Origin of the sequence: Pseudomonas sp. NY15435, from assembly GCF_048068295.1 — a bacterium.
Classification (GTDB): Bacteria; Pseudomonadota; Gammaproteobacteria; order Pseudomonadales; family Pseudomonadaceae; genus Pseudomonas.
This window is the reverse complement of the sequence record NZ_JBLUQA010000001.1, coordinates 54,882-278,033: the sequence shown is the minus strand read 5'-3', so window position 1 is coordinate 278,033 and position 223,152 is coordinate 54,882. Positions and strand designations below refer to the sequence as shown.

The window sequence follows — 223,152 nt, the reverse complement described above, 5'->3', positions numbered from 1 at the left end:
CGCCCTTCGAGCCGCGCGTCAGTGCACTGTCCGAGGCCAGCCGGCGCATCCTCCAGCGCCTGCACGCCTGGGACGGCATCGCTGCCCGCCGCGCCGAGCCCTACCGTGAAATGCAGGTGTGGGACGGCTCCGGCACCGGGCAGATCCACTTCAGCGCTGCCAGTGTGCATGCCGAGATGCTCGGCCACATCGTCGAGAACCGCGTGGTGCAGGATGCCCTGCTGGAGCGCCTGCACGACTCTGCCCTTGGCCTGCTGCCTAATGCGCGGCTGGAGCAGCTGCGCCACTCTGGCGATGACTGGCTGCTGACGCTCTCCGACGGCCGCGAAATCCGCACGCCGCTGGTGGTCGCCGCCGATGGCGCCAACTCCGCCGTGCGCCGTCTGGCCGGCTGCGCCACCCGCGAGTGGGATTACCTGCATCACGCCATCGTCACCAGCGTGCGTTGCGAGAAACCGCACCAGGCCACCGCCTGGCAGCGCTTCACTGACGACGGCCCGCTGGCCTTCCTGCCGCTGGCGAAGGAGGGCGACGCGCACTGGTGCTCGATCGTCTGGTCGACCACCCCGGAGCAGGCGGAAAAGCTCATGGCGCTGGATGACGAGGGCTTCTGCAAGGCCCTGGGCCTCGCCTTCGAGCATCGTCTGGGCACCATCGAACATGCCGACCGCCGCCTCTGCATCCCGCTGCGCCAGCGCCACGCCAAGCGCTATGTGGAGCCGGGCCTGGTGCTGATCGGTGATGCCGCGCACACCATCCACCCATTGGCCGGACAGGGTGTGAACCTGGGCTTCCTGGATGCCGCGGTGCTCGCCGAGGTGATCGAGCATGCCCACGCCCGTGGCGAGAACATCGCCGAGGAACGTGTGCTGAGCCGCTTCGAACGTCGGCGTATGCCGCACAACCTGGCGATGATGGCGGCGATGGAAGGCTTCCAGCGTCTGTTCCAGGCCGACCCGCTGGCGGTGCGCTGGCTGCGTAATGCCGGGCTGCGGCTGGTGGATAAGCATCACGAAGCGAAGGGCGTGTTCGTGCGCCAGGCGTTGGGGCTGTCGGGCGACCTGCCGAACCTGGCGCGGGTTTGACGGATAGTCCAAGCGGCGCCTGCCCTCTCCCTAACCCTCTCCCTGAAGGGAGAGGGGACTGATCGGAGTTGGTCAATACGAAGGTGCTCACCGGCTGACTTTTTGATCTCATCTCACTCCGAACGGCTCCCTCTCCCTTCAGGGAGAGGGAGGGGGAGAGGGGCTCTTGCTCCGCACCCACGCCCCCGCGCCCCCAAACCACACCCTTCCGAAACACCCCGACACAAACGCACGGCTCGTTAGTAAATGAGGTTCCTTATCATTTGCGGGATATTTTCCCTGCAAAGGACACGCTCATGCTCGTGCGCAAAGGTCTTCTCGCCACCCTCCTGCTGGCCGCCGTCGCTGGTACCGCCCAGGCCGCCGACGAGGTGGTGGTCTACTCCTCGCGCATCGACGAGCTGATCAAGCCGGTGTTCGACGCCTACACCGAGAAAACCGGGGTGAAGATCAAGTTCATCACCGACAAGGAAGCGCCGCTGATGGCGCGGATCAAGGCCGAAGGCGCCAATACCCCGGCCGACCTGCTGCTCACCGTAGACGCCGGCAACCTCTGGCAGGCCGAGAAGATGGGCATCCTGCAGCCCTTCGACTCGCCGACCCTGGATGCCAACATCCCGCCGCAATACCGCTCCGGTACCGACAGCTGGACCGGCCTGTCGCTGCGCGCGCGGACCATCGCCTATTCCACCCAGCGGGTGAAGCCCGAGGAACTGTCGACCTACGAGGAGTTGGCCGATGCGAAGTGGGAAGGCCGCCTGTGCCTGCGCACCGCGAAAAAGGTCTACAACCAGTCGCTGACCGCGACCCTGATCGAGACCCATGGCGCCGAGAAGACCGAGGAAATCCTCAAGGGCTGGGTGAACAACCTGGCCACCGACGTATTCTCCGATGACAACGCGCTGCTGCAGGCCATCGCCGCTGGCCAGTGCGACGTCGGCATCGTCAACACCTACTACTACGGCCGCATGCACAAGGACAATCCGCAGTTGCCGGTGAAGCTGTTCTGGCCGAACCAGGGCGACCGTGGTGTGCACGTCAACCTGTCGGGTATCGGCCTGACCAAGTACGCACCCCACCCGGAAGCGGCGAAGAAGCTGGTGGAGTGGATGACCGGTGCCGACGCTCAGGCGCTGTTCGCCGGCATCAACCAGGAATTCCCGGCTAACCCGAAGGTGGCGCCGTCGCAGGAGGTCGCGGCCTGGGGTGAATTCAAGGCCGATAGCATCCCGGTGGAAATCGCCGGTAAGCGCCAGGCCGAAGCGATCAAGCTGATGGACCGCGCCGGCTGGAATTGATGAACGTGCCGCCGCCTCACTGGGTGGCGGCGTCATCCTTGTGGTCGACGGAGAGCGCCTTGCCGTTCTCCGCCAGCAGGCAGATGAACTGGCCGTCGGACTGATCGCCGCGGCGCAGTTGGGCGGTTACCCGTTTGCTGGCGTGCTGCCCGTCCACTTCGCCGTCGTAGGTTTCCTCACGGATGGACGTTGGCTCCACCCAGGTCTGCTGCCAGCGCTCCTGCAGTTGCGGGTTCTCGGCCAGCATATGCATGGCGAGGTCCAGGCAGGACTCCATGGGTGTCTGGTCGTCGGCCAGTGCGAAACCGCTGAGCGGCAGTAGCAGCAGCCCGCAGAGCGCGCGAGGGGAGTACATGGGCTTTTTCCTTGGCAGGGATGAATGGCAGAGTGGCCGATTCGACCGCTGTACCTTGCGCTTTATCCCTATCGCGTGAGGATCGGGCGAATTTGATTTCAACAAGGGAAAATTCCGTCAGCTTTGCGGCGACATTTCCCACGGACATCCGCTGATTTTCTGGAAACACGCCCCCCATGCGCCCCAACCGCTGGTATCCCATCACATTCGCCGTGGCTGCCCTCGTCCTGCTGCCCATCAGCGTCCTGCTGCTGAGCTGGGCAGAGATCGATCGCGAAATCTGGTCGCACCTGTGGGAAACCCAGATGATGCGCCTGCTGGGTAACACCCTGGTGCTGGTGGCGGGCGTGGGCATCGGCGTTACCGTGCTGGGCGTCAGCCTCGCCTGGCTCACCAGCCTCTGCGAGTTCCCCGGCCGACGCTGGCTGGACTGGGCGCTGATGCTGCCTTTCGCGGTGCCGGCCTATGTGCTGGCATTCGTCTTCGTCGGCCTGCTGGATTTCTCCGGCCCCGTGCAGACATTGCTGCGCGAGTGGTTCGGCAGCGGCCTGCGGTTGCCCCGCGTACGTTCCACCGGCGGCGTGATCACGGTGCTGGTGCTGGTCTTCTATCCCTACGTTTACCTGCTCGCGCGCACCGCTTTCCTCGCCCAGGGGCGCGGTCTGATGGAAGCGGCGCGGGTGCTGGGTCTCTCGCCCCTGGCCGCCTTCTGGCGCGTCGCCTTGCCCATGGCGCGGCCGGCCATCGGCGCCGGGCTGGCGCTGGCGATCATGGAAACCCTGGCGGATTTCGGCACCGTCTCGGTGTTCAACTTCGACACCTTCACCACCGCCGTCTACAAGACCTGGTACGGCTTCTACAGCCTTTCCAGCGCCACCCAGCTGGCCAGCCTGCTGCTGCTGTTCGTCATGCTGGTGCTGCTCGGCGAGCGCTACAGCCGTGGCCGCAGCGGCGCGCCCAACGAGCGCCCGCGCGGCGCGGCGCTGTACCGGCTGCATGGCTGGAAGGCTTTCGCTGCCAGCGCGTGGTGCCTGCTGGTGTTCGCCTGCGCCTTCGTCATCCCGGTGCTGCAGCTGGTGGTCTGGGTCTGGCAGAAGGGCCGTTTCGACCTCGACGAGCGCTACTGGGGCCTGATCCTGCACAGCCTTTACCTCGGCGGCCTGGCGGCGCTGATTACGGTCGCCGTGGCGCTGCTGCTGGCCTTCGCCCGGCGCCTGTCGCCGACCCCGGCGGTGCGCTCGGCGGTCGGTATTGCCAATCTCGGCTATGCACTACCCGGCTCGGTGCTGGCGGTGGCGATCATGCTGGCTTTCAGTTGGCTGGATAACCACGCGGTGATTCCGCTCTCCAGCGCCCTGGGCGGCACCGGTAAACCGTTACTGCTGGGCAGCCTCGGCGCGCTGCTGGTCGCTTATCTGATCCGTTTCATGGCGGTGGCCTACAACCCGCTGGAGGGCGCGTTGGCGCGGATCCGTCCTTCGCTACCGGAAGCTTCCCGCAGCCTGGGCGTCGGCGGAGCCGGGTTGTTCTTCCGCGTCTACCTGCCGCTACTGGTGCCGGGAGCCTTGAGCGCCGCGCTGCTGGTGTTCGTCGACGTGCTCAAGGAAATGCCCGCGACCCTGCTGATGCGTCCGTTCGGCTGGGACACCCTGGCCGTGCGCGTTTTCGAGATGACCAGCGAAGGCGAGTGGGCGCGCGCCGCGCTACCGGCGCTGACGCTGGTACTGGTGGGACTATTCCCGGTGATCGGGCTGATCCGTCGCTCGGCGCGACCGACCGGTTCTGTGCGGCCCTGAGAATCGGCCGTCGGACAAGCTGTCCAGAGTCCGGTCATGCGACTACAATGCGCGCGTTTCGTGCGGGCCGTACTCGCGCTCCGCACCCGCCTCGCCCGGAAGGAGAACACCCATGGGACAGCGCACGCCGCTCTATGATTTGCACGTTGCCCTCGGCGCCAAGATCGTCGATTTCGGCGGTTGGGACATGCCGTTGCACTACGGCTCGCAAGTCGAAGAGCACCACCAGGTACGTCGCGATTGCGGCGTGTTCGACGTTTCCCACATGACCGTGGTCGACGTCACCGGTCCGCAGGCCAAGGAATACCTGCAGCGACTCCTGGCCAATGATGTCGAACGTTTGCAGGTTCCGGGCAAGGCGCTGTACAGCGGCATGCTCAACGAACGCGGCGGGGTGGTCGACGACCTGATCGTCTACCTCGGCGTGTATGGCTACCGCGTGGTGGTCAACGCTTCCACCCGCGACAAGGACATGGCCTGGATGCAGGCGCATACCGAAGGCTTCGACGTCACCCTGACCGAACGCCCCGACCTCGCGATGCTCGCCGTGCAAGGCCCCAACGCCCGCGAGAAGACCGCCGAACTGGTCACTCCCTCGCGCGCCGCGCTGATCCGTGAACTCAAGCCCTTCCAGGGCAAGGCCGACGGTGACTGGTTCATCGCCCGCACCGGCTACACCGGTGAGGACGGCCTGGAAATCATGCTGCCGGCCGTCGAGGCGCAAGGTTTCCTCAACGACCTGGTCGGCGCCGGCATCGCCCCGGCGGGCCTGGGCGCGCGCGATACCCTGCGCCTGGAAGCCGGGATGAACCTCTACGGCCAGGACATGGACGAGGATGTCACCCCGCTGGCCGCCAACATGGGCTGGACCATCGCCTGGGAACCCGAAGGCCGCGACTTCATTGGCCGCAAGGCACTGGAAGCACAGAAGGCCGCCGGTGATGCGCCCAAGCTGGTCGGTCTGGTGCTGGAGGAGCGCGGCGTACTGCGCGCCCACCAGGTGGTTCGCGTTGCTGGCGTCGGCGAAGGCGAGATCACCAGCGGCAGCTTCTCCCCCACGCTCGGCAAATCCATCGCCCTGGCCCGCGTGCCGGCGGCCACCGGTGACCGTGCCGAAGTGGAAATCCGTGGCAAGTGGTACCCGGTTCGCGTCGTTCAGCCGAATTTCGTGCGTCATGGCAAAGCCCTGATCTAAATTGCATGATCTAACTTAGAAGAGGGCGGTACCGCCGCCCGTCGCCCAGTCCCCGAGGAACAACAAGATGAGCAATATCCCCGCCGACCTGCGTTACGCCGCCAGCCACGAGTGGGCGCGCCTGGAAGCCGACGGTAGCGTGACCGTGGGCATCTCCGACCATGCCCAGGAAGCCCTGGGCGACGTGGTCTTCGTCGAGCTGCCGGAAGTGGGCAAGACCCTCGCCGCCGGTCAGGAAGCCGGTGTCGTCGAGTCGGTGAAGGCCGCCTCGGACATCTACGCCCCGGTAAGCGGCGAAGTCATCGCCGTCAACGACGTGCTGGCCGACACCCCCGAAGAAGTGAACAACGACCCGTACGGTTCCTGGTTCTTCAAGCTCAAGCCGAGCAACCCGGCCGAGCTGGACAAGCTGCTCGACGCTGCCGGCTACCGCGCTGCCAGCGACGCCGACGCGTAAGACACTGCTGTACACACAGGCCTCGACTCGTCGGGGCCTGTTCTTTTTTACGGACCGATTACGGACCGACTTTTCGAGACCGTGGCCATGTCGAACACCCCTTCGCTTTCCCAGCTGCACCAGCCTGATGCCTTCCTCGCCCGCCACCTGGGCCCCGACGCCGCCGAGCAGCAAGCCATGCTCGACACCCTCGGGCTCGGCAACCGCGACGACCTGATCGTACAGACGGTGCCCCCGGCGATCCGCCTGAACCGGCCGCTGGACCTGCCGACCGCCCTCGACGAACAGGGCGCTCTGGCCAAGCTGAGGGGCTACGCGCAGAAGAACGAGCTGTGGACCAGCCTGATCGGCACCGGCTACTACGGCACCCTGACCCCGACCGTGATCCTGCGCAACGTGCTGGAGAACCCCGGCTGGTACACCGCCTACACCCCGTACCAGCCGGAGATCGCCCAGGGTCGTCTCGAATCCCTGCTGAACTTCCAGCAGATGACCATCGACCTAACCGGCCTCGACCTCGCCAGCGCCTCGCTGCTGGATGAAGCCACCGCCGCCGCCGAGGCCATGGCCCTGGCCAAGCGCGTGGCCAAGGCCAAGAGCAACCTGTTCTTCGTCGACGTCAATTGCCACCCGCAGACCATCTCCGTGGTGCAGACCCGCGCTGAAGCCTTCGGCTTCGACGTGGTGGTGGATGAGCTGGACAACCTCGGCCAGCACGCCGTGTTCGGCGCGCTGCTGCAGTATCCGGACACCCGTGGCGAAATCCGTGACCTGCGCGCGGTGATCGACGCCCTGCACGCGCAGCAGGCCATCGCCTGCGTCGCCAGCGACCTGCTCGCGCTGCTGCTGCTCACCCCGCCGGGCGAGCTGGGCGCCGACGTGGTCCTGGGCAGCGCCCAGCGCTTCGGCGTGCCCATGGGCTACGGCGGTCCGCACGCGGCCTTCTTTGCCTGCCGCGACGAGTACAAGCGCGCCATGCCGGGCCGGATCATCGGCGTGTCCAAGGACGCCCGTGGCAATACCGCACTGCGCATGGCGCTGCAGACTCGCGAGCAGCACATCCGCCGCGAGAAGGCCAACTCCAACGTTTGTACCTCCCAGGTGCTGCTGGCCAACATCGCCAGCCTGTACGCCGTGTACCACGGTCCGCAGGGCCTCAAGCGCATTGCCCAGCGCGTGCACCGCCTGACTTCCGTCCTGGCCGCCGGCCTTGCCGCCAAGGGCGTGAAGCTGGTCAACCAGCACTTCTTCGACACCCTGACCCTGGACGTGGGCGCCCAGCAGCTGGCCATCGTCGAACGCGCCCGCGCCGCCCGCGTGAACCTGCGCATCGTCGGTGAAGACCGCCTGGGCGTGAGCCTGGACGAAACCACCAGCGCCGACACCCTCGCGAGCCTGTTCGACATCCTGCTGGGTGCCGGCCACGGCCTGGATGTTGCCCAGCTCGATGCCGGCAAGGTCGCCGACGGCATCCCCGCTGCCCTGCAACGCAGCAGCGGCTACCTGAGCCACCCGGTGTTCAATCGCCACCACAGCGAAACCGAGATGCTGCGCTACCTGCGCCAGCTCGAAGGCAAGGACCTGGCGTTGAACCAGGCGATGATCCCGCTGGGCTCCTGCACCATGAAGCTCAACGCCACCAGTGAGATGATCCCCATCACCTGGCCGGAATTCGCCACGCTGCACCCCTTCGTGCCGCGCGAGCAGGCCGAGGGCTACCGCCTGATGATCGAGGAGCTGGAAAGCTGGCTCTGCGCAATCACCGGCTTCGACGCCATCTGCATGCAGCCCAACTCCGGTGCCCAGGGCGAGTACGCCGGCCTGCTGGCGATCCGCAAGTATCACGAAAGCCGTGGCGATGCGCACCGCAATATCTGCCTGATCCCGTCCTCGGCCCACGGCACCAACCCGGCCTCGGCGATCATGGCGAGCATGCGCGTGGTCATCGTCGAGTGCGACAAGGGCGGCAACGTCGACATGGAGGACCTCAAGCGCAAGGCGGCCGAAGCCGGCGAGCAGTTGTCCTGCCTGATGATCACCTACCCGTCGACCCACGGCGTGTACGAGGAAGGTATCCGCGAGATCTGCGAGGTCATCCACAGCCACGGCGGCCAGGTCTACATGGACGGCGCCAACCTCAACGCCCAGGTCGGCCTCGCACGTCCGGCGGACATCGGCGCCGACGTGTCGCACATGAACCTGCACAAGACCTTCTGTATTCCCCACGGCGGTGGCGGCCCGGGCATGGGCCCGATCGGCGTGAAGAAGCACCTGGCGCCCTTCGTCGCCAACCACCCGGTGATCCGCATCGAAGGCCCGAACCCGCTGAACGGTGCGGTGAGCGCCGCGCCCTGGGGCAGCGCCAGCATCCTGCCGATCAGCTGGATGTACATCGCCATGATGGGCCCGCAACTGGCCGACGCCACGGAAGTCGCGATCCTCAACGCCAACTACCTGGCCCAGCAGCTCGATGGAGCCTTCCCGGTGCTCTACCGTGGCCGCAACGAGCGCGTTGCCCACGAGTGCATCCTCGACCTGCGCCCGCTCAAGGCGCAGACCGGGATCAGCGAGGAAGACGTGGCCAAGCGCCTGATGGACTACGGCTTCCACGCGCCGACCATGTCCTTCCCGGTGCCGGGCACGCTGATGGTGGAGCCTACCGAGAGCGAGTCCAAACACGAGCTGGACCGCTTCATCGAGGCGATGCTGTCGATCCGCGCGGAGATCGCCAAGGTCGAGACCGGCGAGTGGCCGGCCGAAGACAACCCGCTCAAGCGCGCGCCGCACACCCTGGCGGACGTCACCGGGCTGTGGGATCGCCCGTACCAGATCGCCGAAGCGGTGACTCCGACCGAACACACCCGCGCCTTCAAGTACTGGCCGGCGGTGAACCGCGTGGACAACGTCTACGGCGACCGCAACCTGTTCTGCGCCTGCGTGCCGGTGGACGATTACCGCGAGTGAGTTGTGCGCTGAAGTGAATGCGCTGAACTGAAAAAGCCGCCCTCGGGCGGCTTTTTTATTTTTCGTAGGAGCGAGTTCATGGGCTTTTCGTAGGAGCGAGCTTGCTCGCGAACGGATTTCCTGGCGGCGCCGGAGCTGGGAGGGTTCGCGAGCAAGCTCGCTCCTACAGGTCCGTTCCGGCGTGGGAGCGAACTGGCCCGGCAGAGCACTTCAGGGCTTGAGCTGCAAGCGGCCGATCAGGCGGATCAACAACGCGAACAGCACGATCATCAGCACGTTGCTGAGCATGCCGATCAGGTTGTAGACGGCGGACGGCAGCAGCGAATAGATCTCCAGGCCGACCACGCTGAGCAGGCGGCTGAGCAGCCAGAAGCCTTCACTGACGATCAGCAGGATCAGGGTGATCTTCAGCGGCTGAATGGGATCGTTCATGGGACACTCCGTGTCGGAATTGGAGTGTCAGTAGAACACAGCCGCGACCCGCCGGCTTGGCCCGCGGCGAGCGCCACGGGCCGCGTCGGTGGGTGTCACTGGGCGGATGCGTCATCGCGACGAACGAGAATGGCGTTGGCCAGTTCCATGTCGCTACGGTCCTGCAGGGCGGCGTCGTCGCTGCGCAGGCGGGTGAGGGCGGCTTCCAGGTAGGGGCCGCGGATCGCGCCGTCACTGGCGACGAAGGCGCTCGCATCGTCCTGGGCGGCGACGATCAGCTTGTCGTGCTTGAAGGTCAGGTAGGTCGACGCGGTGGTGGCGCCGGAGGAAATGACGTCGCGCCAGAAGTCACCGTCGGCCATGGCCGAGGCAAAGGGCAGGGCGATCAGGGCAAAGGCTGTGGCCAGTTTCGCGGTACGCATCGGGTACACCTCCGCAAGGTCCGTGTACAGGTGAGAGACGCTTCGTCTGGCTTGAGTTCCAACTTTCCTGCAGCGGTGTGCGCGAGCGGTCGCTGCGCACACCGCGTTCGATCAGCGCTGGGCGGCGAGGATCGCCGAAGCCAGCTCGGCGTCACTGGCCTGCGCCAGGGCCGGGTCGGCGCTGCGCATCTGCTGCAGCGTGGCTTCCAGGTACGGACCACGGATGGCGCCGTCGGTGGCGATGAAGCTGGCTGCGTCGTCCTGGGCCGGGCCGATCAGCTTGTGGTCGTCACGGCTGGTCAGGTAGCTCGAGGCGGTGGTGGCGCCGGAGGTCAGGACCGAGCGCCAGAAGTCGCGATCTTCGGCCATGGCGCTGGTGAGGGGGAGCAGGGTGAGGGCTACGACAACAGGGGAAAAACGGACACGCATGATGGTTCCTTGAGTAATTGCGCGCCTCTCAGAGCATCGGAAAATTCCGCGGTTCCATCCTGTCGTCGGAAATGTCACTCACGTTTGAGTGATGGATCATCCGGATTCTGCTGCTCCAGCTCCGCGGTGAACTGCTGAACCTTCTGGAACTGCCCGGACTCGCGCAGGTAGTCGATCAGCGTCAGGCGCGCCGCGCGGTTGGCCGGGTGCTTCTGCAGCAGGGCTTCCAGCTCGTGGCAAGCGCCATCGACATCGCCGCCGTCGTGCAGGGCAATGGCCAGTACATAGCGGAACTGGTCGTCGTCCGGGGCCAGTCGCACGGCTTCGCGCAGCTCCTTGAGGGCCTGTGCGTGTTGGCCCTGGCGTACCAGGGCGAGGCCGTTGACATGGTGCAGCAGGCCCGAGGCGGGCTGCCGGCGCAGGCTGTCGCCGAGCAGTTGACGAGCCTCGGCGTCACGGCCGGAGGCTTCCAGCCACTGGAACAGCGTGATGCGGGCTGGCAGAAAGTCTTCATCGCGCGCCAGTGCGGCGCGCAGGGCGGGCTCCACCAGCTCCGTGCGTCCGCTGCGCTCGTAGAGCATGGCGAGGTTGAATTGGGCTTCGGCACGCTCGGCAAGTTCGTTCTGGATGGCTTCGTATTCCGCCAGCCCCTTGCTCAGCTCCGGCTGGATGCCAGCCAGCAGTGCCGGCGGCAATTGCGCCAGTTGCCAGGCGGCGGCGCTGCGCACCGCGCGGATCGGATCGGCCAGCAGCGGCGCGAGCAACAGCAGTTGCTGCTGGGGCGCGGCGAGCAAGGGCAGGGCCTGGATGGCGCTGTGGCGCACCAGGGGATCGGTGTCCTTCAGGCCCAGGGCGACCAGCTCCAGCGAGCGCGGGCTGGGGTAGCTGGGCAATTCGCTGAGCAGGGTGGCCCGGCGGATCGCCGGCAGGTCCGTGGTCGCCAGCAGCAGGTGCAGCGCGCGGGAGGCGCCGGGCTTGCCGTTGCGTGCCTTCCACAGGGTGTCGTCATAGCGTGGCGCGGGGTTGCTGGAGGCATTGGGCTTGGCCGGCAGTTCGCTATCGAACCACTCGCGGAACGTCGAGCCGAGCTGCTTGCCCGGCATCTCGCGGTGGCAGGCCTGGCAGGCATCCGGCGCGCCGATGTGGCGGGCGTGTTGCGGATCGGGCAGGGTGAAACCGTGGTCGTGGCGGTAGTCGTTGACCATGTAGTAACGCCCCGGCATGTGGCAGGCGGTGCACTGCGCGCCGGCGCTGCCGGGCTTGTGGTGATGGTGCTCGGGGGAGTCGTAGTTCTTCGCCTGCAGCCCCTTGCCGTCGATCTGCGGGCGCACGGGTTTGGCGGCGGTGTTGTGGCATTGCAGGCAAACGCTGTTGCCGGGCGCCTTCAGCTCGCCGCTGTGGGGGTTGTGGCAGTCGGTGCACTGCACGCCCTTGGCGAACATCTTGCTCTGGGTGAAGGAGCCCCACTCGAAGACCTCGTCCTTGATCTTGCCGTCGATCTCATAGAGCTCGCGGGTCAGGGGGCTGGGCAGGTAGTCGTCCATGAAGCGGTGCTGGTTCTGGTAGCCATCGCCCAGTGGTGCGCGGCGTGCGTGGCAGCGCGCGCAGGTTTCGACGATGGTTGTCTGGCTGGCATTCTGCAGCGGCACGTCGAAACCTTTGCCGCTGCTGCGGTCGGGTTCCCGTGCCCATTGCAGATGTTTGGACGCCGGGCCGTGGCAGGCCTGGCAGCCGACGCCAAGGCTGTTCCAGTGGCTGGCGAAGCTGTCGGTCTTCGCGTCGTAGTTACGCTTGAAACCGGTGGTGTGGCACTCGACGCACATGAAGTTGGCGTTCTGCGCCGGGCGGGTCCAGTGCAGCTCATCCTTGAAGTCGATGCGTTGGCCAGGCATCAGCTGGAACCACTGGTGTTTGCGGCTATCCCAGGCGACGCCGAGGGCCTGCAGGCGGCCGCCGGGATAGTCGATCAAATACTGTTGCAGCGGCTCGAAGCCGAAGGTGTAGGCCACCTTGAAATCGGCCGGCTTGCCATCGGCGCCGGGCGTGTTGACCCAGTACTCGCCGTCCTTGCGGAAGAAGCGGGTGGTCTGGGGCTCGCCCTTGAAGGTGACGTTGTCGAAGTCGCCGAGCACATTGCCTTCGCTTGCCGGCTTCATCGCCTGCTGGTGATGGGAGCGTTGCCAGTCACCGAATTGCGCCTGGTGGCAGCCCTGGCACTGCTGTTCGTCGACCAGCGCGGGAGTGGCCGGCGGCGTAGCGGCCGCCGTTGCCGTGGGCTGGCTGGAGGGCAGGACAGGGAGGTTGGCGCCGTCGTGCTCGAGCCACCACCAGAGGCCGATCACCAGCGCCAGCACAACCCCGGCAATAGCCGCTATCCAGCCGCGACGGGGGCGGGGTGACGGGCGGGGAACGGGCTTCTTCGGCTGGGACATGCGACTTCCGTTGTTCTTGTGGCGGCTCCAGGAACCGCCGCAGCTTCGGCGAGGGGCGCCGGGCTGTCAACGAGAAGCCGTGCGCAGGCGAGAGCACCCGCACCCCACCGGGCAAAAGGTGGGGCGCGGCGCTTCAGGGCTGGCGAATCTCGGCGACCCGCGCGCTGTCCACCTTCACCTCGGGGTTGCCGAACTGCGCGGTGAGGTAGTTCACCAGGGTGGCGATCTGCTCGTCGTTCAGCGTGCCGGCAAAGCCGGGCATGAACACGTCTTCGTTGCCCACCCTGCGCTGCACGCCGCCGAGCACCACCTGCACCAGGTTGTCGGGTTGCAGGGCGCCCACTGCGCTGTTTTTCAGCAGCATGGGGTAGTAGCCGTCCTTCACGCCTTCGCCGCTCCACGAATGGCAGCTGGCGCAGTTGCCCAGGTACAGACGCGCCCCGTCGTCGTGCTTCTGCGCAGCGAAGTCTTCTCCGCGCAGGGTGACTACGTCGTCCGCCGGCTTACCCCAGGCAAAGCGTGCCTTGCGCTCGCCGTCGCTGACCTCCGGCACGCTGCGCAGGTAGCTGGCGATGGCCTGCAGGTCGGCGTCGGTCATGTACTGGAAGCTGTGCACCACCGCCTCCGCCATGGGCCCGGCGGCCTGGGCCTTGCCGGGCACGCGGCCGGTCTTGAGGTACTGGACGATCTCCGCGTCGCTCCAGCCGCCGATGCCGCTGTGGGTGTCGGGCGTGATGTTGAAGGCGTACCAGCCGCCCAGGGCGGCGCCGGAGAGGAATCCCGTGCTGCGCTCGTCCATGGCCTTCTCCTGGAACGCCATGCCGCGCGGGGTGTGGCAGGTACCGCAGTGGGCCAGACCCTGGACCAGGTAGGCGCCACGGTTCCAGGCGGGGCTCTGCTTCGGGTTGGGCTGGTAGACCGAATCGTCGTGGAACAGCAGGTTCCAGATCGCCAGCGGCCAGCGCATGTCCAGCGGCCAGGCGATGTCGGAGTCCTGGTTTGGCTGGGCCACGGCCTGCACGCCGCCGTTGAGGAACCAGGCATAGAGCGCCTTCATGTCCTCGTCGGTGACCTTCGCATAGGCGGTGTAGGGCATCGCCGGGTAGAGCCGGGTGCCGCCCTTGGCCACGCCCTCGCGCACGGCGCGGGCGAAGTCGTCATAGCTGTAGCTGCCGATGCCGGTCTTCGGATCGGGCGTGATGTTGGTCGAGTACACCGCGCCCAGTGGCGTGGCCAGTGGCAGCCCGCCGGCGAAGGGTTTGCCGCCCGGCGCGGTGTGGCAGGCGGCGCAGTCACCGGCGCGGGCCAGGTATTCGCCGCGTTGCAGCAGTTCCGCCGGCGCTGGGTCGAGGGCCTTGGCGGCATGCGCCAGCAGCGGTGTGGCAAGCAGGGCCAGCAGCAGGAGTGGTTTCATGACTTGGCCTCCTGCTTCAGGTGCTCGGCCAGGCGCAGGGCCAGGGCGGCGATGGTCAGGGTGCAGTTCACCGAGCCGACGGTGGGCATCACACCGCTGCTGGCGATGAACAGGTTAGGGTGGTCGTGGGTCCGGCACTGGGTGTCCACCACTGAGTCCTTAGGGTCTGCGCCCATCAGAACGGTGCCGGTGATGTGGTTGTTGTTGGCGAAGCTGTCGTCGAACGTCACGTCCTCGCCGCCCAGCAGCTTGGCGGCGTGGGCGTAAACCTCGCGGGTGTGCACCGCGCTCTTGCGCACGTAGTCGTCCATTGCATAGGTGAACTCGGGCTTGGGAATGCCCGCCGCGTCGCGCTCGGTGGTGCTGGGCACGATGCGGTTCTGCGGGTGCGGGAGAATTTCGTGGAAGCTGTCGAAGCGTACGAAACGCGCGGCGCGGTCGCGGATCTTCGCCTCCAGGTCGTGGCCCAGCAGCAACGGCCCGTGGCGGATCAGCTCGGTGGCCACCTGGTCGGTGCGCGAGAGGTTGGACAGGTGGATCTTCTTCGACGCGTACTCGCTGCGGAAGGCGCCGTCGCGGAAACCCACCATGGAGGTCATCTCCTGTGGGCCGCGGCCCGGCCAGAGCTTCTCATCGGCATAGAACTGCACGGCGGTGCCGGGGTGGTCCATGAGGTTGCGGCCGACCATGTCCGAGCTGTTGCCGACCTCGGACATCAGCATCAGCTTGGGCGTCTCGATGCCATTGGCGGCGAGGATGAAGGTGTCGCCCTCGACGCGCACCTCGTTGCCCTGCGGGTCCTTGTACAGCGCCGCGACTATCTTGCCGGCCTCGCCTTTCTCGAGCTTGAACACCACGGCGTTTTCGATCAGCCGGGCGCCGGCGGCCTCGGCTTTCTCGACATGGACGATGCCGTTGTACATCGCGCCGATGGGGCAGATGGGCATGCAGTTGTTGTTGCCGCAGCAGGTCGGCCGGCCATCGTAGGGGCGACTGTTGCGCGCGACCGGTTCGGTGACCACGCGGTAGCCATTGGCGTTGAGCAGGGTCTTGATGCGCTGTTCGTTCCACGACAGCGGTAGCGGCGGCATCGGGTAGGGTTGGCTGCGCGGCGAATCGAGCTCCTCGTCGCCGGGCCCCCAGACGCCCAGTTCTTCCTCGGCGCGCTGGTACCAGGGCTCCAGCTCGCCGTACTCAATAGGCCAGTCGCGGCCTACGCCATAGAGGCTGAGCAGCTTGAAGTCGTTGGGCAGGAAGCGCCAGGCGGACGCCGCCCAGTGCCAGGTGGTGCCGCCCACGGCGCGGATGTACTGCACGTCGTAGGGGTGTTCGCCCTTCTGGATCAGGTAATTGTTGTCCGGCTTGAACTGCGGGTGCGGCGCGTATGGGGTGGACGGGTAAGGCGCCTGGTTGTCGGATTTGTCCGCCTGGTTGCGGAAGCGCTCGACGATCTCCCAGCGGCCCATGCGCGGGCCCGCTTCGAGGATCAGTACGTCCTTGCCGGCCAGGGCCAGTTGATGGGCGACCAGCGCGCCGGCCACGCCAGAACCGACCACCACGAAATCCGCACGTTGCGTATCGGCCATGCTCACGCCCCCCGCTCGGTGGGCTGGGCAGCCCAGAAGCCGGGCTTGTTCGGGCAATAGCTGCGGATGACCAGCACATCGTCCACTGCGCGGAACATCAGCGCCTGTTCATAGGTGACCACGGTGGCCCCGGTGTCATCGCCGATCTGCCCCAGGTACCAGCCGCCGAGAATCTGTCGGGCCAGCCACTGTTGACGTTCGTTCCAGCTGTCCGGGGCGTCACCCAGGCGATCGAGCAACTCGACCAGGCTCTGCTTGAGCGCGCTGTCGCGCTGTACCAGGGCCTGGAACAGACGCTGGCCGATGCGAGGGTCGAGGTTGCTGCGCCCGGTGAGGCGCTGCGACAGGGTCATGAAGCCTTCGAGCTCCGCCTCGGCCTGCGGCGTCAGCGCGGCCCAGGTGCGGGCGGCGGGGCTGAGCAGCACGCCACCGAGCGCGGCGCTGGCACAGGCCACCGCCAGCAGGCGGCGGCGTGACAGGGGGAAGGTGGGCAGTTGTGCCTCGGACATGAAGACCTCTCTTGCAACAGGCGAACGGTTGAGGAGCGCGGTCTGTCGCCGCTTGAATCGGGTGTTGGTCGGCCAGGGTGGCGATAGCGCGCCCAGGCCCTTAGTATTGCCGCTTGTTCAGATTCTGCCGGGCGATTGGTTCTGCCGGCGGCCCACCCTGGAGCCGCGCCGCAGAGCCTCACCGACCGGCCTTTGGGTGAAACCGCAGCGATGAAACAGTACCTCGACCTCATGCGCCACGTGCGCGAACACGGCACCTTCAAGAGCGATCGCACCGGCACCGGCACCTACAGCGTGTTCGGTCACCAGATGCGCTTCGACCTCGCCGAAGGCTTCCCGCTGGTGACCACCAAGAAGTGCCACCTCAAATCGATCGTTCATGAGCTGCTGTGGTTCCTCAAAGGTTCGACCAACATCGCCTACCTGAAGGAAAACGGCGTCTCGATCTGGGACGAATGGGCCGACGAGAACGGCGACCTGGGCCCGGTCTACGGTTACCAGTGGCGCTCCTGGCCGGCGCCGGACGGCCGCCACATCGACCAGATCGCCAACCTGATGGACATGCTGAAGAAGAACCCGGACTCGCGCCGCCTGATCGTCTCCGCGTGGAACCCCGCGCTGATCGACGAAATGGCCCTGCCGCCTTGCCACGCGCTGTTCCAGTTCTATGTCGCCGACGGCAAGCTCAGCTGCCAGCTGTACCAGCGCTCGGCCGACATCTTCCTCGGCGTGCCCTTCAACATCGCCAGCTACGCGCTGCTGACCCTGATGGTCGCGCAGGTCGCCGGGCTGCAGCCCGGCGAGTTCATCTGGACTGGCGGTGACTGCCACCTGTACGCCAACCACCTGGAGCAGACGGACCTGCAGCTGACCCGCCAGCCGCTGCCGTTGCCGACCATGAAGATCAACCCCGAGGTGAAGGACCTGTTCGACTTCCGCTTCGAGGACTTCGAACTGGTCGGCTATGAAGCTCACCCGCACATCAAGGCGCCGGTCGCTGTCTGATCTGTCCTCGATGAAAAAAAGGCCGGCGCAATGCCGGCCTTTTTCATTTCTGCACGATTCCTTTTGTAGGAGCGAGCTTGCTCGCGAACCGCCCAGCGCCCGAGCGACCGGGGATTCTGTTCGCGAGCCAGCTCGCTCCTACGAAGAGCCAACAAGCACGCGCGTGCCATTCATATGGTGAATAACCGTTTCGCCTGGCGGTACGAGGTTTCATGATCCTGCATCGCATTGCTATGCTCCCCCGGCTGGCCGCCGATCCGTGGCCAACGGATTTTCCGCACTACAACGACAAGACCGGGGACCGTCATGCAGCCTTTCAGCTTCGCCACCACCGCGCAGATTCTCTGCGAAAGTGGTTCCGCCGCCCGTCTGGGCGAGCTCTGCCGCGAGCGCGGCGCCCAGCGCGTGCTCATCGTCACCGACCCCGGCATCACCCGCCTGAACATGCTCGACGGCGTGCTGCCGGGCTTCGCTGCGGCCGGCGTGGCGGTTGAGGTCTTCGACCAGGTTGTGGCCGACCCGCCGGAAAGCGTTGTGCTGGACGCCGCCGATCAGTCGCGCCGGATGGCCGCGCAACTGGTGATCGGCTATGGCGGGGGCAGCTCGATGGACGTCGCCAAGCTGGTGGCGCTGCTCGCGCATCCACTGGCCTCCCAGGGGCTGAAGGACATCTTCGGCGTCGGCAACGCCCGCGGCCCGCGCCTGCCGTTGATCCAGGTGCCGACGACCGCCGGCACCGGCTCGGAGGTCACGCCCATCGCTATCGTCACCACCGGCGAGACCACCAAGATGGGTGTGGTCAGCCCGCACCTGTTGCCGGACCTGGCGGTGCTCGACGCCGACCTCACCCTCGGCCTGCCGCCAGCGGTCACCGCCGCCACCGGCATCGATGCCATGGTTCACGCCATCGAGGCGTATACCAGCAAACTGAAGAAGAACCCGCTGTCCGACCTGCTGGCCCGCGAAGCCCTGCGCCTGCTGGCGTTGAACCTCGACGAAGCCGTGCACAACGGCCGCAACCGCGAGGCGCGCCAGGCCATGCTGCTGGGCGCCTGCCTGGCCGGGCAGGCCTTCGCCAATGCTCCGGTGGCCGCCGTGCATGCGCTGGCCTATCCGTTGGGCGGGCATTTCCACATTCCCCACGGCCTGAGCAATGCGCTGGTGCTGCCGGAAGTGATCCGCTTCAATGCGCCCGATGCCGGCCCGCTCTACGCCGAACTGGCGCCGTTGCTGCTGGGCAAGCGCCTGCGCAACGATGCCGACCCTACCGAGCAATTCATCATCGAACTGGCCGACCTCAGTCCGCGCAGCGGCTTGCCGTCGCGCCTGCGCGATGCCGGCGTGCCGGAAGACAGCCTGCCGCGCCTGGCCGCCGATGCGATGTTGCAGCAGCGCCTGCTGGTGAATAATCCCCGTGAAGTCAGCGAGAGCGACGCGCTGGCCATCTACCGAGCTGCCTTCTGAGAACCCGATGAGCGAACAGCACCCCAGCCGCGCCGACTACGCGCATTTCCAGCCGATCACCACCCGCTGGCACGACAACGACATCTACGGTCACGTGAACAACGTGACCTACTACGGCTTCTTCGACACCGCCGTGAACACCTACCTGATTGAGCGCGGTGGCCTGGATATCCACGACGGCGACGTCGTGGGCTTCGTGGTCAGTTCCAGCTGCGACTACTTCGCGCCGGTGGCCTTCCCCGAGCGCATCGAGGTCGGCCTGCGGGTCGGCAAGCTGGGCAACAGTTCGGTGCAATACGAGCTGGCGGTCTTCCGCGAGGGTGAGGAACTGGCCTGTGCGGCGGGCAAATTCGTGCACGTATTCGTCGATCGTGCGAGCAACCGACCGGTGTCGATCCCAGCGCCGCTGCGCGAGGCGATGGAGATGCTGGTGCGCTTATGACGGGCTCTTTGTAGGAGCGAGCTTGCTCGCGAACCGCTCCGCTCCGAAGCTCCCGGCAGAATGGTTCGCGAGCAAGCTCGCTCCTACAGTGGTTGTCTCACCAGCCCATGGGATAGTGCTCGATCCGGCACGGCCGACTGTTGCCGTCGCCCTTGCAGATGCCGTCGAGGTATTGATAGCGCATCCACACCCGCTGGCCCGGCGCCGGCCAGTGCTTGCGTGGGATGCGACTCTGCCAGTCGGCGCTTTCCGGTTCGAAGGCAATCAGCTCGCCCTTTTTCGGGCATTGCGTGCCAGCCGGGCTGGCCTTGACCGATTCCACTCGGCCCTCGAGCCCTCTAACGGGCAGCTTCAATGCTTTGGTGATCTGTACTTCCAGCCGGCAAACCTGCCAGGTGTCGGCGTAAACAGCGGGCGTCACGCAGAGGGCCAGCAGTGTCCCGGCGATAAAAGCAACTTTCACGGTGAGCTCCTTGCAACCATGGATTCCTGCCCGGCAAGCCTATACAGCTTCACCGGGCCGCGCGTTCTTGAGGGTTGCCCCAGGGGATTACCGGGCTTATTCTGGGCCCCGGTCGGCAGTTCACCCAGGCGTCGCCGCCTCCGTATGGAGAGCGCTAAACCTGCCGCGCGGTTCCCCGCACCTTTGACGATCCGACACACTTTCTTCAGTGCCGCATCGGAATACGGCGACCCCCGATAACCTCCTGCGCGAGGTCTAGGCACGCAACGAGGATTGCACTGTGTCCAGGCAACGCTTGCCCTATCACGCCCCTGACATCTCCGCCCTGGCGAAATCGCTGGTGCGCCAGCTCGACGACTCGTCTGAGCGCCCCGGCCATGTCGAGATGCTCAACCTGCTCGCCCGTGCGGTGGGCTTCCGCAACTATCAGGCGCTGCGCGCCAGCCATGAAGCAGAGTCGCGACTCGCACGGGGAGCCGAGCCCGAGGTAGTGGTGGACTTTCGCCGCGTCGAGCAATGGCGGCGCTATTTCGACGAGGCCGGCTGCCTGCAGCGCTGGCCGAAGAAGCACAGCCATCGCGAGGCCTGTCTCTGGGTGTTGTGGTCCCGGCTACCGGCGCGGCTGCGCTGGAGCGAGCGGGCACTCAACGACCGGCTGCGAGCCCAGGAGAGCCTGGGTGATCACCTGTTGCTGCGCCGCGCGCTGGTGGATGGCGGCTGGCTGGGGCGCACCGAGGATGGTGGCGAGTACTGGCGTATCGAGCAGCGACCGCCCGCTGAGCTGGGCGCGCTACTGTCCTGCCTGCCCAGTGGGGCATGAAGGCGACGTCCTGAACGAAAAAGCCCGCCAATAGGCGGGCTTTTTCACACCGGCATCGGTCAATCGTCGTGATGCTTGTGTTTGTGCTTGTAGTGGCCTTTGCCCTTGTGATGACTGTTGTTGCTGCTGTGGTGGTCATCATCATTGTCATCGGCCAGGTGGTTGCCCAGCGCGCCGCCGGCAGCACCGCCCAGGCCTGCGCCAATGGCGCCACCGGTGGAACCACCGACCTTGTTACCGATGACCGAACCGCCGGCTGCACCCAGGCCGCCGCCGATGGCTGCCTCGGTCTTGTTGCCGTTCTTCGCGCCCATCGCGCCACCCGCGGCACCGCCTACGCCGGCACCGATGGCCGCGCCGGTGGAACCGCCCAGGGCGCCGCCGACCACGTTGCCCAGCGCGCCACCGACACCGCCGCCGATCGCGGACTTGGTGTCGTCGGCCACGGCGTGGCTGGCCAGCAGGGCCAGTGCCAGAACAGAAAGAGTCTTACGCATGTTGCGAACCTGAAGGTTGGAAGTATCGGAAGAATTGTCCCGCACACAAAACAGCCGGGCAACCAGGCCCGGCTGTCAGCCGTCGCTTACGTGGACTGATCGAGGTTTGCTATGTCCCGGATCAATCCCAGTCGCGATGGTGCTTGTGTTTGTGCTTGTACCAACCGCGATGGCGGCCGTTATCGTGCCAGTGGCGATCGTAGCGGCGATCGTCATAGCGCGCATGGCGGTAGCCGCGGCGGCCGTCGTAGTCGTCATCATCGTCACGGTTGCTGTCGGCGTAGTGGTTGCCCAGTGCGCCGCCCGCGCCGCCGCCCAGGGCCGCGCCAATCAGGCCGCCCGTGGTGCCACCCATCTTGTTGCCCAGGACCTGGCCGCCGGCAGCGCCCAGGCCACCGCCAATGGCGGCTTCTGTCTTGTTGCCGTGGCGTGCGCCCATGGCGCCGCCTGCTGCACCGCCAAGGCCACCACCAATGGCGGCGCCGGTGCTGCCGCCGACCGCCTGGCCGACCGCAGTGCCCAATACCCCGCCCAGGGCGCCACCGACGCCGGCACGGGTGTCGCCGTCCGCGAAGGCGGTGCCACCAACCAGCGCAAGAGACAACAGGAGCATCGAGGAGTACTTCATAGAGAGGATCTCTCTGTGGGGATGTTGGAAGCGATCCTCGGTTCGTGCGAAGGCTCTGACAAGGGGGTTCCGACGAGTAACACGACTTTCATCAAATATTGCAAGTATTTGATTTGTGGTCAGAACTTTTTCGATTTCGGGCGGTCTGAGTGTTATTCCAGGGTTCCGCTTTTGACGTGTTTTTCTCACAAAATGCCATTGAAATGATGGCTTTTCACGAAAAGTGACCTGGCCCTTCCGTGTTTACCCTTCATCCCTCTCCGATGTTGTGCAGATCCCGCAGACTTTTCGCAGGGCAGGGTCATGTGGCGTGCGCAAAAAAAGCTTCGCGAGCAAGCTCGCTCCTACAAAGGCACGAGGCTTTTCTGTAGGAGCGAGCTTGCTCGCGAATGCGCTTGAATGGCGTTCCGACCAGAGCGCCATGCAGCTTCAGGCGATGCGTTGACTGGGCTGCGCCTTCTCGAAACGGATGGCGACGAACTTGGACGTCGGCGTGTGGCTGCCTACACCGTGGCTGTCCAGCGGCACCAGTGGGTTGGTCTCGGGGTAGTAGGCCGCAGCCTGGCCGGCCGGAATGTCGTAGGCCAGCAGGGTGAAGCCGCTGACGCGGCGGTCCACGCCATCGGACCAGAGCGACACCATGTCCACCTTCTCGCCGGGCTCGAAGCCCAGACGGCGGATGTCGGCTTCATCGGCGAACACCACCTCGCGGTGGCCGCGCACGCCGCGGTAGCGGTCGTCCAGGCCATAGATGGTGGTGTTGTACTGGTCGTGGGAGCGCAGCGTCTGCAAGATCAGGTGCGGCTCCTGGCCGGTCTCGCGGATCTTCGCGTGGACCAGGTCCGCCGGCAGCGGGTGGCCGTGGAAGTTGGCCTTGCCGCTGGCGGTGTTCCAGCGCCGTGAGCCGGCCGAGTTGCCCAGGTGGAAGCCGCCCGGATTGGCCACGCGCCGGTTGAAGTCGGTGAAGCCGGGAATGGTGTCGGCAATCAGGTCGCGAATGCGGTCGTAGTTGGCGATCATCGCGTCCCAGTCCACCGGGTGGTTGCCCAGGGTGGCCTTGGCAATGCCGGCGATGATGGCGGGCTCGGAACGCATCTGCTTCGACGACGGTTCCAACTGGCCGAAGGACGCGTGGATCATGCTGAACGAGTCTTCCACCGTCACTGCCTGCGGGCCCTCGGCCTGGCGGTCGATGTCGGTGCGGCCCAGGCACGGCAGGATCAGCGCGTCGCTGCCCACGGTGAGGTGGCTGCGGTTGAGCTTGGTGCTGATCTGCACGGTCAGCGCGCAGCTCTGCAGGGCGCTGTGGGTTCTCGGGCTGTCCGGGGTTGCCTGGGCGAAGTTGCCGCCCAGGCCGATGAACACCTTGGCTTGGCCATCGAGCATGGCGTTGATCGCCTCGACGGTGTTGTGGCCGTTCTCGCGCGGCACCTTGAACTGGAAGCGCCGCTCGATGGCATCCAGCAATGCAACCGGCGGACGGTCGTTGATGCCCATGGTGCGGTCGCCCTGCACGTTGCTGTGGCCGCGCACCGGGCACAGGCCGGCGCCGGGGCGGCCGACGTTGCCGCGCAGCAGTTGCAGGCTGACCAGTTCCTGGATGGTCGGCACCGAGTGATGGTGCTGGGTGATGCCCATGGCCCAGCAGACGATCACCCGTTCGGCGCGGCGGTACATGATTGCAGCCTGCTCGATCTCCTCGAGGCTCAGGCCCGACTGCTGGACGATGTGATCCCAGCTGGTGTCGTCCACGGCGGCGAGGTAGGCGTCGACGCCCTGGGTGTGCTCGGCGATGAACTCATGGTCGAACACCGCCGGCTCGCCCTTGGCCTGGGCTTCGCGTTCCCATTGCAGGAGGAACTTGGCCATGCCGCGCACGGCCGCCATGTCGCCGCCCAGCGCCGGGCGGAAGAACGCGGTGTTGAGCGGCTCGGAACCGTTGGTAAGCATTTCCAGCGCGTGCTGCGGGTGCTGGAAACGCTCCAGGCCGCGCTCCTTCAGTGGGTTGAAGGCGACGACCTGGGCGCCGCGCTTCACCGCCTCGCGCAGCGGTTCGAGCATGCGCGGGTGGTTGGTTCCGGGGTTCTGGCCAAAGACGAAGATCGCATCCGCGTGCTCGAAGTCATCGAAGGTGACCGTGCCCTTGCCGATGCCGACACTTTGACCCAGCGCCACGCCGCTGGCCTCGTGGCACATGTTCGAGCAATCGGGGAAGTTGTTGGTGCCAAAGGCACGAACGAACAGTTGGTACAGGAAGGCGGCTTCGTTGCTGGCCCGGCCGGAGGTGTAGAACTCTGCCTGGTGCGGGCTTTCCAGTGCATTCAGGTGCCGGGCGATCAGCGCGAAAGCGTCGTCCCAATCGATCGGCTGGTAGCGGTCGGTGGCCGGGTCGTAGCGCATCGGCTCGGTCAGGCGGCCCTGGTATTCGAGCCAGTAGTCGCTCTGCTCGCGTAGCGAACTGACGCTGTGGCGGGCGAAGAACGCCGGGTCCACGCGACGCTTGGTGGCTTCCCAGTTGACCGCCTTGGCGCCGTTCTCGCAGAACTTCACGCGGCCATCTTCCGGGGAGTCGCCCCAGGCGCAACCGGGGCAGTCAAAACCACCGTTCTGGTTGGTCTTGAGCAGGGCGCGCAGGTTCTTGAACGGCTGCTTGCTGTCGAGCCAGAAGCGCGTGACGCTGATCAGCGCGCCCCAGCCGGCGGCGGCGCCCTTGTAGGGTTGGTAGCGGGGATTTTCTTGCTGCAGGCTCATGGAGTCTCTTTCTTCGAAGATGCGGGCGTTCAGGCGGCTGGTGGGGCGGGGCTGTATACCCGGGGCGCGCTGCGGTGGGGCAGGTGGATCAGGTTCAGGTTGTGCTCGCGCGCCCATTGCACGGTGAGCGCGGTGGGCGCGGACAGGCTGACCAGGGTCGACAGCCCGGCGCGCACGGCCTTGTGGATCAGTTCCAGGCTGCAGCGGCTGGTGACCACGGCGAAGCCGCCGGCCAGGTCCAGGCGCTGGCGCTTGAGTGCGCCGACCAGTTTGTCGAGGGCGTTGTGGCGGCCGATGTCCTCGCGGCACAGGCGAATCTCGCCGGCGGCATCGACGAACAGCGCAGCGTGCAGGGCGCCGCTGCGGCGACCAATCTCCTGGACGGCATTGACCCGTTCACGCAGATGCTCGAGGTGCGCGGCGGGCGGCAGCGGAGCCGCCGGCAGGAGCGGCAGGTCGGGTAGCGCCTGGTCCAGCGCCTCGACGCCGCACAGGCCGCAGCCGGTGTTGCCGGCCAATTGCCGGCGCTGGTCCTTGAGAGCCCAGAAGGCGCGATTGCTGACCTGCACCTCGGCAGCGATGGCATCGCCATGGGGTGTCAGGCGTACGTCATAGATGTCGTCGATGGACTCGATGAGGCCGGCGCCGAGGCTGAACCCGTGGACGAAGTCTTCTAGGTCATTCGGCGAGACCATCATGACCGCCTGGCTCAGCCCGTTGTAGGCAATGGCCAGGGCCGTTTCTCCGGCCAGGGCGGCGCGACCGGTGGCGCTCTCCGGGGTGAGTTCGGTGTAGCTGTAGCCGTCGGCAGGCACGACGGCGTCCCGGACCGCGGCGCTGGCCGGGCGGGTGATCAGGCAAGGCATGGGCAGAGCCCTGTGGTTCTAGTAATACATCCAGCCTATGCCCATGCCGCGGCAGCGTCTAATGGCTGCTGTCGATGTTGTGATCGACGCGCTCTATCGGTCGCTCTCGGCGTTCCCCAGCAGAGCGGCTGCTTCGCGGAAGCAGGCTTCGGCCAGTGCTGAACGCGGCTCGCTGCGGCGCAGGATCAGGCCCAGTGACGACAGGGTGCGCGCGTCCTCGATCGGCGTAAGAGCAAAGTGTTCGCCCTGGGCGTCCAGCCCGCTGCCCAATGGCATGATCGCGCAGCACAGGCCGCGCTCCACCGCCTGCACCAGTTGGTGCACGGCGTCGGTCTCCAGGCGCGCCTGGGGCGTCAGGCCACGGCTGCGGAAACCGTGGTCGATGGATTGGCGGAAGTGCATCCCGGCCGAGAGAAGGCCCAGCGGTAGCTCCGCCAGTGCATCCCAGCTCAGGCTTGGGCTGTCGAACTGGAAGTGACGGCGATCGTGCAGCAGGCCCATGCGCGTGGCAGCCAGTTCGAGACTGTCGAAATGTTCGCGGTCGAGGCGGTCCAGGTACGACAGACCGAGGTCCAACTGGTTGCGGCCGAGACCTTCGAGGATGTGCTCTGAGCTCAGGGCGAACAGCTGGAAGCGCAGCTCCGGGTGGCGCTGGGCGAACAGCTCGATCAACTGCATGGGATCGAAGCCCGCCAGCGGCACCAGGCCCAGGCGCAAGGTGCCGACCAGTTGGCCTCGGCACGCGGCCGCTTCGGCGTAGAGCCCATCGTGGGCCGCCAGCAGGCTGCGGGCCCAGGCCAGCACACGTTCGCCGGCTTCGGTGAAACCCTCGAAGCGCTGACCCCGGCGCACCAGTTCCAGGCCCAGCTCTTCTTCCAGACTGCGCAGGCGCATGGACAGCGTCGGCTGGGTGACATGGCAGCGCACCGCCGCCTGGCCGAAGTGCCGCGTCTCGTCCAGGGCGCAAAGGAATTTCAGCTGCTTGATGTCCATCGGCGGGAAAACTCCGGGGGCGTTCTGTCGGGTCGGGGCGGGAATAGGGCTTTTCCGTCAGGCGCTGCGGAAGTCGCCGTCTAGACTCCAGGGGCGCGCGGTCTGCCCAATGCCGGCCGCCTGTCACTGTAACCGTAGGGAGGTTGGAAATGGGCATTTTTGCGTTCGTGAAGGAAGCCGGCGAGAAACTGTGGGAAAGCATTGTCGGTCAGGAGGCGCAGGCCGCCGAATCGCTCAAGGACCACATCGCCAAGGTGGGCCTTGGCAACCCGAACATCCAGGTCAGCGTCGAGGGCGACAAGGTGATCGCCACCGGTGAGGTGGCCAGCCAGGAAGAGAAGGAGAAGATTCTGCTGGCGCTAGGCAACGTCGCGGGTGTGTCGGGTGTGGAAGACCACATCACCGTCGCCACGCCAGCTGCGGAGGCGCGTTTCGTCACCGTGAAGAAGGGCGATACGCTCAGCGCCATCGCCAAGGCGGAGTACGGCAACGCCAACCTCTACAACAAGATCTTTGAGGCGAACAAGCCGATGCTCAGCCATCCGGACAAGATCTATCCCGGCCAGGTGCTGCGGATTCCGGAATAACCTCAACGAGCCCGGCCCAGCGCCGGGCTCGCTGTTTCTACTCGCTTCACAACCCTTCGAGCAGCGCCCGGTAGTCTTCCTGGGCGGCGAACTCTTCTGTGTCCTTCGGACCCTGGCGGCTGTCCGGCTGGCGCACCGCGAGCAGGTGGGCGACGCCAAAGGTCCGCGCGGCGCGCAGGATCGGCAGGCTGTCGTCGATGAACAGACTATGCGCCGGATCGAATCCGACGTCGGCACGCAGAGCCTGCCAGAACTGCTGGTCTTCCTTCGGGAAGCCGTAATCGTGGGAGCTGATCAGCCGGTCGAACCAGGGCGACAGCTCCACCCGCTGCATCTTCAGTGACAGGGAATCGCGGTGTGCGTTGGTAATCAGCACCGCGCGCTTGCCGTGCTCACGCAGTTTCGCCAGGAACAGATCGGCGTCCGGGCGCAGGGCGATGAGGTCGGCGACTTCGTGCTTGAGGTCGAGGATCGACAGCTTGAGCTCGCGGCTCCAGAAGTCCAGGCAGTACCAGTTGAGCAGCCCGGCGTTGTCGCGGAACAGCGGTAGCAGCTCGGCGTCTGCTTCTGCACGGCTGATGCCATGTCGCTCGGCGTAGCGCTGCGGCAGGTGTTCGAGCCAGAAATGGTTGTCGAAATGCAGATCGAGCAGGGTGCCGTCCATGTCGAGCAGGACGGTGTCGATCTGGTTCCAGGGCAGGCGTGGCATGCTGGGCTTTCGCAAAAGGGTGTCGCAATTGCGCCGGCGGTGAGCGGAATCGGCGCGATATCTGACACGGAGAATCGGAAAAGGCGGGTTATCATAGCCGACCCGGCCACCCCCAGGAGTCGCCCCATGCGTCAGAAACCCACGGTCCTCGCCCGAGAGATCGTTGCCAGAAGCCGGCTCTTCGCCGTCGAGGAGCTGCAGCTGCGCTTCTCCAATGGTGTCGAGCGTACCTACGAGCGCCTGGTGGGCAAGGGGCAGGGCTACGGCGCGGTGATGGTGATCGCCATGCTCGACGCCGAACACGCCGTGCTGGTCGAGGAATACTGCGCCGGGGTCGACGAGTACCAGCTGTCGCTACCCAAGGGCCTGGTGGAGCCGGGCGAGGACATCCTCGACGCGGCCAACCGCGAGCTGAAGGAAGAGGCCGGCTACGGCGCCCGTCAGCTTGAGTACATCACCGAATTGTCGCTGTCGCCCGGCTACATGAGCCAGCGCATCCAGGTGGTGCTCGCCCGCGATCTTTACGAAGAGTCGCTGCCCGGCGACGAGCCGGAGCCGATGGGCGTCGACAAGATCAATCTGCGCGAGCTTTCCAGCCTCGCGCAGAATGCCCAGTTCAGTGAAGGACGGGCCCTGGCCGCGCTCTATCTGGTGCGCGACCTGTTGACTCAACGAGGGGAATTCCAGCCGTGATGAATGCGTTTCTGCCTGCCGTGATCGACCTGGTACACAAGGCAGGCGATGTGATCCTGCCGTTCTGGCGTGGCGAGCTGGAGGTCCAGAGCAAGTCTGATGAATCACCGGTGACCGCTGCCGACCTGGCCGCCCACCGCCTGCTGGCCGACGGCCTGCGCGCGCTGGCGCCGGACGTGCCGGTGCTGTCCGAGGAAGATTGCAACATCCCGCTGGAGACGCGAACCCAGTGGAGTCGCTGGTGGCTGGTTGACCCGCTGGACGGCACCAAGGAATTCATTTCCGGCAGTGACGAGTTCACTGTCAACGTCGCGCTTATCGAGCACGGCCGCGTGGTCTTTGGTGTGGTCGGCATCCCCGCCAGTGGCCGCTGTTACTACGGCGGCACCGGCCTGGGCGCCTGGCGCGAAGAGCGCGGCGGCGAGCCGGAGGCCATCGAGGTGCGCACCGAGCCGGACGACGTCTTCACCGTGGTGGCCAGCAAGCGCCACTCCAGCCCGCAGCAGGAAAGCCTGCTGGCTGGCCTGGCAAAGCGCTTTGGTGACCTGAACCTGGCCAATATCGGCAGCTCGCTGAAGTTCTGCCTGCTGGCCGAAGGCTCGGCGGACTGCTACCCGCGACTGGCGCCCACCAGCCAGTGGGATACAGCGGCCGCCCAGGGCGTGCTGGAAGGCGCCGGCGGCGTAGTGCTCGACGTACGCGGCGAGCCCTTCACCTATGAAGCGAGGGAAACGCTCCTCAACACCTCCTTCCTGGCGCTGCCCAAGGCCGCGCCCTGGCGTGAAGACCTGATCCAGCTGGCCCGCGCGCTGGACTAACCCCATACCCTTGTAGGAGCGAGCGTGCTCGCGAACCAGTCTGACGCCGGCGTTGCCGGTTGATCAGTTCGCGAGCAAGCTCGCTCCTACAGATAGCTCCTCAGACATTCTGACCCATGCCCGAATTACCTGAAGTCGAAACCACCCGCCGGGGCATAGCGCCCCATCTCGAAGGCCAGCGCGTCAGCCGCGTGATCGTCCGCGAGCGCCGCTTGCGCTGGCCGATTCCCGAGGACCTGGACGTTCGCTTGTCCGGGCAGCGGATCGTGCAGGTGGAGCGGCGTGCCAAGTACCTGTTGCTCAATGCCGAGGTGGGGACGCTGATCAGCCACCTGGGCATGTCCGGCAGCTTGCGCCTGGTGGAATGCGGCACACCGGCGGCGCGCCACGAGCATGTGGATATCGAGCTGGAGTCGGGCATGGCGCTGCGCTACACCGACCCGCGGCGCTTCGGCGCGCTGCTCTGGAGCCTGACGCCGCTGGAGCACGAACTGTTGCGCCACCTCGGCCCGGAGCCGCTGACCGATGCCTTCGAAGGGGAGCGCCTGTTCCAGTTGTCACGCAACCGCAGCATGGCGGTGAAACCCTTCATCATGGACAACGCGGTGGTAGTCGGCGTGGGCAACATCTACGCCACCGAGGCGCTGTTCGCCGCAGGCATCGACCCGCGCCGCGAGGCCGGGACCATCTCGCGGGCGCGCTACGTGAAGCTTGCCCAGGAGATCAAACGTATCCTCGCCATTGCCATCGAGCGCGGCGGCACCACGCTGCGCGACTTTGTCGGTGGCGACGGCCAGCCCGGCTATTTCCAGCAGGAACTCTTCGTCTACGGGCGCGGCGGCGAACCGTGCAAGATCTGCGGCTCGACCCTGCGTGAAGTCCGCCTCGGCCAGCGCGCCAGCGTCTACTGTTCGCGCTGCCAACGCTGAAGGCGGGTGGCGGCCGTTAAGCTGCCGACCGCTCCGCCTCCCACACCTTTTGCCATAACAACAATGGCCCCCGAAGAGGGGCTTCCAGGTGATTCATGTCCGGCAACTATCTGCCCCGCAATCCGTTCGCCGAGGCGCTCGGCCACAGCATGCTGCGCCTGGCCGGCTGGCGCATAGAGGGCGCGCTGCCGCCGCTCGACAAGTTCGTGGTGATCGGCGCGCACCATACGTCCAACTGGGATTTCGTCCTGTTCCTCGCGGCCAAGTTCGTGCTGCGCCTGAACGCCCGCTGGTTCGGCAAGCACACCATCTTCCGCGCGCCCTTCGGCGGCCTGATGCGCCGCTGGGGGGGCATCCCGATCCAGCGCCACCTCAAGCTGAACACCGTGGACCAGGCAATCCAGGCATTCCGCGATAATCGCGAGATGATGCTGATCCTCTCGCCCGAGGGCACGCGCAAGAAGGTCGAACGCTGGAAAATGGGCTTCTACCACATCGCCCGGGGCGCGGGCGTGCCTATCGTGCTGGCGGCACTGGACTACCCCGGTCGGCGCATCGTCATCGGCGAGCCGTTCTGGCCCACCGGCGACGAGTCGGCCGACCTGCGCCGGATGCTGGCTTTCTATCGACCTTTCGTGCCGAAAAAGCCCGAATACGCATTCTTCGGCGATTGAAGGCTGTCACGCGACAAGTCATGGAGCGCTGTTATAGTTATGGCAGTCTGCCTGCCCAACTACACAAAAAAGGACTTCCCTCCATGAACGTGTTCCGCACCGCCGCCACTGCAATGGCCCTGGTCTGTGCATTCTCGGTGTTGCCGGCCGTTGCTCAGGAAGAAGTGAGCAACGTCAGCGGCGATCCGACCTACGTCGTCTCGGCTCCGCCGTTCTACTCCATGATGGGCGACCTGCTGATCGCGCGTCCGCTGCTGATCGCCGCCACCGTGGTGGGGACCGCGGCCTTCGTGGTGACCCTGCCGTTCAGCGCGGCCGGCGGCAATATCAAGGAAGCTGGCCAGGCGCTGGTCGTCGATCCGGGCAAGGCCGCCTTCGTACGCTGCCTGGGCTGCACCACCAGCGGCTACAAGAAGGACTGACTGCTCGTCCTTTTCCGGGGCGGCGTGGCCGCCTCGCAAGCCCGGCTTGCCGGGTGAATCCCGTGGGTAGCCCATGAAACTGAGCGGCCTGAAGAAGCACCTGCGTCCGCTGCTTCTGCTGCTGGTCGCCGTCATCCTGGGCTACACCTTCTGGTCCAGCGCCGGTCTGCTGCAGTTGGGAGCGGGCCTGGCGTTGTTCCTGTTCGGCATGCAGTGCCTGGAAGAAGGGCTGCGCGATCTTGCCGGCAGCCAGCTCGAACGCTGGTTGGAAAAGAGCACTGCGACCCGCGGCAAGAGCCTGCTGTTCGGTCTCTTCGGCACCTTCCTGCTGCAATCCTCCACCCTGGTTTCCCTGCTCACCATCGCCTTCATCAGCACCGGGTTGATCCAGCTGGCGGGCGGCATCGCCATCCTGTTCGGCGCCAACCTGGGCGCCACCAGTGGCATCTGGCTGCTGGCGCTGGCCGGGCAGAATCTCAGCCTGAGCCCCCTGGCGCTGCCGTTACTGGTGTTCGGCATCCTGCTGGGTTTCAACGGCGCCAAGAGCAAGGCTGCCGGGCGCATCCTGCTGGGGATCGCCTTCATTTTCCTGGGCATCGACCAGATCAAGGAGGGTTTCGGCAGCTTCGGCGATGCCATGGACATGAGCGAATTGCGCTCGGAAGGCATGCTCGGCGCATTGTTGTTCGTGACCTTCGGCCTGCTCATCACCGTGGTCCTGCAATCCAGCCATGCCACGCTGATGCTGACTCTGGCGGCCCTCGCCGGTGGGCAGCTGGAACTGGGGCAGAGCCTGGCGATTGCCATCGGCTCCAACGTCGGCAGCAGCGTCACCACGGCTTTCGTCGGCTCCCTGGGCGGCAATCGCAGCGGGCAGCGGTTGGCGCTGGCGCACGTGCTGTTCAACGTGGTGACCGGTGTGCTGGCCTTCCTGTTGCTCTCGCCGTTGACCTGGCTGGTGCACTGGTTGGTGACGCCGCTGGGGCTGGCGGACAACCCGATGATCCAGCTGGCGCTGTTCCACACCCTGTTCAACGGCATGGGCGTGGCGTTGTTCTGGCCGTTGCAGGGCGCGCTGGCCAATGCCCTGGTGCGCTGGCTGCCGGAGGTGGAAGAGCCCGCGGTATTGATTACCGACATGGCCCCCGCCATGCCCACCATTGAGCGTACCCATGCGCGCTATCTCAACGAGCGCGCACTGGACTCCGCAGACGCCGCCGCCAGCGCGGTGCTACAGGAATTGCGGCATCTGGGGCGCCTGAGCATCGAAGTGATCTGCCACGCGCTGTACCTGCCGGTGGACATGCTCACCCAGCCGCGGGTCGACGAGAATGAGCTGCGCGCCACGCCGGATCGCCACGCGCTCGCAGCGGAAGTGCTTTACCAGCGCCACATCAAGGGCGTGTATGGCGACCTGCTGAGCTTCATGAGCCGCCTGGAGGTGCCGCTGGACGAGGAACACCAGCGCTTCTGGCTGTCCTGCCAGGTGGTGGCGCTGCAACTGGTGGATGCGGTGAAGGACGCCAAGCATTTGCAGAAGAACCTCGGCCAAGCGCTGCACGGCGAGCCTTCGACGCTACGCGACACCTACGTCGAGTTGCGCCGGCACCTGATCGCCATGCTGCGCGAAGTGCGCGCGCTGGGCTCGCTGCTCGGTGGTGAACTGCCGGAGGAGGCCTTGCAGGCACGTCTGCAATTGCTCGATGAAAGCGCCGCCGAGTTCGACGGCGCCTTCCGTCAGCGGCTGTTCGCCGCCGTGCGCCGGCACGAGCTGGACGGCCTGCAGATGAGTTCGCTGATGAACGACCTGGGCTATGTCAGCCGCATCATCCAGAGCCTGCGCAACGTGCTGCAACTGGGCACCGAGCACGGCCTGTTCGAGCCGGGCGAGGACGAGACGCCGGGTCTCATTCTGCCCTGAAAGCCCGTTCCGATCAGCGCAGTGGTGCTGCCAGCTCGGTCGCCAGGCCGATGCCGCGCGGATCGCTGGCCGACTGCACCTCGCCGGACTTCTTGTTCCACAGCAGCACCTGCTGGTTGCCGTAGGCACGACCGACATCCTTGAGCGTGTAGCCACGGCGCTGCAGGTCGGCTGCCTCGGCGGCGCTGAAGGCGCGCGGTTCGTGCTCGATCACGTCGGGCAGGAACTGGTGGTGGTAACGCGGCGAGGACACCCAGCGCTGCACCGGCTTGCCGTCCAGGTAATCCAGCATTGCCAGCAGCACCATGCTCGGAATCCGGCTGCCGCCGGGCGTGCCGAAGGCGGCCAGCTCCGTGGGGCTTTCGATGAAGCTGGGGCTCATGCTCGATAGCGGGCGCTTGCCGGCGGCCACTGCATTGGCCTGGCTGCCCGCTAGCTGATAGGCGTTGGCGCCGCTGACGTCGGTGGCGAAGTCGTCCATCTCGTCATTGAGCAGCACGCCGGTGCCGGGCACGGTGAAGGCGGCGCCAAAGGGCAGGTTGACCGATAGGGTGGCCGCAACCGCGTTGCCGTCGGCGTCCATGACCACGAAGTGGGTGGTGTGGTCACCTTCGCGCCAGGCTGGTGCCGGCGGCAGGGAAGAGCTGGGTGTGGCGCGTTGCGGGTCGATACCGGCGGCAAGGCGCTTGAGATAGTCCGGCGCAAGCAGCTGGTTGACCGGGTTGGCGACGCGGTCCGGGTCGCCCAGCAGGCCACGGTCGCGATAGGCGCGGCGCAAGGCTTCGACAACGTAGTGGACGCGCTGCACCGGCTCGGCCTTCTGCCAGGGCAACTGCTGCAGCATGCCCAGGCTTTGCGCGAGGGCGACGCCGCCAGCGGAGGGCGGCGGAGCGCTGATCAGTTCCTTTCCATCGGCCAGCGGGTAGCGCAACGCCTGGCGTTCCACGGTGCGGTAGCTGGCGAGGTCTTCCAGGCTCCAGACGCCGCCGGCGGCGCGGACGCCCTCCACCAGCTTCTGCGCGGTTTCGCCTTCATAGAAGCCGATGCGTCCGTAGCGCGCCAGTTTCTCCAGGGTGTTGGCCAACTGCGGCTGGCGCATCAGGCTGTATTCCTCGGGCAGGTTGCCCTGGTCGAGGAAGATGCGCGCAGTCTCGCTGTCCTTGCGCATCGCGTCGAGGCGCCAGGAGGCGCGGTCGATGTAGACGCGGTCGATGGATACGCCATCGGTGGCCAGGCGGATGGCCGGCACGAGGTTGTTCGCCAGCGTCTTGCGGCCGTAGCGGCTGGTGATATCTGCCAGGGCGGCTGGCAGGCCGGGGATGCCGGCGGCCAGCGGCCCATTGAGCGACAGCTGCGGGTCGACCTTGCCGTTGCGCTCGTACATCCGCGCGTGGGCGGCCAGCGGGGCGCGCTCGCGGGCGTCGATGAAATGGTAGGTCGGAGGGCTGCCGGCCTTGCGCAGCAGGAAGAAACCGCCGCCGCCCAGACCCGAGCCATAGGGCTCGGCCACCGCCAGCGCGGCGGCGATGGCTACGGCGGCGTCGAAGGCATTACCGCCGTCGGCGAGGGTTTCCAGGCCCGCCACCGTGGCGGCGGGATGCGCCGTGGCGACGCTGGCCTGGGCCGGATGTTCCGCGGCGTGCAGGGCGAAACTCAGCAGCAGGAGGCTGCAGAAGCCGAGCAGGGAGGCGCGGGTGCGGGAATTCAACAGGGACATGGCATCTCACGAACCGCCGGCAGCGCCGGCTGGAAAACCAAACAGGGCGAAGGTGGAGGATAGACAATCCACAGCGCCGCAGGTTTGTGAGAACTCAATGAAAAAGTGTCGAAACGCGCGAAATCAAGCCTTGCCGGTGAGCTTCTTGTACTTCTCCATCAGCTCATCCTTGCTTTCGACGTGAGCCTCGTCGAGGGGAATGCAATCGACCGGGCAGACCTGCTGGCACTGCGGTTCGTCGTAGTGACCGACGCACTCGGTGCACAGGTTCGGGTCGATGACATAGATCTCCTCGCCCTGGGAGATCGCGGCATTGGGGCACTCGGGTTCGCAGACGTCGCAGTTGATGCAATCGTCAGTGATTTTCAGGGACATCGAACAACTCCAACCATGACGGCAGCCATGGCGATCGGTAGCAACAATGGTGAAATTGTGCCGTATCGGCGCGCGTAGTGCACGCAATCAGGGAGTCAGCTGACGGAAACCGCCATCCTTGGCGGCATGCGGCTCAGCGCTTGAAGCGCTCGGCCAGGGCGCTGGCCACCGCGGGATGGACGAATTTGGTGATGTCGCCGCCCAGCGCCGCGATCTCGCGCACCAGGGTGGAGGAGATGAAGGAGTACTTCTCCGACGGCGTGAGGAACATGCTTTCCAGGTCGGGTGCGAGCTGGCGGTTCATGTTGGCCAGCTGGAACTCGTACTCGAAATCCGACACCGCGCGCAGGCCGCGCAGCAGGATGTTGGCGTTCTGCTCCTTGGCAAAATGGGCGAGCAGCGTGGAGAAGCCGACGACTTCTACATTGGGCAGGTGCGAGGTGACCTGGCGGGCCAGCTCGACGCGCTGTTCCAGCGGGAACAGGGGATTCTTCTTGGGGCTGGCGGCGACGGCAATGATCACCTGGTCGAACAGTCGCGAGGCGCGTTCGACCAGATCGGCATGGCCTTTGGTGATGGGGTCGAAGGTACCCGGGTACAACACTCGATTCATCGCGGCGTCCTGGTCGGCTCTTGTTGGCAGGCTGGTGCAATAGCGGGCGGATGGTAACGCAGCATGTCCGTGGGGCCAAGCGACCTTGGTAGTGCTTCTGTGAACGGACTACCTGAGATAACCGGCGAGAGACCGATGAGTCACGCTCAGGCCGCGTTCCAGAGCCTGCGCGCGGATTTCATGGTGGAAAACCCTTGTAGGAGCGAGCTTGCTCGCGAACAGCGTCTCCCAGATGCTCCGGAGTTGGGCGGTTCGCGAGGCCGAATCCATTCCCTACGGATAACGGCATTCCCCACATCCCTGTGGGTCACAAGCTCGCTCCTACGTAGAGCCGTCGGGTGTGGGCGGTCGGAATCCTGTCAGGCCTTGCCCAGGTGCCTGGCCAGGGCGTCGGCCAGTTGTGCGGTGAGGCCGTAGACCGAGAGCTGCGGGTTGGCGCCGATGCTGGTGGGGAACAGCGAGCCGTCGTGGATCGACAGGTTCTCCAGCTGGTGGTGGCGGCCGAGGCTGTCGCACACCGACTGCTTGGCGTCCTCGCCCATGGCGCAGCCGCCCATCACGTGGGCGCTGCCCAGGCGGGTGCGGTAGAGCTCCAGGCTCAGGCCGTCGATCAGTTCGTGTGCCTCCTTGGCGCTTTTCACGTAGCCAGCGTCGGCGTGCAGCGGCAGCACGGCCTTGGCGCCGGCCGCGAACTGGATGTCGGCCATGGTGTGGAAGGCGCGGCGGATGCCGTCCCAGGTGTAGTCGGTCATCTGGTAGTCGAGCACCGGGGTGTCGTCGCCGCGCAGGCTGACCGAGCCCACTGCGCTGTCCGGATGGAAGCCGTCGCGCATCAGCGCCAGGATCACGTTGGTGTGCGGCAGCTGCTCCATGCGCAGGGCGTTGTCCTCGCCGAAGCGGCCGAGCAGGGTGGCGCTGAGCGCCGGCTGCAGCGGCGGTACTTCAAGCTTGTAGGACATGCGCCCGGTGGCGCCGTCGTCCCACTGGAAGTGGTCGGAATAGATCGACTGCGGCGCACCGTAGAAGGGGTTGATCACCTCGTCGAACAGCGCGGCGCTGAAGTTCACCGTGTGCAGGAAGGTGCGCTGGCCGACGCGGCCGTTCGGGTCCGGCGCCTTGGAGCGCAGGAGGATCGCCGGGGTGTTGATGCCGCCGCCGGAAAGCACGTAGTGGCGCGCCTTGATGGTGATCTTGCGGCCGGTGGGGGCGACGCAGCGCTCGTCCATGGCCGAGCATTCCAGGCCGCTGACCTTGTTGCCGTCGTGCAGCAGGCGGTCGGCGCGGGCGAGGAACAGCAGCTCGCCGCCCTTTTCCAGGGTCGCCGGAATGGTGGTCACCAGCATCGATTGCTTGGCGTTTGTCGGGCAGCCCATGCCGCAGTAGCCGATGTTCCAGCAGCCACGGACGTTGCGCGGGATCACCTTCCAGTGCAGGCCGAGCTTCTCACAGCCGTTGCGGATCACATCGTTGTTGGCATTGGGCGGCATGATCCAGGGTGCCACGCCCAGGCGTTCTTCCATCTTGGCGAACCACGGCGCCATCTCGGCGACGCTGTGACCCTTCACTCCATGTTCCTTGGCCCAGTGTTCCAGGGTCGGCTCGGGGGTACGGAAGCTGGAGGTCCAGTTGACCAGGGTGGTGCCGCCCACGGCGCGGCCCTGGAGGATGGTGATGGCGCCGTCCTTGCTCATCCGGCCGATGCCTTCCTGGTACAGGCTGGGGTAGGCGTCGGCTTCCTGCATCTTGAAGTCGGTGCTGGTCTTGAGCGGGCCTTCCTCCACCAGCAACACCTTGTAGCCGGCGGCGCTGAGGGCTTCGGCAGTGGTGCCGCCGCCGGCGCCGGTACCGACGATCACGACGTCGGCTTCCAGGGTCAGGTCCTTGTCCAGGCGCGAGCCATTGTGGACTTTCCAGCCGCGGGCCAGGCCCTCGGCGAACAGATCGGGTACAGGCATCGGGAATCTCTCAGGCGAATTCTTGTTGTTCTGGCGGCATCAGATTTTCGGCGGGCCGGGGTAGCCGCAATGGCCCCAGGATTCCGGGCGGCTGTACCAGGCCATCATCACCAGTTGCAGCAGCGAGCTGTGGCCCATCTTGAGCAGGGAGATGAGGCTGTTCTGCCAGCGGTTCAGGAAGTTCTGCACGTCCTGCGCGCTGGCGTTGTCCCAGCTGCCCCAGATGCCAGTGAGCGGCCCGCGGGTGATCGGCAGGGCGAGCACGTCGAACAGCTGCACGGTGAGCTTGAGCATTTCCGGGCTGAGGTGGTTGAGGCTGTTGTCCAGGCTCTGGATGGTGCCTTTGACGGCTTCGGCCATGCGCTCGGCGGGTACGGCTCCGGCCAGCATCACTGGGATCAGCGCGCGCAGGAAGGGCAGGTCGGAATCGCGCAGCACGGCAAAGCCATTGGCCGGGGTGCTGGCGGAGCAGCCGCTGAGGCTGGCAGTGACGCCCGCCGTGGCGAGGAAGGCGCCGCCCAGCAGGCCGATCTTGAGCACGCCGCGCCGGGAGAGGCCCGGCGCGGTGAGGGAGGTGTCTGTCATTCTTATTCTTTCACCTGGTTGAAGGGCACCTGGGGCTGATAGATCGCCGGTCAGCGGATGAACAGCTTGTAGACCAGCTTCTGCAGCGATTTACCGTAGGGCGGATAGATCACCCGCGCCGCATTGAAGCGCGGCTTGCTGAACACGCCCTTGGCCTTGGAGAAGGTCAGGAAGCCTTCGTGGCCGTGGTAGTGACCCATGCCGGACGGGCCGACGCCGCCGAAAGGCATGTCGTCCTGGGCCACGTGCAGCAGGGTGTCGTTCAGGCATACGCCGCCGGAGTGGGTCTGGGCCAGTACGTGGTCCTGCTCGCGCTTGTCGTAACCGAAGTAGTACAGCGCCAGCGGACGGTCGCGCTCGTTGATGTAGCTGAGCGCCTGGTCGAGGTTCTGGTAGGGGATCACCGGCAGCAGGGGGCCGAAGATCTCTTCCTGCATGATCTTCATCTCGTCGGTTGCGTTCAGTACCAGTGCCTGCGGCAGGCGCCGGCCCTGCGCCTGCGGGAACAGCGGCACGACGGTGGCGCCGCGGGCCTGGGCATCGACGAGGTAGCCGTTCAGGCGCGCCAACTGGCGCTCGTTGATGATCGCGGTGTAGTCCGGGTTGTTCTCCAGTTTCGGGAAGAAGCCCTGGACCACCTGGCGGTAGCTCTCGACGAACTCGTCGACGCGGTTCTGCGGCACCAGCACATAGTCCGGCGCCACGCAGGTCTGGCCGGCGTTGAGCGACTTGCCGAAGGCGATGCGCTCGGCGGCGTCCTTCATCGGCACGCTGGCAGACACGATGGCCGGTGACTTGCCGCCCAGTTCCAGGGTGACCGGGGTGAGGTTCTCGGCAGCGGCGCGCATCACGTGCTTGCCGACGCTGGTGGCGCCGGTGAACAGCAGATGGTCGAAGGGCAGCTTGGAGAAGGCCACGCCAACGTCGACTTCACCCTGCACCACGGCGACCAGGTCTTCGGGGAAGACCTTGCCCAGCAGCTCCTTGAGCACGCGGGCGGATTCCGGGGTGGATTCGCTCATCTTGATCATCACCCGGTTGCCGGCGGCGAGCGCCCCGGTCAGCGGGCCGATGGCGAGGAACAGCGGGTAGTTCCACGGCACGATCACGCCGACCACGCCCAGCGGCTGGTAGATGACCTTGGCCGAGGCCGGCATGAACTGCATGCCGACGCTGCGCCGGGACGGCTTCATCCACTTCTTCACGCGCTTGGCCGCGTAGTGCACGCCGTGCAGGCTGGGCATCACTTCGGCGAGCAGTGTCTCGTCGGCGGAGCGATTGCTGAAGTCGCTGTTGATCGCATCGATGATTGCCTTCTGCTCGGTCACCAGCAGATTGGCGAGGCTTTTCAGCCACTGGATGCGCTGGCCGGCATCGGGCAACGGGTTGGCGCGGTACGCCTGACGCTGGCGTTCGAGAAGGGTTTCCAGCTGGCTGATCTGCTGCTGGGTCTGCTGCAGGTAGGCGATATCGGCAACCATGACGGGCTCCTGACGGAAGCGGGTGGGGAAGCTCTCCGGAAATTCACGCAAGGAACTCGGATGCTTCGCGTTTTTATGCTGTCGCTGGTTTTTTAGAGCAATTGCTCTAGAGTGTCAATCAGCATGCCGTGTCCGCGCCGCCAGGCCCAGCCAACGAAAAGTTGGGCGCGCCCCAGGGTTGTGTCAGGTGGTAGCAATCGGTGTACCTTTGCGTCCGCGCAATTCGCTTCGATGAGTTTTGGCAATGGCACCACGCATCAACACCCGTGACCGTATCGCCCAGGCCAGCCTTGAGCTGTTCAATGCCCAGGGCGAGCGCAGCGTCACCACCAACCACATCGCCGCGCACCTGGGCATCTCGCCGGGCAACCTGTACTACCACTACCGCAACAAGCAGGTGATCATCGCCCAGCTGTTTGCCGAGTACGAAAGCCACGTCGACCAGTTCCTGCACCTGCCCGAGGGCCGCGCGCTGACGGTGGAGGACAAGACTTTCTACCTCGAAGCGCTGCTCGCCGCGATGTGGCACTACCGCTTCCTGCACCGCGATCTGGAGCACCTGCTGGACTCCGATCCGGAACTGGCCGCGGCCTACCGCGCCTTCGCCCGCCGGGCCATGGACAACGCCAAGGCCATCTATCGGGGCTTCGTAGACGCGGGCATCCTGCAGATGGACGAACCCCAGCTGGAGGCCCTGACCCTCAACGCCTGGATCATTCTCACCTCCTGGGTGCGCTACCTCTGCACCACGCGCGAGGTGGCCAGCGACCTCAGCGAAGCGTTGATGCGGCGCGGCATCTACCAGGTGCTGGCACTGGAAAGCGGGCACATCGCACCCCCCTTCCGCGAGGCGGTGGCGGCGGTGTTCGATCGGTTGTATGTGCCGCTGGAAGATTGATTCTTACAGCCAGGACGTCTCCGAGCGATTGCCTTTCCCTCACCCCAACCCTCTCCCGGAGGGTGAGGGGGGCAGATCCTGCCGGCTGATAGATTGGCTTCCCGTTGCGCCGAACGGTTCCCTCTCCCTCTGGGAGAGGGCTAGGGTGAGGGCCCTTGGCAAGGCGCTCCCGTTACGTAGGGCGGATAACGCGCCAGCGTTATCCGCCGATGTTCGGGCTGGAGGGTTACGCATCCACCTTGCGCGGCCCCGGTACCCGAGGTCGGCGCAGGGCGATGCCATGGCGCAGGAAGAACTCCTCCACACCCTCGGTGGCATCGGTGTAAAGCGTGCGGTCAGGGTGATCGGCAAGGAAACGCGCCATCAGTGCCAGGCCCGTCCCGCGCAATTGAAGCCTCGGCAGCACGGCGATCTCCGCCAGCCAGGTGGTCTGCGCCGTCTCGCTTTCCGCGCGCAATAGGCCGACTACCTGTTCACCGTCCAGGGCCAGCAGGAAGTAGCTGGAGTACTCGTAGAGATCGCGCAGCTCCGCGGTAGTGCCAGGAGAGCCCCAGCCCACGGCGCGGTAGAGCGCGGCGATAGAGGCGCACTGAGCGTTGCTCAGCGGCGGGTTCTGCAGGATCGTCAGCGGCGTGTCGTGCATGGCGGCGCTCCTTTCTGGCGTTTCCTTCCTGGTGCAGTTCCAGTCTGCCTCATTCCCGTTCTGCTGGGCTGATCCAGCGCAGTCAGGCTTCTCGTCGTTCGCGCAGCCACTGCGGGATGCGGCGCTCCAGATAATAGTCCGGACGTCCAGGTGATCCGCCGATGAAGCCGACATGGCCGCCATGGGGCAGCAGCTCCAGCTGCGTCGAAGCGGAGAGCTCGTCCAGTTGCGGCACGCTGTGGGCGTGGATGAACGGATCATCGCTGGACTGGATGATCAGCGTCGGCACGCGGATACCGCCCAGGTAATAGCGGCTGGAGGCGCGGCGGTAGTAGTCGTGCACATCGGCGAAACCGTGCAGCGGCGCGGTCACCCGGTCATCGAAGTCCCAGAAGGTGCGCATGCCATCCAGCGGCCCGAGGCGCTCCAGCGCGGCGAGGTTTTCCGCGTGCCCGCCGGCGGCGAACGCCTGGCGCTTGGTCTGCACATAGGCCACCAGCTCGCGCATGAAGTGCGCCTGGTAGACCCTGGAAAAACCGATGCCGATACGGTCGGCGCACTGGTCCAGGCGGAAAGGCACCGACACCGCCACCGCGCCCTTCAGCGGGCAGCTGTCCGAGGCTTCGCCCAGGTACTTGAGCAGCACGTTGCCGCCCAGCGAATAACCCACCGCGTAAAGCGGCGCCATCGGCCGCTTGGCGCGGACGTGGGCGACCACCGAGGCGAGGTCTTCGCTGACGCCTGAGTGATAGCCGCGCGGCAGCAGGTTCGACTCGCCCGAGCAGCCGCGCCAGTTCAGCGCGACACTGGCCCAACCCTGCGCGGCGAGTTGCTGCTGCACGCCGAGGATGTAATGCGACGACGACGAGCCGGTGAGCCCATGCAGCGCCAGCACCAGCGGAGCTTCCGCCTCGTGCGGGCCGTGCCAGTCGAGGTCGATGAAATCACCATCGTCCAGCCACAGGCGCTCGCGGGTGCGCGCAAGACTGGGCAACTGGCGTGCGAGCGAGCCATACAGGGTTTGCAGGTGCGGGCCGGGTAGCCACCAGGCGGGTTTGAACGGGGAGGGTATAGTCATCACGGATCGAATGGGGTCGACGAGCTGTGATAGTAACGCCAAGTCGGTCATGTAATGGATGCCTTGTGCATCCGTTGCCAAGGAAACCACGCAAAGGAGGGGATGGTATGTGGAAGAGTGTCGCGGCGCTGAGCCTGGTGCTTTGGCTGGCCGCGTGCGGCGAGCCGGTGCCGCAGGAGCATCGCTCATACGTTGGCTTGTGGACTTCGCCGGAGATGAGCCTGCTGGTCACGGCCGACGGCCGCGTTGCCTACAAGCGAGTGTCCGGCAGCACCTCGAAATCCATCGAGGCGCCGATCAAGCGCTACGAAGCCGACGGTTTCACCGTTGGGTTCGGCCCGTTCGACACGCACTTCAAGGTCTCCAAGCCGCCCTACCAGGACGGCAACCAATGGAAGATGGTGGTCGACGGCGTTGAGCTGGTGCGCAGCGGCACCGTCGATGTGGGCAAGTCGATCTGAGGGCGATGCCCGCAACAACCGCCACGCGGTCGAGCCGGGAAGGCCGACCGATTCAACCGACATGAGGATAGTCACGTATGTTCAGCCGATGGGTGTTCCTGTCCGCTCTTGCGCTTGCCGTACCGTCATTTGCCTGGGCCGAGGGCGCATCGTCCGACTTCAGCGATGAGCCGCCCAAGGCCGAGCAGGGCGACGAGCGCGGCGAGGAGTTGTTTGCCGAGTTCACCCGGCTTCACCAGGCCGCCGAGACCGGCGAGCCGCAGGCGCTGTTCGAGTTCGGCGCCTACTTCTACCAGCAGCAGAACTACGCTGGTGCGCGCAAATGGTGGGGCAAGGCTGCCGAAGCGGGCTTGGCCCGTGCGCAGATCCAACTGGCCATGCTCTATCGCGAAGGCGACGGCGGCCCCAAGGACAAGGCCGAAGCAGCGCGCTGGTTCCGCAAGGCCGCGGAGCAGGGCGACGCCGGTGCCCAGAACGAGATGGGTGTCCTCTACTGGAGCGGCGAAGGCGTCGACAAGGACCGAGTCAAGGCCGGCACCTGGTTCGAGCGCGCGGCCGAGGCCGGTAGCGAAGACGCAGAGATGAACCTTGGGGCGTTCTACCTTGATGACCCCCAGGTAGCATTCGACGCCGCTTCCGAGGAAGAGGCCGCGCTGCAGGATCGTTATGCGGCCAGCCGCGAAAAGGCCTTCCAGTGGTTCTGCAAGGCCGCGACCCGAGGCGATGCCAGTGCCCAGTTCAAGGTGGGTGAGGCCTACTGGAATGGCTCCGGTGCAGGCATGAACAAGCTGCAGGCGGGGCTCTGGCTGGAAAAGGCCGCACAGCAGCAGGATGCGGACGCAATCGCCTGGCTGAAGACCGAGGAGGAAACGGCCTGGTATACGCGTCTGGAAAACTGGACGTATGCGGCGCTGAATGGAGAGCTTTCCGGGGTGGCGGACTGTTCCGGCGCTGCTGATCGCCGGCACGCCCACCGAGGTGTTGAAGAGGTGTCACCGGAGCCGGAGGCGGTAGAGGCCAGCGCCGTGGATGCAGCGCAGGCGGCGGAACCGGTGAGCCAATAAGGCTCGCTACCAGCCGAACTCGTCGGCCAGGTCCTCTGCGCGGTGGGCGTCGTCCAGCAGCTTTGCCAGCTCGTCGATCAGTTTGCGGCGGTAGATCGGGTTGACGCTGTAATCCTCCGCGAAGATGTCCTCGCCCGCGCTGCGCCAGACGCGGGCGAAGGTGGTGAGGCAGGCGGTCATCTGCCACAGATCATCGAACACCGGCGCGGGGTCCCAGGGGCCCCCATGCTGGTCGAAGAGGATTCGCCCGGTGGAGCACTCCAGGATGAAGGGATCGGCGCCCTGGTCCGCCACCACGATCCAGTCATCGCTCCAACCCGCCAGCCGCTCGCCGGTCTGGCCGTGCCAGCGATAGCCGGCCTGCTGTTTCCAGACTCGCGCGAGTGAGGGGATGAAGAACGGGTTACCGGCCGTCTCCAGTGTGCAGTCGCACGGGCCGATTTCGCGATAGAAGCGCGCCAGCTCGGCCGGCAGGGCAATGTCGCCGGCCCAATCGCTGGCGGGCTGTTCGAAACAGCGTTCGTCCAGCGCCAGCAGTTGTTCGCGGAGGGCGTCCGGCATTCGTCAGCCTTCCCGTTGCCACAGCGCGTAATGCACCGTGCCCGCCTTCTTCTCCCGGTGCAGTCGCCAGTTGCCCGGCAGGCCGAGGCTGGAGGGCACCGCTTCGCTTTCGGTGTAGACCCAGGCGTCCTGGGTCAGCCAGCCGCGCTCTTCCAGCAGGCGGCAGGTGTTCTGCAGCAGGTCCTGGTGGAACGGCGGGTCGAGGAAGACCAGGTCGAAGGCCTGGGAGGCCGGGGCATCGAGGTAGCGCAGCGAGTCGGTCATCAACAGCTGGCCGTTGCCGCACTTGAGCGTATCGAGAGTGGCGCGCAGGGCGGCCACGGCTTCGCCGTTGGTGTCCAGCGCGAGCGCCGAACTGGCGCCGCGGGACAGGGCTTCGAGGAACAGCGCGCCGCTGCCGGCGAACGGGTCGAGTACGCGGGCGCCGGGGACGTAAGCCGCCAGCCAGTTGAACAGGGTCTCGCGCACCCGGTCAGGTGTCGGGCGCAGGCCCGGGCCGTCGGGGAAGGCGAAGCGCCGGCTGCGCCACTCGCCGCCGATGATGCGCAGCTGGCCCTGGCCGCCGTGGGGCTTGGATGCGGCGCGCGGGGCGCCGCCGGGTCGTTTGCTCATCAGTGCTCCGGTACGCCGGCAGGTTGCGCGGCGGGCTTGTCGGTGGGCGGCGGCAGCGGTTGCTGCGGCACGGTGGGGCCGGCGGTGACGATGACGAAGGCGTCCGGGTCGAGGTGACGGCGCATGGCCTCCTTCACCTGTTCCACGCTCAGGCCCTGGACCTGGCTGAGGAAGGTCTCCAGGTAATCCAGTGGCAGGTTGTAGAAGCCGATGGCGCCCAACTGGCCAACAATATCGGCGTTGCTCGCGGTGGACAGCGGGAAGCTGCCGGCCAGCTCGCGCTTGGCGTCATCCAGTTCCTTCTGCGTCGGACCCTTGTCGAGGTAGTCACGAACAATGTCCTGCACCAGCTTGAGGGTGCCTTCGCTCATCTCGGCGCGGGTCTGCAGGCCGATGGTGAAGGGCCCGCGCGACTGCATGCCGGTGAAGCCGGAGTAGACGCCGTAGGTCAGGCCGCGCTTCTCGCGCACCTGGTCCATCAGGCGGGTGCCGAAGCCGCCGCCGCCGAGGATCTGGTTGCCCAGGTAGAGCGCGGCGTAGTCCGGGTCGCTACGGGTGATGCCCAGTTGCGCCAGCATCAGTTGGGTCTGCTTGGACGGGAACTCGATATGGGTGACGCCAGCCTTGGGCATCTGCGGCTCGCTCGGCGCCGGCAGGGCGGGGCCCTTGGGCAGCGACTTGGATACGCTGCCGGCGATGGCTTCGGCCTGCTCGCGGGTCAGGTCGCCGACCAGCGCGATGACCACGTTACCGGCGGCGTAGGCCTTCTGGTGGAAGGCGCGCAGCTGGGCGACGCTGATCTTCGGTACCGACTTTTCGTTGCCGTCGCTGGAGTGGGCGTAAGGGTGGTCGCCATAGAGCCGCTTGAACAGTTCCAGGCCCGCCAGCTTGCCGGGGTTCTGCTTCTGGTACTCGAAGCCGGCCATGACCTGGTTCTTGATGCGCGCCAGGGCGTCCTCGGGGAAGGTCGGCTGGCCGATTACCTGGTCGAACAGCGCCAGCGCCGCGTCGCGCTTGGTCGGCTCGCTCAGGCTGCGCAGGCCGGCTACGGCCATGTCGCGGTAGGAACCGTTGCTGAAGTTGGCGCCCAGATCGTCGAAGCCGGCGGCGATGGCGCTGGTGTCCTTGCCGGGCACGCCTTCGTTGAGCATGGCGTTGGTCAGCATGGCCAGGCCGTAGCTGTCGCCGTCCTGGCTGCTGCCGGCGGCGAAGGTCAGGCGCAGGTCGAACATCGGCAGCTCATGGGCTTCGACGAAGAGCACGCGGGCGCCTTCGGCGGTCTGCCATTGCTGGATGTTCAGCTTGCGGTGGCTGGGCGCCTTGCCGGCAGCTTCGGCCAGCGATTGCAGGCCGGTGGGCGCGGCATTCTCGGCGGCTGCCGGCTGAGCGGGTGTGGGCGCCGAAGCGGCCGCTTCGGGCGCGGCGACGGGGCGGGAAACGAACAGCACCAGTCCGGCGATCAGCGCGATGACGATCAGCCCGACCAGGCCGTAGCGCAGGCCATTGCGTTCACTCATGGCGCGGCTCCTTGTCGGTGGCGACTTCCGGCAGGACCTGGGCAAGGGTCAGGCGGGAGCGGGTGAAGTAGGTGCGGGCGGCTTTCTGGATGTCGTCGGCGGTGACGGCCTGGATGGCTTCCAGGTCCTTGTCCGCCAGGCGCCAGCCGAGGCCGACGCTTTCCAGCTCGCCGATGGTGCTGGCCTGCCCGGCAATGGAGTCGCGCTCGTAGACCAGTCCGGCGATAACCTGGGCGCGCACGCGCTCCAGCTCTTCCTTGCTCGGCGGATTCTGCTTGAGGTCTTCCAGCTGCTTCCACAGGGCGGCCTCGACCTGGTCCAGGGTCTTGCCGGTCTGCACGTTGGGCGTGGCCGAGAGGAAGAACAGGCCGTCGCCGCGGGAGAAGGCGTCGTAGGAGGCCGAGGCGCCGGCGACGATTTCCTCGCCGCGCTCCAGGCGGGCGGCCAGGCGCGCGCTGTAGCCGCCGTCGAGGATCGCCGAGATCAGGCGCAGGGCGTTGATCTGTTTCGAGTCGTCGCTGCTGCCCAGGGTTGGCACGTTGAAGCCCATGATCAGGCTGGGCAGCTGAGTGCGCACGTGCAGTTTGAGCCGACGTTCGCCCGGCTCGGCCAGCTCCAGCGGCTTGCGCGCGGCAGGCAGGTCACGCTTGGGGATCTCGCCGAAATACTTCTCGGCCAGTGCCTTCACCTCGTCGCCTGTAACGTCGCCGACCACCACCAGGGTGGCGTTGTTCGGCGCGTACCAGGCCTGGTACCAGTGGCGCAGGTCGTCGATGGTCATGCGCTGCAGGTCGGCCATCCAGCCGATGGTCGGCGTGCGGTAGCCGCTGGCGGGGTAAGCGGCAGCCTTGAAGCGCTCGAAGGCCAGCGCGCTGGGCTTGTCCTCGGTGCGCAGGCGGCGTTCTTCCTTGATTACCTCGATCTCGCTCTTGAACTGATCGGCCGGCAGGGCGAGGTGCGCCATGCGGTCGGCTTCCAGCTCCAGCGCTACCGGCAGGCGATCGCGGGCCAGCACCTGGTAATAGGCGGTGTAGTCGTCGGTGGTGAAGGCGTTCTCTTCGGCGCCCAGGTCGCGCAGCACCAGCGACGCCTGGCCGGGGCCGAGCTTGCGGCTGCCCTTGAACATCATGTGCTCCAGGGCGTGGGACAGGCCGGTGAGGCCGGGCGTCTCGTAGCTGGAGCCGACCTTGTACCAGAGCTGGGAGACCACCACGGGGGCGCGGTGGTCCTCGCGGACGACGACTTTCAGGCCGTTGCCCAGGGTGTATTCGTGGGTGGGCTGTGGTTCCGCGGCGCTCGCCATCAGCGGCAGCAACAGGGAACCGAGCAGCAGGCCGGCGTGGCGGCGTGCAAGGGTTTTCATCGTGGACTGAACCTTTCGGGCTGTCCGCGGGGTCTATGCAGGCTGGCGGCCAGCCTCTTAACCCCGGCGGGCGAGGAGATGCTAGGATACCCATCCGTTTTCCGGGCGGCCACGTTCAGGGCTTCTCAAAGCTGTATCGAGGCTTTTTGCTGCCTCTATTTCGTGGCGTCCCTTAGAGATTCGATCCCTACATGTTTGGTTCCAACGACGACAAGAAGGCCCCGCCAGCCGGGGAGAAGAAGGGTCTGTTCGGCTGGTGGCGCAAGAAGCCCCAGGCCGAGGAACAACCCGCCGCCGAAGCCGAGCAGCCGGTAGAACAACCGGTCGCCGAGCAGCCCGTTGCCGCCCCCGAACAGGCTCCCGCCGCCCAGGCCGAGCCGGTCGCCCCGCGCGCCGAGCTGGCACCGGAGCCGACGCCCGAACCGACGCCCGAGCCGATAGTCGACGTAGTACCGGCCAGCGTGCCGGTCGAGCCGCTGGCGCAACCTGAGCCGCAGCCCACTGCCCAGCCAGTTGTCCCCGTCGAGCAGGTGCCTGTCGCCGCGCCTGCTCAGCCCGAAGCCGTTGCCGAAGCGCCCGTCGTAGTCGCCCAGCCGGAACCCGAGCCCGCCCCGCAACCTGAACCCGAACTGCAGGCCAAGCCTGCCGCCGCCGAGCCCTCCAAACTGGGCTTCTTCGCCCGCCTCAAGCAGGGGCTGTCGAAGACCAGCGCCAGCCTCGGCGAAGGCATGGCCAGTCTGTTCCTGGGCAAGAAGGCCATCGACGACGACCTGCTCGACGAGATCGAGACCCGCCTGCTGACCGCCGACGTCGGCGTCGAGGCCACCACCACCATCGTGCAGAACCTGACCAAACGCGTGGCGCGCAAGGAACTGGCCGACAGCGAAGCGCTGTACAAGGCTCTGCAGGAAGAGCTGGCCAGCCTGCTGCGCCCCGTCGAGCAGCCGCTGACCATTACCGGCGAAAAGCAGCCCTACGTGATCCTCGTGGTCGGCGTGAACGGCGTCGGCAAGACCACCACCATCGGCAAGCTGGCGAAGAAGCTGCAGCTGGATGGCAAGAAAGTCATGCTGGCCGCCGGCGACACCTTCCGCGCCGCCGCCGTCGAACAGCTGCAGGTATGGGGCGAGCGTAACAACATTGCCGTGATCGCCCAGCACACCGGCGCGGACTCCGCCTCGGTGATCTTCGACGCCGTGCAGGCCGCCAAGGCCCGTGGCGTGGATGTGCTGATCGCCGATACCGCCGGTCGCCTGCACACCAAGGACAACCTGATGGAAGAGCTGAAGAAGGTGCGCCGCGTGATCGGCAAGCTGGACGAGACGGCTCCCCACGAAGTCCTGCTGGTGCTCGATGCCGGCACCGGGCAGAACGCCATCAACCAGGCCAAGCAGTTCAACAACGCCGTGGAACTCACCGGCCTGGCCCTGACCAAACTGGACGGCACCGCCAAGGGCGGGGTGATCTTCGCCCTGGCCAAGCAGTTCGGCCTGCCGATCCGCTACATCGGTGTCGGCGAAGGAATCGACGATCTTCGAACCTTCGAGGCCGACGCTTTCGTCCGTGCACTCTTCGAGACCCGGGAAATCGCATGATCCGTTTCGAGCAGGTTGGCAAACGCTATCCCAACGGCCATGTCGGCCTGCACGAGATTTCGTTCCGCGTGCCGCGCGGCGAGATCATGTTCGTCACCGGCCACTCCGGCGCGGGCAAGAGCACCCTGCTGCGCCTGATCCTGGCGATGGAGCGGCCCACTTCCGGCAAGCTGCTGCTGGGCGGGCAGGATGTCTCGCGCATCTCCACCGCGCAGATTCCCTTCCTCCGTCGGCAGATCGGCGTGGTGTTCCAGAACCACCAGTTGCTCGACGATCGCAGCGTGTTCGAGAACGTTGCCCTGCCGATGCAGATCCTCGGCCTGCCCAAGGCGGACATCGCCTACCGCGTCGAAGCGGCGCTGGACCGGGTGAACCTGAAGGAGAAGGCCGAGGACCGTCCGTCCGACCTCTCCACCGGCCAGCAACAGCGTGTCGGCATCGCCCGCGCGGTGGTGCACCGTCCGGCCCTGCTGCTCGCCGACGAACCCACCGGTAACCTCGACCCGCGCCTCGCCTCGGAAATCATGTCCGTGTTCGAAGACATCAACCGCCTGGGCACCACCGTGCTGATTGCCAGCCACGACCTGGCGCTGATCGCGCGCATGCGCCACCGGATGATCACCCTGCAGCGCGGCCGCATCATCGCCGACCGTGAGGAGAACGCCTGATGAGCGCCAATGACCTGCCCCGCGGCGACGAAGAAGGCACCCCGACGCGCAACACGCGTGAGCGCCCGGACGACAACGAACACCAGGATCACAGCGCCTCCCTCTCGGCCTACGCGGAAAACCACCGCGCCAGCCTGATGGACAGCCTGCATCGCCTGGTCAGCCACCCCTTCGGCAGCTTCTTCACCTGCCTGGTGATGGGTATCACCCTGAGCCTGCCCATGGGCCTGTCGCTGCTGCTGAACAATGTCGAGCGCCTCGGTGGCTCCTGGCAGCGCGCCGCGCAGATCTCCCTGTTCCTCGACCTCAAGGCCAGCGAGGCTCAGGGCCAGGACCTGCGCGAGCAGATCGAGAAAATGCCCGATGTGATCGAGGCGCAGCTGATCAGCCGCGACGATGCGCTGAAGGAGTTGCAGGAGCAGTCCGGCCTCGGCGAGGCGTTGAAGGAGCTGCCTGACAACCCGCTGCCGGCGGTGATCTCGGTGACGCCCAAGCAGATCGACAAGGCCCAGCTGGATGCCTTGCGTCAAAGGTTGTCGGAGCTGCCCGGTGTACAACAGGCGCAGCTGGATCTGGTCTGGGTCGAGCGGCTGTCGGCGATCCTCAAGCTGGGCGACCGCTTCGTCTTCGGCCTGACCATCCTGCTGGTGCTGACGCTCTTGCTGGTGATCGGCAACACCATCCGCCTGCACATCGAAAACCGCCGTAACGAAATCGAAGTCATCAAGCTGGTCGGCGGGACGGACGGCTATGTGCGCCGCCCCTTCCTCTATATGGGCGCGCTCTACGGCCTGGGCGCGGGCATCCTGTCCTGGGCCCTGCTGGCCTTCGGCCTGGACTGGCTGAACAGCTCCGTGGTCAACCTGGCCGGGCTGTACGGCAGTGATTTCGGCCTGGCGGGCGTACCGGTCGACGACGGCCTGTCGCTTACCGTGGGCGCTGTGCTGCTGGGCTGGATCGGCGCCTGGCTGGCCGTGGCGCGCCACCTGCGTGAGTTGGCGCCGCGCTGAAACCCCCTGATTTTGCTGGGGTTAAGTGGGTGTAAAGGAACTTTTACACCCGCTTGCAGTCAGATTTCGCAGTGCTACACTGCGCGAGTTTCGTGAATCGGAGGATTCGCATGACCACTTCTCTGCAACCTGTTTATGCCCTGGCTCCCGGTGCGAACCTGGAAGCCTATGTGCACTCGGTGAACAGCATTCCGCTGCTGACGCCGGAGCAGGAGCGCGAACTGGCCGAACGCCTCTTCTACCAGCAAGATCTGGAAGCGGCACGGCAAATGGTTCTGGCGCACCTGCGCTTTGTTGTGCACATCGCCCGGAGTTATTCCGGGTACGGCCTGGCCCAGGCCGATCTGATCCAGGAAGGCAACGTCGGCCTGATGAAGGCTGTGAAGCGCTTCAACCCGGAAATGGGTGTGCGCCTGGTGTCGTTCGCCGTGCACTGGATCAAGGCGGAAATCCACGAGTTCATCCTGCGCAACTGGCGGATCGTGAAAGTCGCGACCACCAAGGCGCAGCGCAAGCTGTTCTTCAATCTGCGCAGCCAGAAGAAGAAACTGGCCTGGTTGAGCAACGACGAAGTGCACCGCGTTGCGGAAACCCTCGGTGTCGAGGCCCGCGAAGTCCGCGAGATGGAAAGCCGTCTTACCGGACAGGACATGGCCTTCGACCCGGCGGCGGATGCCGACGATGAGAGCGCCTACCAGTCCCCGGCGCATTATCTGGAAGACCATCGCTACGACCCGGCGCGCCAGCTGGAGGAAGCGGACTGGAGCGACAGCTCCACCGCCAGCCTGCACGAGGCGCTGGAAGGCCTGGACGAGCGCAGCCGCGACATCCTCTACCAGCGTTGGCTGGCCGAGGAGAAGGCGACGCTGCACGACCTGGCGGCCAAGTACAACGTGTCCGCCGAGCGGATTCGTCAGCTGGAAAAGAACGCGATGAACAAGCTCAAGGGTCGCATCGAAGCCTGATCGGCTTCGACGCGCCCTGCGAGTCGCGAACCGCACCCTGGTGCGGTTTTTTTCTGTCCGTTTGTCTGTGTCTGGAGAGCCCCATGCCGCGCCTGCGTCCCGTCCACGGGATGTTCTTCCTGGTCATCGCCCTGTTGGCTTTCGGCCTGGGTACCTGGGTTGCCCGTACTTCGGCGCCGCCCAAACCGCCGCAGTGGTTCAACGACTGGAAGGAAAAGGTCTTCGAGCCGCTGGCCGACGACAAGCTGACTCTGAATGATCTGCAGGGCCAGCAGGCGGGCGAGCTCTGGCTGACTGCCAGCCAGGATGGTCCGCAGTTGCATTATCGCGGCAGGCTGGTGACGGACGAGGGGCCATGGCACGTCGAGGCTGAGCTGGCGCTGAGTGACGCCGAGCATGCCAGCCTGGCCAAGGCCACCGGCATGCAGCCGACCAGCAAGGACCAGCCGCTGAGCGCCGAGCTGATGGGCCAGTTGGGCAACAAGCCGGTTTCCGAGTTGGCGCTGGCGCCGCAGGAAGACCTGGCGGTCGGGCCCCTGGCGGTGAGCCTGGGCGACCCGCGCCTGCGTCTGCAGGTGGATGGCGGCGAGGCCTGGGTCTATCCGGAGAAGGGCATGACCCTGCTGCACCGCGACGGCACCCTGCAGTGGGTGCGCGTGGTGCCGCGCAATACGTTCAAGGCTGGCGAGGCGCCCTAGCGCTTGTTCGTATTCTATTGGTCAGGGGCGGAGCAAAACTCCCCTCTCCCTGAAGGGAGAGGGGACTGCCCGGCACCAGCTCCAGGTCCTGAGCACTCCTGAAGCAACAGGGGTGAACGAAAAGAAGGCACCGCGCAGAGCTGCTCCCTCTCCCTTGAGGGAGAGGGCTGGGGAGAGGGAACGCCCAGCGCCGATGTTTCCACGCCAAAGTCCTTACAGCCGCTGCAGGTACTCGCTACCCAACTGCCACATCTGCTGGCGAATCCACGAGGCGCGCTGGCGCACGTAGGGGCCGGGTTTGCCGGCGCTCCACTTGCGCGGGTTGGGCAGCACGGCGGCCAGCAGGCTGGCCTGTTGCTGCGACAGGCGCTTGGCGTCGACGCCGAAGTGATGCTGCGCAGCGGCCTGGGCGCCAAATACGCCGGCATCCCATTCGACGCTGTTGAGGTAAACCTCAAGAATCCGCTGCTTGGACCAGAAGGTCTCGATCAGTAGGGTGAACCAGGCCTCGAAGCCTTTGCGTACCCAACTGCGGCCGGTCCAGAGGAAAACGTTCTTCGCCACTTGCTGGCTGATCGTGCTGCCGCCGCGCACCTTGCCGCCCTGTTCGTTGTGCGCCAGGGCCTTCTGGATGGCGGGAAGATCGAAGCCGTGGTGTTCGGCGAACTTCTGGTCCTCGCCGGCGATCACCGCGAGCTTGAGGCTGTCCGGCAGTTCGTCCCAGGAGCGCCAGCTGCGCTGCAGGTCGATGGGTTTGCCGTTGAACCAGGATTCGACCTTGCGCTCGACCATCACCATGGTTCCGGGCGGCGGCACCCAGCGCAGGAGGATGACCAGCGCCACGCTGACGGCGACGAACCAGAGCGCAATCTTGAGCAGGCGGCGGAGCAGCTTGGGCATTCGAGGCTTTGCCTGGGCGGATGAGCGGGCCATTATAGCGGCACTCACCTGCCTGGAGCTGTCCCATGCTGCGTACTTTCCTGATGCTCGCCGCGTTCTTCGGTTTCACCGGGGTCGCCCTGGGCGCCTTCGCCGCCCACGGCCTGAAGAGCAAGCTCACGCCCGAGTACCTGGCGGTGTTCCAGACCGGCGTGCACTACCAGATGCTGCACGCGCTGGCGCTGTTCGGCGTGGCGCTGCTTACCGCGCACATCGGCGGCACCCTCATCAGCCTCGCCGGCTGGGCTTTCACCGTCGGCATTCTGCTGTTCTCCGGGAGCCTTTACCTGTTGACCCTGGCGGGCTTGAGCGTGGGCATCATCACACCGATCGGCGGCCTGTTCTTCCTCATCGGCTGGGCGCTGCTGCTGGTCGCGGCCTTCCAGCTGGGTTGACCCGAGCGTCAGAAAAGCCCGAGTGCGACGCCCGGATACCTTGGTCATCCGCCGTGATCGGGCTAGAATGCCGACCCCTCCAGCAACGACCGTCCCGCCCATGCGTATTCAGTTGAATGGCGAACCTTTCGAGCTGCCCGACGGCCACAGCGTCGCCAACCTGCTCGAGCGTCTCGACCTCACCGGCAAGCGTGTCGCGGTCGAGCTCAACCAGGACATCGTGCCGCGCAGCCAGCACGCCGCCACCGCCCTGAGCGAAGGCGACCAGGTAGAAGTGGTGCATGCCATCGGTGGCGGCTAGTCCCCGCTACCCCAGACTTTCAGGCCCCGCCCGCCTTCCTTTTCGTCAGGAGTGATCCGATGAGCCAAGCATCTTCCAACCTGCCGGTCGACAAGCCCTTTACCCTGGCTGGTCGTACCTACAATTCGCGCCTGCTGGTCGGCACCGGCAAGTACAAGGATCTCGAAGAGACCCGCGTCGCCATCGAGGCCTCGGGCGCCGAGATCGTCACTGTCGCCGTGCGCCGTACCAACATCGGCCAGAACCCGGGCGAGCCCAACCTGCTGGACGTGATTCCGCCGGATCGCTACACCATCCTGCCGAACACCGCCGGCTGCTACGACGCCGTCGAAGCCGTGCGCACCTGCCGCCTGGCCCGTGAGCTGCTGGATGGCCACAACCTGGTCAAGCTGGAAGTCCTGGCTGACCAGAAGACCCTCTTCCCCAACGTCGTGGAAACCCTCAAGGCCGCCGAAGTGCTGGTCAAGGACGGCTTCGACGTCATGGTGTACACCAGCGACGACCCGATCATCGCGCGCCAGCTGGCCGAGATCGGCTGCATCGCTGTGATGCCGCTGGCCGGCCTGATCGGTTCGGGCCTGGGCATCTGCAACCCGTACAACCTGCGCATCATCCTCGAAGAAGCGACCGTTCCGGTGCTGGTGGATGCCGGCGTGGGCACTGCCTCCGACGCCACCATCGCCATGGAGCTGGGCTGTGAGGCCGTGTTGATGAACACTGCCATCGCTCACGCGCAGAACCCGGTGATGATGGCCGAAGCCATGAAGCACGCCATCGTCGCTGGCCGCCTGGCCTACCTGGCTGGCCGCATGCCGCGCAAGCTGTATGCGAGCGCGTCGTCGCCGATGACGGGTCTGATCAACTAACGACCTGCTGCGCGTCGGCGGAACGTCGTTGAAAAGTGGTTCGGGATGCTCATTTACTGCGTGTAAACTCCGCTCCCGCCCCACTTTTCGCCTAGTTCCGCTCTAGCTCGCGAGATCGTTGGCAGGCATTTAATAGACACCGACACGCGGGCCGGTTTGCCATGGACAGTCGCAGCCGGCCCGCGTGTGCATTTACCCGCAAGGTCCGAGTCATGAGTGACATTCCCGAGAATCAGCCCGAGAACCAGCCCGACGCCGAAAACCGGCCGATGCGCGCCATCAAGAGCTTCGTGATGCGTGCCGGTCGTATGACTGAAGGCCAGCAGCGCGGCCTTGATCAGGGCTGGCCGAAGTTCGGCCTGGAACTGGCCGACGGCGCGCGGGACTTCGACCAGGTATTCGGGCGCCAGGCGCCGCGCACCTTCGAGATCGGCTTTGGCATGGGGCACGCGACCCTGGAGATGGCCGCGGCCGCGCCGGAGCAGGACTTCATTGGTGTGGAAGTGCACCGTCCGGGTGTTGGCGCACTGCTCAACGGCATGCTGACCCAGGACCTGACCAATATCCGCGTTTACAGCTGCGATGCCATCGAGGTACTGCGCGACTGCGTGGCCGATGCCAGCCTCGACCGCCTGCTGCTGTTCTTCCCGGACCCGTGGCACAAGTCGCGCCACCACAAGCGTCGCATCGTACAGCCAGCCTGGGCCGAGCTGGTGCGGCAGAAGCTGAAGGTCGGTGGCGTGCTGCACATGGCCACCGACTGGGAGCAATACGCCGAGCACATGCTGGAAGTGATGAATGCCGCACCCGGCTACCGCAACCTTTCGGCCGATAATACCTACGTGCCGCGCCCGGACGAGCGCCCGGTCACCAAGTTCGAACGTCGCGGGGAGCGACTCGGCCATGGTGTCTGGGACCTGAAGTTCGAGCGGGTCGACTGAAGGTACGGAAAAGGCCTGCACAGCAGGCCTTTTTCACGCACGAACACCCTACAGACCGGGACCACCCGGCAGGCCCCAGGGCCACCCCTCACCTCCTGAATAAAAAGCGGCATCCGCCGCGGACGAAAATAAGAGTGATGGACAGGAGTCCGTCGCAAAGGAGTCTGCTGTGTTGAAGAAACTTGCTGTACTGCTGATGGCGGGGGCGTGGGCCCTGCCGGCGCAGGCGAAGGTCGATGCCGCCGAGGCCGCTCGACTGGGCCGCGACCTGACGCCGATGGGGGCGGAAATGGCTGGCAACGCCAGTGGCACCATCCCTGCGTGGACGGGCGGTATCACCGTCGCCCCGGCGGGCTACCAGCCTGGCATGCACCATCCCGATCCGTACGCCGCCGATGCCGTGCAGTACAAGATCGACAGCAAGAACCTGGCGCAGTACCAGGCGCTGCTCACGCCCGGCACCCAGGCATTGTTGCAGGAAAACCCGGACTACTACCTGCGCGTCTTCCCCAGCCGCCGCAGCGCCTCGCTGCCGCAGCGCATTTATGACGCTACTCGCTTCAACGCCGAGAACGCCGAGCTGATCGCTGATGGTAACGGCGTCCAGGGTGCCGCCGCCGGCGTGCCGTTCCCGATGCCCAAGACCGGTCTGGAAGCCATCTGGAACCACATCATGCGTTACCGTGGCGAGCAGATTCACATGGTGACCAACCAGGCCGCCGTGCTCGCCAGCGGCAGCTACAACCTGCTCAAGCTCGACCGCTACGTGTACTTCAACTACGGCCGCGAGGGCATGACCCCGCAGGACCTGAACAACACGCTGTTCTACTACAAGTACAACATCGTCGCCCCGGCCAAGCTCGCCGGCTCCGCGCTGGTGGTGCAGGAGACCATCGACCAGGTGCTGTCGATCCGCAAGGCCTGGCGCTTCAACAGCGGCGAGCGCCGCGTGCGCCGCCTGCCGAGCCTGGCCTACGACACCCTGCAGCCGGACACCAACGGCCTGGCCACCGCCGATACCGTGGACGTCTACAACGGCGCGCCGGACCACTACGAGTGGCAACTGCTGGGCAAGCGCGAAATGCTCGTGCCGTACAACAGCTACGCGGTGCACCAGAAGGGCATTCCCTACGCCGACATCCTGCGCACCAAGACCCTCAACCCCGAACTGCTGCGCTACGAGCCGCACCGCGTCTGGGTGGTCGAGGCGACACTGCGCAAGGGCATGGGACATCCGTTCGCCAAGCGCCGTTTCTACCTGGATGAAGACAGCTGGCAAATCCTCGCCTCGGACATCTACAACACCGACGGCAAGCTGATCCGCGCTCAGGAAGTACATCCGATCAACTATTACGACGTACCCATGGTGCTCAGCACCCTGGAAGCGCTGTACGACTTCGAGGGCAAGCGCTACTTCGTCGACGGCCTGGACAACAACGAGCCGATGTACGACTTCAAGGTCCCGCTGGGGCCGCGCGACTTCACCCCGCAGGCGTTGCGCCGCGAGGGCAATTGAGTCCAGCAGAGGCCGCCGCGAGGCGGCCTTTGTCTATCTGCGCAAATCGACCTGTAGGAGCGAGCTTGCTCGCGAACCCGCACAGTGCTGGAGCTGCCGGCAAATCCGTTCGCGAGCAAGTTCGCTCCTACACAAAGCCTCCTTCCCGGGGTTGACCCGGTCCAGGCGCGCGTTACTCGATCAACTCGGCGCCCAGCACAGTGGTCTCCGGCATGCGCATCGGCGCCGGGCTGAGCTGCAGGTACTTGATGCTGGTGCGTGGGATGATCAGCAGGTCGCCGTCCACCTCGATGCTGATCACCGGTGATTCCATCTGCTTGCGGATGCCGCGGGCCACTTCGGCGGGGTCGTCGCTCTGTTGCGGAAAGCGCAGCGCCAGGCGCTGGCCATCGGAGAAGTGCAGGTAAAGATGCTTGATCGGCTTCATGTGTCCTCCGGCGGTGGTGGCCAACCGCCGGAGGTCCGCAGGTCAGCTGCGGTCGGCGATCATGCCAATCACGAAGAACACTAGCAGCAGCACGGGCGCCAGGGTGTAGTTGTTGAAGTAGCCCAGGCCCTTGGCCAGCCACGGCGTCACGAAGACCATCGCCAGGCCGTAGCCCACGGCGCAGATCAGCACGAACAGCAAGGTGCGGAAGACGAAGTTCAGGCTGCCGATGCGCTGCTGCACCCAGGCGTTGATCGCCGGGCCGAACAGCACCAGCACGGTAGCCATGATCGCCAGGGCGATGTCGGACAAGTGGCCGCGGCACCAGCGGGAGACGTTGGCAATCAGGTCGAGCGCGAAGTCCATTGGGGCTCCTTGGGATTCAGAGTCGCCGGGGAGTGTACACGGCGAGCGACGCTGGCGTCGCTCGGGCGGTTCTCAGGGCAGGAAGCGCTGCAGCAGGTCGTTGAGGAACAACTGGCCGCGTTCGGTGGGGGCAAGCCGTTGCGGATCGTCCAGCAGCAGGCCGTCCTTGCGCGCCTGTCGGCAGGCTTCCTCGATGGCGGTCAGCGGCAGGCCGGTGCGCTCGGCGAAGGTGGTCGCGGGCACACCCTCGGTCAGGCGCAGAGCGTTCATCATGAACTCGAAGGGCAGGTCGCCGGGCTCCAGGTCGCGCTCGCCGGCCTGGAAGGGCTTCTCCGGATTCAGGTAGTCCTTTGGCAGGCGGGTCTTCCAGGTGCGCAGGATGCGCCCTTCCGGGGTGCTCAGCTTGGCGTGGGCGCCGGCGCCGATACCGAGGAAATCGCCGAAGGTCCAGTAGTTCAGGTTGTGCCGCGCGCGCTTGCCGTTCCGGGCATAGGCCGAGGTTTCATACTGGACGTAGTCCGCCTGGGCGAGCAGCGCCTGTCCGGCCTCCTGGATTTCCCACAGCTGGTCGTCCTCGGGCAGTTCCGGCGGCTGGCTCCAGAACACCGTGTTCGGTTCCATGGTCAGCTGGTACCAGGACAGGTGCGTCGGCGCCAGGTCGATGGCCTGCTGCAGGTCGCTCAGTGCGTCGGCGACGCTCTGTTCCGGCAGGCCGTGCATCAGGTCCAGGTTGAAGTTGTCGAAGCCGGCGCGGCGGGCCATCTCGGCCGCACGCACAGCTTCGTCGCCATCGTGGATGCGGCCCAGCGCCTTGAGCTTCTCGGCCTGGAAACTCTGGATGCCGATGGACAGCCGGTTGATCCCCAGCTTGCGGTAGTCGGCGAACTTGGCCTGCTCGAAGGTGCCGGGGTTGGCTTCCAGGGTGATCTCGATATCGCTTTCGAAACCGACCTGCCTTTCCAGCCCTTCGAGGATGCGGCCCAGCGCCTTGGCGGAGAACAGGCTGGGCGTGCCGCCGCCGAAGAAGATCGAGGTCAGCTTGCGGCCATGGACGTAGCCGCGATCAGCCGTGAGGTCCGCCAGCAGCGCCTCGACGTAGGCATCCTCGGGCAGTTCCGGGCCGGCGGCGTGGGAGTTGAAGTCGCAATAGGGGCATTTGCGTACGCACCAGGGGATGTGCACATACGCGGACAGCGGTGGCAGGCGAAAGCCGGAAACCACCGGCCCGGCGTCGAGCCCGTGGCTTCCTGCCTGGCTCATAGACCCAGCCGCTGCTTCAGCAGGGCCATCGCGCGGGCGCGGTGGCTGATCTGGTTCTTGCGTTCGGGCGGCAGTTCGGCGCTGGAGCACTCGGCTTCCGGCACCCAGAACAGGGGGTCGTAACCAAAGCCGTGTTCGCCGCGGGCTTCGCGCAGGATGCTGCCGTGCCAGAGGCCTTCGCAGAGAATCGGTAGCGGGTCATCGGCATGGCGGACGAGTGCCAGCACGCTGACGAACTGGGCGCCGCGCTGCTCGTCCTGCACGTCTTTCAGGGCGTCCAGCAGCTTGGCGTTGTTCGCCGCGTCACCCTTGCCGTCGGCGTAGCGCGCGGAATAGATGCCCGGTGCGCCGCCGAGGAAGTCCACTGCCAGGCCGGAGTCGTCGGCCAGTGCCGGCAGGCCGGAGATGCGCGCGGCGTTGCGGGCCTTGAGGATGGCGTTCTCGACGAAGGACAGGCCGGTCTCTTCCGGCTCCACGTCACTGAACTCGCCGATGGAGCGCACCTTCACGTGGGCTCCGAGCATGGCCTGGAGTTCCTTGAGCTTGCCGGCGTTGTGACTGGCCAGCACCAGTTGTTCGAGCTTGATCATTCGTCTGGGAAGATTTCCTGCATGAAGTCGAAGCTTTGCGGGGCTTCGCTTCCGGACTGAACCTGGATGGAGAAGGTCAGGGTTTCGCGGCCTTCGATGGGGAACTGCGCCAGGTTGTAGACGGCGCCTTCCTCGACCACGCGCTTGAAGGTCAGGGGAATGGTCTGGCCCATCAGGTTCTTGGCGGAGCCGGCGACGGTGGCGTTGGCCGGTTTGCCGCTGGCATCCAGCGGCACGATGTTGACCACGCCCTGGGCCTTGCTCCGCACCACGCCTACCGCTTGCGCGACATTGGGCTGGAGGAAGCTGGAGTTGAACACGCTGTAGTGCACCTGCAGGTCACCCAGGCGCTTCACCTGTTCGGCGAAGGCGGGGACGGCGAGGACCAGGCAGGCGAAGAAGGTAAGCAGGCGGCGCATGATGTTTCTCCCGGGCTCTATCGGATAGCCGCGATCAGACGGCGATGCGGTGGTCTTGCACGCCAGCGCCGCTGATTCGGTAGATGCCGATCTCACCCAACAGATTAGGCCAGATTCGCGAGGCCCAGCCATGCTGGTGCTCGTGGTCCACCGCCAGGCGGTCCAGCACCTTCGCGTGCTGCTCGTGGCAGAGCGCCTCGAAGTCGCGGAAGGTGCAGAAGTGGATGTTCGGCGTGTTGTACCAAGTGTACGGAAGGAAGTCCGACACCGGCATGCGGCCATTGCGCGCGAGGTACCAGCGGCAGCGCCAGTGACCGAAGTTGGGGAAGGTGATGATGCAGGTCCTGCCCACGCGGAGCATTTCCGCCAGCACCTTGTCCGGGTAGCGCAGGGCCTGCAGCGACTGGGTCATCACCACCACGTCGAAGCTGTTGCTGGCAAAGTTGCCCAGCCCCTTGTCGAGGTCCTGTTCGATAACGTTGACGCCACGTTCGATGCACTTGGCGATCTTTTCGGGGTCGATCTCCAGGCCGTAGCCGCCCACCTGCTTGTGGTCGCGCAGCCAGGCGAGCAGCTCGCCGTCGCCGCAGCCCAGGTCGAGCACGCGGCTGCCGGCGGGGATCCAGTCTTGGATGATTTCCAGGTCGGCGCGCATGGGTGTCCTTTTATACGCTGATGCGGTGCATGTAACCGCTGAAGGCTTGCAGGTAGCGCGGAATCGGCATCAGGAAGGCGTCGTGGCCTTGCGGGGCGTCGATTTCCAGGTAGCTGACGTTCTTCTTTGCCGCCAGCAGCGCGTCGACGATCTCCCGCGAACGCGCCGGGGAGAAGCGCCAGTCGGTGGTGAAGGACATCAGGCAGAAGTCCGCTTTCACCCCGGCGAGGGTACGCGCCAGGTCGTCACCGTGGGCGGCGGCCGGGTCGAAGTAGTCCAGCGCCTTGGTCATCAGCAGGTAGGTGTTGGCGTCGAAGCGAGTGGAGAACTCCTCGCCCTGGTAGCGCAGGTAGCTTTCCACCTGGAACTCGACGCTGTGCAGGTCGTAGTTGAGCTTCTCCGACTTCATGTCGCGGCCGAACTTGGCGCCCATGGCGTCATCGGAGAGATAGGTGATGTGCCCGACCATCCGCGCCAGGCGCAGGCCGCGCTTGGGAATCACGTCGTGTTCCTGGAAGTGGCCGCCGAAGAACTCCGGGTCGGAGAGGATCGCCTGGCGCGCGACTTCGTTGAAGGCGATGTTCTGCGCCGACAGCTTGGGGGCGCTGGCGATGCACAGGCAATGGCGCACGCGCTCGGGATAGCTGATGGTCCATTGCAGCGCCTGCATGCCGCCCAGGCTGCCACCGACGATGGCCGCCCAGCTCTGGATGCCGAGGCGATCGGCCAGGCGTGCCTGGCTGTTGACCCAGTCATCCACGGTGACGACCGGGAAATCCGCGCCGTAGGTCTTGCCGGTGGCGGGGTTGAGGCTGGTCGGCCCGGTGGAGCCGTTGCAGCCACCCAGGTTGTTCAGCGCGACGACGAAGAACTTGCGGGTGTCGATGGGCTTGCCCGGACCGATGCAGCTGTCCCACCAGCCCGGCTTGCGCTCATCGACGCTGTGGTAGCCGGCGGCGTGGTGGTGGCCGGAGAGGGCGTGGCAGATCAGCACGGCATTGCTCGCCGTGGCGTTCAGTTCGCCGTAGGTCTCGATCACCAGCTGGTATTCGGGCAGGGTCTTGCCGCAGGCCAGGGGCAGCGGTTCGTTGAACTGCAGCGTCTGGGGGGTGACCAGACCGACGGAATCTTCGGGGAAGACTGTTGGCATCGACCCAGCTCATGAATAAAAAAGGACGGCCAGTCTAAAGAGCGCCGCCCCCTGCGGCAAGCGCGCTCGGAAGGGGCGGGGCGGGCGTGGCGCGGGTTTCAGGCGCGCTGGGAGGTGGGCAGGGTGACGACCTTGGCCTGGCGCTGCAGCGGTGCCGGGCGGCGCAGCTGGCGGAGGATGTCGGTGGCTTCGGCGAGCTGCTGTTCCAGTTCCTCTGTATAGCGTCCCAGCAGCAGCGAGCGCTGGCGCGCCTGCTGGGTTTCCTGGGCCAGGGCCTTGAGGCGCAGCATGTGGGTTTCCAGCATCTGCTTGTGTTCCAGGCTGTACTGCATCAGCGGCATCAGGGCGTCGGCGGCCCACTGTTCGGCCTCTTCGCGCAGGCGCTGGTGCAGGCCGATGACTTCCTGGGCGACGGTGGCGAAGAAGCGCCGGGTCAGCAGGCGCTGCTCGGTGAGCAGGGTCTTGAGGTGCAGGCGGAAGCGGTCGGCCTTTTCCTGCAGCTTGGCGAGGTCGCGCAGGTAGCGCTGGACGCGGAACTGCGGGGCGTCCAGGGCGTTGAGCGGGTTTTCCTCGTTATGCCGCAGGTAGATGGCTGCCACCATGCGGTTGGCGGTCTCCGCTTCGTGGCCGAGGGCAACCAGGTCGCCCTCTACGGTGCGGAAGAACTGCAGGATGGCCTGGTGAATGCCGACGGTGGTCCAACTGCCGCGCAGTTTGTCGTGGACCTTCTTCAGGTGCTGTTCCAGACGTTCGGCGCGCACCGCCTCGCGCAGCTGCTCGCCCTGGTGGCGCAGCAGGCGCTGGTTGGTCTTCAGGCTGAGCAAGCGCTTGTGGTGCAGGTTGTGGTCGTCCTTGGTTCGCGCGGTCAGTTCGAACAGCAGTTGGCCGCTGTCCTGCTGTTGATCGTTGAGCAGCGCCTGCTGCTCCTTCACCTTGTCCAGGCGCACGCGCAGACTATGCTGGCTGTTATTCACCAGCGCCAGCACCTGGCCGACCACGGCCGTCTCCAGCAGGCGCTCCTTCTGCGCGACGATGCGCTCGCAGAGCAGCTCTTCGAGGGATTCCATCTGGCTGCGCGCAAGCAATTCGCGGTCGCCGCGAACCTTGGCCAGCAACGCTTGCTTGGCCGACAGCGGCAGCACGTCCTCGCGGGCAATGCCCAGCTGGCGCGCGGTGGTGTCCTGGATATGGCGGATGGCGTTCTGCACGAAGGCTTCACCGGCCAGGTCGTCCCAGAGCACGTCGATCTTGTTCAGCACCGCATAAAGGGAGGTGTGGCCGTCTTCGCCGAGCTGGCGCACGTGATCCTGCCAGATCGCCATGTCGGAGGCGGTGACTCCGGTATCGGCAGCCAGCAGGAAGAGGATCGACTGCGCACTGGGCAGCATCGACAGAGTCAGTTCCGGCTCGCTGCCCAGGGCGTTCAGGCCGGGCGTGTCGAGGATGCGCAGGCCCTGGCGCAGCAGCGGGTGGTCGAAGTTGACCAGCGCGTGGCGCCAGGCAGGCACCAGCACGATGCCGGGCTTGTCGGTGGCTTCGAGCATGTCCGGGTGGAAGCCCAGCTGGATCGCCTGTTCCACCGGTAGTGGCTTGGTCTTGGCAACCTGGGCGAAGGCTTCGGCCATGTTTGCCGGGTCGGAGGTGTCCAGCGGGATGTTTACCCAGTGCCGCGGGATGCGCTTGAACTGCGCAACGCTGGCGTCGGCGGCGCGGGTCTCGATGGGCAGCAGGCGGATGTACGGCCGCTCCGAACGCGGGTCGAAGAACAGCTCGGTGGGGCACATGGTGGTGCGCCCGGCCTGGGACGGCAGCATGCGGCGGCCGTAGCCGGAGAAGAACAGGCTGTTGATCAGCTCGGTCTTGCCGCGCGAATACTCGCCAACGAAGGCCAGGGTGATGTGGTCGACGCGCAGCAGGCGCAGGGTGCGTTCGAGGCGTTGCTCGATTTCCGGAGTGTTCAGCCGGGCGCGTTCCAGCCAGCTGCGATAGCGGGTGATCTCACGGACCAACTCGCGCTTCCAGGTGACGTACGCATCGATCTGCTGACTGAGACGTTCCATGCTCATCCGGGCGTTCCTTGGGCTGGCGCGTCCTGCGCGGGGAATGGATGGCGTGGATTATGCGACGGAGTGTAGGAATAGCAATTGGCCTACAGCACATTCCTACACGTAAGGTCGGCCAAGGTTACCGAGCGGCTATCCCGAGCTCTGCCGGAATTTTCGTCGGACGGGGAATGCGCACGCGCTTCTGGCGATTGAGTTCGCCGCTTTCCAGCTTCACCGCGCTTTTCGGTACGCCGAAGGCCTTGCCGAGGAAGGCCAGCAGGTGGGCGTTGGCCTTGCCTTCGACCGGTGGCGCGGTGAGGCGGATTTTCAGGCGCTCACCGTGCAGCCCGGCGAACTCGTCGCGGCTCGCCTTGGGCTGCAGGTGGCAGTCGAGGATCAGATCCTCGCCGTCCCAGTGGTAGAACGGCATGACTGCTTACATGAAGGGCGAAAGGATTTGTGGCATCCCGGTCATGGCTGCCAGGTTGCCGATCACCAGCATGTCGATCAGCTTCAGCGCGATGAAGGCGAAGATCGGCGAGATATCCAGCCCGCCCAGGTTCGGCAGCAGCTTGCGGAAGGGCGCCAGGAACGGCTCGCAGATCTGGTTCACCAGCTGGGCGCCGGGGTTGTAGCTGCCCGGGGCGACCCAGGAGAGGATCACGCTGATGATCAGGGCGAAGAAGAAGATCTTCAGGAACAGCGAGGTCACCGCGATGATCGACCACACCAGCAGTTGCAGAATGTAGCCGCCGACGCCGTAGCCCATCAGGGTCAAGGTGATGACCATCAGCAGCAGCTGGACCAGGATGGCCAGTACCAGCGAGGCGAAGTCGATGCCGCCGAAGCCGGGGATGACACGGCGCAGCGGGTTCAGCAGCGGCTTGGTGGCACGCACGATGAACTGGCTGAGCGGGTTGTAGAAGTCGGCGCGGACCAGTTGCAGGATGAAGCGCAGCAGCACGATCAGCAGGTACAGGCTGCCAAGTGTCTGGATCACATAGATGGCGGCTGTGGAAAGTCCGGTCATTGGGCGGTCCTTGGTAAGCGTTGGGCGCCGGCGCACAGGGCCGGGCGAATCGGGCGGTCGGTCAACGACGGCGCTGTAACGCCATACTGTAGGGAATTCATCGTCGCCGGTCGCGTGTAAGTGTGTTTCGTCACGTGCAAATTCAACCCCGGCAGGCCGTCAGCGTGGGGCCGGTGTGCCGGGGCCGCGACCAGGTTGCGCGGCAGGGCGAAGGCGAGGGGCAGTGCGACCTTCCCTGGTCGCCGGGCGGTGTGCGTCATCGCAATCAGCGGCCCAGTTGTTCGGCCAGCTCGGCGGAGCGGTGGTCGGCGGCGCCTACTGCTTTCTCCACAAGTGCCTCGAAGCCGTTGGCCTGGAAGGTGGTGATGGCCGCTTCGGTGGTGCCCTTGGGCGAGGTCACGCGGCGGCGCAGTTCGGCCGGGTCGACATCGCTGGTGGTGGCCATCTGCGCGGCGCCCAGGGCGGTCTGGCGGGCCAGTTGGCCGGCGACTTCGCGGGACAGGCCGAGCTTCTCGCCAGCGGCGGTCATGGCTTCCATCAGCAGGAAGAAGTAGGCCGGGCCGCTGCCGGAGACAGCGGTGACCGCGTCGATCTGGCGCTCCTCGTCCAGCCACAGGGCAATGCCCACGGCGCTCAGCAGTTGCTGCGCCTGTTCGCGCTGGGCGGCGCTGACGCTGGCATTGGGGAAAAGGCCGCTGGCGCCCAGGCCGACCAGTGCCGGGGTATTGGGCATGCAGCGGACGATGGCGCGCGGCTGGCCGTTCACCGCGCCGAGCCAGCGCTCCAGGCTGGCGCAGGGGATGCCGGCGGCGATGGAGACGATCAGCGCGTTTTCGCTCAGCGCCGGCGCCAGCGCCAGGCAGACGTCCTTCATGACCTGCGGCTTGACCGCCAGGACCACCACGTCGGCGCCGGCCACGGCGCTGGCGTTGTCGCCGACCACTTCGATGCCGTGCTCGGCGGCGATCTTCGCGCGCTGCTCGGCGCCCGGGTCGCTGGCGCGGATGTTGCCGGCCTGCACGCCCTTGGCGCGCAGGCCGCCGATGAGACTGGCGGCCATGTTGCCGGCGCCGATGAAGGCAATGCGGGTGCTGCTCATGGAGTCTCTTCCTTTATTCATTCAGTGCGTCAGTGCGAGGCGCCGTAGTTGCGGGCGCCGAACAGGGCGGTACCGATCCGCACCCAGGTGGCGCCTTCGCCGATGGCGGCTTCGAGGTCGTGGCTCATGCCCATGGACAGGGTGTCCAGGCCGAGGTTCAGGGCTTGCATCAGCTCGCGCAGGCGGGCGAACGCGGCGTGCTGCGCGGCAACGTCCTCGGTGGGTTCGGGGATTGCCATCAGGCCACGCAGTTTCAGGTGGGGCAGTTGCGCAACGGCCTGGGCGAGGGCGGGCAGTTCGGCAGGGGAGCAGCCGGACTTGCTGTCCTCGCCGCTGACGTTCACCTGCAGCAGCACGTTCAGCGGCGGCAGGTGCGCCGGGCGCTGCTCGGAGAGGCGCTGGGCGACCTTCAGGCGGTCCACCGAGTGCACCCAGTCGAAGTGCTCGGCGATGGGCCGGGTCTTGTTCGACTGGATGGGGCCGATGAAATGCCAGGTCAGTGGCAGGTCGGCCAGCTCGGCCTGCTTGAGCAGCGCTTCCTGCAGGTAGTTCTCGCCAAAATCGGCCAGGCCGCAGGCGAACGCCTCGCGGATATCGGCGGCGGGTTTGGTCTTGCTCACGGCAAGCAACTGCACCGAGTCAGGCGTGCGATTTTTCGCTTGTTCCGCCTCACGGATTCGTACGCGAACCTTTGCAATATTCTCTGCTATCGTGGACATTACCGTCGCTTTTCCGCCCGGCTGCTGCGTGTTCTGCGGCATTCTACCTGCTTGCTCTTGATTGGGGAGTCCCATGGATATTACCGAGCTGCTCGCCTTCAGCGCCAAGCAGGGCGCTTCGGACCTGCACCTCTCGGCCGGCCTGCCGCCGATGATCCGCGTCGACGGCGATGTTCGCCGCATCAACCTGCCGCCGCTCGAGCACAAGCAGGTTCACGCGCTGATCTACGACATCATGAACGACAAGCAGCGCAAGGATTACGAAGAGTTCCTGGAGACCGACTTCTCCTTCGAAGTGCCGGGCGTAGCCCGCTTCCGGGTCAACGCCTTTAACCAGAACCGTGGCGCCGGCGCCGTGTTCCGGACCATTCCCTCCAAGGTCCTGACCATGGAAGACCTGGGGATGGGCGAGGTATTCAAGCGCGTCTCCGACGTGCCGCGCGGCCTGGTGCTGGTCACCGGGCCGACCGGTTCGGGCAAGTCCACCTCGCTGGCAGCGATGCTCGACTACCTGAACAACACCAAGTACAGCCACATCCTCACCGTCGAAGACCCGATCGAATTCGTTCACGAATCGAAGAAGTGCCTGGTCAACCAGCGCGAGGTGCACCGCGATACCCTCGGCTTCAACGAGGCCCTGCGCTCGGCCCTGCGTGAAGACCCGGACATCATCCTGGTGGGTGAGATGCGTGACCTGGAGACTATCCGCCTGGCCCTGACCGCTGCGGAAACCGGCCACCTGGTATTCGGCACCCTGCACACCACCTCCGCGGCCAAGACCATCGACCGTATCGTCGACGTGTTCCCCGCCGAGGAAAAATCCATGGTCCGCTCCATGCTCTCCGAATCCCTGCAGGCAGTGATATCCCAGACCCTGCTGAAGAAGATCGGCGGCGGTCGGGTCGCGGCCCACGAGATCATGATCGGCACCCCGGCGATCCGTAACCTGATCCGCGAGGACAAGGTCGCGCAGATGTACTCCGCGATCCAGACTGGCGGCGCGATCGGCATGCAGACCCTCGACATGTGCCTCAAGGGCCTGGTCGCCAAGGGCCTGGTCACCCGCGACGCGGCGAAAGAAAAAGCCAAGATCCCGGAAAACTTCTAACCCCACCGGGCCCTTGCGGCCCGGCGCACGGAGCGCGCCACACGCACCCGCTTCGTGATCCGACAGCCCTGTCGTAGTCAGCGTGAACTCGGCGAGAAAGATCATGGAATTCGAGAAGCTGTTGCGCCTGATGGTGGAAAAGGGAGCCTCCGACCTGTTCATCACGGCGGGCGTGCCGCCTTCGATGAAGGTCAACGGCAAGGTGCTGCCGGTCACCAAGACCGCGCTGTCGCCGGAGCAGACCCGCGAAACCGTGCTCTCGGTGATGAACGAGCAGCAGCGCCGCGACTTTGCCGAGAACCACGAGTGCAACTTCGCCATCAGCGCCCGTGGCGTCGGTCGTTTCCGTGTCAGTGCCTTCTACCAGCGCAACCTGGTGGGCATGGTGCTGCGCCGCATCGAGACCAACATCCCGACCATCGATGACCTGAAGCTGCCGGAAATCCTCAAGAAGCTGGCGATGACCAAGCGCGGCCTGGTGATCTTCGTCGGCGCCACCGGTACCGGTAAGTCCACCTCGCTGGCGGCGATGATCGGCTACCGCAACAAGAACTCCACCGGCCACATCATCTCCATCGAAGACCCCATCGAGTACATCCACCAGCACCAGGGCTGCATCGTCACCCAGCGCGAGGTGGGCCTGGATACCGATACCTTCGAAGTCGCGCTGAAGAACACCCTGCGCCAGGCGCCGGACGTGATCATGATCGGCGAGGTGCGTTCGCGCGAGACCATGGACCACGCCGTGGCGTTCGCCGAAACCGGCCACCTGTGCCTGGCGACCCTGCACGCCAACAACGCCAACCAGGCGCTGGAGCGGATCATCCACTTCTTCCCGGCCGACCGTCATGGTCAGGTGTGGATGGATCTCTCGCTGAACCTCAAGGCCATCGTCGCCCAGCAACTGGTACCGACCCCGGACGGCAAGGGCCGCCGTGCGGTGATCGAAGTGCTGCTGAACACCCCGCTGGCCGCCGACCTGATCCGCAAGGGCGAGGTCCACGAGCTCAAGCCGCTGATGAAGCGCTCCACCGAGCAGGGCATGCAGACCTTCGACCAGGCGCTGTACCAGCTCTACACCCAGGGCGAGATCACCTACGAAGACGCGCTGGCCTACGCCGACTCGGCGAACGACCTGCGCCTGATGATCAAGCTCGGCTCGGAAACCGATGCCGACCACCTGACCACCATGACCCAGGGGCTGACCCTGGAAATGAGCGAAGACGATCCCAATCGCCGCTTCCGCTGACCTGAAGAGCCCGCCTAGTGCGGGCTTTTCGTTTATTCTGGCTGCCACGCAACGCAACGGGAGAAAGGCATGTCCGCCAACCCTGACACCCACAGCAAAGTCATCGGCTACCTGCTGTGGATCTTCGGCTTCACCGGCTCGCACCGTTTCTACTACGGCCGGCCGATCACCGGCACCATCTGGTTCTTCACCCTCGGCCTGTTCTTCATCGGCTGGATCATCGACCTGTTCCTCATCCCCTCCATGGATGATGCGGCGGACCAGCGCTACCGTGCTGGCGGTATCGACTACAACGTCGCCTGGATCCTGCTGACCTTCCTCGGCGTGTTCGGCGTGCATCGCATGTACATGGGCAAGTGGATCACCGGGATCATCTACCTGTTCACCGGCGGGCTGTTCCTGGTCGGCGTGCTGTATGACTTCTGGACGCTGAACAGTCAGATTTCCGAGCGCAACGGGCCGCAGCGGATCTGATCCTTCTTTTGTAGGAGCGAGCTTGCTCGCGAACCGCTTCAGGATCAGCGCTGCCGGGCAGCACGTTCGCGAGCAAGCTCGCTCCTACGAAAAACAACTCCGCCGTCTTTCGTCGCGCCGCCTGGCGCTAGCTGTGCCTCCCGCCTAAGGTCAGGAGGACAGTAGCAGGCGCCGCCGGGCGATCCCCGTGGCGCCCAGAAGGAGTGGCTGCCATGAGCAACGAATCCCGCCCCGCCGTACTCGACCTGATCGGCAATACCCCCATGGTCCGCGTCACACGCTTTGATACCGGACCTTGCACCCTGTTCCTCAAGCTCGAATCACAGAACCCCGGCGGCTCCATCAAGGACCGCATCGGCGTCGCCATGATCGAGGCTGCCGAGCGCGACGACCGGCTCAAGCCCGGCGGCGTCATCGTCGAAGCCACTGCCGGCAACACCGGTCTCGGCCTGGCGCTGGTGGGCCGCGCCAAGGGCTACCGGGTGGTGCTGGTGGTGCCGGACAAGATGTCCACCGAGAAGGTCCTGCACCTGCGCGCCATGGGCGCCGAAGTGCATATCACCCGCTCCGATGTCGGCAAGGGGCACCCCGAGTACTATCAGGACGTCGCCGCGCGGCTGGCAAAAGACCTGCCGAACGCCTTCTTCGCCGACCAGTTCAACAACCCCGCCAACCCGCTGGCCCACGAGACCGGCACCGGTCCGGAAATCTGGGCGCAGACCGGCCATGACCTCGATGCCGTGGTGGTCGGCGTCGGCTCCGCCGGCACCCTGACCGGCCTGACCCGGTTTTTCCAGAAGGTCCAGCCGGACCTCGAAATGGTCCTGGCCGACCCGGTGGGCTCGATCATGGCCGAGTACTCGCGCTCCGGCGCTATCGGCACGCCCGGTTCCTGGGCGGTGGAAGGCATAGGCGAAGACTTCGTGCCGTCGATCGCCGACCTCTCCAGCGTGCGCCACGCCTATTCCATCAGCGACGAGGAAAGCTTCAGCACTGCCCGCGAACTGCTGCGCAATGAAGGCATTGCCGCCGGTTCGTCCACCGGCACGCTGCTGGCCGCTGCGCTGCGTTTCTGCCATGAGCAGACCGAGCCCAAGCGTGTGGTCAGCCTGGTCTGCGACACCGGCACGCGCTATCTGTCGAAGATCTACAACGATCAGTGGATGACCGACCAGGGTCTGCTGCAGCGCAAGCGCTACGGCGACCTGCGCGACATCATCGCGCGGCGTTTCGAGGAAGGCCGCGTGGTCAGCGTCGGTCCCGGCGATACGCTGCTTACGGCCTTCCAGCGCATGCGTCTGGCGGACATCTCCCAGCTCCCCGTGCTCGACGGTCAGCGACTGGTCGGCGTCATCGACGAGTCCGACATCCTGCTGGGCGTACATGACGACCCGACGCATTTCCGCAGCGACGTCGCCGGCGCCATGAGCACTGCCCCGGAAACCCTGGCGCCCGGCGCCGGCCTCAAGGAACTCGAAGCCGTGCTCGCGCGCGGGCTGGTGGCGATCATCGCCGACACCTCGGGCTTCCACGGCCTGATCACACGATTCGACCTGCTCAACCATCTACGGAGGACCCTCGCATGAGCCAGCACGACGACCGCCTCGGTTTCGCCACCCGCGTGATCCACGCCGGGCAGGAGCCGGACCCGTCCACCGGGGCGATCATGCCGCCGATCTACGCCAACTCCACCTACCGCCAGGAAAGCCCCGGCGTGCACAAGGGCCTGGACTACGGACGCTCGCACAACCCCACGCGCTGGGCGCTGGAGCGCTGCGTCGCGGACCTGGAAGGCGGTAGCAAGGCGTTCGCCTTTGCCTCCGGGCTGGCGGCCATTTCGGCGGTGCTGGAGCTGCTCGACGCCGGCTCGCACATCGTCTCCGGCAACGACCTCTACGGCGGCACCTTCCGCCTGTTCGAACGGGTGCGTCGGCGCAGCGCCGGGCATGATTTCCACTTCGCCGACCTGGCCCAGCCCGGCGCCCTGGAAGCGGCGCTGACCGACAAGACGCGCATGGTCTGGGTGGAAACCCCGAGCAATCCGCTGCTGCGCCTGACCGACCTGGGCGCCATCGCCCGCACCTGCCGCGAGCGCGGCATCCTCTGCGTGGCCGACAACACCTTCGCCAGCCCCTACGTGCAGCGTCCGCTGGACCTGGGCTTCGACATCGTCGTGCACTCCACCACCAAGTACCTCAATGGCCACTCCGACGTGATCGGCGGCATTGCCATTGTCGGCGACAACCCCGACCTCGCCGAGCGCCTGGGCTTCCTGCAGAACTCGGTGGGCGCCATCGCCGGGCCGTTCGACGCTTTTCTCACCCTGCGCGGCGTGAAGACCCTGGCCCTGCGCATGGAGCGACACTGCGCCAATGCCCTCGACTTGGCGAAATGGCTGGAACAGCAGCCGCAGGTAAAACGCGTCTATTACCCTGGCTTGCCATCGCACCCGCAGCACGAACTGGCGCGCCGGCAGATGAAGGGCTTCGGCGGGATGATCTCGCTGGACCTGGACACCGATCTCGCCGGGTCGCGGCGCTTCCTGGAGAACGTCCAGCTGTTCGCCCTGGCGGAGAGCCTGGGCGGCGTGGAAAGCCTGATCGAGCACCCGGCGATCATGACCCACGCCAGCATCCCGCCGGAGAACCGCGCGGCGCTGGGGATCGGTGATTCGCTGATCCGGCTGTCGGTCGGTGTCGAAGACGTGGAAGACCTGCGCGCCGATCTGGCGAAGGCCTTGGCGATGATCTGACGCCCTGCGCCGAACCGCTTTTGGTAGGAGCGAGCTTGCTCGCGAACCGCCCAGCCTCAGTGCCCGGAATGTTCGCGAGCAAGCTCGCTCCTACAAGGGGCGAAACCGCGCACGCCTGCGCGAGCGCTCACGAAAAAGCCCGCCAATCGGCGGGCTTTTTCATGGAGCGATGAGGCGTTACACCGCGTGGACGATATGCCCGTCCACCAGGGTGCAGCGCACCACGCCCGGCAGGCAGTGGCCGAGGAACGGGCAGTTCTGCCCGCGGGAGTGCCAGGTTTCGCCCGCCAGGGTCTGGCCGTCGGCTTCGAACAGCACCACGTCGGCTGCCGCACCGATTGCCAGCTTGCCGGCCGGCAGGCGCAGGGCGGCGGCGGGGCCGCTGGAGAGGCGCGCGAGCAGGGTGGGCAGGTCGAGCAGGCCGTCCTGCACCAGGGTCATGGCCAGTGGCAGCAGCAATTCGACGCTGCTGATGCCCGGATCGGTGGCGGCGAACGGCGCGTTCTTCGCGTCCTGCTCATGGGGCTGGTGATGGCTGGCGATGGCCTGGATCACGCCGCTCTTCACCGCTTCGCGCAGGGCGTCGCGGTCCTTGCGCGAGCGCAGCGGCGGTTGCACGTGGTACAGGCTGGAGAAGTCCGCCAGCGCCTCGTCGGTGAGGATCAGCTGGTACAGCGCCACGTCGGCGGTGACCGGCAGGCCACGCGCCTGGGCCTGGGCGATCATCTCGACGCCGCGGGCGCTGGTCAGCTGGCTGAAGTGCGCACGCACGCCGGACTGTTCCACCAGCAGCAGGTTGCGCGCCAGGGCTACGGTCTCTGCGGTCTCCGGGATGCCGGCCAGACCGCGGAAGCTGGCGGTCGGGCCTTCGTGTGCGATGCCGCCTTCGGCCAGGTCGTTGTCCTGAGAGGTGAAGATCACGGTCAGGTCGAAGGTCGCCGCGTATTCCAGCGAGCGCAGCAGCACGCGGTTGCTCGCCATCGGCGCCAGGCCATTGGTGAAGGCCACGCAGCCGGCGTCGCGCAGGGCGACCAGCTCGGACAGCTGCTCCCCGGCCAGACCCCTGGTCAGCGCGCCGATGGGGAAGACCTTGGCGTTGCCGGCCTCGCGGGCGCGGTCGAGGATCAGCTCGGCGACCGCCGAGGTGTCCAGCACCGGCTTGGTCTGCGGCGGGAAGCACAGGCTGGTGACGCCGCCGGCAGCGGCGGCGCGGGTTTCGCTTTCGATATTGCCCTTGCGGCTGTAACCCGGCTCGCGCAGGGCAACGCTCAGGTCGACCAGGCCGGGCGCGGCGATCAGGCCGGCGGCATCGATTTCCTGGGCGGCGTGGAAGCCTTCGGGAGCGTCGCCGATGGCGACGATGCGGCCGGCTTCGATATGCAGGTCGCAAACCTTGTCCAGGCCGCTGGCCGGGTCGATCAGGTGGGCGCCACGAATACTGACGGTCATTGCGCGTCCTCCTGTTCCAGCTGGCGTTGGGCGTTCTGGCCGCTCATGGCCATGGACAGCACGGCCATGCGGATGGCGATGCCGTAGGTGACCTGGTTGAGGATCACCGACTGTTCACCGTCGGCCACGGCGGAGTCGATTTCCACGCCGCGGTTGATCGGGCCGGGGTGCATGACGATGGCATCGGGCTTGGCCAGCTGCAGGCGTTTCTGGGTCAGGCCGTAGAGCTTGAAGAACTCGCCCTCGCTGGGCAGCAGGCCGCCGGCCATGCGCTCGCGCTGCAGGCGCAACATGATCACCACGTCGACGTCCTTCAGGCCTTCGTCGGCGTTGGTGAAGACCTTCACCCCGTACTGCTCTTCCAGGCCCACCGGCAGCAGGGTGCGCGGGGCGATGACGCGGATGTCCGGGCAGCCCAGGGTTTTCAGCGCCAGCATGTCGGAGCGCGCCACCCGCGAGTGCAGGATGTCGCCGACGATGGCCACCGAGAGGTTCTCGAAGTTGCCCTTGTGACGGCGGATGGTGAGCATGTCGAGCATGCCCTGGGTCGGGTGGCCGTGGCGGCCGTCGCCGCCGTTGATCACGGCGACGTTGGGGCTGACGTGCTCGGCGATGAAGTGCGCGGCGCCCGAGTCGCTGTGGCGCACGACGAACATGTCGGCGGCCATGGCTTCGAGGTTGCGCAGGGTGTCGGTGAGCGTCTCGCCCTTGCTGGTCGAGGAGGTCGACACGTTCAGCGAGATGACGTCAGCGGACAGTCGCTGGGCGGCCAGTTCGAAGGTGGTGCGGGTGCGCGTGGAGTTCTCGAAGAACACGTTGCACACGGTTTTGCCGCGCAGCAGCGGGACTTTCTTCACCGCACGGGCGCCGACTTCGAGGAAGGAGTCGGCGGTATCGAGGATTTCAGTCAGCAGTTCGCGGGACAACCCGTCGAGCGAGAGGAAGTGGCGCAGCTGGCCCAGATCGTTGAGCTGCAGCGGGCGCTTGGCGTCGGTCGGCATGTGGCAGGCCCTGAATGTAGGTGGTGGATGTCCGGGCGCGCGGGGTTACAGCGCGGGGCTGAGAAGCGTGCGCTCGAGGACAAGTGGTGCGGGACCGCGCAATTTTACCCGCTCGTTGGGTGCCAATGACAGCGTTTCGCCGACGACATCCGGACGAATCGGCAGTTCGCGCTTGTTCAGGTCCACCAGGCTGACCAGGGTCACGCTGGCCGGGCGGCCGTAGTCGAACAGCTCGTTGAGCGCGGCGCGTATGGTGCGTCCGCTCATCAGCACGTCGTCCACCAGGACCAGGTGCTGGCCGTCGATCTCGAAGGGCAGTTCCGACGGACGGACCTGCGGGTGCAGGCCGCTACGGGTGAAGTCGTCGCGGTAGAAGGAGACGTCGAGGATGCCGAGAATCTCGTCGCTGCCCAGTTGCTTGAGCAATTCCTGGGCGACCCAGATGCCGCCGGTGTGGATGCCGACGAAGCGCGGCGAGTCGATCCCGCGCTGCGCCAGGTAGTTGCGCAGGTCGGTGGCCATGCGGGGGATGAGTTCGGCGGGGCTGGGCAGGGTCATGACATCTCCGGTTCGGTTGGCGAGGCCACCCGGCGCGGGCGGCCATCGGGGCGGACCGTTCCGGGAGGAGTGGTCCGGCAAGCTTAGCGGCTTTGGCTCCCCTGGCGCTGTCACAGGTCAAGGGGGCATTTTTTCAGATCAGACTGCAGGTCAGGTAGGGGCGTTCTCGGCCAGCCAGCCCTCCAGCAGCAGGGCGGCGGCCAGGGCGTCCACCGGGCGTTCGCGGTAGCCGCCCGTCTGGCCCTGGGCCAGGCGCTCGCCCTTGGCGGCGTAGGTGGTCAGGCGTTCGTCGTGAGTGTGCACCGGCAGGTTGTAGCGGCCGTGCAGGCGGCGGGCGAACTTCTCGGCGCGCTCGCTCATGTCGCTGGGGGTGCCGTCCATGTTCAGCGGCAGGCCGACGACGATGGCGTCGGGCTGCCATTCCTTGATCAGCGCTTCCACACGGTTCCAGTCCGGCACGCCGTTCTGTGCCTTGAGCACGCAGAGTTCGCGGGCCTGGCCGGTGATGGCCTGGCCGACGGCGACGCCGATCTGCTTGGTACCGTAGTCGAAGCCCAGGAGCAGGCGCAGGGGTTTGCTGTTGCTCATTCAGGCGTGCCCGGCCTGGGCGGTGAGCAGGCTGAGGTTGACCCCCAGGCGCTCGGCGGCTGCCGAGAGGCGCTGCTCGGCCGGCACCTCGAAGAGCACCGCCGGGTCTGCCGGGCAGGTCAGCCAGGCGTTGTCGGCCAGTTCGGCTTCCAGTTGACCGGCTTCCCAGCCTGCGTAGCCGAGGGTGATCAGGTGTTGCGCCGGACCGCTGCCGTCGGAGATGGCGAACAGCACGTCCTGGGAGGTGGACAGCGACAGCTCGCCCAATTCCAGGGTGGCCTGGTAGCTACGGCCGGCGGGGTGCAGAACGAAGCCGCGATCGGTCTGTACCGGCCCGCCGGTATAGATGGTCACGCCCTGGCAGCGCACCGGCGGCAGTTCGTCCGGACGCAGCTGCTCGAGCACGTCGGCGAGGCTCAGGCCGCTGGGGCGGTTGATGATGAGGCCCATGGCGCCCTGCTCGTTGTGTTCCACGAGGTAGGTGACAGTCTGGGCAAAGTTGGAGTCCGCCATGTGCGGCATGGCGATCAGGAAGTGGTGCTTGAGGTAGCTGGCGGCTGTGCTTTTCATGCCGGCTAGTTTCAGGCCTGGGGGCCAAAGGGACAAGACTTGAAAGCGCCAGCAGACATTACCGGCGCCCAGGCTCAGTTGCTGGACAGGCGGTCGCCGCGCTCGAAGCGCCAGGTGCGGATGATTTCCAGGCGGTCGATGTCGTTCAGGTCACCGGAGAAGGGCGCGAAGGGCGCGGCCAGGCGCACGATACGCTGGGCGGCCTGGTCCAGCGTGGGCTGGCCGGAGGATTCAAGCACCTGCACTTCATACAGGGAGCCGTCGCGGTTGATCGACACCAGCAGGCGCAGGCTGCCGTAGATGCGCTGGCGGCGGGCTTCGTCCGGGTAGTTGAGGTTGCCGATGCGCTCGATCTTCTTGCGCCATTCCTCTTTGTACCAGGCGCCCTTGTCACGCATGGTCGAGGCGGCGCTCAGGCGATGGATGCGCGGGCGCTTGGCGTAGGCCTGCTGTTCGCGGGCGAGGTCGGCTTCGAGGCTGGAGATTTCCGCCGAGAGCTGGCTGGAGTCGAACTGCGGCGCGGGCTTGGCAACGGTCTCGGCCTTGGGCGTCTGCTGCTTGGTCTGCACCTTGTCCGGGCGCGGGGTGCGGGTGGCGACGGCGGCCTTGGGCGCTTCCGGGCTCTTGGCCTGGCGCGGGGTGGCCGGCGGGGCGACTTTCTTGACTTCGGTGTCCTGGAAGGGCGCCTGCTCGGTGGTCTTGGGGATTGCCTTGTGTTCCAGGGTGCCGCTGCCCTGCTGGTTCATCTGGGCAAGGTAGTCGGCTTTCTCCGGCGCCTTGTCGCTCTTGAAGCTGGCCAGGGTGATTTCCAGCGTCTTGCTCAACTGGCTGGGGCTGGGCATGGTGAAGCCCACCCCCAGCAGCACGGCCACGTGCAGGATGGCCGCAACGAACAGGGTGAAACCCAGACGGTCCGCCGGACGTACGCCGGAGGACACGGGGAAGTCTTGGTGGGTTGCAGCGTTCATTGCGGGTCGCATGGGCCAGGGTGGGGCGGAAGTCTGCCGACGAGGCTTATAAAAGTCTATGACGCACTGCGCGCCTTGAGCTTTTCGTCGATGACTGCCATCAGTCTCTCACCGATGCGCGTGTCGTAGGCCGCATCGATCTCGCGGATGCAGGTCGGGCTGGTGACGTTGATCTCGGTGAGGTTCTCGCCGATCACGTCCAGGCCGACGAACAGCAGGCCGCGCTTGCGCAGTTCCGGACCGACTTGCGCGGCGATCCAGCGGTCGCGCTCGGTCAGCGGCTGGGCCACGCCACGGCCGCCGGCGGCGAGGTTGCCGCGGGTTTCGCCCTGGGCAGGAATGCGCGCCAGGCAGTATTCCACCGGCTCGCCGTCGATCATCAGGATGCGTTTGTCGCCGTCCTTGATGGCCGGCAGGTAGCGCTGCGCCATGACCTGCTCCTGGCCGTGACGGGTCAGGGTCTCGAGGATCACCGAGAGGTTCGGGTCGCCTTCGCGGTGACGGAAGATCATCGATCCGCCCATGCCATCCAGGGGTTTGAGAATGATGTCACGATGCTGTGATGCAAACTCGCGCAGAATGTCGGACCGACGGCTCACCACCGTTGGCGGCGCACACTGAGGGAACAGGGTGGCGAAGTACTTCTCGTTGCAGTCACGCAGGCTTTGCGGCTTGTTGACCACAAGCGTGCCGGCGGTTTCAGCCTGTTCCAGCAGATAGGTGGAGTAGACGAACTCGTTGTCGAAGGGCGGGTCCTTGCGCATCAGGATCACGTCCAGGTCCGACAACGGCTGGTCGACTTCCTCTTCCAGTTCGAACCAGTGGGCTGGATCGTAGAACACCTTGAGCGGACGCATGCGGCCGCGGGCGACGTTCTCCTTCTGGTAAAGGTCCTGCTGCTCCATATAGAAAAGCTGCCAGCCACGGGCCTGGGCAGCCAGCAGCATGGCCAGGGAGCTGTCCTTCTTGAAACTGATCTGCGCGATGGGGTCCATCACGATCCCGAGGCGTACGCTCATGGGATGTCCTCCTGGGGGGAATTCGTCGGCTTGGGGCTGCGACTCTGGGCCGCGCCGCAAAGGCTGAAAATGGACGCTCAGGGTGGCGCTGGATGTGCGCTCGGTCAAGGAAAAAGCCTGCGCGTTCGGGGTCTTATGGCCTGAATTTGCTGGGCGTGGTAAAGATTCTGACGATTGTGGTAAAAGGTTCCCACGATTGGGTCGCAGCCCGACGGTGGCAGGGCGCTAGCGCACTGATATAAAAAGCGGAAAAAACGACTCACCGAGATGGTAAGGGCGAACATGGAACAGCATTCCGACGGTTTGAAAGTAATGGTGATCGACGATTCCAAGACGATTCGTCGCACGGCTGAAACCCTGCTGAAGAAAGTCGGCTGCGATGTCATCACAGCCATCGACGGCTTCGACGCGCTGGCCAAGATCGCCGATACCCATCCGAGCATCATCTTCGTCGACATCATGATGCCGCGCCTGGATGGCTATCAGACCTGCGCCCTGATCAAGAACAATAGTGCCTTCAAATCCACGCCGGTGATCATGCTGTCCTCCAAGGACGGTCTGTTCGACAAGGCCAAGGGTCGCATCGTCGGTTCCGATCAGTACCTCACCAAGCCCTTCAGCAAGGAAGAACTGCTCGGCGCGATCAAGACCCATGTGCCCGACTTCACCCCGGTGGAGCACGCTTCCTGAAGTCCGGCGCAAGCGCCGGTGACGCCTATTCCGTATGGGGACCACAATGGCTCGAATTCTGATTGTTGATGACTCGCCGACCGAGATGTACAAGCTGACCGCGATGCTGGAAAAGCACTCGCACCAGGTACTCAAGGCCGAAAACGGCGCCGATGGCGTGGCCCTGGCTCGCCAGGAAAAGCCGGACGTCGTCCTGATGGACATCGTCATGCCCGGCCTGAACGGCTTCCAGGCGACCCGTCAGCTGTCCAAGGACCCGGAAACCAGCGCGATTCCGGTGATCATCGTCACCACCAAGGATCAGGAGACCGACAAGGTCTGGGGCAAGCGCCAGGGCGCTCGCGACTACCTGACCAAGCCGGTGGACGAAGAGACACTGCTCAAGACCATCAATTCGGTGCTGGCCGGCTGATACAGCCGTACCTGCACGACCAGAACATAATTATTAGAGAAGGCCAGGGCCGGCATGGCGGAAGTCCAGAGTCCTTTCGAGGTTCTCGTCCAGATCGATCAGCGCTGTCGGCAGCTGGCCGCGGGTCTGCCCGCCCAGCGCGAGGTGGTGCAGAGCTGGAACGGTATCGGCTTTCGTATGGCTGGGCGCCTGTTCGTGGCGCCCATGGGGGAAGTCGGCGAGGTTCTTCACGAGCCGCGCTACACACTGCTGCCCGGAGTCCGTGACTGGGTGAAGGGGGTCGCCAACGTGCGCGGCCGCCTGCTGCCGATCATGGACCTGTGCGGTTTCCTCGGCGCCGAGCTTTCGCCTCTGCGCAAGCAACGGCGCGTGCTCGTCGTGGAACACCAGGAAGTCTTCGCCGGCCTCATCGTCGATGAGGTATTCGGCATGCAGCACTTCCCGGTGGACACCTTCTCCGAGCAGCTGCCGCCGCTGGAAGCGGTCCTGCAACCCTTTATCCATGGCGTCTTCCACCGGGAGCAACCCTGGCTCGTGTTCAGCCCGCATGCGCTGGCTCAGCACCCGGGGTTCCTGGATGTCGCCAGCTAGAGTTTGACCGGTTGGGCCGGCATTGCCGGCCCTTGTTGTGACATGGAATTCGTAATCGTGGTGGGTCCAGGCGGGGGCCGAATATGAAAAATATAAAGGCAGGCAGTCTTTTTTCGGGTGCGCGCAGCAGCTCGCTGATCCTCGGACTCTTCGTGGTCCTGATCGTGGCGTTCGTGCTGTTGTTCGCCAACTTCGCTTACCTGAACAAGCAGGCGGACCACGACAAGCAGTACATCGGCCACGCCGGCGAACTGCGCGTGCTGTCCCAGCGTATCGCCAAGAACGCCACGGAAGCCGCGGCGGGCAAGGCGGAGGCGTTCAAGTTGCTCAAAGAAGCGCGCAACGACTTCGAAAAACGCTGGAACATCCTGACCAAGGGTGACGAGAGCACCGGCCTGCCGCCGAGCCCGGATTCGGTACAACCGCAGATGGCGGAAGTACAGAAGGACTGGGACACCCTGCGCAAGAACGCCGACTCCATCCTCTCCAGCGAACAGACCGTACTGTCCCTGCACCAGGTGGCCGCGACCCTCGCCGAGACCATCCCGCAGCTGCAGGTGGAGTACGAAGAGGTCGTCGACATCCTGCTGGAAAACGGCGCCCCGGCCGACCAGGTTGCGGTAGCTCAGCGCCAGTCGCTGCTCGCCGAACGTATCCTCGGCTCGGTGAACAAGGTGCTCGCCGGTGACGAGAACTCCGTGCAGGCCGCCGACAGCTTCGGTCGTGACGCCAGCCTCTTCGGTCGCGTACTCAAGGGTATGAAGGAAGGCAACGCGGCGATGAGCATCTCCAAGGTGACCAACGCCGAAGCGGTGGACCGTCTCAACGAGATTGCCGAGCTCTTCGAATTCGTTTCCGGCTCGGTGGACGAGATCCTCGAGACCTCCCCGGAACTGTTCCAGGTCCGTGAAGCCGCCAACACCATCTTCGGCGGTTCGCAGACCCTGCTGGACAAGGCGTCCAACCTCGCCAACGGCTTCGAGAACCTAGCCGAAGGCCGCGTGTTCAACCAGGTCGCCAGCGCCGCACTGGGTATCATCGCCCTGGGCGCGATCATCCTCATCGGTCTGGTGATGGTGCGTGAAGCCAAGCGCAGCCTGGCCGAGACCAACGAGAAGAACGAACGTAACCAGGCGGCGATTCTGCGACTGCTCGACGAAATCGCCGACCTTGCCGACGGTGACCTGACGGTAGCCGCGACCGTGACCGAGGACTTCACCGGTGCGATCGCGGATTCCATCAACTACTCCATCGACCAGCTCCGCGAGCTGGTGGAAACCATCAACCTGACAGCCGTGCAGGTGGCCGCCGCCGCCCAGGAAACCCAGGCCACCGCCATGCACCTGGCCGAGGCTTCCGAGCACCAGGCCCAGGAAATCGCCGGCGCCTCCGCCGCGATCAACGAAATGGCCGTGTCCATTGACCAGGTATCGGCGAACGCCTCCGAGTCCTCGGCGGTAGCGGAACGTTCCGTAGCCATCGCCAACAAGGGCAACGAAGTGGTGCACAACACCATCACCGGCATGGACAACATCCGTGAGCAGATCCAGGACACCTCGAAGCGGATCAAACGCCTCGGTGAATCGTCCCAGGAGATCGGTGACATCGTAAGCCTCATCAACGACATTGCCGACCAGACCAACATCCTCGCACTGAACGCCGCGATCCAGGCTTCCATGGCGGGCGACGCGGGCCGCGGCTTCGCCGTGGTAGCGGACGAAGTACAGCGCCTGGCGGAACGTTCCTCCGCTGCGACCAAGCAGATCGAGGCGCTGGTGAAGACCATTCAGACCGACACCAACGAAGCGGTGATCTCGATGGAACAGACCACCTCCGAGGTGGTACGCGGTGCTCGCCTGGCGCAGGACGCCGGTGTGTCCCTGGAAGAGATCGAGAAGGTATCCAAGACCCTGGCAGCGTTGATCCAGAACATCTCCAACGCCGCCCGTCAGCAGGCCTCCTCCGCCGGCCACATTTCCAACACCATGAACGTGATCCAGGAGATCACCTCGCAGACTTCCGCCGGTACCACCGCTACTGCACGCAGCATTGGTAACCTGGCCAAGATGGCCGGCGAGATGCGTCACTCTGTATCCGGCTTCAAACTGCCGGACACCGCCGAACAGGCCTGAGCAGAGGAGGTGCGCTGCTCTTCACCGGGTAGCGCATGACAGTCTTGAGCGAGGGGCGCGACATGCAGGCAAGTGGCGTCTGGTCGTTGCAGCCGTTGGCCGACATGTCGGCCGCGGACTTCCGCGACTGGCAGGCACTGTTGGAAGACCGGACCGGTGTCGTCGTCAACGAACAACGCCGCGCCTTCCTGCAGACCAGCCTGGGCGCGCGGATGCGCGAACTGGGCATCGCCGACTACGGCACCTACTACCGACAGGTCACCGATGGCCCGCGCGGCGCCGTCGAGTGGTCGAACCTGCTGGACCGCCTCACCGTTCAGGAAACCCGTTTCTTTCGTCACAAGGCATCGTTCGATGTGCTGGAGAGCTACCTGCGCCAGCGCCTCGCCGAAGTCGGTCCGAGCCGGCCGTTGGCCTTGTGGAGCGTCGGCTGTTCCAGCGGCGAGGAGCCTTACTCCCTCGCCATGGTGGCCGCCAAGGTACTGGAAGACGCAGGTCTTGCGCCGCTGTACGGCGTGACCGGCACCGACATCAGCCTCAATGCCCTGAACCGGGCGCGCGAGGCGAGCTATGCGGCACGCAAGCTTGCGGATATCGACCCGGAACTGGCCACGCGCTACTTCAGCGCGCAGGATGACGGACGATACCGTGTGATACCCGATCTCGCCGAGCGCGTCTGTTGCGCTCGGCTGAATGTGCTGGAACTGGCCAAGGCGCCAATGTCCGGCATGGACGTGATTTTTTGCCAGAACCTGCTGATCTATTTCCGCCGCTGGCGGCGGCGGGAAATCCTCAATCGCCTGGCCGAGCGCCTGGCGCCTGGGGGACTGCTGGTGATCGGAGTGGGTGAGGTCGCCGATTGGCACCACCCGCTGCTCGAACCGGTCGCCGATGAGCGCGTTCTGGCTTTTACCCGGAAGGGATGACACAGACACATGAGTGGAGTGGCTATGGGTGATCGGCACGATTATGTCGCCCTGGAATGGGTAAAAGGCGAGATTGCCGAAACGCTCAAGCAGGCGCGGCAAGCCCTCGAATCCTACGTCGAGAATCCCCAGGACCCGACGCGGATGGGCTTTTGCCTGGCCTATATCCACCAGGTGCGCGGCACTCTGCAGATGGTGGAGTTCTACGGCGCGGCCCTGCTCGCCGAAGAAATGGAGTACCTGACCCAGGCACTGATCGACGGCAAGACTTCCAGCCAGAGCGAAGCGCTGGAAGTACTGATGCAGGCCATCCTGCAGCTGCCGGCGTATCTCGAGCGCATCCAGAGCGCCCGCCGCGACCTGCCGATGGTCGTGCTGCCGCTGCTCAACGACCTGCGCACCGCTCGCGGCGAGAAGCTGCTGTCGGAAACCAGCCTGTTCTCCCCCGACCTGTCCCAGTCCTCACCGGTCCTGCCGGTGGATGCCCTGGCGCGCCTGCGCACCGCCGAACTGCCGGCGCTGCTGCGCAAGCTGCGGCAGATGCTGCAGGTTGCCCTGGTCGGCGTCATCCGCAACCAGGACCTGCCGACCAACCTGGGCTACCTGGCGCGCGTCTTCGCCCGCCTCGAATCCCTGTGCAAGGACGCCCCGCTGGGTCGCCTGTGGGTGATCGCCTCGGCGATGATCGAAGGCCTGGCCAACGGCAGCATCGCCAATGGCACCTCGGTGCGTAACCTGCTGCGCCAGGTCGACCGCGAGTTCAAGCGCCTGGTCGACCAGGGCGCCGACGCCATGAACCAGCCGGCGCCGGACGAACTGATCAAGAACCTGCTGTTCTATGTGGCCAAGGCCTCCGACCAGTCGCCGCGCGTGCGTGCGGTGAAGGACGAGTACCGCCTTGACGACGCCCTGCCGGGCGCCGCGCTGGTGGACGAAGAGCGCGCCCGCCTTGCCGGCCCGGACCGTGACGCCATGCGCTCGGTCGTCGGTGCGCTGTGCGAGGAACTGGTGCGGGTCAAGGACAGCCTCGACCTTTTCGTGCGCAGCGACCGCAGCGGCGTGAACGAGCTGGGCAGCCTGCTGGCGCCGCTCAAGCAGATCGCAGATACCCTCGCCGTGCTGGGGTTTGGCCAGCCGCGCAAGGTCATCCTCGACCAGATCGACGTGGTCAGCGCGCTCGCCCATGGCCAGCGCCAGCCCAACGACGCCACCCTGATGGACGTCGCTGGCGCGCTGCTGTATGTCGAGGCGACTCTGGCCGGCATGGTCGGTCCGAGCGAAGAGCCGGGCAGCGAAGAGAATGTTCTGCCGACCACTGATGTCGAGCAGATCCACCAGGTGGTGATCAAGGAAGCGCGCAACGGCCTGGAACTGGCCAAGGACGCGATCATCGAGTTCATCGCCTCGCAGTGGAACCACGAGCACCTGGCCCGCGTGCCGGAGCTGCTGACGCAGGTACGCGGCGGACTGGCAATGATCTCCCAGGAACGTGCGGCGAAACTGCTGGAAAACTGCAACCGCTACATCCAGGAACAACTGCTGGTGCGCCAGGCCGTGCCGGACTGGCACAGCCTGGACACCCTGGCCGACGCCATCACCAGCGTCGAGTACTACCTCGAGCGCCTGTCCGAAGACCACAACACCCAGGGCGACATGATCCTCGACGTGGCCGAGGAGAGCCTGGACAGCCTGGGCTACTCGCTCAAGCCGCGCCCGTCGATTCTCGATGCCGAGCCGGAAGCTCACGCACCGGCACCGCTGCCTGCACCTTTGGATAATCCGCTGGACGAGATCGACGTGCTCGCCGCACAGCCGCTGGCCGAGCCGAGCGAGGCGGTGCCGGTGGAAGACGTACCGGAACTGGTCGCACCGGTGGAAATCGCCGACAGCTTCGAGCCGATGAGCTTCGAAGCGGCTCCGTTCGAAGAGCCTGCTCCGCTTGCCCCGACAGAGGCGTTGGCCGAAAGCGCGGAGAGCTTCACCTTCGAGCCCCTCGAGCCGATTGTCGAACCCGCGGCCACGGCAGAGCCCGAGCTGCTGGCCGACATCGACCTGTCCGCCGAGCCCGCCGCCGAGTTGGAAGGTCAGCCCGCTGGCGAAGCCGAGTCGAGCTTCACCTTCGAACCCCTGGAGCTGGACACCGACCTGCACGCCGCCGAGCCCGTCGCAGAATCGCACGCCTGGCCCCAGGACGAGGTCGAACCCTTGGCCGCCGTGCCGCTCTCGGCCGAATTGCCAGAGCCGAACGCCACCCTGGAGCCGGAAAGCCTCAGCTGGGATATCGAGCTGGAGCCGGCTGCACCGATTTCAGACACCACCCTGGCCGACGAAGGCTGGTCGCTGGACGACAGCCACAAGGCCGACAGCATCGCGTTCAGCCTCGAAACGCTGGAAGAGACTCCCGCGCAACCGCTGGCCGGTGAACTGAGCTGGAGCCTGGACGACGCCGCTCCGCTCGCCGAGACGCCGCGTTTCGACGAAGCGGCCCGGCTTGAGCCCGCCGCTGCCGAGCAGACCTGGGAATCCCTGGATCTGTCCGCCACCCCGAGCGAGGCCCCGGCAAGCCCGGAACTGCTCGAAGACTTCGCCAGCCTGCCGTCGCTGGAGGCCACACCGGCCCCGGTGGACGAACTGACCTGGGACATGGAGTCGCTCACCCCGGCCGGCGAGAAGCCTGCCGAGGAGGACTGGTTCAGCATCGACCTGAGCCAGCCGGCTGCCGAATCGCCCGCGCCTGCCCTGGAACTGGACGAAAGCTTCGCCAGCCTGGAAGCACTGGAACCCACGCCCCTGGAATCCCTGGACGACCTGAGCTTCGGTGCCCAGCCGGCCAGCGATGCGCCGTCCACAGCCGAAGCCTCGCTGGTCAGCGATGACAACTGGACGCTGGGCGAATTGAGCGAACCGACCGCGCTGGACGCCGGCGTCGACCTCAGTCTCGACGCGCCGCTGGAGCTGGAAGCGCTGGAGCCGCTGGTCGAGCCGCAGACGCCCGCTGTCCAGGCCGAGGCCTGGAGCGACGAGAACATCGCCGACCTGGACCTGCCGGAAGTCGAGCTGCCCAGTCCGCCGGTAGAGCCCGAGCCGGTTGCCGAGGCGCCGGCCAAGCCGCTGTCCCTGGCCGAAGTCATGGCCGCTCCGGTATCGGCGATCAACCCGCCGGCCCAGGACGTGCCGCCCAGCCTGCTGCCGCCGCCCGCCGACGAAGAACCGATCGACGAAGAGCTGCGCGAAGTCTTCATCGAAGAAGCCGGCGAAGTGCTGGAAACCATCGGCGAGCACTTGCCGACCTGGCTGGCCAACACCGACGACCGCGACTCGCTGACCGAGATTCGCCGCGCCTTCCACACCCTCAAGGGCAGTGGCCGTATGGTCCGCGCGCTGGTGATCGGCGAACTGGCCTGGTCCATCGAAAACCTCCTCAACCGCGTGCTCGACCGCAGCATTGCCGCCTCGCCTGCCGTGCTGCAGGTGGTTCAGGACGTGGTTGCGCTGATGCCCGAACTGGTCGAGGAGTACGCCGCCAGCGCCCAGCGCCAGCGCGACGACGTCGACCGCCTGGCCGCTACCGCACACGCGCTGGCCAAAGGTCAGCCGGTGCCGCCGCCCGGTGGCGGGCTGCCGGAGTCGGCACCGCAGGTCGAGGACATCACTCCCGAGCTGGCGGATGTCGAGGAAATCGCTGCGCAGGCTGCCAACGAAGGCCTCGACGAGAGCCTCGACCCGCAGTTGCTGGAGATCTTCCGCAACGAAGCCGAAGCCCACCTGGAAACCCTGGTCGGCTTCCTCGCCGACTGCGCGCAGCAGCTGCCGCAGCCGGTGACCGACGACCTGCAGCGCGCCCTGCACACGCTCAAGGGCAGCGCACACATGGCCGGCATCCTGCCGATCGCCGAAATCGCCACGCCGCTGGAGCGGCTGGTGAAGGAATTCAAGACCAACCTGCTGCAGGTCGACCTGCGCGAAGCCGAGCTGCTGCACGCCGCCGAAGGCCTGTTCCGCGTCGGTCTCGACCAGCTCGTCGAAGGCCGCCCGTTGGCGCCCATCGAGGGTAGCCCGGAACTGCTGGCGCGCATCGCGCAGATACACCAGGAGCGCCTGGAAGCCGCCGAAGCCAAGCGTCGCGGTGAAAGAGGCGAGGGCAGCGGCAACGACCCGCACCTGATCGGCATGTTCCTCGCCGAGGGCATGGACATCCTGCTCGACGCCGAGGACCTGCTGCGCCGCTGGCGCGAGCACCCGCAGGAGCGCCAGGAGCTGGGCGCCCTCTACGACGAACTGGAAACCCTCAGCCGCGGCGCGCAGATGGCCGAGCTGCCGCAGATGGCGGAACTCGCGGACGCGCTGCTGGCGGTCTATGGCGCCGTGCGCCAGGGCCACCTGGAAACCGGCGATGCCTTCTTCTCCGCTGCCGAGGCCGCCCACGAGGCGCTGATCGGCATGATGGACCAGGTGGCTGCCGCCCTGCAGGTCAGCGCCCGCCCGGAACAGGTCGAAGCGCTGCATCGTTTGCTTGATGCGCCGGTAGCCGTTGCTGCGGATGAAGCGCAGGACGCGGAAATCGAGTTCGTCGACCTGGAAAGCCTGACTGCCGACGACTTCCCGGCCGAAGACGAGGAGTTCCTCCTCGACAGTCGCCCGGTGGACGATGACAACCTGCCCGACGGCCTCAGCTGGTCGCCGCGCAATGACAGCGACGGTGCTCCCCGCGGCGCCGCCGACGATGACGACGATGACGTCATCACCGCCGAAACCCCGCACGCCCACTCCGCCCCGCAACAGCCGCCGCGAGCGCTGGACGAGGAGATGGTGGCGATCTTCCTCGAAGAGGCAGTCGACATCCTCGACAACGCCGGCCAGGCGCTGGACCAGTGGCTGGCCTCGCCCGAAGGCCTCGCCGCGCTCTCGACCCTGCAACGCGACCTGCACACCCTCAAGGGCGGCGCGCGCATGGCGGAAATCCGCGAAATCGGCGACCTGTCCCATGAGCTCGAATCGCTCTACGAAGGCTTGCTGGACCATCGTTTCCAGCACAGCCAGCCGCTGGGCGACTTGCTGCGCACCTGCCATGACCGCCTGGCGACCCAGCTCGACCAGTTGCAGGCCGGCCAGGTACTGACCGACCCGGCGGACCTGGTACAGACCATTCGCACCTTCCGCCAGAACCCCGCTGCCGGTCTGAACGTACCGCAAGCCCTGGCCGCGCAGCCGCAACAGGATGCCGTGGCGGAGCAGGACGAGGCTATCGAGCTGCCATCGATCGTCGAGGATGACATCGAGCTGGAGCTGCCCTCCGAGGCGGCACCGCAGGGCGAAATCGCGCAAGAGATCCAACTGGCCGAACCTGAGGCTGTCGATTTCGCCAGCGTCGATCTTGAAGGTATCGACGTTGAAGCCGTCGACCTGGGAGGCATTGACCTCGACGGCGTCGATCATGCAGCCAGCGATACCGCAAGCCTGGAAGATGTAGCGGCCGATGCGGACTCCGCGCCCGAAGAAGTCGACCTGCAGGCCTTCCTCGAGGAGGCCGAAGCGGAGATCGCCGAACTGCCGCAGGTTGAACCGGAATCTGTCGAACCGGCCGCTTCCGCCGCCGCGCCTGCCCCTGAAGCAATGGGCGTGCAGGACAGCGAGTACGAGCTGGACGAAGACCGCGACCAGGAACTGGTGGAAATCTTCCTCGAAGAAGGTTTCGACATCCTCGAAAGCTCCTCCGGCGCTCTGCACCGCTGGATGGAAAACCCTGATAACAGCGTCGAGCTGGAAGCGCTGCAACGCGACCTGCACACCCTCAAGGGCGGCGCGCGGATGGCCGAGATTCGCCCCATCGGCGACCTGGCTCACGAACTGGAATTCCTCTACGAAGGCCTCTGCGGCGGGCGCCTGCGCGCCAGCCCGACGCTCTTCGAATTGCTGCAGCGTTGCCACGACCGTCTCGCGGAGATGCTCGAAGCCGTCCAACAGCATCGCCGGGTGCCGGGAGGTGAATCGCTGATCGATGCGATCCACCGATTTCGTGCCAACCCCGAAGAACAGCTGAGCATCCCCAGCAGCGTCAGCCTGCACGCGATCAGCTCCTCCCATGCCGCGTCCGAGGGCCCGGAAGCCGACATCCTGGATATCTTCCTGGAAGAGGCCGACGACCTGCTCGAAGGCATGGAGCAGGCCCTGGGCCGCTGGGACGCCGAGCGCGAGAACGGCGCACTGGACGAACTGCTGCGCATCCTCCACACCCTCAAGGGCGGTGCGCGCCTGGCCGGCCAGTCCAGCCTCGGCGACCTGGCCCACGACCTGGAGCAGCACCTGGGCGAAGCCCAGCAGCAGGGCGCACCCTGGCCGGAAAGCCTGCTGATGGACGTGCAGTCCGGCTTCGAAGGCCTGCAGGCCGAGGTCGACCAGCTGCGCCTGCACCTGGGCGAAGTCGAGAGTACCGAAAGCCAGCAGGAAGACGTTGCCGAGGAGTTGATTACCGAACAGCCGGCCCCGGTGAACCTGCCGGCGTTGCCGGAAGCCATCATGGCCGCCGCCGTGCCGCAGCGCATCGATGCCCCGGTGGTGCTGCCCTTCGTCCGCCGTGCCCAGGAAGCCGCCCAGGAGGCCGCCGCGCGCCGTGCGCCGCAGGAGCTGGTGAAGGTGCCCGCGCAACTGCTCGAGGGCCTGGTCAACCTTGCCGGTGAGACCTCGATCTTCCGGGGTCGCGTCGAGCAGCAGGTGAGCGACGTTGGTTCGACCCTGGGCGAGATGGACGCCACCATCGAGCGGGTGCGCGACCAGCTGCGCCGCCTGGATACCGAAACCCAGGCGCAGATTCTCTCGCGCCACCAGGCCGACGCCGAACGTGCCGGCTACGAAGACTTCGACCCGCTGGAAATGGACCGCTACTCGCAGCTGCAGCAGCTCTCCCGCGCGCTGTTCGAGTCCGCTTCCGACTTGTTCGACCTCAAGGAAACCCTCGCCGCCAAGAACCGCGACGCCGAGACCCTGCTGCTGCAACAGGCGCGGGTCAACACCGAGCTGCAGGAAGGCCTGATGCGTACCCGCATGGTGCCCTTCGATCGCCTGGTACCGCGCCTGCGCCGGATCGTCCGCCAGGTGGCGAGTGAGCTGGGCAAGCAGGTCGAGTTCGTGGTGAGCAACGCCGAAGGCGAGATGGACCGCACCGTGCTCGAACGCATCGTCGCGCCGCTGGAGCACATGCTGCGCAACGCGGTCGACCACGGCATCGAGTCCGGCGAAGCGCGCCGCATCGCCGGCAAGCCGGAACAGGGCACCATCCGCCTGACGCTGGGCCGCGAGGGTGGCGACATCCTCCTGACCCTGGCCGACGATGGCGCCGGCATCCGCCTGGAAGCCGTGCGCCGCAAGGCTATCGAACGCGGTCTGATGACCGACGACAGCGAGCTGAACGACCACGAGGTGCTGCAGTTCATCCTCGAGGCCGGCTTCAGCACCGCCGAGAAGGTCACGCAGATTTCCGGCCGTGGCGTGGGCATGGACGTAGTGAACTCCGAGGTAAAACAGCTCGGCGGTTCCATGAGCATCCACTCCAGCGTCGGCGAAGGCACGAAGTTCGATATCCGCCTGCCGTTCACCGTGTCGGTGAACCGCGCGCTGATGGTGCTCTCAGGCGAGGACCTGTACGCCCTGCCGCTGAACACCATCGAAGGTATCGTGCGGGTCTCCCCGTACGAGCTGGAAGCCCTCTACGAACAGGCGGCCGCCGACGAGACCGGCGCCGCGCCGAGCTTCGAGTACGCCGGCCAGAGCTATGAACTGAAGTACCTGGGCGACCTGCTCAACAACGGCCAGCATCCCAAGCTGGTTGGCCAGTCGCTGCCGTTGCCGGTGATTCTGGTGCGCTCGGCGGACCACGCCGTGGCAGTGCAGGTGGACGCCCTGGCCGGCTCGCGTGAGATCGTGGTGAAGAGCCTCGGCGCGCAGTTCGCCGGCGTCAGCGGCATCTCCGGCGCGACCATTCTCGGTGACGGCCGCGTGGTGGTGATTCTCGACCTGCTGGCGACCATCCGCGTGCTCCACGCCCAGCTCATCCAGCACGCGCCGCGCCGCCAGCTGGCGGGCCCGAGCGTGGCGGAAATCGAGCACCAGCGCCCGACCCTGGTCATGGTGGTGGACGACTCGGTCACCGTGCGCAAGGTCACCAGCCGTCTGCTGGAGCGCAACGGCATGAACGTGCTCACCGCCAAGGACGGGGTGGACGCCATCGCCCAGCTGCAGGAACACAAGCCCGACATCATGCTGCTGGACATCGAGATGCCGCGCATGGACGGCTTCGAAGTGGCCACCCTGGTGCGCCACGATGAACAGCTGAAGGACCTGCCGATCATCATGATTACCTCCCGTACCGGCGAGAAGCACCGCGACCGTGCCCTGGCCATCGGCGTCAACCAGTACCTGGGCAAGCCGTACCAGGAATCCGAGCTGCTGGAGAACATCCACAAGCTGGTGAAGGCCCATGTCTGAGCAGAGCACGCCACGGATCGCGGTGATCGCCGACACCTCGCTGCAGCGCCACGTGCTGGCCCAGGCCCTCGCGGGCCATGGCTACCAGGTGGTGCTCAACGCTGATCCGGCGCGCCTTGAGAGCGACCAGTTGGACGCTTGCGAGACCGACCTGTGGCTGGTCGACCTGGCGCAGCAGGAAGACTCACCGCTGGTGGACAACCTGCTGGAACAGTCACGGGTGCCCGTGCTGTTCGGCGAAGGCCACGCGCCGGAGCGGCATTCCGAACATTATCCGCGTTGGGAGCGGCGGCTGGTGTCCAAGCTGCGCAAGCTGGTGGGCGACCCCAGCGCCGGCGTCGGCCGCAGCCTGGCTGCGCTGCTCGACGAAGCCCAGCGCCCGACCCGCGTGGCGCTGCCCGATGACCTCGCGGCATCCCCGCTCAAAGCCGGTGAACCGGCGGCACAGGTCTGGCTGCTGGCCGCCTCGCTGGGTGGCCCTGCCGCGGTGAAGACCTTCCTCGATGCGTTGCCCGGTGGGCTGCCGGTAGGCTTCCTGTATGCCCAGCACATCGATCCTTCCTTCGAGGCGAACCTGCCGCAAGCGGTCGGTCGCCACAGCCAGTGGCACGTCAACACCGTGCGCGACGGCGATCCGGTGCGTTGCGGCGAAGTCGTGGTCGTGCCGATCGCTCGCGAGCTGGGTTTCGACGCCTCGGCGCGCATGCGCGTGGAAGATCGCAGCTGGCCGGAACCCTACAGCCCGTCCATCGACCAGATGATGCTCAACCTCGCCCAGCAGTACGGCGATCGTTGCGGTGTGATCGTATTCAGCGGCATGTGCAGTGACGGCAGTGCCGCGGCGGCCTATGTGCGTCGCCAGGGCGCGCCGATCTGGACCCAGCGCGCCGACAGCTGCGCCTGCTCCAGCATGCCCGACAGCCTCCGCGAAGGCGGTTACAGCACCCTCTCCGGCGACCCGCGCGAACTCGCGGCGGCGCTGGTCAATCACCTTGCCGAACAATGCGTCGGCGTAGTCACCCAGTGAGATAAGGCCCGATGAGTGATCTTCCCGTCGCCAATGCCGCCGTTGCCAATGGGGCTGTGGCCAACGCCGCCCCCAGCAGCCTGACCGGCCTGCTGGTGCCGCTGGCCGACCGCAACCTGCTGTTGCCCAACGTGGCGGTGGCCGAGCTGATCACCTACCGTGCCCCGCACCCGGTGGACGGCCTGCCGTCCTGGTACCTGGGCCAGGTGGCCTGGCGCGACCTGCGCCTGCCGCTGCTGTCCTTCGAGGCGGCCTCCGATGGCCAGGCCGAAGTCAGCCCCGGTGCGCGGGTGATCGTGGTCAACGCCCTGGGCGGACGCCCCAACGTGAAGTTCTTCGCGCTCCTGGTGCAGGGCATCCCGCGTTCGCTGAAGGTCGGCTCCGATCTCAAGCGCCTGGACGTGCCGCTGGCGCCGCTGGAGCTGGATGCGGTGGACCTGGGCGATGCCCACGCGCGCATCCCCGACCTGGCCGCGCTGGAGCAGAAGCTGGCCGACTCCGGCCTGATCTGAGCCAGCCATGAGCGGTGGCCTGCGCCTTGCCCAACTGGGGGATCTACCCGGTTTCGAGGTCGCCGGCGCCACCCTCGGTGGCCACAGTTTCGAACGCCACAGCCACGACGAATTCGTCATCAGCGCCAACCTGCGCGGCGAGGAAAGCGTCTGGCTGGACGGCCGCACCTTCGACGCCGGCCCCGGCGCGATCACCGCTTACAATCCGGGGCAGATCCAGGGCGGCGGCGTCGCCGAAGGCCAGCCGTGGCAATTCGTCAGCCTCTACGTCGCTCCTGAGCAACTCGCCGCGATGCTTGGCCTGCAGCGCCTGGAGTTCGAACGTCCCACCGAGCGCCTGCCTGCTCTGACCGCTGCCATGGCCGACGCCGTCGAGCGTGTGCTGGGCGATGACGCCTTTGTTCGCCAGCGCGGCGAGGAGCGTCTGACGTTGCTGCTGGCCGAAATCGCCCGCGTCATGGGGGTACGCCTGCCGCAGGACGCTGCGGCGAGCGGTGGACGGATCGCCGACCTGCAGGGCTGGCTGGCGGCCGACCTGGCGCGGCAACCCAGCCTCGACGAGATGGCGGCCTACCTCGACCTGTCGCGCTTCCACCTGCTGCGCAGCTTCCAGAAGCAGGTTGGCCTGAGCCCCCGGCAATGGGCCATGCAACTGCGCACCCGCCGCGCCCAGGCGCTGCTGCGCGCCGGCCTGCCGGCCACCGAGGTGGCGCACGAACTCGGCTTCGCCGACCAGAGCCACCTGAACCGGCACTTCCGCGCGGCCTACGGTGTGTCGCCGGGGATTTTCCAGCGCGCCCTGCGCTGAGCAATCCGGTTCAAGTGCGATCGCCGCTGTCCAGGCAGAATCGCGCCATCGTCATCCTGTTCGAGAGCTGATCCATGACCCTGTTCTTCGCCGCGCTGCTGTTCGGCATCGTCTTCTGCCTGTCCCCCGGCGCTGTCCTCGCCGAAACCCTGCGCCGTGGTCTGAAAGGCGGCTTCCGCCCAGCGCTGCTGGTGCAGTTCGGTTCGCTGATCGGCGATGCGGTGTGGGCACTGATCGGCCTGACCGGACTGGCGCTGTTGTTCGGCCACGAAACCTTGCGCCTGCCGCTGACCCTGGCCAGCGCCGCCTACCTGGCCTGGCTGGGCGTGCAGAGCCTGCTGGATGCACGGCGGGTCGGCGTGGCGGAGGAGGGCGACAGCGGCGAGCACAACGCGGGTGCCTTCGCTTCCGGGGCCATGCTGTCGTTGTCCAACCCGAAGAACATCGTCTACTGGGGCGCACTGGGTGGCGCCATGGCCGGGTTGGTGAACGGCGTTCCGTCGCTGGCGGATTCGCTGGTGTTCTTCGCCGGCTTCATGACCGCCTCGGTGCTCTGCTGTTTCCTCTGCGCGGCACTGGTGGACTGGTTGCGGCGCAATGCTTCGCCGCGCTGGCACCAGGTGAGCCATGCGTTGTGCGGGCTGGTGTTGCTGGTGTTGGCGGGGTTGGCATTGAGGGGGATCTGAATCGCCGGGGCTCAGTGCCGGGGCTGTTCGCGAGCAAGCTCGCTCCTACCCAAAGCGCACCGTGCCAGCCGGCTGCCTGTAGGAGCGAGCTTGCTCGCGAACCCGCCCAACGCAGATGCGTTTAGAAATCGCCCCAAAGCTGCTGCGCCACGCTCAGCGCCACCACCGGCGCGGTCTCGGTCCGCAGCACCCGTGGTCCCAGCCGCGCGGCCTGGAAGCCAGCTCCCTTGGCCTGCTCCACTTCCGCATCGCTTAACCCGCCCTCCGGGCCGATCAGGAAAGCCAGGCTTTGCGGCTTGTCATGGCTGGTCAGCGGCTCCGCTACCGGGTGCAGCACCAGCTTGAGCTGCGCCTCGCAGCTCTCCAGCCACTCGGCCAGGGTGACCGGTGCGTTGAGCACCGGCAGCACCGAGCGGCCGCACTGTTCGCAGGCGCTTATCGCCACTTGGCGCCAGTGGGCCATGCGCTTGTCGGCGCGTTCGTCCTTCAGGCGCACTTCGCAGCGTTCGCTGACGATCGGGGTGATCTCGCTGGCGCCCAGTTCGGTGGCCTTCTGGATCGCCCAGTCCATGCGCTCGCCACGGGACAGCCCCTGGCCCAGGTGCACGCGCAGCGGCGATTCGGCCTGGCCGTCGAAAGCTTCGCGCAGCTCGACTCGGACGTTCTTCTTGCCCACCTCGATCAATTCACCCAGGAATTCCTGGCCGGAGCCATCGAACAGTTGCACGGCATCGCCGGCCGTGTGTCGCAGCACGCGGCCGATGTAGTGGGCCTGGGCTTCGGGCAGCTCGTGCTGGCCGAGGGAGAGCGGGGCATCGATGAAGAAGCGGGAGAGGCGCATGGCAATGTCGAACTGATGGGGGAAAGCGGCAAGCTTAAAGCTTTCGGCCTGCCGCTTGTAGCTGATCAGCCCGGATCGCGATGCTCGGGGAAGCGTTCGCTGACCGCCACGCTCACGCTGTCGCGGGTGGCGATGTCGATGCCTTCGCTGGCGACTTCGGCGAGGAAGTCGATCTGCTCGGGGGTGATGATGTACGGCGGCAGGAAGTACACCACGCTGCCCAGCGGGCGCAGCAGCGCGCCACGCTCCAGGCCGTGCTGGAAGACCTTCAGGCCGCGGCGTTCCTGCCAGGGATAGGCGGTTTTCGTCGCCTTGTCCTGGACCATCTCGATGGCGAGGATCATGCCGGTCTGGCGGATTTCCGAGACATGCGGGTGGTCGGCCAGATGCGCAGTGGCGCTGGCCATCCTGGCCGCCAGGGCCTTGTTGGCCTCGATGACGTTGTCCTGTTCGAAGATGTCCAGGGTCGCCAGGGCGGCGGCGCAGGCCAGCGGGTTGCCGGTGTAGGTATGCGAGTGGAGGAAGGCGCGCAGGGTGGCGTAGTCGTCGTAGAAGGCCTGGTAGACCTTGTCGGTGGTCAGTACCGCGCTCATCGCCAGGTAGCCGCCGGTCAGCGCCTTGGACAGCACCAGGAAGTCCGGGGTGATGCCGGCCTGTTCGCAGGCGAACATCGTGCCGGTGCGGCCGAAGCCGACAGCGATTTCATCGTGGATCAGGTGCACGCCGTAGCGGTCACAGGCCTCGCGCAGCAGCTTGAGGTAGACCGGGTGGTACATGCGCATGCCGCCGGCGCCCTGCACCAGCGGCTCGACGATGACCGCCGCGACTTCCTTGTGGTGTTGCTCCAGTGCCTGCTCCATGGCGGCAAACATCGTCCGCGAATGTTCCTCCCAGCTCACGCCCTCGGGGCGCAGGTAGCAGTCGGGGGTCGGCACCTTGATGGTGTCCATCAGCAGCGACTTGTAGGTCTCGGTGAACAGCGCCACGTCGCCTACCGACATCGCCGCGACCGTCTCGCCGTGGTAGCTGTTGGTCAGGGTGATGAAGCGCTTCTTCTCCGGCTGGCCGAGGTTGTGCCAGTAGTGGTAGCTCATCTTCAGCGCGACTTCGATGCCGGCCGAGCCGCTGTCGGCGTAGAACACCCGGGAGAATCCCGCTGGCGCCAGGCGCAGCAGCCGCTCGGACAGCTCGATCACCGGCTGGTGGCTGAAGCCGGCGAGGATCACGTGCTCCAGCTGGTCCACCTGGTCCTTGATGCGCTGGTTGATGCGCGGGTTGGCGTGGCCGAAGACGTTGACCCACCAGGAGCTGACCGCGTCCAGGTAGCGCTTGCCTTCGAAGTCCTCCAGCCAGATGCCCTCGCCGCGGCGGATCGGGATCACCGGCAGGCGCTCGTGATCTTTCATCTGGGTGCAGGGGTGCCACAGCACCTCGAGATCGCGCTGCATCCACTCGGCGTTCAGGCCCATGGTCTGCTCCTTGAAATGATGACTCGTCAGACGGTCGGCCCGCCCGGATCGGGCAAGCCTATTCAATGCACTTGAGATGAACAAGGACACGTCCTACGACACATGTCGCGGGCAGCCGACCAACACGGCTATTCGGCATTCGGGCGCTCACGTATGCTTCGCGCCTTTGCACCAATTCGGGGAAGTCTGGCGATGAAAATGGGATGGCTGCGCGCTGCCGCGTTGCTTGCTCTGGGGGTGTTCAGTGCAGTGGCGCTGGGCAAGGACAAACAACCGACCGCCATCGTGGTCGGCGGCGGGCTCGCCGGCCTCTCCGCGGCCTACGAGCTGCAGCAGGCAGGCTGGCAGGTCACCCTGCTGGAAGCCAAGCCGCAGGTGGGCGGCCGTTCGGGCCTGGCCACCAGCGAATGGATCGGCAACAAGAAGGTCCAGCCGACTCTCAACGGCTACCTGGATACCCTGAAGGTGAATTCGGTGCCGGCACCGGAATTCGTCCGTACCCCGAGCTACCTGATCGATGGCGTCTACTACACCAGCTCCGATCTGAAGACCAAGATGCCGGCCGTTGCCGCGGACCTCGAGCGTTTCGAGAAGTCCCTGAACGAGCTGTCCGCCTCCATCGACGACCCGCTCAACCCGCTGGCGAACAAGACCCTGTTCGCCCTCGACCAGCTCACCGCCGCGCGCTGGCTGGACAAGCTGAACCTGTCGCCGACGGCGCGCCTGCTGGTCAACCAGCGTATCCGCTCGCATTACGACGAGCCGTCGCGCCTGTCGCTGCTTTACCTCGCCCAGCAGGGCCGTGTGTACCGTGGTGTCGACGACCGTGACCTGCGCGCGGCGCGTCTGCCCGGTGGCAGCCAGGTGCTGGCCCAGGCCTTCGTCAAGCAGATCAAGACCATCAAGACCAACGCCAAGGTCACCTCGATCAGCCAGGACAAGGACGGCGTGACCGTCAAGGTCGGCCCTACCGGCTACACCGCCGACTACCTGGTGCTGGCCGTACCGCTGCGCGCCCTGGGCAACATCACCCTGACCCCGGGGCTGAACGAGAAGCAGCAGGCGGCGCTCAAGGGCACCAACTACGGCTGGCGCGACCAGATCTTGATGAAGTTCAAGCGCCCCGTGTGGGACGACAAGTCGCGTCTGTCCGGCGAGATCTACAGCGATCAGGGGCTGGGCATGATCTGGGTCGAGCCCGCCACCAAGGGCGGCGCCAACGTGCTGATCAACCTCTCCGGCGACAACGCCCGTGTGATGCAGGCCTTTGGTGATCGCCAGCTGTCGGAGCAGGTGCTGATCCGCATGAACAAGTACTACCCGAAGATGCGCGGCGCCTACGACGGCTACGAAATGCGTCGCTACAGCACCGACGCCGGCACCGGCGGGTCCTACCTGGCCTTCGGTCCGGGCCAGATCAGCCGCTTCTGGCGCGTGTGGGAAACTCCGGTCTCCCGTGTGGCCTTCGCCGGCGAGCACACCGATGCCCTTTACCCGGGCACTATCGAAGGCGCCCTGCGCAGCGGCAAGCGTGCCGCCAGCCAGGTGCGCGACCTGTACGCCGGCAAGACGCCGGTGGTGGAAGGCGCGGCGATGGTTGCCGACAACAAGCCGGCCGCCAGCGCCAAGCCGGCCGAGAAGGGCGAGAAGAAGGGCATCATGTCCTGGCTGCCGTTCTGATCGAACCCGTTCCATCCACAATGCCGGCGAAAGCCGGCATTGTCGTTTCTGGCTCTGGGACGGGCGTTTCAGACTGAGACCTATCTTGTCAGTCGATGTTTCAAAGCAGATTTTTCTGCTTTTCTTCGATGGATTAACCGCTAGTCTTGAATTCCCGTTTTCAAGGATGTCGATCGATGCAATGGCGTAATTCCCCCGCCCGCTACGGACTGGTCAGCCTGTTCCTGCACTGGGGCAGCGCGCTGGTGGTGTTTGGGCTGTTTGGCCTGGGCCTGTGGATGCGCGAGCTGGACTACTACGACACCTGGTATCACCGCGCCCCGGAAATCCACAAAAGCATCGGCATCCTGCTGGCCATCGCCCTGATCGTGCGCGTGCTCTGGCGCTTCATCAGCCCGGCGCCGCCGTCCCCGGCCAACCACGGGCAGATGACTCGCCTGGCCACCAGGCTCGGCCACCTGGCGCTCTATGCGCTGCTGTTCGCGGTGATCATCGCCGGCTACCTGATTTCCACCGCCGAGGGCAAACCCATCAGCGTGTTCGGCTGGTTCGACGTGCCCGCCACCCTGAGCGGGCTGACCGACCAGGCCGACATCGCCGGCGCGATCCACCTGTATCTGGCCTGGGGCCTGGTCGTCCTGGCTGTGCTGCACGCCCTGGCGGCGTTCAAACACCATTTCTTCGACCGCGATGCGACCTTGGTGCGCATGCTCGGTCGTGCCGCGAAATAACACCTCACCTCAAAGGGAGATTGCTTCAATGCTGAAGAAGACGTTCGCCGCTCTGGCGCTGGGTACCGCCCTGTTCTCCGCTGGCCAGGCCATGGCCGCGGACTACAAGATCGACAAGGAAGGCCAGCACGCCTTCATCGAGTTCCGCATCAAGCACCTGGGTTACAGCTGGCTGTATGGCCGCTTCGACGACTTCGACGGTGCTTTCACCTTCGACGAGAAGAACCCGTCCGCCGACAAGGTCAAGGTGACCATCAACACCAACAGCGTGAACTCCAACCACGCTGAGCGTGACAAGCACCTGCGCAGCCCGGACTTCCTCAATGTCTCGAAGAACCCGACTGCGACCTTCGAGTCCACCGCCGTCAAGGCCGAGGGCAAGAATGCCGAGATCACCGGCAACCTGACCCTGAACGGCGTGACCAAGCCGGTCACCATCAAGGCTGAACTGATCGGCCAGGGCGATGACCCGTGGGGCGGCTACCGTGCCGGCTTCCTCGGCACCACCACCCTCAAGCTGAAAGACTTCAACATCCAGCGCGACCTTGGCCCGGCTTCCCAGGAAGTCGAGTTGACCCTGTCGGTTGAAGGGGTGCGTCAGTAAGACGCAGGAATGCGAAAACGCCGGCGAATGCCGGCGTTTTCGTTTGTGTCGCTAGTCCGTATGGCCTTGCAGGCACTGCCGCAGGAGCTGGGTGAGGGTACGCTGCTCGTCATCGTTCAGCGGCGCGAACAGACTGTCATGGGTTCGTGCGAGGATGGCCTGGGTACGCTCGTCGATGCGGCTCCCGGCCTCGGTGAGAAACAACTGGAAGCTGCGCTGGTCATCGGGGTTGCGTTCCCGGCGAACCAGGCCGAGGGTCTCCATTTCACGGATCTTGCGGGTCACCAGCGCCTTGTCGCGGCACATCTTGCGGCCCAGGCTCTGCAAGCTCTGGCCGGCATCGGCGCCAATCAGTTCGAGCAGACGGATATCCGGTGGCGTGAGGTCGATGCCCTGCGCGCACAGTTCGTCCTGGAGGCTCTCGCGCAAGTGGTCGAGGACCTTCATCAGGGTCTGCGGCAAGTCGGGATTCACGTTGTGGGTCATCGGCTCGGTCACGGTAAACCTTGTGTAAATCAGGTTGATCGGATCAACCATTTTTTCGTATTTTAGTTGATGTTATCAACTTTGTTCGTCGCCGCGACTGCCTTGCGGGAAACCTACTGCGATATCGGCCAATGGCTAAAACGTTTCAGTAGTTTTCCCTCAGGGCTTTCGGACGTTTACAAACAGAGCTGAATGTAAGTATTTTTGCCAGCTTTTCCGGACCGGCAAGCCCACAGCCAAACCGGATGCTTTGCTCACGAGGACAACGATATGCAACGAAAGCCAGCCATGCGCGCTCTGGTTCCCGCCCTGCTCGTCGCCATGGCCACTCTTGCCGGCTGCGACAAAGCCCAGGCCCCGCAGGAGAAGCAGATCCCCGAGGTCGGTGTGGTGACCCTGCAGCCGCAGGAGGTGACCCTGAGCACCGAACTGCCGGGCCGCACCACCGCGTATCGCATCGCCGAAGTTCGCCCGCAGGTGAACGGCATCATCCTCAAGCGCCTGTTCAAGGAAGGCAGCGACGTCAAGGAAGGCCAGCAGCTGTACCAGATTGACCCGGCCACCTATGAAGCGACCCTGCAGAGTGCCCAGGCCAACCTGGTGTCCACCCAGCAGCAGGCCGAGCGCTACAAGGAACTGGTCAAGGACGAGGCGGTGAGCAAGCAGCAATACGCTGACGCCCAGGCTGCGTACCTGCAGGCCAAGGCCACCGTCGACAACGCCAAGATCAACGTGCGCTACACCAAGGTGTATTCGCCGATCTCCGGCCGCATCGGTCGCTCCAGCGTGACCGAGGGTGCCCTGGTGCAGAACGGCCAGGCCACCGCGCTGGCCACCGTGCAGCAGTTGGACCCGATCTACGTCGACGTCACCCAGTCCTCCACGGCGCTGATCCGCCTGCGCCGCGAACTGGCCGCAGGCCAGCTCGAGAAGGCCGGTGACAACGCCGCCAAGGTCAAGCTGTACCTGGAAGACGGCTCCGAATACCCCGTCGAGGGCAAGCTGGAGTTCTCCGAAGTCTCGGTCGACCAGGGCACTGGCTCGGTGACTGTGCGCGCCATCTTCCCCAACCCGAACAAGGAGCTGCTGCCGGGCATGTTTGTCCATGCGCAGTTGGAAGAGGGCATCAAGAAGCAGGCCATTCTCGCGCCGCAACAGGGCGTCACCCGTGACTTCCGTGGCATGGCCACCGCCCTGGTGCTCAACGGCGAAGACAAGGTCGAGCTGCGCACCCTCAAGACTGAGCGCACTGTCGGCGCCTTCTGGCTGGTCAGCGATGGCCTCAAGCCCGGCGACCGCCTGATCACCGAAGGCCTGCAGTACGTCCAGCCGGGCGCCCAGGCCAAGGCCGTACCCGCGAAGAACGTGGCGCCCACCGCTGGTGCCGCCGACAAGCCCGCCGCCGCTGAACCGGCCAAGCAGGGTTAATCAAGGGGATTCGTAATGTCGAAGTTTTTCATTGACCGGCCCATTTTCGCCTGGGTAATCGCCCTGGTGATCATGCTGGCGGGCGGTCTGTCGATCCTCAAGTTGCCGGTGAACCAGTACCCGGCCATTGCCCCGCCGGCCATCGCCATCCAGGTGAGCTACCCGGGTGCGTCCGCCGAAACGGTGCAGGACACCGTGGTGCAGGTCATCGAGCAGCAGATGAACGGTCTCGACCATCTGCGCTACATCTCCTCGGAGTCCAACTCCGACGGCAGCATGACCATCACCGTGACCTTCGACCAGGGCACCAGCCCTGACATCGCCCAGGTCCAGGTGCAGAACAAGCTGCAGCTGGCCACGCCGCTCCTGCCGCAGGAAGTGCAGCAGCAGGGCATCCGCGTGACCAAGGCGGTGAAGAACTTCCTGATGGTGGTCGGCGTCGTCTCCACCGACGGCAGCATGACCAAGGAAGACCTGTCGAACTACATCGTTTCCAACATCCAGGACCCGCTGTCGCGGACCGCTGGTGTGGGTGACTTCCAGGTGTTCGGTTCGCAGTACGCCATGCGCATCTGGCTGGACCCGGCGAAGCTCAACAGCTTCCAGATGACTCCGGGCGACGTGAAGACGGCGATCCAGGCGCAGAACGTGCAGATCTCCTCCGGCCAGTTGGGCGGCCTGCCCGCGGTCAAGGGCCAGCAGCTCAACGCCACGATCATCGGCAAGACCCGCCTGCAGAGCGCCGAGCAGTTCAAGGAAATCCTCCTCAAGGTCAACGCCGACGGCTCCCAGGTTCGCCTGAAGGATGTCGCCGACGTTGCCCTGGGCGGCCAGGACTACAGCATCAACGCCCAGTTCAACGGCAAGCCGGCCTCGGGTATCGCGATCAAGCTGGCCACCGGCGCCAACGCGCTGGACACCGCCAAGTCGATCCGCGCCACCCTGGCGACGCTGGAGCCGTTCTTCCCGCAGGGCATGAAGATCGTCTACCCGTACGACACCACCCCGGTGGTCTCCGCCTCCATCCATGAGGTGGTGAAGACCCTGGGCGAAGCGATCCTGCTGGTGTTCCTGGTGATGTACCTGTTCCTGCAGAACTTCCGCGCCACGCTGATCCCGACGATCGCCGTGCCGGTGGTGCTGCTGGGCACCTTCGGCGTACTCGCCGCCTTCGGCTTCTCGATCAACACCCTGACCATGTTCGGCATGGTGCTGGCGATCGGCCTGTTGGTGGACGACGCCATCGTCGTGGTGGAAAACGTCGAGCGGGTGATGGCCGAGGAAGGCCTGTCGCCCCGCGAGGCGGCGCGCAAGTCCATGGGCCAGATCCAGGGCGCGCTGGTGGGTATCGCCATGGTGCTGTCGGCGGTGTTCCTGCCGATGGCGTTCTTTGGCGGTTCCACCGGGGTGATCTACCGGCAGTTCTCCATCACCATCGTCTCGGCCATGGCCCTGTCGGTGATCGTGGCGCTGATCCTCACCCCGGCACTGTGCGCCACCATGCTCAAACCCATCGAGAAGGGCGACCACGGCGAGCACAAGCGCGGCTTCTTCGGCTGGTTCAACCGCAAGTTCCTCGCCACTACCCATGGCTACGAGCGCGGCGTCACCTCGATCCTCAAGCACCGCATGCCGTACCTGCTGATGTACGTGCTGATCCTCGGCGGCATGATCTATCTGTTCACCCGTATCCCCACCGCGTTCCTCCCCGACGAGGACCAGGGCGTGCTGTTCGCCCAGGTACAGACCCCGGCCGGTTCTTCCGCCGAGCGCACCCAGGTGGTGGTGGACTCGATGCGTGAGTACCTGCTGGACAAGGAAAGCAGCTCGGTGGCCTCGGTGTTCACCGTGACCGGCTTCAACTTCGCCGGCCGTGGCCAGAGTTCGGGCATGGCGTTCATCATGCTCAAACCCTGGGAAGAACGCCCCGGCGCGGAGAACAGCGTGTTCGCGCTGGCCCAGCGCGCGCAGCAGCACTTCTTCAGCTTCAAGGATGCGATGGTGTTCGCCTTCGCCCCGCCGGCGGTACTCGAACTGGGTAACGCCGTGGGCTTCGACATCTTCCTCCAGGACCAGGCCGGCGTCGGCCACGAAGTGCTGATGCAGGCGCGCAACCAGTTCCTCGGCATGGCCTCGCAGAACCCGGCGCTGCAACGCGTACGTCCCAACGGCCTGAACGACGAGCCGCAGTACAAGCTGCTGATCGACGACGAGAAGGCCAGTGCGCTGGGCGTGTCCCTGGCGGACATCAACAGCACCGTGTCCATCGCCTGGGGTTCGAACTACGTCAACGACTTCATTGACCGCGGTCGGGTGAAGAAGGTCTACCTGCAAGGCCGCCCGAACGCGCGGATGAGCCCTGAAGACCTGGACAAGTGGTACGTGCGCAACAGTTCCGGCGAGATGGTGCCGTTCAGCGCCTTCGCCACCGGCGAGTGGAGCTATGGCTCGCCAAAACTGGCGCGCTACAACGGCGTCCCGGCCATGGAAGTCCTCGGTGAGCCGGCCCCGGGCCGCTCCACCGGTGAGGCGATGGCCGCGGTCGAGGAGATGGTCAAGCAGTTGCCCAAGGGCGTCGGCTACTCCTGGACCGGCCTGTCCTACGAGGAGCGTCTGTCCGGCTCGCAGGCTCCGGCGCTCTACGCGCTGTCGCTGATCGTGGTGTTCCTCTGCCTGGCGGCGCTGTACGAGAGCTGGTCGATCCCGTTCTCGGTGATGCTGGTGGTGCCGCTGGGCGTCATCGGTGCGCTGCTGGCGACGTCCATGCGCGGCCTGTCCAACGACGTGTTCTTCCAGGTGGGCCTGCTGACGACCATCGGCTTGTCGGCGAAGAACGCCATTTTGATCGTGGAGTTCGCCAAGGAGCTGCACGAACGCGAAGGCAAACCCATCGTCGAAGCGGCCATCGAAGCGTGCCGGATGCGTCTGCGTCCGATCGTGATGACTTCCCTGGCGTTCGTCCTCGGCGTGTTGCCGCTGGCGATCTCCACGGGTGCAGGCTCGGGCAGCCAGCATGCAATCGGTACCGGCGTGATCGGCGGCATGGTCACCGCGACCATCCTCGCGATCTTCTGGGTACCGCTGTTCTATGTGGTGGTCAGTACCCTGTTCAAGGACAAGTTGTCCAAGGAACAGGAAGCCACCGAGAAGGGGCATTGATATGAGAAAGTCCTTACTGTCCCTCGCCATAGCAGCCGGTGTGTTGTCCGGCTGCTCGCTGATCCCCGACTACGAGCGCCCCGAGGCGCCCGTGGCCGCGGCTTACCCGCAGGGCGATGCCTACGATGCGGCACAACCGGCCAATGCCGGCGCCGACATCGGCTGGCGCGAGTTCTTCAAGGACCCGCAACTACAGCGACTGGTCGAAGTGTCGCTGGAAAATAACCGCGACCTGCGCGTCGCTGCATTGAACATCGAAGCCTACCGGGCGCAGTACCGTATCCAGCGGGCTGACCTGTTCCCGGCGGTGGACGCCAGCTTCGACGGCTCGCGCCAGCGCCTGCCGGCGGACCTGTCGCAGACCGGCAGCTCGATGATCAGCAGCCAGTACGGGGCGACCCTGGGCGTCACCGCCTGGGAAATCGACCTGTTCGGCCGCCTGCGCGCCCTGCGTGACCAGGCGCTGGAGCAGTACTTCGCCACCGAAGAGGCGCGTCGCAGCACCCAGACCAGCCTGGTGGCCAACGTCGCCAACGCCTACCTGACGCTGCGTGCCGACCAGGCACAGCTGCAGCTGACCCGCGACACCCTGGGCACCTACCAGAAGAGCTACGACCTGACCAAGCGCAGCTATGACGTCGGCGTTGCTTCGGCGCTGGACCTGCGCCAGGCACAGACCTCGGTGGAAAGCGCGCGGGCGACCCTGGCGCAGTACACCCGCCTGGTGGCGCAGGACCAGAATGCCCTGGTACTGCTGCTCGGCTCCGGTCTGCCGGCAGACCTGCCGCAAGGCCGTGGCCTGGGTGACGAGCTGCTGGCCACCGTGCCGGCGGGCCTGCCCTCCGACCTGCTGCAGCGCCGCCCGGACATCCTCCAGGCGGAGCACCAGCTCAAGGCGGCCAACGCCAACATCGGCGCGGCGCGGGCGGCGTTCTTCCCGAACATCAGCCTGACTGCCAACGCCGGCACCCTCAGCCCGGACCTCGGCGGCCTGTTCGACGGTGGCTCCGGCACCTGGCTGTTCAAGCCCTCGATCAGCCTGCCGATCTTCAACGCCGGCAGCTTGCGCGCGAGCCTGGACCTGGCCAAGGTGCAGAAGGACATCAACGTCGCGCAGTACGAGAAAGCCATCCAGACGGCCTTCTCCGAAGTCGCTGACGGCCTCGCTGCGCGCGGCACCTTCAACGAGCAGCTGCAGGCGCAGCGCGCGCTGGTGGACGCCAGTAGCGAGTACTACCGCCTGGCCGACAAGCGCTACCGCACCGGTGTGGATAACTACCTCACCCTGCTCGACGCGCAGCGCTCGCTGTTCAGTGCCCAGCAACAGCTGATCTCCGATCGCCTTAACCAGCTGACCAGCGAGGTCAACCTGTACAAGGCTCTCGGCGGCGGCTGGCAGGCCACGGCGGCCCAGGCCAAGCCGATCTCCAGTGAGGCACCCGAAGGCCGGTTGTTCTGACCGGAAACAAAAACGCCGCCCTCGGGGCGGCGTTTTTGTTTGGGGTAGTGAGCGGGTGCAACTGTCTTCTTCTGGATCCCTTTGCCCAGGATTTCCCTCTCCCTGTCTCTTTCCCTGAAGGGAGAGGGGACTGGGTCTGTGCCGGACGAACCCAGTGTGCCAGCCGGCACTGATAGCTCGCTCTCCCGTCAGCAGCGTAGGGCGCATAACCCGGAACAGGTTAAGCGCCACACATCGTTGCGCGGGAGCATGGGGCGGTTGGAGCGTGGGGCGGTTCGCGAGCAAGCTCGCTCCTACAGGGGGCGGTTTGGGCTCTTGTAGGAGCGAGCTTGCTCGCGAACCCGACCGATCAGAGCATCGCGCTACGCCCGGCCGGCTGGATATGGTTGTCCGCCAGCCAATCCAGTGCACACTCGCGCAGCCGTTCGCCCTGGTAGACGTACCAGGCCTGCAGCAGCTCCGGATAGCCCATCAGCACGTGGCGGAACGCCTTGAACGGCTTGCGCCCCTCGATAGCGTTGGCCAGGGCGGAATAGGCGTGGGGCTCGGGCACTTCGCGCAGGAACTCGCGCATCAGCTCCAGTGACTGGCCGCTGCTCAGCGGTTCGATGGGCAGCAGGCGCTCCGGCTCGCGGTGCAGCAGCTCGGCCAGTTCGGGGTCGGGGTCTTCTTCGGGAATCAGCAGCACCTGGCCGCTGAACAGATCGAGGTAGTGATCGATACCCTGGGTGTCGAGCGCGAAGGCGAGTTCGTCGAGGTCGATGGTCAGCGGGCGCATGGTCACTCTCCCAATATGGCGAGTGACTGATCCTACGCCATGCGCATGACAGCTGTCCTGCCGTTGTCGGCCGGTGCGGGCGCACCGACCGACTGGCGCATTACAGGCGGAAGCGGCCCACCTGCAGTTGCAGCTCGTTGCCCAGGCGCGCGAGCTCGGTGCTGGAGCTGGCGGTCTGTTCGCTGGCGGCGGCGGACTGGTCGGCGATCTCGCGCACCTGTACCACGCTGCGGTTGATCTCCTCGGCGACGCTGCTCTGCTCCTCGGCGGCCGAGGCGATCTGCAGGTTCATGCCCTGGATGTCGGCCACGGTGCGGGCGATCACGCCCAATGCCTCGCCGGCACGGCGGGTCAGCTCTACCGAGCTGCCGGTGAGGCGGCGGCTGTCGTCCATGCGCGTCACCGCTTCCTGGGCGCCGCGCTGCAGGCCAGCGATCAGGCCTTCGATTTCGGCGGTGGAGGACTGCGTGCGCTGGGCCAGGCCGCGCACCTCGTCGGCGACCACGGCAAACCCGCGCCCGGCCTCGCCGGCGCGGGCGGCTTCGATGGCGGCGTTGAGCGCCAGCAGGTTGGTCTGCTCGGCCACCGACTTGATCACGTCCAGCACGCTGCCGATCTTCTCACTCTCCTTGCGCAGCAGCTCCATGGCCTCGGCGGAGCGATCCACCTCAACGGCCAGGCGGTCGATCTGGTTCACCGCATCCTGCACCACCTGGTCGCCCTGGCGGGCCTGTTGGTCGGCCTGCTGGGCGGCGGCGGAAGCCTGCTCAGCGTTGCGCGCGACCTCCTGCACGGTAGCGGCCATCTCGTGGATGGCGCTGGCGACCTGCTCGGTCTCCACGCGCTGGCTATTCACCCCGGCGCGGGTCTGCTCAGTGACGGCAGAAAGTTCGTCGGCAGCCGTGGCCAGTTGGCTGACACTGCCGCCGATATGCCCCAGCAGCTGCGACAGGCTCTCGCGCATGCGCAGCATCACTCGCTGCAACTGGCCCAGCTCGTCGCTGCGCTGCAGGTTGAGGTCACGGGACAGGCCCTGGGACAGGTCGCCCTGGGCGATACGCTCGGCCAGCTCCAGCGCCTCATGCAGCGGGCGGACGATCTGGCGGTTGATGGCCCAGCCGGAAAGCATGCCGAACGCCAAGGCCAGGACGGCGATGAGAATCTGCCGGGTCTTGGCGGCGGCGGTCTCGGCATCGTTGCGTTTCAGGGTGTCGTCGTACAGGCGATCGCTCGCCGAAAGCAGTGCCTCGCTGGCGCCGTTCAGGCCCTTGCGCGCCTGCTGGGTAGCATTCACGCCGTCGCGAAAATGCTCAATGCCGCTGCGGTAGTTCTGCAGGTCTTTCAGCGCCGTGCTCAGGCCCTCCACGGCGATGCCCGGCAATTGGCTCTGCAGGGCGGTGCCAGTGTCGCGCAGCTTGTCGAAGGCCGCGAAAGCTGCCTGTTCGGCGCTGGCGGATTGCTCGAAGACGTAGCCACGCACCTGGTAGCGCACCACCAGCAGTTGCTGATGCAACTGGCCGACGGCCTGGGCGCCTTGCAGAAACTGGGCGTCGCCGGGGTGTTCGGCGAGCAGCTCGAAGAGTTGCTTGTCCAGCGCCTCGAATGCCTGCAGGGCGCTCTGCGCGCTCTCCACCAGGGTGCCGCGGGCCTGGGTGCGCTGGTCGACGGCGCGGGTCAGAGCGGAGAAGGCTTCGCGGTACTCGCTGACGGCCTGGCGTGCCACATCCAGCTGTTTGGCGTCGATGTCGCTGCCTTTCAGGCGCTGTTCGATCAGCTCCAGCATTTTCGTGCTGTGCTGCTCGACGCGCTCGGCCTGGCTGCGGTCGCCGCCCAGTTCGAACTGCAGACGCGCGAGGTTGGCCTGCTGGCTGAGATCGTTGAGTTCGGTGATGGTCGCCATCTGCTGGCCGCGTTCGGCCTGGTTATCCAGGCTGCCCAGGCCGCTGAGCAGCACCAGAAGCGTCAGGAAGAGGAGGATGCCGAAGCCCACCACCAGCTTCAGGCTGACGTTCAGACGTCCCAGCTGTACTACTAGCCAATCGTACATGTCGAATACTCCAGGCAGGCGTCGCCACGGGATCGACGGCCCGGGGCTGGCAAGAGCGAAAGGTGCGGAGGCGAGGCGGAATTGTCGGGACGCATCTTCGTGCGTCAGAGGCTATCGGCCGTCGAAAGGGAAACTGAAGGCGGGAATTTGCCGCGGGGTTTCTGGCGTGGCGCGCGAGCTCTTGTAGGAGCGAGCTTGCTCGCGAACTGATTGCGCAGTGGAGGCTGTTCGCGAGCAAGCTCGCTCCTACAGGTCGACTCCGTGCACGGGAAGGCCCTCTCTCTTCGGGAGAGGGCTGGGGTGAGGGGAAGCCCTGTGCCGATGTCCGGTATGGGGAAAGAAAAAAGGCCCGCATTGCGCGGGCCCTTTTCATCTCGGAAGGATCAGACGCGGAAGCGGCTGACCAGCACCTGCAGTTCGTTGCCCAGGCGCGCCAGTTCGACACTGGAGGCGGCGGTTTCCTCGCTGGCGGCAGCGGTCTGCTCGGAGATGTCGCGCACGTTCATCACGCTGCGGTTGATCTCCTCGGCCACAGCGCTCTGCTGCTCGGAGGCGGCGGCGATCTGCTGGTTCATCGACTGGATGGTCGACACCGTGCGGGTAATGGCGCCCAGGCGCTCGCCGGCGCGGCGGGTCAGGTCGACGGTGCTGACGGTCAGGTCGCGGCTGGTTTCCATCATCTGCACAGCCTGCTGGGTGCCGCTCTGCAGGCCGGCAATCAGCTCCTCGATCTCCTCGGTGGAGGACTGGGTGCGTTGCGCCAGGCCGCGCACCTCGTCGGCCACCACCGCGAAACCGCGGCCGGCGTCGCCCGCGCGGGCGGCTTCGATGGCGGCGTTGAGCGCCAGCAGGTTGGTCTGCTCGGCTACCGCCTTGATCACGTCCAGCACGCTGCCGATCTTCTCGCTTTCGCGCTTGAGCTTGAGCACCGATTCGTTGGTGCGGCCGACTTCGCCGGCCAGGCGGTCCATCTGGTTTACCGCTTCGTTCACCGCGCCTTCGCCGTCTCGGGCCTGGCGGTCGGCGGCAGAGGCGGCCTCGGAGGCTTCCTCGGCGTTGCGCGCAACTTCCTGCACGGTGGCAGCCATCTCGTTCATGGCGGTGGCGACCTGGTCGGTCTCGGTCTTCTGGTTGTTCACCCCGGCGCTGGTCTGCTCGGTCACCGCGGACAGCTCCTCGGCGGCACTGGCGATCTGCGTCACGCCGTCATGAATGCGGCCGATCAGCTCGCGCAGGGACAGGTTCATGCGCTGCATGCTCTTCTGCAGTTGGCCCAGTTCGTCGTGACGGTTGGTGGGGATGTCGCGACTGAGGTCGCCGTCAGCGATGCGCTCGGCATGGCCGAGTACGTCGCGCAGCGGATTGACGATCTGCGCGGTGATGATCCAGGCGGCGATGCTGCCCAGCACCAGGGCAATTGCGGCGGCCAGCCCCAGCAGCGTTTTGGCCTGGGCAACGCCGGCGTCGCGCTTGGCGGTCTGGGTGGTGGTCAGTTCGGCGCTGAGCTTCTCGATCTGCTGGCCGGCATCGCGCATGCGGTCACGGGCGGCCTGGCTGTCGTTGACCTCGTTGCGGTAGTTGGTCAGCGCGTTGCGGTAGGTTTCCAGCGCGTCGAGGGTGGCGCGGAACTCGCCGTTCAGCTCCACCGGCGAGGTGCTCATGTCGCTCTTCACGGCGTCGATCAGTTGCTGCAGCGCGGCGAGAGCGGGTTGTTCGAGGTTCTGCGCGTCGGTGCTGGTGTAGGCCATCACTTGCAGGCGCGCCTGCATGACCGCGCGGCCGAGGCCGGCAAGGTCCTGCAGGTGCTGCAGGCCTTCGGCGCTGCCGTTGCCGACCAGCTTCTGCTCGGCCTTCTGCAGGCCTTCGCTGACGGCGCCGGCAGATTTGACCAGCACCTGCTTGGCGGCGTCGCGCTCTTCGAAGGACTTCAGCAGCTGGGCGTACAGCTTGCGGTACTCCACGCTCAGGTCGTGCTGCTGGTCGATGACGCGACGGTCCTCGGCCTCGGTGAAGCGCTCGTTCAGCGAGCGGTGGCGCTGGTCCAGCTTGTCCAGTGTATCGAGCACCGCCTTGGCATCTTCCGGAGCGCGGGTGGACTGGAATTTCAGGCGGGCGATGCGCAGGTCCTTGGCGATCGCGATCAGCTCGGATATCTCGCCGAGCTTGTCGCCCCGGCTGATCACATTGCCCAGGTTGATCCAGCCGGTGAGGGCGATCAGCAGGGTGAGCAGCAGCACCAGGCCGAAGCCTGCGGCGAGTTTGAGTTTGACAGTCAGGTTGTTGAACCAGCGAAACATGAAGGCGGCGCTCCAGGATTGAACGGGGCCGGTACGCATGGCTGAGCAGGAAATGCGCAGAGTGGGGGACGACCGGTACCGCTGATATCGGCGCGGGCGCGTGGAACTGAAGAGTTCCGGAGTGCTTTTTCTGACTGGCGGTTCACGCTGGAGGCCGCGTGGTTACTGGCTTTGCGCCAGCTTTAGTTAGAACAGTCGTGCCAGAAGTGCGGTCACGGCGGTCTCGACGCGCAGGATGCGTTCGCCCAACTGGACGGGGCTCAGGCCGGCCTCTCGCAGCTTGTCGACCTCGTAGGGAATCCAGCCGCCTTCCGGGCCGATGGCCAGCGTCACGGGTTCGTTCAGCGCGCGCGGGCACTCGGGCCAGGGGCCGGGATGGCCGATCAGGCCGAGACTGCCGGCAGCCAGGGCGGGCAGGCGGTCTTCGACGAAGGGCTTGAAGCGCTTCTCGATGATCACCTCGGGCAGCACGGTATCGCGTGCCTGCTCCAGGCCGAGGATCAACTGCTCGCGCACGGCGTCGGGTTCGAGGAACGGCGTCTGCCAGAAGCTCTTTTCCACCCGGTAGCTGTTGAGCAGCACCAGGCGCGGTACGCCCATGGCGGCAACGGTCTGCAGCACGCGGCGGAGCATCTTGGGGCGGGGCAGGGCGAGCAGGAGGGTCAGCGGCAGTTTGGCCGGCGGGGCCTGGTCGAAGCTGACCTGCAACTCGGCCTCGTTGGCTTCCAGGCGCAACAGGCGGCCTTCACCCATCAGGCCGCCAAGGCGGCCGACGCGCATCCGGTCGCCACTTTCAGCGCGGTGGACTTCCTGCATGTGGGTGAGGCGGCGGTCGCGCAGGATCACGCGGTCCGCCGCGACGAAGTCGACGTCGTCAAGCAGCAGCAGGTTCACGGGCGGGTGGCCGGCGGCTGGTCGACCTTGGACTCTTCTTCCTCTTCCGGGCCGCGCTTGCGGATCAGGTGGCTGAACAGTACGCCGGCCTCGAACAGCAACCACATCGGTACTGCCAGCAGGGTCTGCGACAGCGGGTCAGGCGGGGTGAGGATCATGCCGACCACGAAGCAGCCGATGATCACGTACGGGCGGATCTTCTTCAGGTAGGCCACGTTGACCACCCCGATCCACACCAGCAGAACGGTGGCCACGGGAATCTCGAAGGCCACGCCGAAGGCGAACAGCAGGGTGAGGAAGTCCAGGTAGCTGTTGATGTCCGTCATCGGTGTCACGCCTTCCGGGGCCTGGCCGAGGAAGAAGTGGAACATCAACGGGAACACCAGGAAGTAGGCGAAGGCCATGCCGGCATAGAACAGCACGATGCTGGAGGCCAGCAGCGGCAGGGCGACGCGCTTCTCGTGCTTGTACAGGCCGGGTGCGATGAAGCCCCAGACCTGGGCGAGGATCACCGGCATGGCGAACAGCACGGCGACGATCATGGTCAGCTTCAGCGGCGCGAGGAAGGCCGACGCCGGGTCGATGGCAATCATGGTCGCGCCTTCGGGCAGGAAGCGACGCAGCGGCTCGGAGGCCAGCGCGTAGATCTTCTGCGAGAAGTACAGCAGGCCGATGAAGATCACGAAGATCGCCACCACGCAGCGCAGCAGGCGCGTGCGCAGCTCGGTCAGGTGCGAGACCAGGGGCATTTCCTGGTCGTGTTCGGGCTGGTCGGGTTTTTCGGCGCTCATGGGGTACGCGGCGTCTCGGGCGAAGCGGGCGGCTGGCTCGCGGCGGTCGGTTGGCTGACTTCCGGCGCTTGTGGCGTAGCGGCGGGTGCCGCTTCCGGCGCGGCCGGCGGGACGATGCCGGCGCCCGGCAGGCTGTTCAGGCGGCTGTTGGGCGCGATGCTCGGCGCTGCGGGCGGCTCGGCAGGCGCCCCCTGGCCCTCAGGCTGGGTTTGCGTCTGCGGCTGCGGATTGAAGGTTTCCCGGGCCTGCTCTTGCAGGTCGGTCAACGGCGCCATCAGCTTCTTGGCTTCCTGTTCCATCTGCAGGATGTGTTCGTTGTGCAGCTGGCGGCGGATTTCATCCGCGCCCAGCTCGCGCTCCACTTCCGTCTTGATGGCGTTGAAGCTGCGCTTGAGCCGGCCGATCCACAGGCCGGCGGTGCGCGCGGCACCCGGCAGGCGGTCGGGGCCGAGCACCAGCAGGGCGACGAGGCCCACCAGCAGCAGTTCGCTGAAGCTGATACCGAACATGGTTTATTCCATCAGTCCTTGCGAGCCGGTTCTTCGACCTTCTGCGCCTGGGCGTCGATGGTGTGCGGCTGGTTCAGCGGCGGGTTGCCGGCAGCGGCGTTCGGGTCTTTCTTCTCGTCTTCCTCGGTGTTCATCGCTTTCTTGAAGCCCTTGATGGCTTCGCCGACGTCCGAACCGAGGTTCTTCAGGCGCTTGGTGCCGAAGACCAGGACCACGACGATCAGGATGACGACCCAGTGTTTCCAGTCAAAGATGCCCATCTTGTTTTCCTCGCAAAGTTGTCGGGTTCAGGCAGACGGTTGGCGCGCGGCTTTCTCGTCGTGCCCGGAAAGGCCGAAGCGGCGGTCCAGCTCGTCCAGTACCGCCTGCGGGTGCTGGCCGAGGGCGGCGAGCATCACCAGGGAGTGGAACCAGAGGTCGGCCGTTTCGTAGATCAGGTCCGTGCAGTCACCGCTGGTGGCGGCGTCCTTGGCGGCGAGAATGGTTTCCACCGACTCTTCGCCAACCTTCTCCAGGATCTTGTTCAGGCCCTTGTGATACAGGCTGGCCACGTAGGAGCTGTCCGGTGCGGCATTCTTGCGCGCTTCGAGGACTTCCGCCAGACGGGCGAGGGTATCAGTGCTCATGGGGTTTTCCTGTACCTACGTGGGAGTAGATGGCATCCGGGTCCTTGAGGACCGGGTCGACGGTCTGCCAGGCGCCGTTCTCGAACACCCGGTAGAAGCAGCTTTCGCGGCCGGTGTGGCAGGCGATGCCGCCCAGCTGTTCGACCATCAGGATCACCACGTCGGCGTCGCAGTCCAGGCGCAGTTCATGCAGCTTCTGCACGTGGCCGGAGTCCTCGCCCTTGCGCCAGAGCTTGCCGCGCGAGCGCGACCAGTAGATGGCGCGGTGCTCGGCGGCGGTGAGGGTCAGGGCTTCGCGGTTCATCCAGGCCATCATCAGCACGCGGCCGGTGCGATGGTCCTGGGCGATCGCCGGCACCAGTCCATCGGCATTCCACTTGATTTCGTCCAGCCAGTCTTTCATCTCGGGTTCCGTACAGCGGGCACGCGCGGTGCCCAGAGCCACTTTGTAAGCCACTTCGTATAGCGGTTAAGTGTGCCAGCCGCTGGGGCGACTGGCTATCGGCGCAGAATCAGATACAGACCACCGGCCAGCATCGCCCAGGCAGGCCAGGCAGCGAGGCTATGGGTGGCCAGGCCGGTTTCGGCGGCGCCGGCGACCAGCACCGCGCCGATCAGCCGCGCCGGCCAGGCGCCCGCGCCAGGGCCGCGGGTCTCGATCACCAGGCGCTTGTCCGGATCGGGGTCGCGGGACAGTCGCTCCAGGGTCTCGCGCGTCATCTGCGCCAGGTGCGGCAGTTGCTCGATGTGTTGCTGGGCATTGCGCATCAGGGTACCGGGGCTCATGCGCTCGCGCATCCAGCGTTCCAGGTAGGGCTGCGCGGTAGTCCACAGGTCCAGCTCCGGGTAGAGCTGGCGGCCCAGGCCTTCGATGTTCAGCAGGGTCTTCTGCAGCAGCACCAGTTGCGGCTGCACTTCCATGTTGAAGCGCCGTGCGGTCTGGAACAGGCGCAGCAGCACCTGGCCGAAGGAGATGTCCTTGAGTGGCTTCTCGAAGATCGGCTCGCAGACGGTGCGGATCGCCGCTTCGAAGTCGTTGACCTTGGTTTCCGCCGGCACCCAGCCCGAGTCGATGTGCAACTGGGCGACCTTGCGGTAATCGCGCTTGAAGAAGGCGATGAGGTTGCGCGCCAGGTAGTCCTGGTCCTCGTCGGTGAGGCTGCCGACGATGCCGCAGTCCACCGCGATGTACTGCGGGCTCCACGGCGTGCGGGTGCTGACGAAGATGTTGCCGGGGTGCATGTCGGCGTGGAAGAAGCTGTCGCGGAACACCTGGGTGAAGAAGATCTCCACGCCGCGCTCGGCCAGCGCCTTGAAGTCGGTGCGCTGATCGCGCAGGGTGTCCAGGTCGGTGACCGGGATGCCGTAGATACGCTCCATCACCAGCACCTTGGGGCGGCACCAGTCCCAGTAGACCTGGGGCACGTAGAGCAGCGGCGAGCCTTCGAAGTTGCGCCGCAGCTGCGAGGAGTTGGCCGCTTCACGGAGCAGGTCCAGCTCGTCGTAGATGGTTTTCTCGTAGTCGCTGACCACCTCGGCCGGGTGCAGGCGGCGGGCATCGGCGGAGATGCGCTCGGCGGTGCGGGCGAGGATGTGCAGCCAGGCGATGTCGGAGCGGATCACCGGCTCCAGGTTCGGGCGGATGACCTTGACCACCACTTCCTCGCCGCTTTTCAGCTGCGCGGTGTGCACTTGCGCCACCGAGGCGGAGGCCAGCGGCTCGCGCTCGAAGCGGGAGAACACCTGCTCGATCTTCGCGCCCAGCTGTTGCTCGATGAGCGCTACGGCCTGTTCCGGTGGGAAGGGTGGAACCTTGTCCTGCAGGAAGGCCAGCTCCAGGGCGATGTCGTCGGGGAGCAGGTCCCGGCGGGTGGAGAGGATCTGGCCGAACTTGATGAAGATCGGCCCGAGGTCTTCCAGCGCCAGCCGGATGCGCGCACCACGGCTGAGCTCCAGCGGCTTGCGCGGCAGCCAGCGCCAGGGCAGCAGGCCGCCCACCAGGCGCAGCCACCAGGGCAGGAAGGGCAGTTCGAGGACCATGTCGTCCAGGCGGTAGCGGATGGCTACGCGCTGGATGCGCAGCAGGCGGCGGATGGCGAGCAGCTTCATGCGTCAGGCTTGATCTTCTGGGTCAGGCGGGTGATCCGCGCGTCGAGGCGGTCGAGGGACATCTTCAACTGGTCCAGCTCGGCGAAGCGCGCTTCGGCTTCGTGCTGGCCGACCAGGCTGCGGCTTTCCTCGGCAAGATAGTCGGCGAGGCTCAGACGCAGGCTTTCCAGACTGTCGCCGGCCCAAGCCATGCCGCCGCGCAGGCGCGCGCCGAGCAGGTGCGCAGGCACCGGGCCGAGCCAGCGGGAGACTTCGTACTCCCAGTCCAGCTCCAGGCTCTGGAGGATATCAGCCAGCTCCAGCAGCATCGCGCTGTCACCGCCCATGGTCACTTCCGGGCTGTGCAGGACGCGGGTCTTGTCCTTGGCCAGCGCCAGTTGCAGCAGGCTGCCGGCCGGCGCGACGAGGGTGCAGTCGGGCTGGGCCTCGTGGTGCGCGGCCAGGTGCAGGCCGTCGGCATCGGGCAGGATGAACAGCCGCAGCGCGGGCGCCTGGCAGTCCACTTCCAGCACCTTGCCAGCGAGCCGGCCAAGGCGCTTCAGCGCCACGCCATCGAGCCGCAGCACGCGGTTGACGGTGGCTTCGGCGCTGGCCAGGGCGGCCTGCAGGAGCAGGGTCATCAGGGCTTGATGCCGCGGTGCAGGGCGACCACGCCGCCAGTCATGTTGTGGTAGGTGACGCGGTCGAAGCCGGCCTCCACCATCATTGACTTCAGCGTTTCCTGGTCGGGGTGCATGCGGATCGACTCGGCGAGGTAGCGGTAGCTCTCGGAGTCGTTGGTCACCAGCTTGCCCATCAGTGGCAACAGGGTGAAGGAGTAGGCATCGTAGGCCTTGGACAGCAGGCTGCTGGTGGGCTTGGAGAATTCCAGCACGAGCAGGCGGCCGCCGGGCTTGAGCACCCGCAGCATGGAGCGGATGGCTTCGTCCTTGTGGGTGACGTTGCGCAGACCGAAGGCGATGGTCACCGCGTCGAAGTAGTTGTCGGGGAACGGCAGCTTCTCGGCGTCGGCCTGGACGAAGTTGACGTTGCCGGCGACGCCGCTGTCGAGCAGCTTGTCGCGACCGACCTTGAGCATCGAGGCATTGATGTCGGCCAGTACCACTTCGCCGGTCGGGCCGACCAGGCGGGAGAACTGGCGGGTCAGATCGCCGGTGCCGCCGGCGATGTCCAGCACCCGGTTGCCGGCGCGCACGCCGGACAGTTCGATGGTGAAGCGCTTCCACAGACGGTGGATGCCGCCGGACATCAGGTCGTTCATCAGGTCGTACTTGGCGGCGACCGAGTGGAATACCTCGGCGACCTTCTCGGCCTTCTCGCTCTCGCGCACGGTCTTGTAGCCGAAGTGCGTGGTGGGATCGGCGCCGTCCTGGCCGGCTTGTGGCTTGCGCGGTTCGCTCATGGCATTTCTACCCTGGAAGTCAGTGGCGGGCATTCTAACAGGATGCGCAGAAAACGCCGCTCCGCTCGCCGCCGCATGAGGGGTGCCGGGGTGCGGCGATACGGCGCGGCGCGTATCATCTGGAAAGTCAGTCACTCGCGGAGTTCAAGAATGTCCCGTATCCATGTCGAACGATCCCACTCCCTCGGCCTTGAAGCCGCCCGCGCCAAGGCGGAGAAACTTGCCGACAAGCTCGGCCGCGAGCATGGCGTGAGCAGCGAGTGGCAGGGCGACACCCTGCTGTTCAAGCGCAGCGGCGTGGACGGGCGCATCGAGGTGGCCGCGGACAGGGTCGCGGTGGACGTGAAGCTGGGGCTGATGCTTTCGGCCATGGGCGGCCTGCTCAAGGGCGAGATCGAGCGTGCGCTGGACAAGGCCCTGGCCTGATGCCTTCCGGCCCCGCTTCTCGCGGGGCCATGCTGCTTTCGGGCGGCGCCGGCTTTCCCTCGAAGCCTGGTATGTGTTTTCTAATTTTCCCCGATACCTTGACTCACAGTCCCGCCTTTCGCGGGCAGCTATTCGACATCATCGAATCCGAACCCTGTGAGGTGCCACCATGGCCAAGGCTGTCAGCAAGAAGAAAGTCGTAGAGCTCGAATCCTCTCTCTACTCCGATGCCAAGCACTACGCCCGGCAGATCTGGCTTGCGGGCCTGGGCACCTACGCTCGCGTGGGTCAGGAAGGCAGCGAGTACTTCAAGGAACTGGTCAAGTCCGGCGAGTCCGTGGAGAAGAAAGGCCGCGACCTGGTGACCACCCAGATCGACGCCGCCAATGACAGCGTCAAGGGCCGACTGCACAGCGTGAAGGCCAAGCTGAACTTCGAGAAGATCGAGGAAGCGTTCGATGCACGTGTCGCCTCTGCCCTCAATCGAATCGGAATTCCCTCCAGGCGTGATGTGGAGGCGCTCTCTGCTAAGCTGGATGAGCTGAGCGCAGTGCTCGAGCGTGTCGCGAGAACCCAATAAGGAGAGCAGGATGGCTGGCAAAAAAACTACCGATAAAAAAGAGTCCAGTTGGATCGGCGAGATCGAGAAATACTCGCGGCAGATCTGGCTGGCTGGCTTGGGGGCCTACTCGAAGGTCAGCAAGGACGGCAGCAAGGTGTTCGAGACCCTGGTCAAGGACGGCGAGAAGGCTGAGAAACTGGCCAAGACCGAAGTCGAGGGTGCGGTGAAGACTTCCACCCGTTCCGCGAAAGCGCGCGTCGATGCCGTCAAGGGCGCCGCGATCGGCAAGTGGGGCGAGCTGGAAGAAGCCTTCGACAAGCGCCTGAACAGCGCGATCTCGCGCCTGGGCGTTCCCAGCAGCCGTGAAGTGAAAGACCTGCACAGCAAGGTCGACAGCCTCACCAAGCAGATCGAGAAGCTCACCGGCGTCAGCGTCGCCAAACCGGCCGCCAAGGCTGCCGCGAAACCCGCAGCGAAAGCCGCCGCCAAACCGGCCGCGAAACCCGCTGTGAAGACCGCGGCTTCCAAACCGGCTGCCAAAACCGCCGCCAAGCCCGCTGCGAAACCTGCAGCGAAGCCGGCCGCCAAGCCCGCCGCTAAAGCCGCCGCAAAACCGGCTGCCAAGGCTGCCGCGAAACCCGCAGCCAAGCCTGCTGCCAAGCCGGCTGCCAAGGCTGCGGCCAAGCCTGCCGCGAAACCGGCTGCCAAGCCCGCTGCTGCGAAAGCCGCCGCGAAGCCCGCTGCAAAACCGGCTGCTGCCGCCAAGCCTGCCGCTGCGAAACCTGCAGCCAAGCCGGCCGCGGCGAAGAAGCCCGCCGTGAAGAAGCCTGCTGCACCCAAGGCTGCCGCCAAACCGGCCGCTGCGAAACCGGCAACCGCCCCGGCCGCCACTGCTGCACCGTCGGCTCCCGCCGCCGCACCAGCCGTGACGCCGTCCGCCGCTGCTCCGGCAACGCCGCCGTCCCAGGCCTGATTGGTCTGCCGCAACACCCACGCCCGGCCTCGCGCCGGGCGTTTTCATTTCTGAGGGGCGTGAGTCAGGGGGCGAGGTAGCGCTTGGCGAGTCGTTCGGCGATCAGCTGCGAGTCCGGGCGCAAGTGCGGCGCCACCAGCATCATCACCTGGAACACTACCTGGCGGACGTCACCTTCGTGGTCGAGGATGCGCTGGTAGTCGAGGGAGAACAGCAGGGTCAGGGTGATCTGCTCCACCAGCTGGCCGAGGGCGTCGGTATCGCTGACCAGTTCGTCCTGCGCCTTGAGTTGCGCGAGCAGGGTAGCCAGGGTGCGCTTGAGCTGGTTGAGCCAGGCACGCACGCCGCGGGCCAGCTTGGGCAGCTTGCCGGAGAGGTTGGAAAGGTCCTGGAAGAGGAAGCGGTAGTGCGCCAGGCGCTCGACGATCAGGTGCAGAAACAGCCAGTAGTCCTCGGCGCCCAGTCGCACGTCTTCGGGCGGATCGAGCAGCGGCGCCAGTTCGTCCTGGAAGCGCTCGAACAGCGCCAGCACCAGCGGCTCCTTGCCGTGGAAGTGGTAGTAGAGATTGCCGGGGCTGATGCCCAGTTCGGTGGCGATCTCCAGGGTGGACACGTTGGGCTCGCCCTGCTCGTTGAACAGTTGCAGGGCGCATTCGAGAATCCGGTCGCGCGTTTTCATCCGTGCTCTTGTTCCAGCCGCAGTGGGCCGACGATAGCCGCAGGGGAGTTGGCTGCCAATGGTTTCGCGGCAAACTTCCGCATGGCTTGCCTGTAAGGGCGAGCTTGCTCGCGAACGGTATTTCCGGAGACGCCGTCGCTCGCTCGGTCGGTTCGCGAGCAAGCTCGCTCCTACAAAAGCTCCGATATCACGGCTCAACGCACGTGCACGTAAGTCCCTGGCGCGGCTTCTTTGGGCGGGTGCTCGGCGTTGCCCAGTTCGAAGTTCACGGCGCGACGTTCGCCTGAGCGCTCCTGAATCCATTCCAGCCATACCGGCCACCAACTGCCCTCCTGGCGTTTGGTGTCGTAGTACCAGGCGCGGGGGTCGGAGCTGATCTTGCCGTTCTCGAAGTAGCAGGCCTTGGGGTTGCCCGGTGGGTTGAGGATGCTCTGGATGTGCCCGCTGTTGGACAGCACGAAGCGAGTCTCGCCGCCCAGCAACTGGGCTGAGCGGTACACCGCGTCCCACGGGGTGATGTGGTCGGTGATGCCGGCGACGTGGAAGTTGTCCACCGCCACCTTCTTCAGGTCGATGGGGGTGCCGTTGACCTCCATGGCGCCAGGTCGCGCCAGCGGGTTGTGCTTGAAGAAGTCGAGGAAGTCGCCGTGCAGCGCGGCGGGCAGGCGGGTGTTGTCGTTGTTCCAGTAGAGGATGTCGAAGGCCGGCGGTTGCTTGCCCAGCAGGTAGTTGTTGACCCAGTAGTTCCAGATCAGGTCGTTGGGGCGCATCCAGGCGAACACCTTGGCCATGTCGCGGCCATCCAGCACGCCGTGCTGGTAGGAGCGGCGCTTGCTGCTCTCCAGGGTCTGCTCGTCGGCGAATAGCGCAGCGGGGGTTTCCACCTGGCTGTCCAGCAGACTCACCAGGTAGGTGGCGCTGGCGATCTTGCGCAATTGCCGACGCGCCTGCAGATGGCCCTGCAGCGCGGCGATGGTCAGGCCGCCGGAGCAGGCGCCCATCAGGTTGACACTGCGGCTGCCGCTGATGGAGCGGCATACCTCGATGGCCTCATCCAGCGCCTGGGTGTAGGTCGACAGTCCCCACTCGCGGTGGCGCGCGTCGGGGTTGCGCCAGCTCACTATGAAGACCTGCAGGTTGTTCTTCAGGGCGAACTGGACGAAGCTCTTTTCCGCTGACAGATCGAAGATGTAGTACTTGTTGATCTGCGGCGGCACGATCAGCAGCGGCTTGGCATACAGGTGCTCGCCCATCGGCTTGTACTGGATCAGCTCCAGCACTTCGTTGCGGAACACTACGGCGCCGGGCGTGGTGGCCAGGTTCTGGCCGATCTCGAAGGCGCTGCGGTTGACCTGGCTGGGCATCCCGCCGTTGTGCCTCAGGTCGTCCAGCAGGTGCTGCACGCCCTTGAGCAAGCTCTGTCCGCCGGTGTTGAACAACTCCTTTACCGCCAGCGGGTTGATCAGGGTATTCGAGGGTGCGGCGGCATCGGAGAGGATCGACAGCAGGAAGCGCGCGCGGGCGCGGTCGTCGTGGTTCAGGTCGCTCTCATCCACCCAGGCCAGCAGTTGCTTTTGCCAGGCCAGGTACGCCTGCACGGTGCGCCGGTAAAGTGGGTTCAGGCGCCACGACGGGTCCTGGAAACGGGCATCCTGGGGATTGGGCTGCAACGGTGAATCGCCGATCAGCACCTTGCCCATCTGCTTGCCGAAGGCTGCCAGATGCCGTGCCGAATGCATCGGCTGGCGCACGCCCTGCAGCGCCAGCGTGCGCAGGGTGGACAGCATGTCCTTGCCGCGCAGGCCGACCATCGCGCTCTGCGCATTCATGTATTGGGTGGGAACGGGGACGCTACCAGGCTCAGCTTTCTCTCGCATGAACAGCACTCCGTAAAGGGTCCGACCTGCCAATGGCGACGCAAAGCCTGTACCAGAATCGGGAATGGCCCGTTCCAGACACTTGCCGCCGGTTCGAGGGATGTGCACGGGTATCGACGCGAGAGAAAACTGCCCGAAAACAGGGCAGCGGATCAGCAGCCGGGTTGCCCTGCGGACACCCGGGCAGGCGGCCGCAGTTGAGGTCCCGATTCAGGCGTTACGTGTCGATACCCGTGAACACGCCTGTTTGTTGTTCGGCTCTTTAAAAAAAGTGCCTGCGCGGCGATCGGTCAAGGCAGCTTGCCCTCGAACTATGACGAACCTGTGATGCGTCAGCTGGCCTTGGGAGTGAACGGGCGGGGGTGGATCACGGCGCGCTGCCGTTCTTCCTGGAGGAATTTCATGATGATCGGCGCCACGGTTTCGGCGCGGGTCACCAGGAACAGGTGGCCGTCATCGATCACGTGGAGCTCGGCGTTGGGGATGCGCCAGGCCAGCATGCGCATGTTGATCAGCGGGATGATCGGGTCGTCGTCGCCGGCGAGGATCAGCGTCGGCTGACGGATCTTGTGCAGCCAGTGGATGCTGGTCCAGCCCAGGCCGGCGAACAGTTGCCAGTAGTAGCCCATCTTGCCCGACGAGCGCACCTTGCTGGCGAAGGCCATGGCCAGCTTAGGGTCGCGGCGGAAGGCGCCGCCATAGATGTCCGGGGCGATGTGCACGCCATAGGAGGGCTGGATATAGCGCCGCGGGCTGGCCATGCGCCAGAGTACCCGCGGCTTGCCCGGCACCATCACCGCGCCGGCAGCGGTGGCGGCGAGAATCAGCTTCTTGCAGCGCTCCGGGTAGTCATGGGCGAACTGCTGCGCCAGGGCGCCGCCCCACGACACGCCGATGGCCGTCACCTGGCCGTAGTCCAGGTAATCGAGCATCCGCGCCGCCAGTTTGGCCAGGCCGGGGAAGCGGTACGGCGTGCTTGGGGTCGAGGAGCCGCCAACGCCGGGGACGTCGAAGGCGATCACCTCCAGGTCCGGGTCCAGCGCGGCGACGAAGGGGAAGACCAGTTCCAGGTTGGCACCGATGCCGTTGAAGATCAGCAGCGGCGTCATGTGTTTCTTGCCCGGGCGCACGGCGGTGCGGATGGTCTGCCCGTCGAGCTCGATGGTGCGGAACTCGAAGGGCTGCGCCGCCGGCGCCTTGCTCGGCAGGATCTCCTCGTCGCTGCGTTTGCTGCGCGCGCGCCGGCTCGTCGGCGCGGCCACTTCCACGGCCGTCGACGATTCTGGAGTGTTGGCGTCGTCCACGGCGCCGGCTTGCGGGAGGAGTTCTGTTTTCATCGTTCGTGTACGTAGGTTCCGGGGGAGGCTTCGCCAGCCGGATAGGTTTTGTTACCCAGCGAAGTCGGCGCCTTGCGCGTTTTGCCGGAGCGTTCGGCCAGCCAGTTCTGCCAGTGCAGCCACCAGGAGTCGGCGTGCTTGCTGGCGTTTTCCTGCCAGGTCTTCGGATCCACCGAGAGTTCCGGGCCGGTCATGAAGCGTGCCTTGGGGTTACCCGGCGGGTTGAGGATGCTCTGGATGTGCCCGCTGTTGGAAAGGACGAATTCGCACTTGCCGCCGAGCAGGCGCGCAGAGCGGTAGCAGGCTTCCCACGGGGTGATGTGGTCGTTGAGGCCCGCCAGGCAATAGAAGTCGCAGGTCACCTGCTTGAGATCGATCGGTGTGCCACCCACCTCCAGCGCACCGGAGCGGCTCAGCGGGTTGGTCTTGAACATTTCCACCAGTTCGCCGTGCAGTGCGGCCGGCAGGCGCGTGGTGTCGTTGTTCCAGAACAGGATGTCGAAGGCTGGCGGCTCGTTGCCGAGCAGGTAGTTGTTGACCCAATAGTTCCAGATCAGATCGTTGGGACGCATCCAGGCAAACACCTTGGCCATGTCCTTGCCTTCCAGCACGCCGGCCTGGTACGAGCGGCGCTTGGCGGCTTCCAGGGTCTTCTCGTCGGCGAACAGGGCGACCTGGGTATCCAGTTCGAAGTCCAGCACGCTGACCATCTGGGTGAAGGCGTTGACCTTTTTCTCGCCCAGCGCGGCGTAGTGGCCGAGCAGGGTGACGGTGGTGATGCCGCCGGAGCAGGCGCCGAGCATGTTCAGGTCCTTGGCGCCGGTGATGGCCAGGACCACGTCGATGGCTTCCTTCAGCGCCTCGATGTAGGTGGTCAGGCCCCACTCGCGCTGCGCCTTGGTCGGGTTGCGCCAGCTGACGATGAAGGTCTGTACCTGGTTGCGCAGGCAGAAGCGCGCCAGGCTCTTCTCCGGCGACAGGTCGAAGACGTAGAACTTGTTGATCTGCGGAGGCACCACCAGCAGCGGGCGCTCATGCACGCTCTCGGTGATCGGCTTGTACTGGATCAGTTCCAGCACGTCGTTGCGGAACACCACCGCGCCATCAGTGACGGCCAGGTTCTTGCCGACCTCGAAGGCGTCCATGTTCACCTGGCTGGGCATGCCGCCGTTGTTCACCAGGTCCTTGGCCAGATGGGTAAGACCGTCGAGCAGGCTCTTGCCGCCGGTCTCGAAGAAACGTTTGACCGCCGCCGGGTTGGACAGCGTGTTGGTCGGCGCCATGGCCTCGGTCATCAGGTTGATGACGAATTGGCCGCGGCTGATGTCCTGGGGTGACAGGTCGCTCTCACCCATCCAGGTGTGCAACTCCTTGCGCCAGGCCAGGTAGGTCTGCAGATAACGGCGGTAGAGCGGGTTCTGGCTCCAGGCCGGATCGTTGAAGCGACGGTCGTCGTCCGACGGCTTCAGGTCGGATTTGCCGAGCAGCACGTTCTTCAGCTCCAGGCCGAAGTGGGTCACGTGCTTGGCGCTGTGGAAGGGCTGCTTGATCGCTTGCAGCAACACCATCCGGGCAGAGGTGAGCAGGTCCTTGCCGCGAATCCCGATCACCGGGTTCAGGGCGAGGGTATTTTCCGCGGCTTGCTGGGGTAGATCGCTGTTGTTCTTCTGGGTCATCGGCGACGCTCCATTGTCCTGAGACGCATACTGGCGGGGCTCACCTTCGTGACGTAGGGCCAAGTACTTCTCGGGGTTGCGGAACGTGGAGACAGCTCCACGCGATTCATCTACTTGGCGGCATCACTGGAACTTCTGGTGACCACGCTCTGTGCACTGTAACTCCGTACATTGCACTGCCTTGGTTACCCGAGTTTCCTTCGCCGCGCAAGCTGGTGCAGCGTGGGCCAACTCCTAGGAGTATGTCGGGAAAAGTTAGAAAACGCGCCCTAGAGCGGGGGCATCTCGCCAATCCCCTGACGGCGAACACGCAGGCAGCAGTCTGCAACGGGAATGTTGCAAATGGCGTGCCCTGGAGCGATTGCCCGACGAAGGTTGGTGCGCAGGGAGAGCTGGAGGGATAGATCGAACGAGTTGTAGGAGCGGTGCGGGGGCTTTTGTAGGAGCGAGCTTGCTCGCGAACGAATCACCCGGCAGCCCCGAGGCTGGGCTGGTTCGCGAGCAAGCTCGCTCCTACGAAATGAACTTACAGCATGAGTTTGACCACGGACTCCGACGGGTCGCGCGATTTGCCGGCTTTCTCCAGCTGCGCCAGATAGTCGGCCCACATCTCGTCCTGGCGCACGCACAGCTCGTAGAGGTAATCCCAGGTGAACAGGCCGCTGTCGTGGCCGTCGTCGAAGGTCAGTTTGAGCGCGTACTGCCCAGCCGGTTCCAGATTGCTCAGGCCGACATTCAGCTTGCCCACCTGCAGCACCGGATTGCCGTGACCCTGGACCTCCGCCGACGGCGAGTGCACACGCAGGAATTCCGCGGAAAGCTCGTAGGACTGCTCCCCGTAGGTCAGCGAAAGCTTCTTGGAGGCCTTGTGCAGCTTGATGGCGGAAGGGATGTGCATGGGTGACTCCTGAACGGTCATGGCGGCATTGTAGCGCCGCGCAAAAAGGAAGGGGCGCCCTGAGGCGCCCCGTCGCTGTGGCGTTGATCCGTTTACAGGATGTAGCGCGACAGGTCCTCGTCCTGGGCCAGTTCGCCCAGATGGCCGTTGACGTAGGCCGCGTCGATCACGATGGCCTTGTCGCTGTGCTCGCTGGCGAGGTCGGCGGCGTCGAAGGACACCTCTTCGAGCAGGCGCTCGAGCAAGGTGTGCAGGCGACGGGCACCGATGTTCTCGGTCTTCTCGTTGACCTGGAAGGCGATCTCCGCGAGGCGCTTGATGCCGTCGGCGGCGAACTCGATGTCCAGGCCTTCGGTCTTCAGCAGCGCGGTGTACTGCTCGGTCAACGAAGCGTGCGGCTCGCTGAGGATGCGCTCGAAGTCGCTCGGGCTCAGGGCTTTCAGCTCGACGCGGATCGGCAGGCGGCCTTGCAGTTCCGGCACCAGGTCGCTGGGCTTGGACAGGTGGAATGCGCCCGAGGCGATGAACAGGATGTGGTCGGTTTTCACCATGCCCAGCTTGGTGTTCACCGTGCAGCCTTCGATCAGCGGCAGCAGGTCACGCTGCACGCCCTCGCGGGAGACGTCGGCGCCGCCCACGTTGCCGCGCTTGGCGATCTTGTCGATCTCGTCGATGAAGACGATGCCGTTCTGCTCGACCGCTTCCAGGGCGCGGGCCTTGAGGTCTTCTTCATTGACCAGGCGCTGCGCTTCCTCGTCGCGGATCAGCTTCATGGCCTCGGCGACCTTCAGCTTGCGGGACTTGCGCTTGCCCTTGCCCATGTTGGAGAACAGGTTCTGCAACTGGTTGGTCATCTCCTCCATGCCGGGCGGGGCCATGATTTCCACGCCTGAGGGGATGTCGGCGACCTCGATGTCGATTTCCTTGTCGTCCAGCTGGCCTTCGCGCAGGCGCTTGCGGAACAGCTGGCGGGTGTTCGAATCCTCGCGTGCCGGCTCATCGCCGAAGCCGGTGGTGCGCGCCGGCGGCAGCAGGGCGTCGAGGATGCGCTCTTCGGCGGCGTCTTCGGCGCGGTACTTCACCTTCTGCACTTCCTGCTCGCGGAGCATCTTGATCGCGGCATCGGCGAGGTCGCGGATGATCGACTCGACGTCACGGCCGACGTAGCCGACTTCGGTGAACTTGGTCGCTTCCACCTTGATGAACGGTGCGTTGGCCAGCTTGGCCAGGCGGCGAGCGATCTCGGTCTTGCCGACGCCTGTCGGGCCGATCATCAGGATGTTCTTGGGCGTCACTTCGGCGCGCAGCTCGGCGGGGAGCTGCATGCGCCGCCAGCGGTTGCGCAGGGCGATGGCGACGGCGCGCTTGGCATCGTCCTGGCCGATGATGTGGCGGTTGAGTTCGTGGACGATCTCGCGGGGAGTCATGGACATTTGACGTGCTACTCCGGAACGACAGCGCTCAGACGGCGCTGTCGAGCTCCTCAAGGGTCAGGTTCTGGTTGGTGAACACGCAGATGGAGCCAGCGATGTTCAGCGCGGTTTCAGCGATCTCGCGGGCGCTCATGTCGTCGCTGCCTTTCTGCAGCAGGGCCAGCGCCGCTGCCTGGGCGAAGCCGCCGCCCGAACCCATGGCGATCAGGCCATGCTCGGGTTCGACCACGTCGCCGTTGCCGGTGATGATCAGGGAAGCGTCCTTGTTGGCCACGGCCAGCATGGCCTCCAGGCGGCTCAGGGAGCGGTCGGTACGCCAGTCCTTGGCCAGTTCGACCGCGGCGCGCACCAGGTGGCCCTGGTGTTTTTCCAGCTGCTGCTCGAAGCGTTCGAAGAGGGTGAAGGCATCGGCGGTGGCGCCGGCGAAGCCGGCCAGTACTTCACCGTGGTACAGGCGACGGACTTTCTTCGCGTTGCCTTTCATCACGGTGTTGCCCAGGGAAACCTGGCCGTCGCCGCCCATGACGACTTTGCCATTGCGGCGGACAGATACGATGGTGGTCAAGGGTCTTACTCCACACTAGCGGGGCGTTGTGCCCGAATGCAGAGTCAGATGGGGACTAGGACGGCGGGGTTCAAGTCCTGCGCCGGACGAGTAGCGCGCATTTCGCGCGCCGCCCGTCGGCGCAAGCCTTGGAGTGGCCGGGGTTCAGCGGGTCTGGCGCTGCTGTAACAGCAGGTTGCTGAAACCGTTGCCGGCGAGTTGCTTCTGCGCGGCGGAAGCCTTGGCGCGGTCGCCGTAGGGGCCGACCATGACGCGGTACCAGGTCTCGTCGCGCACCGTGCCGGATTCCACGCGGGCGTTCTGGCCCATCATGATGATCTGCGCGCGCAGGTGGTCGGCGTCGGTCTGTTTGCGGAACGAGCCGGCCTGCAGGTAATACTGGGTTGCGGCCACGGCCGGCGGCGGGGTCGGCTTCGCCGGCGCGGTGTCGGCGGCCGGAGCCTGCGGCAATGCCTGCTTCTGCGCGCTGGCGACCTGGGTCGCAGGCGGCGTGGCAGGTGTCGCCGGCTTGACCACCGCGGGCGGCGGCGGATTCTGCCCGCTCAGCGCCGCCAGGGCGCGCTGGGTGTCGATCTTTTCGGCTTCTTCCTTGGTCGCCACCACGGTCGCCGGCTGCTGCGGCTTGGCGGGCGGCGGCACGGCTTCCGGCGGCACCGCGACTTCCGAACCCGGCAGCAGGGTGTAGAAGTCGTACTTGGGCTTCACCCCGGTGGGGGCGGCCGGCTGTTGCGGCTGCACGGTGCCGGAAGGCTTGTTGGAGCCGACCACGGTCTTGGGCGCTTCGGGCTTCTCGCGCTTGACGTCGTTGCGACCCGGCTCCAGCTTCATCAGGAACATGATGAAGCCGCCGATGGCGAGGCCTGCGACCAGCCAGACCCAGCCGGGGACCGACGTCTTCTTGGCCGGGGCCTGGTAGCGGCTGGCGCCGCGCTTGGGAGCGGGTTTCTTCTTCGCCATGGGTGCTTACATGCGCTCCAGGGTTTCCAGGCCCAGCAGCTCCAGGCCCTGCTTGAGGGTACGGCCGGTCAGCGCGGCGAGGCGCAGGCGGCTTTCCTGTTGCGCCGGGTCTTCGGCAGTGAGGATCGGGCAGTGCTCGTAGAAGCTGGAGAACAGGCCGGCCAGCTCGTACAGGTAGGCGCAGAGGATGTGCGGGACACCCTTCACGGCGACGTTGTTGAGCAGGTCGGTGAACTGTGCCAGCTGCGCGGCCAGGGCGATTTCCTGCGGCTGTTGCAGGACGATCTTGCCGCCCACTTCGTCATAGTCCTTGCCCAGCTTGCGGAAGATGCTCGCCACGCGGGTGTACGCATACAGCAGGTACGGCGCGGTGTTGCCTTCGAAGCTCAGCATCAGGTCGAAGTTGAAGCTGTAGTCGCTGGTGCGGTGCTTGGACAGGTCGGCGTACTTCACCGCGCCGATACCGACGGCGTGGGCAATCTGGCGCAGGTCCTGCTCGCTGAAGTCGGGGTTCTTGCCTTTCACCAGGCTGTAGGCGCGCTCTTCGGCTTCGATCAGCAGGTCGATCAGCTTCACGGTGCCGCCGTCGCGGGTCTTGAACGGCTTGCCGTCGGCGCCGTTCATGGTGCCAAAGCCCATGTGCTCCAGGTCCATGCTGGCCGGAACGAAACCGGCGCGGCGGGCGACTTCGAACACTTGCTGGAAGTGCAGGGCCTGGCGCTGGTCGACGAAGTACAGCACGCGGTCGGCGTGCAGCACCTTGTGGCGGTAGCGCATCGCGGCCAAGTCGGTGGTGGCGTAGAGGTAGCCGCCGCCGGCCTTCTGCACGATCACCGGCAGCGGTTCGCCTTCGGCGTTCTTGAACTCGTCGAGGAACACGCACAGGGCGCCGTCGCTCTCGACCAGCAGGCCCTTGGCGGTAAGGTCGGCTACCACTTGCGCGAGGTCGTCGTTGTAGGCGCTCTCGCCCTTCACGTCGGCCATGGTCAGCTTCACGCCCAGCAGGTCGTAGACCTTCTGGCAGTGCGACAGGGAAATGTCGTTGAAGCGGGTCCACAGGGCGATGCATTTGGGATCGTTGGCCTGCAGTTTCACCACCAGCTCACGGGCGCGGTCGGCGAACTCGGGGGACTCGTCGAAGCGCTTCTTGGCGGCGCGGTAGAAGACTTCCAGGTCGTGCAGTTCGGCCTGGGCATCCACCGGTTGTTCTTCCAGGTAGGCCAGCAGCATGCCGAACTGGGTGCCCCAGTCGCCCACGTGGTTCTGGCGGATCACGGTGTCGCCGAGGAATTCCAGCACGCGGCTGACGCCGTCGCCGATGATGGTCGAGCGCAGGTGGCCGACGTGCATCTCTTTCGCCAAGTTCGGCGAGGACAGGTCCACCACCACGCGCTGCGCGGGGCCAGCCTTGCGCACGCCGATGCGCTCGTCAGCCAGGGCCTTGTCGAGGCTGGCGGCGAGCCAGGCCTGGTCCTGGAAGAAGTTCAGGAAGCCGGGGCCGGCGATCTCGACCTTGGCCACTTCCGGGCTTTGCGGCAGCGCCGCGACCAGCTTGGTCGCCAGGTCGCGCGGCTTCATCCCGGCCGGCTTGGCCAGCATCATGGCGATGTTGCTGGCGAAGTCACCGTGGGTTCGGTCCTTGGTGTTCTCCACCTGGATGTCGGGCGTCAGGCCGGCCGGCAGGGTGCCGTCTTCGGTGAGGCTGACAAGGGCTTGCTGGATCAGGTGGCGAATCGTGTCTTTCATGGTTTTCTCCGTGCTCGCGTGCATCCGGCGCGCGCGACCGGTTATCGGGCTCAGAACCGCGCATTATCCGTGGCCGGGCATGGCTTGCCAACCGCGGAGCGCTCCAAGTTCAGTCTCGCCGCTGTGCCATCCGTCGCGGCTGATGGAAGTCAATGTAGGACGGTTCCGTCGTCGTGGCAGGGTTTGTCAGAACAGATCGATGGGATCGACGTCCAGCGACCAGCGCACCTGGCGCCCGCCGGGCATGCCTTCGAGCGTCTGCAGCCAGGGCGTCAGCAGGCGGTGCAGTGGCGCGCGGGCGGTGCTCATCAGCAACAGCTGGGCGCGGTAGCGGCCGGCGCGGCGTTCCATGGGAGCCGGCACCGGGCCGAGGAGTTCCACGTCGTGGCCGAGCGTGGCCTGCAGGCGCTCCGCTTCGGCACAGGCTTCGTCGAGGAAACCCTCGGCCTGTCCCGGCTTGTGCGCCTCGGCGCGCAAGAGCGCGAGGTGCGAGAAGGGCGGCAGGCCGGCGGAGCGGCGCTCGGTGAGAGCCTGGTCGGCGAAGGCGAAGTAACCCTGTTCGGTGAGCTGCACCAGCAGCGGGTGGTCGGCCAGGTGGGTCTGGATCAGCACGCGGCCCGGCTCCTCGGCGCGCCCGGCGCGGCCGGCGACCTGGACGATCTGCTGGGCCATGCGTTCGCTGGCGCGGAAGTCGGCGGAGAACAGCCCGCCATCGGCATCGAGGATGGCCACCAGGGTGACGCGTGGGAAATGGTGCCCCTTGGCGAGCATCTGGGTGCCGACCAGGATGCACGGCTCGCCCTTGTTGATGGTGGCGAACAGGTCGCGCATGGCGTGCTTGCGCGAGGTGCTGTCGCGGTCGATGCGCAGCACCGGGTAATCGGGGAAGAGGATGCGCAGGCGCTCTTCGGCGCGCTCGGTGCCGGCGCCGACCGGGCGCAGGTCCACCGTGCCGCATTTCGGGCAGTTGCGCGGTGGCCGCTCGCGATGGTCGCAGTGGTGGCAGCGCAACTCGCCGCTGCCCTGGTGCACGGTCATCCGTGCGTCGCAGCGCGGGCATTGGCTGATCCAGCCGCAGTCGTGGCATAGCAGGGTCGGGGCGAAGCCGCGGCGGTTCAGGTAGACCAGCACCTGCTGGCCGGCGGCCAGGGTTTCCTTGATTGAACGCTGCAGCGGCATGGATATGCCCGAATCCAGCGGCAGACTCTTCACGTCCAGGCGCTGGAACTTTGGCTGGTGCGCACCGCCGGCACGTTGGGTCAGGCGCAGCAGGCCGTAGCGGCCGCTCTGGGCGTTGTGCAGGCTTTCCAGCGCCGGCGTGGCCGAGCCCAGCAGGATCGGCACGTTTTCCAGCCGCGCGCGCACCATGGCCAGGTCACGGGCGTGGTAGCGCAGGCCTTCCTGCTGTTTATAGGAGGCGTCGTGCTCCTCGTCGATGATGATCAGCCCTGGGTTCTTCAGCGGGGTGAACAGCGCCGAGCGGGTGCCGATGACGATGTCCGCCTCGCCATCGCGGGCGGCGAGCCAGGCATCGAGGCGCTCGCGGTCGGTCAGCGCCGAGTGCAGCAGCGCGATACGCGCGTTGAAGCGGCGCTCGAAGCGGCTCAGGGTCTGCGGGCCGAGGTTGATCTCGGGGATCAACACCAGTGCCTGCTTGCCGGCTTCCAGGGCCTCGCGGATCAGTTGCAGGTAGACCTCGGTCTTGCCGCTGCCGGTGACGCCAGCGAGCAGGAAGCTGTGGAAGCTGCCGAAGCCGGCGCGCACGGCCTCGAAGGCGGCGCGTTGCTCGGCGTTCAGCGGCAGTTCCGCCTGCGCCAGCCACGGGCCGTGGTGCGGCGGCACGCTATGGACGCGCACCTCCAGTGTGACCAGCCCCTTTTCCTGGAGCAGGTCGAGGCTGTCCTTGTTGATCTGCAATTGGCTGAGCAGGTCGTGGGCGACACCGTGGGGGTGCTGCTTGAGGATCTTCAGCGTCTCGCGCTGGCGCGGCGCGCGGGCCAGGCGCGGGTCTTCCTCGCGGGCGCCGGGCTCGGCATGCCAGAAGCGCTGTTGGCGCGCCTCGGCCGGGTCGCCCTGGCGCAGCAGGTTGGGCAGTGCCCAGGAAAAGGTGTCGCCCAGGCTGTGCTGGTAGTACTGCGCCGTCCAGCGGCACAACTCCAGCAGGTGCGCCGGCATCGGCGGCTCGCGATCGAGCACGGCCAGGGCCGGGCGCAGCTTGTCCGCCGGGACGTCGGAGCTTTCCACCTTGTCCACCAGCACGCCGACCATCTCGCGGTGGCCGAACGGCACGCGCAGGCGCACGCCGGGCTGCAGGCGTGTGACGTCGACCCCGCGCGGAGGCAGGTAATCGAACAGGCGGCGCAGCGGCGAAGGCAGGGCGAGACGCAGGATGGAGGGTGTGGGCACGCGACGGATTCCGGGGCGGCGGGGAGCGCTGGATGGTAGCATGGGCGATGCGACGGTCGGTCATGCCTGATCTTGCGTTGAAAGCGATCTCTGGTATGATCCACGCCCTTAATTTGCGTGCGGTGCCCGGTAAAAGATCCCGCCCGCGGTCCTTGATGGCCGTGGCTCGGCTTCTGCCAGAGACTGGGTGGCGGCACACCACCGAGAGGAAGAGACCATGAAACCGGAAATCCATCCCGCGTACGAAGACATCGAAGCTACCTGCAGCTGTGGCAACGTGATCAAGACCCGTTCCACCCTGTGCAAGGGCATTCACCTGGACGTCTGCTCCGAGTGCCACCCCTTCTACACCGGCAAGCAGAAAGTTCTGGACACCGGCGGCCGTATCGACCGCTTCAACCAGCGCTTCGCCATGTTCGGCGGCAAGAAGTAAGATCGATTTCCGGGAAAGGCCCACGATGGTTTTTCACGGTAATTCGAAAAAGGCGTCCCTTGTGGGCGCCTTTTTTATGGCCGTCCTTTTTTCCCTGGACGCCAGCGCCGCTGGTTGCCCGAAGCCTTCGTCGCCCGAGACGGTGCGCGTGGCACGGGTGGTCGACGGCGACACGCTCAAGCTGGCCGACGGCCGCAGTGTCCGCCTGATCGGCGTCAACGCTCCGGAACTGGCTCATCATGGCCGCTCCGAAGAACCCTTTGCCGTTGCCGCCCAGCGCCGCCTGCAGCAACTGGTGGCCGCCAATGACGGCGAGGTCAGTCTGGTTGCCGGTCGGCAGGGCAAGGACAAGTACGGCCGCACCCTGGCCCATGCCTATGACGCTCTGGGTAATAACCTCGAATCTCGTCTGCTCGCCGAGGGCCTGGGCTACCTTGTAGCTATTGCCCCGAATACGGATCTCACCGCTTGCCAGCAGGCCGCTGAGCGCCAGGCCCGTAGCGCCAAGCTGGGTTTGTGGAAGCAGTCACCGGTGCAGACGGCGCAACAGATTCATGACAGCGGCTTTGCAGTGGTGCGCGGCCGGGTCGAGCAGGTGCAACGCAATCGCGGCGGCCTGTGGATCGATCTTGACGGCCCGCTGGTGCTGCGCATCGAAGCCAGGCTGCTCAGGCAGTTCGACGATGCCACTCTGCGCGATCTCAAGGGGCGGCAGATAGAGGCGCGCGGCTGGGTCATCGACCGCTCCGCGCGTGGTGGCGTGAAACCCGGACAGGCGCGCTGGATGCTGCCTGTGACCGACCCGGCGATGATGGAGGTATTGCCATGAGCTTGCGCTCGTTCGGAATTCTGACCCTGCTGGCGCTGCTGAGTGTTCTCGGCGGCTGCGCCACCAACCCCGCCACCGGCAAGACTGACTTCGTGATGATGAGCGAGCAGAGCGAGCTGGAGATGGGGCAGAAGTACAGCCAGGAGATCAGCAAGCAGTACCCGCGTTACGAGGATGCGAAGCTGCAGGCCTACGTGCAGCAGGTCGGTGAGCGCGTGGCCCGCGCCGGCGACCGTCCGCAATTGCAGTACCACTTCACCGTCATCGACACCCCCGACATCAACGCCTTCGCCCTGCCCGGCGGCTACATCTATATCCACCGCGGGCTGATGGCCTACCTGGGCTCCGAAGCGGAGCTGGCCGCCGTGCTCGGCCACGAGGTCGGCCACGTCACCGCCCGGCATAGCGTCAAGCAGCAGAGCCAGTCCAGTGCCTGGGGCATCCTTGGCCAGGCCGTGGCCATCGGCACCGGCGTTGGCGCCGCAGCCGACCTCACCAACGTGCTCGGCACCGCCTTCGTGCGTGGCTATGGCCGCGACATGGAGCTGGAGGCCGACGGCCTGGGCGCCAAGTACCTGGCCCGCGCCGGCTACGATCCCACTGCCATGATCCAGGTGGTGCGAGTGCTGAAGAACCAGGAAGACTTCGCCCGCGATGAGGCCGCGCGCAAGGGCCAGGCCGCCCAGCCGGTCGGCTATCACGGCCTGTTCGATACCCATCCGGACAACGACCAGCGCCTCAAGCAGGTCATCGGCCCCGCGCAGGCCCTGGCTGCCAATAGCCAGCACGAGATCGGCGCGGAACGTTACCTGAAGGCAATCGACGGCATGCCCTTCGGCGACTCCGCTGCCAGTGGCGTGCGCCGCGGGCAGAGCTTCTACCATTCGGAGCTGGACTTCACCCTGACCTATCCGGCCGGCTGGGGCATCCTCAACCAGCCGACCGCGCTAGTGGGCTACACCGCTGACCAACAGGCCTACATCGGCATGAAGCTGGTGCCCCGGGAAGGCCAGCTGACCCCGGCGGAATACCTGCGCAAGGGCGCTGGTGGGCGGTTATCGAACGAAGAAAGTTTCCAGCAGAACGGCCTGGACGTCGCCACTGGCGTGGTACCGGGCAATCCGGCCCGGCGCGCCGCGGTGATCTACCAGAAGGACCACGCCTACCTGTTCATCGGTGTGGTCAAAGGTCGCGCCTCGCTGGAGAGCGAGGACGACCACTTCATGCAGGTCATCCGCAGCTTCCGGCCGATGCGTGCGGACGAGCAGAAACTTGCGCAACCTCGCCGGATCGCCGTCGTTCAGGTCAAATCCGGGCAGACTGTCGAGCAGTTCGCGAAGGCAGAATCCGGACCGGAAACTGACTCGATAAATCGTATACGTTTATTGAATGACTTGTATCCAACTGGTCAGCCAAAATCGGGCGATTGGCTGAAAGTCGTACGCTAGAGGTCTTGACAGCAGGGGCTTGGGCTACCTTGGCAGGTGCGGGGTTTGTGCGTATGCTCGGGCCCCCGTCTGTCCAACAAGCAACAAAAGCGGAAGTGCCCAAATGTCTGATCTCAAGACCGCTGCCCTCGAATATCACGCCCAACCCCGCCCCGGTAAACTGAGCGTCGAGCTGACCAAGCCGACCGTCACCGCCCGCGACCTGTCGCTGGCGTACAGCCCGGGCGTCGCCGAGCCGGTGCGCGAAATCGCGCGTGATCCGGAACTGGCCTTCAAGTACACCGGCAAGGGCAACCTGGTCGCGGTCATTTCCGACGGCACCGCCATTCTCGGCCTGGGCAACCTCGGCCCGCTGGCCTCCAAGCCGGTCATGGAAGGCAAGGGCGTGCTGTTCAAGCGCTTCGCCGGTGTCGACGTATTCGACATCGAAGTCGACGCCGAGAGCCCCCAGGCCTTCATCGATACCGTCAAGCGCATTTCCATCACCTTCGGCGGCATCAACCTGGAAGACATCAAGGCACCCGAGTGCTTCGAGATCGAGCGCGCGCTGATCGAGCAGTGCGACATCCCGGTCTTCCACGATGACCAGCACGGCACCGCCATCGTGACCGCCGCCGGCATGCTCAACGCCCTGGAAATCGCCGGCAAGAAGCTCGAGTCCGCGAAGATCGTCTGCCTGGGCGCCGGCGCTGCCGCCATCTCCTGCATGAAGTTGCTGGTGAGCATGGGCGCCAAGGTCGAGAACATCTACATGATCGACCGCCAGGGCGTGATCCACGCCGGCCGCAACGACCTGAACCAGTACAAGGCCGTGTTCGCCACCGAGACCGACAAGCGCACCCTGGCTGACGCCCTCGATGGCGCCGACGTGTTCGTCGGCCTGTCTGGCGCCAACCTGCTGAGCCAGGAAGACCTCAAGCGCATGGCGCCGAACCCGATCGTCTTCGCCTGCTCCAACCCGGACCCGGAAATCAAGCCGGAACTGGCCCACGCCACCCGCGATGACGTGATCATGGCCACCGGCCGTTCGGACTACCCGAATCAGGTCAACAACGTACTGGGCTTCCCCTTCATCTTCCGCGGTGCCCTGGACGTACGCGCCACCCGCATCAACGAAGAAATGAAGATCGCCGCCGCCCTGGCCCTGCGTGACCTGGCCAAGCTGCCGGTACCCAAGGACGTGTGCGACGCCTATGGCGTGAGCGCCATCGAGTTCGGTCGTGAGTACATCATTCCGAAGCCGATGGACAAGCGCCTGATTACCGTTGTCTCCGATGCTGTGGCCAAGGCCGCCATCGAGACCGGTGTGGCGACCCTGCCGTATCCGAAGCATTACCCGCTGCAGTCGGTGGAAGACGTCTTCAAAGGCTGATTCCGTCTGACCTGGAAAACCCCGCCTCGGCGGGGTTTTTCTTTTTCCGCTGAGTGAAACGAAGAGTTACCCATTAATGACTGAAGGCAGGGGCCTTCAGAGTCGTCCCGACTATGCTTCCCTGCTCATGCATTGAGGCGTCCGCTGTCCTGGAGCGGGCCGGGCGCATGGGGGAACATCATGAATCGGAGTTTGCTGGCAGTCGCCACCCTGGCGGCCAGCGCCGCGCTCATCGGTTGCGCAGGGGCACCACAAATGAGCTGGGATCGGCTGGGGGACTCGGCGCAGCGCGCCGTCACCAGCGCCGATGTCTGGGCACCGGTGGCCGGCGCGGCGGTGATCGCCGCGGGCGGCTGGGACCACAAGTGGCAGAAGTCGGCGAGCAACCACGACTGGTTCTTCGGCGGCGACGCCAACCAGGCCGCCGACCGCATGCTCAACCTGGCCACCGGCCTGAGCGTCGTCACCGCCCTGGTGGCCTCGCCCAAGGATGTGAGCACCGAGGAGAAATGGAGCTGGCGCGGGCGCAACCTGACGCTGCTGGCGGCGGATCGTTACGCGGTGACCGGTTTCGTCGAGGAGGCCAAGGAATGGTCCGGGCGCGAGCGACCGGACGGAATTCCCGATGACTCCTTCCCGTCCAAGCACACCGCCGTGACGGCCGTGCACAACAGCTTCACCCGTCGCAACCTGGACTATATCGACATGGACCCAACCTGGCGCTACACCGCCAAGGCCGGGCTCTACACCCTCGACGGGCTGACCGCACTGTCGCGCGTGGAAGGGGACAAGCACTACCCCACCGACGTGCTGGTGGGCATGGCGGTGGGTAATTTCTTCGCCAACTTCACCTACAACCTGTTCCTCGAAGGGCCGGAAAGCGAGCGCTACAACCTGGCGGTGGTCCCGGAAACCGGCGGTGGCATGAGCCTGCGCGCGGCCATGCTGTTCTGAGGATTGGCGCGGCGCCGTGGGCAGCGTCTAGTCTGAAGGCTTCTCTCCGGACGACGCCCTCGATGCCGCTGCGCCTGCTGCTGATTCTCTTGTTCCTGTGCGTTTCCAGCGCGGCGCGGGCTGGGGACGTGCTACGCATCGCTGCGGACCCCTGGCCGCCCTACGCGGGCCGCCAGCTGCCGGGCAATGGCGTGGCGGTGCATCTGGTACAAGCCGCCCTCAAGCGTGCCGGCTATGCCAGTGAATACATCGAGGTGCCCTGGCCGCGAGTGCTGCACGGCGTGGCGAACGGCGAGTACGACTTGGTGGCGGACGCCTGGTATGCGCCGGAGCGCGAGGCCTTTGCTCTCTATTCCGAGCCCTACCTGGTCAACCGCGTGCGTCTGATCAAGCGCCAGGGCTCTCCGATTACCTTCGCCAGGCTGGCCGATCTCTATCCGTACCGCATTGCCATGGTGCGTGGCTACGCCTATTCCGAGGCGTTCAACAACGACCCGAAACTACAGCGGGTGCCGGTGTTCAGCTTCGTCAACGCAGCGCTGATGCTGCAGGCCGGGCGCGTGGATCTGACATTGGAAGACGAGATCACCGCGCGCGTGCACCTCAATGGCGACCTCGCCGCGCTCAAGGGCCAGCTGGAATTCCTGCCGGTGCCGCTGGCCGAGAACGGCCTGCACATCCTGGTTGGTCGGCACAACCCGCACTCTGCGGAGATAGTTGCGGCGTTCAACAAGGCGATCCGCGAGATGCACGAAGACGGCAGCTACGACGCCTTGATGCGCGAGCACGGGCTGTAGCAACCTTGCCGAGCTTTCTGTAGGAGCGAGCTTGCTCGCGAACATCCCGAGCTCCGGAGTTGTGCTCGTTCGCGAGCAAGCTCGCTCCTACCCAGGCATCAGGCATCAGGCGGCTTCGGCCTGTTCCGCGCCGATGTCTTTCTTCAGCAGGTGCGCGGCCAGGGTACGCAGCGGCGTGAGCTGTCGGCAGATCAGCGCCAGTTGGGTCTGCACCAGGCGATGGGCGTCGTCCTGTTCCTCGGGCAGTTCTTCCAGGCGCTTGGCCAGCGCGTCTTCCTCATCGCTGTAGATAGCCACCGGGCGCCGCTCGTTGAGGCGCGTGGCGATGTCGTCGAGGCTGGCGGTCAGGCGCTCAGCAGCTTCGGTGATGAGGTCGTCGTTCACATCCGGCGGCAGCTGGTTGCGGTGCGCACCGAGGGCCGAGAGGTAGCTGAGCAGGGTGTGGGAGAGCACCAGGAAGCGGAAGCCGATCTCCGCGTCCTTCCGGAAGTGGCCGGGCTCCAGCAGCATGTTCGACAGCGTGGTGGAGAGCGTCGCGTCGGCGTTGTGTGCGTTGCGCCGGGCAGTGCGGTAGGCGAGGTCGTCGCGTTTGCCGTTGGCGTACTGCTGCATGATTTCCCGCAGGTAGCGACTGTTGCAGGCCAGCGTTCCGCCGACCAGGCGATGCAGGCTGCGCCCGTGCCAGTCAGGCAGCACCAGGAACACCGCGATGCCGGCGATCAGCGCGCCGAGCAGGGTATCGAACAGGCGCGGCAGGATCAGCCCGTAGCCGTCGCCCACCTGGTTGAAGCAGAACAGCACCAGCAGGGTGATCGCCGCCGTCGCCAGGGTGTAGCGCGTGCTCCGCGTGGCGAAGAAGGCGACCCCGGCGACCACCGCCAGCAACGACTGAATCAGCGGGTTGGGGAACAGGTCGATCAGCGCCCAGCCGGCCACCAGGCCGATCAGCGTACCGAGAATCCGCTGCACCATGCGGATGCGCGTGGCGCCGTAGTTCGGCTGGCAGACGAACACCGTGGTGAGCATGATCCAGTAGCCCTGGGTCGGGTGGATCAGATGCAGCATGCCGTAGCCGGCGGCCAGTGCCAGCGACAGGCGCAAGGCGTGGCGGAACAGCAGCGACGTCGGCGAAACCTGCAGGCGGATGCGCTCCAGCGCATCCTTGAACGAGCGTGGTGAGCGGTCCAGCAGCGTGCTGTCCTGCTCATCGTCCAGTGCGTCGGGGTTGCTTGCGCCACTGAGCTTGCGGTCCAGTGTGGTGAGGTTGGCAGCCAGTGCGCCGAGCGAGCGCAGTAGTCCGCGCCAGGCCGGATTGCCCTGCTGGCGCAGGTATTCCAGCGAGGCATTGAGATCGGCCAGGGCCAGTTCGCTGTCGTTGTAGTCGAATGGATGGCGCAGCTGGATCGCTTTCGCCAGTGCCTTGCATGCCTTGCCCTGCTGGTTGAGCAGGCGCTGGCAACGGAACAGCACGTCGCTGTGGAAGAAGGCTTCGGCGAGCTGGTTGTACGGGTAGTGTGAGGAACTGGCGCGCTCGTGGACGTCCTGGGCGATGAAGTAGAGCTTCAGGTAACGGCTGATCTTCGGGCTTGGCCGGCCGTGGGACAGGCGCGCAAGGATGGTTTCCTTGGCCTGGTTGAGCGCCACCACCACGCGGCCGTTCTGCCGCGCCAGCGCCAGGCGCTGGGCTTCGACGTCGAGCTGGCGCAGCGGCTCCAGCAGGGTCGACTTGATCTTCAGGTACTCGCCCAGTTCGAGGAACAGTTTCGCCAGGCTCTGCTGCACCGGCTGGTTGGCGAACAGTGCGTTCCACAGCACCGAGAGCAGGCCATACCAGCCCGCGCCCGCTACCAACAGCAGCGGCTCGCGCCAGAAGTCGGTCGGCGTGCCGCCGCGCTGGTCGACGCCGATCATGGTGTAGATCGACAGGATCAGTGTGGCTGAGGCGATCGCCGCATAGCGCTCGCCGAGGGCGCCGAGCAGGGTCATGGCGAAGGTCGAGAGCGCCAGCCCGGCGACGAACAGAGGCGGATAGGGGAACAGCAGTTCCACCGCCAGCGAGGCGATGCTGAAACATGCCAGGGTCACCAGCAGTGCCTGCAGGCGGCCGAGCCAATGGTCGTCGGTTTCCGCCAGGGCGCTGGCGATGACGCCGAGGAACAGCGGGATCACCAGCTCCGGCCGGCCCTGCAGCCAGCACGCGAGCATGACCCCGCTGAGGGCGACGAACACCCGCAGGCTGTAGGCGAACTTGTCCAGCGCCCAGAGGCGCCGCAGAGACTGGAGCAGTGGGGAGGAGAGCATGCGCGTGCGGGACTTCCGGATGTCTGCTGCTCAGACTAGCGGATCGCTCCGGGCGCGGCTATCGCGAGCGCGACACGCAGCTGCACTTGCTTGCCAGCCTTGGCGGAATGCTCTTTGTAGGAGCGAGCTTGCTCGCGAACCGCATGGCATCGAGGTAGCCGGTAAACGCCGTTCGCGAGCAAGCTCGCTCCTACGGAAGATCAGTTCAGAGGATGCGCGCCTTGAACGAGCGGCCCTTGATCTTGCCTTCGTTGAAGTGCTTCAGCGCCTGCTTGGCCACATCGCGCTCGACGGCGACAAAGGCCTGGAAGTCGAAGATGGCGATCTTGCCAACCTGGGTACCTTTCAGTCCCGCGTCTCCGGTCAAGCCGCCGAGGATGTCGCCGGGGCGCAGCTTGTCCTTGCGCCCGCCAGCGATGGCCAGGGTGGTCATCGGCGGCAGCAGCGGAGTGTCGTTGGCCTTGAGGAAATCGATGCGTTCCCAGTTCAGCGGCGAGCCCTGCAGGTCTTCGATGGCCTGGGCACGGCTGGCTTCGGCGGGGGTGACCAGTGACAGCGCCAGGCCCTTCTCGCCGGCGCGGCCGCTGCGGCCGATGCGGTGGACGTGGACCTGCGCATCGCGCGACAGCTCGACGTTGATCACCGCTTCCAGCGCGGCGATATCCAGCCCGCGTGCGGCCACGTCGGTTGCCACCAGCACGCTGCAACTGCGGTTGGCGAACATGGTCAGCACCTGGTCCCGCTCGCGCTGCTCCAGGTCGCCGTGCAGGGCCAGGGCGGAAATCTTGCGGGCACTGAGCTGCTCCACCACTTCCATGCACTGCTGACGGGTGTGGCAGAAAGCGACGCAGGACTGCGGGCGAAAATGCTGAAGTAGGCGTACGACGGCATCGAGGCGTTGCTTGGGATCGATCTCGTAGAAGTGCTGTTCGATCTGACTGTCGTCGTGCAGCGCTTCCACTTCCACGCGCTCGGGGTTCTTCAGGAACTTAGCCGCCAACTGGCCGATGCCATCCGGGTAGGTGGCAGAGAACAGCAGGGTCTGCCGGCGTGCCGGTGCCTGGCCGATGATATCGGCGATGCTGTCGTAGAAGCCCATGTCGAGCATGCGGTCAGCTTCGTCGAGTACCAGCGTGTTCAGGCCATCGAGTTTCAGGGTGCCGCGGCGCAGGTGTTCCTGAATCCGCCCCGGCGTACCGACCACTACGTGGGCGCCGTGCTCCAGGGAGCCGATCTGCGGGCCGAACGGCGTGCCGCCGCAGAGAGTCAGCACCTTGATGTTGTCGGCGGCGCGGGCCAGGCGGCGGATTTCCTTGGCGACCTGGTCGGCCAGCTCGCGGGTCGGGCACAGCACCAGTGCCTGGCAGCCGAAATAGCGCGGATTCAGCGGGCTGAGCAGGCCGATGCCGAAGGCCGCGGTCTTGCCGCTGCCGGTCTTGGCCTGGGCGATCAGATCGCGACCCTTGAGGATTGCCGGCAGGGCGGCGGCCTGGATCGGCGTCATCTCGCGATAACCGAGAGAGTCGAGGTTGGCCAGCAGGTCGGCCGACAGCGCGAGGCTGGAAAATGCAGAGGTGGTCACGAAGGGAGCCCGGGTGAATCCATATGGCCGCGCAGTGTAGCAGGAGAGCACCCTCAGGAGGGCTGAGAAGCTGATATGGCAAGGGTTTGAGGCCGCTCGTCAGAATTTCTTCAGGCAGTGATGAACGGTTTTTTTAAGAGATTCGCTTTCCGCAGATATTTGTCGTAGAGTTTCCGCACTGTGTTTGCATGGGTCGCCGTCGATCGTGACCTGATGCGGTCGGTTATTCCACCCCGTCCTGCTCGACTCCTTGTAACTCCTTGCAACTCAGTTCCTGGCCATTCGTGGCTAATTTTCAAAAAGTACGTTCCAAGGAGAACACCATGTCGAATCGTCAGAACGGCACCGTCAAGTGGTTCAACGAGACCAAAGGCTACGGCTTCATTACCCCGGAAAGCGGCCCGGACGTGTTCGTACACTTCCGCGCTATCGAAGGTAACGGCTTCAAGACCCTGGCCGAAGGCCAGAAAGTCAGCTTCGAAGTCGTGCAGGGCCAGAAAGGCATGCAGGCCGAGCGCGTACAGGTGATCTAAGATCCCCTGGCGTCAGCCAAAAAAAGCCCCGGGTGGAAACATCCGGGGTTTTTTATTGCCTATGTTCTTATTGCCCACCGTGCCGCCATCGATTTTCCGGAGTCGCCATCCATGCCATCACCCGCCTTCCGCCTGCTGCTCGCCGGCCTGCTCGTATCCGGCAGTGCCCTTGCCGCCGACGCGCCCGCGCAGCCCACTACCTGGGGTTGGGTGGAGGCGCTCACGCTGATGCCCGAGCAGGCGCCACTCAAGGCCAAGCTGGACACTGGAGCGCAGACCTCGGTAATGGATGCGCGCAACATCGCCCGGATCAAGAAGAACGGCGAGCGCTGGGTGCAGTACGACGTAATGCTGACCGACCCTGCCACCGGCAAGGAGGAGCGTCTGCCCTTCGAGCGGCGCGTCGAGCGCGTCCTCAAGTTCAAGACCGCCAGCGGTGTTGAGCGCGCTCCGGTCGTGCTGATGGACGTGTGCCTGGGCGGCAAGGTCTACCGCGAGCAGTTCACCCTGCGTGACCGCCAGACGCTGGATTACCCGGTGCTGCTGGGCCGTCGTACCCTGGAACACCTGGGCGCGGTGGACGCGTCGAAGACCCAGACTGTTGCGCCCACCTGCAAACCCTGATCAGTGCTCGGTGACATCGGTCTCCGGATCGACCCGGCGCGGCGTGGTGCGGCCGTCGTCGGCGTTCAGCTGGAAGAAGATCGCTGCCGCCAGCATGGACAACAGTCCAACGCTGAAATAGGTCGCATGGAAGGCCGACAGCACGTCGCCCTGCGCACTTTCGACGTCCCCGCTGAACCCGCCCAGCAGCGCTGCGGCACAGGCGATGCCCATGCCGATGGACAGCTGCATGACCACCGAGAGCAGGCTGTTGCCGGCGCTGGCGTTGTCGTCGCGCAGGTCGATCAGGCTCAGGGTGTTCATCGCGGTGAACTGCAGCGAGTTGATGCCGCCCAGCAACGCCAACTGCACCAGCAGCAGTGCGTAGGGCGTTTCCTGGTTGACCAGCCCAAGGCTGGCAATCATCGCGCCCAGCAGCAGGGTATTGCCCACCAGCAGTCTGCGGTAGCCGAACCAGTCCAGCAGCGGTCTTGCCAGCGATTTGATCACCATCGCTGCCAGCGCCATTGGGATCATCGTCATGCCCGCCTTCGACGGACTGAAGCCCAGGCCGAGTTGCAGCAGCAGTGGCGTGAGGAAGGGCAGGGAGCCGCTTCCCAGGCGCGCAAACAGATTGCCCAGTACACCGACGGCAAAGGTGCGCGTCTGGAACAGCGAGGGCGGGAACAGCGGCGCCTCGATCTTCAGCGCACGCAGCCAGTAGGCCGCCAGCAGCACCAGCCCGCCCACCAGCAGCAGGACCACGCGCACGTGGGGCATGTGCAACTCGCCGAGGCCTTCCAGGGCGATGGTGATCAGCACCATGGCGCCGCCGAACAGCAGGAAGCCGATCGAGTCGAAGCGCGTCGCGCGTACGCCGTGCAGGTCCGGCATCAGGCGCAGGGCGACGATGAAACCGACCAGTCCCACGGGCAGGTTGATCAGGAAGATCCAGTGCCAGCTGGCGTACTCCACCAGCCAGCCGCCGAGGGTCGGGCCCGCCAGTGGGCCGAGCAGGCCGGGGATGGTGACGAAGCTGAGGATGCGCACCAGCTCCGTGCGCGGGTACACGCGCAGGATCACCAGGCGCCCCACCGGCATCATCAGCGCGCCGCCGATGCCCTGCACCACGCGGGCGCCGACCAGCGTGCCGAGGCTCGGTGACAAGGCACAGAGCAACGAGCCGAAGCTGAACAGGAAGATCGCGAAGAGGAACACCCGGCGTGTGCCGAAGCGGTCGGAAATCCACCCGGAGGAAGGGATCAGCAGCGCCACGGTGAGCAGGTAGGCGATCACCACGCCCTGCATGCGCAGCGGGTCCTCTTCCAGCGAGCGGGCCATGCTCGGCAGTGCGGTGTTGAGGATGGTGCCGTCCAGGGCCTGCATGAAGAAGGCGATGGCCACCAGCCAGGGCAGCAGGCGGGCCACGCGGGGCGTAAGGATGAAGGGGTCGCTCATGGTCGGTCCGTCGGGCGGGGATGGCTCTAGCTTAGGGAAACTTTGGCGATCGCGGGGAAAAACGCCGCGACAGGGTGAGACGATCTTCCCCTGCGATCAGCCGGATTGATTGTTCGAATGGGCTTTTGGCACGAGGTGGCGAGGGAGTTCCCCGTCGCTGCTCTGCGGAATCGGTCGTTGTCGACGTTGTGACCAAGCCGCGCTTTTCCTTTGCAGCACCCGCCATGGCGGAACAATGGCCCTCGCGCCCGGTCGATATGGCGTCCGGTACCCCCAGGAGACAGCGATGTCCGTCAAACCCCGTGTCACCCTCGCACTGGCCGCGCTGCTGGCGGCTTCCTCCGCGTTTGCCTTCAACCTGGGCGATGCTGCCAAGGCGGTGTCCGGCGCGACCGGATCCGATACCTCGCGGGTCGCTTCCACGCCGCAGACCAGCGGCCTGCTCAGCGCCCTCACCGGCCAGCTCGGCGTCAGCGACGAACAGGCGCTCGGCGGTACCGGCGCGCTGCTCGGCCTGGCGAAGAACAAGCTCAGCACCGCAGACTATTCGCAGTTGGCCAAGACCGTTCCCGGCCTCGACAAGCTCACCGGCAGCAACGCCCTGGGCGGCCTCGGCGGGCAACTCGGCAACCTCGGTGGCGGCGCCTCCAGCGGCCTGCTGGGTAACGTCAGCAGTATGGGCGATGTGAGCAAGGCATTCGGTGCGCTGGGCATGGACCAGGACATGACCGGCAAATTCTCCAGCGTGCTGCTGGATTACCTCGGCAAGCAGGGCGCCAACAGCGACCTGCTCGGTACCCTGGGCAGCCTCTGGGGCACCGGCGCCTGATATCCGCCGGCCGGCGCGGAACCGCCGCGCGGCGCTCCGGTCCTATCGACGATCCGGCCCCGTCCTGGGGCCGGACATCCGCTTTCCGGAGCCGTCGATGCCCACCCGTTCCGTCGTCTTCCTGGCCGCCGCCTGGCTGGCCGTTTCCCCCGTGTTCGCCGCCACCTTTACCGACGCCAGCGAGCCTGTCGGGCAGGCGCAGGATGTGCCGCCGGCCGCCAATGCGCTGCTGGGCAACCTCACCAGGCAGTTGGGCGTCAGCGAGCAGCAGGCCATCGGCGGAACGGGTGCCATGCTGGCGATGGCGATGAACAGCCTGAAGGACACCGACACGGCGCAGTTGCAGAAATCCCTGCCAAACCTCGACCAGCTCGCGGGCAATAGTTCGCTGGGGGACCTGGGCGGCGCGCTGGGCGGTCTGGGCGGACTGGGTAGCGCCGCGGCGCTGCTGGGCGGGATCAACAACCTGCAGGACGTCGACCAGATCTTCGGTGTGCTGGGTATGGACCAGTCGATGATCGGCCGCTTCGCCGGGGTGATCCTCGACTACTTCACCGAGCAGGGCCTGAGCAACCAGTTGCTCGGCACCCTGGGCGGCCTCTGGGGCACGCCGGCCACCCCGCTGGTGCCGGCTGCGCCGGTCGCCGGACGGGGCGCGTAACGGGCGTCAGAACTCCTGGCGCAACTGCTCGATGCGCGCATCCTTCTGTTCCCACAACTGCGACACCCAGTTCTGCACGTACTGGCGGAATTCCGGATCGTTCTCGTAATCGCCCTGCCACAGCGCGGGGTCGATTTCGCGCGCCTGGATGTCGACGATGACGCGCGGCACGCGTCCGCACAGCAGGTCCCAGAAGCCCGGTCGCGGGCCCTTCGGGTAGACCAGCGTGACGTCCAGCAGGGTATCCAGCTGCTCACCCAGTGCGGCCAGCACGAAGGCCACGCCGCCGGCCTTGGGCCGAAGCAGGTTCTGGTAGGGCGACTGCTGCTGGGCCTGCTTGGCCGGGGTGAAGCGGGTGCCTTCGAGGTAGTTCACCACGGTCACCGGCATGCGCTTGAACTTCTCGCAGGCGGCCTTGGTGATTTCCAGGTCCTTGCCCTTGAGCTCCGGGTGCTTCTCCAGGAAGGACTTGCTGTAGCGCTTCATGAAGGGGTAGTCGAGCGCCCAGAAGGCCAGGCCGAGGAAGGGCACCCAGATCAGCTCCTTCTTCAGGAAGAACTTGAAATAGGGTGTCTTGCGGTTGAAGGCCTGCACCAGCGCGGGAATGTCGACCCAGGACTGGTGGTTGCTGACCACCAGGTAGGAGGTGTCGCCGCGCAACTGGGCGCTGCCGCGGATATCCCAGACGGTGGGAGTCATCAGCGCGAAGATGGCCTTGTCGATCTCCGCCCAGGTTTCGGCAATCCACATCACCCCGCGCGAGCACGCGTCCTTCGCGGCCTGGCCGGGGACGACCAGCTTGAGCAGCGCGATCAGCATCATCGGCCCGATCAGGATCAGGGTATTGAGCAACAGCAGGAGGCTGGCGATGACGCCTTTGACTGCCGGCATGGGGTCCATTCCTTGTGCGACGGTGGCGCGGCCATGATACGCAGACAATTGCCCCGGCCCAAGCGGCGCAGGTATGGCGAACCAATGGCCGGCGTGCTAGTCCTATGCGACGTATTCCACCCCGGAGATTTCGCGTGAAACGCGCCCTCGCTCTGCTTACCCTCATCGCACTGCCCGGCCTCGCTCTGGCCGCCGAGACCAAGCTCTACGGCCGCTACGAATGGGTCAGCCTGCCCGAACTCGACCAGACCCTGCAGGCCAAGATGGACACCGGGGCCTACACCTCCTCGCTGTCGGCCAAGGACATCCAGATTTTCCAGCGCGACGGCGAGGACTGGGTGCGCTTCAAGCTGGCCACCAAGGACGGCGGTGACTCGGTCTATGAGCACAAGCTCGCGCGCATCTCGAAAATCAAGAACCGCTCCGAAGGCGCCAGCGAAGACGAAGAGGAAGAGGCCAGCCCGGGTCTCAGCCAGCGTCCGGTGATCGAGCTGCCGGTGTGCCTGGGCGGCGACCAGCGCACCATCGAGGTCAACCTCACCGACCGCAGCCACTTCAACTACCCCTTCCTCATGGGCACCAAGGGCCTGCGCAAATTCCACGTTGCCGTCGATCCTGGCGAGCGCTTCGTGGCCGGCAAGCCAGACTGCTCCTGATCCACGATTGACGCGGCGCGGGGCATGATGGACCCTTCCGGGACTGTCCCGGGAATCGGAATCCCATGCCCCATATCCTCATCGTCGAAGATGAAGCCGCCATCGCCGACACGCTGCTCTATGCCCTGCAGGCCGAAGGCTTCGAAACCACCTGGCTGAACCTCGCCGGCGCCGCCCTCGAACGCCTGCAGCGCGACTCCTTCGACCTGGTCATCCTCGACGTCGGTCTGCCTGACATCAGCGGCTTCGAAGCCTGCAAGCAACTGCGACGATTCTCCGAAGTGCCGGTGATCTTCCTCACTGCGCGCAACGCCGAGATCGATCGTGTGGTGGGCCTTGAAATCGGTGCTGACGACTATGTGGTCAAACCCTTCAGCCCGCGCGAAGTCGCCGCGCGGGTCAAGGCCATCCTCAAGCGCACTGCGCCGCGCGAGGCACCCGCTGTCAGCGCCGAATCCAACGGCCCGTTCGCGGTGGACGAGGAGCGCTTCCAGATCCGCTACCACGGCCACTCGCTGAGCCTGACCCGCCACGAATTCCGCCTGCTGCATACCCTGCTGGCGCGGCCCGAGCGGGTGTTCAGCCGCGAGCAGTTGCTCGACGCCCTGGGCGTTGCCGCCGACGCCGGTTACGAGCGCAACGTCGACAGCCACATCAAGAGCCTGCGCGCCAAGCTGCGCCAGGTCGCCCCCGCCGCCGAACCGATCCAGACCCATCGCGGCCTGGGCTACAGCTACGCGCCGGACAAGGGCTGATGCGCCTGTCGCTGCGGATATTCCTGGTCTACTTCTTCTTCGTCGGGTTGACCGGCTGGTTCGTCCTGCGCACGGTGATGGACGAAATCCGCCCCGGCGTGCGGCAGTCCAGCGAAGAGACCCTGGTGGATACCGCCAACCTGCTGGCCGAGATTCTGCAGGCCGACGTGAAGAGCGGTACCCTCGAACAGAGCCGGCTGCCCGCCATACTCCGCGCCTATGGCGCGCGCAGCCCGCAGGCGGACATCTGGGGCGTGAACAAGACCGCGGTGAACCACCGAATCTACGTCACCGATGCGCGCGGAATCGTCCTGCTGGATTCCCTCGGCAAGGCGGTGGGCCAGGATTATTCGCGCTGGAACGACGTCTACCGGACGCTGAACGGCGAGTACGGCGCGCGGTCCAGCCGCGAGTCGGCGGACGATCCGGAGTCTTCGGTGATGTACGTCGCCGCGCCGATCCGCGATGGCGAGAAGATCATCGGCGTGGTCTCGGTTTCCAAGCCCAACCGCACATTGCAGCCCTACATCGACCGCTCCCAACGACGCCTGGCCTGGCTCGGCGCCGGCCTGATCGTGCTCGGCCTGCTGGTGGGCGCGGGCCTGTCGTGGTGGCTCAGCCGTTCGCTGGATCGCCTGACCCGCTACGCCCAGGCGGTGAGCGAAGGGCGCCGCGCAGAGCTGCCGCGCTACCGCGGCGGCGAGATGGCGCAACTGGCTGGCGCGGTGGAGCACATGCGCGTGCAGCTTGAGGGCAAGGACTACGTCGAGCGCTATGTGCATACCCTGACCCACGAACTGAAGAGCCCGCTGGCGGCGATCCGTGGCGCGGCAGAACTGCTCGAAGGCGAGATGCCCGCCGAGCAGCGCGCGCGCTTCGTCGGCAACATCGCCGGGGAGAGCGAGCGCCTGCAGCAACTCATCGAGCGCCTGTTGAATCTCGCCCAGGTGGAACAGCGCCAAGGGCTGGAAGAGCACGTTCCGGTGCTGTTGCACGAACTGGCGAACGAGTTGATCGACGAACGCCTGGTGCGCGCGCAGGGCGTGCAACTGGAGAACGCCATCCCGCCACAGGCGACCGCCCTGGGCGAGCGATTCCTGTTGCGCCAGGCGCTGGGCAACCTGCTGGATAACGCGCTGGATTTCACGCCCGTCGGTGGTGTGATTCGCTTCGATGCGCAGCCTGAAGGCGAGGGCTGGCGCGTGGAGTTGTTCAATCAGGGCGAGGCGATTCCTGAGTTCGCCTTGCCGCGCCTCACCGAACGCTTCTACTCACTGCCGCGTCCGGCGAGTGGTCGAAAGAGTACTGGGTTGGGCCTCAACTTCGTCGCTGAGGTGGCGGCACTGCATGGCGGTGAACTGACTGTCGAGAACGTCGATGGCGGGGTGCGCGCCGGGTTGTTCTTGCCTTCGTAGGAGCGAGCTTGCTCGCGAAGCTGAACCTCGCAGCGGGGGCTGTTCGCGAGCAAGCTCGCTCCTACAGGTTGCCTCGACGTCACACAAATCCCACACAGTTTCCATATTCCGCCCTGAGCGCCCCCACGCAGGGTCCGCAAGCTTTCTCCGTCGTCCAACCACGGAGAAAGCCTTCGATGAACCGCCAACTCGGCATCAAGCTCGGCGCCATTGCGCTGCTGATCGTCCTCCTGCTCATTCCCCTGCTGATGATCGACGGCCTGGTCGACGAGCGTCAGAGCTACCGCGACGAAGTCCTGCAGGATATCGCCCGCAGCGCGAGTTACAGCCAGCAGCTCACCGGCCCGCTGGTGGTCGTGCCCTATACCCGCACCATTCGCGGCTGGCGCCTGGACAAGGCGAGCCAGCAGCGTGTGCTGCAGGAGCGCGAAGTGCGCGGCCGGCTGTACTTCCTGCCGGAAGTCTTCAGCCTCGACGGGCAGATGCGTACCGAACTGCGTCATCGCGGCATCTACGAGGCGCGCCTGTTCCATGCCGAGAGCCAGGTCAGCGGCAGCTTCGTCCTACCGGCCAATTACGGCATCACCAGCGACCTGGGCAGCTACCGTTTCGACGACCCGCTGCTGGCCGTTGGCATCAGCGATGTGCGCGGCATCGAGAATGCGCCGAAGCTGAAGGTCGGTGAAGAACTGCGCGACTTCCAGCCGGGCACCCAGAGCCAGTTCCTCGGCAACGGTGTGCATGCGGTGCTGCCATTCAAGGCCAGCGACCGCGAGCAGCGTTTCGACTATGCCTTCGAGCTCTCGCTGCTGGGCAGCAGTCGCCTGGATATCATCCCGGTCGGCCGCGACAGTCAGGTCAACCTGGTGTCGGACTGGCCGCACCCCAGCTTCGGCGGCGAATTCCTGCCCACTGAGCGCAGCATCAGCGAGAAGGGCTTCAGCGCGCGCTGGCGCACCAGCTTCTTCGCCACCAACCTGGAGGACCAGCTGCGCGCCTGCACGGCGCCAGCCCAGGCGGACGTTGCCCGCGCGGTCGGCGCGGACGATCCGGATACCTCCCGCGCCAGCACCGCCGAGTGCAGCGAGTTCGGCCAGCACCGCTTCGGCGTGGCACTGGTGGACCCGGTGGACCAATACCTGAAGACCGACCGCGCCGTGAAGTATGCGCTGCTGTTCATCGTCCTCACCTTCGCCGGCTTTTTCCTCTTCGAAGTACTCAAGCGCCTGTCGGTGCACCCGATCCAGTACGCGTTGGTGGGCATGGCGCTGGCGTTGTTCTACCTGCTGCTGCTGTCGCTCTCCGAGCATGTCGGTTTCGAATTGGCCTACCTGCTGTCCGCTGGCGCCTGTGTCGGGCTGATCGGCTTCTATCTCTGCCACGTGCTGCACAGCCTTTGGCGCGGTGCCGGCTTCAGTGCAGGACTGGCCGGGCTCTACGGCATGCTCTACGCGCTGCTCAGCGCCGAGGACTACGCCTTGCTGATGGGCTCGCTGCTGTTGTTCGGCTTGCTCGGCGGCGTGATGGTGCTGACCCGTCACCTGGACTGGTACGGCATCGGCAAGCCCCGTGGCGATGACCTCGACTTTTCCCTGGAAGACGTGCGCGTGCAACGTTAAGGAGAACGGAAATGCCCAACCTGATGCGTTTTTCCCTGTGCCTGTTCATTGGACTGCTGATCAGTGGACTGTGCCTGCCGGTGCTGATGCTGCTCGGCCGCTTCGACTGGATTGCCCTGCTGGTCGCCACCGGCAAGCCGCTGGCGCATCTGGCGCTGTTGCTGCCGGGCGAACTGTGGACGCAACTCACCGGCGTCGAGGACGCGGCGAACAATCCTCACGTGCGCTCCTTCCTGGAGATGTGCATGGGCGTGGCCCAACTCGGCCTGCTGCTGGCGCTACCGATCTATCGCTTCGGCCGCCAGGAGAAGCAGTCATGAGTGCGTGGGCCGGGCTGCGCGAGGAGCGCGAGGTGGGACGGCGGCTGGCGCGACAGATTGCCGGGCTGTTCGAGCAGGGGATGAGGCAGAGGGAGAGGCGTGATGAACGTTTTCAGCGGCGGGTGGTGCGGCACAGCCAGTCGATGATGAAGACCTGGCGCAGCCGGCTTCCCCTCACCCCAACCCTCTCCCGGGGGGAGAGGGGGCTGGGCGGTGCAGGTTGGCGGGTCTGGAGCACGCCGGCTCGCTTGTGGAACTGCGCACCGTAGGATGGGTGGAGCGCAGCGATACCCATCAAACCGTCAGGCCGGAACGGTCGCCTGCATCGACGGCCGCTGGCTGATCTCGGCGAACCACTTCGCCAGTTGCGGATAGTCAGCGCGCCAATCCCAGTGCGGCTGGCGGAAGTCCAGATAGCCCAGCGCACAGGCCACGCCGATGGCGGCGATATCGAAACGCTCGGCCAGCTCGGCGTGGGCCGGGCCGTCGAAGTAGGCCAGGCTGCGGACGATCTTCAGTTGCTGGTTGTCCAGCCACTTGTCCCAGTGTTTTTCCTGCGGGCGCATGGCGGTTTCGTAGCGGATCAGCACGGCGGCATCGAGCACCGCGTCGGCCAGCGAGGCGAGGGTGAGGCGACGCCAGCGCGCCGCGCCTTCGCGGGGGATCAGCGGTTCGCCGGTGTGCTGCTGGTCGAGGTATTCGAGGATCACCCGGCTGTCATGCAGGGTCTGGCCGTCGGCCAGGCGCAGGGCGGGAATCTTGCCGGCGGGGTTGTCCTGCAGCACGCCGGCGTCCGGCGCGATGGGCGTGTGGACGGCGGCGTACAGCTCCACGGAGTCGACCTGGCCGGTCTCGTGCAGCAGGACCATGACCTTGCGCACGAAGGGCGAAGCGGCGGCGTGGAACAGGACGGGACGGGTACTCATCAACGACTCCTCGGTGGGTTCAATCTTGCAGGACGACCAGGCGATCGGTGCCGGATTCGGCGCCCCACACCTCGCCGGGCCGGCCGAGCAACTGGCGCACATTGGCGTGTTCGTGGTCGCTCGGGTAGGCGGTGAATTTCTCGCTTTGCGGATCGAAGCGCAGCAGGGCGTTGGCGGCGAAATCGCTCAGCCACACCTGGTCCATGGCATCGACGTAGACTGCGTAGGGCTGCGGATGATCTCCGGGCAGCTTCCAGGTTTTCCATTGGTTGTCGCTGGGGTCGAAGCGCGCCAGGCTTCCGGCGTTCCACTGGCTGATCCACAGCCGCCCTACAGAGTCGGCCCACAGGCGACGCGGGCCGCTGTCGTTGCCGGGCGCGTCGAAGGTGGTGGCGTTATCAGCGATATCGTCGACCTGGCCGATGTAGTTGCCCGCGAGGGACGCATACCAGACGCCTCCATCCGGAGTCACGGCGATGCCGTAGGGGCCCTTGCCGCGCGGCGCCGGCCAGACCTTCAGGTCGCGGCTGTCCGGGTCGAGCCGACCATAGAAGCCATTCTGCCCGGTGAACCACAGCACGCCGTCGTCATCGAATACCGCAGTGTTGAGATTGGCGTTGGCCGCCTCCCTGGGCAGCGGGATGACTTCCACGCCCAGGCGCTGGGCGTCGACGTGGACAATGGCGTTGAGGCCGCTGTCGGTGATCCAGGCATCGCCATTCTCGTCGGCGATCACGCCGTGGGGACTGGAGCCCTTGCCGAGACTGATCTGCTCGCTCTGCCCGGTCTGCGGATCGAGCCGGCCGAGCACGCCGAGTTTCTGCGCGGTGTACCAGACCTTGCCGTCCTCGGTGGGCGCCACATCGTGCGGGCCGGAGCCCTTGGGCAGGTCGAAGTACTTCACTTGCGTGGCGTGGGCGCCGGTGGCCAGCAACAAGCCGGCGAGCAGCAGGCCGCTCAGGGGGAGGGACAGGACGCGAGGCATGGGCTCTCCTTGGCAGAGTCCGGAAGGTGATGAGACTGTACGCCGGTCAGTGTGGCCGACGAAATGAAGGAGAGCGGTTGTGACGACGATTTCCGTATTGGGGGCGGCGTGCCGCCAGGGCTCGCCGGTAAACGATGACGCCATAGGCTATACCGCCACGGCAGCCTGGGTGCTGGATGGCGCGACCAGCCTGGGTCGTGGCCTGGTGGGCGGCGAGAGTGATGCGCGCTGGCTGGCGCAGAGCGCCAATGCGCATCTTCAGCGCCTGCTGGAGGAACAGCCGTACAGGCCGACGCAAGACCTGCTGGTGCAATTGCAGGCAGGCATCGCCGCGGACTTCCAGCGTGATTCCGGCGTGGCCGTGAGCCTGGAGCTCAACCTGCCCACCGCCTGCCTGAGCCTGCTGCGGCTGCTGGGCGATGGCTCGCTGGAACTGCTCAATCTCTGCGACACCTGCATCCATCTGGCGTGGGATGACGGGCATGTAGAGAGCTTCGGCGACACTCCGCTGGAGGAGATCGACCGGCAATCCGTTGCGCGCCTGATCGCGCTGCGTGAGGCTAATCCGGACTGGAATCACGAGCAGCTCTGGCAGGCCAGCCGCGAGTGGGTGCGACGTAACCGTGCGCTGGCCAACACGCCGGAAGGTTACTGGTGCCTCGACCCGAGCGAGCGCTGGATTCCCCATGTGCAGCGCCGGGTGCTCGCCCCGGCGGGGTTGAAGGCTTTCATGCTGGTGACCGATGGCTTCGACCGGCTACTGGATTTCCGTCGCTACGACCTGGATTCGCTGTTCGCGGCGCTGCCCGAACGTGGCGTCGAAGCGCTGATCGATGAATTGCGCGCGCTGGAAGGCGCCGACGGCCAGGCACTGGACTATCCGCGCCTGAAGATCCACGACGATGCGAGCGTGGTGTGGGGAGTCGTGCGTGGCTGAGGCCGGAACGCCCCCGATAACTCTGAAGGATGGCATTGCGCGTAGGAGCGGACTCTGTCCGCGATGACTCCACAGCGCGCCGGAAACCATCGCGGACGGAGTCCGCTCCTACGAAAGCAAAAGGCCCCGCTCTTTCGGAGCGGGGCCTTCGCATCGTGGGACACCTTCCAGCGCACAAGGATGAGCGACGCGTAGGAGCGGACTCTGTCCGCGATGACTCCACAGCGCGCCGGCCCTATCGCGGACGAAGTCCGCTCCTACCAAAGCAAAAAGCCCGCTCTTTCGGAGCGGGGCTTTCGCATCGTGGGGCACCCTCCAGCGCACAAGGATGAGCGACGCGTAGGAGCGGACTCCGTCCGCGATGACTCCACAGCGCGCCGGCCCTATCGCGGACGAAGTCCGCTCCTACCAAAGCAAAAAAGCCCGCTCTTTCGGAGCGGGGCTTTCGCATCGTGGGGCACCCTCCAGCGCACAAGGATGAGCGACGCGTAGGAGCGGACTCTGTCCGCGATGACTCCACAGCGCGCCGGAAACCATCGCGGACGGAGTCCGCTCCTACGATCCTTGAATCATCGAAACGGCCCGCGTTGCACGGGCCGCAGGTGTTGGTCAGAACTTGTAGTTCACGCTCGCCACCACGTTACGACGGTCGCCGTAGTAGCAGTAGAAGCCGTCGCAGGTGGAGATGTATTCCTTGTCGAATACGTTGTTGGCGTTCAGCGCGACGTTCAGCCCGTTGAGGCTGTTGTCGAGGCGGCCGAGGTCGTAGTGCACTGCGGCGTCGTAGACGGTGTAGGAACCGGTATCGCCGTCCGACTTGTCGCGCACGTAACCCATGCTGCCGATGGCGATGTTGTGGGTCTCGCCGACGTAGCGGGTGCCGAAGCCCAGGCCGAAGCCGTCGAGCAGGCCGTCATGCCAGGTGTAGTCGGCCCACAGCGAGGCCTGGTTTTCCGGGGTGAGCGGCAGTGGACGGTTCTTGTCCAGCGGGTTGGCGACCTTGGTCATCTTGCTGTTGGCGTAGGTGTAGGCGGCGGTCACCTTGAGGTTCTCGGTGACGTTGCCCACGGCCTCCAGTTCGAAACCACGAACCTGCGCTTCACCCACCGGGCGGCTGATGAAGTCGCTGCCGGTGAGGACGATGTTCTTGCGGGTCAGGTCGTAGACGGCGGCGCTGAGCATCAGGTCGGTGCCCACCGGCTGGTACTTCACGCCCAGCTCGTACTGCTTACCGGTGCTCGGCTCGAAGGCCGCGCCAGCGGCGCCGCCGGCTTCGGTCTGGAACGACTCGGCATAGGACACGTAGGGCGCCACGCCGTTGTCGAACACGTAACTGAGCGCCGCGTTGCCGCTGAACTGGCTGTCACGACGGGTATCGGTGGCGCCGTTGGCGTTATAGAACTTCGAGCCGGTGTGGGCCCAGTCCTGGCGACCGCCGAGGGTCAGGCGCCAGTTGTCGAGGGCGATCTGGTCCTGGGCGTACAGGCCGGTATCGCGCATCTTCTGGTTGTAGTCGTTGTACGCGGTGTAGACGACGTTGCTGAAGTCCTGGCCGTAGATCGGCTTGCTGATATTGCTGGTCGGCGCGGTGCCGTACAGCCACTTGTAGTTGGTGTTGGCGCGCTGGTGATCCAGGCCCAGCAGCAGGGTGTGCTTGAGCGGGCCGGTGGAGAAGTCGGCCTGCAGGTTGTTGTCGATGGCGAACTGGCTGATGTCTTCATCCACCACGTTGGCGCCACGGGACAGGGTGCCGTCGTCGGCTACCGAGGTCGCGCTGCCGCCGGCGGTGATGCCCTGGAAGGACAGGTCACTCTTGGTGTAGCGCAGGTTCTGGCGGAACTGCCAGACATCATTGATGCGGTGCTCGAAGGCGTACCCCAGGGCGTAGTAGGTCTTGTCGTAGAACTCCCAGTCCGGGTCGCCCAGGTTCTCGTGGTACTTCACCTCGCCCGCCGGGGTGGACAGTTTGGTGCCCTGCAGCGGCAGGAACTGGCTGGTGATGCCGGTATCGTCGCGGTTGAACTGGGAGAGGAAGGTCAGCTTGGTGTCTTCGTCGAAGTTCCAGGTCAGGCTCGGGGCGATGTTGTAGCGCTTGTTGTCGACGTGCTCGACCTGGGTGTTGCTGTCGCGCACGACACCGCTGACGCGGTAGAGCAGGTTGCCGGCGTCGTCGACCTTGCCGGTGCTGTCGAAGGAAATCTGCTTGTGCTCGTAGCTGCCGACCTGCAGCTGTACTTCATGGCTGCTTTCGGCTTCCGGACGGCGGCTGGTCATGTCCAGCAGGCCGCCGGGCGGGGTCTGGCCGTACAGCGAGGACGCCGGGCCGCGCAGCAGGGCAACGCGCTCCAGACCCCAGGTTTCCAGCTTGGGCATCACGTAGGAGCCCTTGGGCAGCGGCAGGCCGTCGAGGAACTGGGTCGGCTCGAAGCCGCGCACCTTCAACCACTCGGCGCGGGTGTCGTTGCCGTAGCTGCTGGCGATCACGCCGGGCATGTAGCGCACTGCGTCGTCCAGGCTCTGCACATTGCGGTCCTGCATCTGCTCGCGGGTGGCGACGGAGATGGAGCGCGGAGCTTCCAGCAGCGGGGTGTCGGTCTTGGTGCCGGCGCGGGTGCGGGTGGCGAGGTAGCCGACGGCCGGGCCGTCCGGGTCTTCCTGGGTGCCGCTGATGGTGGTGGCGGACATCGACAGGGTGTCGCTGGGCACCGGACGCAGGCTGTAGCTGCCCGATGCGCTTTCCACCAGCTCCAGCCCGCTGCCCTGCAGCGCCTGGCGCAGTGCGCCGGCGGCATCGTAGCGACCCTGCACAGCGTGCGCGCTGCGGCCCTGGGCCAGCGCCGGGTCGAGGCTCAGCGACAGGCCAGCTTCGGCGGCGATGCGGTTGAGGGTGCTGGCCAGCGGGCCGGCGGGCACCTGGTAGTCACGCACGGCGTCGGCGGCGATGGCCGAAGAGGTGGCCAGCAGGATAGCGGTGGCCAGCAGGCAGGGGCGGAGCGACAGTTCGAACGGGCGGTGCATTGAAAACGACTCCTGAATGAAAACGTTTCTCGATGCCTCCTTGCCGGACGAGATTGGAAAAGTGATAGGGCTGACTGAAAAAAATTTCCGGATGGCTTTTCGTAGGACCGAGGGGGGCGCCTAGCCCTTGCTCGCGATTCCCCTTGATGCCTGTGCTTCCGGGAGACTCTGTTCGCGAGCAAGCTCGCTCCTACAGGGGCATCTCAGCTACGCGGCACCACGCGGGACCACCACTGGCCGTGCTTCTCGATACGCACCGGCAGCGTCGGCTCCAGCGAGCTGAGCGCCAGGTCGATGTTCTTCAGCGGGAAGCTGCCGGTGATGCGCAGGTCCGCCAGCGCCGGGTCCACCGCGAGGTAACCGGGGCTGTAGCGCGCCAACTGGTCGACCAACTCGCCCAGGCGCACGTTGTCCACCACCAGCATGCCGTGGGTCCAGGCATCGGCGGTGGCGCTGTTGGCCTCAACTGTGCCGAAGCCATCGGCGCGCACGCGCACCTGCTGGCCCTGGTTGATCACGCGTTCGTCCGGCAGTTGCTCGGGGCGTGCGGCCACGGCGGACTGCAGGACGCTGAGCAGGGTGCTGTCGCCATCATCGCGCTCCACCAGGAAGCGCGTACCGAGGGCGCGCAAACGGCCTTCGTCGGTCTCGACGATGAAGGGGCGGCTATCGCCATGGGCGGTTTCCACCATGATCTCGCCACTGAGCAGGACGATGCGCCGCTGCTCGGCGTCGAAGCGCACATCGACGGCGGTGCGGCTGTTGAGCACCAGCCGGGTGTTGTCCGGCAGGCGCAGTTCGCGCTGCTCGCCGGTGGCGGTCACCAGATCGGAGAAGGCATAGCGCACCGGCGTGTAGCGGTTGCCGACACCCAGCGCCAGCGCGCCGACCAGCAGCAACGACAAGCCGGTGCCCGCCAGGCGGCGGACCTTGCGTCGGGATTCGCCCGGCGAGCGCAGCAAGGCGTTGCGCGCGGCTTTGGGCGCGGCGCCGGCGAGGCTGCGGTCGAGCATGCCCAACTGGCTCCAGGCTCGGGCGTGTTCGCTGTGGGCCGAATGCCAGCGGGCGAAAGCGGCTTCGTCGTCCGGGCGCGATTCGCCGGAGCCCAGGCGCAGCTGCCAGCTGATCGCCTCGTCCAGTATCTGCAGGGAAACCGGTCCCTTCACGTTGGCTCGCCATACAGCGCGATGTAGCACTGGCGCAGGCCCTGGGCGATGTACTGGCGCACGCGCGGCACGGAGACGCCCAGTTGCTCGGCGATCTCGGCGTGGCCCAGGCCGTCCAGGCGGTTGAGCAGGAAGGCACTGCGCGCGCGGGTGGACAGCTTGCCCAGCAGACGGTCGATCTCGCGCAGGTCGGCGAGGATCAGGCAGTGGTCCTCGGCGGAGGGCTGCACCGCTTCGGGCAGGCATTGCAGCTCGTCGAGGTAGGCCTGCTCCAGCGCCACGCGGCGCCAGTGGTCCACCAGCAGGCCCTTGGCGACGGTCACCAGGAAGGCGCGGGGTTCGCGCAGGGAGGGCAGCTCGCGACGGCCGAGCACGCGGACGAAGGTGTCCTGGCTCAGGTCTTCGGCACGCTGCGGACAGCCCAGGCTGCGATTCAGCCAGGCAGTCAGCCAGTCGCGGTGATCGCGATACAAGGCGCCAACGAGTTCGCCGCTACCCATCTGGATGGCCGACAAGCTACTCCCCCAATGATCTCGAATGGGATCAAGTTCAAAAACGATAACTATTCGCAAATGATCGCAAAGTGCAGTCACGCGCGCAATTGGCACCCGTCGGCTTTTGCCGCCAGTCGCCCGGTTTTCGGTGCCGTTCTACAATCCGGCGACCTATTTCGCGGAAAGCCTCGCCATGTCCGACCCCGTGCTAATCATCGGTTCCTTCCTGTCCCCTTATGTGCGCAAGGCGCTGGTCCTGCTGGAAATGAAGGGCGTGGACTACCGCATCGACTCTGTCGTGCCGTTCTTCGGCAATGAAGAGTTCGAGCGCCTGAGCCCGCTGCGCCAGGTGCCAGTGCTGGTGGACGGCGAATTGGTGCTCAACGATTCCTCGGTGATCTGCCAGTACCTGGAGGAGCGTTATCCACAGCCCGCGCTGTATCCCGCGAATATTAACGATCGCGCCCGCGCGCGCTGGATCGAGGAGTTCGCCGACAGCCGCATGGGCCAGGTGGTGATCTGGCAGCTGTTCGACCAACTGGTAATAGGCCGCGGCGTGTGGGGGCGCGAGCCGGATGCGGCGATGCTGGAGAAGACCTACCAGCACGACCTGCCGGCAGTGTTCGATTATCTGGAAGCGCAGTTGCTGGAAAGCGGCTGGCTATTCGGCGAGCTGTCCATCGCTGATATCAGCGTCGCCTGCTTCATGCGCAATGCGCAGTTCGCCCGCTACGAACTGGACGCCCAGCGCTGGCCGAAACTGGCAGCCATGCTCGCGGCGGCCTTCGCGCTGCCGGCGTTCCAGAAGCTCAACCAGTTCGAGCGCGCCATTGCCCGCACGCCGATCCTGCAGCAGCGTGAAGCGTTGATCGCCGCTGGCGCACCGGTCAGCGAGGTCAGCTACATGCGTGAACAGCCGGTGCGCGGGCCGATGAGCCGCAGCTGATCAGGCTTCCCGCAGGAAGCTCCAGAGTCGCTGCGCGACCGGGCCATGGGCGCGGTCGCGCAGGCGCGCGGCAACCAGTTCCTCGCGGCGGCCGGGCAGATGCGTTCCAGTAAGATCACGCAGGCGGCCGTCGGCCAGTTCCTCGGCTATCAGGTGGCGCGGCAGGTGGCCCCAGGCCAGGCCGTGCAGCACCAGTTCCTTCTTCATCGCCTGGTCCGGCACCGTGCATTGCGGTGCTCCTTCGAGGGTGAAGAAGTCCACCGGCGGAGAGTGCCGGGCGCTGTCGCGCATCACGCACTGGGTGAGCGAGTGCAGGTGCTCCGGACGGATGTCCGTGGTGACCGTCAGCAGCCCAGGCGCTATCACCGGGATGAAATCCACTTGGCCCAGGTCCAGCCACTCCAGGCGCGGGTCGGCCTTGTCCACACGGTGCAGGATCAGTTCCGCCTCACCGTCGAGCAGCCGCTCCAGCGGGCCACTGACGCTCTCAAAGTAAAGCTGCAGGCGCGTGCGCGGCTGCGTGGCGAAGAAGCGTGCGAGCTTTGCCAACAGGGCAGGGCGGGGGCAGAAGTCGCCGAGTACCACGCGCAGCTCGCTTTCCTCGCCAGTGGCCAGGTGCGTGACGTGGTCCTGCAGGCTGCCCAATTCGCGCAGCAGGCCCTGAGCGCGGCGGTGGAAGGATTCACCGGCGGCGGTCAGGCCGACGCGGTAGCCGCTGCGGTCGAGCAGCGCGAAGCCGAGCTGGCGCTCCAGGCGGGCGACAGCGGCGAAAACCGCCGGGTGGGAGCGGTGCAATTGCTGGGCGGCGGCCTGGAAGCCGCCGGCTTCGACCACGGCGTTGAAGCAGTGCAGGTCGTGCAGGGTGAAATCTGGCATGTCAGCTTTCCTGACAGAGATCATCCAGTCTTTGTAATTTCTTCGAAAGATCAACGCAACTAGCCTCGTCTCCACATTCACTGGAGGACGGCCCGACATGAGCCAGTTGCATTACCTGACCACCACGGACAACACCCGCATCGCCTATCGCCTGGATGGCCCCGCGACACGGCCGCTGCTGGTGCTCTCCAACTCCATCGGCACCGACCTGCATATGTGGGACGGACAGATCGCCGCACTCGCCGAACACTTTCGAGTGCTGCGCTACGACGCCCGCGGCCACGGTGCCTCCAGCGTTCCGCCCGGGCCCTATCCGTTGTCGCGGCTGGGCGAGGACGTGATCGAGTTGCTCGATTGCGTGGGAGTGCAGCGCGCGCATTTCCTCGGTCTTTCCCTGGGCGGTTTCGTCGGTCAATGGCTGGCACTGCATGCAGCGCACCGCATTGAGCGGCTGGTGCTGGCGAACACCTCCGCCTGGCTGGGCCCGCAGGAGCAGTGGGACGCGCGCATTACCGAAGTGCTGGAGGCGGAAGATATGCGGGGCACTGCGGCGACCTTTCTCGCCAACTGGTTCCCGGCGGTCTGGCTGGAAGCGCAGCGAGCAGAGGTCGAACCGTTCCGTGCCACCTTGCTGGCGACCAATCGGCATGGGCTGGCCGGCTCCTTCGCTGCCGTGCAGGAAACTGATCTGCGCAGCGCATTGGGTGATGTCCGCCTGCCCACGCTGGTGATCGCCGGGCAGTTCGACACCGTCACCGTCGCGGATCACAGCGAGCTGATTGCCGAGGCGATCCCCGGTGCGCGCCTGTTCACGCTGCCGGCGGTGCACCTGTCGAACATCGAGTTTCCCCGCGAGTTCGAGGGGGCGGTGCTGGACTTCCTGCTGCAGCCCTGAACGACAAGGCCGCCCCTGGGCGGCCTTGTCGTTTGTCCACAGGCCCAATCATCACCCGCTCAATGGTGCGCAGCGTCTATCGCGATGGGTTCGCCGGATACGTCCGAATAGGCACGCTTGCGGTCGGCCAGGGTGTAGTGGATCAGCGCGCCGAGGCCGGCGCCGAAGAACCAGGAGAACTGCGACAGCGCATCGAACGCCGGAACCAGCGCCAGCACGATGGCGATCAGCGCGGCCGGGACGAACGCGGCCACCGCGCGCAGATTCACGCCGCCGCTGTAGTGGTAGGTCGCCTCATGGCTCTCGCTGTACAGCTCGGGCAGGTTTACCCGGCCACGGCGCACCAGGTAGTAGTCGGTGACGATGATCCCGTACAGCGGGCCGAGCAATGCGCCCAGGCCGCCGAGGAAATACACGATCACCGCCGGGCTGTTGTACAGGTGCCAGGGCAGGATCAGCACCGCGATGGTGGCGCTGAGCAGGCCGGCGCGGCGGAAGTTCAGCAGGTTCGGCGCGAGGTTGGTCAGCACATAGGCCGGGGCGACGAAGTTGGCCATGATGTTCACCGCCACCGTGACGATCAGGAAGGCCAGGCAGGCCAGCACCAGGCCGAAGGTGTTGGGGATGGCGGCGACGATCTCGGTGGGGTTCTGCACCAGCTTGCCGTCGATGCTGAACTGCGCGCCGGCCAGCACCACGGCGATCAGCGCGAAGCCCAGCATGTTCACCGGCAGCCCCCAGAAGTTACCGACGCTGATGGTGCGGCGGTCCGGGCAGTTGCGGGTGAAATCGCAGAAATTGAGGATCATGGTGCCGTACAGCGAGACCCACAGGGCGGCGGCCCCCAGGACCTTCAGCCACATGGTCGAGCCGGTCGGCGCATTGCCGCTGGACCAGGAGATCGACAGGCCGGCGCGCCAGTACATCCAGCCGGCGAGGCTGGCGAAGGCGACGAGGATGATCGGGCCGGCAAAGGATTCGTAACGGCGCACCATTTCCATGCCGTAGGCGAAGATCACCAGCTGCACGCACCAGATGCCGAGGAAGGTGATCCAGCCTAGGGTCGACAGGCCGAGGATCGAGTCATGATCGTAGGCTGCAAGGTTTGGAGCGATGGCGCTGAGCAGCACGCGCAGGACCACCGAGGCGAGGTAGGTCTGGATGCCGAACCAGGCGATGGCGATCACCGCGCGGATCAGCGCCGGCACCTGCGCGCCGTGGATGCCGAAGCTGATGCGGCACATCACCGGGTAGGGCAGGCCGGTCTTCTGGCCCATGTAGCCGGACAGGTTCATCAGCCCGTAGATCACCAGCGCGCCGAGGGCGAAGGCAGCGAGGATCTGTGCGCCGCTCATGCCCAGGGCGAAGAGGCCGATGGCGAAAGAGTAGTTGGCGATGTTGTGCACATCGTTGGTCCACAGCGCGAACAGGCTGTAGCGCCCCCAACTGCGGCCGGCAGCCCTGGTCGGGGCCAGGTCTGCGCTGTACAGGCGCGGGCTCAGGGTCGGCGCGGTCGGCTGCGCGGCGGCCGTGCTATCGACAGATTGGACGGAGGCAACGCCGGACAGGTGCGTAGGACTGCTGGTCATGGGCTACTCGGTTTTTGTATGCACGGCTTTTTGGGTTTGTGTGCAAAAGCCAGTTCCGTGCCAGGCCGTCGCGGGTCACTTTCAATCGCTTCCGCGAGCCGCTTCTGCAATCGCCTGAAGCCCTTGTTTGGTGCGGTATTGGTGGCTGTCCAAGTGGTCAGGAAATAATTTTCCCATGGCAATCATTGACTTGAGAGTCAGTTATGGCGCGCATGGGAAATGTGCGGAATGGGGATTTTGTACACAAAAATTGTGCACAGGCGTTACGCGTCCGGGTCTGAGTGGCAGGAAGGCAATCGCGGACGGAGTCCGCTCCTACACCGGGCCGACCCATTGATGTAGGAGCAACTGTCTTTTTCTGGGGAGTCCGTCCTCATTCATCCCCTCTCACCCCAGCCCTCTCCCTCAGGGAGAGGGAGCAATCCGATCCGGCTGACGCCAGGGTTTCATCCTGCACCGAACGGTCCCCTCTCCCCCTGGGAGAGGGTGAGGGCCAACCCGAGCGCAGAACTTTCACGTAGGAGCGGACTCCGTCCGCGATAGGGTCGGCATTGCACCGACTCACCAACCGGCGACCATAAAAAAACCGCCCCGGAGGGCGGTTTCTTCAACACATCGCGAAAGTCCTTACAGACCGTTCTTGGCCTTACTCTTTTCCTTGAATTCGCGGCGGCGGCGGTGCAGGACCGGCTCGGTGTAGCCGTTGGGCTGCTTGGTGCCCTCGATGACCAGTTCCAGCGCGGCCTGGAAGGCCACGTTGTCGTCAAAGTTCGGCGCCATCGGGCGGTACTGGGCGTCGCTGGCGTTCTGGCGATCAACCACCGAAGCCATGCGCTTGAGGCTTTCCAGCACCTGCTCCTGGGTCACTACGCCGTGGCGCAGCCAGTTGGCCAGCAGCTGGCTGGAGATGCGCAGGGTAGCGCGGTCTTCCATCAGGCCGACGTCGTTGATGTCCGGCACCTTGGAGCAGCCGACGCCCTGGTCGATCCAGCGGACCACGTAGCCGAGGATGCCCTGGGCGTTGTTGTCCAGCTCGTTCTTGATCTCTTCCGCGCTCCAGTTGGTGTTGGGGGCGAGCGGAATGGTCAGGATGTCGTCCACCGAAGCCGGTGCGCGCTTGGCCAGTTCGGCCTGGCGGGCGAACACGTCGACCTTGTGGTAGTGCAGCGCGTGCAGGGTGGCGGCGGTCGGCGAGGGAACCCAGGCGGTGTTAGCGCCGGCCAGCGGGTGAGCGATCTTCTGCTCGAGCATGGCGGCCATCAGGTCGGGCATGGCCCACATGCCCTTACCGATCTGCGCCTTGCCTTGCAGACCGGTGGCCAGGCCGACGTCGACGTTGTTGTTCTCGTAGGAACCGATCCACTTCTCGGTTTTCATGGCGCCCTTGCGCACCATGGCGCCGGCTTCCATGGAGGTGTGGATCTCGTCACCGGTGCGGTCGAGGAAGCCGGTGTTGATGAACACCACGCGCTCGGCGGCGGCCTTGATGCAGGCCTTCAGGTTGACGGTGGTACGGCGCTCTTCGTCCATGATGCCGACTTTCAGCGTGTTGCGCGGCAGGCCCAGCAGGTCTTCGACGCGGCTGAAGATTTCGGCGGCGAAGGCGACTTCTTCCGGGCCGTGCATCTTCGGCTTCACGATGTACACGCTGCCGGTACGGCTGTTCTTGCGGGTGGCGCTGCCGTTCAGGTTGTGAATGGCGATCAGGCTGGTGAACAGGCCGTCCTGGATGCCTTCGGGCACTTCGTTGCCCTGGGCGTCGAGGATCGCCGGGTTGGTCATCAGGTGACCAACGTTACGCACGAACAGCAGGGAGCGGCCATGCAGGCTCAGCTCGGAACCATCGGCCTTGGTGTAGACGCGGTCCGGGTTCATGGTGCGGGTGAAGGTGCTGCCGCCCTTGGAAACCTGCTCGGCGAGGTCGCCTTTCATCAGGCCCAGCCAGTTGCGGTAGACCACGACCTTGTCGTCGGCGTCGACGGCGGCCACGGAGTCTTCGCAGTCCATGATGGTGGTCAGCGCGGACTCCATCAGGACGTCTTTCACGCCAGCGGCGTCGGTCTGGCCGATCGGGCTGGTCGGGTCGATCTGGATTTCGAAGTGCAGGCCGTTGTGCTTGAGCAGCACGGCTTTCGGGTTGGCGGCTTCGCCCTGGAAGGCCAGGAACTGGGCGGCGTTCTTCAGGCCGGTCTCGCTGCCGTTCTTCAGGGTGACGGCCAGTGCGCCGTTCTTCACCACATAGGCGGTGGCGTCGACGTGGGAGCCGGATTCCAGCGCAGCGGCTTCGTCGAGGAAGGCGCGGGCGAAGGCGATGACCTTGTCACCGCGGACCTTGTTGTAGCCCTTGCCCTTCTCGGCGCCGTTCTCTTCGCTGATCGCGTCGGTGCCGTACAGTGCGTCGTACAGCGAGCCCCAGCGGGCGTTGGCGGCGTTCAGGGCGAAGCGCGCGTTCATCACCGGCACCACCAGCTGCGGGCCGGCCATACGGGCGATTTCTTCGTCGACGTTCTGGGTGCTGGCCTGGAAGTCGGCCGGCTCGGGCAGCAGGTAACCGATTTCCTGCAGGAAGGCCTTGTAGGCGGCTGCGTCATGCGGCTTGCCGGCGCGGGCCTGGTGCCAGCCGTCGACTTTTGCCTGGATGTCATCGCGCTTGGCGAGCAGGGCCTTGTTCTTGGGGGCCAGGTCGTTGATTACGGTTTCTACGCCCGCCCAGAACTTGCCGGCTTCGATGCCGGTGCCGGGAATGGCTTCGTTGTTCACGAAGTCGAAAAGGACTTTGGCGACCTGCAGGCCACCGACTTGAACGCGTTCAGTCATTGCTTGCCTCACTCTGCTCAGGACCAGCTCTGGACACAGGCAAAACGCCTTGTAGTCCGAGCCGCGGAATACTACATGATGCCGCGGGAAAAATCAGTGGGCTAGCGTCGCGGTTAGACCAAAGTACGCATATCAGTCACGTAGCAGGTCTTATGTTCGCAAATATCCTCTGGATTGTTCCAGATAAATCTTAAAACTGTACACGCATTACCCGAATGGGTACCTGTGGCAGCCCGTCGCAGCCGGCTAACCTCGCCGTGCCTATACTGCTTCTTCCCTCCTGGAGAATCCCGCATGTCCGTGACGCTTGCCACCCCCACCGATCTGGATGACCTGGTTCCGCTGTTTTCCGGCTACCTCGATTTCTACGAGGTGCCTGCGCCCCACGCGAAGATTCGCGAATTCCTCGAGGCGCGTATCGGCAGCGGGCAGTCCACGGTGTTCATCGCGCGCAGCATCGATGGGCTGGCGGTCGGCTTCGTGCAGCTCTACCCATTCTTCGCTTCGCTGGCGCTGCAGGCGTCCTGGCTGGTCAGTGACCTCTACGTTTTGCCTGCTGCGCGCCGCGACGGTTACGGTGAAGCGCTGATGAACGCCGCCCGCGCCCACGGCGAAGCCACCGGCGCCTGCGGGCTGATGCTGGAGACGGCGAAGACCAACCACGCTGGCCAGTCGCTGTACGAGCGCCTGGGCTACAAGCGGGACGACAAGTTCTACACCTATTGGCTGGACCTCACGGCCTAGCCCTTCGCGGAGACTGCTCATGGACCACCTTGTTTTGACCGTCATCGCCCAGGACCAGCCCGGACTGGTGGAGCGCGTGGCCAAATGCATCGCCGCCCACGGCGGCAACTGGCTGGAAAGCCGCATGTCGCGCATGGCCGGGCAGTTCGCCGGGATCCTTCGCGTAGCCGTGCCCGCCGAGGGCTATGACGAACTGGTGGAAGGCCTGCAGGAGCTGAGCGAACACGGCATTCGCGTGCTGCTGGCGGAGAGCGGCATCGAGCCGGCCTGCAACTGGAAGCCTATTCACCTCGACCTGGTGGGTAACGACCGTCCCGGTATCGTCCGCGATATCACCCAGTTGCTGGCTGAGCACGGGGTGAACCTCGAAAGCCTGACCACCGAGGTGCTGCCGGCGCCTATGAGCAGCGAGCCGCTGTTCCATGCCGAGGCGCTGCTGGCCGTGCCGCTGACCCTGCCGCTGGAAACCCTCCAGCAGAAACTGGAAGAGCTGGCGGACGACCTGATGGTGGAGCTGAATTTCCACAGCGGGGAATAATCGTCACGCGCTGATCGCCAATCTTGTGGAAAAACCTGTGGGCTCTCTGTTGATGAATTGACAGAGGGCCCATTTTACGTGGGTATCTTGCCAATCTGCTTATCCACTTTCCTCCTCACGGCTGTGCACAGAGTGCGGGGATTGCACCGTGGGAATTCTGTTGATAAGTCGCTGTAGCTCGCAGTTTACGGTGCTTGTAGCGTTGTGGTCGTTTTCTGTACAGCGCGTGCGCGATGGGCGGAGCGCTCCCGGTATTCTCACTGCTGTGCACAAATACGCTGGAAGAGTCTGTGGAGAAGCCGTTCATGGAACGCTGCAGGCAGCGTCGTTTCTGTTCTTCAGAGGGTTGTCAACTTTCTGATCGGGCAGCGCTGAAGCATCCACACGAAGCGGGGATCAGCCTGTGGAAAAGCCGGGGGAATATCCTTGGAGACCAGATATAGCGAGGCCTTCACGATCTTGATCAAGGAATGATCAATTGGCATCGTGCTGTTGGCGAGGAGCCACCGGGAGGAACGGACTGCGGCGGCTTGTGGATGAAACCAGCGTTATCCCCGCATTCGCGGGATGGAGCTGTGGACAAACTGGTGGTGTTCGCCTGCAAGCCACGAAAGACGTGACTTGCAGGCAGTGGATCAATTAATGATCAATCGCCGCGGGAGAGGCGATACCAGATGTCCACGCTGTAGACGACCAGGCCGGCCCAGATGCAGCAGAGAGAGATCAGGCGCGTGCTGTCCAGATGCTCACCGAACAGCAGGATCGCCTGCAGCAGCACCAGGGTCGGCGCCAGGTACTGCAGGAAGCCGAGCGTCGCGTAGGGCAGGTGACGCGCGGCGGCGTTGAAGCACACCAGCGGCACCAGGGTGATCGGGCCGGCGGCGGCGAGCCAGATGGCGTCCTTGGTGGTCCAGAAGTCTGCGTGCACGCTCGGGCCATCGGCGAACAGCACGAGGTAGCCGATCGCCAGTGGCAGCAGGATCCAGGTCTCCACCACCAGGCCCGGCAGCGCAGCCACCGGCGCCTGCTTGCGGATCAGCCCGTAGAAGCCGAAGGTCAGCGCCAGTGCCAGCGACACCCACGGCAGGCTGCCCAGTTGCCAGAGCTGCTGTGCAACACCCAGCGCAGCGAGGCCGACTGCGACCCACTGCAGCGGGCGCAGACGTTCGCGCAGGATCACCATTCCCAGCAGCACGTTGATCAGCGGGTTGATGTAATAGCCCAGGCTCGCCTCGATCATGTGGCCGTTGTTCACCGCCCAGACGTAGACCAGCCAATTGCTGGCGATCAGCAGGCCGCTGGCGGTGAGTACGGCGATGCGCTTGGGGTTCTCGCGCAGTTCGCGCCACCACCCGGGGTGCTTCCACACCAGCAATAGGAGAGCGCCGAACACCGCCGACCAGATAGCCCGGTGAGTGATGATTTCCAGGGCGGGGATGCGTTCGAGGAGCTTGAAGTAGATCGGGAAAAGTCCCCAGATGACATAGGCAGTCAAGCCCAGGGCGTAGCCCCGGCGGGGATTGGCGGTGGCCATGGAACATCCTTGGTTAGGCAGCTAATGAGTGGCTGCACAATTCTAGGGCGCTCGCGCTGGCTTGTCTGTGTCGCTGCGGTGGATGACGTCAGGGTCTGAAAGATTCTGCGTAACGTTGCCGTTACGCAGAAGGGCATTGTCTGTAGGAGCGAGCTTGCTCGCGAACCTGTTGGCCGGCGAAATCGGTGTAATGCGGTTCGCGAGCAAGCTCGCTCCTACGAAAAGCAAATGGGGTCGCGGGCGCGGTCAGAACAACCGCAGCGGCTCCTCATCCAGCGCCGCCAGTTGCTCGCGCAGCACCAGCACCTGCTCGCCCCAGTAACGCTCGGTGCCGAACCAGGGGAAGCTCGGCGGGAACGCCGGGTCGTCCCAGCGGCGGGCCAGCCACGCGCTGTAATGCATCAGGCGCAGGGCGCGCAGGCCTTCGATCAGTGGCAGCTCGCGCGGGTCGAAGTCGTGGAACTCCTGGTAGCCGTCGACCAGTTCAGAAAGCTGCCCGAGGCGCTCCTGGCGTTCGCCGGCGAGCATCATCCACAAGTCCTGCACGGCCGGGCCCATGCGGCAATCGTCGAGGTCGACGACGTGGAAGGTCTCGTCGCGGCACAGCAGGTTGCCGGGGTGGCAATCGCCGTGCATGCGGATCGGTGTGTATTTCACCCGGGCGTAGAGGTCGTCGATCTTCTTCAGCAGGTCGCGGGCCACGGATTCGTACGCTGGCAGGAGGCTCTTGGGAATGAAGTTGCCTTCCAGCAGGGTAGCCAGGGACTGATGGCCGAAGTTCTGCGGTGTCAGCGACTCACGGTGCTCGAACGGGCGGCTGGCGCCCACGGCGTGCAGGCGTCCGAGCAATTGGCCGAGGCGATAGAGCTGGTCGAGATTGCCCGGCTCCGGCGCGCGGCCACCGCGGCGGGGGAACAGCGTGAAGCGGAAGCCGGCGTGCTCGAAGAGGGTCTTGCCCTCATGCACCAGCGGTGCAACCACCGGGACTTCGCATTCGGCCAGTTCGGCGGAGAAGGCGTGCTCCTCCAGGATCGCCTCGGTGGTCCAGCGCCCGGGACGGTAGAACTTGGCGATCAGCGGCTCGCTGTCCTCGATGCCTACCTGGTAGACGCGGTTCTCGTAGCTGTTGAGCGCGAGTACGCGGGCATCGCTGAGGAAGCCGATGCTTTCCACTGCATCCAGTACCAGATCGGGCGTGAGGTCGGAAAATGGATGAGACATGGCGACGATCCAGCAGTGGTAAAGCTGCCTAGTGTACCCAGTCCACCGATAATGGGTGGGAAGTCGCCTCAGTGGTCGGAGCAGTGCTTGCCCAGGTACTCGACGAAGTCCGTGGCCAGCGCCCGGCGCTCACCCTTCACCAGGGTCAGTTTCTGCATCGAGCGGGCTTTGCATTCGACCACTTGCGCCGGTTTGTCCGAGCTGTGCAGCGGCGTCAGCAGCAGGTCGTAGGGCGTGCCTTGGCGGACCTGCTCGGCCAGTTCCTCCTCGCCGCCACCGATCAGCAGCACCTTGTTGCGGGTGTCGATCTGGTACTGGTCCACCAGCGGCTCCAGCATGGGCATCAGATCGTTGCTGGCGCCGACTCGCAGTACGTCAGGGCCGGCCTGGCTGGCGAAGGGCAGGAGCAGCAGGGCGAGCAGTAGCAGTGGGCGGCGCATGGTGGGGCTCCGATTGGCCGAAGCCCGCCCGGCGTGGGCGGGACTCTGGCGGTTATTGGAGCGCGGCGCGACGTCCTGGGGCTTGATATGAGGCAGGGAAACTCATGTGACGGGGAGACTATAGCGGCGTGCCGAGGATCACCTGCGCCGGGGAGAACTGCGCGCGGACCGCCGAACCGGGTTTCAGCCCGAGGATGTCGATGCGCTCGGGGTCGGTCAGGGCGCAGAGCATCTGCCCGCTGGGCAGTTGAATGCGTACTTCGCTGGGGCCGTCGTCGGCTTCGCGGATGTCATCGATATGGCCTTCCAGCGCATTCAGCCCTTCCGGGCAGGGGATGTGCGGCAGGTCGACATAGAGCCAGCCGGCCTTCATCAGTGCGACCACCGGCACGCCGTCGGCCAGTTCCAGCTTCTCGGTGCTCTCGCGGGTGACTCGCGCCTGGATGCGCGCGCCACCGGGCAATTCGATGCTCACCAGGTCATTGAGGCCGGAGGGTTCCACCTGAATGACGCGGCCGTGCAGCTGGTTGCGCGCGCTGGTGCGCATCATCAGGCGGCCGATCAGCTCCAGGTCGGCCTGGTGCTCGACGTGCTCGACGATGTGCTCGCGCAGGGCTTCCAGGCGCTGGTACAGCGCCAGCAGGCGCTCGCCCTCGGTGGTCAGGCGCGCTCCGCCGCCGCCTTTGCCGCCGACGCTGCGTTCCACCAGCGGGCGGTCGGAGAGGTTGTTCAGTTCATCGATGGCGTCCCAGGCGGTCTTGTAGCTCATCCCGGCGGCCTTGGCGGCATGGGTGATCGAGCCGAGCTGGGCGATCTGGGCCAGCAGGGCAATGCGCTGCGGGCGGCGAGTAACGTGTTGGGTCAACAGGCTGAGGGTGGTCATGGTTTCGCGGGTGCTTATTGGTATGCAGCGAGGCTCCGTTGCTGGCGGGCAAAACGCAAGGGGCAGATGTCGGGAATGTGGCCCAACGGTCGTCTATTCCGGGGCTGGCGTGCGCGCCAGGCAGTAGACGTCGACTCGCCGCGCCCCCGCATGGCGCAGCAGGCGGGCGATGCGCTCGGCGGTGGCGCCGGTGGTGAGCACGTCGTCCACCAGTGCCAGGTGCAGGCCTTCAACGCTCGCGCCAGCGGCCAGGGCGAAGGCGTTTCGCAGGTTGCGCTTGCGGGTAATGGCGTCCAGGCCCTGCTGGGGCGGCGTATCCTGCGTGCGACGGAGAAGGTGGTTATCCACAGGCAGGCGCAGGGGGGTGGCCAGCCAGTCCGCCAGCAGTTGCGCCTGGTTGAAGCCGCGTTGCCGCTCGCGACGGCGCGAGAGCGGCACGGGGACCAGCCGGTCGGGACGCGTCAGCCCGTCTCCGTACGCGTGCAGCAGATGGCGTTCCAGCAACTGGCCGAGCAATCGGCCCAGCGGTGCATTGGCCTGGTGCTTGAAGCGCGTGACCAGCGCGTCGACGGGGAAGCCGTAGCGCAGTGGTGTTTCGACGCGATGGAAAGCCGGTGCGCGGCGCAGGCATTGGCCGCAGGTCAGGCCGGAAGCCGGCAGGGGAAGGGCGCATACCGTGCACTGCCCGGCAAGCCATGGCAGGTCGTCGTCACAGCCGGCGCAGAGCGGCAGGGCGGCCTGTTCGGCCGTGGCTCCGCAGAGCAGGCATTGCACCCGAGGGCGCCACCAGACGGGACGCCATTGCAACAACCGCATTCAGCCCCTCCATGGGCGGGCGGTCAGCGGGAGCGACTCAGTGAATCAGCCAGCTCAGCACCACCAGGCCCAGCACCGTCCAGATCAGCCCGCCAAAGATCGAGCGCCGCAGAAAAGCGCGGACGCCACTGTAGAGCAGCAGCAGGCCGATGAAGAGCAGGACGAAGCTGAAGATCGAGACGTCGATTCCGACAGCCCGCGCCAAGCCGTGGAAGAAGTCGTCCATGGCGCGCCACAAGCCGCCGAGCACGCCCGACAGCAGATCGACGATAAAGCGGATGGCCTTGCCGACCATCTGGCCGAGGCCGTCGAAGAATCCTTCTGTTCCCATCTGGGGTATGACTCCTGAGTGTTCTGCCTGATTGGAGCGGCAAGTGGCTGGATCGGTTCAGCCGCAACCGCAACGGGATTGCTGCTGTTGATCAATAAATGGTCACTTGTCTACCTGTGTCGCAAGAGTGGTTGACAGCGTCACAGCTCCACATATGATGCCTTGAGCCTGATTTCCCCGGTGGCGCGCCGCCGGGGCACCTTAGACAAGAGGCGCCCCCAAGCGTCGAAGGACTTTGCCGATGAGTGCCACCGCAGCCCAAGTAACCCGCCACGACTGGACCCTTGCCGAAGTCCGCGCCCTGTTCGAACAGCCTTTCAACGATTTGCTGTTCCAGGCGCAGACGATGCACCGCGCGCATTTCGACCCGAACCGCGTACAGGTTTCTACCCTGCTGTCGATCAAGACCGGCGCCTGCCCGGAAGACTGCAAATATTGCCCGCAGTCCGGCCACTACAACACCGGCCTGGACAAGGAAAAGCTGATGGAAGTGCAGAAGGTGCTGCAGGCCGCTGCTGAAGCCAAGGCCATCGGCTCGACGCGCTTCTGCATGGGCGCTGCCTGGAAGCATCCTTCGGCGAAGGACATGCCCTACGTGCTGGAAATGGTGAAGGGCGTGAAGAAGCTTGGCCTGGAAACCTGCATGACCCTGGGCAAGCTGACCCAGGAGCAGACCCAGTCGCTGGCCGAAGCGGGCCTGGACTACTACAACCACAACCTCGATACCTCGCCGGAGTTCTACGGCAACATCATCACCACCCGCACCTACAGCGAGCGCCTGCAGACCCTGGCGTACGTGCGCGAGGCGGGCATGAAGATCTGCTCCGGCGGCATCCTCGGCATGGGCGAGTCGGTGGACGACCGTGCTGGCCTGCTGATCCAGCTGGCCAACCTGCCCGAGCATCCGGAGTCGGTGCCGATCAACATGCTGGTAAAGGTGAAGGGCACCCCGCTGGCCGAGGAGAAGGACGTCGATCCGTTCGACTTCATCCGTACCCTGGCGGTCGCCCGCATCATGATGCCGAAATCCCACGTGCGCCTGTCCGCCGGCCGCGAGCAGATGAACGAGCAGATGCAGGCCCTGGCTTTCATGGCTGGCGCCAACTCGATCTTCTACGGCGAGAAGCTGCTGACCACCACCAACCCGCAGGCCGAGAAGGACATGCAGCTGTTCGCACGCCTGGGCATCAAGCCCGAGGAGCGCGAGGAGCACGCCGACGAGGTGCACCAGGCCGCCATCGAGCAGGCGCTGGTGGAACAACGCGACTCCCAGCTGTTCTATAACGCGGCTTCGGCCTGACCGCCCTTGATGTAGGAGCGAGCTTGCTCGCGAACAGTCTCTCCGAATACTTCGGTGCCGGGCCGTTCGCGAGCTAGCTCGCTCCTACAACAGCTCTGCCGCCGACACAGGGTTGCGTATGCCTTTCGATCTCTCCGCCCGTCTGGCCCAGCGCCAGGCGGACGACCTCTACCGCCGCCGTCCGCTGCTGGAATCGCCGCAGGGACCGGAAGTGGTCATCGACGGCCAGCCGATGCTGGCCTTCTGTTCCAACGATTACCTGGGCCTGGCCAATCACCCCGAGGTGATTGCCGCCATGCGTGTCGGCGCTGAGCGCTGGGGCGTCGGCGGTGGCGCCTCGCACCTGGTCAACGGCCACTGCGGTCCCCACCACGAACTGGAGCTGGCGCTCGCCGAATTCACCGGCCGTCCGCGCGCGCTGCTGTTTTCCACCGGCTACATGGCCAACCTCGGTACCGTCACCGCGCTCGTCGGCAAGGGCGACAGCGTGCTGGAGGACCGCCTCAACCACGCTTCGCTGCTGGATGCCGGGCTGCTGTCTGGTGCGCGCTTCTTGCGCTACCTGCACAACGACGCCACCAGCCTCGCCTCCCGTCTGGAGAAGGCTGAAGGCAACACCCTGGTCGTTACTGATGGCGTGTTCAGCATGGACGGCGACCTGGCCGACTTGCCCGCACTCTGTAGCGAGGCCAGGGAGAAGGGCGCCTGGGTGATGGTCGACGACGCCCACGGTTTCGGCCCACTGGGTGCGACCGGTGGCGGCATCGTCGAACACTTCGGGCTGGGCATGGAGGATGTGCCCGTACTGGTCGGCACCCTCGGCAAGGCTTTCGGCACCGCTGGCGCCTTCGTCGCCGGCAGCGAAGAGCTGATCGAGACGCTGATCCAGTTCGCCCGCCCCTACATCTACACCACCAGCCAGCCACCGGCCGTGGCCTGTGCCACGCTGAAAAGCCTGGAGCTGCTGCGCGCCGAGAGCTGGCGCCGTGATCACCTGAATGGGCTGATCGCGCGCTTCCGTGCCGGCGCCGAGGCCATCGGCCTGAGCCTGATGGACAGCCCGACGCCGATCCAGCCGATCCTTGTTGGTGGCAGCGCCCAGGCCATGGCGTTGTCCGCCGAGCTGCGCCAGCGCGGCATCCTCGTCGGAGCGATCCGCCCGCCCACCGTGCCGGCCGGCACGGCGCGCCTGCGCGTGACCCTGTCCGCCTCCCACACCGAAGCGCAGGTTGACCGCCTGCTGCTGGCGCTCGCCGAAAGCTGGCAGCGCGTGTCGTCTAGCCTTCTGGCAGAGATCGATGCCGAGGAGGGCGATGATGCGTGACCAACTGATCCTGCTGCCGGGCTGGGGCCTGGGTAGTGCGCCGCTGGAACCGCTGCGTGATGCGCTGCTGGAGCAGGCCCCGCATTTGAATGTGCAGATCGAGCCGCTGCCGTGGGACGCCGATCCGAATGTGTGGCTCGATGAACTGGACGACAACGTCGCCCATGACGCCTGGATCGCCGGCTGGTCGCTGGGCGGCATGCTCGGCGCCGAACTGGCGGCGCGCCGTGGCGAGTCCTGCCGGGGGCTGATCACCCTTGCCAGCAACCTCTGCTTCCGCCGCCGCGAGGATTGGCCGGATGCGATGGCCAATGAGGTCTTCGAAGACTTTTTCGAGGCCTTCCTGCTGGAGCCGCATCTGGTGCGCAAGCGTTTCACGATGTTGGTCAGCCAGGGCGCTCGCGACGCGCGCACCCTCGCGCGCCAGTTGCAGGTGGCGTTGCCGCAACTGAATGTCGAAGGGCTCACCGCTGGCCTGCAACTGCTGGGGCAACTCGATACCCGCAGCGCACTCGGCCGCTACCCTGGCCCGCAACTGCATCTGTTTGCCGAAAACGATGCGCTGGTCCCGGCGAGCGCCGCCGACGCGCTGCTTGAGTGGTTGCCGGACGTTGAAGTCAACCTGCTGCCCGGTGCCAGCCATGGTCTGCCGCTGGAGCTGCCGGACGACGTAGCGAGCGCCATTCTGAAGTTCATCCACGAGGGCGACGATGCCTGATTGCAGTACCAGTGCGCTGCCCGATAAACGCCAGGTAGCCGCCTCCTTCTCACGCGCCGCGTCGACCTATGACGCGGTGGCTGAACTGCAGCGCGCGGTCGGCGGCCGTCTGCTGGAATTGCTGCCGGCGCAGGCTGCTCCGCAGAGATGGATCGACCTGGGCAGCGGTACCGGCTATTTCACCCGTGCCTTGGCGGCGTGTTACCCACAAGCACAGGGCCTGTCCGTGGATATCGCCGAGGGTATGCTGCGCCACGCCCGCGAGCAGGGCGGTGCGCAGCATTTCATCGGCGGTGATGCCGAACGCCTGCCACTGCGCGATGGCGCCGCGGACCTGCTGTTCTCCAGCCTCGCCGTGCAGTGGTGCGCGGACCTGGCGGCGGTGCTGAGCGAGGCGCGCCGCGTGCTGCGCCCGGGCGGCGTCGCGGCCTTCAGCAGCCTTTGCAGCGGCACCCTGGGCGAGCTGCGGCAGAGCTGGGAAGCGGTGGACGGCTTTGTCCACGTGAATCGTTTTCGTGCGTTCGAGCAGTACCGGCAGCATTGCCAAGGCAGCGGCCTGGACGTGCTGGAGCTGCGCACCGAGGACCGTGTCCTGCACTTCCCCGACCTGCGCAGCCTGACCCATGAACTCAAGGCGCTCGGTGCGCACAACCTCAACCCCGGCCGGCCCGACGGTCTCACCGGGCGTGAGCGGGTGCGTGCGCTGATCGCCGCCTACGAGCGCTTCCGCCAGCCCGAGGGGCTGCCGGCGACCTACCGGGTGGTGTACGCCGTCCTGCGCAAGAACTGACCCTTGTAGGAGCGAGCCTGCTCGCCAACCCGCCCAGCTCTGGTGCTGCCGGTGAGTCCCGTTCGCGAGCAGGCTCGCTTCTACGAAGAGCACCAGAGGAAAGCCATGTCCCACGCCTACTTCGTCACCGGTACCGACACCGAAATCGGCAAGACCACCATCGCCGCCGGCCTTCTGCATGCGGCGCGGCTGGCCGGGTTGTCCACGGCGGCGGCCAAGCCGGTGGCTTCCGGTTGCGAGCGTATTCCCGAAGGCCTGCGCAATTCCGATGCGCTGGCGCTGCTGGGCGAGTGCAGCCTGCCGCTGGCCTACGACCAGGTGAATCCCTTCGCCTTCGAGCCGGCGATCGCCCCGCATCTCGCCGCCCGCGAGCAGGGCGTGAAGCTGACGGTGGAGGCACTCAAGGGCCCGGTGCGTTCGGTGCTGGAACTGGGCGCCGATTTCACCCTGGTGGAAGGCGCCGGTGGCTGGCGCGTGCCCCTGGCGGGGGAGGAGAACCTCTCTGACCTGGCCATCGCCCTGGAGCTGCCGGTGATCCTCGTCGTCGGCGTGCGCCTGGGCTGCATCAACCACGCCGTGCTCAGCGCCGAGGCGATCCAGCGCGACGGTCTGGTGCTGGCCGGCTGGGTGGCGAATATCGTCGATCCGCAGACCTCCCGCCTGGAGGAGAACCTCGCGACCCTCGCCGAGCGCCTGCCCGCGCCCTGCGTTGGACGAGTGCCGCACCTGGCCCACGCAACTCCGGCGGCGGTGGCCGCGCACCTGGACCTGGGCATCCTGGATTTGTAACCGAGCCTTGGCCTGGGGCGGTCTGTCTGCTTGAATAATGGCCACTTGCTGCTTTTTGTTGTGGAGGCGCTGCGATGGAAATTTCCGGTAATGCTTTCTCTGCGGGCCTTTATGGCGTGCAGAGCGGCCAGCGCCGCGTCGACCGCGCCAGCACCGACATCGCTACCGCGGGCAGCGCGCCCAGTGAAGTTCTGAACGATCGCCTGGTCGACCTGCGTCGCGGCGAGCATGAAGTCAAGGCCAACGCCAAGGTCATCCAGGCCGCCGACGAAACGCTCGGCACCCTCATCGATATCCGCGCCTGACGCTTCCCCCCTGACATCGAATCTCCCCGAGCGGCCGGCTGTCCCTGTGACACGCCGGCCGCTCTGCAATGGGCTTTAATTAGCGTCAGGACGTTGCTGCGAATGTGCCCGTGGACTGCCCCGCGAGCGTGACCAGGCGGTCGGTTTGGACGCTTGACAAGGGTATGGCGTAAACGTATGTTTCAAACGCCTGTTTGACTGTCTGGATGCGTGCGCGCACCGACTGGGCGGCCGGGAATGCTCCCGCACTGCGACCGCAGCGACCGGTCGCCCATTAACCAGAACCCTTCGTAGAGGTTTACCGCTATGCCTGATTACAAGGCCCCCTTGCGTGATATCCGTTTCGTTCGCGACGAGCTGCTGGGCTACGAAGCGCACTACCAGAACCTGCCGGGCGCTGAAGACGCCACCCCGGACATGGTCAATGCCATCCTCGAAGAGGGTGCCAAGTTCTGCGAACAGGTAATCGCTCCGCTGAACCGCACTGGCGACCTGGAAGGCTGCAAATGGAGCCCGGAAGGCGTCAAGACTCCGACCGGCTTCAAAGAGGCCTACCAGCAGTTCGTCGAAGGCGGCTGGCCGAGCCTGGCCCATGACGTCGAGCACGGCGGTCAGGGTCTGCCCGAATCTCTGGGTCTGGCCATCAGCGAGATGGTTGGCCAGGCCAACTGGTCCTGGGGCATGTACCCGGGCCTGTCCCACGGCGCCATGAACACCCTGCATGCCCACGGTACCCCGGAGCAACAGCACGCCTACCTGACCAAGCTGGTTTCCGGCGAGTGGACCGGCACCATGTGCCTGACCGAGCCGCATTGCGGCACCGACCTGGGCATGCTGCGCACCAAGGCCGAGCCGCAGGCTGACGGCACCTACAAGATCACCGGCACCAAGATCTTCATCTCCGCTGGCGAACACGACATGGCCGACAACATCGTCCACATCGTGCTGGCCCGCCTGCCCGACGCCCCGCAAGGCACCAAGGGCATCTCGCTGTTCATCGTGCCGAAGTTCCTGCCCAACGCCGAAGGCAATGTGGGCGAGCGCAACGCCGTTTCCTGTGGCTCCATCGAGCACAAGATGGGCATCCACGGCAACGCCACCTGCGTGATGAACTTCGACGCCGCCACCGGCTTCCTGATCGGCCCGCCGAACAAGGGCCTGAACTGCATGTTCACCTTCATGAACACCGCTCGCCTGGGTACCGCGCTGCAAGGCCTGGCCCACGCCGAAATCGGTTTCCAGGGTGGCATCGCCTACGCTCGCGAGCGTCTGCAGATGCGGTCGCTGACCGGCCCGAAAGCCCCGGAAAAAGCCGCTGACCCGATCATCGTGCACCCGGACGTACGCCGCATGCTGCTGACCGCCAAGGCATTCGCCGAAGGCAACCGCGCCATGCTGTACTTCGCTGCCAAGCAGGTCGACATCGTTCAGCGCAGCCAGGACGAAGAAGAGAAGAAAGCCGCTGACTCGATGCTGGCCTTCCTCACTCCGATCGCCAAGGCGTTCATGACTGAAGTGGGCTTCGAAGCCGCCAACCACGGCGTGCAGATCTATGGCGGCCACGGCTTCATCGCCGAGCACGGCATGGAACAGAACGTCCGCGACAGCCGCATCTCCATGCTGTACGAAGGCACCACCGGCGTTCAGGCGCTGGACCTGCTGGGCCGCAAGATCCTCATGACCCAGGGCGAAGCGCTCAAGGGCTTCACCAAGATCGTGCACAAGTTCTGCCAGGCCAACGAAGCCAACGAAGCGGTCAAAGAGTTCGTCGCACCGCTGGCAGCGCTGAACAAGGAGTGGGGCGACCTGACCATGAAGGTCGGCATGGCTGCCATGAAGGATCGTGAGGAAGTCGGTGCCGCTTCGGTCGACTACCTGATGTTCTCCGGCTACGCCTGCCTGGCTTACTTCTGGGCCGACATGGCTCGCCTGGCTGCCGAGAAGCTGGCTGCCGGTACCAGCGAAGAGGCCTTCTACCAGGCCAAGCTGAAGACCGCGCGCTTCTACTTCCAGCGCATCCTGCCGCGCACCCGCGCGCACGTTGGCTCCATGCTGTCCGGCGCCAACAACCTGATGGACCTGGCCGAGGAAGATTTCGCCCTCGGTTACTGATCAGCGCGCTAGCCGGACGGCCTGCCGTCCGTCTGCTGAACAGGAAGAAGCCCGCCGCAAGGCGGGCTTTTTCGTATCTGAAATCACGCAAATGCCTGCAGAAAATGCCATCATTACGCCACTTGCCGGCCGCCTGACCGTGAGCCCGGTATCCACCCTGCGGAACCCCTTGTGCGACCCACGGCCCCCTACCGGCTCAGCCACTTCCTCACGCCTCTGCTGCTGATCCCGGCCGGCGTCGTCGCCGGCTCCCTGGCCGAACTGTCCGACTTCTTCACTTCGCTGTTCAACGTCCTGCCGACTCTGTTGCTGTTGCTCGGCGGCGCGCTATGCCTGGTCTACAACCGCCAGCGCCAGCTGTTCATGCTGACCTGCGTGTATATCGCCTACTTCCTGCTCGATACCCAGGTCGACTACTTCCAGGCCCGCCGCGTGGTGATGCCCGAAGCCGCGCTGGTCTTCCACCTGTGCTGCGTGCTGCTGCCGCTGCTCTATGGGATGTACGGCATCTGGCAGGAGCGCATGCACCTGCTGCAGGACCTGCTGGCCCGCAGCGCCGCGTTGATCGCCGTAGCCGGCATGGCGACGGCCCTGGCCAAGCGCTTCCCGCAGGGGCTTGCGGAGCTGCTCAGCGACACCTACTGGCCGGCGTTGCACGGGCAGTGGATGAACCTCGCGCAGTTGTCCTACTTCGGTTTCCTGATGGCCTTCATCGCCCTGATCGCTGCCTACGTGCGCCAGCCGCGCGCGTTGCACGCCGCGCAACTGGTTGGCCTGCTCGGGTTGCTGTGGATGTTGCCCAAGGTGTTCATCCTGCCCCATGCGCTCACCGTGATGACCAGCCTGGTGATGCTCACCCTCGCCGGTGCGGTAGCGCACGAGGCCTACCAGATGGCCTTCCGCGACGAGCTCACCGGCCTGCCGGGTCGCCGCGCGCTGAACGAGCGTTTCCAGCGACTGGGCCAGCAGTACGTGCTGGCGATGATCGACGTGGACCACTTCAAGAAATTCAACGACAGCCACGGTCACGACGTCGGCGACCAGGTGCTGCGCATGGTCGCCAGCCAACTGCGTCGCACCGGTGGCGGTGGCAAGGCGTACCGTTATGGCGGTGAAGAATTCACCCTGGTGTTCGCCGGCAAGACGGTGGAGCAGTGCCTGCCTCATCTGGACGGTGTGCGTCAGGCCATCGAGGGCTATGCAATGTATCTGCGCGACCGTGGCAACCGTCCCAGGAACGACCGCCAGGGCCGCAACAAACGTATCGGCAAGGATTCGCAGACCGTCTCGGTGACCATCAGCGTCGGTGTCGCTGAGCGCGACGGCGAGCGGCGCAGCCCGGAAGAAGTCATCAAGGGCGCTGACGAGGCGCTGTATTCGGCCAAGAGCGGCGGGCGTAACCGCGTGGCCGTGCATGGGCAATCGCGTCGCGGAGCGGTGCGCACCGCCTGAGCGGCTTGCGTTATGACTGCGCATTCAGCGCGTGCAGCGTGATTGTCCGGGCGGTCACGCACCGTTAGGTTCGAGGTTTCCGCGCCGCTTCGGCGCACGAACCGAACGGAGATTCGCGATGCCCGAGTACAAGGCCCCCCTGCGCGACGTGCGCTTCCTCACCGACGAAGTCTTCGACTTCACCGGCCGCTACGAAGCCCTCGGCGCCACCGACGCCACCCCGGATATGTTCGCCGCCATCCTCGAGGAAGGCGCGAAGTTCTGTGAGCAGGTCATCGCCCCGCTGAACCGCTCCGGCGACGAGGAAGGCTGCCACTTCGACAACGGTGTGGTGACCACGCCCAAGGGCTTCAAGGATGCCTTTGCGCAGTACGTCGAGGCTGGCTGGAACGGCGTCTCCAGCGATCCTGAATACGGTGGCCAGGGTCTGCCGCCGTCCCTCGGCCTGCTGGTCAGCGAGATGATCGGCGCCTCCAACTGCTCCTGGGGCATGTACCCCGGCCTGACCAAGGGCGCCATGGCCGCCATCCACGCCCACGGCACGCAAGAGCAGAAGAACACCTACCTGCCGCGCATGACCAGTGCTGTCTGGACCGGCACCATGTGCCTGACCGAGCCGCACTGCGGTACCGACCTGGGCATCATCAAGACCCGCGCCGTGCCCAATGCGGACGGCAGCTATGCGATTACCGGCACCAAGATCTTCATCTCCGCCGGTGAGCACGACCTCTCCGAGAACATCATCCACCTGGTGCTGGCCAAGCTGCCTGACGCGCCGGCCGGGACCAAGGGCATCTCGCTGTTCATCGTGCCCAAGTTCAATCTGGATGCGAACGGTGAGGTGGGTAGCCGCAACGCCGTGGCCTGTGGCTCCATCGAGCACAAGATGGGCATCAAGGCGTCGGCCACCTGTGTGATGAACTTCGACGGCGCCAAGGGCTTCCTGATCGGCGAAGCCAACAAGGGCCTGGCCTGCATGTTCACCATGATGAACCACGCGCGCCTGGGCACCGGCATGCAGGGCCTCTGCCTTGGCGAAACCAGCTACCAGGGCGCCGTGCGCTACGCCCAGGATCGCCTGCAGATGCGTTCGCTGACCGGCCCGAAGGCGCCGGAGAAGCCCGCCGACCCGATCATCGTCCACCCGGACGTGCGCCGCATGCTGCTGACCATGAAGGCGTTCAACGAAGGCAACCGTGCGCTGGCCTACTTCACCGCGCAGCTGCTGGACATCGAGCACCTGTCCCAGGACGCCGAGGAGCGCGAGCGCGCGGCCAACCTGCTGGCCTTCCTCACCCCGATCTGCAAGGCCTTCATGACCGAAACCGGCCTGGAAGTGACCAACCACGGCATGCAGGTGTTCGGCGGCCACGGCTTCATCCGCGAGTGGGGCATGGAGCAGCTGGTGCGCGACTGCCGCATCGCGCCGATCTACGAGGGCACCAACGGCATCCAGGCGCTGGACCTGCTGGGCCGCAAGGTCCTCGGCAGCCAGGGCAAGCTGCTGATGGGCTTCACCAAACTCGTCCATCAGCTCTGCCAGCAGCACGCCGAGCACCCGCAGCTCAAGGTCCAGGTGGCCCAGCTGGCGGCGCTGAACAAGCAGTGGGGCGAACTGACCCAGAAGGTCGGCATGGCCGCCATGAAGAACCCGGACGAAGTCGGCGCCGCCTCGGTGGATTACCTGATGTTCTCCGGCTACGTCACCCTCGGCTACTTCTGGCTGCGCATGGCGCTGGTCGCCGGGCAGAAGCTGGAGGAAGGCGCCGGCGAGAAGGCCTTCTACGAAACCAAGCTGGCCACCGCCGAGTTCTACTTCAGCCGCCTGCTGCCCCGCGCGTCGGGTCATGTAGCGGCAGTGGAGGCCGGTTCTGAAGTGCTGATGCGCCTGTCGGCCGAGCAGTTCGCGCTGTAATCCCCGTGCCAGACAAGGAGGCCCGCTGCGTGCGGGTCTCCTCGTTTTTCGCTACATATTGTGACCAATCTATAGTTGTGTGGTCACATCATGACGCTTAAAGTCTGAAAAGTTGTTGGAGTAAACTCCGGCGGCGTACCTTCGTGTACCTCCTATTCTGATACCGCTGGCTGCCAGATCAGCCGTCGTTTTCGTTCGAGGATCCATCATGGCTGACTACAAAGCTCCCCTGCGCGACATGCAATTCGTCCTCAATGAAGTCTTCGAGGTCGCCAACCTGTGGGCCGAACTGCCTGCCCTGGCCGAGACCGTCGATGTCGAGACCGCTGCTGCGATCCTCGAAGAGGCCGGCAAGGTCACCGGCGGCGTGATCGCCCCGCTGAACCGCAGCGGCGACGAAGAAGGCTGCAGCTGGAGCGCCGAGGGCGTGAAGACCCCGGCTGGCTTCCCCGAGGCCTACCGCACCTACGCCGAAGGCGGCTGGGTGGGCGTGGGCGGCGCGCCGGAGTTCGGCGGCATGGGCATGCCCAAGGTGATCGGCGCCCAGGTCGAGGAAATGGTCAACTCGGCCAACCTGTCCTTCGGCCTGTACCCGATGCTGACCGCCGGCGCCTGCCTGTCGCTGCTCAACCACGCCAGCGAAGAACTGAAGGCCAAGTACCTGCCGAACATGTACGCCGGCACCTGGGCCGGTTCCATGTGCCTGACCGAGCCGCACGCCGGCACCGACCTGGGCATCATCCGTACCAAGGCCGAGCCGCAGGCTGACGGCAGCTTCAAGATTTCCGGCACCAAGATCTTCATCACCGGCGGCGAACACGACCTGACCGAGAACATCATCCACCTGGTGCTGGCCAAGCTCCCCGACGCGCCGGCCGGCTCCAAGGGCATCTCGCTGTTCCTGGTGCCCAAGGTGATGGTCAACGCCGACGGTTCCCTGGCCGAGCGTAACGCCGTGTCCTGTGGCTCCATTGAGCACAAGATGGGCATCAAGGGTTCCGCCACCTGCGTGATGAACTTCGACGGCGCCACTGGCTGGATCGTCGATGCGCCGAACAAGGGCCTGGCCGCCATGTTCACCATGATGAACTACGAGCGCCTGGGCGTGGGCATCCAGGGCCTGGCCACCGGCGAGCGTTCCTACCAGAGCGCTGTGGAGTACGCCCGCGAGCGTATCCAGAGCCGCGCGCCGACCGGCCCGGTCGCCAAGGACAAGGCTGCCGACCCGATCATCGTCCACCCGGACGTGCGCCGCATGCTGCTGACCATGAAGGCGCTGAACGAGGGCGGCCGCGCCTTCTCCAGCTATGTCGCCATGCAGCTGGACACCGCGAAGTACAGCGAAGAGCCGACCACCCGCAAGCGCGCCGAGGAACTGGTCGCCCTGCTGACCCCGGTGGCCAAGGCCTTCCTCACCGACATGGGCCTGGAAACCACCATCCACGGCCAGCAGATCTTTGGCGGCCACGGCTTCATCCGCGAGTGGGGCCAGGAGCAGCTGGTGCGTGATTGCCGCATCACCCAGATCTACGAAGGCACCAACGGCATCCAGGCGCTGGACCTGATGGGCCGCAAGATCGTTGGCAGCGGCGGCGCCTACGCCAAGCTGTTCACCGACGAGATCCGCGCCTTCACCGCTTCGGCCTCCGCCGAGCTGGCTGAATTCACCGGCCCGCTGAACGCGGCCGTGCAGAATCTCGACGAGCTGACCGCCTGGGTCCTGGATCGCGCCAAGGGCAACCCGAACGAGATCGGCGCCGCTTCGGTCGAGTACCTGCACGCCTTCGGCTACACCGCCTACGCCTACATGTGGGCCCTGATGGCGCGCGCTGCGCTGGGCAAGGAAGGCCAGGACGAGTTCTACGCCAGCAAGCTGGGCACTGCGCGTTTCTACTTCGCCCGCCTGCTGCCGCGCATCCACTCCCTGACCGCCTCGGTGAAGGCCGGCAGCGAGTCGCTGTACCTGCTGGACGCCGCACAGTTCTAAGCGGTCGCGTATGAAAAAGCCCCGCCTCGGCGGGGCTTTTTCATGGGGATATATCCTTTCTGACTGACGCTAGTATGAATCCGTGTAAGCCAAAGCTTACAAACAGCGGCGGTGATCGGCGTCTTTCTGACAAAGGCCTACAGCGGTAACCTTTCTCTCAGTCAGGACATTGCGCAGGAAGCGCCAACGACAATACGGAAACAAGGGAATCCACCAAGGACGGTGGCTAGCACGGACGTCAGGATATCGGTCTGCAAAACCCCGCTTCGCAAGAAGCGGGGTTTTTTCTTGCCTGCGATTCCGCGTGTGCTGCGCCGCGATGGTGCCACCTGTAGGAGCGAGCTTGCTCGCGAACAGATCTCGCAGCGGGGCTGGGTTCGCGAGCAAGGACTAGGCGTCCCCCTCGGTCCTACGAAAAGCGCTCGTCATCAGACTGCCCCATCGAGCAACGAGCGCAGCAACTCCACGGTCGGCTGCTGCCGCTGCGCATCGCGATAGACCAGGCCCACACTCAACGGAATACGCGGCTCGCTCAGCGGTTTCCAGAGTAGGTCCTTGTGCGCGTGCATCTGCCGTGCGCGGCCCGGCAGCACGGTGGCGAAGCGGCTTTGCGGCAGGCTGTCGAGGATGCCGCCCATGTGGTTCAACTCCGCTTGCACCCGTGGCCGCCGGCCGATGGCGGCCAGTTGCTCCTGCCAGATCTGCCGGGCACGGAATTCTTCGCCGAGCAGCAGCATCGGTAGTTCCGCCGCCTGGGCCAGCGAGACCTTCTTGAAGTCCTTCAACGGATGGTCCGCCGGGATCACCAGCTGCAATTCGTCCGGGTACAGCTCCACGCCGTGCAGCGCCGGCTGGCGCGGTGGCAGGAAGCCGATGCCGATATCCAGTTGGCCGATCAACAAGCGGCGCTCGATCTCCACGCCGGAGAGTTCGTAGATGCGCACCTGCACGTGCGGTTGCGCGGCATGCAGGCGTTCCACCAGGTGCGGCACCAGGCTCGCGTTGACCGTCTGCAGCACGCCGATGGCCAGGCTGCGTGCACTCTGCCCGCGGAAGCCGCGCAGCGCCTCGCGGGCGCGTTCCAGGCCTTCGAGCAGCGGCACCGCGTGGTTGTACAGCGTGTGCGCCGCGGCGGTGGGCAGCAGGCGCTTGCCGCTGCGCTGGAACAGCGCCACGTCGAGGTTCTGTTCCAGCTGGCGGATCTGCTGCGACAGCGCCGGTTGGGAAATTGCCAGGCGTTCGGCGGCGCGCCCGACGTGGCCTTCCTCATAGAGTGCGACGAAATAGCGGAGCTGGCGGAAATCCATAAGGTCTGCTTATCAACGAAACTGGAAAATCGAAATGGATAGTCGGCTATCCAGGCCACTACTCTAGCGCTTGTCCGCTGTCTCAGATGGGTAGACAAAGGTGGAAAGCATCGTCATCCAGGGCGTTTTCATAGGCAAAGTCGAAGAAAGCTGGGGAGGTTTGCTCAGCGATATCGACAGGCTGGAAACGCATCAGGAAGTCTGGCTCGGCGCCGAAGGGCTGCCGGGGGACGCACGGGCCGACCTGCGCCGCGATGGCGGTCTGGACCGCGCACTGCACCACTACCCGGCCGAGCACTACCGCCACTGGCGCAAGCAGCACCCGCAGACGCGCTGGCGACAGCCGGCGTTCGGCGAGAACCTGTCGACCTTCGGTCTCAACGAACACGAAGTGTGCATTGGCGACCTGTTCCGCTGGGGCGAGGCGCTGATCGAAGTGAGCCAGCCGCGCTCGCCCAGCTATCGCCTGGCAAAGCGCTGGAATCTGCCCGAGCTTCCGCTGGAAGTGCAGGAGCAGGGGCGCTGCGGCTGGTTCTATCGGGTGCGCCGCTCCGGCATGGTCGCCCCCGACGCACCGCTGGAACTGGTGCAGCGGCACTACCCGCAGCTCACCGTGGCGAGCCTGCTGGACTGGTACTTCGGCCATCCGTTGGAGCGCACCGGACTGCGCCTGATGATGGCCTGCGACGCGCTCTCCCTGCGCTGGCGCAAGACCGCCGCGCAACGCCTCACCAGTGGCGTGCTGGAAGACTGGACGGCCCGCCTGGCGGGCCCCGAATGTTCGGAGCAGGGCGGCCTGCAGAGCTGAGCCGCACTGTTTCGCAAATGCCCTCGCGCCCGCCCCCGGACGTCGTCTTGGTCCTGCGGGGCGGCTTTTATTCCCGCCGCCGAGCCTGTCACAGGGCTCGGCGGCGTTGTCATGCCGACGTAACACCGCGTTCCTAACCTTCCGCCGATAGCTTTTACTGACAACCCGAGCCGTCAGACAGACGGCCGCGCGGAAGGAACCATCTGATGAGCGAGCGTTTCCAGGATTTCCACGACCGACTGGCCGCCTTCGACGACCAGGCGATCAACCCCTCCGGCAACGTGCCGATGAGCGAGCTGATCGACGCCTCGCGCCGCCGCCTGCTGAAGAACAGCCTGGTGCTGGGCGCGGTCGGCTTTCTCGGTGGCGGCCTGTTCCCCGGACGCTCGCTGTTCGCCGCCGATGCTCCGGTGCCCAGCGGGTTGCTGGGCTTCAAGGGCGTGGTGGTGCAGCAGGACCCGAAGTTCGACCGGGTGATAGTCGCTGAGGGCTATACCGCACGGCCGTTCTTCTCCTGGGGCGATGCGGTGGTGACCGGCTCGCCAGCCTGGAAAGGCGACGCCAGCGAGGACTGGAAAGCCCAGGAGCTGCAGGCCGGCGACAACCATGACGGCATGCATTACTTCCCCTTCCCCGATGCACCGGACAGCCATGGCCTGCTGGTGATCAACCACGAGTACATCAACCCGACGCTGCACACCAAGGGCCAGACCTTCGAGGACCGCCCCGACGGCAGCCGTGGCCGCCCGGAAGGCGAGGTGCGCAAAGAGATCGCCGCCCACGGCCTGAGCGTGATCGAGGTGAAGAAGGACGCCAGCGGCCAGTGGCAGCGCGTCGAGGCTTCGAGCTACAACCGCCGCATCACCGGCAGCTCGCCGCTGGAGCTGTCCGGCCCCCTGTCCGGCCACGACCTGCTGCGCACCGCCAGCGATCCGGAGGCGAAACAGGTGCTCGGCACCCTGAACAACTGCTCCATGGGCGTCACGCCGTGGGGTACCTACCTCGCCTGCGAGGAAAACTGGCACCAGTACTTCGTCAACCGCGACAAGGCCGACTACGCCAAGCGCGTTTCGCACAAGCGCTACGGCCTGTCCAACGGCCAGTTCAGCAATTACTACGCCTGGGAAGCGGTGGATGAGCGCTTCGACGCCACGCCCAAGGCCGACCAGCCCCACGGCGGCCACGTCAACGAGCCGAACCGTTTCGGCTGGGTGGTGGAGATCGACCCCTTCGACCCCGGCTCCACCCCGAAGAAGCGCACCGCCGTCGGCCGTTTCTGCCGCGAGTGCTCGACCCTCTCGCTGGGCGCTGACAACCGCATGGCGTTCTATTACGGCGACGACACCAAGGGCGAGTACATCTACAAGTTCGTTCCCGTCGGCAAATTCAATCCCGATGATCGCGCGGCGAATCGCGACCTGCTGGACGAGGGAACCCTCTACGTCGCTCGTTTCAGCGCCGACGGCAGCGGGCAGTGGCTGCCGCTGGTACACGGGCAGAATGGCCTGACTGCGGAGAACGGCTTTGCCAGCCAGGCCGAGGTGCTGGTCAACGCTCGCGCCGCCGCTGACTTGCTGGGCGCTACGCCTATGGACCGCCCCGAGTGGGTGGCCGTGCAGCAGACCACCCGCGAGGTCTACGTCAGCCTCACCAACAACGATGCGCGCGGCAAGAAGCAGCCGTTGGACAAGGCCAACCCGCGCAAGGAAAACCTCCACGGGCAGATCCTGCGCTGGAACGAAGCCGGCGGCGATCCGACCGCCACCACCTTCCAGTGGGAAATCTTCCTGCTGGCCGGCGAGCAAAAGGGCTCCACGGCGCCGGAGAACCTGATCGGCACCATCAACGGCGACATCTTCTCCTCGCCGGACGGCCTGTACTTCGACACCGCCGGCCGCCTGTGGATCGAGACCGACTACGACGACGCCGAAGCGCCGATGCAGGCCATGGGCTGCAACCAGTTGCTCTGCGCCGACCCGCACAGCCGCGAGGTGCGCCGCTTCCTGGTCGGCCCGCGAGGTTGCGAGCTGACGGGGATTACCCAGAGCCCGGACGGCAGGACAATGTGGGTGAACATCCAGCACCCAGGCATCAGCTTCCCGGCCAGCGATGGCAAGAGCATTCCGCGCTCAACGACGCTGGTGATCACCAAGGATGATGGGGGTGTGATCGGGACTTGATGGGGTTAAGGGGAAGGGCTGCTGTTCGGACTTTCCCCTCACCCCAGCCCTCTCCCAAGGGAGAGGGGGCCGTCCGTGCCGGCTGACGATGCGGTTTCACCCTGTGACTATCAATCCCCTCTCCCTCTGGGAGAGGGCCAGGGTGAGGGAGGTCCGCTGCGTGGGCGGTTCGCGAGCAAGCTCGCTCCTACCGGCTCAGCTCAGGGGGCAAATCGCGACAAGCCGCTCTTCGTAGGAGCGAGCTTGCTCGCGAACAAAGCCCATCGGAACCTCAAAGCTCGACCTCACCCCCCGCCAGCGCGCACAGCTCGGTGAAATCGACGATCTCCGTCTCCCGCCCATCCACCCGGACCAACCCGTGCTTCTGCAGGCGCGTGAAGCTGCGCGAGACCGTCTCCACCGCCAGCCCCAGGTAATCGCCGATCTCGTTGCGCGACATGCTCAGGCGGAAGCGTGTGGCGGAGAAGCCGCGCTCGCGGAAATGCGCGGAAATGTTCAGCAGGAAGGCGGCGATACGCGAGTCCGAATTCAGCCGCGAGAGCAACAGCTTCATCTGCTGATCTTCGCGGATCTTGCGGCTCATCATCAGCATGATCTGGTGCGACAGTCCGGGAATCTGCAGTGACAACTCCTCCAACTGGTTGAACGGAATCTCGCTGCACAGGGTGCTTTCCAGCGCCTGCGCCGACACCGGGTAGCTGCCTTCTCCCATACCGGAGAAGCCGAAGATCTCGGTGGCGAAGTAGAAGCCGGTGATCTTTTCCAGGCCCTGTTCGTTGGTGGTGAAGGTCTTGATCGAACCGGAGCGCACCAGGAACACGCTATGGAACGGGTCGCCCTGGCGGAACACGAAGTCTCCCTTATGCAGCAGGTGCCCTGGCTTGATGATTGCCTCGAGCTCCTGGACCTTGTCGTCGCTCAGGGTCGGCGGCGCCAGCCGGCAGTTCTTGCAGTACGGTTGCGGTTTGATCATCTGATTCATCCATATCCCCATGCGCCGGCCAATCGCGCGCAATCAAGCGTTCCTCGGGCGCATTGCCCCCTCATGGAACCATAGCAACTGACAGCCATCTGTCATCCGTCGGATCGCCCCTCGGGAAGCTGGCCAATGGTTTTTTCATACCGGCTTGACCCTTTCTTCACTGCGCCGACTTCAGGCTTCACCCCCATGCACCCTGGGGCCATTGGGGGAGACCACAGGAACTCCGGCGTGCAACGACGCGATCGGTCGGGACGACGCGCGTCCATCCCGCTCATTCTCCGGAGACATGCCCGTGAACAAACTGCCACAGATCACCCTGGCCTTCTGGGTGATGAAGATCTGCGCCACTACCCTGGGGGAAACCGCCGGCGACTTGCTGTCGATGACCCTCAATGTCGGCTATGCGATCAGCTCGCTGATCCTCATCAGCCTGTTCCTCGTCACCCTGGTCGGCCAACTCGCCAGCAAGCGCTATGTGCCCTGGCTCTACTGGCTGGTGATCCTTTCCACCAGCACCGCGGGCACCACCATGTCCGACTTCATGGACCGCACCCTGGGCCTCGGCTATGCCACCGGTTCGGCGATCCTCGTCAGCATCCTGGTGGCGATCTTCGCGGCCTGGCGCTACAGCGGCACCTCGCTGTCGGTGGACAACATCCGCAGCTTCAAAGGCGAGATGTTCTATTGGGTGGCGATCCTCTTCTCCAACACCCTGGGCACCGCGCTGGGCGACTTCCTCGCCGACGACTCCGGCCTGGGCTTCGCCGGCGGCGCGCTGCTGATCGGCAGCCTGATCGCCGTGGTCGTGCTGCTGCACTACTTCACCAAGCTGTCCTCGGTGCTGCTCTTCTGGATCGCCTTCGTGCTGACCCGCCCGTTCGGCGCAACCCTGGGCGATGTGCTGACCAAGTCCCACGAGAAAGGCGGGCTGGACTTCGGCACCATCGGCTCCTCGGCCATCCTCGCGGCCATCCTGGTGGCGCTGGTGGTGGTGGTCAGCGTGCGGCAGAAGCGCGAGGAGCAATCCGACGGGGCCGTGCTGTCCTCCTGATGAGTTGAAGCGCAGCCCGTCTGCGCGAAAGCGCGACGGGCTAGCCTTGTGAAATTTGTTCTGTTATTTTTCATGAAAAATAATCAGAACAATTTCATGAGGTCGCGATGTTCCTGCGCTCCACCGAACCGGTCGGCACCTACTACGCCGGCGCCAACCCCGAGCTGATCCAGCCGCGCGAAACCTTGCGCGAACCGCTGGAATGCGAAGTCCTGGTGATCGGTGCCGGTTTCAGCGGCCTGCACACGGCGCTGCAACTGGTCGAAGGTGGCCGCCAGGTCTGCATGATCGAAGCCAGCCGCATCGCCTGGGCCGCATCCGGGCGCAACGGCGGGCAGGCACTGCCGGGCTGGTCCAGCGACTTGGGGCCCATCGAGGACGACCTCGGCCATGAAGGCGCGCTGCGTCTGTGGCAAGGCATGCTCTGGGCCGCCCACGAACTGCGCGACCTGCCGCAACGCCACGGTTTCGACTGCGACTACCGCATTGGCCACCTGTGGACCGCCGTGCTGCAACGCCGGGTTGGTTCGCTCTACGACTGGCAAGCAGAAGCCAATCGTCGCTGGGGCTATGAAGGCCTGCAATTCATCCCCCGTGAAGACCTGCCGCAGTGGATCGCCAGCGACCGTTACCAGGCCGGCCTGTACGATCCCAACTCCGCGCACCTCAACCCGCTCAAGCTGGCATACGGCCTGGCGGGCGCCATCGAGCGCGCCGGCGGGCGCATCTTCGAGCAGACCCGTGCACTGAGCTTCCGCGAGAGCGGCAACGGCTATGAGGTGACGACCGAGCACGGTAGCGTGCGTTGCGCCTCCCTGGTGCTGGCCTGCAATGCCTACATCGACGGCCTGGACCGCGACGTGTCCGAACGCATCCTGCCGGTGGGCACCTACCAGGTCGCCACCGCGCCGCTGGGTGAGGAACTGGCCCGTTCGCTGCTGCCGAAGAACTGCTGCGTCACCGATAACCAGTTCGTCCTCGACTACTTCCGCCTGACCCCCGATCATCGCCTGCTGTTCGGCGGCGGCTGCACCTATCTGGGTGGCATGCCCTCGGACATCCGCGCCGCCACGCGCCCTTATGTCGAGCGGGTGTTCCCGCAGCTCAAGGGCGTGGAGCTGGAATACGCCTGGGGCGGCCACATCGATTGCAGCATGCGGCGCACCCCGGACATCGGTCGGCGCGGCGATCTCTACTGGCTGCAGGGCTATTCCGGCCACGGCGTCCTGCCGAGCCTGGCCGCCGCCCATGCGGTGAGCGAGGCGATGCAGGGACGCAGCGACGAGCTTGACCTCTATCAACGCATCCGCAATCCCGGGTTCCCCGGCGGCCAGCGCTTCGCCGCGCCACTGGAAGCCGTCGGCAAGGCCTGGTATCGATTGCGGGACTTTGTCTAATTCGGAACCTGCCATGACCCAGACGGTTGCCAACGAACACCTTGCCACGCTGATCCGCGACCTGCGCAAGCACAAGAACCTCACCCTGGGCGAGCTGGCCGAGCAGATCGGCCGCTCGGTGGGCTTCCTGTCCCAGGTCGAGCGCGGGCTGTCGCAACCCACCGTCGCCGACCTCACCGCCATCAGCGAAGCCCTGGGCGTGCCGACCACCTACTTCTACGCCGGCGATACCCGCCGCGAGCGTGACTGGGTGACCCGGCCGAACGACCGCCGCACCCTGTACTACGCCGGCGGTGTCACCGACATCCTCGCCTCGCCGAACATGTCCGGCGGCTTCTCGATGCTCGACAGCATCCTCGCCCCCGGTGCCACCAGCGGCGAAGGCCACCTGGACGACAGTTCGGAGCAGGGCGGCTTCGTCCTCGAAGGCGAGCTGACCATCTGGTACGAAGACGACACCGTCACCCTTTACCCCAACGACAGTTTCCAGCTGCCGCCGCACAGCCAGTTCCGCTACGGCAACCTCACCGATAAACCTACAAGGGTGCTGTGGATCTTCACGTAATTTCGACCGGTACCTGCTGCGCTCGCCCATGCTGCGTTGGAAGTCGGCTCGGATTGCTCATTTAGCGGCCTAAACTCCGCATCCGAGCCGACTTCCGCCTTGCCTGGCCTTCGCTCGCGACGGTCCCGCCTCGAAATTGATCTTGGCACCTGAGAACAAAAAGGCCCCAGAGAAAATCATGAACCGCCCGATGCATCCCGACCTGCTCAGCGAAGTCCGCGCCTTCCGCCAGCAATACCCGGACATCCGCTACGTCGACCTGATCTGCCTGGACATTCCCGGCCACTTCTACGGCAAGCGCTACCCCGTGGACATGCTGGAGAAGGTCGCCGCCGGCAGCCCGCTGAAACTGCCGCAGAACTGCGTGCTGCTGGGCGTACAGGGCGGCCTGCACCCCATCGGCGACTACTGCTTCAACGACGGCGACCCGGACGCGCCGCGCCGCCTGATCCCCGGTTCGCTCAAGCCGGTGCGCTGGGAGAACCAGCCTCTGGGGCAGATGCTGATCAGCTCCGACGGCACCGAGGCGCCCATCGAGTTCGAACCGCGCGAAGTGCTCGCCCGCGTCATGCAGCGCCTCGAATCCAAGGGCATTCGCCCCGTGGTGGCCTTCGAGCTGGAGTTCTACCTGTTCGACAAGAAGCTCGACGCCGGCCTGCCGCAGTACCCGCGCGACCCGCTGTGCGACGACGAGGACGACCAGCCGAACATGCACATCGAGCGCCTGTCGCGCTTCTCCGATGTGCTTCACGAGATCGTCGAAGCCTCCCGCGAGCAGGGCGTGGACGCCAACGTCATCACCGCCGAGATCGGCCCGGGCCAGTTCGAGATCAACTTCGCCCACTGCGACGACGGCCTGCACGCCGCGGACCAAGCCGCGCTGTTCACCCGCGCCACCCGTGGCGTGGCGCTCAAGCACGGCTATCGCGCCAGCTTCATGAGCAAGCCCTACCTGCACGCGCCGGGCAGCGGCATGCACGTCCACGTCAGCCTGTACGACCGTGACGGCAACAATCTGCTCGAGCGCGACAACCAGCAGGCCCTGCGCCACGCGGTGGCCGGCTGCCTGGAGCTGTTGCCGCACTGCATGCCGATCTTCGCCGCCAACCACAACGCCTACCGCCGCTACGGCTCCCGCGTGAACGCCGCGAGCAAGGCCAGCTGGGGCTTCGAGGATCGCGATGCGTGCATCCGCATTCCCGAATCCGACGGCAAGAACCTGCGCATCGAACACCGCCTCGCCGGCGCGGACGCCAACCCCTACCTGGTGCTGGCGGCGATCCTCACCGGCATGGAGCACGGCCTGGAAGCCCGCCAGGAACCCATCCCGCCGCTCAACGAAGACCGCGCCAGCGGTATCGACTTCCCCCGCGACATGCTTGGCGCCGTCGCGGAGATGGAAGACCACCCGGTGGTGAAGGAAGGCCTGGGCAGCGAGTTCGTTTTCGTCTACTGCGAGAACAAGCGCCATGACCACCTGGACTTCATGAACGAAGTCAGCGCGCGGGAGTACCGCTGGTTCCTCTGACGCCTGTGGCTGATCCCACCTTGTAGGAGCGAGCTTGCTCGCGAACCGGTCGCTCCCCTGCGGACCGAATCATCGCGGACAAAGTCCGCTCCTACGCGCGGGGCCAGCGCCGATGCCCTCGTGTGCGTAGGAGCGGACTCCGTCCGCGATTGTCTACCCGCTGGAACCGTTATCATCGGCGGGCGAGCGATCACCGATGCCATTCGCCGCGCAATGCACCTACGCCAATTTCTCTGAACCCGCTCCGCTTTCCCGCGGTCAATTCCCTGCACGAGGCAATCTCACAAGGAGCCATCGCATGGACCTCATCCGCATTCTGATCGCCATCCTTCTGCCGCCGCTGGGCGTTTTCCTCCAGGTCGGTTTCGGCGGCGCGTTCTGGCTCAACATCCTGCTGACGCTGCTCGGCTACATCCCCGGTATCGTGCACGCCGTGTACATCATCGCCAAGCGCTAACCCGCCCGGCTGCCCTCCCAGAAATGCTCTGCCAGCATCCGCAGCTCCGCCGCCAGCTCCGCCATGCGCGCGGCGCTGCGCTGGCAGGTGCCGACCTTCGCCGCGTTGCTGTCGGCCGAGCCGCGAATGGCCTGCAGGCTGCGCTGCACGTCCTCGCTGGCGACGCCCTGTTCCTCGATGGCTTCGGCGATTTCCAGGCTCATTCGCTGGATCGCCGAGACCTGCTCGTTGATGCGCTCCAGCGTGCCCGCCGCTTGTCCGGCCTGGGCCAGGCTGGCCACCGCCTGGTCGCAGCAGTGCCATAGCGCGCGCACCGAATCCTCGGCACCCTGCTGGAGGTTGCCAACCAGCGACTGGATATCCCGCGCGGAGTGCTCCGTGCGTGAAGCCAACGCGCGAACCTCGTCGGCGACCACCGCAAAACCACGTCCGCTTTCCCCGGCCCGCGCTGCCTCGATGGCGGCGTTCAGTGCCAGCAGGTTGGTCTGCCCGGCGACGTCGCGGATCACCTCGAGCATCCGCGAGATCGCCTCGCTGTGCTCCTTCTGCTGTTCCACCGCCGCGCTCGCCGCACGAACACCCGCTTCCAGCGCGGCGAGTTGTCCGCGCGTGCCGTGCACATCCTCATGCCCTGACTGGGTGATGCGCTCGCTGCATTGCGCCGCCACCGCGCTGTGTTGCGCGTGGCGGGCGACCTCCTGGACGCTTTGCGCCAGTTGCTGCATGGCGCTGGCAACCTGCTCGGTCTCGCGCTGTTGCAACTGCGAAGCGGCGCTGCCGCCGGCCATGGCATCGGCCAGCGCCGCGGAGTGCTCGGCCAGTTGATGGGAGGCATCCGCCATGCGCCCAACCACGGCGGCGGTCTCCGCCTCCAGCATGCGGAAGGCGAAATCCAGCTCGCCAAACTCATCACTTCGCCCCGTATAGAGCAGCTGGCTCAGTGGGTTGTCGGCTATCTTTCGCGCCCGCCCGAGCAATGCGCCCAGCGGTTGCAGGCGCAGTATCAGCCAGGCGCCGGCAGCGCCCAGCGCCAGCAGGAAGGCCAGCGCCGTCAGCTTGGGCAGCAATAGTGCGAGGAGGGCGCCGCCGGCCTGCGCCAGCAGCAGGCCGAGCAGCAGTTGCAGCACCAGTGGCAGGCGAGCGCGGTTCAGTGTTGCGCCTTCGCGCATCCGCGCGTAGAGGCGCTCCGCAGCGTCGACCTGCTCGGCGCCGGGGCGGGTGCGCACCGACTGGTACTCCACCACTTTGCCGCCATGGCGAATCGGCGTGACGAAGGCGCTGACCCAGTAATGATCGCCATTCTTGCAACGGTTCTTCACCAGGCCCATCCAGCTGCGCCCGGCTTGCAACGTCTGCCAGAGATGGGCGAAGGCGGCGGGCGGCATGTCCGGGTGGCGCACTCGGTTGTGGTTGAAGCCCACCAGCTCCTCGGCCTCGAAGCCGCTGAACTTGATGAAGTCCGGGTTCACATGGGTGACAGCGCCCTTGAGGTCGGTGGTGGAGAGGATGTTGGCGTTGGCCGGTACATCTACCTGGCGCCCGGTGATCGGCAGGTTCTGCTTCATCGCTGGTGCTCCAGGTTGCGTGGGAACAGTTGCTCAGGCGCCAGTGGCTTGCTGAACAGGAAGCCCTGGGCGTGGCGGCAGCCTTCGGCGCGCAGGAAATCCAGGTGCTCCTGGCGCTCCACCCCCTCGGCCACCACTTCCAGGCCCAGGCTGTGCCCCAGGCCGATGATCGCGCGGCAGATGGCGCTGAGCTCCGGGTCGTCCGGCACGCGGGTGATGAAGCTGCGGTCGACCTTGAGGATGTGCAGCGGGTAGCGCTTGAGGTAGCCCAGTGAGGAATAGCCGGTGCCGAAATCATCCAGCGCCAGGCGCACGCCCTCGGCGGCCAGTTCGCGCAGGCAGGCGAGGGTTTCCGCACCGTCCTGCATCAGCAGGCTTTCGGTAATTTCCAGCACCAGGCTGCGTGGTGAAAGGCCGCTCTCGGCGAGAATCTGCTGCACCCGCGCGGCGAAGCCTGGCTGCTGCAATTGTCGGCTCGACAGGTTTACCGAGCAGTAGAGATTGCGATGCCCCTGCCTCTGCCACAGTGCCGTCTGCCGGCAGGCCTGGCGTAGCACCCAGTCGCCGACGGAGACGATCTCGCCGGACTCCTCCAGTGCCGGAATGAAGTCCAGCGGCGACACCGATTCGCCATTGTGCTTCCAGCGCAGCAGCACTTCCACGGCCTCCCAGCGCGGTGAATCGCGGTCCAGGCGGACGATGGGCTGGTAGTGCAGGCTGAACTCCTCGCGGCGCAGCGCCTGGGCCAGCGCGCTTTCCAGATCGAGCCGGCGCTGTGCCTCGGCCTGCAGCTCCAGGCTGAAGCGCGCGTACTGCGCTTTGCCGGCTTCCTTGGCCCGATACAGCGCAAGATCGGCGGCCTGCAGGGTGTCGATGGCCTGGCCATCGGTCATCAGCCCGGTAATGCCGATGCTGGCGCTGACCACCAGCGTGCGGCCATCCACGTGCAACGGCTGGCGCAGGCAATCGAGCATGCGTTGTGCGACCTGCTCGGCATCGACCAGGCTGGCGAGGTCGTCCAGCAGCACGACGAACTCGTCGCCACCGAAACGCGCCAGGTGATCGCCCGGTCGCAGGCAGCGCAGCAGGCGCTGGGAGACTTCCACCAGCACGCGGTCGCCCACCGCGTGGCCGAGGCTGTCGTTGATCAGCTTGAAGCGGTCCAGGTCGATGAACAGCAGGCCGGATTCGCGCGCGCCAGGGCGTCGCTGGCGCATCAGCGCCTGCTGCAGCAATTCGTCCAGGCGCAGGCGATTGCCCAGGCCGGTGAGCGGGTCGTGCCGCGCCGCGTGGCTGAGCTGGTGCTCACTGGCCTTGTGCTGGCTGATGTCGGTCTGCGAGCCGGCCATGCGCCCGTCGGTGATTACGCCGCGCGCCAGCACCCAGAGGTAGTTGCCGTCACGCTGGCGGATGCGGTACTCGTGGCTGAGCAGCGCACTGCTGCCGCGCAGGTGCGCGTCGATGGCCTTGCGCAGGCCGGGCAGGTCGTCCGGGTGTACGCGGGCGAACCAGCTGGTGCTGCTTTCGCCGAGATTGTCGCGGGTCAGCCCGAGCATGCGCGCCCAGCGTTCGGAGACGTACAGGCGGTCGTTGCCCAGGTCCCAATCCCAGATGCCGTCGTTGGCGCCGCGCAGGGCGCGGGCATAGCGTGCCTCGCTGTCCTCCAGCGCCTGGCGCTGGGCGGCGCCGTAAGTGTCGATGGCCAGCGACATGTCGAAGAACACCCGCTTGAGCAGGCTGGCGTAGGTCTCGGCTTCCGGGGCGTCGCCCATCAGGTCGGCGAGCATCTGGTCCAGGTACAGGCGGTAGGCGCCCAGGTACCACTTCAGCTCGACACCGACCTGCTGGTGCACCAGCCCGATGCGCAGGCGGTCGCGTACGTAGTCGGCGTCCTGCGGGGCGTCCCACAGCTGGCGGTAGTATTCGAACTGGCTGCATTTCAGCCGCGCCAGCGTCGCCGGCTCGGCGAGGATCGCCCCCAGTGGCGGGTAGTGGCGCAGGTGGTCGTAAAGCTGCTCGATGAAGCGCTGGTGGCAGCCCTCCAGTTCGCTGGCGCGGCCGTGGAGATTGCGCGCATCTGCCTCTCGCCACTCCAGGTAGTTCAAGCGCTGATCGACTTCCGTCGTCGACAGGCCGATGCGCTCGAGCACGCTCTCGAGCTTCGGTCCCAGGCCCATGTTCGGCTCCTTGCGGGTCTGCTGTTTTTATCGGGCATGAAAAAAGCGCCGGCTCGTCGACCAGTCGAAATCGACGGCGACCAACTCGGCGCTTTGTCTTGCAGGCCCACAAGTCCTGCCCGGCAAAGCCAGCTTCCGCAATGGCGGAACGCGGGTGGGAGTCTTTTACACCAGCGGGCGCGGCCCCGACAACTCCTGCAGCGCACCGCTCAGGCGCTGGCGCAATTCGCCCAGCTCGCGGGAGCGGAAGGCGTGGCGGGTTCTTTCCAATACACCGATGGCATCGGCCAGCAGCGCGAGCATCCGCGCCGAATCGCTCAAGGGCGCATCCTTGAACCATCGGCATAGCGGCGCCTGCTCGCAATTGCGCGGTCCCTCCATCACCGCGCAGGGCAGCTCATAGGCTGCCAGCAACGCACGAACCTGGCGCGCCAGCGCCGGATCCTGGGAAGTGACCAGCAACTGGACTGGATACCGGTGGAGAGTCATGACGGATTCGCTCATATCAGGGAGATGCCAATTTAATGGCTAATGGCTATCTGATATTGACGCCTGTCATGTTGGCGCAGCGCCTGCGCCGGGCGGTCGACGGCGGGTGTGAAGTGGCTCTCAATCGGCCGCTGGAAAACTGACTGGCAGAAACGCAAAAAGCCGCGCATTCGCGCGGCTTTTGCTGAAAGGGTGGTGGGCCCACACGGACTTGAACCGTGGACCAAAGGATTATGAGTCCTCTGCTCTAACCAACTGAGCTATAGGCCCCCAGAAGGCGGGCGGATTATACCGGGGCGTTCTGGCTCGCGCCAACCGGATGCAGCGGGACCAGGAATCGGTTGGCAAAGGCGTCGGCTGGCAGCGGGGCGCTGAGGGCGTAACCTTGGATCTGGTCGCAGCCTTCGGCCTCGAGGAAGCGTTCCTGGGCTTCGTGTTCCACGCCTTCGGCAATCACGGTGAGGTTCATGCTGCGACCCAGGGCAATGATGGCGCGGGCGATGGCGGCGTCATGGGGGTCGTCCGGCAGGCCGTGGACGAAGGACTGGTCGATTTTCAGGGTATCCAGCGGTAGCTGCTTGAGGTAGCTGAGCGAGGAGTAGCCCGTGCCAAAGTCGTCGATGGCCAGCTGTACGCCCAGGTGTTTCAGGCTGTGCAGGATCGACAGGGCTTCCTCGGTCTGGTGCATGAGGAAGCTTTCGGTGATCTCCAGCTGCAGGCGTGAGGGCTGCAGGTTGTAGTGGGCGAGCAACTCGCGGATGCGATCGACCAGATTGGTCTGGCGCAGTTGAGCGCCGGCGAGGTTGACCGATAGGGGCCCGAAAGCGGCGTGGCTGTCCTGCCAGCGGCTCATCTGTCGGCAGGCTTCGCGCAGCACCCAGTCACCCAAGGGCAGGATGAGGCCGTTTTCTTCGGCCAGGGGAATGAAGCGATCCGGCGAAATCGCGCCGAACTGCGGATGTTTCCAGCGGATCAGTGCTTCGGCGCCTACGAGTAGGCCCGTGCTGAGGGAGAGCTTGGGCTGGTAGTAGAGCTGCAGTTGATCGCTCTCCAGGGCGCGCCGCAGTTCGTGTTCCAGGGCCATGCGTTCGGTGGCCTGGAAGGTCAGTTCGCGGGTGTAGAACTCGACGCGGTTGCGGCCCTGGGCCTTGGCCCGGTACATGGCGGCGTCCGCGTTCTTCACCAGGGTGGCGACGTCGCCGCCATCGCTGGGGTAGAGGCAGATGCCGATGCTGGCGCTGACGAAGAACTCCTGTTCGCCGGCGATGAACGGCTTTTCGAAGCAGGCAAGCAGTTTGTTCGCAACGTGCTCGGCGTCCAGCGCATGGTGCAGGCCGGGCAGCAGGATGATGAATTCGTCACCGCCCTGGCGAGCGACGGTGTCGACGTCCCGCAATTGCTCGCGCAGGCGGGTGGCAATGGATTTGAGCAGCAGGTCGCCCACCGGGTGACCAAGGCTGTCGTTGATGTGCTTGAAGCGGTCGAGGTCGAGGAACATAACGGCGCCCTGGTGATCCTCCTCCTGGGCTTCCTTGAGGGATGCATTCAGGCGGCTTTCGAACAGCAGGCGGTTGGGCAGGCCGGTGAGTGGGTCGTGGTGGGCCTGGTAGTCGAGCCGCGCCTGGGCGTACTTGAGGGTGGAGATGTCGGCGAATACGCCGACGTAGTGCGACAGTTCGCCGTCGGCGTTGCGCACAGCGCTGACGGTCAGCCACTCGGGGTACAGTTCCTGGTTCTTCCTGCGGTTCCAGATCTCGCCCTGCCAGTGGCCTTCGGCGTTGAGCTGGTGCCAGAGGGCGACATAGAAGCTGCTGTCGTGCTGGCCGGAGGCGAGCAGGCGCGGCGAGCTGCCGAGGGCTTCCTGTTCGCTGTAGCCGGTGATTTCGCTGAAGGCGCGGTTGACCGCGACTATCCGCTGGCGCGCGTCGGTGATCATTACGCCTTCGGCGGTGCTCTCGAAAACGGTGGCGGCGAGGCGGAGTTTTTCCTGCATCTGCTGTTGCTCGGTGATGTCCCGGGCGATGGTCAGCATGCAATCGTCGTTGCCGATGGTGATGCGGTGGGCTGAGAGTTCGCAGAGGCGCAGGCTTCCGTCGCGCGTACGAATTTGCGCGGTGAAGTCCGGGGCGCTGACGGCGCCATCAAGTATGCCCAGCAGACGGCTGCGGTCGGCCGGGTTGGCCCATAGGCGCAGGTCGAGGGTGGAGCGATTGGCAGATTCTTCGCGGCTGTAGCCGGTAATCCGAGTGAAGCCCTGGTTCACTTCCACCAGCCGGCCGTCGCTGATGCGCGAAATCAGCATGCCGTCGGGGGAGGCGTGGAAGGCCTTGGCGAACTTCTCTTCGGAGACGCGCAGTTGCTCCTGGGTTTCCTTGACCTGGGAGATATTGCGCACCACCACGACTAGCGCCGGGGTGTCGTCGAGGACGATGTGCTGGGCCGAAAGCAAGGCGGTGAAGCGTGTGCCGTCGCGACGGTTGAGCGGAATCTCGACGTTGTTCAGCGGCTCGCCCTGCAGGCGCGCGAGCATTGCCGGGCCCATGCCCGGTTCGCCCCAGATGCCCAGTTCGGTGGAAGTCTTGCCCAGCGCCTCGCTGGCCGGGATGCCGATCTGCTGCTCGAAGGTGCTGTTCACCGCCAGCAACTGCCCGTCGATGCGGCGCGCGAGGACGATGATGTCCGGGCAGTGGTGGAAGACCGAGGCGAACTTCTGCTCGGAAAGGCGCAGGGCCTGCTCGGTGTGCTTGGCCTCGGTGATATCGATCATCAGGCCACGGAGGATCAGGTCGTCGCCATGGTGGATGAGCGTGACGATGTCGCGAATCCAGACGATCCGCCCATCGGCCGCGAGCATGCGGTAGTCGAAGCTGTGGTTGCGCCCGGCCTGGCTTTCACTCAGGCAGTAGTTCACCGCATGGTCGGCGTCTTCGGGATGCAGCGTGCGCTGCCAGAAGCCCGGTTCCAGCCAGTCCTTGATCGGGTAGCCGAGCAGCCGCTGGGCATGGGGCGATACGTAGGTGAAGCGGTTCTCTGCCAGACGCATTTCCCAGGCGATGGCGGTGAGGCTTTCCACCAGGCCACGGTAGTGCTGCTCGCTATCGCGCAGGGCCTGTTCGAGCTTTTCTCGGCGCTGTATTTCACCGCGCAGGCGGCGGTTCATGGTGAACAGCACCAGCAGGGTGAGGGCGGTGAGCAGGGCGATGGGGACGACAACGCGGAAGACTTCCGGCCAGACGCTGCGGCGATCCACCAGGCCGCCGACCCAGGGCGCCTGCAGCGCTTCGATCTGTTCGGGCGTCATGTCGGCGAGGACTTTATCGAGGATGCCGACGAGGATCGTCTGGTCCTTCGGCACGGCCATCGCCAGTTGGTAGCGGTAGGGCGTCTCGCCGCTGATCTGCAGACCTTCGAGCTTGAGCTGGCGCAGGTTCCAGACACTTGAGGCGAGATCGCCGACGAAGGCGTCCACTTGACCTGTGGCCAGCGCCTGCAGGCCGGCGGCGATACTGGGCAGTGGCAGCAGGTTGAGGTCGGGGTGCTTGGCGATCAGCAGTTCGTGGGGCGCGTAGTGAGCCACGACGCCGACTTTCAGGCCGTACAGCTCCTTCACGTTGGCCGGTTCCGGCCCGTTGCGGCGGGCGAGGATGATGATCGGGAAGTCGAGGTAGGGACGGGTGAAGCTCAGGTAATCGAGGCGCTTGGGCGTGGCCATGACGCCGGGCAGCAGGTCGACGTGATTGTCCCTGGCTTGTTGCAGGACTTCGGTCCAGCTCGCCGGCTCTATTGGCTTCAGCTGCACCTTGAGCTGGTCACTGATGACCTTCACATAGCTGGCGGCCAGGCCCTGGTAACGGCCGTCATCGTCGCGGAATTCGAAGGGGGGCCAGGAGGCGTCGACGCCCAGGCGCAGGGTGGGATGCGCCTGCAGCCACTGCTGCTCCTCGGGCGTGAGGCTCAGGGCGAGCGCCTGTCCTGCCCAGAATGCGAGGCACCACAGTAGAACTGCCTGCAGACGCGGCATAAGGGCCTCATTCCTGGGGGGACTACGCCGAAGTGTAGACGTGGCACTTTGCCCAGTGGAAGACCCAAAGAAAAACCCCCGGTTTTGGCCGGGGGTTCTTCGTTACTCGTCGAGGAAGGAGCGCAGGTGCTCGCTTCGCGACGGGTGGCGCAGCTTGCGCAGCGCCTTGGCTTCGATCTGCCGGATACGCTCACGGGTCACATCGAACTGCTTGCCGACTTCCTCGAGGGTGTGGTCGGTATTCATGTCGATGCCGAAGCGCATGCGCAGGACCTTGGCTTCGCGAGCGGTGAGGCCGGCGAGGACTTCGCGGGTGGCTTCCTTGAGGCTCTCGCTGGTCGCCACTTCGATCGGCGACTGCATGGTGGAGTCCTCGATGAAGTCGCCCAGGTGCGAGTCTTCGTCGTCACCGATCGGCGTTTCCATGGAGATCGGTTCCTTGGCGATCTTCAGGACCTTGCGGATCTTGTCTTCCGGCATGTCCATGCGTTCGCCCAGCTCTTCCGGGGTCGGTTCACGGCCCATCTCCTGCAGCATCTGGCGGGAGATACGGTTGAGCTTGTTGATCGTCTCGATCATGTGCACCGGGATACGGATGGTGCGGGCCTGGTCGGCGATCGAACGGGTGATCGCCTGGCGAATCCACCAGGTGGCATAGGTCGAGAACTTGTAGCCGCGACGGTATTCGAACTTGTCCACCGCCTTCATCAGGCCGATGTTGCCTTCCTGGATCAGGTCGAGGAACTGCAGGCCGCGGTTGGTGTACTTCTTGGCGATGGAGATCACCAGGCGCAGGTTCGCCTCGACCATCTCCTTCTTCGCACGACGGGCTTTCGCCTCGCCGATGGACATGGCGCGGTTGACGTCCTTGATCTCGGCGACGGTCAGCTGCGAGCTGGTTTCCAGGTCGACCAGCTTCTGCTGGTTGCGCAGGATGTCGTCACGCAGACGTTCGATGGCTTCGGCGTACTTGGGCTTACCCTTGAGTACGGCGTCGACCCAGGCGGTGTCGGTTTCGTGGCCAGGGAACTGGCGCAGGAAGTCGGCACGCGGCATGCGGGCATCACGTACGCACAACTGCATGATGGCGCGTTCCTGGCGGCGGACGCTGTCCAGCGAGTCGCGGACCTTGGCGACCAGCACGTCGAACTGCTTGGGCACCAGCTTGATCGGCATGAACAGCTCGGCCAGGGCGACCAGCTCTTCGGTGGCCTGCTTGCTGCCGCGACCGTGCTTCTTCAGGGCCTTCTTGGCCTTTTCCAGTTGCTCGGAAACGGCGCCGAAACGACGGGCGGCTTCTTCCGGGTCCGGACCGCCGTCGCCTTCTTCTTCCTCGCTATCGCCGTCGGACTCTTCGTCCTCTTCGTCCTTATCCTTGTCCTTGGCTTCGGCGTCGTCTTTCAGACCGACCGGCTCGACTTCCTCGGCCGGCAGGGTGCCGTCGTCGGGGTCGATGTAGCCACTGAGGACGTCCGACAGGCGGCCGCCTTCGGCGACGATGCGGTTGTACTCTTCGAGGATACCGTCCACCGCGCCCGGGAATTGGGCGATGGCGCTCATGACCTCGCGGATGCCTTCCTCGATGCGTTTGGCGATTTCGATTTCGCCTTCGCGGGTCAGCAGTTCCACGGTACCCATTTCACGCATGTACATGCGCACCGGGTCGGTCGTGCGGCCAACGTCGCTCTCTACCGCGGCAAGCGCGGCGGCAGCTTCTTCGGCGGCAGCTTCATCGGTATCGGTTTCCGCCAGCAACAGGGCATCCGCATCCGGGGCTGTCTCGAATACGTTGATCCCCATGTCGTTGATCATGCGGATGATGTCTTCTACCTGTTCCGGATCAGAGATATCCTCCGGCAGGTGGTCGTTGACCTCCGCGTAAGTCAGGTAACCCTGCTCACGACCACGGGTGATCAACTCTTTGAGACGAGATTGCTGTTGCGCTTTTCCGGACATAACACCCTATCCACTGAAGGTCTTGGCGGGCTGAAATAAGCCGAGGATTATACCAGATTCGAGGCTTCAGACGCCAGTTCAGCTCTGGCTGCCTGTTGAAGAGGGGGTGCTGTAGTGCTCCCGCAGTAACGCTTTCTCTTCGTCGGTCAGTTCACTGGGATTCTTTCGCAGCACGCTGTGCAGGCGGGCTTCGCGGCTGCTGTGCAGTTGGTTGTGTGCAAGTGTAGTAATGGTGTCGACGAACTGCTTTTCAAGATTGCCGTCATCGATCAGCCATTCTTTTCCCGCCAGCACCTGCAGCAGGCGCCCTTGGGGGGTTCCGTGCCAGCGCGCGATGAGGTGCATCGAGCTCTGTTTCGGATTTTTCTGCAACGCTTCGACCAGCGCGGCGAGCAGTTGCGAATAGGTTTGTCCTTCGTTGGAGAAATGGCTTGCATCCTCGACGCTCTGCGCCAGTTGAGGATGGTGCAGCAGGGTGCGCAGTGCGGTCAGGGTCGGCGATTCGACGCTGATTTCGGTGCGTGGCTGGCGCGGCGTGAAGTCGCCCTTCTTGCCTTTGCCGTCCCATTTGCGATCGCCTTTCCAGGGCTTCTTGCCCTGCTTGGCGCCGCCATTGCCGGCAGAAAAATCCGTCGGCGCCTCAAAGTAGCTCGAAGCGTCCTGGTAATGACTGTCGCCATGCTCTGCGAATTGGCCGGCGAACTGGCCCGTATCGTAATCGGCGTACTCATGGGCATGCTGGTCCGCGCCGCGCGCCTGTACGGTTGCCGGCGTATGGCTGGGCTTGCTCTGGCCGCCAAGGCCGGAGCGCGGCGCGCTGATCTGGCTGAGTGCCTCGGCGGACAGGCCGGTGATCTCGCCCAGGCGCTGGCGCATCAGCAGGCGCAGGGTGTTGCCGGGAATCTTTTCCAGCAGCGGGCCGGCCAGGGTCGCCAGGTGCGCCTTGCCTTCCAGCGTGCTGGGGTCGGCTTCCTGGGTCAGTTGCTGGAAGAAGTAATCTGCCAGCGGCTGGGCCTGGTGGGCGAGGCGGGCGCGGAACGCGTCCGGGCCTTCGGCGCGCACCAGGCTGTCCGGGTCTTCGCCTTCGGGCAGGAACAGGAAGCGGACCTTGCGCCCGTCCTGCAGGTTGCTCAGCGCCGACTCCAGCGCGCGCCAGGCGGCGTTGCGGCCGGCCTGGTCGCCGTCGAAGCAGAAGAGGATGTTCGGCACGATGCGGAACAGCCGCTTGATGTGTTCTTCGCTGGTGGCCGTGCCCAGGGTGGCGACCGCGTTGCGGATGCCCTGCTGAGCCAGTGCGATGACGTCCATGTAGCCTTCGACCACCATGATCTCGTCGAGATCCCGGTTGTTCTTCCGGGCTTCATACAGGCCGTAGAGCTCCTGCCCTTTATGGAAGACCGGGGTTTCCGGCGAGTTCAGGTATTTCGGCTTGTCATCGCCCAGTACGCGGCCGCCGAACGCGATTACTCGGCCTCGGCTGTCGCGGATGGGGAAGATCACCCGGTCGCGGAAGCGGTCGTAGCGCTTGCCGCTGTCGGGGTTTTCTACCAGCAGGCCGGCGTCGAGCATGGCCTTGAGCTGCAGGTTGTCGCCGCCCAGGTTCTTCAGCAGGTTGTCCCAGCCCGGCGGTGCGAAGCCCAGGCCGAAGTCGCGGGCGATTTCGCCGGTCAGGCCGCGGCCCTTGAGGTATTCCACGGCGGCCTTGCGTGCCGGGTGGCCTTTGAGTGCCTGGCGGTAGAACTCGGCGGCGCCTGCTAGTAGCGGATACAGCGGTGAGTCGACCGGTTGGCGGGGCTTGTTACCGCGCCGGCCCTCCTCGCGGGGCACATCCATGCCGGCGCGTTTGGCCAGGTCTTCGACCGCCTGGACGAAGTCCAGCTGGTCGTGGTCCATGATGAAGCCGAGTGCGTTGCCGCCGGCGCCGCAGCCGAAGCAGTAATAGAACTGCTTGTCCGGGCTGACGGTGAAGGAGGGTGTCTTCTCCTTGTGGAACGGGCAGCAGGCGCTGTAGTTCTTGCCGGTCTTCTTCAGCTGGATGCGCGAGCTCACCACATCGACAATGTCGGTGCGGTTGAGCAGGTCATCGATGAAGGATTGTGGAATCAGGCCGGCCATAGACTCATCGGGACGCAGGGTGGACCCAAGCATAGCGCTCGGCGGTGAAGCCGTGAGCGACGCTTGAGACTAAGCATGGGGCTTGAAAAGCAAAAACTCCGAAGTCCGCGAGCGCGAATCGGAGTGGGGTGCCTTGTGTCAGGCACTCGCCCGGCGAGTGGGCCGGGCGATGCAGAAAGCGTGCGACGAAGCGCTGTAACTCAGTACAGGCGCTCGCGGCGGCGCTGTTCGCGCTGCACTTTCTTGGCGTGACGCTTAACAGCGGCAGCGGCTTTGCGCTTACGCTCAGCGGTCGGCTTTTCGTAGAACTCGCGGCTACGGACTTCAGCCAGTACGCCTGCTTTTTCGCAGGAGCGCTTGAAACGACGCAGAGCTACGTCGAAGGGTTCGTTCTCTTTAACTTTGACGGCGGGCATCCAGGTCGTACCTTCAATGATTACCGGAGGATTTATCGCGCTCCTGACGGTTGTTCGGAGTCGGCGGTTTTCAAGGGTTGCGGATATTAAACGTTCGAGCGGAGGAATGCAAAGCCTCCGATCGAAAAGCGCTGGTCCGAAGCCCAGCCGGCGATTATGATGCGCGGCTTCAATTTTGCCCAGAGTAAAGGCTCAAACCCATGCTAGTGCTGGGGTTGGAAACCTCCTGCGACGAGACCGGCGTCGCCTTGTACGACAGCGAAAAGGGCCTGTTGGCCGACGCGCTGTTCAGCCAGATCGACCTGCACCGCGTATACGGCGGCGTGGTTCCCGAGCTGGCCTCCCGTGATCACGTCAAGCGCATGCTGCCGTTGATTCGCCAGGTGCTGGATGAGTCCGGCCGCGCCGCCGAAGACATCGACGCCATCGCCTACACCGCCGGCCCCGGCCTGGTGGGCGCGTTGCTGGTTGGCGCATCCTGCGCCCAGGCCATGGCGTTCGCCTGGGGCATACCGGCCGTCGGCGTGCACCATATGGAAGGCCACCTGCTGGCGCCGATGCTCGAAGAGCAGCCGCCACAGTTCCCGTTCGTCGCCTTGCTGGTATCCGGTGGTCACACCCAGCTGGTTCGGGTGGATGGCATCGGCCGCTACCAGGTACTCGGCGAGTCGGTAGACGACGCTGCCGGCGAAGCCTTCGACAAGACTGCCAAGCTCCTCGGCCTGGCCTATCCCGGTGGCCCTGAGATCGCACGGCTGGCCGAGCGCGGCACCGCTGGTCGCTTCGTCTTCCCGCGGCCGATGACCGATCGTCCGGGCCTGGATTTCAGCTTCAGCGGCCTCAAGACCTTTGCCCTGAATACCTGGCAGCGCTGCGTGGCCGAAGGTGACGACAGAGAGCAGACCCGCAGCGACATCGCCCTGGCATTCCAGACCGCGGTGGTCGAGACCCTGACCATCAAGTGCAAGCGCGCGCTCAAGCAGACGCACCTGAAGAGCCTGGTGATCGCCGGTGGTGTCAGCGCCAACCAGGCGCTGCGTCAGCACCTGGAAAAGATGCTCGGCGAAATGAAGGGCCAGGTGTTCTACGCCCGCCCGCGCTTCTGCACCGATAACGGCGCGATGATCGCCTATGCTGGCTGCCAGCGGCTGGTGGCCGGGCAGCAGGACGGCCCGTCGATCGGCGTCCACGCGCGTTGGCCAATGGAGTCGCTGCCAGCGATCTGAATAATGAAGCTGCAAACGACGCGGCGCATGCTCTGAGCGGCATGGGCCGTTTTTTCGCTTGCAGCGCTGTACGTGGGCCGGGAAGCTCGCGGTTCTAGAAGTGACGCTCGCGTCCGGCGATGAGATCGCGCAGGTTACTGCGGTGACGCCAGACGATCAGGCCGGTGAGCACGGTCATCGGCAGCAGCGCCGACGGTTCCTGCCAGGCCAGCAGCGGCAAGGTCAGCGGCGTGGCGACCAGTGAAGCGAGCGAACTGGTGCGCGACAGCTTGAAGGTCACCAGCCAGGCGACTGCCGCGAGCAGGGCCGCTGGCGGGTACAGCGCCAGCAGCATGCCGGCGGCGGTGGCGACGCCCTTGCCGCCACGGAAGTTGAAATACAACGGGTAGAGGTGACCGATCACCGCTGCCAGTCCGACCCAGGCCTGCTGCACGTCGGACAGTCCGATCATCCGGGCGATGAGTACCGGTAGCAGTCCCTTGGCGAGATCGCCGAGCAGGGTGAGGATGGCGATCTTCTTGCCGGCCAGGCGCAGCATATTGGTGGCGCCGGGATTGCCCGAGCCGCTGGCGCGCGGGTCGGCAGTGCCGAACAGGCGACTGAGGAGTACCGCGAAGGACAGTGATCCGAGCAGGTAGGCGAGGATCGCCAAGAACCAGAACATGGTTTCCACCGGAGACGAGGTCGTTTCCGATTCTAACGGGGCGCCGGCCGCTTGTCGTGTCGCCTTGGAGCATGCAGTCAGTGGACAGAGTTTTCATCGAGGGGCTGGAAGTGGACACCGTGATCGGCGTCTACGACTGGGAACGGGGTATCCGGCAGTGCCTGCGCCTGGACCTGACGCTGGGCTGGGACAATCGCCTGGCGGCGGCCGACGACGATATCGCCAAGGCCCTGGACTACGCCGTGCTCTCCGAGCGCGTCATGGCCTTTGCCCGTGACGCGCATTTCCAGTTGGTGGAAACCTTCGCCGAACGCCTCGCCGAGTTGCTGATGGCAGAGTTCGGCATCCAGTGGCTGCGCCTGAAAGTCACCAAGCCCGGCGCCGTTGCGGCCGCCATCGGCGTCGGTGTGGAGATCGAACGCGGATGCCGCTGACGACGGTCTACCTGGGGCTGGGCAGCAACTTCGAGCGCGAGCGGCATCTGCTGGCCGGGCTGGAAGCGCTGAGCGAGTTCCTGCAGGACATCCATTGTTCGCCGGTGTTCGAGAGTGAGCCGGTGGGTATTCGCAGTGGCCCGTTCTACAACTTCGTGATTGCCGCGCGCACCGATCTGCCATTGGCAGAACTGAGCCTGCGCCTGAAGCATATCGAGGCGGACAACGGCCGCTATGCGCCGGAGCGCAAGGGCCTGCCGCTGGATATCGACGTGCTGCTGTATGGCGACCTGCATGGCGAGTTCGACGGTCTGACGCTGCCGCGCGCCGAGGTGCTGAAGAATGCCTTCGTCCTCTGGCCGCTGGCGTTGCTGGCTCCGCAGGTACAGCACCCAGGCGTGCAGCGTTCGTTTGCCGAGCTGTGGGCGAATTCTCAGATCGAGCAGAAACTCTGGCCGGTGCGGTTCCGCTGGCGCGGTGTGGAGCTGACCTCGCCGGCCTTGATCGAGGCGCATCCGGCGCCTTAGGGCTTATCTGTAGGAGCGAGCTTGCTCGCGAACGGAGCTTGCCGGCCACTCCAGCGCTGGGCGGTTCGCGAGCAAGCTCGCTCCTACAAGTCCAGTTGTTTCAGGCGGTGTTGCCTTCCTTGTAGGCCTTCAGGGCATTCAGACGCTCGCGCTTGAGCGCTTCGCCCAGCTCGGCGCCCTTGTATCCCTTTTCCAGCAGCGGCTGCACCGCGACCGCGCGTGCGGCCTGTGCTGCGCCACGCAGGTAGTCGGCCTGTGGATAAGCGCGATCTTCCAGTCCATGGCGGCCACGGGCATCCATCTCACTGGCAGCGAGAAATTCCTCGAAGCGCTGCGGTCGCCGGTAGACGTCGAAGGACTGCAGCACCTCCAGGATGGTGTTCGGCCGCAGCTCCAGCGCGCGGTGACAGTGGGTGTGGTACTCGCCCACCAGCCGGGCCAACTCCTGGCAGTCCCGTGGGACCTTGAAACGGGCGTTGATTGCATCGATCAGCGGCAGGCCCAGGTGTTCGTGGGCGTGGTGCTTGGGCCACTCTTCCTCACGGGTCTCACCCTTGCCCACGTCATGCACCAGGCAGGCCCAGCGCACGCTCAGTGGCTGGTCGTACCGGGCGCATTCGCGCAGCACGGCCAGCACGTGTTCGCCGGTATCCACTTCCGGGTGGTGCTGGGGTGGCTGCGGTACGCCGAACAGCGCGTCGACCTCCGGCATCAGGACGGCCAGGGCGCCACAATCACGCAGGACCTGGATGAACACGTCCGGGCGCGATTCCATCAGCGCGCGGGAGATTTCCTTCCAGCTGCGTTCGGCGGTCAGTGCTTCCAGTTCGCCGGATTCGGACAGCTCGCGCATCAGCGCCAGGGTTTCTGGTGCCACGGTAAAGCCCAGCGGCGCGTAGCGGGCGGCGAAGCGGGCGACCCGCAGCACGCGCAGCGGGTCTTCGGCGAAGGCCGGGGAGACGTGGCGCAGCAGGCGGGCTTCGAGGTCTTTCTGGCCGTGGTAGGGGTCGACGACCTGGCCGTCATCGTCTTCCGCCATGGCGTTGATGGTCAGGTCGCGGCGGATCAGGTCTTCTTCCAGGGTGACGTCGGGGCTGGCGTAGAAGGTGAAGCCGCCGTAGCCGCGCCCGCTTTTTCGTTCGGTGCGGGCGAGGGCGTATTCCTCGCCGGTCTTCGGGTGGAGGAATACTGGGAAGTCGGCGCCCACCGGGCGGTAGCCCTGGGCGAGCATCTCGTCGGCGCTGGCGCCCACGACTACCCAGTCGGTGTCGCTGACGGGGATGCCGAGCAGGCGATCGCGCACGGCGCCGCCCACCTTGTAGATCTGCATGAAGCTGTCTCCTGTTCTGGGGGATAGCTTCGGGGTTTGCGGCGAGTGGGGCAAGCTCGGTGGCTTCTGGGGATCGAGGCGGTTCGCGAGCAAGCTCGCTCCTACAATAGCCGGGGTGTAGGAGCGAGCTTGCTCGCGAACGAGTGCGACGTGCGCCTAGGGCGTAGCAGCGGGCACCTGCTGGAGCAATGCGCCAATGGCGTCCTGCAGCAGGGCGGCGCTGGCGTGGGCAGGGCTCAGGCCGGTGCTGACGGTGCCTTCCCAGAGCGTCTGTTCCTGCGCATCGGTCAGGCGCAGGCGCAAGGTGCCGGTCTCATCGCGCAGGCGATGGATGGCGAGATAGGGCCCCAACGGATTGGGCGGCGGGGTATCAACCTTGAACTCCAGCGGCGCATCCTGCAGCGCCAACCAGTAGTAAACGCGCAGCTGTGGCGCGGCACTTTCGCGGTAGCCGCGCTCGATAAGGCCCTGGCGCACCTGGGCGTTGATCAGTGGATAACGGCTGCGGTAGGGCAGGGCGTCGACGACGTTTTCCGGCGGCATCAGCTGGAAGTCGCGCAGCCCGGCCAAGCGCGCATCGGCGGGATGCGCGACCTGGGCGTGGGGCACGGGGTTGCTGCAGGTCGCGACAGCAAGGCAGAGCAGGAGAATGGCGAACAGGCGCATGGCGGTCTCCAGCGGGGTTGCCGCCATGCTTGTCACGCCTGCTGGCCCGGTCAACCGATCAAATGGGTGGGATGATCAGGTCTAGGCGCGGGTAGCCCTCCTCGCTGTCGCGTTCACCCTTTGGGGGCATGTGGAAGGTGTTGACGATGTTTTCACCCTGAAGGGTCTCCAGGTGGATGTCGAAGCCCCACAGGCGGTGCAGGTGCTTGAGCACGTCGTCGGTGGAATCGCCCAGCGGTTTGCGGTCGTGTTGCTGGTGGCGCAGGGTCAGTGAGCGGTCACCACGGCGGTCGACGTCCCAGATCTGGATATTCGGCTCACGATTGCCGAGGTTGTACTGCGCTGCCAGGGTTTCGCGGATCTTGCGGTAGCCGTCGTCGTCGTGGATGGCGTCGACCAGCATGTCGTCCTTCTGGTCGTCGTCGAGGATGCTGAACAGCTTGAACTCGCGGATCACCTTGGGCGAGAGGAACTGCAGGACGAAGCTTTCATCCTTGAAGCTCTTCATGGCGAATTTCATGGTGGCCAGCCAGTCGCTGCCGGCAATGTCCGGGAACCAGCGTTTGTCTTCGTCGGTGGGGTTCTCGCAGATGCGGCGGATGTCGCGGTACATGGCGAAACCCAGCGCGTAGGGGTTGATGCCGCTGTAGTAGGGGCTGTCGAACCCCGGTTGGTAGACCACGCTGGTGTGGTACTGGAGGAACTCCATCATGAAGCCGTCGCTGACCAGCCCCTCGTCGTAGAGGTCGTTGATCAGGGTGTAGTGCCAGAAAGTCGCCCAGCCTTCGTTCATGACCTGGGTCTGGCGCTGCGGGTAGAAGTACTGCGCTACCTTGCGCACGATGCGCACGATTTCGCGCTGCCAGGGTTCCAGCAGCGGGGCGTTCTTCTCGATGAAGTAGAGGATGTTTTCCTGTGGCTCGCTGGGGTAGCGGGCCAGGCCCTGCTCCTTGTCCTTGCCGCTGGCTTTGGGAATGGTCCGCCAGAGGTCGTTGACCTGGCGCTGGATCTGTTCCTCGCGCTCCTTCTGACGCTGCTTCTCTTCCTCGGCAGAGATCGGGTACGGCCGCTTGTAGCGATCCACGCCGTAGTTCATCAGGGCGTGGCAGGAATCCAGCAGGTCTTCCACGGCATCGATGCCGTAGCGTTCCTCGCACTTGTTGATATAGGACTTGGCGAACACCAGATAGTCGATGATCGAGGTGGCGTCGGTCCAGGTGCGGAACAGATAGTTGCCCTTGAAGAAGCTGTTGTGCCCATAGCAGGCGTGGGCGATCACCAGCGCCTGCATGCACTGGGTGTTTTCTTCCATCAGGTAGGCGATGCACGGATCGGAGTTGATCACGATCTCGTAGGCCAGGCCCATCTGCCCGCGCTTGTAGTTCTTTTCCGTGCTGAGGAAGTGCTTGCCGTAGGACCAGTGGTTGTAACCGATGGGCATGCCGACGGACGCGTAGGCGTCCATCATCTGCTCGGCGGTAATCACCTCGATCTGGTTGGGATAGGTGTCCAGCGCGTAGCGTTCGGCGAGGCGACTGATCTCGCGGTCGTATTGCTGGATCAGCTCGAAGGTCCACTCCGAGCCGGTGGCGATCGGCTGGCGCTTGCTCATGCGACTAGCCTCCTCTGGAACAGCTCGCGGAACACCGGGTAAATGTCCGAGGCGGAGACGATCTGCTGCTGGGCGAAGCTGTCTTCGAAGGTATCGCGGATCTTCTCGTACTCGAACCACAGCGCCTGGTGCTCGCGCGGGGTGATCTCGACGTAGGTGTAGTACTGGACGAACGGCATGATCTGCTTCATCAGGATGTCGCGGCAGACGGGCGAGTCGTCGTTCCAGTTGTCGCCGTCCGAGGCCTGGGCGGCGTAGATGTTCCATTCGTTGGTGGGGTAACGCTCGGCCATCACCTCCTGCATCAGCTTCAGGGCGCTGGAGACGATGGTCCCGCCGGTTTCGCGGGAATAGAAGAACTCTTCCTCGTCTACCTCGCGGGCGCTGGTGTGGTGGCGGATGAACACCACTTCGATCTTCTCGTAGTTCCGCTTGAGGAACAGATAGAGAAGGATGAAGAAGCGCTTGGCGATGTCCTTGGTGGCCTGGGTCATCGAGCCGGAGACGTCCATCAGGCAGAACATCACCGCCTTGGAGGTCGGGTTGGGCTGTTTCACCAGCAGGTTGTACTTGAGGTCGAAGGTGTCGAGGAACGGCACCTTGTCGATGCGCGCGCGCATGGCGGCGATCTTCTGCTCCAGCGCCTGGATGTCACCGAGGTTGTCCGGTTCCTCGCGCTTGAGTCGATCCAGCTCCGCTATCGCCGCGCGCAGCTTGCCGCGGGTGGAGCCGGACAGGGCGATGCGCCGCGCGTGGGCCGAGCGCAGGGTGCGCACAATGTTGATGCGCGAGGGATTGCCCTCGTTGCTGATGCCGGCGCGTACGGTCTTGAAGGTGTCGCTGCCGGTGAGGTGGCGCTTGACCAGGTTGGGCAGCTCCAGGTCCTCGAACATGAAATCGAGGAATTCCTCCTGGGTGATCTGGAAGACGAAGTCGTCCATCCCATCGCCCTGATTGCTCGCCTTGCCGGCGCCACGACCTCCACCGCCGCCCTGGGGGCGCGGTATGTGTTCGCCAGTGGTGAATTCCTTGTTGCCGGGGTGGATCACCGTCTGGCGGCCACCACGTCCATGGTGCAGGACCGGCTCGTCGATATCGCGACCAGGAATACTGATCTGCTCGCCGTGTTCCATGTCGGTGATGGAGCGACGGCTGACGGCCTCTTCGACGGCCTTCTTGATGTGCTCACGGTAACGCCGCAGGAAGCGCTGGCGATTCACCGTGCTCTTGTTCTTGCCGTTCAGACGCCGGTCGATGACGTAGCTCATGAATGCTCCTCAGGGCCTGCTGCGCAGCGGCGTGGAGCCGCCAAGGACAGGTCCGAATGCGACGGCGACCGGCGCGGCGGAATGCCGCCGCGCCGATGGCAGACTACTGCGACTTGCGAACCCGCAGATACCATTCCGACAGCAGGCGCACCTGCTTCTCGGTGTAGCCGCGCTCGACCATGCGTTTGACGAAGTCGTTGTGCTTCTGCTGATCCTCCTTGCTCGCCTTGGCGTTGAAGCTGATGACCGGCAGCAGGTCCTCGGTGTTGGAGAACATTTTCTTCTCGATCACCACGCGCAGCTTCTCGTACGACAGCCAACTGGGGTTCTTGCCGTTGTTGCCGGCGCGGGCGCGCAACACGAAGTTGACGATCTCGTTGCGGAAGTCCTTCGGGTTGCTGATGCCAGCCGGCTTCTCGATCTTCTCCAGTTCCTCGTTGAGGGCGGCGCGGTTGAGGATCTCGCCGGTTTCCGGGTCGCGGTATTCCTGGTCCTGGATCCAGAAGTCGGCGTACAGCACGTAGCGGTCGAAGATGTTCTGGCCGTACTCGCTGTAGGACTCCAGGTAGGCGGTCTGGATTTCCTTGCCGATGAACTCGACGTAGCGCGGCGCCAGGTATTCCTTCAGGAAGCGCAGGTAACGCTCGCGGGTTTCCGGCGGGAACTGCTCCTGCTCGATCTGCTGTTCCAGCACATAAAGCAGGTGCACCGGGTTGGCGGCAACTTCATGCGGATCGAAGTTGAACACCTTGGAAAGGATCTTGAAGGCGAAGCGGGTGGAAAGCCCGGACATGCCTTCGTCGACTCCGGCAGTGTCGCGGTACTCCTGGATCGACTTGGCCTTGGGATCGGTATCCTTGAGGTTTTCGCCGTCGTAGACGCGCATCTTCGAGTAGATGTTGGAGTTTTCCGGCTCCTTCAGGCGCGACAGCACGGAGAACTGCGAGAGCATCTTCAGGGTGTCCGGCGCACAGTGGGCGTGCGCCAGGGAGCTGTTGATCAGCAGCTTGTCGTAGATCTTGATCTCATCGGAGACGCGCAGGCAGTACGGCACCTTGACGATGTAGATCCGGTCGATGAAGGCCTCGTTGTTCTTGTTGTTGCGGAAGCTGTGCCATTCCGATTCGTTGGAGTGGGCGAGGATGATGCCGCTGTAGGGCAGGGAGCCGAGGCCTTCGGTGCTGTTGTAGTTGCCTTCCTGGGTCGCGGTGAGCAAGGGGTGCAGGACCTTGATCGGCGCCTTGAACATCTCGACGAATTCCATCAGGCCCTGGTTGGCCCGGCACAGCGCGCCCGAGTAGCTGTAGGCGTCGGCGTCGTTCTGCGGGAATTCTTCCAGCTTGCGGATATCCACCTTGCCGACCAGCGCAGAGATGTCCTGGTTGTTCTCGTCGCCCGGTTCGGTCTTGGCGATGGCGATCTGGTTGAGGATCGACGGGTGCAGCTTGACCACGCGGAACTGGCTGATGTCGCCGCCGTATTCGTTGAGGCGCTTGGTTGCCCAGGGCGACATCACCGAACGCAGGTAGCGCCGCGGGATGCCGTAGTCTTCCTCGAGGATGGCGCCGTCTTCGTCCGGGTTGAACAGCCCCAGGGGCGATTCGAACACCGGCGAGCCCTTGATCGCGTAGAAGGGCACGTGCTCCATCAGTTGCTTGAGTTTCTCGGCGAGGGAGGATTTACCACCACCGACCGGGCCCAGGAGGTAAAGGATCTGCTTCTTCTCTTCCAGCCCTTGGGCGGCATGGCGGAAGAAGGAGACGATCTGGTCGATGCACTCTTCCATGCCATGGAAGTCGGCAAAGGCCGGGTAGCGACGTATTACCTTGTTGGAGAATATTCGCGACAGGCGGGAATCGACGGATGTGTCGAGTAGTTCAGGCTCGCCAATGGCCATCAGTATCCGCTCGGCGGCGGTGGCGTAGGCGATCTTGTCCTGCTTGCAGAGATCCAGGTACTCCTGGAGGGAGTACTCTTCTTGACGGGTCGCTTCGAAGCGTTCCTGGAAGTGACTGAAAATGCTCATGACGTCTCCTCGCTCGATGCATGGAGCCGGCGCCGGATCGGTCTGTGCGGGTGCGGTCGGGCTGCCAGTGTTACCGGCGAGAATCCCCCAGAACTCCAACGGAACCTGGCCTCTGCCCTGATCCGCCCCAATGGTCACTGCCGATTAACCGGAAGCCGGTGTGCCGGCTCTCCCTTTTTTGGATGGCCTGAGGGAAAGGATAGTTCGTTCTTCGATGTGTAAAGGACGAAAGAGCGAGAAGTTACAGATTTTTTGAAGGGGCTAATCCGCCCCTTTCGTAGGGACTTTCAGTCAGCGCCGCCTGCGCTGGTATCCGCGGGATAGACGCTGCGCCACAGTTCGAAGCCGCCGTCGAGGCTGTAGACCTCGGAGAAACCCTGCTGGACGAAATAGGCCGCGGCGCTCTGGCTGGAGTTCCCGTGGTAGCAGACCACGACCAGCGGCGCGTCCATGTCCGCCTCGCGGATGAAGTCGGCCACCGAGTAGTTGTCGATGTGCCGCGAGCCGCTGATGTGGCCCATCGCGTAGCTTTGCGGGTCACGAATGTCGACGACCTGGGCGCCGCTTTCGCGCAGTTGCTGGGCCAGGTCGGGGGCGATGCGCTTGAAGTCGCTCATGGGGTTACCTCGCAAGGCGCGGAGCCTGTAGCCCCGCTGCATTCATTCTGGTTTGTCGGCGCAGCTGCAGTGGATGCGCTCGAGGGTGTCGACGTTCATCAACGTCATGCTGCCGCCCCACACACAGCCGGTGTCCAGGGCGAACAGGCCAGGGACGTCGCACTGGCCTTCCAGCGCGGCCCAGTGGCCGAAGATGATCTTGCGCCCAGCGGCCTTGCGCTCGGTGTAGCTGAACCAGGGGGCGTAGCCGGACGGTGCAGTGTCCAGGCCTTCCTTGGATTTCAGGTCGAGCTTGCCGTCGGGCGTGCAGAAACGCATGCGCGTGAAATAGTTGGTGATCACCCGCAGGCGCGCGATGCCGTGCAGCTTCTTGTCCCACTTGGCCGGCTCGTTGCCGTACATGCCGTCGAGGAACATCGGCAACTGGGTATCGTCGCGCAGGGCGGCTTCGACTTCGGCGGCGCGTTGCAGGGCCTTGTCGATATCCCACTGCGGGGGGATGCCGGCGTGCACCAGGGTGAAATCACGCTGAGCGTCGTGGTGGACCAGCGGCATTTGCCGCAGCCATTCGATCAGCTGCGCGCAGTCGGGCGCCTCGACGATCTCGCGCAGGGTGTCGTTTTTCTTCAGGCGTTCAGCGTTGTACGCCACGGCGATCAGATGCAGATCGTGGTTGCCGAGCACGCAGACCAGCGAATCGCGCATGCCATAGAGGAAGCGCAGGGTCTCCAGCGATGCGGGGCCACGATTGACCAGGTCGCCTACCAGCCAGAGCTTGTCCTGGGCCGGGTCGAACTTCACTTGCGCCAGCAGGCACTTCAGTGGTTCCAGGCAGCCCTGCAGGTCGCCGACGGCATAGGTGGCCATCAGTGCAGCGCTCCGGGTACGGCGAGGCGGAACGCCGGGATCTCGGCGTCGAAGTGATGGCCGTCGGTGGCGACCATCTGGTAGCTGCCGTGCATGCTGCCGACCTTGGTCGCCATCACGGTGCCGCTGGTGTAGGTGTGGCTGGCGCCCGGTTCGATCAGCGGCTTCTCGCCGACCACGCCGGCGCCGCGCACTTCCTGCACGTGGCCGTCGCCGTCGGTGATGATCCAGTGGCGGGTCAGCAGCTTGGCCGCCAGCTCGCCGTGGTTGTGGATGGTCACGGTGTAGGCGAACACGTAGCGCTGCTGTTCCGGTTGGGACTGCTCGGGCAGGTGGCGGGTGGTGACGCTGACGCTGACCTGGTAGCGGGGGTCGCTCATGCGCTCGGTCCTTGCTCGGCTTCCGGGTTGGTTTCGCTGTAGCGGTTAGCCAGGCTGACGAAATCGGCGACGCTCAGCTGCTCCGGACGCAGGGTCGGGTCGACGCCGGCGGCTTCGATGTCCTCGACGCTCATCAGCGTACGCAGCGTATTGCGCAGGGTCTTGCGGCGCTGGTTGAAGGCTTCGCGGACGATGCGTTCCAGCACGCGGTGATCCTTGGCCGGATGGGGCGGTTCAGCATAGGGCACCAGGCGGACGATGGCCGACTCGACCTTGGGCGGCGGGTTGAACGCGCCGGGGCCGACGGTGAACAGGTAATCCACCCGGCAGAAGTACTGCACCATGATCGACAGGCGGCCCCAGTCGCCATTGCCCGGCTCGGCCGCCAGGCGCTCCACCACTTCCTTCTGCAGCATGAAGTGCATGTCCTGGATGAGCGAGGCGTGGTCCAGGAGGTGGAAGATCAGCGGGGTAGAGATGTTGTAGGGCAGGTTGCCGACCACGCGCAGCTTGTCCTCGGGAGAGGCCGTGAGGGTGGAGAAGTCGAACTTCATGGCGTCGCCCTGGTGCAGGCTGAAGTTGGGCTTGAGGCCGAAGCGCCATTTCAGTTGCGGGATCAGGTCCAGGTCGAGCTCGATCACGTCGAGCTTCGCGCCGCTGTCCACCAGGCCCTCGGTCAGGGCCCCCTGGCCCGGACCGATTTCCAGCAGGTGCTGGCCTTCCTTGGCGGCAATGGCA

General features: G+C 65.5%; 203 protein-coding genes, 1 tRNA gene and 2 pseudogenes (2 of these 206 running past the window's edge). 94 read left to right on the top strand and 112 right to left on the bottom strand.

Going from position 1 to position 223,152, the window contains the following annotated elements; translation table 11 throughout:
* Together ACNFH5_RS01315 and ACNFH5_RS01310 are read left to right on the top strand one after the other, a co-directional pair.
* Positions 1–1,085, top strand: partial view of a 2-octaprenyl-3-methyl-6-methoxy-1,4-benzoquinol hydroxylase gene (locus tag ACNFH5_RS01315; RefSeq protein WP_416743652.1) — the 3' portion only. 133 nt of this gene lie to the left of the window's left edge; only the last 1,085 of its 1,218 coding nucleotides appear in the window; the start codon falls outside the window, past its left edge; its stop codon occupies positions 1,083–1,085.
* A gap of 296 nt (positions 1,086–1,381) precedes the next feature.
* Positions 1,382–2,383 carry an extracellular solute-binding protein gene (locus ACNFH5_RS01310; RefSeq protein WP_416743650.1) on the top strand — a complete coding sequence of 334 codons (1,002 nt, stop codon included), beginning with the start codon at positions 1,382–1,384 and terminating at the stop codon, positions 2,381–2,383.
* Between the two features lie 16 nt (positions 2,384–2,399).
* Here the strand turns inward: ACNFH5_RS01310 and ACNFH5_RS01305 are convergent, their stop codons facing one another.
* The gene (locus tag ACNFH5_RS01305) at positions 2,400–2,738 is read right to left on the bottom strand and encodes a hypothetical protein (protein WP_416743648.1); all 339 of its coding nucleotides are present in this window, start codon (positions 2,736–2,738) and stop codon (positions 2,400–2,402) included.
* A gap of 176 nt (positions 2,739–2,914) precedes the next feature.
* On the opposite strand from ACNFH5_RS01305, the gene ACNFH5_RS01300 reads away from it, so the two are divergent.
* From ACNFH5_RS01300 to gcvP, 4 genes are all read left to right on the top strand, one after another.
* Positions 2,915–4,534 (top strand): ABC transporter permease, encoded by a 1,620-nt coding sequence (locus ACNFH5_RS01300; protein ID WP_416743646.1) that lies wholly within the window; start codon positions 2,915–2,917, stop codon positions 4,532–4,534.
* A 112-nt stretch (positions 4,535–4,646) separates the two neighbouring features.
* Positions 4,647–5,729: a glycine cleavage system aminomethyltransferase GcvT gene (gene gcvT, locus ACNFH5_RS01295; RefSeq protein WP_416743644.1), complete on the top strand. Its 1,083-nt coding sequence runs from the start codon at positions 4,647–4,649 to the stop codon at positions 5,727–5,729.
* 67 nt (positions 5,730–5,796) lie between these two features.
* Positions 5,797–6,186 (top strand): glycine cleavage system protein GcvH, encoded by a 390-nt coding sequence (gcvH, locus tag ACNFH5_RS01290; RefSeq protein WP_088415908.1) that lies wholly within the window; start codon positions 5,797–5,799, stop codon positions 6,184–6,186.
* Between the two features lie 87 nt (positions 6,187–6,273).
* The gene (gcvP, locus tag ACNFH5_RS01285) at positions 6,274–9,150 is read left to right on the top strand and encodes an aminomethyl-transferring glycine dehydrogenase (RefSeq protein WP_416743642.1); all 2,877 of its coding nucleotides are present in this window, start codon (positions 6,274–6,276) and stop codon (positions 9,148–9,150) included.
* Positions 9,151–9,360: 210 nt separating this feature from the next.
* Here the strand turns inward: gcvP and ACNFH5_RS01280 are convergent, their stop codons facing one another.
* The 7 genes from ACNFH5_RS01280 to ACNFH5_RS01250 all read right to left on the bottom strand — a co-directional run bounded on the left by ACNFH5_RS01280 (position 9,361) and on the right by ACNFH5_RS01250 (position 16,374).
* Entirely contained in the window at positions 9,361–9,582 is a 222-nt protein-coding gene (locus tag ACNFH5_RS01280; RefSeq protein WP_024765734.1) for a hypothetical protein, read from the bottom strand.
* 95 nt (positions 9,583–9,677) lie between these two features.
* Entirely contained in the window at positions 9,678–10,004 is a 327-nt protein-coding gene (locus tag ACNFH5_RS01275; protein WP_416743641.1) for a DUF2388 domain-containing protein, read from the bottom strand.
* A gap of 111 nt (positions 10,005–10,115) precedes the next feature.
* The gene (locus ACNFH5_RS01270; RefSeq protein WP_416743639.1) at positions 10,116–10,433 is read right to left on the bottom strand and encodes a DUF2388 domain-containing protein; all 318 of its coding nucleotides are present in this window, start codon (positions 10,431–10,433) and stop codon (positions 10,116–10,118) included.
* A gap of 74 nt (positions 10,434–10,507) precedes the next feature.
* Positions 10,508–12,865, bottom strand: a complete 2,358-nt coding sequence (locus ACNFH5_RS01265) for a tetratricopeptide repeat protein (protein ID WP_416743638.1) — start codon at positions 12,863–12,865, stop codon at positions 10,508–10,510.
* Between the two features lie 133 nt (positions 12,866–12,998).
* Entirely contained in the window at positions 12,999–14,279 is a 1,281-nt protein-coding gene (locus tag ACNFH5_RS01260) for a c-type cytochrome (RefSeq protein WP_416743636.1), read from the bottom strand.
* A complete protein-coding gene (locus tag ACNFH5_RS01255) occupies positions 14,276–15,865 on the bottom strand; it encodes a GMC family oxidoreductase (protein ID WP_416743634.1) in 1,590 nt (529 codons plus the stop codon). The genes ACNFH5_RS01260 and ACNFH5_RS01255 overlap by 4 nt, the downstream gene beginning before the upstream one ends.
* A gap of 2 nt (positions 15,866–15,867) precedes the next feature.
* A complete protein-coding gene (locus ACNFH5_RS01250; RefSeq protein WP_416743632.1) occupies positions 15,868–16,374 on the bottom strand; it encodes a sugar dehydrogenase complex small subunit in 507 nt (168 codons plus the stop codon).
* 210 nt (positions 16,375–16,584) lie between these two features.
* On the opposite strand from ACNFH5_RS01250, the gene ACNFH5_RS01245 reads away from it, so the two are divergent.
* From ACNFH5_RS01245 to ACNFH5_RS01235, 3 genes are all read left to right on the top strand, one after another.
* On the top strand, positions 16,585–17,379 hold the full coding sequence (locus ACNFH5_RS01245; protein WP_416743631.1) for a thymidylate synthase: 795 nt from the start codon (positions 16,585–16,587) through the stop codon (positions 17,377–17,379).
* Positions 17,380–17,685: 306 nt separating this feature from the next.
* Positions 17,686–18,843 (top strand): iron-containing alcohol dehydrogenase, encoded by a 1,158-nt coding sequence (locus tag ACNFH5_RS01240; protein ID WP_416743629.1) that lies wholly within the window; start codon positions 17,686–17,688, stop codon positions 18,841–18,843.
* Between the two features lie 7 nt (positions 18,844–18,850).
* The gene (locus ACNFH5_RS01235; protein ID WP_416743627.1) at positions 18,851–19,285 is read left to right on the top strand and encodes an acyl-CoA thioesterase; all 435 of its coding nucleotides are present in this window, start codon (positions 18,851–18,853) and stop codon (positions 19,283–19,285) included.
* Between the two features lie 97 nt (positions 19,286–19,382).
* Here ACNFH5_RS01235 and ACNFH5_RS01230 read toward each other — a convergent pair whose 3' ends face one another.
* Entirely contained in the window at positions 19,383–19,748 is a 366-nt protein-coding gene (locus ACNFH5_RS01230) for a hypothetical protein (RefSeq protein WP_416743626.1), read from the bottom strand.
* 280 nt (positions 19,749–20,028) lie between these two features.
* On the opposite strand from ACNFH5_RS01230, the gene ACNFH5_RS01225 reads away from it, so the two are divergent.
* Positions 20,029–20,568 (top strand): DUF2087 domain-containing protein, encoded by a 540-nt coding sequence (locus ACNFH5_RS01225; RefSeq protein WP_416743624.1) that lies wholly within the window; start codon positions 20,029–20,031, stop codon positions 20,566–20,568.
* Between the two features lie 59 nt (positions 20,569–20,627).
* On the opposite strand, the gene ACNFH5_RS01220 is transcribed toward ACNFH5_RS01225, so the two are convergent.
* The 5 genes from ACNFH5_RS01220 to ACNFH5_RS01200 form a co-directional block, all read right to left on the bottom strand.
* Positions 20,628–21,065 carry a glycine zipper domain-containing protein gene (locus ACNFH5_RS01220; protein ID WP_416743622.1) on the bottom strand — a complete coding sequence of 146 codons (438 nt, stop codon included), beginning with the start codon at positions 21,063–21,065 and terminating at the stop codon, positions 20,628–20,630.
* 121 nt (positions 21,066–21,186) lie between these two features.
* Positions 21,187–21,693 carry a hypothetical protein gene (locus ACNFH5_RS01215; protein WP_038803491.1) on the bottom strand — a complete coding sequence of 169 codons (507 nt, stop codon included), beginning with the start codon at positions 21,691–21,693 and terminating at the stop codon, positions 21,187–21,189.
* A gap of 429 nt (positions 21,694–22,122) precedes the next feature.
* Positions 22,123–24,444 (bottom strand): FdhF/YdeP family oxidoreductase, encoded by a 2,322-nt coding sequence (locus ACNFH5_RS01210; protein ID WP_416743620.1) that lies wholly within the window; start codon positions 24,442–24,444, stop codon positions 22,123–22,125.
* 29 nt (positions 24,445–24,473) lie between these two features.
* Complete coding sequence (gene fdhD, locus ACNFH5_RS01205; RefSeq protein WP_416743618.1) at positions 24,474–25,310, bottom strand: formate dehydrogenase accessory sulfurtransferase FdhD; 837 nt, start codon at positions 25,308–25,310, stop codon at positions 24,474–24,476.
* Positions 25,311–25,403: 93 nt separating this feature from the next.
* Positions 25,404–26,303 carry a LysR family transcriptional regulator gene (locus ACNFH5_RS01200; protein ID WP_416743617.1) on the bottom strand — a complete coding sequence of 300 codons (900 nt, stop codon included), beginning with the start codon at positions 26,301–26,303 and terminating at the stop codon, positions 25,404–25,406.
* Between the two features lie 149 nt (positions 26,304–26,452).
* Here ACNFH5_RS01200 and lysM point away from each other — a divergent pair, with 149 nt between their 5' ends.
* Positions 26,453–26,890, top strand: coding sequence for a peptidoglycan-binding protein LysM (gene lysM / locus ACNFH5_RS01195; protein ID WP_037018714.1), 438 nt, complete (start codon positions 26,453–26,455; stop codon positions 26,888–26,890).
* Positions 26,891–26,936: 46 nt separating this feature from the next.
* Here the strand turns inward: lysM and yrfG are convergent, their stop codons facing one another.
* On the bottom strand, positions 26,937–27,599 hold the full coding sequence (gene yrfG, locus ACNFH5_RS01190) for a GMP/IMP nucleotidase (protein ID WP_416743616.1): 663 nt from the start codon (positions 27,597–27,599) through the stop codon (positions 26,937–26,939).
* 126 nt (positions 27,600–27,725) lie between these two features.
* Here yrfG and nudE point away from each other — a divergent pair, with 126 nt between their 5' ends.
* From nudE to ACNFH5_RS01160, 6 genes are all read left to right on the top strand, one after another.
* Positions 27,726–28,292, top strand: coding sequence for an ADP compounds hydrolase NudE (gene nudE, locus ACNFH5_RS01185; RefSeq protein WP_416743614.1), 567 nt, complete (start codon positions 27,726–27,728; stop codon positions 28,290–28,292).
* Positions 28,292–29,110 carry a 3'(2'),5'-bisphosphate nucleotidase CysQ gene (gene cysQ, locus ACNFH5_RS01180; RefSeq protein ID WP_416743611.1) on the top strand — a complete coding sequence of 273 codons (819 nt, stop codon included), beginning with the start codon at positions 28,292–28,294 and terminating at the stop codon, positions 29,108–29,110. Before nudE ends, cysQ begins: the two co-directional genes overlap by 1 nt.
* A 116-nt stretch (positions 29,111–29,226) precedes the next feature.
* A complete protein-coding gene (gene mutM / locus ACNFH5_RS01175) occupies positions 29,227–30,039 on the top strand; it encodes a bifunctional DNA-formamidopyrimidine glycosylase/DNA-(apurinic or apyrimidinic site) lyase (protein ID WP_416743609.1) in 813 nt (270 codons plus the stop codon).
* A gap of 95 nt (positions 30,040–30,134) precedes the next feature.
* Complete coding sequence (locus ACNFH5_RS01170) at positions 30,135–30,713, top strand: lysophospholipid acyltransferase family protein (protein WP_416743608.1); 579 nt, start codon at positions 30,135–30,137, stop codon at positions 30,711–30,713.
* Positions 30,714–30,796: 83 nt separating this feature from the next.
* Positions 30,797–31,135, top strand: a complete 339-nt coding sequence (locus ACNFH5_RS01165) for a multidrug transporter (protein WP_416743607.1) — start codon at positions 30,797–30,799, stop codon at positions 31,133–31,135.
* Positions 31,136–31,208: 73 nt separating this feature from the next.
* Positions 31,209–33,056 (top strand): Na/Pi cotransporter family protein, encoded by a 1,848-nt coding sequence (locus ACNFH5_RS01160; protein ID WP_416743606.1) that lies wholly within the window; start codon positions 31,209–31,211, stop codon positions 33,054–33,056.
* A 13-nt stretch (positions 33,057–33,069) separates the two neighbouring features.
* Here the strand turns inward: ACNFH5_RS01160 and ggt are convergent, their stop codons facing one another.
* The 6 genes from ggt to ACNFH5_RS01130 all read right to left on the bottom strand — a co-directional run bounded on the left by ggt (position 33,070) and on the right by ACNFH5_RS01130 (position 39,782).
* The gene (gene ggt, locus ACNFH5_RS01155; RefSeq protein WP_416743604.1) at positions 33,070–34,773 is read right to left on the bottom strand and encodes a gamma-glutamyltransferase; all 1,704 of its coding nucleotides are present in this window, start codon (positions 34,771–34,773) and stop codon (positions 33,070–33,072) included.
* Positions 34,774–34,896: 123 nt separating this feature from the next.
* Positions 34,897–35,148 carry a YfhL family 4Fe-4S dicluster ferredoxin gene (locus tag ACNFH5_RS01150; RefSeq protein ID WP_138519727.1) on the bottom strand — a complete coding sequence of 84 codons (252 nt, stop codon included), beginning with the start codon at positions 35,146–35,148 and terminating at the stop codon, positions 34,897–34,899.
* A 133-nt stretch (positions 35,149–35,281) separates the two neighbouring features.
* Positions 35,282–35,761, bottom strand: coding sequence for a pantetheine-phosphate adenylyltransferase (gene coaD, locus ACNFH5_RS01145; RefSeq protein WP_024767001.1), 480 nt, complete (start codon positions 35,759–35,761; stop codon positions 35,282–35,284).
* A 359-nt stretch (positions 35,762–36,120) separates the two neighbouring features.
* Positions 36,121–37,716, bottom strand: coding sequence for a GMC family oxidoreductase N-terminal domain-containing protein (locus tag ACNFH5_RS01140; RefSeq protein WP_416743602.1), 1,596 nt, complete (start codon positions 37,714–37,716; stop codon positions 36,121–36,123).
* Positions 37,717–37,755: 39 nt separating this feature from the next.
* Positions 37,756–38,301 carry a twin-arginine translocation pathway signal protein gene (locus tag ACNFH5_RS01135; protein WP_416743601.1) on the bottom strand — a complete coding sequence of 182 codons (546 nt, stop codon included), beginning with the start codon at positions 38,299–38,301 and terminating at the stop codon, positions 37,756–37,758.
* A gap of 50 nt (positions 38,302–38,351) precedes the next feature.
* Positions 38,352–39,782: a coniferyl aldehyde dehydrogenase gene (locus ACNFH5_RS01130; RefSeq protein WP_416743600.1), complete on the bottom strand. Its 1,431-nt coding sequence runs from the start codon at positions 39,780–39,782 to the stop codon at positions 38,352–38,354.
* Positions 39,783–40,026: 244 nt separating this feature from the next.
* On the opposite strand from ACNFH5_RS01130, the gene ACNFH5_RS01125 reads away from it, so the two are divergent.
* A complete protein-coding gene (locus tag ACNFH5_RS01125; protein WP_416743599.1) occupies positions 40,027–40,680 on the top strand; it encodes a TetR/AcrR family transcriptional regulator in 654 nt (217 codons plus the stop codon).
* A 226-nt stretch (positions 40,681–40,906) separates the two neighbouring features.
* Here ACNFH5_RS01125 and ACNFH5_RS01120 read toward each other — a convergent pair whose 3' ends face one another.
* The gene (locus ACNFH5_RS01120; protein ID WP_416743597.1) at positions 40,907–41,323 is read right to left on the bottom strand and encodes a GNAT family N-acetyltransferase; all 417 of its coding nucleotides are present in this window, start codon (positions 41,321–41,323) and stop codon (positions 40,907–40,909) included.
* An 82-nt stretch (positions 41,324–41,405) separates the two neighbouring features.
* Positions 41,406–42,401 (bottom strand): hydrolase, encoded by a 996-nt coding sequence (locus ACNFH5_RS01115; RefSeq protein WP_416743596.1) that lies wholly within the window; start codon positions 42,399–42,401, stop codon positions 41,406–41,408.
* A 107-nt stretch (positions 42,402–42,508) separates the two neighbouring features.
* Between ACNFH5_RS01115 and ACNFH5_RS01110 the strand changes: the two genes are divergently transcribed.
* Positions 42,509–42,862: a hypothetical protein gene (locus tag ACNFH5_RS01110; protein WP_416743595.1), complete on the top strand. Its 354-nt coding sequence runs from the start codon at positions 42,509–42,511 to the stop codon at positions 42,860–42,862.
* A 77-nt stretch (positions 42,863–42,939) separates the two neighbouring features.
* A complete protein-coding gene (locus tag ACNFH5_RS01105; RefSeq protein WP_416743594.1) occupies positions 42,940–43,926 on the top strand; it encodes a tetratricopeptide repeat protein in 987 nt (328 codons plus the stop codon).
* A gap of 6 nt (positions 43,927–43,932) precedes the next feature.
* On the opposite strand, the gene ACNFH5_RS01100 is transcribed toward ACNFH5_RS01105, so the two are convergent.
* The 4 genes from ACNFH5_RS01100 to ACNFH5_RS01085 are packed head-to-tail and all read right to left on the bottom strand — an operon-like array spanning position 43,933 to position 47,979.
* Complete coding sequence (locus ACNFH5_RS01100; protein ID WP_416743593.1) at positions 43,933–44,487, bottom strand: hypothetical protein; 555 nt, start codon at positions 44,485–44,487, stop codon at positions 43,933–43,935.
* 3 nt (positions 44,488–44,490) lie between these two features.
* Positions 44,491–45,099 (bottom strand): 16S rRNA (guanine(966)-N(2))-methyltransferase RsmD, encoded by a 609-nt coding sequence (gene rsmD, locus ACNFH5_RS01095; protein ID WP_416743592.1) that lies wholly within the window; start codon positions 45,097–45,099, stop codon positions 44,491–44,493.
* Positions 45,099–46,616, bottom strand: coding sequence for a M16 family metallopeptidase (locus ACNFH5_RS01090; RefSeq protein ID WP_416743590.1), 1,518 nt, complete (start codon positions 46,614–46,616; stop codon positions 45,099–45,101). The genes rsmD and ACNFH5_RS01090 overlap by 1 nt, the downstream gene beginning before the upstream one ends.
* Positions 46,609–47,979 carry a M16 family metallopeptidase gene (locus ACNFH5_RS01085; RefSeq protein WP_416743589.1) on the bottom strand — a complete coding sequence of 457 codons (1,371 nt, stop codon included), beginning with the start codon at positions 47,977–47,979 and terminating at the stop codon, positions 46,609–46,611. Before ACNFH5_RS01085 ends, ACNFH5_RS01090 begins: the two co-directional genes overlap by 8 nt.
* A gap of 191 nt (positions 47,980–48,170) precedes the next feature.
* Here ACNFH5_RS01085 and ftsY point away from each other — a divergent pair, with 191 nt between their 5' ends.
* From ftsY to ACNFH5_RS01060, 5 genes are all read left to right on the top strand, one after another.
* Positions 48,171–49,574, top strand: coding sequence for a signal recognition particle-docking protein FtsY (gene ftsY, locus ACNFH5_RS01080; protein WP_416743587.1), 1,404 nt, complete (start codon positions 48,171–48,173; stop codon positions 49,572–49,574).
* Positions 49,571–50,242: a cell division ATP-binding protein FtsE gene (ftsE, locus tag ACNFH5_RS01075; RefSeq protein ID WP_017520095.1), complete on the top strand. Its 672-nt coding sequence runs from the start codon at positions 49,571–49,573 to the stop codon at positions 50,240–50,242. The genes ftsY and ftsE overlap by 4 nt, the downstream gene beginning before the upstream one ends.
* On the top strand, positions 50,242–51,252 hold the full coding sequence (gene ftsX, locus ACNFH5_RS01070) for a permease-like cell division protein FtsX (protein WP_024766774.1): 1,011 nt from the start codon (positions 50,242–50,244) through the stop codon (positions 51,250–51,252). Before ftsE ends, ftsX begins: the two co-directional genes overlap by 1 nt.
* A 110-nt stretch (positions 51,253–51,362) precedes the next feature.
* Positions 51,363–52,217: an RNA polymerase sigma factor RpoH gene (gene rpoH / locus ACNFH5_RS01065; RefSeq protein WP_024766773.1), complete on the top strand. Its 855-nt coding sequence runs from the start codon at positions 51,363–51,365 to the stop codon at positions 52,215–52,217.
* 83 nt (positions 52,218–52,300) lie between these two features.
* Positions 52,301–52,915: a hypothetical protein gene (locus tag ACNFH5_RS01060; RefSeq protein WP_416743585.1), complete on the top strand. Its 615-nt coding sequence runs from the start codon at positions 52,301–52,303 to the stop codon at positions 52,913–52,915.
* A 213-nt stretch (positions 52,916–53,128) separates the two neighbouring features.
* On the opposite strand, the gene mtgA is transcribed toward ACNFH5_RS01060, so the two are convergent.
* Positions 53,129–53,848, bottom strand: coding sequence for a monofunctional biosynthetic peptidoglycan transglycosylase (mtgA, locus tag ACNFH5_RS01055; protein WP_416743584.1), 720 nt, complete (start codon positions 53,846–53,848; stop codon positions 53,129–53,131).
* A 32-nt stretch (positions 53,849–53,880) separates the two neighbouring features.
* Between mtgA and ACNFH5_RS01050 the strand changes: the two genes are divergently transcribed.
* The 5 genes from ACNFH5_RS01050 (at position 53,881) to ACNFH5_RS01030 (ending at position 57,873) form a co-directional block, all read left to right on the top strand.
* Positions 53,881–54,249 carry a DUF423 domain-containing protein gene (locus ACNFH5_RS01050; protein ID WP_416743582.1) on the top strand — a complete coding sequence of 123 codons (369 nt, stop codon included), beginning with the start codon at positions 53,881–53,883 and terminating at the stop codon, positions 54,247–54,249.
* Between the two features lie 100 nt (positions 54,250–54,349).
* Positions 54,350–54,550, top strand: a complete 201-nt coding sequence (gene thiS, locus ACNFH5_RS01045) for a sulfur carrier protein ThiS (protein WP_017520101.1) — start codon at positions 54,350–54,352, stop codon at positions 54,548–54,550.
* A gap of 59 nt (positions 54,551–54,609) precedes the next feature.
* Entirely contained in the window at positions 54,610–55,416 is an 807-nt protein-coding gene (locus tag ACNFH5_RS01040; RefSeq protein ID WP_037013526.1) for a thiazole synthase, read from the top strand.
* 269 nt (positions 55,417–55,685) lie between these two features.
* Positions 55,686–56,357, top strand: a complete 672-nt coding sequence (gene trmB / locus ACNFH5_RS01035; RefSeq protein ID WP_416744368.1) for a tRNA (guanosine(46)-N7)-methyltransferase TrmB — start codon at positions 55,686–55,688, stop codon at positions 56,355–56,357.
* 169 nt (positions 56,358–56,526) lie between these two features.
* Positions 56,527–57,873: a DUF1329 domain-containing protein gene (locus ACNFH5_RS01030; protein ID WP_416743580.1), complete on the top strand. Its 1,347-nt coding sequence runs from the start codon at positions 56,527–56,529 to the stop codon at positions 57,871–57,873.
* Positions 57,874–58,045: 172 nt separating this feature from the next.
* On the opposite strand, the gene ACNFH5_RS01025 is transcribed toward ACNFH5_RS01030, so the two are convergent.
* The 12 genes from ACNFH5_RS01025 to ACNFH5_RS00970 all read right to left on the bottom strand — a co-directional run bounded on the left by ACNFH5_RS01025 (position 58,046) and on the right by ACNFH5_RS00970 (position 67,633).
* Complete coding sequence (locus ACNFH5_RS01025) at positions 58,046–58,300, bottom strand: hypothetical protein (RefSeq protein ID WP_416743578.1); 255 nt, start codon at positions 58,298–58,300, stop codon at positions 58,046–58,048.
* A gap of 42 nt (positions 58,301–58,342) precedes the next feature.
* Complete coding sequence (locus ACNFH5_RS01020) at positions 58,343–58,666, bottom strand: DUF3392 domain-containing protein (RefSeq protein WP_017520106.1); 324 nt, start codon at positions 58,664–58,666, stop codon at positions 58,343–58,345.
* A gap of 72 nt (positions 58,667–58,738) precedes the next feature.
* Positions 58,739–59,926: a radical SAM family heme chaperone HemW gene (gene hemW, locus ACNFH5_RS01015; RefSeq protein WP_416743576.1), complete on the bottom strand. Its 1,188-nt coding sequence runs from the start codon at positions 59,924–59,926 to the stop codon at positions 58,739–58,741.
* On the bottom strand, positions 59,923–60,516 hold the full coding sequence (gene rdgB / locus ACNFH5_RS01010; RefSeq protein ID WP_416743574.1) for an RdgB/HAM1 family non-canonical purine NTP pyrophosphatase: 594 nt from the start codon (positions 60,514–60,516) through the stop codon (positions 59,923–59,925). Before rdgB ends, hemW begins: the two co-directional genes overlap by 4 nt.
* On the bottom strand, positions 60,513–60,935 hold the full coding sequence (locus ACNFH5_RS01005) for a DUF4426 domain-containing protein (protein WP_416743572.1): 423 nt from the start codon (positions 60,933–60,935) through the stop codon (positions 60,513–60,515). The genes rdgB and ACNFH5_RS01005 overlap by 4 nt, the downstream gene beginning before the upstream one ends.
* Positions 60,936–60,969: 34 nt before the next feature.
* Positions 60,970–61,590, bottom strand: coding sequence for a methionine biosynthesis protein MetW (metW, locus tag ACNFH5_RS01000; RefSeq protein ID WP_416743570.1), 621 nt, complete (start codon positions 61,588–61,590; stop codon positions 60,970–60,972).
* 10 nt (positions 61,591–61,600) lie between these two features.
* The gene (gene metX, locus ACNFH5_RS00995) at positions 61,601–62,740 is read right to left on the bottom strand and encodes a homoserine O-succinyltransferase MetX (protein ID WP_416743568.1); all 1,140 of its coding nucleotides are present in this window, start codon (positions 62,738–62,740) and stop codon (positions 61,601–61,603) included.
* A 98-nt stretch (positions 62,741–62,838) separates the two neighbouring features.
* Positions 62,839–64,806 (bottom strand): dynamin family protein, encoded by a 1,968-nt coding sequence (locus ACNFH5_RS00990; protein ID WP_416743566.1) that lies wholly within the window; start codon positions 64,804–64,806, stop codon positions 62,839–62,841.
* 118 nt (positions 64,807–64,924) lie between these two features.
* Positions 64,925–65,215 carry a DUF167 domain-containing protein gene (locus ACNFH5_RS00985; RefSeq protein ID WP_416743564.1) on the bottom strand — a complete coding sequence of 97 codons (291 nt, stop codon included), beginning with the start codon at positions 65,213–65,215 and terminating at the stop codon, positions 64,925–64,927.
* Positions 65,216–65,221: 6 nt separating this feature from the next.
* Complete coding sequence (locus ACNFH5_RS00980) at positions 65,222–65,815, bottom strand: YggT family protein (RefSeq protein ID WP_416743562.1); 594 nt, start codon at positions 65,813–65,815, stop codon at positions 65,222–65,224.
* A 265-nt stretch (positions 65,816–66,080) separates the two neighbouring features.
* Positions 66,081–66,914 carry a pyrroline-5-carboxylate reductase gene (proC, locus tag ACNFH5_RS00975; RefSeq protein WP_416743560.1) on the bottom strand — a complete coding sequence of 278 codons (834 nt, stop codon included), beginning with the start codon at positions 66,912–66,914 and terminating at the stop codon, positions 66,081–66,083.
* A 29-nt stretch (positions 66,915–66,943) separates the two neighbouring features.
* Positions 66,944–67,633 (bottom strand): YggS family pyridoxal phosphate-dependent enzyme, encoded by a 690-nt coding sequence (locus tag ACNFH5_RS00970; protein ID WP_416743558.1) that lies wholly within the window; start codon positions 67,631–67,633, stop codon positions 66,944–66,946.
* A 73-nt stretch (positions 67,634–67,706) separates the two neighbouring features.
* Between ACNFH5_RS00970 and pilT the strand changes: the two genes are divergently transcribed.
* The 5 genes from pilT to ACNFH5_RS00945 all read left to right on the top strand — a co-directional run bounded on the left by pilT (position 67,707) and on the right by ACNFH5_RS00945 (position 73,216).
* Positions 67,707–68,741: a type IV pilus twitching motility protein PilT gene (gene pilT / locus ACNFH5_RS00965; RefSeq protein ID WP_017520118.1), complete on the top strand. Its 1,035-nt coding sequence runs from the start codon at positions 67,707–67,709 to the stop codon at positions 68,739–68,741.
* A gap of 103 nt (positions 68,742–68,844) precedes the next feature.
* Positions 68,845–69,990, top strand: a complete 1,146-nt coding sequence (gene pilU / locus ACNFH5_RS00960) for a type IV pilus ATPase PilU (protein ID WP_081519592.1) — start codon at positions 68,845–68,847, stop codon at positions 69,988–69,990.
* Between the two features lie 69 nt (positions 69,991–70,059).
* On the top strand, positions 70,060–70,464 hold the full coding sequence (locus ACNFH5_RS00955) for an NINE protein (protein WP_024766756.1): 405 nt from the start codon (positions 70,060–70,062) through the stop codon (positions 70,462–70,464).
* A gap of 212 nt (positions 70,465–70,676) precedes the next feature.
* Positions 70,677–72,050 (top strand): pyridoxal-phosphate dependent enzyme, encoded by a 1,374-nt coding sequence (locus tag ACNFH5_RS00950; protein ID WP_416743557.1) that lies wholly within the window; start codon positions 70,677–70,679, stop codon positions 72,048–72,050.
* Positions 72,047–73,216, top strand: a complete 1,170-nt coding sequence (locus tag ACNFH5_RS00945; RefSeq protein WP_416743556.1) for a trans-sulfuration enzyme family protein — start codon at positions 72,047–72,049, stop codon at positions 73,214–73,216. Before ACNFH5_RS00950 ends, ACNFH5_RS00945 begins: the two co-directional genes overlap by 4 nt.
* 177 nt (positions 73,217–73,393) lie before the next feature.
* Here ACNFH5_RS00945 and ACNFH5_RS00940 read toward each other — a convergent pair whose 3' ends face one another.
* The 7 genes from ACNFH5_RS00940 to gshB all read right to left on the bottom strand — a co-directional run bounded on the left by ACNFH5_RS00940 (position 73,394) and on the right by gshB (position 79,369).
* Positions 73,394–74,665, bottom strand: coding sequence for a dihydroorotase (locus ACNFH5_RS00940; protein WP_416743554.1), 1,272 nt, complete (start codon positions 74,663–74,665; stop codon positions 73,394–73,396).
* Entirely contained in the window at positions 74,662–75,666 is a 1,005-nt protein-coding gene (locus ACNFH5_RS00935) for an aspartate carbamoyltransferase catalytic subunit (RefSeq protein WP_416743553.1), read from the bottom strand. Before ACNFH5_RS00935 ends, ACNFH5_RS00940 begins: the two co-directional genes overlap by 4 nt.
* Positions 75,667–75,711: 45 nt before the next feature.
* The gene (gene pyrR / locus ACNFH5_RS00930; RefSeq protein WP_416743552.1) at positions 75,712–76,224 is read right to left on the bottom strand and encodes a bifunctional pyr operon transcriptional regulator/uracil phosphoribosyltransferase PyrR; all 513 of its coding nucleotides are present in this window, start codon (positions 76,222–76,224) and stop codon (positions 75,712–75,714) included.
* Positions 76,225–76,374: 150 nt separating this feature from the next.
* Positions 76,375–76,812 (bottom strand): Holliday junction resolvase RuvX, encoded by a 438-nt coding sequence (gene ruvX, locus ACNFH5_RS00925; protein ID WP_416743551.1) that lies wholly within the window; start codon positions 76,810–76,812, stop codon positions 76,375–76,377.
* Entirely contained in the window at positions 76,813–77,382 is a 570-nt protein-coding gene (locus ACNFH5_RS00920; protein WP_416743550.1) for a YqgE/AlgH family protein, read from the bottom strand. It abuts the gene before it with no gap.
* Between the two features lie 74 nt (positions 77,383–77,456).
* Positions 77,457–78,350 (bottom strand): TonB family protein, encoded by an 894-nt coding sequence (locus ACNFH5_RS00915; protein WP_416743548.1) that lies wholly within the window; start codon positions 78,348–78,350, stop codon positions 77,457–77,459.
* A gap of 56 nt (positions 78,351–78,406) precedes the next feature.
* Positions 78,407–79,369, bottom strand: coding sequence for a glutathione synthase (gshB, locus tag ACNFH5_RS00910; protein ID WP_236172733.1), 963 nt, complete (start codon positions 79,367–79,369; stop codon positions 78,407–78,409).
* Positions 79,370–79,651: 282 nt separating this feature from the next.
* On the opposite strand from gshB, the gene pilG reads away from it, so the two are divergent.
* The 10 genes from pilG to ACNFH5_RS00860 all read left to right on the top strand — a co-directional run bounded on the left by pilG (position 79,652) and on the right by ACNFH5_RS00860 (position 95,634).
* Positions 79,652–80,059: a twitching motility response regulator PilG gene (pilG, locus tag ACNFH5_RS00905; RefSeq protein ID WP_015475142.1), complete on the top strand. Its 408-nt coding sequence runs from the start codon at positions 79,652–79,654 to the stop codon at positions 80,057–80,059.
* A 46-nt stretch (positions 80,060–80,105) separates the two neighbouring features.
* The gene (gene pilH, locus ACNFH5_RS00900; RefSeq protein ID WP_024766237.1) at positions 80,106–80,471 is read left to right on the top strand and encodes a twitching motility response regulator PilH; all 366 of its coding nucleotides are present in this window, start codon (positions 80,106–80,108) and stop codon (positions 80,469–80,471) included.
* 54 nt (positions 80,472–80,525) lie between these two features.
* Positions 80,526–81,062 (top strand): chemotaxis protein CheW, encoded by a 537-nt coding sequence (locus ACNFH5_RS00895; protein WP_017520132.1) that lies wholly within the window; start codon positions 80,526–80,528, stop codon positions 81,060–81,062.
* A gap of 83 nt (positions 81,063–81,145) precedes the next feature.
* Positions 81,146–83,194: a methyl-accepting chemotaxis protein gene (locus ACNFH5_RS00890; RefSeq protein WP_416743546.1), complete on the top strand. Its 2,049-nt coding sequence runs from the start codon at positions 81,146–81,148 to the stop codon at positions 83,192–83,194.
* Positions 83,195–83,256: 62 nt separating this feature from the next.
* The gene (locus ACNFH5_RS00885) at positions 83,257–84,120 is read left to right on the top strand and encodes a protein-glutamate O-methyltransferase (protein ID WP_416744367.1); all 864 of its coding nucleotides are present in this window, start codon (positions 83,257–83,259) and stop codon (positions 84,118–84,120) included.
* 24 nt (positions 84,121–84,144) lie between these two features.
* Entirely contained in the window at positions 84,145–92,601 is an 8,457-nt protein-coding gene (locus ACNFH5_RS00880; protein ID WP_416743545.1) for an Hpt domain-containing protein, read from the top strand.
* The gene (locus ACNFH5_RS00875; RefSeq protein ID WP_416743544.1) at positions 92,594–93,628 is read left to right on the top strand and encodes a chemotaxis protein CheB; all 1,035 of its coding nucleotides are present in this window, start codon (positions 92,594–92,596) and stop codon (positions 93,626–93,628) included. The genes ACNFH5_RS00880 and ACNFH5_RS00875 overlap by 8 nt, the downstream gene beginning before the upstream one ends.
* Before the next feature lie 11 nt (positions 93,629–93,639).
* Positions 93,640–94,140: a chemotaxis protein CheW gene (locus ACNFH5_RS00870; RefSeq protein WP_416743542.1), complete on the top strand. Its 501-nt coding sequence runs from the start codon at positions 93,640–93,642 to the stop codon at positions 94,138–94,140.
* Between the two features lie 7 nt (positions 94,141–94,147).
* Complete coding sequence (locus ACNFH5_RS00865; protein WP_416743540.1) at positions 94,148–94,948, top strand: helix-turn-helix domain-containing protein; 801 nt, start codon at positions 94,148–94,150, stop codon at positions 94,946–94,948.
* A gap of 74 nt (positions 94,949–95,022) precedes the next feature.
* The gene (locus tag ACNFH5_RS00860) at positions 95,023–95,634 is read left to right on the top strand and encodes a LysE family translocator (protein ID WP_416743539.1); all 612 of its coding nucleotides are present in this window, start codon (positions 95,023–95,025) and stop codon (positions 95,632–95,634) included.
* Positions 95,635–95,755: 121 nt separating this feature from the next.
* On the opposite strand, the gene ACNFH5_RS00855 is transcribed toward ACNFH5_RS00860, so the two are convergent.
* On the bottom strand, positions 95,756–96,475 hold the full coding sequence (locus ACNFH5_RS00855; protein ID WP_416743538.1) for a 16S rRNA (uracil(1498)-N(3))-methyltransferase: 720 nt from the start codon (positions 96,473–96,475) through the stop codon (positions 95,756–95,758).
* Positions 96,476–96,540: 65 nt separating this feature from the next.
* Entirely contained in the window at positions 96,541–97,944 is a 1,404-nt protein-coding gene (locus ACNFH5_RS00850) for an adenosylmethionine--8-amino-7-oxononanoate transaminase (RefSeq protein ID WP_416743537.1), read from the bottom strand.
* Positions 97,945–98,136: 192 nt separating this feature from the next.
* On the opposite strand from ACNFH5_RS00850, the gene ACNFH5_RS00845 reads away from it, so the two are divergent.
* The 3 genes from ACNFH5_RS00845 (at position 98,137) to ACNFH5_RS00835 (ending at position 100,959) form a co-directional block, all read left to right on the top strand.
* The gene (locus tag ACNFH5_RS00845) at positions 98,137–99,624 is read left to right on the top strand and encodes a flavin monoamine oxidase family protein (protein ID WP_416743535.1); all 1,488 of its coding nucleotides are present in this window, start codon (positions 98,137–98,139) and stop codon (positions 99,622–99,624) included.
* A gap of 176 nt (positions 99,625–99,800) precedes the next feature.
* The gene (locus ACNFH5_RS00840) at positions 99,801–100,355 is read left to right on the top strand and encodes a cytochrome b (protein WP_416743533.1); all 555 of its coding nucleotides are present in this window, start codon (positions 99,801–99,803) and stop codon (positions 100,353–100,355) included.
* A gap of 28 nt (positions 100,356–100,383) precedes the next feature.
* Positions 100,384–100,959, top strand: coding sequence for a YceI family protein (locus ACNFH5_RS00835; RefSeq protein ID WP_416743532.1), 576 nt, complete (start codon positions 100,384–100,386; stop codon positions 100,957–100,959).
* 51 nt (positions 100,960–101,010) lie between these two features.
* Here the strand turns inward: ACNFH5_RS00835 and ACNFH5_RS00830 are convergent, their stop codons facing one another.
* Complete coding sequence (locus ACNFH5_RS00830) at positions 101,011–101,445, bottom strand: MarR family winged helix-turn-helix transcriptional regulator (RefSeq protein WP_416744365.1); 435 nt, start codon at positions 101,443–101,445, stop codon at positions 101,011–101,013.
* A gap of 270 nt (positions 101,446–101,715) precedes the next feature.
* Here ACNFH5_RS00830 and mexA point away from each other — a divergent pair, with 270 nt between their 5' ends.
* Genes mexA through ACNFH5_RS00815 form a run of 3 tightly spaced genes read left to right on the top strand, consistent with a single transcriptional unit; the run spans position 101,716 to position 107,491 of the window.
* A complete protein-coding gene (gene mexA, locus ACNFH5_RS00825) occupies positions 101,716–102,873 on the top strand; it encodes a multidrug efflux RND transporter periplasmic adaptor subunit MexA (protein WP_416743531.1) in 1,158 nt (385 codons plus the stop codon).
* Positions 102,874–102,888: 15 nt separating this feature from the next.
* Positions 102,889–106,032, top strand: coding sequence for an efflux RND transporter permease subunit (locus tag ACNFH5_RS00820; protein ID WP_416743529.1), 3,144 nt, complete (start codon positions 102,889–102,891; stop codon positions 106,030–106,032).
* A gap of 1 nt (position 106,033) precedes the next feature.
* Entirely contained in the window at positions 106,034–107,491 is a 1,458-nt protein-coding gene (locus tag ACNFH5_RS00815; RefSeq protein WP_416743527.1) for an AdeC/AdeK/OprM family multidrug efflux complex outer membrane factor, read from the top strand.
* Between the two features lie 349 nt (positions 107,492–107,840).
* Here ACNFH5_RS00815 and ACNFH5_RS00810 read toward each other — a convergent pair whose 3' ends face one another.
* The 14 genes and pseudogenes from ACNFH5_RS00810 to ubiE all read right to left on the bottom strand — a co-directional run bounded on the left by ACNFH5_RS00810 (position 107,841) and on the right by ubiE (position 118,944).
* Positions 107,841–108,269: a UPF0158 family protein gene (locus tag ACNFH5_RS00810; protein WP_416743526.1), complete on the bottom strand. Its 429-nt coding sequence runs from the start codon at positions 108,267–108,269 to the stop codon at positions 107,841–107,843.
* 100 nt (positions 108,270–108,369) lie between these two features.
* The gene (locus ACNFH5_RS00805; RefSeq protein ID WP_416744363.1) at positions 108,370–109,074 is read right to left on the bottom strand and encodes a methyl-accepting chemotaxis protein; all 705 of its coding nucleotides are present in this window, start codon (positions 109,072–109,074) and stop codon (positions 108,370–108,372) included.
* Between the two features lie 153 nt (positions 109,075–109,227).
* Positions 109,228–110,316, bottom strand: a pseudogene (locus tag ACNFH5_RS00800) (methyl-accepting chemotaxis protein); the annotation flags it as partial.
* A 383-nt stretch (positions 110,317–110,699) separates the two neighbouring features.
* Entirely contained in the window at positions 110,700–111,413 is a 714-nt protein-coding gene (locus ACNFH5_RS00795) for a methyl-accepting chemotaxis protein (protein ID WP_371914083.1), read from the bottom strand.
* A 159-nt stretch (positions 111,414–111,572) separates the two neighbouring features.
* Positions 111,573–112,613 (bottom strand): annotated as a pseudogene (locus tag ACNFH5_RS00790) (methyl-accepting chemotaxis protein); the annotation flags it as partial.
* Between the two features lie 186 nt (positions 112,614–112,799).
* Positions 112,800–113,507, bottom strand: coding sequence for a 16S rRNA (uracil(1498)-N(3))-methyltransferase (locus ACNFH5_RS00785; protein WP_416743524.1), 708 nt, complete (start codon positions 113,505–113,507; stop codon positions 112,800–112,802).
* Complete coding sequence (gene tatC / locus ACNFH5_RS00780) at positions 113,504–114,298, bottom strand: twin-arginine translocase subunit TatC (RefSeq protein ID WP_416743522.1); 795 nt, start codon at positions 114,296–114,298, stop codon at positions 113,504–113,506. The genes ACNFH5_RS00785 and tatC overlap by 4 nt, the downstream gene beginning before the upstream one ends.
* A complete protein-coding gene (gene tatB, locus ACNFH5_RS00775) occupies positions 114,295–114,807 on the bottom strand; it encodes a Sec-independent protein translocase protein TatB (RefSeq protein ID WP_416743520.1) in 513 nt (170 codons plus the stop codon). Before tatB ends, tatC begins: the two co-directional genes overlap by 4 nt.
* An 11-nt stretch (positions 114,808–114,818) precedes the next feature.
* Positions 114,819–115,067 carry a twin-arginine translocase TatA/TatE family subunit gene (locus tag ACNFH5_RS00770; protein WP_017520155.1) on the bottom strand — a complete coding sequence of 83 codons (249 nt, stop codon included), beginning with the start codon at positions 115,065–115,067 and terminating at the stop codon, positions 114,819–114,821.
* Positions 115,068–115,094: 27 nt separating this feature from the next.
* Entirely contained in the window at positions 115,095–115,433 is a 339-nt protein-coding gene (locus tag ACNFH5_RS00765; protein WP_065086256.1) for a phosphoribosyl-ATP diphosphatase, read from the bottom strand.
* Complete coding sequence (gene hisI, locus ACNFH5_RS00760) at positions 115,423–115,836, bottom strand: phosphoribosyl-AMP cyclohydrolase (RefSeq protein ID WP_416743518.1); 414 nt, start codon at positions 115,834–115,836, stop codon at positions 115,423–115,425. Before hisI ends, ACNFH5_RS00765 begins: the two co-directional genes overlap by 11 nt.
* Before the next feature lie 95 nt (positions 115,837–115,931).
* Complete coding sequence (gene ubiB, locus ACNFH5_RS00755) at positions 115,932–117,542, bottom strand: ubiquinone biosynthesis regulatory protein kinase UbiB (RefSeq protein ID WP_416743516.1); 1,611 nt, start codon at positions 117,540–117,542, stop codon at positions 115,932–115,934.
* Positions 117,539–118,165 (bottom strand): ubiquinone biosynthesis accessory factor UbiJ, encoded by a 627-nt coding sequence (locus tag ACNFH5_RS00750; RefSeq protein ID WP_416744362.1) that lies wholly within the window; start codon positions 118,163–118,165, stop codon positions 117,539–117,541. The genes ubiB and ACNFH5_RS00750 overlap by 4 nt, the downstream gene beginning before the upstream one ends.
* On the bottom strand, positions 118,162–118,944 hold the full coding sequence (ubiE, locus tag ACNFH5_RS00745; RefSeq protein ID WP_045212891.1) for a bifunctional demethylmenaquinone methyltransferase/2-methoxy-6-polyprenyl-1,4-benzoquinol methylase UbiE: 783 nt from the start codon (positions 118,942–118,944) through the stop codon (positions 118,162–118,164). Before ubiE ends, ACNFH5_RS00750 begins: the two co-directional genes overlap by 4 nt.
* Before the next feature lie 150 nt (positions 118,945–119,094).
* Here ubiE and ACNFH5_RS00740 point away from each other — a divergent pair, with 150 nt between their 5' ends.
* The 3 genes from ACNFH5_RS00740 (at position 119,095) to ACNFH5_RS00730 (ending at position 120,905) form a co-directional block, all read left to right on the top strand.
* Entirely contained in the window at positions 119,095–119,370 is a 276-nt protein-coding gene (locus ACNFH5_RS00740; protein WP_416743514.1) for a polyhydroxyalkanoic acid system family protein, read from the top strand.
* Positions 119,371–119,539: 169 nt separating this feature from the next.
* Entirely contained in the window at positions 119,540–119,950 is a 411-nt protein-coding gene (locus tag ACNFH5_RS00735) for a phasin family protein (protein WP_416743513.1), read from the top strand.
* A gap of 10 nt (positions 119,951–119,960) precedes the next feature.
* Positions 119,961–120,905: a phasin family protein gene (locus ACNFH5_RS00730; protein WP_416743512.1), complete on the top strand. Its 945-nt coding sequence runs from the start codon at positions 119,961–119,963 to the stop codon at positions 120,903–120,905.
* A gap of 64 nt (positions 120,906–120,969) precedes the next feature.
* Here the strand turns inward: ACNFH5_RS00730 and ACNFH5_RS00725 are convergent, their stop codons facing one another.
* The 10 genes from ACNFH5_RS00725 to ACNFH5_RS00680 all read right to left on the bottom strand — a co-directional run bounded on the left by ACNFH5_RS00725 (position 120,970) and on the right by ACNFH5_RS00680 (position 134,521).
* Positions 120,970–121,584, bottom strand: a complete 615-nt coding sequence (locus ACNFH5_RS00725; RefSeq protein ID WP_416743511.1) for a TetR/AcrR family transcriptional regulator — start codon at positions 121,582–121,584, stop codon at positions 120,970–120,972.
* 194 nt (positions 121,585–121,778) lie between these two features.
* The gene (phaC, locus tag ACNFH5_RS00720; RefSeq protein ID WP_416743510.1) at positions 121,779–123,461 is read right to left on the bottom strand and encodes a class II poly(R)-hydroxyalkanoic acid synthase; all 1,683 of its coding nucleotides are present in this window, start codon (positions 123,459–123,461) and stop codon (positions 121,779–121,781) included.
* Between the two features lie 332 nt (positions 123,462–123,793).
* On the bottom strand, positions 123,794–124,798 hold the full coding sequence (phaZ, locus tag ACNFH5_RS00715; RefSeq protein WP_416743509.1) for a poly(3-hydroxyalkanoate) depolymerase: 1,005 nt from the start codon (positions 124,796–124,798) through the stop codon (positions 123,794–123,796).
* Positions 124,795–126,474, bottom strand: coding sequence for a class II poly(R)-hydroxyalkanoic acid synthase (gene phaC, locus ACNFH5_RS00710; protein WP_416743508.1), 1,680 nt, complete (start codon positions 126,472–126,474; stop codon positions 124,795–124,797). Before phaC (ACNFH5_RS00710) ends, phaZ begins: the two co-directional genes overlap by 4 nt.
* Before the next feature lie 526 nt (positions 126,475–127,000).
* Positions 127,001–127,372: a gamma-butyrobetaine hydroxylase-like domain-containing protein gene (locus tag ACNFH5_RS00705; protein WP_413352283.1), complete on the bottom strand. Its 372-nt coding sequence runs from the start codon at positions 127,370–127,372 to the stop codon at positions 127,001–127,003.
* Between the two features lie 92 nt (positions 127,373–127,464).
* Positions 127,465–128,805 (bottom strand): ATP-dependent protease ATPase subunit HslU, encoded by a 1,341-nt coding sequence (gene hslU / locus ACNFH5_RS00700; RefSeq protein ID WP_138525370.1) that lies wholly within the window; start codon positions 128,803–128,805, stop codon positions 127,465–127,467.
* Between the two features lie 28 nt (positions 128,806–128,833).
* A complete protein-coding gene (hslV, locus tag ACNFH5_RS00695) occupies positions 128,834–129,370 on the bottom strand; it encodes an ATP-dependent protease subunit HslV (protein ID WP_017520170.1) in 537 nt (178 codons plus the stop codon).
* Positions 129,371–129,514: 144 nt separating this feature from the next.
* Complete coding sequence (locus tag ACNFH5_RS00690; protein WP_416743505.1) at positions 129,515–130,327, bottom strand: SPOR domain-containing protein; 813 nt, start codon at positions 130,325–130,327, stop codon at positions 129,515–129,517.
* Between the two features lie 6 nt (positions 130,328–130,333).
* Positions 130,334–132,073 (bottom strand): arginine--tRNA ligase, encoded by a 1,740-nt coding sequence (gene argS, locus ACNFH5_RS00685; protein ID WP_416743504.1) that lies wholly within the window; start codon positions 132,071–132,073, stop codon positions 130,334–130,336.
* Between the two features lie 186 nt (positions 132,074–132,259).
* Positions 132,260–134,521 (bottom strand): primosomal protein N', encoded by a 2,262-nt coding sequence (locus ACNFH5_RS00680; protein ID WP_416743502.1) that lies wholly within the window; start codon positions 134,519–134,521, stop codon positions 132,260–132,262.
* A 175-nt stretch (positions 134,522–134,696) separates the two neighbouring features.
* Between ACNFH5_RS00680 and rpmE the strand changes: the two genes are divergently transcribed.
* The 6 genes from rpmE to ACNFH5_RS00650 all read left to right on the top strand — a co-directional run bounded on the left by rpmE (position 134,697) and on the right by ACNFH5_RS00650 (position 140,312).
* Entirely contained in the window at positions 134,697–134,912 is a 216-nt protein-coding gene (gene rpmE, locus ACNFH5_RS00675; protein ID WP_024766509.1) for a 50S ribosomal protein L31, read from the top strand.
* A 76-nt stretch (positions 134,913–134,988) separates the two neighbouring features.
* A complete protein-coding gene (locus ACNFH5_RS00670; protein ID WP_416743500.1) occupies positions 134,989–135,741 on the top strand; it encodes a thermonuclease family protein in 753 nt (250 codons plus the stop codon).
* On the top strand, positions 135,738–137,189 hold the full coding sequence (locus ACNFH5_RS00665) for a M48 family metalloprotease (RefSeq protein ID WP_416743498.1): 1,452 nt from the start codon (positions 135,738–135,740) through the stop codon (positions 137,187–137,189). The genes ACNFH5_RS00670 and ACNFH5_RS00665 overlap by 4 nt, the downstream gene beginning before the upstream one ends.
* A 103-nt stretch (positions 137,190–137,292) precedes the next feature.
* A complete protein-coding gene (locus tag ACNFH5_RS00660; RefSeq protein WP_416743497.1) occupies positions 137,293–138,561 on the top strand; it encodes a malic enzyme-like NAD(P)-binding protein in 1,269 nt (422 codons plus the stop codon).
* Between the two features lie 180 nt (positions 138,562–138,741).
* The gene (locus tag ACNFH5_RS00655) at positions 138,742–139,515 is read left to right on the top strand and encodes a phosphatase PAP2 family protein (protein WP_416743495.1); all 774 of its coding nucleotides are present in this window, start codon (positions 138,742–138,744) and stop codon (positions 139,513–139,515) included.
* Positions 139,516–139,577: 62 nt separating this feature from the next.
* Positions 139,578–140,312, top strand: coding sequence for a substrate-binding periplasmic protein (locus tag ACNFH5_RS00650; RefSeq protein WP_416743493.1), 735 nt, complete (start codon positions 139,578–139,580; stop codon positions 140,310–140,312).
* A 105-nt stretch (positions 140,313–140,417) separates the two neighbouring features.
* Here ACNFH5_RS00650 and yccS read toward each other — a convergent pair whose 3' ends face one another.
* Entirely contained in the window at positions 140,418–142,613 is a 2,196-nt protein-coding gene (gene yccS / locus ACNFH5_RS00645) for a YccS family putative transporter (protein WP_416743491.1), read from the bottom strand.
* A 205-nt stretch (positions 142,614–142,818) separates the two neighbouring features.
* On the bottom strand, positions 142,819–144,195 hold the full coding sequence (gene dbpA, locus ACNFH5_RS00640; protein WP_416743490.1) for an ATP-dependent RNA helicase DbpA: 1,377 nt from the start codon (positions 144,193–144,195) through the stop codon (positions 142,819–142,821).
* A 323-nt stretch (positions 144,196–144,518) separates the two neighbouring features.
* Between dbpA and ACNFH5_RS00635 the strand changes: the two genes are divergently transcribed.
* Together ACNFH5_RS00635 and ACNFH5_RS00630 are read left to right on the top strand one after the other, a co-directional pair.
* Positions 144,519–144,728 carry a cold-shock protein gene (locus ACNFH5_RS00635; RefSeq protein ID WP_017520182.1) on the top strand — a complete coding sequence of 70 codons (210 nt, stop codon included), beginning with the start codon at positions 144,519–144,521 and terminating at the stop codon, positions 144,726–144,728.
* A gap of 111 nt (positions 144,729–144,839) precedes the next feature.
* Entirely contained in the window at positions 144,840–145,352 is a 513-nt protein-coding gene (locus tag ACNFH5_RS00630; RefSeq protein ID WP_416743489.1) for an ATP-dependent zinc protease, read from the top strand.
* Here the strand turns inward: ACNFH5_RS00630 and mdtD are convergent, their stop codons facing one another.
* A complete protein-coding gene (gene mdtD, locus ACNFH5_RS00625) occupies positions 145,353–146,789 on the bottom strand; it encodes a multidrug transporter subunit MdtD (RefSeq protein ID WP_416743488.1) in 1,437 nt (478 codons plus the stop codon). It abuts the gene before it with no gap.
* Between the two features lie 286 nt (positions 146,790–147,075).
* Between mdtD and ACNFH5_RS00620 the strand changes: the two genes are divergently transcribed.
* Positions 147,076–147,618 (top strand): DUF2780 domain-containing protein, encoded by a 543-nt coding sequence (locus tag ACNFH5_RS00620; RefSeq protein ID WP_416743486.1) that lies wholly within the window; start codon positions 147,076–147,078, stop codon positions 147,616–147,618.
* 97 nt (positions 147,619–147,715) lie between these two features.
* A complete protein-coding gene (locus ACNFH5_RS00615) occupies positions 147,716–148,279 on the top strand; it encodes a DUF2780 domain-containing protein (RefSeq protein WP_416743485.1) in 564 nt (187 codons plus the stop codon).
* 6 nt (positions 148,280–148,285) lie between these two features.
* On the opposite strand, the gene ACNFH5_RS00610 is transcribed toward ACNFH5_RS00615, so the two are convergent.
* Positions 148,286–149,170, bottom strand: coding sequence for an acyltransferase (locus ACNFH5_RS00610; protein ID WP_416743484.1), 885 nt, complete (start codon positions 149,168–149,170; stop codon positions 148,286–148,288).
* Positions 149,171–149,304: 134 nt separating this feature from the next.
* On the opposite strand from ACNFH5_RS00610, the gene ACNFH5_RS00605 reads away from it, so the two are divergent.
* The 5 genes from ACNFH5_RS00605 (at position 149,305) to ACNFH5_RS00585 (ending at position 153,935) form a co-directional block, all read left to right on the top strand.
* Positions 149,305–149,826, top strand: coding sequence for an ATP-dependent zinc protease (locus tag ACNFH5_RS00605; protein WP_416743483.1), 522 nt, complete (start codon positions 149,305–149,307; stop codon positions 149,824–149,826).
* A gap of 65 nt (positions 149,827–149,891) precedes the next feature.
* A complete protein-coding gene (gene creB / locus ACNFH5_RS00600; protein WP_416743481.1) occupies positions 149,892–150,581 on the top strand; it encodes a two-component system response regulator CreB in 690 nt (229 codons plus the stop codon).
* Positions 150,581–151,996 (top strand): two-component system sensor histidine kinase CreC, encoded by a 1,416-nt coding sequence (gene creC / locus ACNFH5_RS00595; protein ID WP_416743480.1) that lies wholly within the window; start codon positions 150,581–150,583, stop codon positions 151,994–151,996. Before creB ends, creC begins: the two co-directional genes overlap by 1 nt.
* A 176-nt stretch (positions 151,997–152,172) precedes the next feature.
* Positions 152,173–153,615 (top strand): cell envelope integrity protein CreD, encoded by a 1,443-nt coding sequence (creD, locus tag ACNFH5_RS00590; RefSeq protein WP_416743479.1) that lies wholly within the window; start codon positions 152,173–152,175, stop codon positions 153,613–153,615.
* An 11-nt stretch (positions 153,616–153,626) separates the two neighbouring features.
* Positions 153,627–153,935 carry a hypothetical protein gene (locus tag ACNFH5_RS00585; RefSeq protein ID WP_416743478.1) on the top strand — a complete coding sequence of 103 codons (309 nt, stop codon included), beginning with the start codon at positions 153,627–153,629 and terminating at the stop codon, positions 153,933–153,935.
* A 302-nt stretch (positions 153,936–154,237) separates the two neighbouring features.
* Here the strand turns inward: ACNFH5_RS00585 and ACNFH5_RS00580 are convergent, their stop codons facing one another.
* On the bottom strand, positions 154,238–154,861 hold the full coding sequence (locus ACNFH5_RS00580; protein ID WP_416743477.1) for a glutathione S-transferase: 624 nt from the start codon (positions 154,859–154,861) through the stop codon (positions 154,238–154,240).
* 19 nt (positions 154,862–154,880) lie between these two features.
* The gene (locus ACNFH5_RS00575; RefSeq protein ID WP_416743475.1) at positions 154,881–155,846 is read right to left on the bottom strand and encodes an SMP-30/gluconolactonase/LRE family protein; all 966 of its coding nucleotides are present in this window, start codon (positions 155,844–155,846) and stop codon (positions 154,881–154,883) included.
* A 79-nt stretch (positions 155,847–155,925) separates the two neighbouring features.
* Here ACNFH5_RS00575 and ACNFH5_RS00570 point away from each other — a divergent pair, with 79 nt between their 5' ends.
* Positions 155,926–156,783 (top strand): protein phosphatase 2C domain-containing protein, encoded by an 858-nt coding sequence (locus ACNFH5_RS00570; RefSeq protein ID WP_416743473.1) that lies wholly within the window; start codon positions 155,926–155,928, stop codon positions 156,781–156,783.
* A 609-nt stretch (positions 156,784–157,392) separates the two neighbouring features.
* Here the strand turns inward: ACNFH5_RS00570 and ACNFH5_RS00565 are convergent.
* The 3 genes from ACNFH5_RS00565 to ACNFH5_RS00555 form a co-directional block, all read right to left on the bottom strand.
* Positions 157,393–159,801, bottom strand: coding sequence for a TonB-dependent siderophore receptor (locus ACNFH5_RS00565; protein ID WP_416743471.1), 2,409 nt, complete (start codon positions 159,799–159,801; stop codon positions 157,393–157,395).
* Between the two features lie 203 nt (positions 159,802–160,004).
* Positions 160,005–160,967, bottom strand: a complete 963-nt coding sequence (locus ACNFH5_RS00560; RefSeq protein WP_416743470.1) for a FecR domain-containing protein — start codon at positions 160,965–160,967, stop codon at positions 160,005–160,007.
* Entirely contained in the window at positions 160,964–161,467 is a 504-nt protein-coding gene (locus ACNFH5_RS00555; protein ID WP_416744360.1) for an RNA polymerase sigma factor, read from the bottom strand. Before ACNFH5_RS00555 ends, ACNFH5_RS00560 begins: the two co-directional genes overlap by 4 nt.
* Before the next feature lie 187 nt (positions 161,468–161,654).
* Here ACNFH5_RS00555 and ACNFH5_RS00550 point away from each other — a divergent pair, with 187 nt between their 5' ends.
* Entirely contained in the window at positions 161,655–162,407 is a 753-nt protein-coding gene (locus ACNFH5_RS00550) for a glutathione S-transferase family protein (RefSeq protein WP_416743469.1), read from the top strand.
* Here the strand turns inward: ACNFH5_RS00550 and ACNFH5_RS00545 are convergent, their stop codons facing one another.
* Positions 162,408–163,283, bottom strand: coding sequence for a LysR family transcriptional regulator (locus ACNFH5_RS00545; RefSeq protein ID WP_416743468.1), 876 nt, complete (start codon positions 163,281–163,283; stop codon positions 162,408–162,410).
* A gap of 97 nt (positions 163,284–163,380) precedes the next feature.
* Between ACNFH5_RS00545 and pcaD the strand changes: the two genes are divergently transcribed.
* On the top strand, positions 163,381–164,178 hold the full coding sequence (pcaD, locus tag ACNFH5_RS00540) for a 3-oxoadipate enol-lactonase (protein ID WP_416743466.1): 798 nt from the start codon (positions 163,381–163,383) through the stop codon (positions 164,176–164,178).
* A gap of 59 nt (positions 164,179–164,237) precedes the next feature.
* Here the strand turns inward: pcaD and ACNFH5_RS00535 are convergent, their stop codons facing one another.
* Complete coding sequence (locus ACNFH5_RS00535; RefSeq protein WP_416743464.1) at positions 164,238–165,767, bottom strand: NCS1 family nucleobase:cation symporter-1; 1,530 nt, start codon at positions 165,765–165,767, stop codon at positions 164,238–164,240.
* A gap of 627 nt (positions 165,768–166,394) precedes the next feature.
* The gene (locus ACNFH5_RS00530; RefSeq protein WP_416743462.1) at positions 166,395–168,584 is read right to left on the bottom strand and encodes a malate synthase G; all 2,190 of its coding nucleotides are present in this window, start codon (positions 168,582–168,584) and stop codon (positions 166,395–166,397) included.
* Positions 168,585–168,878: 294 nt separating this feature from the next.
* Here ACNFH5_RS00530 and ACNFH5_RS00525 point away from each other — a divergent pair, with 294 nt between their 5' ends.
* Both ACNFH5_RS00525 and ACNFH5_RS00520 read left to right on the top strand, forming a co-directional pair.
* Entirely contained in the window at positions 168,879–169,328 is a 450-nt protein-coding gene (locus tag ACNFH5_RS00525) for a GNAT family N-acetyltransferase (RefSeq protein WP_416743460.1), read from the top strand.
* 19 nt (positions 169,329–169,347) lie between these two features.
* A complete protein-coding gene (locus ACNFH5_RS00520; protein WP_045212798.1) occupies positions 169,348–169,866 on the top strand; it encodes a glycine cleavage system protein R in 519 nt (172 codons plus the stop codon).
* Positions 169,867–170,512: 646 nt separating this feature from the next.
* Here ACNFH5_RS00520 and rarD read toward each other — a convergent pair.
* The 6 genes from rarD to ACNFH5_RS00490 form a co-directional block, all read right to left on the bottom strand.
* On the bottom strand, positions 170,513–171,400 hold the full coding sequence (gene rarD, locus ACNFH5_RS00515; protein ID WP_416743458.1) for an EamA family transporter RarD: 888 nt from the start codon (positions 171,398–171,400) through the stop codon (positions 170,513–170,515).
* Between the two features lie 246 nt (positions 171,401–171,646).
* The gene (locus ACNFH5_RS00510; protein WP_416743456.1) at positions 171,647–172,621 is read right to left on the bottom strand and encodes a serine/threonine protein kinase; all 975 of its coding nucleotides are present in this window, start codon (positions 172,619–172,621) and stop codon (positions 171,647–171,649) included.
* 68 nt (positions 172,622–172,689) lie between these two features.
* Complete coding sequence (locus ACNFH5_RS00505) at positions 172,690–173,061, bottom strand: substrate-binding domain-containing protein (RefSeq protein WP_416743454.1); 372 nt, start codon at positions 173,059–173,061, stop codon at positions 172,690–172,692.
* 118 nt (positions 173,062–173,179) lie between these two features.
* Positions 173,180–173,944, bottom strand: a complete 765-nt coding sequence (locus ACNFH5_RS00500) for a TOBE domain-containing protein (RefSeq protein WP_416743452.1) — start codon at positions 173,942–173,944, stop codon at positions 173,180–173,182.
* Positions 173,945–174,037: 93 nt separating this feature from the next.
* On the bottom strand, positions 174,038–174,760 hold the full coding sequence (locus tag ACNFH5_RS00495; RefSeq protein ID WP_416743450.1) for a ComF family protein: 723 nt from the start codon (positions 174,758–174,760) through the stop codon (positions 174,038–174,040).
* A gap of 37 nt (positions 174,761–174,797) precedes the next feature.
* On the bottom strand, positions 174,798–175,091 hold the full coding sequence (locus ACNFH5_RS00490) for a hypothetical protein (RefSeq protein WP_416743448.1): 294 nt from the start codon (positions 175,089–175,091) through the stop codon (positions 174,798–174,800).
* Between the two features lie 241 nt (positions 175,092–175,332).
* Here ACNFH5_RS00490 and bioB point away from each other — a divergent pair, with 241 nt between their 5' ends.
* The 10 genes from bioB to ACNFH5_RS00440 all read left to right on the top strand — a co-directional run bounded on the left by bioB (position 175,333) and on the right by ACNFH5_RS00440 (position 187,783).
* A complete protein-coding gene (gene bioB / locus ACNFH5_RS00485) occupies positions 175,333–176,391 on the top strand; it encodes a biotin synthase BioB (protein ID WP_054907998.1) in 1,059 nt (352 codons plus the stop codon).
* Between the two features lie 118 nt (positions 176,392–176,509).
* Positions 176,510–177,715: an 8-amino-7-oxononanoate synthase gene (gene bioF / locus ACNFH5_RS00480; RefSeq protein ID WP_416743446.1), complete on the top strand. Its 1,206-nt coding sequence runs from the start codon at positions 176,510–176,512 to the stop codon at positions 177,713–177,715.
* On the top strand, positions 177,708–178,433 hold the full coding sequence (locus tag ACNFH5_RS00475) for an alpha/beta fold hydrolase (protein ID WP_416743444.1): 726 nt from the start codon (positions 177,708–177,710) through the stop codon (positions 178,431–178,433). The genes bioF and ACNFH5_RS00475 overlap by 8 nt, the downstream gene beginning before the upstream one ends.
* Positions 178,426–179,223, top strand: a complete 798-nt coding sequence (gene bioC, locus ACNFH5_RS00470; RefSeq protein ID WP_416743442.1) for a malonyl-ACP O-methyltransferase BioC — start codon at positions 178,426–178,428, stop codon at positions 179,221–179,223. Before ACNFH5_RS00475 ends, bioC begins: the two co-directional genes overlap by 8 nt.
* 105 nt (positions 179,224–179,328) lie before the next feature.
* Positions 179,329–180,012, top strand: coding sequence for a dethiobiotin synthase (bioD, locus tag ACNFH5_RS00465; RefSeq protein WP_416743440.1), 684 nt, complete (start codon positions 179,329–179,331; stop codon positions 180,010–180,012).
* A gap of 74 nt (positions 180,013–180,086) precedes the next feature.
* Positions 180,087–180,317 (top strand): hypothetical protein, encoded by a 231-nt coding sequence (locus ACNFH5_RS00460; RefSeq protein ID WP_416743438.1) that lies wholly within the window; start codon positions 180,087–180,089, stop codon positions 180,315–180,317.
* A gap of 306 nt (positions 180,318–180,623) precedes the next feature.
* Positions 180,624–182,429 carry a phenylacyl-CoA dehydrogenase gene (locus ACNFH5_RS00455; protein ID WP_138525329.1) on the top strand — a complete coding sequence of 602 codons (1,806 nt, stop codon included), beginning with the start codon at positions 180,624–180,626 and terminating at the stop codon, positions 182,427–182,429.
* A 171-nt stretch (positions 182,430–182,600) separates the two neighbouring features.
* Complete coding sequence (locus ACNFH5_RS00450; RefSeq protein ID WP_416743435.1) at positions 182,601–183,881, top strand: diguanylate cyclase; 1,281 nt, start codon at positions 182,601–182,603, stop codon at positions 183,879–183,881.
* Positions 183,882–183,999: 118 nt separating this feature from the next.
* Positions 184,000–185,796: an acyl-CoA dehydrogenase C-terminal domain-containing protein gene (locus tag ACNFH5_RS00445; protein WP_416743433.1), complete on the top strand. Its 1,797-nt coding sequence runs from the start codon at positions 184,000–184,002 to the stop codon at positions 185,794–185,796.
* A 208-nt stretch (positions 185,797–186,004) separates the two neighbouring features.
* Entirely contained in the window at positions 186,005–187,783 is a 1,779-nt protein-coding gene (locus tag ACNFH5_RS00440) for an acyl-CoA dehydrogenase C-terminal domain-containing protein (protein ID WP_401088323.1), read from the top strand.
* Positions 187,784–188,211: 428 nt separating this feature from the next.
* Here the strand turns inward: ACNFH5_RS00440 and ACNFH5_RS00435 are convergent, their stop codons facing one another.
* Positions 188,212–189,090, bottom strand: coding sequence for a LysR family transcriptional regulator (locus ACNFH5_RS00435; RefSeq protein WP_024763624.1), 879 nt, complete (start codon positions 189,088–189,090; stop codon positions 188,212–188,214).
* A 100-nt stretch (positions 189,091–189,190) separates the two neighbouring features.
* On the opposite strand from ACNFH5_RS00435, the gene ACNFH5_RS00430 reads away from it, so the two are divergent.
* Positions 189,191–189,898 (top strand): MOSC domain-containing protein, encoded by a 708-nt coding sequence (locus tag ACNFH5_RS00430; protein ID WP_416743431.1) that lies wholly within the window; start codon positions 189,191–189,193, stop codon positions 189,896–189,898.
* Positions 189,899–190,104: 206 nt separating this feature from the next.
* Positions 190,105–192,078: a PhoX family protein gene (locus tag ACNFH5_RS00425; RefSeq protein WP_416743429.1), complete on the top strand. Its 1,974-nt coding sequence runs from the start codon at positions 190,105–190,107 to the stop codon at positions 192,076–192,078.
* A gap of 271 nt (positions 192,079–192,349) precedes the next feature.
* On the opposite strand, the gene fnr is transcribed toward ACNFH5_RS00425, so the two are convergent.
* Positions 192,350–193,051, bottom strand: coding sequence for a fumarate/nitrate reduction transcriptional regulator Fnr (gene fnr, locus ACNFH5_RS00420; protein WP_416743427.1), 702 nt, complete (start codon positions 193,049–193,051; stop codon positions 192,350–192,352).
* Positions 193,052–193,352: 301 nt separating this feature from the next.
* Here fnr and ACNFH5_RS00415 point away from each other — a divergent pair, with 301 nt between their 5' ends.
* From ACNFH5_RS00415 to ACNFH5_RS00395, 5 genes are all read left to right on the top strand, one after another.
* Positions 193,353–194,111, top strand: a complete 759-nt coding sequence (locus ACNFH5_RS00415; RefSeq protein ID WP_416743425.1) for a hypothetical protein — start codon at positions 193,353–193,355, stop codon at positions 194,109–194,111.
* Between the two features lie 107 nt (positions 194,112–194,218).
* A complete protein-coding gene (locus tag ACNFH5_RS00410; RefSeq protein WP_416743423.1) occupies positions 194,219–195,508 on the top strand; it encodes an NAD(P)/FAD-dependent oxidoreductase in 1,290 nt (429 codons plus the stop codon).
* A gap of 13 nt (positions 195,509–195,521) precedes the next feature.
* Positions 195,522–196,073 carry a helix-turn-helix domain-containing protein gene (locus tag ACNFH5_RS00405; RefSeq protein ID WP_138213026.1) on the top strand — a complete coding sequence of 184 codons (552 nt, stop codon included), beginning with the start codon at positions 195,522–195,524 and terminating at the stop codon, positions 196,071–196,073.
* 178 nt (positions 196,074–196,251) lie between these two features.
* Positions 196,252–197,601, top strand: coding sequence for a glutamine synthetase family protein (locus ACNFH5_RS00400; RefSeq protein ID WP_416743421.1), 1,350 nt, complete (start codon positions 196,252–196,254; stop codon positions 197,599–197,601).
* Positions 197,602–197,899: 298 nt separating this feature from the next.
* Positions 197,900–198,058, top strand: coding sequence for a YqaE/Pmp3 family membrane protein (locus ACNFH5_RS00395; protein ID WP_003084988.1), 159 nt, complete (start codon positions 197,900–197,902; stop codon positions 198,056–198,058).
* On the opposite strand, the gene ACNFH5_RS00390 is transcribed toward ACNFH5_RS00395, so the two are convergent.
* The 8 genes from ACNFH5_RS00390 to rpsU form a co-directional block, all read right to left on the bottom strand.
* A complete protein-coding gene (locus tag ACNFH5_RS00390; RefSeq protein ID WP_416743418.1) occupies positions 198,055–199,623 on the bottom strand; it encodes a PAS domain-containing methyl-accepting chemotaxis protein in 1,569 nt (522 codons plus the stop codon). The genes ACNFH5_RS00395 and ACNFH5_RS00390 overlap by 4 nt on opposite strands.
* The gene (locus tag ACNFH5_RS00385; RefSeq protein WP_416743417.1) at positions 199,620–201,800 is read right to left on the bottom strand and encodes a putative bifunctional diguanylate cyclase/phosphodiesterase; all 2,181 of its coding nucleotides are present in this window, start codon (positions 201,798–201,800) and stop codon (positions 199,620–199,622) included. The genes ACNFH5_RS00390 and ACNFH5_RS00385 overlap by 4 nt, the downstream gene beginning before the upstream one ends.
* A gap of 165 nt (positions 201,801–201,965) precedes the next feature.
* Complete coding sequence (locus ACNFH5_RS00380; RefSeq protein ID WP_024763617.1) at positions 201,966–202,289, bottom strand: hypothetical protein; 324 nt, start codon at positions 202,287–202,289, stop codon at positions 201,966–201,968.
* Positions 202,290–202,482: 193 nt separating this feature from the next.
* A tRNA-Ile gene (locus tag ACNFH5_RS00375) sits at positions 202,483–202,559 on the bottom strand.
* 16 nt (positions 202,560–202,575) lie between these two features.
* Positions 202,576–206,310: a bifunctional diguanylate cyclase/phosphodiesterase gene (locus ACNFH5_RS00370; protein WP_416743415.1), complete on the bottom strand. Its 3,735-nt coding sequence runs from the start codon at positions 206,308–206,310 to the stop codon at positions 202,576–202,578.
* Positions 206,311–206,412: 102 nt separating this feature from the next.
* Positions 206,413–208,266 (bottom strand): RNA polymerase sigma factor RpoD, encoded by a 1,854-nt coding sequence (rpoD, locus tag ACNFH5_RS00365; protein ID WP_416743413.1) that lies wholly within the window; start codon positions 208,264–208,266, stop codon positions 206,413–206,415.
* Positions 208,267–208,344: 78 nt separating this feature from the next.
* Positions 208,345–210,381, bottom strand: a complete 2,037-nt coding sequence (dnaG, locus tag ACNFH5_RS00360; RefSeq protein ID WP_416743412.1) for a DNA primase — start codon at positions 210,379–210,381, stop codon at positions 208,345–208,347.
* A gap of 200 nt (positions 210,382–210,581) precedes the next feature.
* Entirely contained in the window at positions 210,582–210,797 is a 216-nt protein-coding gene (gene rpsU / locus ACNFH5_RS00355) for a 30S ribosomal protein S21 (RefSeq protein ID WP_003085057.1), read from the bottom strand.
* A 200-nt stretch (positions 210,798–210,997) separates the two neighbouring features.
* Between rpsU and tsaD the strand changes: the two genes are divergently transcribed.
* Positions 210,998–212,023 carry a tRNA (adenosine(37)-N6)-threonylcarbamoyltransferase complex transferase subunit TsaD gene (tsaD, locus tag ACNFH5_RS00350; protein WP_416743409.1) on the top strand — a complete coding sequence of 342 codons (1,026 nt, stop codon included), beginning with the start codon at positions 210,998–211,000 and terminating at the stop codon, positions 212,021–212,023.
* 94 nt (positions 212,024–212,117) lie between these two features.
* On the opposite strand, the gene plsY is transcribed toward tsaD, so the two are convergent.
* Complete coding sequence (gene plsY, locus ACNFH5_RS00345) at positions 212,118–212,687, bottom strand: glycerol-3-phosphate 1-O-acyltransferase PlsY (RefSeq protein WP_416743407.1); 570 nt, start codon at positions 212,685–212,687, stop codon at positions 212,118–212,120.
* Positions 212,688–212,767: 80 nt separating this feature from the next.
* Between plsY and folB the strand changes: the two genes are divergently transcribed.
* Positions 212,768–213,121: a dihydroneopterin aldolase gene (folB, locus tag ACNFH5_RS00340; protein ID WP_416743405.1), complete on the top strand. Its 354-nt coding sequence runs from the start codon at positions 212,768–212,770 to the stop codon at positions 213,119–213,121.
* Positions 213,112–213,648 carry a 2-amino-4-hydroxy-6-hydroxymethyldihydropteridine diphosphokinase gene (gene folK / locus ACNFH5_RS00335; RefSeq protein WP_416743403.1) on the top strand — a complete coding sequence of 179 codons (537 nt, stop codon included), beginning with the start codon at positions 213,112–213,114 and terminating at the stop codon, positions 213,646–213,648. The genes folB and folK overlap by 10 nt, the downstream gene beginning before the upstream one ends.
* A gap of 100 nt (positions 213,649–213,748) precedes the next feature.
* Here folK and ACNFH5_RS00330 read toward each other — a convergent pair whose 3' ends face one another.
* From ACNFH5_RS00330 to rsmA, 9 genes are all read right to left on the bottom strand, one after another.
* Positions 213,749–214,978, bottom strand: coding sequence for a multifunctional CCA addition/repair protein (locus ACNFH5_RS00330; protein ID WP_416743402.1), 1,230 nt, complete (start codon positions 214,976–214,978; stop codon positions 213,749–213,751).
* Positions 214,979–215,134: 156 nt separating this feature from the next.
* Positions 215,135–215,644, bottom strand: coding sequence for a hypothetical protein (locus ACNFH5_RS00325; RefSeq protein WP_416744359.1), 510 nt, complete (start codon positions 215,642–215,644; stop codon positions 215,135–215,137).
* A gap of 58 nt (positions 215,645–215,702) precedes the next feature.
* Positions 215,703–217,256, bottom strand: coding sequence for a SpoVR family protein (locus tag ACNFH5_RS00320; RefSeq protein WP_416743401.1), 1,554 nt, complete (start codon positions 217,254–217,256; stop codon positions 215,703–215,705).
* Positions 217,253–218,524 carry a YeaH/YhbH family protein gene (locus ACNFH5_RS00315; RefSeq protein ID WP_416743399.1) on the bottom strand — a complete coding sequence of 424 codons (1,272 nt, stop codon included), beginning with the start codon at positions 218,522–218,524 and terminating at the stop codon, positions 217,253–217,255. Before ACNFH5_RS00315 ends, ACNFH5_RS00320 begins: the two co-directional genes overlap by 4 nt.
* A 103-nt stretch (positions 218,525–218,627) precedes the next feature.
* On the bottom strand, positions 218,628–220,550 hold the full coding sequence (locus ACNFH5_RS00310; RefSeq protein WP_416743397.1) for a PrkA family serine protein kinase: 1,923 nt from the start codon (positions 220,548–220,550) through the stop codon (positions 218,628–218,630).
* A gap of 287 nt (positions 220,551–220,837) precedes the next feature.
* Positions 220,838–221,167: a thiosulfate sulfurtransferase GlpE gene (glpE, locus tag ACNFH5_RS00305; RefSeq protein WP_416743395.1), complete on the bottom strand. Its 330-nt coding sequence runs from the start codon at positions 221,165–221,167 to the stop codon at positions 220,838–220,840.
* A 42-nt stretch (positions 221,168–221,209) separates the two neighbouring features.
* On the bottom strand, positions 221,210–222,034 hold the full coding sequence (locus ACNFH5_RS00300; protein WP_416743394.1) for a symmetrical bis(5'-nucleosyl)-tetraphosphatase: 825 nt from the start codon (positions 222,032–222,034) through the stop codon (positions 221,210–221,212).
* Positions 222,034–222,414, bottom strand: coding sequence for a Co2+/Mg2+ efflux protein ApaG (gene apaG, locus ACNFH5_RS00295; protein WP_054908027.1), 381 nt, complete (start codon positions 222,412–222,414; stop codon positions 222,034–222,036). The genes ACNFH5_RS00300 and apaG overlap by 1 nt, the downstream gene beginning before the upstream one ends.
* Positions 222,411–223,152, bottom strand: partial view of a 16S rRNA (adenine(1518)-N(6)/adenine(1519)-N(6))-dimethyltransferase RsmA gene (rsmA, locus tag ACNFH5_RS00290; protein WP_416743392.1) — the 3' portion only. 86 nt of this gene lie beyond the right edge of the window; 742 of the gene's 828 nt are visible here — the last part of the coding sequence; its start codon lies beyond the right edge, outside the window; it ends in the stop codon at positions 222,411–222,413. Before rsmA ends, apaG begins: the two co-directional genes overlap by 4 nt.

Coding starts and splice junctions, on each gene's coding strand:
- ACNFH5_RS01310 (WP_416743650.1), top strand. CDS start 1,382: ATGCTCGTGCGCAAAGGTCTTCTCGCCACCCTCCTGCTGGCCGCCGTC.
- ACNFH5_RS01305 (WP_416743648.1), bottom strand. CDS start 2,738: ATGTACTCCCCTCGCGCGCTCTGCGGGCTGCTGCTACTGCCGCTCAGC.
- ACNFH5_RS01300 (WP_416743646.1), top strand. CDS start 2,915: ATGCGCCCCAACCGCTGGTATCCCATCACATTCGCCGTGGCTGCCCTC.
- gcvT (WP_416743644.1), top strand. CDS start 4,647: ATGGGACAGCGCACGCCGCTCTATGATTTGCACGTTGCCCTCGGCGCC.
- gcvH (WP_088415908.1), top strand. CDS start 5,797: ATGAGCAATATCCCCGCCGACCTGCGTTACGCCGCCAGCCACGAGTGG.
- gcvP (WP_416743642.1), top strand. CDS start 6,274: ATGTCGAACACCCCTTCGCTTTCCCAGCTGCACCAGCCTGATGCCTTC.
- ACNFH5_RS01280 (WP_024765734.1), bottom strand. CDS start 9,582: ATGAACGATCCCATTCAGCCGCTGAAGATCACCCTGATCCTGCTGATC.
- ACNFH5_RS01275 (WP_416743641.1), bottom strand. CDS start 10,004: ATGCGTACCGCGAAACTGGCCACAGCCTTTGCCCTGATCGCCCTGCCC.
- ACNFH5_RS01270 (WP_416743639.1), bottom strand. CDS start 10,433: ATGCGTGTCCGTTTTTCCCCTGTTGTCGTAGCCCTCACCCTGCTCCCC.
- ACNFH5_RS01265 (WP_416743638.1), bottom strand. CDS start 12,865: ATGTCCCAGCCGAAGAAGCCCGTTCCCCGCCCGTCACCCCGCCCCCGT.
- ACNFH5_RS01260 (WP_416743636.1), bottom strand. CDS start 14,279: ATGAAACCACTCCTGCTGCTGGCCCTGCTTGCCACACCGCTGCTGGCG.
- ACNFH5_RS01255 (WP_416743634.1), bottom strand. CDS start 15,865: ATGGCCGATACGCAACGTGCGGATTTCGTGGTGGTCGGTTCTGGCGTG.
- ACNFH5_RS01250 (WP_416743632.1), bottom strand. CDS start 16,374: ATGTCCGAGGCACAACTGCCCACCTTCCCCCTGTCACGCCGCCGCCTG.
- ACNFH5_RS01245 (WP_416743631.1), top strand. CDS start 16,585: ATGAAACAGTACCTCGACCTCATGCGCCACGTGCGCGAACACGGCACC.
- ACNFH5_RS01240 (WP_416743629.1), top strand. CDS start 17,686: ATGCAGCCTTTCAGCTTCGCCACCACCGCGCAGATTCTCTGCGAAAGT.
- ACNFH5_RS01235 (WP_416743627.1), top strand. CDS start 18,851: ATGAGCGAACAGCACCCCAGCCGCGCCGACTACGCGCATTTCCAGCCG.
- ACNFH5_RS01220 (WP_416743622.1), bottom strand. CDS start 21,065: ATGCGTAAGACTCTTTCTGTTCTGGCACTGGCCCTGCTGGCCAGCCAC.
- ACNFH5_RS01215 (WP_038803491.1), bottom strand. CDS start 21,693: ATGAAGTACTCCTCGATGCTCCTGTTGTCTCTTGCGCTGGTTGGTGGC.
- ACNFH5_RS01210 (WP_416743620.1), bottom strand. CDS start 24,444: ATGAGCCTGCAGCAAGAAAATCCCCGCTACCAACCCTACAAGGGCGCC.
- fdhD (WP_416743618.1), bottom strand. CDS start 25,310: ATGCCTTGCCTGATCACCCGCCCGGCCAGCGCCGCGGTCCGGGACGCC.
- ACNFH5_RS01200 (WP_416743617.1), bottom strand. CDS start 26,303: ATGGACATCAAGCAGCTGAAATTCCTTTGCGCCCTGGACGAGACGCGG.
- lysM (WP_037018714.1), top strand. CDS start 26,453: ATGGGCATTTTTGCGTTCGTGAAGGAAGCCGGCGAGAAACTGTGGGAA.
- yrfG (WP_416743616.1), bottom strand. CDS start 27,599: ATGCCACGCCTGCCCTGGAACCAGATCGACACCGTCCTGCTCGACATG.
- nudE (WP_416743614.1), top strand. CDS start 27,726: ATGCGTCAGAAACCCACGGTCCTCGCCCGAGAGATCGTTGCCAGAAGC.
- cysQ (WP_416743611.1), top strand. CDS start 28,292: ATGAATGCGTTTCTGCCTGCCGTGATCGACCTGGTACACAAGGCAGGC.
- mutM (WP_416743609.1), top strand. CDS start 29,227: ATGCCCGAATTACCTGAAGTCGAAACCACCCGCCGGGGCATAGCGCCC.
- ACNFH5_RS01170 (WP_416743608.1), top strand. CDS start 30,135: ATGTCCGGCAACTATCTGCCCCGCAATCCGTTCGCCGAGGCGCTCGGC.
- ACNFH5_RS01165 (WP_416743607.1), top strand. CDS start 30,797: ATGAACGTGTTCCGCACCGCCGCCACTGCAATGGCCCTGGTCTGTGCA.
- ACNFH5_RS01160 (WP_416743606.1), top strand. CDS start 31,209: ATGAAACTGAGCGGCCTGAAGAAGCACCTGCGTCCGCTGCTTCTGCTG.
- ggt (WP_416743604.1), bottom strand. CDS start 34,773: ATGTCCCTGTTGAATTCCCGCACCCGCGCCTCCCTGCTCGGCTTCTGC.
- ACNFH5_RS01150 (WP_138519727.1), bottom strand. CDS start 35,148: ATGTCCCTGAAAATCACTGACGATTGCATCAACTGCGACGTCTGCGAA.
- coaD (WP_024767001.1), bottom strand. CDS start 35,761: ATGAATCGAGTGTTGTACCCGGGTACCTTCGACCCCATCACCAAAGGC.
- ACNFH5_RS01140 (WP_416743602.1), bottom strand. CDS start 37,716: ATGCCTGTACCCGATCTGTTCGCCGAGGGCCTGGCCCGCGGCTGGAAA.
- ACNFH5_RS01135 (WP_416743601.1), bottom strand. CDS start 38,301: ATGACAGACACCTCCCTCACCGCGCCGGGCCTCTCCCGGCGCGGCGTG.
- ACNFH5_RS01130 (WP_416743600.1), bottom strand. CDS start 39,782: ATGGTTGCCGATATCGCCTACCTGCAGCAGACCCAGCAGCAGATCAGC.
- ACNFH5_RS01125 (WP_416743599.1), top strand. CDS start 40,027: ATGGCACCACGCATCAACACCCGTGACCGTATCGCCCAGGCCAGCCTT.
- ACNFH5_RS01120 (WP_416743597.1), bottom strand. CDS start 41,323: ATGCACGACACGCCGCTGACGATCCTGCAGAACCCGCCGCTGAGCAAC.
- ACNFH5_RS01115 (WP_416743596.1), bottom strand. CDS start 42,401: ATGACTATACCCTCCCCGTTCAAACCCGCCTGGTGGCTACCCGGCCCG.
- ACNFH5_RS01110 (WP_416743595.1), top strand. CDS start 42,509: ATGTGGAAGAGTGTCGCGGCGCTGAGCCTGGTGCTTTGGCTGGCCGCG.
- ACNFH5_RS01105 (WP_416743594.1), top strand. CDS start 42,940: ATGTTCAGCCGATGGGTGTTCCTGTCCGCTCTTGCGCTTGCCGTACCG.
- ACNFH5_RS01100 (WP_416743593.1), bottom strand. CDS start 44,487: ATGCCGGACGCCCTCCGCGAACAACTGCTGGCGCTGGACGAACGCTGT.
- rsmD (WP_416743592.1), bottom strand. CDS start 45,099: ATGAGCAAACGACCCGGCGGCGCCCCGCGCGCCGCATCCAAGCCCCAC.
- ACNFH5_RS01090 (WP_416743590.1), bottom strand. CDS start 46,616: ATGAGTGAACGCAATGGCCTGCGCTACGGCCTGGTCGGGCTGATCGTC.
- ACNFH5_RS01085 (WP_416743589.1), bottom strand. CDS start 47,979: ATGAAAACCCTTGCACGCCGCCACGCCGGCCTGCTGCTCGGTTCCCTG.
- ftsY (WP_416743587.1), top strand. CDS start 48,171: ATGTTTGGTTCCAACGACGACAAGAAGGCCCCGCCAGCCGGGGAGAAG.
- ftsE (WP_017520095.1), top strand. CDS start 49,571: ATGATCCGTTTCGAGCAGGTTGGCAAACGCTATCCCAACGGCCATGTC.
- ftsX (WP_024766774.1), top strand. CDS start 50,242: ATGAGCGCCAATGACCTGCCCCGCGGCGACGAAGAAGGCACCCCGACG.
- rpoH (WP_024766773.1), top strand. CDS start 51,363: ATGACCACTTCTCTGCAACCTGTTTATGCCCTGGCTCCCGGTGCGAAC.
- ACNFH5_RS01060 (WP_416743585.1), top strand. CDS start 52,301: ATGCCGCGCCTGCGTCCCGTCCACGGGATGTTCTTCCTGGTCATCGCC.
- mtgA (WP_416743584.1), bottom strand. CDS start 53,848: ATGGCCCGCTCATCCGCCCAGGCAAAGCCTCGAATGCCCAAGCTGCTC.
- ACNFH5_RS01050 (WP_416743582.1), top strand. CDS start 53,881: ATGCTGCGTACTTTCCTGATGCTCGCCGCGTTCTTCGGTTTCACCGGG.
- thiS (WP_017520101.1), top strand. CDS start 54,350: ATGCGTATTCAGTTGAATGGCGAACCTTTCGAGCTGCCCGACGGCCAC.
- ACNFH5_RS01040 (WP_037013526.1), top strand. CDS start 54,610: ATGAGCCAAGCATCTTCCAACCTGCCGGTCGACAAGCCCTTTACCCTG.
- trmB (WP_416744368.1), top strand. CDS start 55,686: ATGCGCGCCATCAAGAGCTTCGTGATGCGTGCCGGTCGTATGACTGAA.
- ACNFH5_RS01025 (WP_416743578.1), bottom strand. CDS start 58,300: ATGAAGCCGATCAAGCATCTTTACCTGCACTTCTCCGATGGCCAGCGC.
- ACNFH5_RS01020 (WP_017520106.1), bottom strand. CDS start 58,666: ATGGACTTCGCGCTCGACCTGATTGCCAACGTCTCCCGCTGGTGCCGC.
- hemW (WP_416743576.1), bottom strand. CDS start 59,926: ATGAGCCAGGCAGGAAGCCACGGGCTCGACGCCGGGCCGGTGGTTTCC.
- rdgB (WP_416743574.1), bottom strand. CDS start 60,516: ATGATCAAGCTCGAACAACTGGTGCTGGCCAGTCACAACGCCGGCAAG.
- ACNFH5_RS01005 (WP_416743572.1), bottom strand. CDS start 60,935: ATGCGCCGCCTGCTTACCTTCTTCGCCTGCCTGGTCCTCGCCGTCCCC.
- metW (WP_416743570.1), bottom strand. CDS start 61,590: ATGCGCGCCGACCTGGAAATCATCCAAGACTGGATCCCCGCCGGCAGC.
- metX (WP_416743568.1), bottom strand. CDS start 62,740: ATGCCAACAGTCTTCCCCGAAGATTCCGTCGGTCTGGTCACCCCCCAG.
- ACNFH5_RS00990 (WP_416743566.1), bottom strand. CDS start 64,806: ATGAGCATGGAACGTCTCAGTCAGCAGATCGATGCGTACGTCACCTGG.
- ACNFH5_RS00985 (WP_416743564.1), bottom strand. CDS start 65,215: ATGCCGTTCTACCACTGGGACGGCGAGGATCTGATCCTCGACTGCCAC.
- ACNFH5_RS00980 (WP_416743562.1), bottom strand. CDS start 65,815: ATGACCGGACTTTCCACAGCCGCCATCTATGTGATCCAGACACTTGGC.
- proC (WP_416743560.1), bottom strand. CDS start 66,914: ATGAGCAGCACCCGCATTGCCTTCATCGGCGCCGGCAACATGGCCGCC.
- ACNFH5_RS00970 (WP_416743558.1), bottom strand. CDS start 67,633: ATGTCCACGATAGCAGAGAATATTGCAAAGGTTCGCGTACGAATCCGT.
- pilT (WP_017520118.1), top strand. CDS start 67,707: ATGGATATTACCGAGCTGCTCGCCTTCAGCGCCAAGCAGGGCGCTTCG.
- pilU (WP_081519592.1), top strand. CDS start 68,845: ATGGAATTCGAGAAGCTGTTGCGCCTGATGGTGGAAAAGGGAGCCTCC.
- ACNFH5_RS00955 (WP_024766756.1), top strand. CDS start 70,060: ATGTCCGCCAACCCTGACACCCACAGCAAAGTCATCGGCTACCTGCTG.
- ACNFH5_RS00950 (WP_416743557.1), top strand. CDS start 70,677: ATGAGCAACGAATCCCGCCCCGCCGTACTCGACCTGATCGGCAATACC.
- ACNFH5_RS00945 (WP_416743556.1), top strand. CDS start 72,047: ATGAGCCAGCACGACGACCGCCTCGGTTTCGCCACCCGCGTGATCCAC.
- ACNFH5_RS00940 (WP_416743554.1), bottom strand. CDS start 74,665: ATGACCGTCAGTATTCGTGGCGCCCACCTGATCGACCCGGCCAGCGGC.
- ACNFH5_RS00935 (WP_416743553.1), bottom strand. CDS start 75,666: ATGCCGACCGACGCCAAGCGCCCGCTGCAGCTCAACGATCTGGGCCAG.
- pyrR (WP_416743552.1), bottom strand. CDS start 76,224: ATGACCCTGCCCAGCCCCGCCGAACTCATCCCCCGCATGGCCACCGAC.
- ruvX (WP_416743551.1), bottom strand. CDS start 76,812: ATGAGCAACAGCAAACCCCTGCGCCTGCTCCTGGGCTTCGACTACGGT.
- ACNFH5_RS00920 (WP_416743550.1), bottom strand. CDS start 77,382: ATGAAAAGCACAGCCGCCAGCTACCTCAAGCACCACTTCCTGATCGCC.
- ACNFH5_RS00915 (WP_416743548.1), bottom strand. CDS start 78,350: ATGAACGCTGCAACCCACCAAGACTTCCCCGTGTCCTCCGGCGTACGT.
- gshB (WP_236172733.1), bottom strand. CDS start 79,369: ATGAGCGTACGCCTCGGGATCGTGATGGACCCCATCGCGCAGATCAGT.
- pilG (WP_015475142.1), top strand. CDS start 79,652: ATGGAACAGCATTCCGACGGTTTGAAAGTAATGGTGATCGACGATTCC.
- pilH (WP_024766237.1), top strand. CDS start 80,106: ATGGCTCGAATTCTGATTGTTGATGACTCGCCGACCGAGATGTACAAG.
- ACNFH5_RS00895 (WP_017520132.1), top strand. CDS start 80,526: ATGGCGGAAGTCCAGAGTCCTTTCGAGGTTCTCGTCCAGATCGATCAG.
- ACNFH5_RS00890 (WP_416743546.1), top strand. CDS start 81,146: ATGAAAAATATAAAGGCAGGCAGTCTTTTTTCGGGTGCGCGCAGCAGC.
- ACNFH5_RS00885 (WP_416744367.1), top strand. CDS start 83,257: ATGCAGGCAAGTGGCGTCTGGTCGTTGCAGCCGTTGGCCGACATGTCG.
- ACNFH5_RS00880 (WP_416743545.1), top strand. CDS start 84,145: ATGGGTGATCGGCACGATTATGTCGCCCTGGAATGGGTAAAAGGCGAG.
- ACNFH5_RS00875 (WP_416743544.1), top strand. CDS start 92,594: ATGTCTGAGCAGAGCACGCCACGGATCGCGGTGATCGCCGACACCTCG.
- ACNFH5_RS00870 (WP_416743542.1), top strand. CDS start 93,640: ATGAGTGATCTTCCCGTCGCCAATGCCGCCGTTGCCAATGGGGCTGTG.
- ACNFH5_RS00865 (WP_416743540.1), top strand. CDS start 94,148: ATGAGCGGTGGCCTGCGCCTTGCCCAACTGGGGGATCTACCCGGTTTC.
- ACNFH5_RS00860 (WP_416743539.1), top strand. CDS start 95,023: ATGACCCTGTTCTTCGCCGCGCTGCTGTTCGGCATCGTCTTCTGCCTG.
- ACNFH5_RS00855 (WP_416743538.1), bottom strand. CDS start 96,475: ATGCGCCTCTCCCGCTTCTTCATCGATGCCCCGCTCTCCCTCGGCCAG.
- ACNFH5_RS00850 (WP_416743537.1), bottom strand. CDS start 97,944: ATGGGCCTGAACGCCGAGTGGATGCAGCGCGATCTCGAGGTGCTGTGG.
- ACNFH5_RS00845 (WP_416743535.1), top strand. CDS start 98,137: ATGAAAATGGGATGGCTGCGCGCTGCCGCGTTGCTTGCTCTGGGGGTG.
- ACNFH5_RS00840 (WP_416743533.1), top strand. CDS start 99,801: ATGCAATGGCGTAATTCCCCCGCCCGCTACGGACTGGTCAGCCTGTTC.
- ACNFH5_RS00835 (WP_416743532.1), top strand. CDS start 100,384: ATGCTGAAGAAGACGTTCGCCGCTCTGGCGCTGGGTACCGCCCTGTTC.
- ACNFH5_RS00830 (WP_416744365.1), bottom strand. CDS start 101,445: ATGACCCACAACGTGAATCCCGACTTGCCGCAGACCCTGATGAAGGTC.
- mexA (WP_416743531.1), top strand. CDS start 101,716: ATGCAACGAAAGCCAGCCATGCGCGCTCTGGTTCCCGCCCTGCTCGTC.
- ACNFH5_RS00820 (WP_416743529.1), top strand. CDS start 102,889: ATGTCGAAGTTTTTCATTGACCGGCCCATTTTCGCCTGGGTAATCGCC.
- ACNFH5_RS00815 (WP_416743527.1), top strand. CDS start 106,034: ATGAGAAAGTCCTTACTGTCCCTCGCCATAGCAGCCGGTGTGTTGTCC.
- ACNFH5_RS00810 (WP_416743526.1), bottom strand. CDS start 108,269: ATGCGCCCGCTGACCATCGACCTCGACGAACTCGCCTTCGCGCTCGAC.
- ACNFH5_RS00805 (WP_416744363.1), bottom strand. CDS start 109,074: ATGGCCGCTACCGTGCAGGAGGTCGCGCGCAACGCTGAGCAGGCTTCC.
- ACNFH5_RS00795 (WP_371914083.1), bottom strand. CDS start 111,413: ATGAACGAGATGGCTGCCACCGTGCAGGAAGTTGCGCGCAACGCCGAG.
- tatC (WP_416743522.1), bottom strand. CDS start 114,298: ATGAGCGCCGAAAAACCCGACCAGCCCGAACACGACCAGGAAATGCCC.
- tatB (WP_416743520.1), bottom strand. CDS start 114,807: ATGTTCGGTATCAGCTTCAGCGAACTGCTGCTGGTGGGCCTCGTCGCC.
- ACNFH5_RS00770 (WP_017520155.1), bottom strand. CDS start 115,067: ATGGGCATCTTTGACTGGAAACACTGGGTCGTCATCCTGATCGTCGTG.
- ACNFH5_RS00765 (WP_065086256.1), bottom strand. CDS start 115,433: ATGAGCACTGATACCCTCGCCCGTCTGGCGGAAGTCCTCGAAGCGCGC.
- hisI (WP_416743518.1), bottom strand. CDS start 115,836: ATGAAAGACTGGCTGGACGAAATCAAGTGGAATGCCGATGGACTGGTG.
- ubiB (WP_416743516.1), bottom strand. CDS start 117,542: ATGAAGCTGCTCGCCATCCGCCGCCTGCTGCGCATCCAGCGCGTAGCC.
- ubiE (WP_045212891.1), bottom strand. CDS start 118,944: ATGAGCGAACCGCGCAAGCCACAAGCCGGCCAGGACGGCGCCGATCCC.
- ACNFH5_RS00740 (WP_416743514.1), top strand. CDS start 119,095: ATGTCCCGTATCCATGTCGAACGATCCCACTCCCTCGGCCTTGAAGCC.
- ACNFH5_RS00735 (WP_416743513.1), top strand. CDS start 119,540: ATGGCCAAGGCTGTCAGCAAGAAGAAAGTCGTAGAGCTCGAATCCTCT.
- ACNFH5_RS00730 (WP_416743512.1), top strand. CDS start 119,961: ATGGCTGGCAAAAAAACTACCGATAAAAAAGAGTCCAGTTGGATCGGC.
- ACNFH5_RS00725 (WP_416743511.1), bottom strand. CDS start 121,584: ATGAAAACGCGCGACCGGATTCTCGAATGCGCCCTGCAACTGTTCAAC.
- phaC (WP_416743510.1), bottom strand. CDS start 123,461: ATGCGAGAGAAAGCTGAGCCTGGTAGCGTCCCCGTTCCCACCCAATAC.
- phaZ (WP_416743509.1), bottom strand. CDS start 124,798: ATGAAAACAGAACTCCTCCCGCAAGCCGGCGCCGTGGACGACGCCAAC.
- phaC (WP_416743508.1), bottom strand. CDS start 126,474: ATGACCCAGAAGAACAACAGCGATCTACCCCAGCAAGCCGCGGAAAAT.
- ACNFH5_RS00705 (WP_413352283.1), bottom strand. CDS start 127,372: ATGCACATCCCTTCCGCCATCAAGCTGCACAAGGCCTCCAAGAAGCTT.
- hslU (WP_138525370.1), bottom strand. CDS start 128,805: ATGTCCATGACTCCCCGCGAGATCGTCCACGAACTCAACCGCCACATC.
- ACNFH5_RS00690 (WP_416743505.1), bottom strand. CDS start 130,327: ATGGCGAAGAAGAAACCCGCTCCCAAGCGCGGCGCCAGCCGCTACCAG.
- argS (WP_416743504.1), bottom strand. CDS start 132,073: ATGAAAGACACGATTCGCCACCTGATCCAGCAAGCCCTTGTCAGCCTC.
- ACNFH5_RS00680 (WP_416743502.1), bottom strand. CDS start 134,521: ATGCTACCATCCAGCGCTCCCCGCCGCCCCGGAATCCGTCGCGTGCCC.
- rpmE (WP_024766509.1), top strand. CDS start 134,697: ATGAAACCGGAAATCCATCCCGCGTACGAAGACATCGAAGCTACCTGC.
- ACNFH5_RS00670 (WP_416743500.1), top strand. CDS start 134,989: ATGGCCGTCCTTTTTTCCCTGGACGCCAGCGCCGCTGGTTGCCCGAAG.
- ACNFH5_RS00665 (WP_416743498.1), top strand. CDS start 135,738: ATGAGCTTGCGCTCGTTCGGAATTCTGACCCTGCTGGCGCTGCTGAGT.
- ACNFH5_RS00660 (WP_416743497.1), top strand. CDS start 137,293: ATGTCTGATCTCAAGACCGCTGCCCTCGAATATCACGCCCAACCCCGC.
- ACNFH5_RS00655 (WP_416743495.1), top strand. CDS start 138,742: ATGAATCGGAGTTTGCTGGCAGTCGCCACCCTGGCGGCCAGCGCCGCG.
- ACNFH5_RS00650 (WP_416743493.1), top strand. CDS start 139,578: ATGCCGCTGCGCCTGCTGCTGATTCTCTTGTTCCTGTGCGTTTCCAGC.
- yccS (WP_416743491.1), bottom strand. CDS start 142,613: ATGCTCTCCTCCCCACTGCTCCAGTCTCTGCGGCGCCTCTGGGCGCTG.
- ACNFH5_RS00635 (WP_017520182.1), top strand. CDS start 144,519: ATGTCGAATCGTCAGAACGGCACCGTCAAGTGGTTCAACGAGACCAAA.
- ACNFH5_RS00630 (WP_416743489.1), top strand. CDS start 144,840: ATGCCATCACCCGCCTTCCGCCTGCTGCTCGCCGGCCTGCTCGTATCC.
- mdtD (WP_416743488.1), bottom strand. CDS start 146,789: ATGAGCGACCCCTTCATCCTTACGCCCCGCGTGGCCCGCCTGCTGCCC.
- ACNFH5_RS00620 (WP_416743486.1), top strand. CDS start 147,076: ATGTCCGTCAAACCCCGTGTCACCCTCGCACTGGCCGCGCTGCTGGCG.
- ACNFH5_RS00615 (WP_416743485.1), top strand. CDS start 147,716: ATGCCCACCCGTTCCGTCGTCTTCCTGGCCGCCGCCTGGCTGGCCGTT.
- ACNFH5_RS00610 (WP_416743484.1), bottom strand. CDS start 149,170: ATGCCGGCAGTCAAAGGCGTCATCGCCAGCCTCCTGCTGTTGCTCAAT.
- creB (WP_416743481.1), top strand. CDS start 149,892: ATGCCCCATATCCTCATCGTCGAAGATGAAGCCGCCATCGCCGACACG.
- creC (WP_416743480.1), top strand. CDS start 150,581: ATGCGCCTGTCGCTGCGGATATTCCTGGTCTACTTCTTCTTCGTCGGG.
- creD (WP_416743479.1), top strand. CDS start 152,173: ATGAACCGCCAACTCGGCATCAAGCTCGGCGCCATTGCGCTGCTGATC.
- ACNFH5_RS00585 (WP_416743478.1), top strand. CDS start 153,627: ATGCCCAACCTGATGCGTTTTTCCCTGTGCCTGTTCATTGGACTGCTG.
- ACNFH5_RS00580 (WP_416743477.1), bottom strand. CDS start 154,861: ATGAGTACCCGTCCCGTCCTGTTCCACGCCGCCGCTTCGCCCTTCGTG.
- ACNFH5_RS00575 (WP_416743475.1), bottom strand. CDS start 155,846: ATGCCTCGCGTCCTGTCCCTCCCCCTGAGCGGCCTGCTGCTCGCCGGC.
- ACNFH5_RS00565 (WP_416743471.1), bottom strand. CDS start 159,801: ATGCACCGCCCGTTCGAACTGTCGCTCCGCCCCTGCCTGCTGGCCACC.
- ACNFH5_RS00555 (WP_416744360.1), bottom strand. CDS start 161,467: ATGGGTAGCGGCGAACTCGTTGGCGCCTTGTATCGCGATCACCGCGAC.
- ACNFH5_RS00550 (WP_416743469.1), top strand. CDS start 161,655: ATGTCCGACCCCGTGCTAATCATCGGTTCCTTCCTGTCCCCTTATGTG.
- ACNFH5_RS00545 (WP_416743468.1), bottom strand. CDS start 163,283: ATGCCAGATTTCACCCTGCACGACCTGCACTGCTTCAACGCCGTGGTC.
- pcaD (WP_416743466.1), top strand. CDS start 163,381: ATGAGCCAGTTGCATTACCTGACCACCACGGACAACACCCGCATCGCC.
- ACNFH5_RS00535 (WP_416743464.1), bottom strand. CDS start 165,767: ATGACCAGCAGTCCTACGCACCTGTCCGGCGTTGCCTCCGTCCAATCT.
- ACNFH5_RS00530 (WP_416743462.1), bottom strand. CDS start 168,584: ATGACTGAACGCGTTCAAGTCGGTGGCCTGCAGGTCGCCAAAGTCCTT.
- ACNFH5_RS00525 (WP_416743460.1), top strand. CDS start 168,879: ATGTCCGTGACGCTTGCCACCCCCACCGATCTGGATGACCTGGTTCCG.
- ACNFH5_RS00520 (WP_045212798.1), top strand. CDS start 169,348: ATGGACCACCTTGTTTTGACCGTCATCGCCCAGGACCAGCCCGGACTG.
- rarD (WP_416743458.1), bottom strand. CDS start 171,400: ATGGCCACCGCCAATCCCCGCCGGGGCTACGCCCTGGGCTTGACTGCC.
- ACNFH5_RS00510 (WP_416743456.1), bottom strand. CDS start 172,621: ATGTCTCATCCATTTTCCGACCTCACGCCCGATCTGGTACTGGATGCA.
- ACNFH5_RS00505 (WP_416743454.1), bottom strand. CDS start 173,061: ATGCGCCGCCCACTGCTACTGCTCGCCCTGCTGCTCCTGCCCTTCGCC.
- ACNFH5_RS00500 (WP_416743452.1), bottom strand. CDS start 173,944: ATGACCACCCTCAGCCTGTTGACCCAACACGTTACTCGCCGCCCGCAG.
- ACNFH5_RS00495 (WP_416743450.1), bottom strand. CDS start 174,760: ATGCGGTTGTTGCAATGGCGTCCCGTCTGGTGGCGCCCTCGGGTGCAA.
- ACNFH5_RS00490 (WP_416743448.1), bottom strand. CDS start 175,091: ATGGGAACAGAAGGATTCTTCGACGGCCTCGGCCAGATGGTCGGCAAG.
- bioB (WP_054907998.1), top strand. CDS start 175,333: ATGAGTGCCACCGCAGCCCAAGTAACCCGCCACGACTGGACCCTTGCC.
- bioF (WP_416743446.1), top strand. CDS start 176,510: ATGCCTTTCGATCTCTCCGCCCGTCTGGCCCAGCGCCAGGCGGACGAC.
- ACNFH5_RS00475 (WP_416743444.1), top strand. CDS start 177,708: ATGCGTGACCAACTGATCCTGCTGCCGGGCTGGGGCCTGGGTAGTGCG.
- bioC (WP_416743442.1), top strand. CDS start 178,426: ATGCCTGATTGCAGTACCAGTGCGCTGCCCGATAAACGCCAGGTAGCC.
- bioD (WP_416743440.1), top strand. CDS start 179,329: ATGTCCCACGCCTACTTCGTCACCGGTACCGACACCGAAATCGGCAAG.
- ACNFH5_RS00460 (WP_416743438.1), top strand. CDS start 180,087: ATGGAAATTTCCGGTAATGCTTTCTCTGCGGGCCTTTATGGCGTGCAG.
- ACNFH5_RS00455 (WP_138525329.1), top strand. CDS start 180,624: ATGCCTGATTACAAGGCCCCCTTGCGTGATATCCGTTTCGTTCGCGAC.
- ACNFH5_RS00445 (WP_416743433.1), top strand. CDS start 184,000: ATGCCCGAGTACAAGGCCCCCCTGCGCGACGTGCGCTTCCTCACCGAC.
- ACNFH5_RS00440 (WP_401088323.1), top strand. CDS start 186,005: ATGGCTGACTACAAAGCTCCCCTGCGCGACATGCAATTCGTCCTCAAT.
- ACNFH5_RS00435 (WP_024763624.1), bottom strand. CDS start 189,090: ATGGATTTCCGCCAGCTCCGCTATTTCGTCGCACTCTATGAGGAAGGC.
- ACNFH5_RS00425 (WP_416743429.1), top strand. CDS start 190,105: ATGAGCGAGCGTTTCCAGGATTTCCACGACCGACTGGCCGCCTTCGAC.
- fnr (WP_416743427.1), bottom strand. CDS start 193,051: ATGATCAAACCGCAACCGTACTGCAAGAACTGCCGGCTGGCGCCGCCG.
- ACNFH5_RS00410 (WP_416743423.1), top strand. CDS start 194,219: ATGTTCCTGCGCTCCACCGAACCGGTCGGCACCTACTACGCCGGCGCC.
- ACNFH5_RS00405 (WP_138213026.1), top strand. CDS start 195,522: ATGACCCAGACGGTTGCCAACGAACACCTTGCCACGCTGATCCGCGAC.
- ACNFH5_RS00400 (WP_416743421.1), top strand. CDS start 196,252: ATGAACCGCCCGATGCATCCCGACCTGCTCAGCGAAGTCCGCGCCTTC.
- ACNFH5_RS00395 (WP_003084988.1), top strand. CDS start 197,900: ATGGACCTCATCCGCATTCTGATCGCCATCCTTCTGCCGCCGCTGGGC.
- ACNFH5_RS00390 (WP_416743418.1), bottom strand. CDS start 199,623: ATGAAGCAGAACCTGCCGATCACCGGGCGCCAGGTAGATGTACCGGCC.
- ACNFH5_RS00385 (WP_416743417.1), bottom strand. CDS start 201,800: ATGGGCCTGGGACCGAAGCTCGAGAGCGTGCTCGAGCGCATCGGCCTG.
- ACNFH5_RS00380 (WP_024763617.1), bottom strand. CDS start 202,289: ATGACTCTCCACCGGTATCCAGTCCAGTTGCTGGTCACTTCCCAGGAT.
- ACNFH5_RS00370 (WP_416743415.1), bottom strand. CDS start 206,310: ATGCCGCGTCTGCAGGCAGTTCTACTGTGGTGCCTCGCATTCTGGGCA.
- rpoD (WP_416743413.1), bottom strand. CDS start 208,266: ATGTCCGGAAAAGCGCAACAGCAATCTCGTCTCAAAGAGTTGATCACC.
- dnaG (WP_416743412.1), bottom strand. CDS start 210,381: ATGGCCGGCCTGATTCCACAATCCTTCATCGATGACCTGCTCAACCGC.
- rpsU (WP_003085057.1), bottom strand. CDS start 210,797: ATGCCCGCCGTCAAAGTTAAAGAGAACGAACCCTTCGACGTAGCTCTG.
- tsaD (WP_416743409.1), top strand. CDS start 210,998: ATGCTAGTGCTGGGGTTGGAAACCTCCTGCGACGAGACCGGCGTCGCC.
- plsY (WP_416743407.1), bottom strand. CDS start 212,687: ATGTTCTGGTTCTTGGCGATCCTCGCCTACCTGCTCGGATCACTGTCC.
- folK (WP_416743403.1), top strand. CDS start 213,112: ATGCCGCTGACGACGGTCTACCTGGGGCTGGGCAGCAACTTCGAGCGC.
- ACNFH5_RS00330 (WP_416743402.1), bottom strand. CDS start 214,978: ATGCAGATCTACAAGGTGGGCGGCGCCGTGCGCGATCGCCTGCTCGGC.
- ACNFH5_RS00325 (WP_416744359.1), bottom strand. CDS start 215,644: ATGCGCCTGTTCGCCATTCTCCTGCTCTGCCTTGCTGTCGCGACCTGC.
- ACNFH5_RS00320 (WP_416743401.1), bottom strand. CDS start 217,256: ATGAGCAAGCGCCAGCCGATCGCCACCGGCTCGGAGTGGACCTTCGAG.
- ACNFH5_RS00315 (WP_416743399.1), bottom strand. CDS start 218,524: ATGAGCTACGTCATCGACCGGCGTCTGAACGGCAAGAACAAGAGCACG.
- ACNFH5_RS00310 (WP_416743397.1), bottom strand. CDS start 220,550: ATGAGCATTTTCAGTCACTTCCAGGAACGCTTCGAAGCGACCCGTCAA.
- glpE (WP_416743395.1), bottom strand. CDS start 221,167: ATGAGCGACTTCAAGCGCATCGCCCCCGACCTGGCCCAGCAACTGCGC.
- ACNFH5_RS00300 (WP_416743394.1), bottom strand. CDS start 222,034: ATGGCCACCTATGCCGTCGGCGACCTGCAGGGCTGCCTGGAACCACTG.
- apaG (WP_054908027.1), bottom strand. CDS start 222,414: ATGAGCGACCCCCGCTACCAGGTCAGCGTCAGCGTCACCACCCGCCAC.